The 226464-nt window shown below is 62.8% G+C and carries 215 protein-coding genes, 2 tRNA genes and 2 pseudogenes (2 of these 219 running past the window's edge); 113 read left to right on the forward strand and 106 right to left on the reverse strand.

The window, feature by feature from the left end:
- Window positions 1–64, forward strand: the end of a protein-coding gene (gene mdlC, locus IC761_RS29030) for a benzoylformate decarboxylase (protein WP_195800096.1). It extends 1559 nt beyond the left edge of the window; the window shows 64 of its 1623 coding nt (coding positions 1560–1623); its start codon lies off the left edge, out of view; its stop codon occupies window positions 62–64.
- 171 nt (window positions 65–235) lie between these two features.
- Here the strand turns inward: mdlC (IC761_RS29030) and IC761_RS29035 are convergent, their stop codons facing one another.
- Window positions 236–1012, reverse strand: a complete 777-nt coding sequence (locus IC761_RS29035) for an SDR family NAD(P)-dependent oxidoreductase (RefSeq protein ID WP_195800097.1) — start codon at window positions 1010–1012, stop codon at window positions 236–238.
- Window positions 1013–1087: 75 nt separating this feature from the next.
- Between IC761_RS29035 and IC761_RS29040 the strand changes: the two genes are divergently transcribed.
- Window positions 1088–1549: a MarR family winged helix-turn-helix transcriptional regulator gene (locus IC761_RS29040; RefSeq protein ID WP_195800098.1), complete on the forward strand. Its 462-nt coding sequence runs from the start codon at window positions 1088–1090 to the stop codon at window positions 1547–1549.
- Between the two features lie 5 nt (window positions 1550–1554).
- On the opposite strand, the gene IC761_RS29045 is transcribed toward IC761_RS29040, so the two are convergent.
- Window positions 1555–2349 (reverse strand): SDR family oxidoreductase, encoded by a 795-nt coding sequence (locus IC761_RS29045; RefSeq protein WP_195800099.1) that lies wholly within the window; start codon window positions 2347–2349, stop codon window positions 1555–1557.
- 59 nt (window positions 2350–2408) lie between these two features.
- Window positions 2409–3104: a PAQR family membrane homeostasis protein TrhA gene (gene trhA / locus IC761_RS29050; RefSeq protein WP_195800100.1), complete on the reverse strand. Its 696-nt coding sequence runs from the start codon at window positions 3102–3104 to the stop codon at window positions 2409–2411.
- Window positions 3105–3275: 171 nt separating this feature from the next.
- Between trhA and IC761_RS29055 the strand changes: the two genes are divergently transcribed.
- A complete protein-coding gene (locus IC761_RS29055; protein WP_195800101.1) occupies window positions 3276–4745 on the forward strand; it encodes a YcjX family GTP-binding protein in 1470 nt (489 codons plus the stop codon).
- The gene (locus IC761_RS29060) at window positions 4742–5770 is read left to right on the forward strand and encodes a YcjF family protein (protein WP_195800102.1); all 1029 of its coding nucleotides are present in this window, start codon (window positions 4742–4744) and stop codon (window positions 5768–5770) included. Before IC761_RS29055 ends, IC761_RS29060 begins: the two co-directional genes overlap by 4 nt.
- Here IC761_RS29060 and IC761_RS29065 read toward each other — a convergent pair.
- Window positions 5679–7247 (reverse strand): glycosyltransferase family 39 protein, encoded by a 1569-nt coding sequence (locus IC761_RS29065; protein ID WP_195804798.1) that lies wholly within the window; start codon window positions 7245–7247, stop codon window positions 5679–5681. The genes IC761_RS29060 and IC761_RS29065 overlap by 92 nt on opposite strands.
- A 409-nt stretch (window positions 7248–7656) precedes the next feature.
- Between IC761_RS29065 and IC761_RS29070 the strand changes: the two genes are divergently transcribed.
- From IC761_RS29070 to IC761_RS29085, 4 genes are all read left to right on the forward strand, one after another.
- A complete protein-coding gene (locus IC761_RS29070; protein ID WP_195800103.1) occupies window positions 7657–9393 on the forward strand; it encodes an adenylate/guanylate cyclase domain-containing protein in 1737 nt (578 codons plus the stop codon).
- Window positions 9394–9732: 339 nt separating this feature from the next.
- Window positions 9733–10932 (forward strand): SorA family sulfite dehydrogenase catalytic subunit, encoded by a 1200-nt coding sequence (sorA, locus tag IC761_RS29075; RefSeq protein WP_195800104.1) that lies wholly within the window; start codon window positions 9733–9735, stop codon window positions 10930–10932.
- Between the two features lie 11 nt (window positions 10933–10943).
- A complete protein-coding gene (gene sorB / locus IC761_RS29080; RefSeq protein ID WP_195800105.1) occupies window positions 10944–11264 on the forward strand; it encodes a SorB family sulfite dehydrogenase c-type cytochrome subunit in 321 nt (106 codons plus the stop codon).
- 208 nt (window positions 11265–11472) lie between these two features.
- On the forward strand, window positions 11473–11673 hold the full coding sequence (locus tag IC761_RS29085) for a cold-shock protein (protein ID WP_008134691.1): 201 nt from the start codon (window positions 11473–11475) through the stop codon (window positions 11671–11673).
- 169 nt (window positions 11674–11842) lie between these two features.
- On the opposite strand, the gene IC761_RS29090 is transcribed toward IC761_RS29085, so the two are convergent.
- On the reverse strand, window positions 11843–12304 hold the full coding sequence (locus tag IC761_RS29090; protein WP_018643717.1) for an Lrp/AsnC ligand binding domain-containing protein: 462 nt from the start codon (window positions 12302–12304) through the stop codon (window positions 11843–11845).
- 114 nt (window positions 12305–12418) lie between these two features.
- On the opposite strand from IC761_RS29090, the gene putA reads away from it, so the two are divergent.
- The gene (gene putA / locus IC761_RS29095) at window positions 12419–15418 is read left to right on the forward strand and encodes a bifunctional proline dehydrogenase/L-glutamate gamma-semialdehyde dehydrogenase PutA (protein ID WP_195800106.1); all 3000 of its coding nucleotides are present in this window, start codon (window positions 12419–12421) and stop codon (window positions 15416–15418) included.
- A gap of 3 nt (window positions 15419–15421) precedes the next feature.
- On the opposite strand, the gene IC761_RS29100 is transcribed toward putA, so the two are convergent.
- On the reverse strand, window positions 15422–17509 hold the full coding sequence (locus IC761_RS29100) for a tetratricopeptide repeat protein (RefSeq protein WP_195800107.1): 2088 nt from the start codon (window positions 17507–17509) through the stop codon (window positions 15422–15424).
- A gap of 230 nt (window positions 17510–17739) precedes the next feature.
- Between IC761_RS29100 and IC761_RS29105 the strand changes: the two genes are divergently transcribed.
- Together IC761_RS29105 and IC761_RS29110 are read left to right on the forward strand one after the other, a co-directional pair.
- Window positions 17740–18945 (forward strand): CaiB/BaiF CoA transferase family protein, encoded by a 1206-nt coding sequence (locus IC761_RS29105; protein WP_195800108.1) that lies wholly within the window; start codon window positions 17740–17742, stop codon window positions 18943–18945.
- Window positions 18946–19204: 259 nt separating this feature from the next.
- Window positions 19205–19852 (forward strand): glutathione S-transferase family protein, encoded by a 648-nt coding sequence (locus IC761_RS29110; protein WP_195800109.1) that lies wholly within the window; start codon window positions 19205–19207, stop codon window positions 19850–19852.
- Between the two features lie 8 nt (window positions 19853–19860).
- Here IC761_RS29110 and IC761_RS29115 read toward each other — a convergent pair whose 3' ends face one another.
- The 3 genes from IC761_RS29115 to IC761_RS29125 all read right to left on the reverse strand — a co-directional run bounded on the left by IC761_RS29115 (window position 19861) and on the right by IC761_RS29125 (window position 22686).
- Complete coding sequence (locus IC761_RS29115; protein ID WP_177243364.1) at window positions 19861–20025, reverse strand: hypothetical protein; 165 nt, start codon at window positions 20023–20025, stop codon at window positions 19861–19863.
- Between the two features lie 48 nt (window positions 20026–20073).
- Entirely contained in the window at window positions 20074–21624 is a 1551-nt protein-coding gene (locus IC761_RS29120; RefSeq protein WP_195800110.1) for a hypothetical protein, read from the reverse strand.
- A gap of 93 nt (window positions 21625–21717) precedes the next feature.
- Window positions 21718–22686 carry a hypothetical protein gene (locus tag IC761_RS29125; RefSeq protein ID WP_195804799.1) on the reverse strand — a complete coding sequence of 323 codons (969 nt, stop codon included), beginning with the start codon at window positions 22684–22686 and terminating at the stop codon, window positions 21718–21720.
- 280 nt (window positions 22687–22966) lie between these two features.
- Between IC761_RS29125 and IC761_RS29130 the strand changes: the two genes are divergently transcribed.
- The gene (locus IC761_RS29130; RefSeq protein ID WP_195800111.1) at window positions 22967–23338 is read left to right on the forward strand and encodes a Crp/Fnr family transcriptional regulator; all 372 of its coding nucleotides are present in this window, start codon (window positions 22967–22969) and stop codon (window positions 23336–23338) included.
- Window positions 23335–24147 carry an MBL fold metallo-hydrolase gene (locus IC761_RS29135; RefSeq protein WP_195800112.1) on the forward strand — a complete coding sequence of 271 codons (813 nt, stop codon included), beginning with the start codon at window positions 23335–23337 and terminating at the stop codon, window positions 24145–24147. The genes IC761_RS29130 and IC761_RS29135 overlap by 4 nt, the downstream gene beginning before the upstream one ends.
- A gap of 171 nt (window positions 24148–24318) precedes the next feature.
- On the opposite strand, the gene IC761_RS29140 is transcribed toward IC761_RS29135, so the two are convergent.
- Genes IC761_RS29140 through IC761_RS29150 form a run of 3 tightly spaced genes read right to left on the reverse strand, consistent with a single transcriptional unit; the run spans window position 24319 to window position 26322 of the window.
- On the reverse strand, window positions 24319–24816 hold the full coding sequence (locus IC761_RS29140; protein WP_195800113.1) for a TPM domain-containing protein: 498 nt from the start codon (window positions 24814–24816) through the stop codon (window positions 24319–24321).
- A 3-nt stretch (window positions 24817–24819) separates the two neighbouring features.
- The gene (locus IC761_RS29145) at window positions 24820–25698 is read right to left on the reverse strand and encodes a TPM domain-containing protein (protein WP_195800114.1); all 879 of its coding nucleotides are present in this window, start codon (window positions 25696–25698) and stop codon (window positions 24820–24822) included.
- Window positions 25699–25713: 15 nt separating this feature from the next.
- Window positions 25714–26322: a LemA family protein gene (locus IC761_RS29150; RefSeq protein ID WP_195800115.1), complete on the reverse strand. Its 609-nt coding sequence runs from the start codon at window positions 26320–26322 to the stop codon at window positions 25714–25716.
- A gap of 145 nt (window positions 26323–26467) precedes the next feature.
- Between IC761_RS29150 and IC761_RS29155 the strand changes: the two genes are divergently transcribed.
- The 3 genes from IC761_RS29155 to IC761_RS29165 are packed head-to-tail and all read left to right on the forward strand — an operon-like array spanning window position 26468 to window position 29688.
- Entirely contained in the window at window positions 26468–27322 is an 855-nt protein-coding gene (locus IC761_RS29155) for an enoyl-CoA hydratase (protein ID WP_195800116.1), read from the forward strand.
- 5 nt (window positions 27323–27327) lie between these two features.
- Entirely contained in the window at window positions 27328–28476 is a 1149-nt protein-coding gene (locus tag IC761_RS29160) for an acyl-CoA dehydrogenase family protein (protein ID WP_195800117.1), read from the forward strand.
- Between the two features lie 15 nt (window positions 28477–28491).
- Window positions 28492–29688, forward strand: a complete 1197-nt coding sequence (locus tag IC761_RS29165; RefSeq protein ID WP_195800118.1) for an acyl-CoA dehydrogenase family protein — start codon at window positions 28492–28494, stop codon at window positions 29686–29688.
- 175 nt (window positions 29689–29863) lie between these two features.
- Here the strand turns inward: IC761_RS29165 and IC761_RS29170 are convergent, their stop codons facing one another.
- Entirely contained in the window at window positions 29864–32185 is a 2322-nt protein-coding gene (locus tag IC761_RS29170) for a xanthine dehydrogenase family protein molybdopterin-binding subunit (protein ID WP_195800119.1), read from the reverse strand.
- Window positions 32186–32302: 117 nt separating this feature from the next.
- The gene (locus IC761_RS29175; protein ID WP_195800120.1) at window positions 32303–33178 is read right to left on the reverse strand and encodes a dihydrodipicolinate synthase family protein; all 876 of its coding nucleotides are present in this window, start codon (window positions 33176–33178) and stop codon (window positions 32303–32305) included.
- A 117-nt stretch (window positions 33179–33295) separates the two neighbouring features.
- Between IC761_RS29175 and IC761_RS29180 the strand changes: the two genes are divergently transcribed.
- The 3 genes from IC761_RS29180 (at window position 33296) to IC761_RS29190 (ending at window position 34747) form a co-directional block, all read left to right on the forward strand.
- Window positions 33296–34072, forward strand: a complete 777-nt coding sequence (locus IC761_RS29180) for a transporter (RefSeq protein ID WP_246791349.1) — start codon at window positions 33296–33298, stop codon at window positions 34070–34072.
- Between the two features lie 65 nt (window positions 34073–34137).
- Window positions 34138–34464 carry a heavy metal-binding domain-containing protein gene (locus IC761_RS29185; protein ID WP_195800121.1) on the forward strand — a complete coding sequence of 109 codons (327 nt, stop codon included), beginning with the start codon at window positions 34138–34140 and terminating at the stop codon, window positions 34462–34464.
- 10 nt (window positions 34465–34474) lie between these two features.
- Entirely contained in the window at window positions 34475–34747 is a 273-nt protein-coding gene (locus IC761_RS29190) for a hypothetical protein (RefSeq protein WP_195800122.1), read from the forward strand.
- A gap of 9 nt (window positions 34748–34756) precedes the next feature.
- Here IC761_RS29190 and IC761_RS29195 read toward each other — a convergent pair whose 3' ends face one another.
- Window positions 34757–35722 carry a VOC family protein gene (locus IC761_RS29195; protein WP_195800123.1) on the reverse strand — a complete coding sequence of 322 codons (966 nt, stop codon included), beginning with the start codon at window positions 35720–35722 and terminating at the stop codon, window positions 34757–34759.
- Window positions 35723–35907: 185 nt separating this feature from the next.
- On the opposite strand from IC761_RS29195, the gene IC761_RS29200 reads away from it, so the two are divergent.
- The gene (locus IC761_RS29200; RefSeq protein WP_195800124.1) at window positions 35908–36771 is read left to right on the forward strand and encodes a S1C family serine protease; all 864 of its coding nucleotides are present in this window, start codon (window positions 35908–35910) and stop codon (window positions 36769–36771) included.
- Complete coding sequence (locus IC761_RS29205; RefSeq protein WP_195800125.1) at window positions 36768–37139, forward strand: response regulator transcription factor; 372 nt, start codon at window positions 36768–36770, stop codon at window positions 37137–37139. The genes IC761_RS29200 and IC761_RS29205 overlap by 4 nt, the downstream gene beginning before the upstream one ends.
- A 10-nt stretch (window positions 37140–37149) precedes the next feature.
- Here the strand turns inward: IC761_RS29205 and IC761_RS29210 are convergent, their stop codons facing one another.
- The 5 genes from IC761_RS29210 to IC761_RS29230 all read right to left on the reverse strand — a co-directional run bounded on the left by IC761_RS29210 (window position 37150) and on the right by IC761_RS29230 (window position 43297).
- Entirely contained in the window at window positions 37150–38391 is a 1242-nt protein-coding gene (locus tag IC761_RS29210; RefSeq protein ID WP_246791350.1) for an amidohydrolase family protein, read from the reverse strand.
- Between the two features lie 29 nt (window positions 38392–38420).
- Window positions 38421–39509, reverse strand: coding sequence for a sensor histidine kinase (locus IC761_RS29215; RefSeq protein ID WP_195800127.1), 1089 nt, complete (start codon window positions 39507–39509; stop codon window positions 38421–38423).
- Entirely contained in the window at window positions 39496–40188 is a 693-nt protein-coding gene (locus IC761_RS29220) for a response regulator transcription factor (protein WP_195800128.1), read from the reverse strand. Before IC761_RS29220 ends, IC761_RS29215 begins: the two co-directional genes overlap by 14 nt.
- A gap of 97 nt (window positions 40189–40285) precedes the next feature.
- A complete protein-coding gene (locus IC761_RS29225) occupies window positions 40286–40840 on the reverse strand; it encodes a hypothetical protein (protein ID WP_195800129.1) in 555 nt (184 codons plus the stop codon).
- A gap of 120 nt (window positions 40841–40960) precedes the next feature.
- Complete coding sequence (locus IC761_RS29230; protein ID WP_195800130.1) at window positions 40961–43297, reverse strand: Tex family protein; 2337 nt, start codon at window positions 43295–43297, stop codon at window positions 40961–40963.
- 1177 nt (window positions 43298–44474) lie between these two features.
- On the opposite strand from IC761_RS29230, the gene atzD reads away from it, so the two are divergent.
- Entirely contained in the window at window positions 44475–45581 is a 1107-nt protein-coding gene (gene atzD / locus IC761_RS29235; RefSeq protein ID WP_195800131.1) for a cyanuric acid amidohydrolase, read from the forward strand.
- Window positions 45582–45689: 108 nt separating this feature from the next.
- Window positions 45690–47159 (forward strand): amidase, encoded by a 1470-nt coding sequence (locus IC761_RS29240; RefSeq protein ID WP_195800132.1) that lies wholly within the window; start codon window positions 45690–45692, stop codon window positions 47157–47159.
- An 11-nt stretch (window positions 47160–47170) separates the two neighbouring features.
- Here IC761_RS29240 and IC761_RS29245 read toward each other — a convergent pair whose 3' ends face one another.
- Both IC761_RS29245 and IC761_RS29250 read right to left on the reverse strand, forming a co-directional pair.
- The gene (locus IC761_RS29245; RefSeq protein ID WP_195800133.1) at window positions 47171–48400 is read right to left on the reverse strand and encodes an LON peptidase substrate-binding domain-containing protein; all 1230 of its coding nucleotides are present in this window, start codon (window positions 48398–48400) and stop codon (window positions 47171–47173) included.
- Between the two features lie 180 nt (window positions 48401–48580).
- Complete coding sequence (locus tag IC761_RS29250; RefSeq protein ID WP_195800134.1) at window positions 48581–48898, reverse strand: hypothetical protein; 318 nt, start codon at window positions 48896–48898, stop codon at window positions 48581–48583.
- A 145-nt stretch (window positions 48899–49043) separates the two neighbouring features.
- Between IC761_RS29250 and IC761_RS29255 the strand changes: the two genes are divergently transcribed.
- Window positions 49044–49967, forward strand: coding sequence for a PaaI family thioesterase (locus tag IC761_RS29255; RefSeq protein WP_195800135.1), 924 nt, complete (start codon window positions 49044–49046; stop codon window positions 49965–49967).
- 79 nt (window positions 49968–50046) lie between these two features.
- Window positions 50047–50412 carry a hypothetical protein gene (locus IC761_RS29260; RefSeq protein ID WP_195800136.1) on the forward strand — a complete coding sequence of 122 codons (366 nt, stop codon included), beginning with the start codon at window positions 50047–50049 and terminating at the stop codon, window positions 50410–50412.
- 57 nt (window positions 50413–50469) lie between these two features.
- Here IC761_RS29260 and poxB read toward each other — a convergent pair whose 3' ends face one another.
- The 3 genes from poxB to IC761_RS29275 form a co-directional block, all read right to left on the reverse strand.
- Window positions 50470–52206, reverse strand: coding sequence for a ubiquinone-dependent pyruvate dehydrogenase (poxB, locus tag IC761_RS29265; protein WP_195800137.1), 1737 nt, complete (start codon window positions 52204–52206; stop codon window positions 50470–50472).
- An 80-nt stretch (window positions 52207–52286) separates the two neighbouring features.
- The gene (locus IC761_RS29270) at window positions 52287–52919 is read right to left on the reverse strand and encodes a 2-dehydro-3-deoxy-6-phosphogalactonate aldolase (RefSeq protein ID WP_195800138.1); all 633 of its coding nucleotides are present in this window, start codon (window positions 52917–52919) and stop codon (window positions 52287–52289) included.
- A gap of 14 nt (window positions 52920–52933) precedes the next feature.
- The gene (locus IC761_RS29275) at window positions 52934–53848 is read right to left on the reverse strand and encodes a 2-dehydro-3-deoxygalactonokinase (protein ID WP_195800139.1); all 915 of its coding nucleotides are present in this window, start codon (window positions 53846–53848) and stop codon (window positions 52934–52936) included.
- Window positions 53849–54066: 218 nt separating this feature from the next.
- Between IC761_RS29275 and IC761_RS29280 the strand changes: the two genes are divergently transcribed.
- Both IC761_RS29280 and IC761_RS29285 read left to right on the forward strand, forming a co-directional pair.
- Window positions 54067–55164, forward strand: coding sequence for an LLM class flavin-dependent oxidoreductase (locus IC761_RS29280; protein ID WP_195800140.1), 1098 nt, complete (start codon window positions 54067–54069; stop codon window positions 55162–55164).
- A gap of 57 nt (window positions 55165–55221) precedes the next feature.
- Entirely contained in the window at window positions 55222–55776 is a 555-nt protein-coding gene (locus IC761_RS29285; RefSeq protein WP_195800141.1) for a flavin reductase family protein, read from the forward strand.
- A gap of 6 nt (window positions 55777–55782) precedes the next feature.
- Here the strand turns inward: IC761_RS29285 and IC761_RS29290 are convergent, their stop codons facing one another.
- From IC761_RS29290 to IC761_RS29305, 4 genes are all read right to left on the reverse strand, one after another.
- Window positions 55783–57630, reverse strand: a complete 1848-nt coding sequence (locus IC761_RS29290; protein ID WP_195800142.1) for a sigma-54-dependent Fis family transcriptional regulator — start codon at window positions 57628–57630, stop codon at window positions 55783–55785.
- 96 nt (window positions 57631–57726) lie between these two features.
- Window positions 57727–61032 carry an acetyl-CoA carboxylase family protein gene (locus IC761_RS29295; protein ID WP_195800143.1) on the reverse strand — a complete coding sequence of 1102 codons (3306 nt, stop codon included), beginning with the start codon at window positions 61030–61032 and terminating at the stop codon, window positions 57727–57729.
- Window positions 61033–61160: 128 nt separating this feature from the next.
- Window positions 61161–61772, reverse strand: coding sequence for an aspartate/glutamate racemase family protein (locus IC761_RS29300; protein WP_438265059.1), 612 nt, complete (start codon window positions 61770–61772; stop codon window positions 61161–61163).
- 52 nt (window positions 61773–61824) lie between these two features.
- Complete coding sequence (locus IC761_RS29305; RefSeq protein ID WP_195800145.1) at window positions 61825–62595, reverse strand: GntR family transcriptional regulator; 771 nt, start codon at window positions 62593–62595, stop codon at window positions 61825–61827.
- A gap of 201 nt (window positions 62596–62796) precedes the next feature.
- Here IC761_RS29305 and IC761_RS29310 point away from each other — a divergent pair, with 201 nt between their 5' ends.
- Genes IC761_RS29310 through IC761_RS29330 form a run of 5 tightly spaced genes read left to right on the forward strand, consistent with a single transcriptional unit; the run spans window position 62797 to window position 67532 of the window.
- Entirely contained in the window at window positions 62797–63921 is a 1125-nt protein-coding gene (locus IC761_RS29310; RefSeq protein WP_195800146.1) for an ABC transporter ATP-binding protein, read from the forward strand.
- A gap of 1 nt (window position 63922) precedes the next feature.
- Window positions 63923–64972 (forward strand): ABC transporter substrate-binding protein, encoded by a 1050-nt coding sequence (locus IC761_RS29315; protein ID WP_195800147.1) that lies wholly within the window; start codon window positions 63923–63925, stop codon window positions 64970–64972.
- A 1-nt stretch (window position 64973) separates the two neighbouring features.
- The gene (locus tag IC761_RS29320) at window positions 64974–65831 is read left to right on the forward strand and encodes an ABC transporter permease (protein WP_195800148.1); all 858 of its coding nucleotides are present in this window, start codon (window positions 64974–64976) and stop codon (window positions 65829–65831) included.
- Window positions 65821–66630, forward strand: coding sequence for an ABC transporter permease (locus IC761_RS29325; RefSeq protein WP_195800149.1), 810 nt, complete (start codon window positions 65821–65823; stop codon window positions 66628–66630). The genes IC761_RS29320 and IC761_RS29325 overlap by 11 nt, the downstream gene beginning before the upstream one ends.
- A gap of 2 nt (window positions 66631–66632) precedes the next feature.
- Entirely contained in the window at window positions 66633–67532 is a 900-nt protein-coding gene (locus IC761_RS29330; protein WP_195800150.1) for a polysaccharide deacetylase family protein, read from the forward strand.
- On the opposite strand, the gene IC761_RS29335 is transcribed toward IC761_RS29330, so the two are convergent.
- Window positions 67529–69211 carry a methyl-accepting chemotaxis protein gene (locus tag IC761_RS29335; protein ID WP_195800151.1) on the reverse strand — a complete coding sequence of 561 codons (1683 nt, stop codon included), beginning with the start codon at window positions 69209–69211 and terminating at the stop codon, window positions 67529–67531. The two genes, IC761_RS29330 and IC761_RS29335, sit on opposite strands and share 4 nt — an antisense overlap.
- A gap of 103 nt (window positions 69212–69314) precedes the next feature.
- Here IC761_RS29335 and IC761_RS29340 point away from each other — a divergent pair, with 103 nt between their 5' ends.
- Entirely contained in the window at window positions 69315–69452 is a 138-nt protein-coding gene (locus IC761_RS29340) for a hypothetical protein (protein WP_195800152.1), read from the forward strand.
- A 32-nt stretch (window positions 69453–69484) separates the two neighbouring features.
- On the opposite strand, the gene IC761_RS29345 is transcribed toward IC761_RS29340, so the two are convergent.
- Entirely contained in the window at window positions 69485–70423 is a 939-nt protein-coding gene (locus IC761_RS29345) for a CobW family GTP-binding protein (protein WP_195800153.1), read from the reverse strand.
- 3 nt (window positions 70424–70426) lie between these two features.
- Complete coding sequence (locus tag IC761_RS29350) at window positions 70427–71917, reverse strand: amidohydrolase family protein (protein ID WP_195800154.1); 1491 nt, start codon at window positions 71915–71917, stop codon at window positions 70427–70429.
- Window positions 71918–72292: 375 nt separating this feature from the next.
- Here IC761_RS29350 and IC761_RS29355 point away from each other — a divergent pair, with 375 nt between their 5' ends.
- From IC761_RS29355 to IC761_RS29365, 3 genes are all read left to right on the forward strand, one after another.
- On the forward strand, window positions 72293–73423 hold the full coding sequence (locus IC761_RS29355) for a hypothetical protein (RefSeq protein ID WP_195800155.1): 1131 nt from the start codon (window positions 72293–72295) through the stop codon (window positions 73421–73423).
- 744 nt (window positions 73424–74167) lie between these two features.
- Window positions 74168–74452 (forward strand): type II toxin-antitoxin system RelE/ParE family toxin, encoded by a 285-nt coding sequence (locus IC761_RS29360; RefSeq protein ID WP_195800156.1) that lies wholly within the window; start codon window positions 74168–74170, stop codon window positions 74450–74452.
- Between the two features lie 40 nt (window positions 74453–74492).
- Window positions 74493–74789 carry a HigA family addiction module antitoxin gene (locus IC761_RS29365; RefSeq protein ID WP_195800157.1) on the forward strand — a complete coding sequence of 99 codons (297 nt, stop codon included), beginning with the start codon at window positions 74493–74495 and terminating at the stop codon, window positions 74787–74789.
- A gap of 98 nt (window positions 74790–74887) precedes the next feature.
- Here IC761_RS29365 and IC761_RS29370 read toward each other — a convergent pair whose 3' ends face one another.
- Window positions 74888–75823, reverse strand: a complete 936-nt coding sequence (locus IC761_RS29370) for an AraC family transcriptional regulator (protein ID WP_246791590.1) — start codon at window positions 75821–75823, stop codon at window positions 74888–74890.
- Window positions 75824–75980: 157 nt separating this feature from the next.
- Here IC761_RS29370 and IC761_RS29375 point away from each other — a divergent pair, with 157 nt between their 5' ends.
- Window positions 75981–76517: a carboxymuconolactone decarboxylase family protein gene (locus IC761_RS29375; RefSeq protein WP_195800159.1), complete on the forward strand. Its 537-nt coding sequence runs from the start codon at window positions 75981–75983 to the stop codon at window positions 76515–76517.
- 104 nt (window positions 76518–76621) lie between these two features.
- Here the strand turns inward: IC761_RS29375 and IC761_RS36210 are convergent, their stop codons facing one another.
- From IC761_RS36210 to IC761_RS29395, 5 genes are all read right to left on the reverse strand, one after another.
- On the reverse strand, window positions 76622–76879 hold the full coding sequence (locus IC761_RS36210; protein WP_210338487.1) for a 3'-5' exonuclease: 258 nt from the start codon (window positions 76877–76879) through the stop codon (window positions 76622–76624).
- Complete coding sequence (locus IC761_RS29380) at window positions 76825–77286, reverse strand: nuclease-related domain-containing protein (RefSeq protein ID WP_210338488.1); 462 nt, start codon at window positions 77284–77286, stop codon at window positions 76825–76827. Before IC761_RS29380 ends, IC761_RS36210 begins: the two co-directional genes overlap by 55 nt.
- Before the next feature lie 226 nt (window positions 77287–77512).
- Window positions 77513–77587, reverse strand: a tRNA-Glu gene (locus IC761_RS29385).
- A 126-nt stretch (window positions 77588–77713) separates the two neighbouring features.
- On the reverse strand, window positions 77714–78304 hold the full coding sequence (locus IC761_RS29390) for a DUF2846 domain-containing protein (protein WP_195800160.1): 591 nt from the start codon (window positions 78302–78304) through the stop codon (window positions 77714–77716).
- Between the two features lie 114 nt (window positions 78305–78418).
- Window positions 78419–78763 carry a hypothetical protein gene (locus tag IC761_RS29395; RefSeq protein ID WP_195800161.1) on the reverse strand — a complete coding sequence of 115 codons (345 nt, stop codon included), beginning with the start codon at window positions 78761–78763 and terminating at the stop codon, window positions 78419–78421.
- Here IC761_RS29395 and IC761_RS29400 point away from each other — a divergent pair.
- The 3 genes from IC761_RS29400 to IC761_RS29410 all read left to right on the forward strand — a co-directional run bounded on the left by IC761_RS29400 (window position 78762) and on the right by IC761_RS29410 (window position 81420).
- Window positions 78762–79769 (forward strand): RluA family pseudouridine synthase, encoded by a 1008-nt coding sequence (locus tag IC761_RS29400; RefSeq protein WP_195800162.1) that lies wholly within the window; start codon window positions 78762–78764, stop codon window positions 79767–79769. The genes IC761_RS29395 and IC761_RS29400 overlap by 2 nt on opposite strands.
- A 218-nt stretch (window positions 79770–79987) precedes the next feature.
- Window positions 79988–80887 (forward strand): RNA polymerase sigma factor RpoH, encoded by a 900-nt coding sequence (gene rpoH, locus IC761_RS29405; protein WP_195800163.1) that lies wholly within the window; start codon window positions 79988–79990, stop codon window positions 80885–80887.
- Between the two features lie 191 nt (window positions 80888–81078).
- Window positions 81079–81420, forward strand: coding sequence for a hypothetical protein (locus IC761_RS29410; RefSeq protein ID WP_195800164.1), 342 nt, complete (start codon window positions 81079–81081; stop codon window positions 81418–81420).
- Here the strand turns inward: IC761_RS29410 and IC761_RS29415 are convergent.
- The 4 genes from IC761_RS29415 to IC761_RS29430 form a co-directional block, all read right to left on the reverse strand.
- The gene (locus IC761_RS29415) at window positions 81417–82043 is read right to left on the reverse strand and encodes a peptidoglycan recognition protein family protein (protein WP_195800165.1); all 627 of its coding nucleotides are present in this window, start codon (window positions 82041–82043) and stop codon (window positions 81417–81419) included. The two genes, IC761_RS29410 and IC761_RS29415, sit on opposite strands and share 4 nt — an antisense overlap.
- 32 nt (window positions 82044–82075) lie before the next feature.
- The gene (locus IC761_RS29420) at window positions 82076–83287 is read right to left on the reverse strand and encodes a GGDEF domain-containing protein (protein WP_195800166.1); all 1212 of its coding nucleotides are present in this window, start codon (window positions 83285–83287) and stop codon (window positions 82076–82078) included.
- 591 nt (window positions 83288–83878) lie between these two features.
- Window positions 83879–84490 (reverse strand): LysE family translocator, encoded by a 612-nt coding sequence (locus IC761_RS29425; protein ID WP_195800167.1) that lies wholly within the window; start codon window positions 84488–84490, stop codon window positions 83879–83881.
- Window positions 84491–84563: 73 nt separating this feature from the next.
- Entirely contained in the window at window positions 84564–84938 is a 375-nt protein-coding gene (locus IC761_RS29430; RefSeq protein WP_195800168.1) for a response regulator, read from the reverse strand.
- A 118-nt stretch (window positions 84939–85056) separates the two neighbouring features.
- On the opposite strand from IC761_RS29430, the gene IC761_RS29435 reads away from it, so the two are divergent.
- Complete coding sequence (locus tag IC761_RS29435) at window positions 85057–85905, forward strand: SDR family NAD(P)-dependent oxidoreductase (RefSeq protein WP_195800169.1); 849 nt, start codon at window positions 85057–85059, stop codon at window positions 85903–85905.
- A 179-nt stretch (window positions 85906–86084) separates the two neighbouring features.
- Here IC761_RS29435 and IC761_RS29440 read toward each other — a convergent pair whose 3' ends face one another.
- The gene (locus IC761_RS29440) at window positions 86085–86891 is read right to left on the reverse strand and encodes a lytic murein transglycosylase (RefSeq protein WP_195800170.1); all 807 of its coding nucleotides are present in this window, start codon (window positions 86889–86891) and stop codon (window positions 86085–86087) included.
- Window positions 86892–87129: 238 nt separating this feature from the next.
- Here IC761_RS29440 and IC761_RS29445 point away from each other — a divergent pair, with 238 nt between their 5' ends.
- The 4 genes from IC761_RS29445 (at window position 87130) to IC761_RS29460 (ending at window position 92400) form a co-directional block, all read left to right on the forward strand.
- Window positions 87130–89625 (forward strand): KAP family P-loop NTPase fold protein, encoded by a 2496-nt coding sequence (locus IC761_RS29445; protein ID WP_195800171.1) that lies wholly within the window; start codon window positions 87130–87132, stop codon window positions 89623–89625.
- Window positions 89610–90341, forward strand: coding sequence for a hypothetical protein (locus IC761_RS29450; protein ID WP_195800172.1), 732 nt, complete (start codon window positions 89610–89612; stop codon window positions 90339–90341). The genes IC761_RS29445 and IC761_RS29450 overlap by 16 nt, the downstream gene beginning before the upstream one ends.
- 65 nt (window positions 90342–90406) lie before the next feature.
- The gene (locus IC761_RS29455; protein ID WP_195800173.1) at window positions 90407–91342 is read left to right on the forward strand and encodes an OmpA family protein; all 936 of its coding nucleotides are present in this window, start codon (window positions 90407–90409) and stop codon (window positions 91340–91342) included.
- Between the two features lie 821 nt (window positions 91343–92163).
- Window positions 92164–92400, forward strand: coding sequence for a hypothetical protein (locus IC761_RS29460; protein ID WP_195800174.1), 237 nt, complete (start codon window positions 92164–92166; stop codon window positions 92398–92400).
- Window positions 92401–92418: 18 nt separating this feature from the next.
- On the opposite strand, the gene IC761_RS29465 is transcribed toward IC761_RS29460, so the two are convergent.
- Complete coding sequence (locus IC761_RS29465; protein WP_195800175.1) at window positions 92419–92799, reverse strand: thiol-disulfide oxidoreductase DCC family protein; 381 nt, start codon at window positions 92797–92799, stop codon at window positions 92419–92421.
- A gap of 142 nt (window positions 92800–92941) precedes the next feature.
- On the opposite strand from IC761_RS29465, the gene IC761_RS29470 reads away from it, so the two are divergent.
- Both IC761_RS29470 and tcmP read left to right on the forward strand, forming a co-directional pair.
- Window positions 92942–93694 carry a DUF5131 family protein gene (locus tag IC761_RS29470; RefSeq protein ID WP_195800176.1) on the forward strand — a complete coding sequence of 251 codons (753 nt, stop codon included), beginning with the start codon at window positions 92942–92944 and terminating at the stop codon, window positions 93692–93694.
- Window positions 93695–93706: 12 nt separating this feature from the next.
- The gene (gene tcmP / locus IC761_RS29475; RefSeq protein ID WP_195800177.1) at window positions 93707–94858 is read left to right on the forward strand and encodes a three-Cys-motif partner protein TcmP; all 1152 of its coding nucleotides are present in this window, start codon (window positions 93707–93709) and stop codon (window positions 94856–94858) included.
- A 60-nt stretch (window positions 94859–94918) separates the two neighbouring features.
- On the opposite strand, the gene rpoD is transcribed toward tcmP, so the two are convergent.
- On the reverse strand, window positions 94919–97063 hold the full coding sequence (gene rpoD, locus IC761_RS29480; RefSeq protein ID WP_195800178.1) for an RNA polymerase sigma factor RpoD: 2145 nt from the start codon (window positions 97061–97063) through the stop codon (window positions 94919–94921).
- A 369-nt stretch (window positions 97064–97432) separates the two neighbouring features.
- Window positions 97433–99457, reverse strand: coding sequence for a DNA primase (gene dnaG, locus IC761_RS29485; protein WP_195800179.1), 2025 nt, complete (start codon window positions 99455–99457; stop codon window positions 97433–97435).
- Between the two features lie 315 nt (window positions 99458–99772).
- Here dnaG and IC761_RS35980 point away from each other — a divergent pair, with 315 nt between their 5' ends.
- From IC761_RS35980 to IC761_RS29495, 3 genes are all read left to right on the forward strand, one after another.
- Window positions 99773–100099: a BrnT family toxin gene (locus IC761_RS35980; RefSeq protein WP_246791351.1), complete on the forward strand. Its 327-nt coding sequence runs from the start codon at window positions 99773–99775 to the stop codon at window positions 100097–100099.
- 79 nt (window positions 100100–100178) lie between these two features.
- Entirely contained in the window at window positions 100179–100355 is a 177-nt protein-coding gene (locus IC761_RS36215; protein WP_438265152.1) for a BrnA antitoxin family protein, read from the forward strand.
- A gap of 133 nt (window positions 100356–100488) precedes the next feature.
- Window positions 100489–101052: a chlorite dismutase family protein gene (locus IC761_RS29495; protein WP_195800181.1), complete on the forward strand. Its 564-nt coding sequence runs from the start codon at window positions 100489–100491 to the stop codon at window positions 101050–101052.
- Here the strand turns inward: IC761_RS29495 and IC761_RS29500 are convergent.
- The 3 genes from IC761_RS29500 to IC761_RS29510 all read right to left on the reverse strand — a co-directional run bounded on the left by IC761_RS29500 (window position 101049) and on the right by IC761_RS29510 (window position 103444).
- On the reverse strand, window positions 101049–101447 hold the full coding sequence (locus IC761_RS29500; protein WP_195800182.1) for a gamma-glutamylcyclotransferase family protein: 399 nt from the start codon (window positions 101445–101447) through the stop codon (window positions 101049–101051). The two genes, IC761_RS29495 and IC761_RS29500, sit on opposite strands and share 4 nt — an antisense overlap.
- A 254-nt stretch (window positions 101448–101701) precedes the next feature.
- Window positions 101702–102532, reverse strand: coding sequence for a transglutaminase-like domain-containing protein (locus IC761_RS29505; protein ID WP_195800183.1), 831 nt, complete (start codon window positions 102530–102532; stop codon window positions 101702–101704).
- A complete protein-coding gene (locus IC761_RS29510; RefSeq protein WP_195800184.1) occupies window positions 102533–103444 on the reverse strand; it encodes a transglutaminase family protein in 912 nt (303 codons plus the stop codon). It lies immediately after the preceding gene.
- A 91-nt stretch (window positions 103445–103535) separates the two neighbouring features.
- Between IC761_RS29510 and IC761_RS29515 the strand changes: the two genes are divergently transcribed.
- Window positions 103536–104339 carry an N-formylglutamate amidohydrolase gene (locus tag IC761_RS29515; RefSeq protein WP_195800185.1) on the forward strand — a complete coding sequence of 268 codons (804 nt, stop codon included), beginning with the start codon at window positions 103536–103538 and terminating at the stop codon, window positions 104337–104339.
- A gap of 3 nt (window positions 104340–104342) precedes the next feature.
- On the opposite strand, the gene IC761_RS29520 is transcribed toward IC761_RS29515, so the two are convergent.
- Window positions 104343–104960, reverse strand: coding sequence for a LysE family translocator (locus IC761_RS29520; protein WP_195804801.1), 618 nt, complete (start codon window positions 104958–104960; stop codon window positions 104343–104345).
- A gap of 107 nt (window positions 104961–105067) precedes the next feature.
- On the opposite strand from IC761_RS29520, the gene IC761_RS29525 reads away from it, so the two are divergent.
- The 3 genes from IC761_RS29525 to IC761_RS29535 are packed head-to-tail and all read left to right on the forward strand — an operon-like array spanning window position 105068 to window position 106354.
- The gene (locus IC761_RS29525) at window positions 105068–105382 is read left to right on the forward strand and encodes an ArsR/SmtB family transcription factor (protein WP_195800186.1); all 315 of its coding nucleotides are present in this window, start codon (window positions 105068–105070) and stop codon (window positions 105380–105382) included.
- Window positions 105375–105845 (forward strand): SRPBCC family protein, encoded by a 471-nt coding sequence (locus IC761_RS29530; RefSeq protein ID WP_195800187.1) that lies wholly within the window; start codon window positions 105375–105377, stop codon window positions 105843–105845. Before IC761_RS29525 ends, IC761_RS29530 begins: the two co-directional genes overlap by 8 nt.
- The gene (locus IC761_RS29535; protein ID WP_195800188.1) at window positions 105842–106354 is read left to right on the forward strand and encodes an SRPBCC family protein; all 513 of its coding nucleotides are present in this window, start codon (window positions 105842–105844) and stop codon (window positions 106352–106354) included. The genes IC761_RS29530 and IC761_RS29535 overlap by 4 nt, the downstream gene beginning before the upstream one ends.
- An 18-nt stretch (window positions 106355–106372) precedes the next feature.
- Here the strand turns inward: IC761_RS29535 and IC761_RS35985 are convergent, their stop codons facing one another.
- Entirely contained in the window at window positions 106373–106552 is a 180-nt protein-coding gene (locus tag IC761_RS35985) for a hypothetical protein (protein ID WP_246791352.1), read from the reverse strand.
- Window positions 106553–106941: 389 nt separating this feature from the next.
- On the opposite strand from IC761_RS35985, the gene IC761_RS29540 reads away from it, so the two are divergent.
- Entirely contained in the window at window positions 106942–107748 is an 807-nt protein-coding gene (locus tag IC761_RS29540) for a transglutaminase-like domain-containing protein (protein ID WP_195800189.1), read from the forward strand.
- The gene (locus tag IC761_RS29545; protein WP_195800190.1) at window positions 107748–107939 is read left to right on the forward strand and encodes a hypothetical protein; all 192 of its coding nucleotides are present in this window, start codon (window positions 107748–107750) and stop codon (window positions 107937–107939) included. The genes IC761_RS29540 and IC761_RS29545 overlap by 1 nt, the downstream gene beginning before the upstream one ends.
- Before the next feature lie 28 nt (window positions 107940–107967).
- On the opposite strand, the gene IC761_RS29550 is transcribed toward IC761_RS29545, so the two are convergent.
- From IC761_RS29550 to IC761_RS29565, 4 genes are all read right to left on the reverse strand, one after another.
- Entirely contained in the window at window positions 107968–108741 is a 774-nt protein-coding gene (locus IC761_RS29550) for a DUF2189 domain-containing protein (RefSeq protein WP_195800191.1), read from the reverse strand.
- Between the two features lie 128 nt (window positions 108742–108869).
- Window positions 108870–110480, reverse strand: coding sequence for an acyl-CoA synthetase (locus IC761_RS29555; protein ID WP_195800192.1), 1611 nt, complete (start codon window positions 110478–110480; stop codon window positions 108870–108872).
- Between the two features lie 3 nt (window positions 110481–110483).
- Window positions 110484–111620 (reverse strand): epoxide hydrolase family protein, encoded by a 1137-nt coding sequence (locus tag IC761_RS29560; RefSeq protein WP_195800193.1) that lies wholly within the window; start codon window positions 111618–111620, stop codon window positions 110484–110486.
- A gap of 116 nt (window positions 111621–111736) precedes the next feature.
- Entirely contained in the window at window positions 111737–112192 is a 456-nt protein-coding gene (locus IC761_RS29565) for a GatB/YqeY domain-containing protein (RefSeq protein ID WP_195800194.1), read from the reverse strand.
- A gap of 225 nt (window positions 112193–112417) precedes the next feature.
- Between IC761_RS29565 and carA the strand changes: the two genes are divergently transcribed.
- A complete protein-coding gene (gene carA, locus IC761_RS29570; protein ID WP_195800195.1) occupies window positions 112418–113608 on the forward strand; it encodes a glutamine-hydrolyzing carbamoyl-phosphate synthase small subunit in 1191 nt (396 codons plus the stop codon).
- Window positions 113609–113775: 167 nt separating this feature from the next.
- Window positions 113776–114300 carry a cupin domain-containing protein gene (locus IC761_RS29575; protein WP_195800196.1) on the forward strand — a complete coding sequence of 175 codons (525 nt, stop codon included), beginning with the start codon at window positions 113776–113778 and terminating at the stop codon, window positions 114298–114300.
- A 175-nt stretch (window positions 114301–114475) separates the two neighbouring features.
- Here the strand turns inward: IC761_RS29575 and IC761_RS29580 are convergent, their stop codons facing one another.
- Window positions 114476–115000: a Dps family protein gene (locus IC761_RS29580; protein WP_195800197.1), complete on the reverse strand. Its 525-nt coding sequence runs from the start codon at window positions 114998–115000 to the stop codon at window positions 114476–114478.
- A gap of 104 nt (window positions 115001–115104) precedes the next feature.
- Here IC761_RS29580 and IC761_RS29585 point away from each other — a divergent pair, with 104 nt between their 5' ends.
- Together IC761_RS29585 and IC761_RS29590 are read left to right on the forward strand one after the other, a co-directional pair.
- Window positions 115105–115806 carry a class I SAM-dependent methyltransferase gene (locus tag IC761_RS29585; protein WP_195800198.1) on the forward strand — a complete coding sequence of 234 codons (702 nt, stop codon included), beginning with the start codon at window positions 115105–115107 and terminating at the stop codon, window positions 115804–115806.
- A gap of 54 nt (window positions 115807–115860) precedes the next feature.
- Window positions 115861–115936: transfer RNA gene (locus IC761_RS29590), tRNA-Ala, on the forward strand.
- A 109-nt stretch (window positions 115937–116045) separates the two neighbouring features.
- Here IC761_RS29590 and IC761_RS29595 read toward each other — a convergent pair.
- Window positions 116046–116417 carry an ArsR/SmtB family transcription factor gene (locus tag IC761_RS29595; RefSeq protein WP_195800199.1) on the reverse strand — a complete coding sequence of 124 codons (372 nt, stop codon included), beginning with the start codon at window positions 116415–116417 and terminating at the stop codon, window positions 116046–116048.
- A gap of 112 nt (window positions 116418–116529) precedes the next feature.
- Between IC761_RS29595 and IC761_RS29600 the strand changes: the two genes are divergently transcribed.
- The 4 genes from IC761_RS29600 to IC761_RS29615 all read left to right on the forward strand — a co-directional run bounded on the left by IC761_RS29600 (window position 116530) and on the right by IC761_RS29615 (window position 122528).
- A complete protein-coding gene (locus IC761_RS29600; protein WP_195800200.1) occupies window positions 116530–117699 on the forward strand; it encodes an MFS transporter in 1170 nt (389 codons plus the stop codon).
- A gap of 150 nt (window positions 117700–117849) precedes the next feature.
- Window positions 117850–121314, forward strand: coding sequence for a carbamoyl-phosphate synthase large subunit (gene carB / locus IC761_RS29605; RefSeq protein WP_195800201.1), 3465 nt, complete (start codon window positions 117850–117852; stop codon window positions 121312–121314).
- A 205-nt stretch (window positions 121315–121519) separates the two neighbouring features.
- Window positions 121520–121993 carry a transcription elongation factor GreA gene (gene greA / locus IC761_RS29610; RefSeq protein WP_018318257.1) on the forward strand — a complete coding sequence of 158 codons (474 nt, stop codon included), beginning with the start codon at window positions 121520–121522 and terminating at the stop codon, window positions 121991–121993.
- Between the two features lie 139 nt (window positions 121994–122132).
- Window positions 122133–122528: a DoxX family protein gene (locus IC761_RS29615; protein ID WP_438265060.1), complete on the forward strand. Its 396-nt coding sequence runs from the start codon at window positions 122133–122135 to the stop codon at window positions 122526–122528.
- Between the two features lie 9 nt (window positions 122529–122537).
- On the opposite strand, the gene IC761_RS29620 is transcribed toward IC761_RS29615, so the two are convergent.
- Window positions 122538–123017 (reverse strand): Lrp/AsnC family transcriptional regulator, encoded by a 480-nt coding sequence (locus IC761_RS29620; protein WP_195800202.1) that lies wholly within the window; start codon window positions 123015–123017, stop codon window positions 122538–122540.
- A gap of 266 nt (window positions 123018–123283) precedes the next feature.
- Between IC761_RS29620 and trxB the strand changes: the two genes are divergently transcribed.
- The 5 genes from trxB (at window position 123284) to IC761_RS29645 (ending at window position 127142) form a co-directional block, all read left to right on the forward strand.
- Entirely contained in the window at window positions 123284–124249 is a 966-nt protein-coding gene (gene trxB / locus IC761_RS29625) for a thioredoxin-disulfide reductase (RefSeq protein ID WP_195800203.1), read from the forward strand.
- 5 nt (window positions 124250–124254) lie between these two features.
- Window positions 124255–125178: a LysR family transcriptional regulator gene (locus tag IC761_RS29630; RefSeq protein WP_187436649.1), complete on the forward strand. Its 924-nt coding sequence runs from the start codon at window positions 124255–124257 to the stop codon at window positions 125176–125178.
- A gap of 447 nt (window positions 125179–125625) precedes the next feature.
- A complete protein-coding gene (locus tag IC761_RS29635) occupies window positions 125626–126534 on the forward strand; it encodes a 4-hydroxy-tetrahydrodipicolinate synthase family protein (protein WP_195800204.1) in 909 nt (302 codons plus the stop codon).
- A 168-nt stretch (window positions 126535–126702) separates the two neighbouring features.
- Entirely contained in the window at window positions 126703–126852 is a 150-nt protein-coding gene (locus IC761_RS29640; protein ID WP_210338489.1) for a hypothetical protein, read from the forward strand.
- 86 nt (window positions 126853–126938) lie between these two features.
- The gene (locus IC761_RS29645; protein ID WP_195804803.1) at window positions 126939–127142 is read left to right on the forward strand and encodes a hypothetical protein; all 204 of its coding nucleotides are present in this window, start codon (window positions 126939–126941) and stop codon (window positions 127140–127142) included.
- 69 nt (window positions 127143–127211) lie between these two features.
- Here the strand turns inward: IC761_RS29645 and IC761_RS29650 are convergent, their stop codons facing one another.
- Window positions 127212–127889: an AAA family ATPase gene (locus tag IC761_RS29650; protein WP_027551806.1), complete on the reverse strand. Its 678-nt coding sequence runs from the start codon at window positions 127887–127889 to the stop codon at window positions 127212–127214.
- Window positions 127890–128286: 397 nt separating this feature from the next.
- Window positions 128287–128634, reverse strand: a complete 348-nt coding sequence (locus IC761_RS29655; RefSeq protein ID WP_195800205.1) for a hypothetical protein — start codon at window positions 128632–128634, stop codon at window positions 128287–128289.
- Window positions 128635–128948: 314 nt separating this feature from the next.
- Between IC761_RS29655 and IC761_RS29660 the strand changes: the two genes are divergently transcribed.
- The 5 genes from IC761_RS29660 to IC761_RS29675 all read left to right on the forward strand — a co-directional run bounded on the left by IC761_RS29660 (window position 128949) and on the right by IC761_RS29675 (window position 132401).
- Entirely contained in the window at window positions 128949–129893 is a 945-nt protein-coding gene (locus tag IC761_RS29660) for an AEC family transporter (protein WP_195800206.1), read from the forward strand.
- Between the two features lie 201 nt (window positions 129894–130094).
- Complete coding sequence (locus tag IC761_RS29665; protein WP_195800207.1) at window positions 130095–130562, forward strand: mobile mystery protein A; 468 nt, start codon at window positions 130095–130097, stop codon at window positions 130560–130562.
- Window positions 130559–130879 (forward strand): mobile mystery protein B, encoded by a 321-nt coding sequence (locus tag IC761_RS35990; protein WP_246791354.1) that lies wholly within the window; start codon window positions 130559–130561, stop codon window positions 130877–130879. Before IC761_RS29665 ends, IC761_RS35990 begins: the two co-directional genes overlap by 4 nt.
- 42 nt (window positions 130880–130921) lie before the next feature.
- On the forward strand, window positions 130922–131161 hold the full coding sequence (locus IC761_RS35995) for a Fic family protein (protein ID WP_246791355.1): 240 nt from the start codon (window positions 130922–130924) through the stop codon (window positions 131159–131161).
- A 331-nt stretch (window positions 131162–131492) separates the two neighbouring features.
- Window positions 131493–132401 carry an ABC transporter substrate-binding protein gene (locus IC761_RS29675; protein ID WP_195800208.1) on the forward strand — a complete coding sequence of 303 codons (909 nt, stop codon included), beginning with the start codon at window positions 131493–131495 and terminating at the stop codon, window positions 132399–132401.
- Window positions 132402–132426: 25 nt separating this feature from the next.
- Here the strand turns inward: IC761_RS29675 and IC761_RS36115 are convergent, their stop codons facing one another.
- Complete coding sequence (locus tag IC761_RS36115) at window positions 132427–132561, reverse strand: hypothetical protein (protein WP_283814459.1); 135 nt, start codon at window positions 132559–132561, stop codon at window positions 132427–132429.
- A 414-nt stretch (window positions 132562–132975) separates the two neighbouring features.
- Here IC761_RS36115 and IC761_RS29680 point away from each other — a divergent pair, with 414 nt between their 5' ends.
- Window positions 132976–133905 (forward strand): SHOCT domain-containing protein, encoded by a 930-nt coding sequence (locus IC761_RS29680; RefSeq protein ID WP_195800209.1) that lies wholly within the window; start codon window positions 132976–132978, stop codon window positions 133903–133905.
- Window positions 133906–134035: 130 nt separating this feature from the next.
- Here the strand turns inward: IC761_RS29680 and IC761_RS29685 are convergent, their stop codons facing one another.
- The gene (locus IC761_RS29685) at window positions 134036–134710 is read right to left on the reverse strand and encodes a methyltransferase (RefSeq protein ID WP_195800210.1); all 675 of its coding nucleotides are present in this window, start codon (window positions 134708–134710) and stop codon (window positions 134036–134038) included.
- A 718-nt stretch (window positions 134711–135428) separates the two neighbouring features.
- On the opposite strand from IC761_RS29685, the gene IC761_RS29690 reads away from it, so the two are divergent.
- The 6 genes from IC761_RS29690 to IC761_RS29710 all read left to right on the forward strand — a co-directional run bounded on the left by IC761_RS29690 (window position 135429) and on the right by IC761_RS29710 (window position 143850).
- Window positions 135429–136688 (forward strand): tyrosine-type recombinase/integrase, encoded by a 1260-nt coding sequence (locus IC761_RS29690; protein WP_195800211.1) that lies wholly within the window; start codon window positions 135429–135431, stop codon window positions 136686–136688.
- Between the two features lie 493 nt (window positions 136689–137181).
- Entirely contained in the window at window positions 137182–137499 is a 318-nt protein-coding gene (locus IC761_RS36220) for a DUF2946 family protein (RefSeq protein WP_368367115.1), read from the forward strand.
- Between the two features lie 183 nt (window positions 137500–137682).
- A complete protein-coding gene (locus tag IC761_RS29695) occupies window positions 137683–139842 on the forward strand; it encodes an SPFH domain-containing protein (RefSeq protein WP_195800212.1) in 2160 nt (719 codons plus the stop codon).
- Window positions 139839–140900: a protease modulator HflC gene (hflC, locus tag IC761_RS29700; protein WP_195800213.1), complete on the forward strand. Its 1062-nt coding sequence runs from the start codon at window positions 139839–139841 to the stop codon at window positions 140898–140900. Before IC761_RS29695 ends, hflC begins: the two co-directional genes overlap by 4 nt.
- Window positions 140897–141940 carry a protease modulator HflK gene (gene hflK / locus IC761_RS29705; protein WP_195800214.1) on the forward strand — a complete coding sequence of 348 codons (1044 nt, stop codon included), beginning with the start codon at window positions 140897–140899 and terminating at the stop codon, window positions 141938–141940. Before hflC ends, hflK begins: the two co-directional genes overlap by 4 nt.
- The gene (locus IC761_RS29710) at window positions 141937–143850 is read left to right on the forward strand and encodes a heavy metal translocating P-type ATPase (RefSeq protein ID WP_195800215.1); all 1914 of its coding nucleotides are present in this window, start codon (window positions 141937–141939) and stop codon (window positions 143848–143850) included. The genes hflK and IC761_RS29710 overlap by 4 nt, the downstream gene beginning before the upstream one ends.
- Window positions 143851–143872: 22 nt before the next feature.
- On the opposite strand, the gene IC761_RS29715 is transcribed toward IC761_RS29710, so the two are convergent.
- The 10 genes from IC761_RS29715 to IC761_RS29760 form a co-directional block, all read right to left on the reverse strand.
- Complete coding sequence (locus IC761_RS29715) at window positions 143873–144814, reverse strand: hypothetical protein (protein ID WP_195800216.1); 942 nt, start codon at window positions 144812–144814, stop codon at window positions 143873–143875.
- Between the two features lie 57 nt (window positions 144815–144871).
- Entirely contained in the window at window positions 144872–145876 is a 1005-nt protein-coding gene (locus tag IC761_RS29720; protein ID WP_246791356.1) for a polysaccharide deacetylase family protein, read from the reverse strand.
- Between the two features lie 13 nt (window positions 145877–145889).
- A complete protein-coding gene (locus IC761_RS29725; RefSeq protein ID WP_210338490.1) occupies window positions 145890–146747 on the reverse strand; it encodes a metal ABC transporter permease in 858 nt (285 codons plus the stop codon).
- Window positions 146710–147531 (reverse strand): metal ABC transporter ATP-binding protein, encoded by an 822-nt coding sequence (locus IC761_RS29730; protein ID WP_195800217.1) that lies wholly within the window; start codon window positions 147529–147531, stop codon window positions 146710–146712. The genes IC761_RS29725 and IC761_RS29730 overlap by 38 nt, the downstream gene beginning before the upstream one ends.
- Window positions 147531–148385, reverse strand: coding sequence for a metal ABC transporter solute-binding protein, Zn/Mn family (locus tag IC761_RS29735; protein WP_210338491.1), 855 nt, complete (start codon window positions 148383–148385; stop codon window positions 147531–147533). The genes IC761_RS29730 and IC761_RS29735 overlap by 1 nt, the downstream gene beginning before the upstream one ends.
- A gap of 50 nt (window positions 148386–148435) precedes the next feature.
- The gene (locus IC761_RS29740) at window positions 148436–148807 is read right to left on the reverse strand and encodes a hypothetical protein (RefSeq protein ID WP_195800219.1); all 372 of its coding nucleotides are present in this window, start codon (window positions 148805–148807) and stop codon (window positions 148436–148438) included.
- Between the two features lie 16 nt (window positions 148808–148823).
- On the reverse strand, window positions 148824–149804 hold the full coding sequence (locus IC761_RS29745) for a CobW family GTP-binding protein (RefSeq protein WP_195800220.1): 981 nt from the start codon (window positions 149802–149804) through the stop codon (window positions 148824–148826).
- 12 nt (window positions 149805–149816) lie between these two features.
- Window positions 149817–151043, reverse strand: a complete 1227-nt coding sequence (locus IC761_RS29750) for a CobW family GTP-binding protein (protein ID WP_195800221.1) — start codon at window positions 151041–151043, stop codon at window positions 149817–149819.
- A gap of 139 nt (window positions 151044–151182) precedes the next feature.
- The gene (locus IC761_RS29755; protein ID WP_368367076.1) at window positions 151183–152610 is read right to left on the reverse strand and encodes a PepSY domain-containing protein; all 1428 of its coding nucleotides are present in this window, start codon (window positions 152608–152610) and stop codon (window positions 151183–151185) included.
- A gap of 17 nt (window positions 152611–152627) precedes the next feature.
- Window positions 152628–155018, reverse strand: coding sequence for a TonB-dependent receptor (locus tag IC761_RS29760; protein ID WP_195800223.1), 2391 nt, complete (start codon window positions 155016–155018; stop codon window positions 152628–152630).
- 130 nt (window positions 155019–155148) lie between these two features.
- Here IC761_RS29760 and IC761_RS29765 point away from each other — a divergent pair, with 130 nt between their 5' ends.
- The 4 genes and pseudogenes from IC761_RS29765 (at window position 155149) to mepA (ending at window position 159710) form a co-directional block, all read left to right on the forward strand.
- Window positions 155149–155853, forward strand: coding sequence for an ABC transporter ATP-binding protein (locus IC761_RS29765; protein ID WP_195800224.1), 705 nt, complete (start codon window positions 155149–155151; stop codon window positions 155851–155853).
- A gap of 1 nt (window position 155854) precedes the next feature.
- The gene (locus IC761_RS29770; RefSeq protein ID WP_195800225.1) at window positions 155855–157252 is read left to right on the forward strand and encodes an ABC transporter permease subunit; all 1398 of its coding nucleotides are present in this window, start codon (window positions 155855–155857) and stop codon (window positions 157250–157252) included.
- A gap of 17 nt (window positions 157253–157269) precedes the next feature.
- Window positions 157270–158739, forward strand: a complete 1470-nt coding sequence (locus tag IC761_RS29775; RefSeq protein WP_195800226.1) for a DUF3526 domain-containing protein — start codon at window positions 157270–157272, stop codon at window positions 158737–158739.
- 39 nt (window positions 158740–158778) lie between these two features.
- Window positions 158779–159710 (forward strand): annotated as a pseudogene (gene mepA / locus IC761_RS29780) (penicillin-insensitive murein endopeptidase).
- 19 nt (window positions 159711–159729) lie between these two features.
- Here mepA and IC761_RS29785 read toward each other — a convergent pair.
- Window positions 159730–160236: a Fur family transcriptional regulator gene (locus IC761_RS29785; protein WP_195800227.1), complete on the reverse strand. Its 507-nt coding sequence runs from the start codon at window positions 160234–160236 to the stop codon at window positions 159730–159732.
- Window positions 160237–160312: 76 nt separating this feature from the next.
- Between IC761_RS29785 and IC761_RS29790 the strand changes: the two genes are divergently transcribed.
- The 5 genes from IC761_RS29790 to IC761_RS36000 all read left to right on the forward strand — a co-directional run bounded on the left by IC761_RS29790 (window position 160313) and on the right by IC761_RS36000 (window position 163788).
- Complete coding sequence (locus IC761_RS29790) at window positions 160313–160501, forward strand: hypothetical protein (protein WP_195800228.1); 189 nt, start codon at window positions 160313–160315, stop codon at window positions 160499–160501.
- 66 nt (window positions 160502–160567) lie between these two features.
- Window positions 160568–161797, forward strand: coding sequence for a GTP-binding protein (locus IC761_RS29795; protein ID WP_195800229.1), 1230 nt, complete (start codon window positions 160568–160570; stop codon window positions 161795–161797).
- 73 nt (window positions 161798–161870) lie between these two features.
- The gene (locus IC761_RS29800; protein ID WP_195800230.1) at window positions 161871–162506 is read left to right on the forward strand and encodes a HupE/UreJ family protein; all 636 of its coding nucleotides are present in this window, start codon (window positions 161871–161873) and stop codon (window positions 162504–162506) included.
- A gap of 58 nt (window positions 162507–162564) precedes the next feature.
- Window positions 162565–163281 (forward strand): hypothetical protein, encoded by a 717-nt coding sequence (locus IC761_RS29805; protein WP_195800231.1) that lies wholly within the window; start codon window positions 162565–162567, stop codon window positions 163279–163281.
- 192 nt (window positions 163282–163473) lie between these two features.
- On the forward strand, window positions 163474–163788 hold the full coding sequence (locus IC761_RS36000; RefSeq protein ID WP_246791357.1) for a hypothetical protein: 315 nt from the start codon (window positions 163474–163476) through the stop codon (window positions 163786–163788).
- Window position 163789: 1 nt separating this feature from the next.
- Here the strand turns inward: IC761_RS36000 and IC761_RS36005 are convergent, their stop codons facing one another.
- A complete protein-coding gene (locus tag IC761_RS36005; RefSeq protein ID WP_246791358.1) occupies window positions 163790–164089 on the reverse strand; it encodes an ArsR/SmtB family transcription factor in 300 nt (99 codons plus the stop codon).
- Between the two features lie 244 nt (window positions 164090–164333).
- Between IC761_RS36005 and IC761_RS29815 the strand changes: the two genes are divergently transcribed.
- From IC761_RS29815 to IC761_RS29830, 4 genes are read left to right on the forward strand one after another with little or no spacing between them, the layout of a single operon-like run.
- Entirely contained in the window at window positions 164334–165089 is a 756-nt protein-coding gene (locus IC761_RS29815; RefSeq protein WP_195800232.1) for a metal ABC transporter ATP-binding protein, read from the forward strand.
- Complete coding sequence (locus IC761_RS29820; RefSeq protein ID WP_195800233.1) at window positions 165086–165958, forward strand: metal ABC transporter permease; 873 nt, start codon at window positions 165086–165088, stop codon at window positions 165956–165958. The genes IC761_RS29815 and IC761_RS29820 overlap by 4 nt, the downstream gene beginning before the upstream one ends.
- Before the next feature lie 10 nt (window positions 165959–165968).
- Window positions 165969–166874 (forward strand): metal ABC transporter solute-binding protein, Zn/Mn family, encoded by a 906-nt coding sequence (locus IC761_RS29825; protein ID WP_195800234.1) that lies wholly within the window; start codon window positions 165969–165971, stop codon window positions 166872–166874.
- An 11-nt stretch (window positions 166875–166885) separates the two neighbouring features.
- Entirely contained in the window at window positions 166886–167644 is a 759-nt protein-coding gene (locus IC761_RS29830; protein WP_210338492.1) for a methyltransferase domain-containing protein, read from the forward strand.
- 60 nt (window positions 167645–167704) lie between these two features.
- Here IC761_RS29830 and IC761_RS29835 read toward each other — a convergent pair whose 3' ends face one another.
- A complete protein-coding gene (locus tag IC761_RS29835; protein WP_195800235.1) occupies window positions 167705–169237 on the reverse strand; it encodes an acid phosphatase in 1533 nt (510 codons plus the stop codon).
- A 225-nt stretch (window positions 169238–169462) separates the two neighbouring features.
- Between IC761_RS29835 and IC761_RS29840 the strand changes: the two genes are divergently transcribed.
- Window positions 169463–170707, forward strand: a complete 1245-nt coding sequence (locus tag IC761_RS29840) for a cytochrome-c peroxidase (protein WP_195800236.1) — start codon at window positions 169463–169465, stop codon at window positions 170705–170707.
- Between the two features lie 71 nt (window positions 170708–170778).
- Here the strand turns inward: IC761_RS29840 and sbmA are convergent, their stop codons facing one another.
- Window positions 170779–171993, reverse strand: coding sequence for a peptide antibiotic transporter SbmA (sbmA, locus tag IC761_RS29845; protein ID WP_195800237.1), 1215 nt, complete (start codon window positions 171991–171993; stop codon window positions 170779–170781).
- Between the two features lie 548 nt (window positions 171994–172541).
- On the opposite strand from sbmA, the gene IC761_RS29850 reads away from it, so the two are divergent.
- From IC761_RS29850 to IC761_RS29860, 3 genes are all read left to right on the forward strand, one after another.
- The gene (locus tag IC761_RS29850) at window positions 172542–173648 is read left to right on the forward strand and encodes a tyrosine-type recombinase/integrase (RefSeq protein ID WP_246791359.1); all 1107 of its coding nucleotides are present in this window, start codon (window positions 172542–172544) and stop codon (window positions 173646–173648) included.
- Window positions 173649–173739: 91 nt separating this feature from the next.
- Complete coding sequence (locus tag IC761_RS36255; RefSeq protein ID WP_438265153.1) at window positions 173740–174039, forward strand: GTP-binding protein; 300 nt, start codon at window positions 173740–173742, stop codon at window positions 174037–174039.
- Window positions 173982–175040, forward strand: coding sequence for a murein L,D-transpeptidase catalytic domain family protein (locus tag IC761_RS29860; protein WP_246791360.1), 1059 nt, complete (start codon window positions 173982–173984; stop codon window positions 175038–175040). The genes IC761_RS36255 and IC761_RS29860 overlap by 58 nt, the downstream gene beginning before the upstream one ends.
- A gap of 29 nt (window positions 175041–175069) precedes the next feature.
- Here the strand turns inward: IC761_RS29860 and IC761_RS29865 are convergent, their stop codons facing one another.
- From IC761_RS29865 to IC761_RS29875, 3 genes are all read right to left on the reverse strand, one after another.
- Entirely contained in the window at window positions 175070–176182 is a 1113-nt protein-coding gene (locus tag IC761_RS29865) for a nickel/cobalt transporter (protein WP_368367077.1), read from the reverse strand.
- Window positions 176179–176820 (reverse strand): DUF1007 family protein, encoded by a 642-nt coding sequence (locus IC761_RS29870; RefSeq protein WP_195800239.1) that lies wholly within the window; start codon window positions 176818–176820, stop codon window positions 176179–176181. The genes IC761_RS29865 and IC761_RS29870 overlap by 4 nt, the downstream gene beginning before the upstream one ends.
- A gap of 177 nt (window positions 176821–176997) precedes the next feature.
- Window positions 176998–177423, reverse strand: a complete 426-nt coding sequence (locus IC761_RS29875) for a hypothetical protein (protein WP_195800240.1) — start codon at window positions 177421–177423, stop codon at window positions 176998–177000.
- Window positions 177424–178777: 1354 nt separating this feature from the next.
- On the opposite strand from IC761_RS29875, the gene IC761_RS29880 reads away from it, so the two are divergent.
- The 4 genes from IC761_RS29880 (at window position 178778) to IC761_RS29895 (ending at window position 182840) form a co-directional block, all read left to right on the forward strand.
- Window positions 178778–179995 carry a tyrosine-type recombinase/integrase gene (locus IC761_RS29880; RefSeq protein WP_195800241.1) on the forward strand — a complete coding sequence of 406 codons (1218 nt, stop codon included), beginning with the start codon at window positions 178778–178780 and terminating at the stop codon, window positions 179993–179995.
- A 353-nt stretch (window positions 179996–180348) separates the two neighbouring features.
- A complete protein-coding gene (locus tag IC761_RS29885) occupies window positions 180349–180810 on the forward strand; it encodes a helix-turn-helix domain-containing protein (protein WP_195800242.1) in 462 nt (153 codons plus the stop codon).
- Window positions 180811–180813: 3 nt separating this feature from the next.
- Window positions 180814–181404, forward strand: a complete 591-nt coding sequence (locus tag IC761_RS29890) for a PIN domain-containing protein (RefSeq protein ID WP_195800243.1) — start codon at window positions 180814–180816, stop codon at window positions 181402–181404.
- A gap of 389 nt (window positions 181405–181793) precedes the next feature.
- Window positions 181794–182840, forward strand: coding sequence for an alpha/beta fold hydrolase (locus tag IC761_RS29895; RefSeq protein WP_195800244.1), 1047 nt, complete (start codon window positions 181794–181796; stop codon window positions 182838–182840).
- Window positions 182841–182929: 89 nt separating this feature from the next.
- Here the strand turns inward: IC761_RS29895 and IC761_RS29900 are convergent, their stop codons facing one another.
- Together IC761_RS29900 and IC761_RS29905 are read right to left on the reverse strand one after the other, a co-directional pair.
- Window positions 182930–183778: a metallophosphoesterase family protein gene (locus tag IC761_RS29900; protein ID WP_195800245.1), complete on the reverse strand. Its 849-nt coding sequence runs from the start codon at window positions 183776–183778 to the stop codon at window positions 182930–182932.
- A gap of 408 nt (window positions 183779–184186) precedes the next feature.
- Window positions 184187–184948, reverse strand: coding sequence for an SDR family oxidoreductase (locus IC761_RS29905; RefSeq protein WP_195800246.1), 762 nt, complete (start codon window positions 184946–184948; stop codon window positions 184187–184189).
- Window positions 184949–185009: 61 nt separating this feature from the next.
- On the opposite strand from IC761_RS29905, the gene IC761_RS29910 reads away from it, so the two are divergent.
- Entirely contained in the window at window positions 185010–185582 is a 573-nt protein-coding gene (locus tag IC761_RS29910) for a TetR family transcriptional regulator (protein WP_195800247.1), read from the forward strand.
- A gap of 100 nt (window positions 185583–185682) precedes the next feature.
- Here IC761_RS29910 and IC761_RS29915 read toward each other — a convergent pair whose 3' ends face one another.
- The 5 genes from IC761_RS29915 to IC761_RS29935 all read right to left on the reverse strand — a co-directional run bounded on the left by IC761_RS29915 (window position 185683) and on the right by IC761_RS29935 (window position 190842).
- Entirely contained in the window at window positions 185683–186888 is a 1206-nt protein-coding gene (locus tag IC761_RS29915) for an ABC transporter substrate-binding protein (protein WP_195800248.1), read from the reverse strand.
- A gap of 110 nt (window positions 186889–186998) precedes the next feature.
- Window positions 186999–188327: an MFS transporter gene (locus IC761_RS29920; protein WP_195800249.1), complete on the reverse strand. Its 1329-nt coding sequence runs from the start codon at window positions 188325–188327 to the stop codon at window positions 186999–187001.
- A 36-nt stretch (window positions 188328–188363) separates the two neighbouring features.
- The gene (locus IC761_RS29925) at window positions 188364–189560 is read right to left on the reverse strand and encodes an FAD-dependent monooxygenase (protein WP_195800250.1); all 1197 of its coding nucleotides are present in this window, start codon (window positions 189558–189560) and stop codon (window positions 188364–188366) included.
- Window positions 189561–189565: 5 nt separating this feature from the next.
- Window positions 189566–189991, reverse strand: a complete 426-nt coding sequence (locus tag IC761_RS29930; protein WP_195800251.1) for an acyl-CoA thioesterase — start codon at window positions 189989–189991, stop codon at window positions 189566–189568.
- Window positions 189992–189993: 2 nt separating this feature from the next.
- Window positions 189994–190842, reverse strand: coding sequence for a fumarylacetoacetate hydrolase family protein (locus IC761_RS29935; RefSeq protein ID WP_195800252.1), 849 nt, complete (start codon window positions 190840–190842; stop codon window positions 189994–189996).
- Window positions 190843–191035: 193 nt separating this feature from the next.
- On the opposite strand from IC761_RS29935, the gene IC761_RS29940 reads away from it, so the two are divergent.
- From IC761_RS29940 to IC761_RS29950, 3 genes are all read left to right on the forward strand, one after another.
- Entirely contained in the window at window positions 191036–192634 is a 1599-nt protein-coding gene (locus IC761_RS29940; RefSeq protein ID WP_210338493.1) for an AMP-binding protein, read from the forward strand.
- Window positions 192634–193713 carry a gentisate 1,2-dioxygenase gene (gene gtdA, locus IC761_RS29945; protein ID WP_246791361.1) on the forward strand — a complete coding sequence of 360 codons (1080 nt, stop codon included), beginning with the start codon at window positions 192634–192636 and terminating at the stop codon, window positions 193711–193713. Before IC761_RS29940 ends, gtdA begins: the two co-directional genes overlap by 1 nt.
- A 122-nt stretch (window positions 193714–193835) precedes the next feature.
- Window positions 193836–194309 carry a MarR family winged helix-turn-helix transcriptional regulator gene (locus tag IC761_RS29950; RefSeq protein ID WP_195800254.1) on the forward strand — a complete coding sequence of 158 codons (474 nt, stop codon included), beginning with the start codon at window positions 193836–193838 and terminating at the stop codon, window positions 194307–194309.
- Between the two features lie 88 nt (window positions 194310–194397).
- Here IC761_RS29950 and IC761_RS29955 read toward each other — a convergent pair whose 3' ends face one another.
- Window positions 194398–197958, reverse strand: a complete 3561-nt coding sequence (locus IC761_RS29955; RefSeq protein WP_195800255.1) for an indolepyruvate ferredoxin oxidoreductase family protein — start codon at window positions 197956–197958, stop codon at window positions 194398–194400.
- Between the two features lie 214 nt (window positions 197959–198172).
- Here IC761_RS29955 and IC761_RS36225 point away from each other — a divergent pair.
- Both IC761_RS36225 and IC761_RS29960 read left to right on the forward strand, forming a co-directional pair.
- Window positions 198173–198310: pseudogene (locus IC761_RS36225) on the forward strand (helix-turn-helix domain-containing protein); the annotation flags it as partial.
- Between the two features lie 42 nt (window positions 198311–198352).
- Entirely contained in the window at window positions 198353–199111 is a 759-nt protein-coding gene (locus IC761_RS29960; RefSeq protein ID WP_246791362.1) for a LysR substrate-binding domain-containing protein, read from the forward strand.
- Window positions 199112–199205: 94 nt separating this feature from the next.
- Here the strand turns inward: IC761_RS29960 and IC761_RS29965 are convergent, their stop codons facing one another.
- The 15 genes from IC761_RS29965 to purU form a co-directional block, all read right to left on the reverse strand.
- Complete coding sequence (locus IC761_RS29965) at window positions 199206–201281, reverse strand: methyl-accepting chemotaxis protein (protein WP_195800257.1); 2076 nt, start codon at window positions 201279–201281, stop codon at window positions 199206–199208.
- Between the two features lie 492 nt (window positions 201282–201773).
- Entirely contained in the window at window positions 201774–202022 is a 249-nt protein-coding gene (locus IC761_RS29970) for a TetR/AcrR family transcriptional regulator C-terminal domain-containing protein (RefSeq protein ID WP_195800258.1), read from the reverse strand.
- A 70-nt stretch (window positions 202023–202092) separates the two neighbouring features.
- Complete coding sequence (locus IC761_RS29975) at window positions 202093–202446, reverse strand: VOC family protein (protein ID WP_195800259.1); 354 nt, start codon at window positions 202444–202446, stop codon at window positions 202093–202095.
- A 230-nt stretch (window positions 202447–202676) separates the two neighbouring features.
- A complete protein-coding gene (locus tag IC761_RS29980; protein ID WP_195800260.1) occupies window positions 202677–203744 on the reverse strand; it encodes a saccharopine dehydrogenase NADP-binding domain-containing protein in 1068 nt (355 codons plus the stop codon).
- Between the two features lie 78 nt (window positions 203745–203822).
- The gene (locus IC761_RS29985) at window positions 203823–204767 is read right to left on the reverse strand and encodes an N-acyl homoserine lactonase family protein (protein ID WP_210338494.1); all 945 of its coding nucleotides are present in this window, start codon (window positions 204765–204767) and stop codon (window positions 203823–203825) included.
- A gap of 49 nt (window positions 204768–204816) precedes the next feature.
- Complete coding sequence (locus IC761_RS29990; RefSeq protein ID WP_195800262.1) at window positions 204817–205398, reverse strand: TetR/AcrR family transcriptional regulator; 582 nt, start codon at window positions 205396–205398, stop codon at window positions 204817–204819.
- 265 nt (window positions 205399–205663) lie between these two features.
- Window positions 205664–206341 (reverse strand): TetR/AcrR family transcriptional regulator, encoded by a 678-nt coding sequence (locus IC761_RS29995; RefSeq protein WP_195800263.1) that lies wholly within the window; start codon window positions 206339–206341, stop codon window positions 205664–205666.
- 81 nt (window positions 206342–206422) lie between these two features.
- The gene (locus IC761_RS30000) at window positions 206423–207595 is read right to left on the reverse strand and encodes a cobalamin-independent methionine synthase II family protein (protein WP_195800264.1); all 1173 of its coding nucleotides are present in this window, start codon (window positions 207593–207595) and stop codon (window positions 206423–206425) included.
- 53 nt (window positions 207596–207648) lie between these two features.
- Window positions 207649–209259 carry a benzoylformate decarboxylase gene (gene mdlC / locus IC761_RS30005; protein WP_195800265.1) on the reverse strand — a complete coding sequence of 537 codons (1611 nt, stop codon included), beginning with the start codon at window positions 209257–209259 and terminating at the stop codon, window positions 207649–207651.
- 42 nt (window positions 209260–209301) lie between these two features.
- On the reverse strand, window positions 209302–210750 hold the full coding sequence (locus IC761_RS30010) for an aldehyde dehydrogenase (protein ID WP_195800266.1): 1449 nt from the start codon (window positions 210748–210750) through the stop codon (window positions 209302–209304).
- Window positions 210751–210779: 29 nt separating this feature from the next.
- Window positions 210780–212105, reverse strand: coding sequence for an MFS transporter (locus tag IC761_RS30015; protein WP_195800267.1), 1326 nt, complete (start codon window positions 212103–212105; stop codon window positions 210780–210782).
- Window positions 212106–212188: 83 nt separating this feature from the next.
- Window positions 212189–213820: an FAD-dependent oxidoreductase gene (locus tag IC761_RS30020; RefSeq protein ID WP_438265154.1), complete on the reverse strand. Its 1632-nt coding sequence runs from the start codon at window positions 213818–213820 to the stop codon at window positions 212189–212191.
- A 124-nt stretch (window positions 213821–213944) separates the two neighbouring features.
- Window positions 213945–214412, reverse strand: a complete 468-nt coding sequence (locus IC761_RS30025) for a MarR family winged helix-turn-helix transcriptional regulator (protein WP_195800269.1) — start codon at window positions 214410–214412, stop codon at window positions 213945–213947.
- A 172-nt stretch (window positions 214413–214584) separates the two neighbouring features.
- A complete protein-coding gene (locus IC761_RS30030; protein ID WP_195800270.1) occupies window positions 214585–215919 on the reverse strand; it encodes an aminomethyl transferase family protein in 1335 nt (444 codons plus the stop codon).
- A gap of 236 nt (window positions 215920–216155) precedes the next feature.
- Window positions 216156–217025 (reverse strand): formyltetrahydrofolate deformylase, encoded by an 870-nt coding sequence (gene purU, locus IC761_RS30035; protein WP_195800271.1) that lies wholly within the window; start codon window positions 217023–217025, stop codon window positions 216156–216158.
- 258 nt (window positions 217026–217283) lie between these two features.
- On the opposite strand from purU, the gene IC761_RS30040 reads away from it, so the two are divergent.
- The 5 genes from IC761_RS30040 (at window position 217284) to IC761_RS30060 (ending at window position 222483) form a co-directional block, all read left to right on the forward strand.
- Window positions 217284–218027 (forward strand): GntR family transcriptional regulator, encoded by a 744-nt coding sequence (locus IC761_RS30040; protein WP_195800272.1) that lies wholly within the window; start codon window positions 217284–217286, stop codon window positions 218025–218027.
- 33 nt (window positions 218028–218060) lie between these two features.
- Window positions 218061–218945, forward strand: a complete 885-nt coding sequence (folD, locus tag IC761_RS30045; protein ID WP_246791594.1) for a bifunctional methylenetetrahydrofolate dehydrogenase/methenyltetrahydrofolate cyclohydrolase FolD — start codon at window positions 218061–218063, stop codon at window positions 218943–218945.
- Window positions 218946–218959: 14 nt separating this feature from the next.
- Window positions 218960–220237 carry an aminomethyl transferase family protein gene (locus IC761_RS30050; protein ID WP_246791363.1) on the forward strand — a complete coding sequence of 426 codons (1278 nt, stop codon included), beginning with the start codon at window positions 218960–218962 and terminating at the stop codon, window positions 220235–220237.
- Between the two features lie 31 nt (window positions 220238–220268).
- Window positions 220269–220922 carry a nuclear transport factor 2 family protein gene (locus tag IC761_RS30055; protein WP_195800274.1) on the forward strand — a complete coding sequence of 218 codons (654 nt, stop codon included), beginning with the start codon at window positions 220269–220271 and terminating at the stop codon, window positions 220920–220922.
- 562 nt (window positions 220923–221484) lie between these two features.
- Complete coding sequence (locus IC761_RS30060; protein ID WP_195800275.1) at window positions 221485–222483, forward strand: LysR family transcriptional regulator; 999 nt, start codon at window positions 221485–221487, stop codon at window positions 222481–222483.
- Between the two features lie 605 nt (window positions 222484–223088).
- Here IC761_RS30060 and IC761_RS30065 read toward each other — a convergent pair.
- From IC761_RS30065 to IC761_RS30080, 4 genes are all read right to left on the reverse strand, one after another.
- Window positions 223089–223607, reverse strand: coding sequence for a hydantoinase B/oxoprolinase family protein (locus IC761_RS30065; RefSeq protein WP_246791364.1), 519 nt, complete (start codon window positions 223605–223607; stop codon window positions 223089–223091).
- Between the two features lie 187 nt (window positions 223608–223794).
- A complete protein-coding gene (locus tag IC761_RS30070) occupies window positions 223795–224562 on the reverse strand; it encodes an SDR family oxidoreductase (RefSeq protein ID WP_195800276.1) in 768 nt (255 codons plus the stop codon).
- A 78-nt stretch (window positions 224563–224640) separates the two neighbouring features.
- Window positions 224641–225675, reverse strand: a complete 1035-nt coding sequence (locus IC761_RS30075) for an NADPH:quinone reductase (protein ID WP_195800277.1) — start codon at window positions 225673–225675, stop codon at window positions 224641–224643.
- Between the two features lie 2 nt (window positions 225676–225677).
- On the reverse strand, window positions 225678–226464 hold the 3' portion of the coding sequence (locus IC761_RS30080; protein ID WP_195800278.1) for a quinone oxidoreductase family protein. Its footprint extends 227 nt past the window's final position; only the last 787 of its 1014 coding nucleotides appear in the window; its start codon lies beyond the right edge, outside the window — the gene reads right to left on this strand; it ends in the stop codon at window positions 225678–225680.

A 226464-nucleotide genomic window follows, 5' to 3' on the forward strand; every position in this document is an offset into this window, starting at 1 on the left:
CGCGAGCCTTGTCGAGGTCGTCGTGGATTCAGCGGTGCCGGTGTTGTACGGGCAGAAGCATTAGGCGTTGCGCAATATCCACATTGTCGTCCCGGCGAAGGCCGGGACCCATACCCACAAGCCGAGGATTGGCGAAGACTCGCGGTTGGCAGCTTCGTGCCGCAACTCCTCCCTGGGGTTATGGGTCCCGGCCTTCGCCGGGACGACACTGAATTTGTTGCGCGAGCGCCGCCAGCTACGAGGCTAAAAATCCCCCGTCCGCCGCGAGCACGTGACCGACCACATACGACGACGCGTCCGACGACAGCCACACCACGGCCTCCGCCACCTCTTCCGGCGTTCCCGTCCGGCGCAGCGGCAGGCCTGCGCCGATGGTCGCGACATCGCCGACGCCCGAACGCAACATCATGTCAGTAACGACACGGCCGGGCGCGATTGCGTTGATACGGATGCCGCGCGGGGCGTTTTCCATGGCGGCCGAGCGCGTCAGCGAAATCACGGCGGCCTTCGAGGCCGAGTAGAGAGCCAAGCCAACATTGGGATTGCGCACGCCGCTGACGGAGGCGTTGACCACGATGTTTCCGGTACCTTTCGCCAGCATCGGCGGCAATTGATGGCGCAGGCACAGGAACAGGGCGCGGACATTGGTGTCGAACACGTTGTCGTAGGCCTCTGCGCCCTGCTCCTCCAGCGGCGCACGCCGCTCCTGGAAGCCGGCATTGTTGAAGGCGACGTCGAGGCGGCCGCAACGATCGAGCGTGGTGCGGATCATTCGCTCGACGTCGTCTTCGCGCGTGATGTCGGTCTTGAGCGCGATCGCATCGGTTCCCAACTCGCGGCATGCCGCCGCTGCGGCTTCAACCTCGGCTTCGCGCCGCCCCGCCACGATAACCGCCTCCGCGCCCTCAGCCGCCATCCGGAACGCCGTCGCGCGCCCGATGCCGCTGCCGCCGCCCGTGACGAGACAGACCTTGTCTCTCATCCGCTCGCCGGCTGGCACAATTCCGCTCATGGCTGCCTCCAAAACGCTTGCGCGCCCCGTTGCGTGCATATAGTTGTATGATACAACTATATGCCGGGAGTCAAGATGGCCGAACTCGCGCTGATCGACGACATTCGCGCCGCCTCGCGGCTGATGGTGCGGGAACTCGGCTTCATGGACGCCACCGTCGCGGCGACGGATTATCCACCATCGGCTGTACACACCATTCTGGAGATCGGCATCCGTGGCCCGATGACGTCAGGCGAGCTCGGCGATTTCCTGCGGCTGGAAAAATCCAGCGTCAGCCGCCTCGTGCGCAAGCTGATCGATTGCGGCGAGCTGCGAGAGACGCAGGATGAGGAGGACGCGCGCAGCAAGCTTTTGTCGCTGACGGCAAAAGGCCGACGCTCGCTGGAGGCGCTGCATGCGTTCGGCCGCCGGCAGGTGCGCGGTGCGCTGGCGACGCTGACAGATGCGGAGCAGCGCACGGTGCGCGAGGGGATGATGCTCTATGCGCGGGCGTTGAGGCAGAGCCGGGAGGAGGACGAGGCGGAAGCCGCGGCATAGCTTCCCTACTTCCCGAACTCCTCCCGCATCTTCGCCTGGATCTTGGCCATGCCGCCGATCCAGCGGTCGTAGTTCTCGGTCTTCTTGCGCATATAGCCGAGCACCTGCGGATGCGGCAGGATCAGGAACGTCTCCTGCTCCAGGCCGGCGAGCACATCCTTTGCCACCTGTTCCGGCGTGAGGTCGCCATCGCCGGATTGCGGGCCTTTAGGGATCGAGCGCAGCATGTTGGTGTCGACGCCCTGCGGGCAGAGGATCGAGACCTTGATGTTGTGGGCCTTGTGCGAGATCGCGAGGTTTTCGGCGAAGCCGACCGCGGCGTGCTTGGTGGTGGAATAGGCCGGGCTGCCGACCTGCGACAAGAGGCCCGCGGCCGAGATCGTGTTGAGGAAATAGCCGCCGCCGCGCGTCTTCATGCGAGGGATGAGATGCCGCGCGGCATAGACATGGGCCATCACATGAATCGCCCAGCTGCGCTGCCACGGCTCGTCCGAGGCGCCGCCGGCATTCACCGACATCGGATCGAAGCCGCCGCCGATGCCGGCATTGGAGCAGAACAGCTCGATGGGCCCGAACTGCCGTTCGGTCTCCTCGATCACATGGGTGATGTCCTTTTCCTGGGCGACGTCGCATTTGAACGCCGCCCCGTCGACCGTGGCGGCGACCGCCCTTGCGTTGGCGGCGTCCATATCCGCGACGACGACCTTGGCCGCGCCTGCCTTATGGAAAGCTTCGCACAGCGCCTTGCCGATGCCATTGGCGCCGCCCGTGACGACCACGACCTTGCCGGTCACCTGCATGCGACGTCTCCTCTTGTCTTGTAATGCTTTGCTTGCTTATCCCGCTGCGCGGGACGCGGTCAGCTCAACACGAGGTCGAGCACCGCGGTATAATGGCACGCCGCGCCGGCCAAGACAAAGCCGTGCCAGATTGCATTCTGGAAGCGCAGCCGCCGCCAGGCGTGGAAGATCACGCCAAGGCTGTAGAGAATGCCGCCGGCAAGCACCAAGCCCAGCGCCAGCGCCGGCAGCGCCTTGACCACGGAATCGTAGAGCATCATGCCGCTCCAGCCCATCGCGAGATAGATGCCGACGGCGACGCGGTCGAACCGGCCGGGATAGCGAAGCTTCAGCACGATGCCGACGATCGCGACGCACCAGACGCAGATGAGCAACGTCAGCGCGAAGGTGCTGTCCTTCAGCTCCAGGATGAACGGCGTGTAGGTCGCTGCGATCAAGAGATAGATCGCGGAATGGTCGAACCGCCGCAGCAGCCATTTCACCGGCGACACCGGCCAGAGATTATAGCTCGCCGACAGCACCAGCATCGACAGCAGGCCGGCGACATAGATCGAGACGCCGACGATGTCGATCGCGTCGGCATAGATCGCCGTCAGCACCACCAACACGGTCGCGGCGATGATGCCCGAGAGCACGCCGATGCCATGGATGATGCCGTCGGCGATCAGCTCGGCGCGGTCGTAGTTCCAGCGGATCGCATCCGCCGCAGCGTGGACGGATGTGGATGCCAGCTGTTTCAACCTGAAGACGGTCATGTCTGCTCAACGCGATAGGTGTCCAATATTGGTCTGTCACAGTTAACGTGACGTTCAAGGACGGATTTGCGGAAAAACGCGGTGGAAGTATGAAGCTTGATTTTCCTCACGCAGTTGCCACTTTTGTGACCAGTCACACATTTCCGCCTGCCGAGATCCTCTAACATTCATATGCCATTCAGTTTCCAGGATATGGTCGAGGAAGCGCGCCTGTCAGCCCGGGCGCTGATCGATTATGGCGAGCACTTCTTCAACCCGACGGTGCGGCTTGGCGTCACCGGCCTGTCGCGGGCCGGCAAGACCGTGTTCATCACCGCGCTGATCCACGGGCTGACGCGCGGCGGCCGGTTTCCGGTGTTCGAGGCCTATGCCTCGGGCCGGATCGCGCGGGCACATCTTGCGCCGCAGCCCGACGATGCCGTGCCGCGCTTTGCCTATGAAAGTCATCTGCGCGCGCTGATCGAGGAACGGCGCTGGCCGAACTCGACCGTCGACATCAGCGAGCTGCGCCTCGTCATCGACTATCAACGCCAGAATGGCGCCGATCGCACGCTGACGCTCGACATCGTCGACTATCCCGGCGAATGGCTGCTCGATCTGCCGCTGCTGCAAAAGAGCTTTGAGCAATGGTCGGCGGAGAGCCTGGCACTGTCGCGCGAGGCACCACGTGCGCATCTCGCCGGCGAATGGCACGCCCATCTTGCAACCCTCAAGTCCGAGGCGCGCGAGGATGAGCAGGCCACACTCACAGCCGCAAAGCTCTTCACCGATTATTTGCGCGCCTGCCGCGACGAGCGCTTTGCGATGAGCCTGCTGCCGCCCGGCCGCTTCCTGATGCCGGGCAATCTCGCCGACACGCCGGCGCTGACCTTTGCGCCGCTCGACGTGCCCGCAGGCCGACTGGCACCGGATGGCTCGCTATGGGCCATGATGGTGCGGCGTTACGAGGCCTACAAGGACGTCGTGGTGCGGCCGTTCTTCCGCGATCATTTTGCCAGGCTCGATCGCCAGATCGTGCTGGCGGATGCGCTGGCCGCATTCAACTCCGGCCCCGAAGCGCTGCACGATCTCGAAGCGGCACTTGCGGGAATCCTCGATTGCTTCCGTATCGGCCGCAGCACGATCCTCTCCAGCCTGTTCCGGCCGCGCATCGACCGCATCCTGTTCGCGGCGACCAAGGCGGACCATCTGCATCATTCCAGCCACGACCGGCTCGAGGCCGTGCTGCGCCGCGCCGTCACCCGCGCCGTGGCGCGCGCGGAAGACACCGGCGCCGAGATCGACGTGGTCGCGCTTGCCGCCGTGCGCGCCACGCGCGAGGCACAGGTCGCGCATGGCCGCGACAAACTGCCGTCGATCCTGGGAACGCCGGCGGCAGGCGAAAGCGCCAGCGGCGAGTTTTTTGACGGCAACACGGAGGTTGCGACCTTTCCGGGCGATTTGCCGGCGGACCCGGAGCCATTGTTCAACGGCTCCGATGCGTTCCGCGGCCTCTCGACCGAGGCCGCCGAAAAGAGCGATTTCCGCTTCCTGCGCTTCCGCCCGCCAAAGCTCGAACGCGAAGGCTCCGAAGAGCCGGTGCTGCCTCACATCCGCCTCGACCGTGCCTTGCAGTTCCTGATCGGAGACAAGCTCGCATGAACGACCGATCCAAGCCACGGCGGCCGGCGACGTTCCGGCTCGACGATCCCGGCGTCGTCGTCACCGAAGCCGACGAGACGGCGCGGCTCGGCCGCGGCACCATCCAGATCACGCCCGAGCCCGATCCGGCGATGCTGCCGGTCCCGATTGAAACGACGTTGCCGGCGCGGCGCGGATTTCCCTGGGGCGCGCTGTTCTGGTCCGGCCTCGCCGGACTGACGCTGCTCGGCGTCGGACTCGGCGTGGTCCATCTGATCGAAGATCTGTTTGCGCGCAGCGAGAGCCTTGGCTTCGTCGGACTTGCTCTTGCGTTCGTCACCACGCTTGCGCTCGCGGTGGTGATCGGGCGCGAAGCTTTTGGTCTTGCGCGCCTGGCGACGATCGAGAAGCTGCACCAGCGTGCGGCCACGGTCCTTGCCAGCGACGACCGCAGGGAGAGCCGCGCCATCGTGCAGGATCTCATCAAGATCGCGCACCAGAACCCGCAGCTCGCGCGCGCCCGCGCCGCGCTGGAGAGCCATGCGGGCGAGATCATCGACGGCGCCGACATGATCCGGCTCGCCGAGCGCGAGTTGATGGCACCGCTGGACGCCGAAGCGCGGCGGCTGGTATCGGTTGCCGCGCAGCGGGTCTCGATCGTCACCGCCGTTTCGCCGCGCGCGCTGATCGACGTGATGTTCGTGTTCGTCGCCTCGCTTCGCCTGATCCGCCAGCTCGCCCGCCTCTATGGCGGCCGGCCCGGCGCGCTCGGCATGATCCGCCTGCTCCGCCACGTCATCGCGCATCTCGCCATCACCGGCGGCATGGCGGCAAGCGACAGCCTGGTGCAGCAGATGCTTGGTCACGGCATTGCGGCAAAGCTGTCGCAGCGCTTGGGCGAAGGCATGCTCAACGGGTTGCTGACGGCGCGGTTGGGATTGGCCGCAATCGACGTCACAAGGCCGCTGCCGTTCGCAGCGCTGCCACAGCCAAAGCTGTCGGACCTCGCGACGGATCTGTTGCGGAGGAAAGAGGACGAGGAGTAGCTCCCAAGGCCAGCACGCGCCACTGAAAGAGCGGTGAGTCCTTCGGCGGCGAGAGCTCCGGCGTCCAGCCCGTTAATTTTTCCAGCACGTAGGTATCACTGAGAACGCCGCGCCAGCGGCGTTCGACCTGGCCAAGCTGCTCGCGCTTGGCGGGGATCGAATCCCACAACGGCGCATGATTGTCCGGCTCACGCCCGACATAGATGCCGGCGTGCCCCTTGATCCGATCCATGCCCGGATCGCGGAAATCCTGGAAGCGGCCGCGCTCGTTGAGCTCAGTCACGGGGACACGGCCCCGGAACAGCCAGCGCATCATCGCGTAGGTACGGTAATCCGTCGTCGCGATCCAGGTCGCGCCGGTCTCATCCAGCGCGGTCTGCACGCGTGCCGCGACCTGCTCGAAGCCGGCCTCGCCGCCGACCGGGTCGATCCTGCCAAGGAAGTTCCAGGGCGCTGCGACGTAATAGAGGAACACGATGACGACGAAGGCGATGCCCGAGATCACCGCCGTGTTGGCCCAGAAGATGCTCGTCCGGATCATCCGCGTCGACCAGCCGACCTTCGGCATCATTGCGAGATTGATCGCCGCGGCGGCGAAGCCTGCCGGCCACATGAACATCGGCCAGGTATCGCCCACCCGCAGCGTCATCGACTTCACGAGGAAATAGAGAAACGGCACCAGCACCGCGGTCGACAGCAGAATCGCAACCGGCTCACGCGTGCGAAAGCCGCGCCATGCCGTCATCACGAGGCCCGACAGCACCACCGGCAGCATGACGAAACCGACCAGGCCGAATTGCAGGCCGATATAGTCACCGAGGGTGCGCAGCGAGATGCCGTAATTGGTGGTGGCGCGCACACCCTGGAAGCGGAACGAGGCCCAGTCGTGCTGCGCATTCCAGATCAGGACCGGCGAGAACACGACGATCGCGATCAGCGCGGCGAGCCAGGGATAAGGGCTGCGCAGCCAGCGCCAATCCAGCACCAGAAGAAAGACAGCCACCGCCGGCGCGAACATGATCGCGGTGAATTTCGACAGCAGCGACAGGCCGGCGAACAGGCCGGCGGCGAGCCACCAGCGTCCGTCGCCGCTCTGCGCCAACCGCACCAGCGACCACATCATCGCCACCGCGAACGGGATCATGGCAACGTCGGGGGCGACCTTGGCCATCAGCAACCCGTAATAGAGTGCCGCCTCCGGCATCAACACCGCGAGCACGACCGCGCGCGCATCGTGGGTGAGGCGGCGGACGATGTCGGCGAGCAGGAGTTGCGTCACCAGCATCGCGACGATGCCGCCAAAGCGGACGCCGAGCGTGGTGTCGCCGAAGATCGCGGTACCGAGGCGGATGAACCATGAGATCATCGGCGGATGATCGAGGAAGCTCAGCGCCGCCTCTTTCGACCAGGTCCAGTAATAGGCCTCGTCGGTGCGCAGCTCGATCGCGGAGGCATAGACGATGCGCAGCAGCGTCATCGCGGCGATGACGGCCACCGCCACGAGGATAGAACGGCGCGCGGCGCCGCCGGGCTTCACGATGATGTCGGGAGCGATCGTCACGGCCGCGCTTTTCCCCGACTTGGGAGGGGGAGTCAATGTTGGGGGCGTTGCGTCATATTTCCATGTTCGTCCCGGGGCGCGACGCAGTCGCGAGCCCGGGACCCATAACCACAGGGAGGGGTTGTGGCACGAGTTGATAACCACGAGTCTTCGCCAAACTACTCCCTGTGGTTATGGGTCCCGGATCGGCGCGCGCTTCGGGCGCGCCGATCCGGGACGACAGCGGTGGATACGGCTTGCCGCGCATGTGATCGGGGCTCCCGTTCACAGGCGGAATTTAACTCTCCGCTGGCTGTTCTCCTTGATGAACTGGTACAACCGAATCATGGCCGCCACCGCATCTTCACGATTGTCCGAACTCGTGCGCTCGACCAGCGCGCGGCAGGTGCGGCTGGTCTGCGGCGTTATCCTGTTCGCCTATGTGGTCAGCCACTTCCTGAACCATGCGCTCGGCAACATCTCGGTCGACGCCATGCAGGTGGGGGTCTACTACCACACGATTTTCTGGCGGTTCCTCCCCGTGACGATCGTGTTCTATGGCGCGGCCCTCACCCATATGGGGCTCGGCGTCTATGCGCTGTACCAGCGCCGGGAGTTCCGCTGGAAGGCGATCGAACCGATCCAGCTCGTGCTGGGCCTGAGCATCCCCGCACTGATCATGGCGCATGTGATCGGCGTGCGGCTCGGCCAGACGCTGTACGGCCACGAAAAGCTCTATCCGCAGGAGCTCTATCTGTTCTTCGTCGCCTCGCCCGGCCGGCTCTGGACGATGACGACCCTGCTCATCATCGCCTGGGTGCACGGCTGCATCGGAATTTATTTCTGGCTCCGCCTCAAGCCGTTCTTCATCCGCGCCGCGCCGTTCCTGCTGGCGGCCGCGGTGCTGATTCCGACGCTGGCGCTGCTCGGCATCTACCAGGGCGGCCGTAGCGTCACCGCCGACAGCGAAGACGGAGAATGGCGCACGCATAATTTCACGCAGCGCCAGGTCGGAACGGTCGCAGAGGCCGACACGCTCGACCGCATCACCGGCGGCCTCGTCATCGGCTATGTCGGCCTGCTCGGGCTGGTGTTGCTGGCGCGCGGCGTGCGCGGCTGGCGCGAGCGACGCGGCGGCATGATCGCGCTGTCTTACGGCAATGGAAAAACGGTGCGCGTGCCGAAAGGGCTCTCGGTGCTGGAGGCAAGCCTGCGCCATAACGTGCCGCATGCCAGCGTCTGCGGCGGCCGCGCCCGCTGCTCGACCTGCCGCATCCGTATCATCGGCGACCATGGCGCTCTGCCGGAGCCGTCGCAGCGCGAGGCTTTCGTGCTCGCCCGCGTCGGCACGGCCGATCCCTCGATCAGGCTCGCCTGCCAGCTGCGGCCGGACTGCGACCTCTCCTTCTTCCAGCTCTTCATGCCACATACGCTGTCGGCGAACGCGAATGCAACGTCGCCTGCTCGAATCGGTCAGGAGCGCTATCTCGTCAGCCTGTTCGTCGACATGCGCGGCTCGACGCAGCTCGCCGAGAAGCGGCTGCCGTTCGACACCGTCTTCATCGTCAACCGCTTCCTCGCAGCGGTGTCGCAAGCCGTGATCGAGAATGGCGGCCAGCCGAACCAGTTCGTCGGCGACGGCATGCTGGCGCTGTTCGGCCTGACCAGCGATCCGCAAGAAGCCTGCCGCCAGGCGCTGAAGGCCGTCGCCGGCATCGGCACCCATGTCGACGAGCTCAACGAGCTCCTGAGCCACGATCTGCGCCAGCCGATCCGCTTCGGCATCGGCGTCCATGGCGGCGAGGTGATCATCGGCGACATCGGCTATCGCGACCACATCGTCTTTACCGCGCTCGGCGATGCCGTCAATGTCGCAGCCCGCCTCCAGGACATGACCAAAACGCTGGCCTGCGAGGCGATCGTCTCGGAGGAGGTCCACCGCACCGCCGGCCTGCGCGACGACGCGCTGCCGCACCAGGAGGTCGCGATCCGCGGCCGCGACGAGCCGATGGTGGTGCGCGTCGTGGCGGACACGAGGAAATTGTCGGCCGTGATCGCACGCGGCGAGCGCGTCGCGGCGTAAGGCGAGCCACAAGGGAGGCGGTGCGCCCCCTCTCCCGCTTGCGGGAGAGGGTGTCTCCACAATGGGACAGTCCCCAAGAGGACAGAACCCTCACCCGCGTGCGGGACGATGCATCGCATCGCCCCGGGCGCAATCTCTCCTGCAAGCGGGAGAGGTGCACCGTCGTCGCGGCTACAGCTCTGCTCAATCTCATTGCAAACGTGACACCGCCTTGCTGCGTCGCAGCGGCATGGCGTGCTGCGAAAGCACGAATTGACTTCATCCGAGTCGTTGCGACAGATGGGCACGAGTCTCGCGGTGATGACCGCGAACCAACGGAAAGCTCCGGGAGGAGACTACATGTTCGATCGACGCGACCTGCTCAAAGGAGCGGGACTTGCCACACTTGCGACTGCACTGAACTCCACCAAAGCGCTGGCTCTCGACACCGTCACCCTGCCCTTCGCCAATGGCGAGCGGCCGCTGGTGAAATATCCGCAGAAGCGGCCGATGATCGGGCTCACCAGCCGGCCGCCCCAGCTCGAAACTCCCTTCGCGGTGTTCAACGACGGTCCGATCACGCCGAACAACGCGTTCTTCGTGCGCTATCACCTCGCCGATCTGCCCTACAATCTCGACCCCGACAAGTTCACGCTCGAGATCAAGGGCAAGGTCGACAAGCCGCTCAAGCTCTCGCTCAAAGACATCAGGAAGATGAAGGCGACCGAGATCGTCGCCGTGAATCAGTGCTCCGGCAACAGCCGCGGCCTCGTAGAGCCGCGCGTCGCCGGCGGCCAGCTCGCCAACGGCGCGATGGGCAATGCGCGCTGGCGCGGCGTGCCGCTGAAGACCCTGCTCGACATGGCAGGCGTGCAGGCCGGCGCCAAGCAGGTTACCTTCGGCGGCATGGACGGCCCGGTCAGTGACAAGACGCCGGATTTCGTCAAGGCGCTCGACCTCGATCATGCCGCCGACGGCGAGGTGATGCTGGCCTACGGCATGAACGGCGAGGACCTGCCGTTCCTCAACGGCTTTCCACTGCGCCTGATCGTGCCCGGCTATTACGGCACCTACTGGGTCAAGCATCTCAACGAGATCACCGTCATCGACAATGTCTATGATGGCTTCTGGATGAAGGGGGCCTATCGCATTCCCGATACGCCGAACAATTCGATCGAGCCCGGCACCACTCCCAAGGCGACGATCCCGATCAACCGCTTCACTATCCGCTCCTTCATCACCAGCGTCCCCGACGGCACCAAGCTGAAGCCAGGCCGCACCACGCTGCGCGGCATCGCCTTCGACGGCGGCAAGGGCATCAAGGATGTTTCGGTCTCCACCGATGGTGGCAAGACCTGGACGTCTGCCAAGCTCGGCAAGGATTTGGGCAACTACTCCTTCCGCGAATGGAAGCTGCCGGTGAAGCTCGCCGCGGGCTCCTACGAGCTCAAGGTGCGCGCCACCGGCAATTCCGGCGAGACGCAGCCGGATACGCCGCGCTGGAACCCGGCGGGTTATTTGCGCAACGTCGTCGAAACCACCCGCGTCAGCGTCGCCTGAGGAGAATTATCATGCAGCGCATCGTTCTCCTTATCGTCGCCCTGGCCGTCGGTTTTGCATCGCTTGCGACCGGCCCCGCCGTGACCGCGTCGCCCGTCAACTACCAGATCCCGGACGAGGTCGCCGCGTTCAAGCCCGGCCCCAATCTCGAAATCGTGCAGGGCAATTGCACCGCCTGCCACTCGGCCGACTACATCAACACGCAGCCGCAGATGAAGGACAAGAAAGGCTTCTGGCAGGCTGAAGTGACCAAGATGATCAAGGTCTACGGCGCGCCGATCGACGATGCCGACGTCGGCAAGATCGTCGACTATCTGGCCGCGACTTATTGACGGAGGGCGGGACGTGCGCGGGCCAATTGACCGCGAAACGGGCAAAACCGGTAAAAACGCCGCGAAGTTGAGCGATTTTCCGCAGATTGCCGATGTGGTTTGATCTACCAAGCCCGCCACATTCCGCGTATCCTGTTAGGACCGAACCGGCCGGTTGGCGGGGACTGGCGGTTCGCGATCTCGGAGGAAGACCCGCGGAGAAGACGTGATGGCTAAAGGTACGGTCAAGTGGTTCAATCCGACGAAGGGTTATGGATTTATCCAGCCTGCGTCGGGCGGCAAGGATGTGTTCGTGCATATCTCGGCAGTGCAGAAGGCCGGTCTGTCCTCCCTCAACGAGGGCCAGACGGTCGAGTATGAAGAGATCGCAAACCGGGGCAAGACGTCCGCAGAGAACCTCAAAGTATAAGCCCGCTGGCGTTTGCTGCCTCCCGGATTGATCCGGGAGTGGGGCCAAGAAAATTTTAGAAGACGATCAGTGCATTCGACGACAGGCGTTGCGATTGCGCACGGTAGGCTATTTGCCCGTAGAGATCGCGGTTCAGCGCCACAGCAATGACAATCGCGACCGCATGTCGTCAGCCCACCGGCAACGGTGCGTCGCGCTTGATCTCCTCCATCACCGCATAGGTGCGCGTCTCGCGCACGCCCGGCATCGACAGCAAGGTCTCGCCGAGGAAGCGTCGATACGCGGTCATGTCGGCAAGCCGCGCCTTCACGAGATAGTCGAAGCCTCCGGCAACCATGTGACACTCCAGCACCTCGGGCGCGAGTTTCACCGCGCGCGCAAAACGCTCGAAATTATCCGGCGTGGTCTTGTCGAGCAGCACCTCGACGAACACCAATAGGCCAAGACCGAGCCGGTGCGGATTGAGCCTGGCGCCATAGCCTTCGACAAATCCTTCTCGCTGGAGCCGCTTCAGCCGCTCGCCGATCGAGGTCGGCGACAGCCCGATGCGCTCGGCGAGTTCGACATTGGCGATTCGCCCATCCTCCTGCAAAATGGAGAGAATTTTGCGGTCGATTCGATCGAGTTCCATAATTTCTACGTTATATTGGCTATCTAGCTTCGGTTTCTAAGGCAAACTCGCTAATTTGTCTATCGAACTACGGTCATGCGGACCTTATCGTGGGTGGAAGCCACAGGACACGCCATGCCGAACATCCCGCCTCCCTTCACCGCGCCCTACGCGCCCGATGATGCCGAGATCGCCGCACGCCTCTTGCCGGCCGCGCATCTCAGCCCGCCGCAGGAGGCGCGGATCGACCGCAGCGCGACGCGCCTGATCGAGGCGATCCGCAAGCGCGACGACCGGCTCGGCGGCGTCGAGGACATGCTGCGGGAATTCGCACTCTCGACCAAGGAAGGCCTCGCGCTGATGGTGCTGGCGGAAGCGTTGCTGCGCGTGCCGGACGCCCGCACCGCCGACCAGTTCATCGAGGACAAGCTCGGCGAGGGCGACTTCATCCATCACGAAACCAAGTCCACCGCCTTCCTGGTCAACGCCTCGGCCTGGGCGCTTGGCCTGTCGGCGCGGGTGATCCAGCCCGGCGAGACGCCCGATGGCACCATCGGCCGGCTGGTGAAGCGGCTCGGCGCGCCGGCGGTACGCACCGCGACGCGCCAGGCGATGCGGCTGATGGGCAATCATTTCGTGCTCGGCGAGACCATCGAGCAGGCGCTGGAACGGGGCAAGCCCCGCTCCGGCCAAAAGCCGCGCTATTCCTTCGACATGCTCGGCGAAGGCGCGCGCACGGCCGCGGACGCCAGGCGCTATTTCGACGCCTATGCCAGCGCGATCGAAACCATCGGCAAAGCCGCGGGCAACCATCCCCTGCCCGACCGTCCCGGCATCTCCGTCAAACTCTCGGCGCTGCATCCGCGCTTCGAGGCGATCAGCCGCGCGCGTGTGATGGCCGAGTTGGTGCCGCAACTGCTCGACCTCGCCCGGCGCGCCAAGGCCTATGACCTCAATTTCACCGTCGATGCCGAGGAAGCCGACCGGCTGGAGCTGTCGCTCGACGTGATCGCGGCGACGCTGGCCGATCTCTCGCTCACCGGCTGGGACGGCTTTGGGCTCGCGATCCAGGCCTATCAGAAGCGTGCCAGCGCGGTGATCGACTACGTCCACGAGCTGGCGCGGCCGCACGACCGCAAGCTGATGGTGCGGCTGGTCAAGGGCGCCTATTGGGACACCGAGATCAAGCGCGCGCAGGAGCGCGGGCTCGACGGCTATCCCGTGTTCACGCGCAAGGCGATGACGGATCTGAACTACGTCGCCTGCGCATCGAAGCTGCTCGCCTTACGGCCGCGCATCTTCCCGCAATTTGCGACCCACAACGCGCTCACCGTCGCGACCGTGCTGGAGCTCGCTGGTGATGCTGGCGGCTTCGAATTCCAGCGCCTGCACGGCATGGGCGAGGCGCTCTACGAGCAGCTCGCCAAGGATCACCCCGACATCGCCTACCGCACCTATGCGCCGGTCGGCAGCCATCGCGATCTGCTCGCCTATCTGGTGCGGCGGTTGCTCGAGAACGGCGCCAACTCGTCCTTCGTGGCGCAAGCGGCCGATTATCGCGTGCCGGTCCCGGCGCTGTTGAAGCGCCCGGCCGATCTCATCATCCGGCCGGATCACGCGCACCACGCCAAGATCCCGCTGCCGGGAGATCTGTTCGCGCCGGAGCGGCATAATTCGGGCGGTATCGAGTTTGGTGAGCGCGCTGCGCTCGGCCGGCTGCTCACCGACGTCAGGGCCGAGACGATCGACCTCAAGCCGGTCACCGACGCAACGCCGGAACAGGCGGGCGCCGCGATCGCTGCGGCACGCGCGGGCTTCGCACGTTGGAGCCGGACGCCCGCCGCCACGCGCGCCGCAGCGCTGGAGCAGGCCGCGCATCTCCTGGAGAGCCGATCCGCCCATTTCATCGCGTTGCTCCAGCGCGAGGGCGGCAAGACGCTCGACGATGCGTTGTCTGAGCTGCGCGAAGCCGCCGACTTCTGCCGCTACTATGCCGCACAGGGCCGCAAGCTGTTCGGCCACGAGTCGGTGATGCCGGGCCCGACCGGCGAAAGCAACGCGCTCGCCATGCGCGGCCGCGGCGTGTTCGTCGCGATCTCGCCCTGGAATTTTCCGCTGGCGATCTTTCTCGGCCAGGTCACGGCGGCGCTGATGGCCGGCAACAGCGTGGTGGCAAAGCCCGCCGAGCAGACGCCGCGTATCGCCCTTGAAGCGGTGCGGCTGCTGCACGAGGTCGGCATTCCCGCAAGCGCACTGCATCTCGTCATCGGCGACGGCCGCATCGGCGCGGTGCTGACCGCGCACCCCGATATCGCCGGCGTCGTCTTCACGGGCTCGACCGAGGTCGCACGCGCCATCAATCGCACGCTCGCCGCCAAGGACGGCCCGATCGTGCCGCTGATCGCGGAGACCGGCGGCATCAACGCCATGATCGCGGATGCCACCGCGCTGCCCGAGCAGGTCGCCGACGACGTCGTGACCTCGGCCTTCCGCTCTGCCGGCCAGCGCTGCTCAGCGCTGCGGCTCCTGTTCGTGCAGGAGGACGTTGCCGACCGCATGATCGAGATGATCGCGGGCGCGGCGCGCGAGCTTAGGATCGGCGATCCCGGCGAGGTCGCGACCCATGTCGGCCCGGTGATCGACGTCGAGGCCAAGCAGCGGCTGGACGCGCATATCGCGCGGATGAAGAGCGAGGCGCGCCTGCATTTTGCAGGCGTTGCCGCAGAGGGCCGCTTCGTCGCACCGCACATCTTCGAGCTCAAGGAGGCCAGCCAGCTCACCGAAGAGGTATTTGGCCCGATCCTGCATGTGGTGCGCTACCGTGCCGAAAGCCTCGAACGCGTGCTGCAAGCGATTGAGCGCACCGGCTATGGGCTGACGCTCGGCGTCCACTCGCGCATCGACGACACGGTCGAGGCGATCATCGACCGCGTCCAGGTCGGCAACCTCTACGTCAACCGCAACATGATCGGCGCCGTCGTCGGCGTGCAGCCGTTCGGCGGCAACGGCCTGTCCGGAACCGGCCCCAAGGCCGGCGGCCCGCATTATCTCGCGCGCTTTGCCACCGAGCAGACGGTGACCATCAACACGGCGGCCGCAGGCGGCAACGCCGCGCTGCTCGCGGGCGAGGAGTAGAACTCAAAGGCAGGTATCGTTGGTGCCGGACTTTCCGGAATTGCCGCACGGAATGCGTTTGGAGAGCTGCTGGATCTTGAGCTTGGACTGCGCCTGCGCCGCGATGTCGAACACGCTTGCCGGCGCCAGCTGGGTGGCGCTGCGATAGTCGTCGGTCGCCTTGTCCAGATCGCCCTTGGCCTCATAGGCGCCCGCGCGTGCGAAATAACGCTCGATGGTCGGTTTCTGCACGATCGCCTTGCCGAGGTCGTCCAGCGCCTTGTCGTATTGCTTCATCGACGTGAAGGCGATCCCGCGCAGAGCGAGCGCATCCGGATCGTTCGGCCGTATCCCCAGCACCGCATCGAGATCGGTCATGGCGTGAGGTGCATCCTTCTTGGCGAGATACGCGCGTGCGCGGAGGGTGCGCACGAATGCGTCGGCGGGCGACTTGCCGGCGAGCTGATCGAGCGCCACGATGGCGCGGTCGTATTGTCCGGAGACCAGCATCGCCAGCCCCTGGCCAAGCTCGGCCGTCTGATTATTGGGATTGCGATCGAGCGCGTTCTTGACGTCAACGAGGCCCTCGGCGGTGTTCCCCTTCAGCAGCAGCACCAGCCCGCGCGACGCACGCGCGGTGTCGTTGAGGGGATTGAGCACCAGCGAACGGTCGAAATCGACCACGGCCTTGTCGTTCTGGTTCAGTCCCATATAGGCCTGACCGCGCTCGGAATACGCCATGTAATCCTTGTCATTGAGCGCGATCGAGCGATCGTAGTCGGCGATGGCATCCTGGAATTTGCCAGTGAGCCGGCTGACCATGCCGCGGCAGACCAAGGCTGCGGCATTGTTCGGATTGAAACTGAGCGCCTGATTGACATCCGCCGTGGCCTGATCGAACTGCCTCATGCCGATCAAGGCCACCGACCGCGAGGTCAGCAATTGCGAATCGTTCGGCTTCATCCTGAGGAGTACGTCGAGATCGGTCCGTGCCTCGGCGAAGCGAGACAATGACAGGTTGGCGGCCACACGTAATTTGAGCGCAGCCTGGTTGCGGGGATCGGCCGCAAGCACCGTGTTGAGGCGCGGCAGGGCATCGGCGAATTTCTTCTGCGTGATCAGTTGCGCCGCCTCGCTCAGGCCCGGCGCGAGCGCCGGGATCGTCCCCTGCGGGATCGTTGCCAGCGGGACCATTGGCTGCGGTGCGGCAGGCGGCGGAGCGACGGCGGCTGCCTTGGGAGCAGCGGCAGCGGGCGGCCCACCCTGCACTTTCGCGAGCTCCGCCTGCATCGCCATGGCCGACTGTTTCTGCTGAAGCGCGGCCGGATCGTTTGGAGCCACTGACAGCACCTTGTCGAAATCCGCGATCGCGCGCGTGTAGTCGCCCTTGGAGCTGAACAGCTGCCCCCGGGCGAAATAGGAGCCGCGATCGACCTGCGGCGTCTGCGCGATCGCCCGCGAAAAATCCTCGATGGCGTGATCGATGTCGCCCTTGCGGCGATAGACCTGGCCACGCCAGAAGAAGGCAGCCGGCAGGCTCGCACTCATCGAGATCGCGGTGTTGAGATCGGTCATCGCCTGATCGAGCTGGGCCAGCTCGACATAGACCCGTGCGCGCCCGACATAGGCCTGCGCGAAGTCCTGGCGCAGGCTGAGCGCCTGGGTGAAATCCGCAGCCGCGTCCGTCCACTGCTTCTGATCGGTCTTCAGGCCGCCCCGCGCCGCATAGGCATTCGGACTCTTGGGATCGAGCTCGATGGCCTGGGTGATGTCGGCGAGCGCGCCGTCGAAATTCTGCTTGCGCTGCCGCGCATAGCCGCGCGACAGCAAGGCAGGCACCGATTTCGGGTTGAGCTGGACCGCGGCATCGGCGTCCGCCAGCCCCGCATCGAGATTGGCGCGGCCCATGAACACACGCGATCTGTTCACATAAGCGCGAACACGCTCGTCGGCGGTGCGAGCCTGGTCATTGATGACGGCGCCACAGGCGGCCTCGACCTTCTCGGACGGCGGGCCGTTGCAGTCTTCGATGTCGCCCGCTTGGGCCGAACCGGACACGACGCACAATATCAGGAACGCGACGGACACCAGGCGAACGACGGAGATCGACATAACCGGCGAATCCTTGGACGAACATCAACCTGCGCGAAGCGGCGCAGCAGGTCGGCCAAGCTGTACAACCGAGGCGAGCGGATTGCCATAACCGTCTGGCATGCCGGCCCCGAGAAAGCGATGGCCGGACGGCGTTGCATCCGGCCGGAACATCGGTCAAATGATTGTGCTGTCAGAATTTGTGAATTCCAGCCAGCGGGAAACAACAAGAGCGAGGGAGCAACGCCGCGATGGAAAAAGGCATTTTTGCGGGGCTGAAGGTTCTGGACTGCGCGAGCTTCATCGCAGCGCCTGCGGCGGCGACCGTGCTGTCGGATTTCGGCGCCGATGTCATCAAGATCGAGCCGCCCGGCGCCGGCGATCCCTACCGCAATCTGCCGAACCTGCCGGGCTATCCGACCGGCGAGCACAATTTCGCCTGGCTCTTGGAGGCCCGCAACAAGAAGAGTCTCGCGCTCGACCTCTCCAAGCCCGAGGCGCAGGCCGTGCTCTACAAGCTTGTGGAGGAGGCCGACGTCTTCATCACCAACATGCCGCCGCCGGTGCGGACCAAGCTCGGCATCACCTATGACCACCTCGCCCATCTCAATGACCGGCTGATCTACGCCTCCTTCACCGGCTATGGCGAGAAGGGCGAGGAGGCCAACAAGCCCGGCTTCGACAGCAACGCCTATTGGGCGCGCTCCGGCCTGATGGATCTGGTTCGCGCCGACACCGACACCACGCCGGCCCGCTCGGTCGCCGGCATGGGCGACCATCCCTGCGCCATGGCGCTGTACAGCGCGATCGTCACCGCGCTCTATCAGCGCGAGAAGACGGGTAAGGGTTCGCATGTCGCCTCCAACCTGATGGCGAACGGCGTATGGGCGGCGAGCGTGCTGGCGCAGGCAAAGCTCTGCGGCGCCAAGTTCGGCGAGCGTCGCCCGCGCGAGCGCGCGCTCAATGCGGTCGCCAACCACTATCAGTGCAAGGACGGGCGCTGGCTGATCCTGTCGCTGCTCAGCGAGGAAAAGCAGTTTCCGACGCTGGCCAAATGCCTCGGCCGCGAAGACCTGATCACCGATCCGCGCTTCGCCACCAAGCCGGACCGCCACGCCCGCTCGATCGAGCTGATCAAGATCTTTGACGAGACCTTCGCGACCAGGGACCTCGCCGAATGGCGAAAAATCCTCGACGGCAACGGGCTGGTGTTCGGCATCGTCGGCATTCTGGACGACATTCCGAACGACAAGCAGATGCTCGACAACGAGGTGCTGGTGCCGTTCGAGAACGACACCATGCTCACCATCTCCAGCCCGATCTGGATCGACGGCACCAGGAAGGTTCAGCCGCGCAAGCCGCCGGGCGTCGGCGAGCACAGTGACGAGATTTTGCGTGGCGCGGGATACGACGAGGCCGCGATCAAGCAGCTGCGGTCGAAGGGGGCTGTGGGGTAAGGCAGCGCCTCACACTCCCGTGTCGTCCCGGCGAAGGCCGGGACCCATACGCCGCAGCAGTAGTTGCGGCACGAGCCGGTCATTGCCAATCTTCGCCAAACCAAGATTTGTGGTTATGGGTCCCGGCCTTCGCCGGGACGACACTAAGTGTGTAGTTGCGGCTCGGCTACAGATGCATTGCTGGATTGCTTCGCCGCGCTCGCAATGACGGCGTGGGACGATGTAGCTTCACCGCCAATATAGTGTCCCGCGAGGTCCCATGCCTAGCTACCGCCTGCACTACTTCCCCGAATCCGGCAACAGCTACAAGCTGGCGCTGATGCTGACGCTGTGCGGCGAGACATTCGAGCCGGTCTGGACCGATTTCGGCGGCGGCGTCACGCGCACGGCGGAGTGGCGCAAGGCCGTCAACGAGATGGGCGAGATTCCCGTGCTCGAGGTCGACGGCGTGAAGATGACCCAGACCGCGCCGCTCCTGCTGAAGCTAGCCGAGCAGTACGGGCGTTTCGGCGCCGAGACGGAGGCGAAAAAGTTCGAGCTATTGCGCTGGTTGTTCTGGGACAACCACAAGCTCACCGGCTACATGGCGACCTATCGCTTCATGCGGGCCTTCACCGAGACAAACGATCCGCAGGTGCTGAAGCACTTCCGCCGGCGGCTCGACGATTTCCTCGGTATTCTCGACGGCCATCTCCAGCACAACGCCTTCGCGATCGGCGCGAAACCGACGGTCGCCGATATCTCGATGATGGCCTATCTGCATTATCCGAGCGACGAGCACGGCTTCAATTTCGCGGAAAGCCATCCCGCCGTCCACGCCTGGCTTGGCCGCATGGCCGCGCTGCCCGGCTGGAAGCCTGCGTATGAACTCCTGCCCGGCAAGCGGATGACGAACTACGCGAAGTGAGGCGCTCTCTACCGCAGCGCCAGCCAGCCGAGCGTGAACAGGATCCCGCCGATAATCACCACCACCGCGACCGCCCAGGTGCTGACGCGGATGCTGCCGGTGACCTGTTTGGCTTCCTCATTGCGCGCGATCTCGCGATTGCGCTCCTTGTTGGCGTCGCTGGTGTCCGTCATGGGTCATCCAAATCGTTTGTCTTGTGCGTGACCTTTTGGGATCACGCGCTAACGCGTCTTGATGAAGCACATGCCGATGCGGCTCGATGCCGAAGCAGCCTGACAGGTGAGACCCTTAGCACAGGTCCATGACGTAAAACTCTTGTCAGCCGGTCCCGATCCCGGGTTTTGCAAATAACAATGCGCACCCCAGCCGTCCTGGTATTCGGTGCCAGCGAGCTCCCGGCTGCCGCGGGCCTGCGGCCGGCTGGCAAATCCGCGTGAAAAATCAGGATGTTTGCCTTCGGCGAACGCGGTCAGGATGTCGCGGCGGCGGAGCTGGTCGCCGACGAAATGCGGCGAGGCCGGCACGATGGTGGCGTTGGACGGCTTGTCCGCGAGCCAATCGACGCCGGGGAAATGGAAGCCGCCGATGCCGCGGGTCTGGTGGCAGCCGGAGCAGGTGACATCGTTGAGTCGACGCTGAAAGCCCGCGACCGAGCGGATGTTCTCCATGGTGATGCCGCGCGTAGCCGCCTGCTTCAGCGCGCCGACCACGTCGCTGTCGGTGAAGACGGGGTCGTCTTTGCCTTCCCCTTTTCCTTCCCCTTGCACCATGCCGAACTCCGGCTGCAAGTCCGACGCATCGAATCCGGCCGGCGTCAGCGCGATCGCACTCTTGGCCAGGAACTTCTCCGGGATCAGCACCGTGCCGCGATCGAAGTCGCGAAAATTCTCGGGCGCGAGCAGCCAGGTCTTGAAGTCACGCCGCAGCGCGTCGTCGGCAAGAATGCGGTCGCGGTCGATCTGGTTCTCCAGCGTCGATTCCACGAACTGTTTCGTGGCGGCGTCATACTTGAACACCTTCAAGAGATAGTCGGAGCGAAAATCGTGCAGCGCCGATTTCGGCGCGATCGAGATCTGGATGTTGGTCTCGATGCGATCGACCATCGCGTCATAGGGGAAGACATGACCGCCGATCAGCCCCTGCCAGTCGCCATGGTCGAGCCAGCGCCGCGCGACCTCGGCACAGGTGACCGGCTTGCCGTTGGCTTCGGTCTGACGCGCATCTCGCGCCTTCATGATCAGATTGAAGGTCATGGGCAGGCGCGTCGCCGACTTGCTGCCGTCGACCCTGGTCTCGAACCGCGCCAGACGATAGATCAGCCGGATCTCGCCGCAGGATTCTTCCGATACATAAGCGCGATCCATGCGGTTGACGATGCCGGCCAGCACAAAGTGCGTATCGGGCGATTTCAGATTGGCGCGATCGAACAGCTGAACGTCAAAGCCTTCGCCGACACCGATCGTCTCGTTCGGCGACGCCGCCTTGTGCTGGGCAATATAGCGATCGAATTCCGCGTCGATCGCGGGGAGAATTGGTGCGAGCTGCGGCAGCGACGAGAACAGCTGATCGGTCATCAGCGGAAAATTCGCGTTCCGCTCGAGCCACAGCAGGCGCGAGATCGTGAGGACGTCGTCCTCATCGAGCTTTCGCAGGAGATCGGGATCGGTGATTGCCGTGCCACGCGTCAGCGACGCGTTCTCTGTTGCCGATAGCGACATGGCGCCGCCGAACAACACGACGACAGCAACCAGAATTCGCAACGCGCGGCTCATGCCTCCACTAACACCGCACTTCGCCGCCTATTCAAGCAAAAAGGCGCTTCACATGGTGGTGAAGCGCCTCTTCGACAGTCGGATAACCAGCGCTTAGCGCGCGGTGATGAGGCCCTTGCTGGTGACGACCACCCAGCGGCCGTCCTGGCGCCGGATCGCATCGATGCGGCCGAGGCCCGGCACGGGATCGCCGGCATAGACCTCATAGAGGCCTCCACGGCCTTCGATCAGCGCCCCGCCATTGGAGACGTCGCGGAGCACCCAGCCCTCGACGGTCGGCAGACGGCCGACCTCACTCTTGGGCGCGGCGGGCACAGGCGCCGGCGCGGCAGCGGCGATCGCGACCTGGGTCGGCGCAATCGAACCGGTGGTTTCCTTCGCGGGCACCGCGGCGGCGGCCTGCGGCGCGGGCGCAGCCGGCGGCGTGGCGCGGAGCTTGTCGACGGTCTCGGAGAGCTTTGCGAGCTTGGCCATCGGCTCGGCCTGCGCCTTCTCGAGCTTGTCGAGGCGGTCGTTGGCCCGGTTGAACTGGCTGAGACCGTTCTTGGAGGTGTGCTCGACATTGGCCTTGAGCGCGACGAGATCGGCATCGATCCGGGCGACGGAGGCGTCCAGCGCGCCGGTGTCGGCAACCTGGGCCGGCGCAGGGCCTGCGAAATGCATCATGCCGGCGGTCGCGAGCGCGCCGCTGATGGCGCCGACGCAGGCCGCGATCGCCACGACCGCGGCCATTGCCGACAGGCGCTTGCCGCCGGTCTCGCGCGTCTCGTCGGCCTTCACGTGCGGGGCGAACTCCTCGCGGTCCCACGAACGGTCCGAGGGGGCCATCACGATGAGCTTGCCGGACTTGGGTTCGGGCTTGGTTTCAGCTTCCGGCGCGGCGCTGATTTTGGGCAGCTCGATCCGGGGCGGCTCGACCTTCGGCGCATCCGGCATCACCGGATCAGGCTTGGGCGGCGCCTCGTGGTCAGGGGCGATCGAGGGGGCATCAATGCCGGGGGCGGCGGCGCCAGTCCGGTCACCAGTCGGGTCGCCAGTCTCTTGGCCGGCCAGTTCGGGCATGGGTTCGCTCACGGCTCAAATACTCCAGTCTGGGTTGACCTTTTGGTAACTTTCATTGCTTGCGAATTCCTTACCTCGGGACCCGCTTACCGAAATTTTAGGAACTCGTCCGAGGCCGAATTGGGTCGGGAAAGTGGAACCGGCGTGGCGGTGTGCAACAAATTGTCAACCCATGCTGCCCTGCGGCAGGCGACCCGGCTTAGCCGAAGGGGTTGTTTGCCCGTCACGGTTCCCCGGCTAACATGCCCGTCCCGTCCGCCAGAAAGGCTTTGGGAGTGCCATGACGATCGAGAAATGCATCAACGAGTTTGGTGTCGATGACATCATCTTCGAGGAAGGCTCGACCGGCCGCGAGCTGTTCGTCGTGCTCGACGGCGAAGTCGAGATCGCCAAGGTCAACGGCGCCAGCAAGACCAGCATCATCAGGCTCGGCAAGGGCGAGTTCTTCGGCGAGATGGCCGTGATCGACGGCTCCGCACGTTCGGCGACGGCGATCGCGGCGGCGCCGAACACGAAGGTGATGAAGATCAACCACGCCCGCTTCGTCTATCTCGTCAGCCAGCAACCGGCTTTCGCGCTGATGGTGATGGACGCACTCTCGAAACGGTTGCGGGCCTCCAACGCCGTTACCTACCGTGCGGCGCAACCATGAGCGAACGGAAGCCCACCGCCTTCCCGATCCTGATGAAGAACGACACCTGCTCGCTGATCCAGGCGGCGGAGGACGTCTATCAGATCCGCTTCTCCAACCGCGCCGCCAACGCCTATCTGGTGCGCGGCTCGGCGCGCACCATCATGATCGATGTCGGCCTGTCCTCGAACTATCCGGCGATGGTCGAGTGCCTCAACTTCGCGGGCTGCCCGCCCGAGAAGATCGACATGGTGGTGCTGAGCCACGAGCATCTCGACCATATCGGTGCGGCCTGGCACTTCAATGAACGCCGCACCTTCATCGCCGCGCACCGGCTCGCCGCCAACAAAATCATGCTGCGCGACGACTTCTCGATGCTGCGCAAGATGTTCAACGAGCCGAACGTGCCGATCAACATCGACATCTGGCTCGAGGAAGGAAATCTGATCGATCTCGGCAATTTCCGCCTCAACGTGATGTACACGCCGGGCCACACCTCGGCCTGCATCACGCTGTTCGACCAGGACAAGGGCCTGTTGTTCGCCGCCGACACGCTGATGCCCGGCGGCGTGATGGGCGGCGTGTTCGGCTCCGGCAGCATCTCCGACTACATCCAGTCGCTGGAACGGCTGAAGGGGCTGAATTCCAAGATCCTGCTGTCAGGCCACGGTCGGCTGTCGGACACGCCACAGGACGACGTGCGGATCGCGATTGCACGGTCGCACGCCTTGCTGGAGGACACTGCGCAGCTGTTCGATGCGCTGGACGCGCGCTCGAATTTCGAGCCGATCATGCAATCGGTGCGGGATCTGAACAAGCTGGATGATTGACTCGGCGGTGGGGGAGTCGAGCAGCCACGTTCACATCGTCGTCCCGGCGAAGGCCGGGACCCATAACCACAGGGAGCAGTTTGGCGAAGACGGGTCGCCCGGAGCTCGCACCGCACGCAATCGATGGACCTCGCGGTATGGGTCCCGGCCTTCGCCGGGACGACGTCGAGGTCACATCACCACCGGCTTGTCTGGCAGCTCGTTGGGATGCGGTCCAGCCGGCGGGAAATGCTTCGCCAGTTCGCGCGACACCGCAGCGATCCCGTCGATCACGCCGCGCTCGAATTGCCCGGACCTGAACTTGGCCTCCATGGCGCGGCAGATGGTCTCCCAGCCTGCCGCCCCCACCTTGGCGTCGATGCCGCGGTCGGCGATGATCTCGACGTCGCGATCGGCGAGCAGGAGATAGATCAGCACGCCGTTGTTGTGCGCGGTGTCCCAGATCCGCAAATGCGAAAACACATCGAGCGCGCGCTCGCGGGCGTGCTGGTTGCGAAACAGCGGACGGCCATCGAGCGCACCTTCGACGACAAAGCGCACCTGGCCGGAATGCGTCGTCTCGCCTTGCCTGATCGCCTGCTCGATGCGGTCGAGCACCTCTTGCGGAAACACCTGCTTCGCACGCCAATGGTGCTGGAGGAGATGCCGGGTAATGCGCCCAATGCTCATGACCTACCAACTCCCCGAGGCGCCGCCGCCGCCAAAACTGCCGCCACCGCCGCTGAAGCTGCCGCTGTCGCTCGACGATGAACCGCTGCTCCAGCTGCCGCCCGAAGAGCCGCTCGACCAGGAGCCGCCGCGCGACGATCCCGTCGACTGCGGAAAAAGATCGGCGATGAACGCCAGGAGGAAGCCGATGACCCCGGCGATGAGGGCAACCGCGGCGGATCCGAGGAACATCAGCGCTAGGATGCCGATCAGGCTGCCGGTCGCAACCGAGCCCAGCAATCGCCCCAGCAGCGCACGCAAAAATCCCCCGATGATGAGCGAGGCGAACAGCGTGACGGGGAGGATCGGGCCGATGTCTCCCAGATTGCCAAAATTCACGCTGCGCGAAGGGACCGGCAGTGGTTCGCCGTCGATGACGCGCATCATCCGGTCGACACCGGCGGAGATGCCGCCGGCAAAATCGCCCTCCCTGAATTTCGGCGTGATGACCTCGTCGATGATCCGCCGCGAGGTCACGTCGGTGAGCGCGCCCTCGAGGCCGTAGCCGACCTCGATGCGCAGATGCCGGTCGTTCTTGGCGACGACGAGGATCGCGCCGTCATCGATCTTCTTGCGGCCGACCTTCCAGGCCTCCGCGACGCGGATCGAGAACTGCTCGATCGTCTCCGGGTCCGTCGTCGGCACGATCAGCACGGCGATCTGGCTGCCCTTCCTGGTCTCGAAGTCGCTGAGCTTTTGCGACAGCGCAGCGACGTCGCTGCCCGACAGCGTGCCGGTCCGGTCGACCACGCGGCCGGTGAGTTGCGGCACGGCGACGTCGGCTGCGGCGGCGAACGCCCAAATGAGCGTTAACGCGAACAGGAAGGCCTTGACGGCGCGCATCGGGGCGGAACGCGCTTACTTCGACGGCGCAGGCGCGGGGTTGAAATCGACCTTCGGTGCGGTCGAGATCTCCTTCTCGTTCTCGACCGTGAAATTCGGCTTCTCCTTGTAGCCGAACATCATCGCCGTGAGGTTGCTCGGGAACGAGCGAATCGTGACGTTATAGTCCTGCACCGACTTGATGTAGCGGTTGCGCGCCACCGTGATGCGGTTCTCTGTGCCTTCGAGCTGCGACATCAGATCCTTGAACAGGGCGTCCGATTTGAGCTGAGGATAGTTTTCGGTGACGACCAGGAGCCGCGACAGCGCGCTGGAGAGCTCGCCCTGGGCGGCCTGGAATTTCTGGAGCGCGGCGGGATCGTTCAACACCTCCGGCGTCGCCTGAATGCTGCCGACCTTGGCGCGGGCATTGGTGACGCCCAGCAACACGTCCTTCTCCTGCTGCGCAAAGCCCTTCACCGAGTTGACGAGGTTGGGCACGAGATCGGCGCGGCGCTGATACTGATTCACGACCTCCGACCAGTTGGCCTTGATCTGCTCGTCCTCGCTCTGGATCGCGTTGTAGCCGCAATTGGTCAGGCTGAGCGAGGCCAGCGCCGCCAGCACGGTGAGGATCTTGCGCATCAAATTTCTCCCGGTGGAATCGGGCGCAACCTATCAGATTGGCGACGAAAAGCAGCCGATTTACGCAAGCCTCTTGCCTATCATCGGCCGACATAGTCAACTCAAGGAAATAACAAGACGATATGGAAACGCTGAGGGGAACGCGATGTCCTCGTTCGAGACCATCCTCGTGGAGCGGCCGGAGCCGGCGATTACCCGGATCGTGATGAACCGGCCCGATGCGCGCAACGCCCAGAATTTGCAAATGACCTACGACCTCAACGCCGCCTTCGATGCGGCGGTGCAGGACGATTCGGTCAAGGTGATCATCCTCGCCGGCAACGGGCCGCACTTCTCGTCCGGTCATGACCTGCGCCCGGTCGGCAAGAACGCCGCCGGCGTCGATTTTCTGCCGATCGGAAATTGGGGCGGCTTTGCGGAGGCCAATGCTCATGGCCGCTTCGCGCGCGAGCAGGAAATCTATCTCCAGATCACGCGGCGCTGGCGCAATCTCGCCAAGCCGACGATTGCCGAGGTGCACGGCAAGTGCATTGCGGGAGGCCTGATGCTGGCCTGGGCCTGCGACCTCATTATTGCCAGCGACGACGCGCAATTTTGCGACCCCGTCGTGACGATGGGCGTCTGCGGTGTCGAGTGGTTCGTGCACCCCTGGGAGTTGGGTCCGCGCAAGGCCAAGGAGTTTCTGTTCACCGCCGACAGCTGGAGTGCGCAAGAGGCGCATCAACTCGGCATGGTCAATCAGGTCGTGCCGCGCGCCGAGCTGTCCTCGCGCGTGCTGGGGTTGGCGCGCAAGATCGCATCAAAACCGTCCTTCGCGCTGAAACTGACCAAGGAAGCCGTCAACCGTTCGGTCGACGTGATGGGCCAGCCCGCCGCGATCGACCAGGCCTTTGCGCTGCATCAGCTCTGTCACGCCCATAATCTTCAGGAGTTCGGCATGGTGGTCGATCCATCCGGACTGCATCCCTCCGTGCGCAAGCCGCCGGCGGCCGCGGAGTAAGAGCAATGGACCTCAATCCCAGTGACGAGCAGCGGCTGCTGCGCGAGAGCGCCGAACGCTTCGTGGCCGAGAGCTACGACGCCGATCATCGCCGCAAAATGGCGAACGACCCGCTCGGCTTCAGCCCGTCGGTGTGGAAGCAGTTCGCCGAGCTCGGCTGGCTGGCGCTGCCGATCGCGGAAGAGTTTGGCGGGCTCAGTGGCGGCGCGGTCGAGATCGGCATTCTAATGGAAGCGTTCGGCCGCGGGTTGGTCTCCGAGCCGTATATCGCGACCGTGGTGCTGGGTGCAGCACTGATCGACAGATGCGGCAGCACGGCGCAGAAGCAGGCGCTGCTGCCGAAGATCGCAGATGGATCGCTGAAGCTCGCGCTCGCGCATTCCGAACGCGCCGCGCGGTTCGATCTCGCGAAGGTTACCAGCACCGCCAACAGGACCGCGCAGGGCTGGCGGCTTTCCGGCAGCAAGATCGCGGTGCTCGACGGTCATGCCGCCGATGAGATCATCGTGTCCGCGCAAATTCACGATCATCATGGGCCGTCGGGACGAATCGGACTGTTCCTGGTGCCGGCGCAGACGCCAAGCCTTGCGATCTCCGACTATGCGCGGCTTGGCGGCGGCCGGGCCTGCAACATCGAGCTGTCGGACGTGCAACTGGCTGAAGATTCCCTGCTCGGCGATGACCACGATGCGCTGCCGGCGATCGAATGGGCGATCGATCGCGCCATGGCCGCGCTCGGCGCGGAGGCCGTCGGCATCATGCAGACGCTGGTCGATACGACGCTGGAATACACCAAGATCCGGAAGCAATTCGGCAGGCCGCTGTCGGCCAACCAGGTGATCCGCCACCGCCTCGCCGACATGGCGATGCAGGTCGACGAGGCGCGCTCGATGGCGCTGCGCGCCGCGCTGAAGGCAGATAGCCCGCCGGTCGAGCGTGCCCGCGCCGCGTCAGGCGCGAAAGCGAAGATCGGCAAATGCGCGCGCTTCGTCGGCGAGCAGTCGATCCAGCTTCACGGCGGCATGGGCGTCACCGAGGAGCTCGAGGTCGGCGCCTATTTCAAGCGCTTGGTCGCCTTCGACACGCTGTTCGGCGGCAGCGCGCATCACTACCGCCGTCATGCCGAGCTTGGCCGCACGCCTGTGCTGGCCTGACAAGAGGAGCGCATCATGGATCTGTCCTTCAATGCCGAGGAGCGCGCCTTCCAGGACGAGGTGCGCGGCTTCATCGCCAGAAATCTTACCGAGGAGATGAAGCGCGCGACCGCGCTGACGCCGTCGGTGTTTTCCGATCCCGATATCGGCATGGCCTGGCAGCGCGCGCTGCACAAGCAGGGTTGGGGCGCACCGGGCTGGCCGGTCGACCATGGCGGACCGGACTGGACGCCGGCGCAACGTTGGATCTTCGAGACCGAATCCGCGCGTGCCGGCGTGCCGAATGTCAATGTGATGGGCGTGAAGATGGTGGGGCCCGTCATCATCGGCTTCGGCTCGCCGGAGCAGAAGAACTTCTACCTGCCGCGCATCCTTTCCGGCGAGGACTATTGGTGCCAGGGTTATTCCGAGCCGGGCTCCGGCTCCGATCTCTCCTCGCTGAAGACGCGCGCGGTGCGCGACGGCGACGACTACATCATCAACGGCACAAAAATCTGGACGACGCATGCGCATCACGCCAACCGCATGTTCGCGCTGGTGCGCACCGGCGAGGGGCCGCGGCAGCAGGATGGCATCAGTTTTGTCCTGATCGACATGAAGACGCCGGGGATCACGACGCGGCCGATCCTGACCATCGGCGGTGATCACGAGGTCAACCAGGTGTTCTTCGACGACGTGCGGGTGCCGGTCGCCAACCGCGTCGGCGAGGAGGGCAAGGGCTGGACCTACGGCAAATACCTGCTCGAGTTCGAGCGCGGCTCCGGCATCGCGTCAGCCAAGCTGCGCGAGGGGCTGAAGGCGATTGCGGAGCTGGCTGAATCCGATTTGACCGGACGCGCCATCGACAGCCCCGATATCGCCATCCGTATTTCCGAGGTCGAGGTCGATATCGACGCGCTGGAGATGACCGAGCTGCGCGTACTCTCCGCGCTCCAGACCGGACAAAATCCCGGCGCGGTGTCGTCGATCCTGAAGCTGCGCAACAGCGAGATCCGCCAGGCGGTGACGCGGCTGGGGGCCGACGTGATCGGCCACGACGCACTCGCGGTCGAGCCGATGCGGCCGCTCTACAAGCTCAACCACGAGCCGGCGGTGCCGGAGGAGATGCTGACGGTGGTGCCGGAATATCTCAACGGCCGGGCCTATACGATCTTCGGCGGCACATCGGAGATCCAGCGGGATATCATTGCGAAGATGATGCTGGGGATTTAGGCCGCGCTGGCACCACACGGTGTCGTCCCGGCGAAGGCCGGGACCCATACTCCGGGGAGGAGTTGTGGCGCGAAGCTGGTCGCCGCCGGTCTTCACCAAATTGGACTCGGTGGTTATGGGTCCCGGCCTTCGCCGGGACGACGCGTTGAGTTTGCCTCGGCAGCGCAGGCTGAGCCTATACAGCCTTCGCCTCCATGATCGCCTTCCAGATCTTCTGCGGCGTCAGCGGCGTGTTGAGCTGGGTGATGCCGAGCTCGGCGAGCGCGTCCATCACGCCGTTGGTGACGCAGGGCGGACCGCCGATGGCGCCGGATTCGCCGCAGCCCTTGGCGCCGAGCGGATTGGTGCGGCAGGGCGCGGAATCATCCAGCGTCACCACGATCGGCGGAACGTCATCGGCGCGCGGGATGCAGTAGTCCTGATAGCTTGCGGTGAGGAGCTGGCCGTCGGCGTCATAGGAGACGCCCTCGTACAGCGCCTGGCCGATGCCCTGCGCGACGCCGCCATGGATCTGGCCGGTGACCAGCATCGGATTTACGGCGACGCCGACGTCGTCAACGGTCGTGTAGCGCACGACGCGGGAGACGCCGGTCTCAGGATCGATCTCGACCTCGCAGATATGCGTGCCGTTCGGCCAGCTCGGTCCGTCGACCTCGCCTTCGGAATCGACGCTGAGCTTTGCCCCGCTCTCCTTCTCGGCGAGATCGAAAAGGCTGATGCGGCGGTCGGTGCCGACCACCGTCAGCATGCCGCCCTGATATTCGATGTCCTCGACCGAGGTCTCGAGCACGTTCGCCGCCTTCTCGCGCGCCTTCTGGATCATGTCGTTGGAGGAGACGGCCACGGCCGTGCCGCCAACGAATAGCGAGCGCGAGCCGACGCTGCCAAAACCCGTGGCGAGATCGGTGTCGCCCTGCACGACGTCGATCTTGTCGAGGGGAATGCCAAGCGTGTCCGAGATCATCTGGGTGTAGGTGGTCTGCAGCCCCTGCCCCATCGCCATGGTGCCAGAGTGCAGGATGACACGACCCTGCGAGGTCGCGTGCAGGCTGACCTTCTCGGTGTGGGCGCGGCCGCCGGTCCATTCGATATAGGAGGTAAGCCCACGGCCATAGAGCAGGCCCTTCTTCTTCGCCGCCTTCTTGCGCGCGTCAAAGCCGTCCCAATCGGCAAGCTTGACGGCGCGGTCGAGCATGTGGCTGAAGGCCCCGGAATCGTAAACCTGGCCCGCCGCGTTGGTGTAGGGGAGCTGCGCCGGCTTGATGTAGTTTGCCTTGCGGATCGCGCGCGGATCCATGCCAATTTTTCGCGCGGCTGCGTCGAACAGGCGCTCAACGATGAACACCGCTTCAGGGCGGCCCGCGCCGCGATAGGCGCCGACCGGCGCGGTGTGGGTCATCACCGACTTGATCTCGAAATGCACCAGCGGGAGATCATAGACGCCGGTCTGCACGAACGGCCCAAGTACCAGCGGAATGATGTTGCCCGCACCCGAGGAATACGCGCCGGTGCAACCTATCGACCTGACCCGATAGGCCAGCACCTTGCCCTTCTCGTCCAGTGCGAAGGACGCGGTCGAGGTGAGATCGCGGCCGTGAGTGCCGCCGACAAACTCGTCGGTGCGATCGCCGCGCCAGCGGATCTTCTTGTTCAGCTTGGTCGCGACATAGGCGACGATGCCGTCCTCGGGATAAAGGTTGGTCTTCTGGCCAAAGCCGCCGCCGATGTCGCCGACCATCACACGCACGCTGTCCTTCGGACGCTTCAGCACGGCCTCAGCCAGCACGTCGCGGGTCGAGGCCGGGGTCTGTGACTGCACATGCAGCAACAAGCGGCCAGTTGTCTTGTCGATCTCGGCAATGGTCGAGCGTGGCTCCATCGCAGATGGAACAAGGCGCTGGCTGACGAGGTCGAGCTCGACGGTATGCGCGGCGCGGGCAAACGCCTCGTCTACCTTGGCGGCATCGCCATAGCTCATCGCTCCGACGATGTTGTCGGGTGCATCCGGCCACACCACCGGCGCGCCGGGCATCACGGCCTCAACCGGATCGACCACCGCCGGCTGCACGTCGTACTCAATAACGATCGCTTCGGCCGCGCTCTGCGCCTCAGCACGCGAGGAAGCGACGACCGCGGCCACAGCCTCACCGGTGTAGCGCACGATCTCATGGGCGAGCAGCCGACGCGGCGGCACCGTCATCGGCTTGCCATCCGGACGCTTGAAGATGCTCAAGGTCGGAATGGTGCCGACGTCGTCCTTGATCAAGTCAGCGCCGGTGTAGATCGCGGTGACGCCGGGCATCTCGGCTGCCGCGCCGGTGTCGATCGAGACGATCTTGGCGTGGGCATGCGGCGAGCGCAGCACGTGCAACCACAGCGCGCCGTCCTCCGGCTTGTCGTCGATGAACTGCCCCTTCCCGGTAAGCAGCCGCTGGTCTTCCAAACGCTTGACGGGCTGGCCCGCTCCGAAACGCAGATTGCCGGGAAGAATGTTCATTCCGCTGGGTCCTTAAGGTCTCTTGAAATGCGGGCTGCCTTTTAGCGGATCGAGGCAGGTGAGACCAGCCGCGCTTTTGGGCGGCGGGACCATGGATTCGTCATGCCGGAGATGGCGCTAGGCGAGCTCCCGCAGGGCCGCCTCGACCACCTTGCGCGCATCAGCCGTCAGCGCGGCCTGTGGCGGCACGGGTTCGCCGACGTCATAGCCCTGGATGGTCAAACCGGCCTTGATACAGGCCGCGAGGTTGAAGCGGGCGAAGGCCTCGTTGATCCGCCACAGCCTGCGCTGGAGGCCCATGGCCTCGTCCCAGCGGCCGGCCTTGCAGAGGTCATAGAGGGCGACGCTCTGGCGCGGAATGATGCAGGCCGGTCCTGCCATCCAGCCGAGCCCACCAATCAGCATCACCGCGGCCGGGATATGGGCGGAGGCCGAGAACACGCGCAAGGCATCGCCGCAGCGATTCATGATCGAGAGCAGCCGGCCGGTGTTGGTCGAGGCATCCTTGATGTAGCCGATGCGCGGATGCTCGGCGAGGCGCGTGATGACATCGAGGGTCAGGTCCGAACGCTGGAATTGCGGATTGGTGTAGATGACGACGGGAATGTCCACGGCGTCGGCAATGCTGCGGAAGTAGGATTCGACCTGGGCGTCGGCGAGCGGGAAATAGGCTTCCAGGATCGCCAGAATGCCGTCGGCGCCGAGCTGCTGATAGGCCTTTGCCTGCGCCACCGCGTCCGCCGTCGAGGTCGAGGCGACGCCGGCCACGACCGGCACGCGGCTCTTCGCAGTCTCGATCGCGGTCTGTACGATCGCCATGCGCTGCGCGGCGCTGAGATAGGCGAACTCGCCGGTCGAGCCGAGCGGCGTCAGCCCGTGCACGCCGGCCCCGATCAGATCCTCGCAGAGTTGCCCGAGCACCTTCGTGAGCACTGCGCCATCGGCATCGACGGGCGAGACCAGATAGGGAAAGACGCCGCGAAATTCAGCCATGTCGGGAATAAACTCCGGTGAGAGCCAATCTGGTCGGACAGCGCGCGATCCAGCGCCTGCTATCACGGGGCAATATTGCCAGCAAGCAAACAGCCTTCGAAGAGCGCATTTGCGGCTTTGGCAATTGCCCTGTGTCCCGGCATGGCGCAGGCCGGCGAATGCCCATCGCCGCAATCGGAGATCGCGACCGATCGTCCCGACGTGACCAATTCCAGCCTCGTCGTGCCCACAGGCAGCGTCCAGAGCGAGAACGGGTTCAACACCTCCGGCCAAAGCGCCGGCAAGGGATTTGATGGCAGCAACAGCCGCCTCCGGTTCGGTGTCGCGCCATGCCTCGAAGTACTTGTCGACATCCCGAGCTATGTCGGCCGGCTGACGGGCGCGGTCGACACCGGTTTCACCAATGTAACCCCCGCCGCGAAATGGCAGGTCAGCGGACTGCCCGAGCCAGCCAACCTCTCACTGGTGTTCGGCGTCGGCCTGCCGACCGGCACGCAAGCGATCACCGGCGCGGGTTTGCAGCCTTATGTGCAAGTCCCCTGGTCCTATGAGCTCGGCGGCGGCTGGGGCATCAGCGGCATGATCACGAGCTTCTTTCGCCCATCGGATCTCGCCAGCCGCCAGACCAGCGAAGCGACCTTCGTGATCGAGCGGAAGGTCACCGAAAGACTGGCCCTGTTCGTCGAATATGTCGGTGACACTCCCTCGCGCGGCGCGAACACGTCGCTGCTTAATGTCGGCGGCGGCTATCTCCTGAACCGGACCGGGCAAGTCGACTTCCATCTGGCGTTCGGCCTCAACCGCAATTCGCCGGATTACATTATCGGTGTCGGCTATTCCTACCGCTGGGACAATGTCCTGGGCACGGCCGCAAGGCCGGTACTTCGGCATTAGTGGGAATGAACCGGACCAGTGGCGGCGCGGACTAATCGTGGCGTGCAACCAGGCAGGGAAGCCACATGTTGATCGTCACCACCGAGAACGTCGCGAACCACCGCGTGGTCCGGACGCTGGGCCAGTGCTTTGGCATCGTCGTCCGCAGCCGCGGGCTTGGCGGCAATATCGTTGCCGGCCTGCGCTCCATCGTCGGCGGCGAGATTCCGGAATATACGCGGCTTCTGGAGGACGCGCGCCGCCACGCCATCGATCGCCTGGTCGAGAACGCCACCGCGATGGGCGCCAACGCGATCGTGATGATGCGGTTCGATTCCGCCGAGATCGGCCAGACCATGAGCGAGATCGTCGCCTACGGGACGGCCGTCGTCATCGAGCCGGTGTCACGCTAGGATCGGGAGCATGTCCTTGCCGATCGGCATTGCCGCGCTCCTGATCGCAATCGTGCTGCTCGTCGCCGGTCATTTCTTTCCGTTCGGCGTGCCGCTGACCTTCATCGGGATCGGCCTGATCGCAAGCCTGATCTACGACAGGCGCTACAAGCCGGCCTCGAAGCAGCCGCTCGGGCCCGGCTGGGTCGACACCGGTGAACGCTTCATCGACCCCGAAACCAACAAGCGCGTCGCCGTGTTCATGCGACCCGAGACCGGCGAGCGGGATTATCGCGAGCTCTGAGCCGCTCGCTCAGACCTTCAGCAGCCGCACCCGCGTTCCCCAGGGATCGATCGCCTCGACGCCATCCGCAAGCGTCGTGACTGTCGTGCCGCCCTTGCGCAGGCGCTCTTCCTGCGCGGCGAGGATGTCCTGCTTCGCCGTCACCAGCGAGAACCAGGCGAGCCCCGTCGTCTGCTCGTCGCGTTGGCCGGCGCCCTGGCTCTGCCAGACATTCATGCCGAGGTGGTGATGATAACGGCCCGACGACAGGAACGCGGCGCCGTTGCGCTTGCGGGTCGGGTCGAGGCCGACGGTGCCGTGATAAAAGCGCTCGGCCTCGGCGAGATCGCCGACACGCAGATGCATGTGGCCGACGCGCATTCCGTCCGGCGCCTTGGCATAGTCGGGAATGCGGGGATTGGTCAGCGACAACAGGTCAGGAATATTGAGCTCGTCGGTCGCCATCTTCACGCTGCCCTCGCTCCATTGCCATTGCGAGGGATCGCGGTCGGCGTAGACCTCGATGCCGTTGCCTTCGGGATCGTCGAGATAGACGGATTCGCTGACGAGATGATCGGCAAAGCCCGTGAGCGGCACGCGATGCGAGGCCGCATGCACCAGCCAGCGCGCGAGGTCCTTGCGCGTCGGCGTCAGGAACGCGGTGTGGTAGAGGCCGGCGGCGTTGCGCGGCTCGATCGCGGCATCGGGACGCGCCTCCAGCACGAGCAGCGTGATGCCGGCAGTGCCGAGCTTCGCGGCGGTCGCCGAGCGCTCCATCACGGTGAGCCCGATCACGTCGCGGTAGTAATCGGCCACCGTATCGAGATTTTTCACCCGGAGCGTGACCATGCCGACCCGCATCGGGGTGCGGCTGGCGTAGGTCGGACCGCCGCCTTGCGGATTCCCCTCGGCGCGTGCCGCGGCTGCGGCGGCCGCAGCGAGCGAGGTCGCGCCGGCGAGATGAAGCAAGGTGCGGCGGGTGAGATCGATGGTCATCGGTCGGGGCTCGCTGAAACAGTTAAGGCCGTACGGCGCAATTCCGCGATTGCTACACGTTCCCGTGAGGCGCTCCCAATCACATGTTCGTCGGCCGTGGCCTACGGGGACCGGTCCTGACCACCCGGCCAGTTTCGCAATCGGCCGTGACATCCCAGATTGAGGGCAGCTTACAGGAGCATTCCATGACCGACCCCACCCTGTCCTCACTTTCATCCGCGCTCGCGGATGTGGTGGCGCGCGCCGCGCCGTCCATCGTCTCCGTGCACTCGCACCGCTCCCGCTCAACCGGCTTCGTCTGGAAGCAAGGGCTGATCGTCACCGCCGACGAGGCGCTGGCCGATGAGGGTGAGGTCGAGATCGGCCTGGCCGATGGCCGCAGCGTGACCGCCACCATCGCCGGCCGCGACCATACCACCGATATCGCGCTGCTCCGTGCCGATACCGGCATTGCCGCGGTCAAGCTTTCGGCCACCGTCCCGGCTCTCGGCACGCTGTCGGTCGTCGTTGCCACCAACCGCGATGCGCCGAGCGCGACGCTGGGGATGGTGTCGACGTCGGGCAAGAGCTGGCGCTCCCTGCGCGGCGGCGACATCGATGCGCGGATCGAGCTCGACGTCCGCCTGCGTTCAAGCCAGGAAGGCGGCTTGGCGCTCGACGCGGGAGGCGAGGCCTTCGGCATGGCCGTGCTCGGGCCGCGGCGGGTGCTGGTGATTCCAACGGCGACGATCGAGCGCGTCGCGGCCCAGCTCGAGACGCGGGGCCGCATCGCCCGCGGATATCTCGGGCTCGGGCTCCAGCCGGTGCGGCTGGACGACGGCGTCGCCGCCATGGTGATGAATGTCGACAAGGCCGGCCCCGCGGCCGCAGCCGGCATCCGCCAGGGCGACGTGATCGTGGCGGTCAACGACCAAAAACTCTCCGGCGTGCGCGCGCTGGTGCGAACGCTGGGACCGGCGACCGTCGGCACGGTGGTCGATGTCGCGGTGCGCCGCGGCGGTGAGCCCGTCAGCTTCAAGGTCACCGTCGGCGAGAGGCCGGAGGCGTGAGCGACGACAAGACGCCCGAGATCATCCTGTCGCTGGAGATCGACGATCCTGCGCTGGCCGGTCGCCTCGCGACACTGCTCGGCAGCGTCGCGGGGCTTCGCCTTGCTGCGCCCGGCGAGCAGGCCACGGTGACCGTGGTCGCCCGCGATCCGCGCAGCATGCCCGAGGACATTGCGCTGACCCAGCGCGAGCTCGACGTGCTGGCGCTGATGGCGGAAGGCGCCTCCAACAAGATGATCGCGCGCCAGCTCAACATCTCCGTCCACACCGTGAAATTCCATGTCGGCTCGCTGCTCGACAAGCTGGATGCCACCGGCCGCACCGATGCGGTCGCACACGCAGCGCGGCGCGGCGTGATCGAGCTCTGAACTGCACACGTCAGGCATCGACGGTGGTCTGTGCCAGCGCGCGCATGCGATTCATATCGACGACGCGGCCATGGCTGATGACGATGCGGGGCGGCGTGTGGAAGCGCAACGCCTCGGTGACGTCGCCCTGATCGAGGACGACCAGATTGGCGTCACAGCCGAGACCAAGACCATAGCGTTCCAGGTTCATCGCAGCCGCAGCGCGCGTGGTGATCATGTCGTAGAGGGTCTCAAGCTCGCTCTTCTTGGTCATCCACAGCAAGTGCGATGCGAGGAAGGCCACCTCCAGCATGTTGTTGCGGCCGAGCGGATAATAGGCGTCGGAAATGTCGTCCTGGCCGAGCGCAACGTTGATGTCGGCATCGAGCAGTTCCTCGACCCGCGCATGCAGCGGGCCGGTGTGGGGATCGCTGACGACGCTGATGCGGGCCTTCCCGAGCAGGGCCATCAGCTCGCGAAGGTAATTCTTGGGATAGAGCGCCATCGCCCGGCAATGATGGGCCAGCGCCCGGCCCTCGACGCCGCGCGCGATCACCGCGCGGGCCATCATGTCGAGCGTGCGCATATTGGCATCGCCGACATCGTCCAGCAGCATCGAAATGTCGGCGCCGTGCTCGGCCGCGAGGTCGAAGCAGAAGTCGATATGGCGACGCATGCCCTGCTCGTCGGCCTCGATCCAGGGAATGCCGCCCACGACATCGGCGCCTAACGCCATCGCCTTGCGCATCAGGTCGTCGGCGCCGGGTTCGCGCAACAGGCCGTCCTGCGGAAAGGCGACGACCTGGATCTCGACGATGCCGCGAAACTCCTCGCGGATCGCAAGCAGCGCCTTGACGCCTTCGAGCCGCGCCTTGGTGTCGACATCGGCGAAGGCGCGGATGTGGAGATTGCCGTGGAGCGCCGCCAGCGCCACTGCGCGCCGCGCGTTCGGAATGATCCAGGAGGCGTCGTAATTGCTCTTCACCACCGCGGCGAGCTCGATCGCCTTCGCCGCCTCGGTCATGTCACCGCCCTGATAGGCCTCGAGCGCAGCCTCCGACATCATCGGCAAAGTCCAGACCTTGCAGAGATGCAAATGCGGATTGACGAAGGCCGGCGTCACCAGGCCGCCTTTGGCATCGATGACGGATTGCGCGCCGGGATCGAGCCGGCTGCCGATCGCCGTGATCACACCGTCGGTGATCGCAATATCGACGATCTCGCGGCTGCGCATCCGGGCATTTGTGATGACGATGTCAGGCAGGCGGGACATTGCAGGACTTTCACTCAATACCCGTACCATCATGCAAGTTGGGTGCCGGGCCGGTGCGGCGGGAAGATGAGCTGGACCGTCAGGCCCGGCGCATTGTCATGCAACACAATCTCGGCGCCATGGAGGCGGGCCACGGCCGCGACCAGGCTCAAGCCCAGGCCGTTACCCGGGGTGTAGCGGCTCTGCTCGAGCCGGTAGAAGCGCTTGAAGACGTGATCGCGCTGCTCGGTGGGAACACCCGGGCCGTCATCGGCGATCACAATCATCGCGCCCTCGCTCGCGTTCCGGCAGGTCACGGTCACCCGCCCGCCCGCCCGGCCATGCTTGATCGCATTGTCGACGAGATTGGCGATGGCATCGAACAGCAGGTCGCGGTCGCCGGTCACCGCCACCTCGCGGTCACCGTCGAGGCTGAGCCGGGTCGCAACCTGCTCGGCGGCGGCATCGTAGAGCTCGGCGACCTCGCCGGCGATCTCGGCGAGGTTGAGCGCGCGAAAGGCGCTCCGGCGGGCGCGGGTCTCGATCTCCGAGATCCGCGTGATCGAGGCGAACATGCCGAGCACGGAATCGAGATCGGCGATGGTGTCGCCGATCAGGGCGGCATCCGTCTCGCCGTTGCGCGGGGTGTGATAGGCCTTTTCCAACCGGCCGCGCATGCGCGTCAGCGGCGTGCGCAGATCGTGGGCGACATTGTCGCTGACCTGCTTGACCTCGCCCATCAGCGTCTCGATGCGATCGAGCATCTGGTTGAGGTTTTCGGCGACGCGGTCCCATTCGTCGTGGCTGCCGCGCAGGGGGATACGCTGGTCGAGGCCGGCCAGCATGATGGCGCGGCTGGTGGCATTGATCTCCTCGATCCGCCCGACCGTGCGCCGCGTCACCAGCACGGCCGCGAGGCCCGCCAGCACCACGAGCAGCGCGGCGACCGCGATCATCGCAAGCTCGATCATGGCGATGAAGCCGCTGTGATCGCCGATATCGCCGACCCGGCTGCGCACATAGGCGAGCGTGCCGAAATAGACATAGGCCATGACCGCGGCGACGATCAGGCCGAAGATCGCGATCGCGATCAGCGCCAGGCGGAAGGTCGAGGAGCGAAGCGTCTTAGCCAGGAGCACGGAGGCAATATCCGATGCCGCGGATGGTGTGGATCAGCGGATAGGCCTGGGCATCGTCGACCTTGCGGCGGACGCGCCCGACATAGACGTCGATGATGTTGGTGGAGGGATCGAAATGCAGGTCCCAGACATGCTGAAGCAGCATCGCGCGGGAGACCACGCGGCCCTCGTTGCGGACGAGGTATTCGAGCAGCTGGAACTCGCGCGGCAGCAGCGGGATCTTGCGGCCGCGGCGGCTGGCGTTGCGCGCGATCAGGTCGACGGCGAGATCGCCGACCCTCAGGACGGTTTCCTTGGCGATGGTCTCGCTGCGGCGGCCGAGCGCCTCGAGGCGCGCCAGCAGCTCGACGAAGGAGAACGGCTTGACGAGGTAGTCGTCGCCGCCGGCGCGCAAACCGCGAACACGATCATCGACCTCGCCGAGTGCGGAGATGATCAGGAACGGCGCGGCGATGCCGTCATCGCGCAATTGCCGCATCACGGCGATGCCGTCGATGTCGGGCAGCATGCGGTCGATGGTGATCACGGCATAGTCGCGGGCGGCGCTGTGGCTCAGCGCCTCGCGGCCCGTGGCGGCGAGATCGACCTCGTAGCCGGAGGTCGTCAATTCCTCGACGAGCTGGCCTGCGGTTTCCGGATCGTCTTCGACGACCAGGATGCGGCGGTGACCTCCGGTCATGACAAACTCCGCGCGACGATCGCCACCAGACTATCCCGTTCCGGGGCTGAGCGGAACCAGCTGGTGGCGATCGCGACAATGGTGCGGTCCGGCAATGCTAGTACCAGCCGTCTCCGCACACATTGACCCACTGCCACCCATAAGGCGTCCAGTTCCTGCGCCAGCAACCGTCGTCGTAATAATTGGCGTAGTAATAGGGCGCGCCGAACACGGCGAAACGGCGGTGGTGACGGAAGAAGAAGGCATGGCGGCCGATGAAGGGCCTGCCATGCCAGCCGGCGCCGGCGAAGCGCGGCCCGATCGCCGCATGCGCGAAGCGGGCGCTGCCGAAGGCAGGTCCGCTGAAGCCAGGTCCGCCGACATGAGCGAAGTGCGCGCCACCCATGCCAACGGCATGCATGCCGCCGAAGCCACCTGCGTGCATGCCGCCCATGCCACCGCCGTGCATGCCGCCCATGCCGCCCATGCCGCCGCCAGCGAAGTGCCCGCCACCGCCGAAGCCGCCGCCGTGGCCTCCACCACCGCCGCCGAAGCCGCCGCCGCCGTGACCTCCACCACCACCGCCGCCACCTCGGGCCAGCACGGGTGAAGCTAGCGCCATCACTGCGACGATCGTCGCCGCGGTGAGACCTTTGAGAAGCCTGTTGTTCATCGAACCATCCTCCTTGCAGTGCGGCGGTGACCGCGCCGCACGAGGACGATCAGATGAGGAGAAGGAGCCCCCTCCTTCAACTTACAAATGCGCCAGATTCTGACGCGGGTGTTAGAGATCCTAGGCGCGCTTGCCGCCGTTCTTCTCCGCCGCGCGGCGCATTGCCTCGGCGAGCGCGCCGCCGTCGGAGGATTCCTGCTTGCGCGGGGCCGACGACGTCATGCGGCTGCTGTTGCGCGAGCTGTTGTCGCGCTGCATGCCGGGGGCGTCCTTCTTGGCGCCGACCTCGTCATCGAGCCGCAGGGTCAGCGAGATGCGCTTGCGGGCGACCTCGAAGTCCAGCACCTTGACCTTGACGATGTCGCCGGGCTTCACCACCTCGCGCGGATCCTTGATGAAGGTCTTCGACATCGCCGAGATGTGCACGAGACCGTCCTGGTGCACGCCGATGTCGACGAAGGCGCCGAAGGCGGCGACGTTGGTGACGGTGCCCTCGAGGATCATGCCCTTCTTGAGGTGCTTGATCTCCTCGACCCCGTCCATGAACACCGCGGCCTTGAACGCCGGGCGCGGATCGCGGCCGGGCTTTTCGAGCTCGCGCAAAATGTCCGTCACGGTCGGCAGACCAAAGGTCTCATCGACGAAATCCTTCGGCTTCAGCGTGCGCACGATGTCGCTGCTACCGATCAGCGCCTTGATGTCGCTCTTGGTGGCGCTGAGGATGCGGCGCACCACCGGATAGGCTTCCGGATGCACGCCGGAGGCGTCGAGCGGGTCCTCGCCGCCGAGGATGCGCAGGAAGCCGGCGCACTGCTCGAACGCCTTCGGGCCGAGCCGCGGCACCTCCTTGAGCGCCTTGCGCGACTTGAACGGGCCGTTGGCGTCGCGATGCGCCACGATGCTCGAGGCCAGGCCGGAGCCGACGCCCGACACACGCGCCAGCAGCGGCGCGGAGGCGGTATTGACGTCGACGCCGACCGCGTTCACGCAATCTTCGACCACGGCATCGAGCGATTTCGCCAGCTTGGCCTGGCCGAGATCGTGCTGATACTGGCCGACGCCGATCGCCTTGGGCTCGATCTTGACGAGCTCGGCGAGCGGATCCTGGAGCCGGCGGGCGATCGAGACCGCGCCGCGCAGGGTGACGTCGAGATCAGGCAATTCCTCCGAGGCGAAGGCAGACGCCGAATAGACCGACGCGCCCGCTTCCGACACCACGATCTTGGACATCTTCAGCTCGGCGAGCCCCTTGACGAGATCGCCCGCGAGCTTGTCGGTTTCGCGCGAGGCCGTGCCGTTGCCGATCGCGATCAGCTCGACGCGATGCTTCAGCGCGAGCTTGCCGAGGATCGCGAGCGCCTCGTTCCACTGCCGCTGCGGCTCGTGCGGATAGATCACGGCGGTATCGACCACCTTGCCGGTCGCGTCGGTGACGGCAACCTTGACGCCGGTGCGATAGCCGGGATCAAGACCCATGGTGGCGCGGGTGCCGGCGGGCGCCGCCAGCAGCAGGTCGCGTAAATTCGAAGCGAATACGCGCACGGCCTCGGTCTCGGCCGCGTTCCACAGCCGCATGCGCAGATCGATGTTGAGATGCACCTGGATCTTGGTGCGCCAGGCCCAGCGCACGGTGTCGATCAGCCAGCGGTCGCCGGCGCGCTTGAGGTCGGCGATGCCGAACCGCTTCATGATCTTCAGCTCATAGGCGCCCGGCACGCCCGCCGGCGGCGCTTCGGCCTCGGCCTGAATCTGGAGATCGAGGATCTCTTCCTTCTCGCCGCGGAACATCGCGAGGATGCGGTGCGACGGCAGCTTTGTCAGCGGCTCGGAGAATTCAAAATAGTCGGCGAACTTTTCGCCCTCGGTCTTCTTGCCGTCGCGCACTTTCGACGCCATGCGCGCATTGGTCCACATCTCCTCGCGCAACGCGCCGATCAAATCGGCGTCCTCGTCGAAGCGTTCGACCAGGATGGCGCGGGCACCGTCCAGCGCAGCGGCAGCGTCCGCAACGCCCTTCTCGGCGTTGATGAAGTTCTCCGCCACGACCTTCGGATCGTTGGCGGGCTCGGCCATCAGCCGATTGGCGAGCGGCTCGAGGCCGGCCTCCTTGGCGATCTCGGCCTTGGTGCGGCGCTTCGGCTTGAACGGCAGGTAGATGTCTTCGAGGCGTGCCTTGCTGTCGGCGGCGAGAATGGAGGCCTCTAACGCGGCATCGAGCTTGCCCTGCTCGCGAACCGATTCGAGGATCGCCTTGCGGCGGTCTTCGAGCTCGCGCAGATACACCAGGCGCTCCTCCAGAGTGCGCAATTGCGCGTCGTCGAGCGCACCGGTCGCTTCCTTGCGGTAGCGGGCGATGAAGGGAACCGTGGCGCCGCCGTCGAGCAACGTCACCGCCGCCTCGACCTGCTCCGAGCGAACCCCAAGCTCCTGCGCAATTTTCTGGTTGATATTCGCCACGCGAGAATCCCTCTATTCCAAGCACGCACCCCGTACCGAAACCCGGCCGGGGGGACGCCGCTTATGGACCAACCGAGGTTGATTCATCAAGATGCGGCGCGCAACCGTCGACAAGGGATTTTTTTGTTGACGCGATGCGATCTCGCCACATTCGTGGGGGTGGCGCGGGCCGCGGTCATTATTGCTCGTGTCCCGGACGCGCTGCAGCGCGAAGCGACGCGGCGCAGAGCCGGGACCCAGAAGGCGATACGGCACGCGGCGAGATGGGCCCCGGCTCTGCAGCGCACCGCCCAAGTGGCGCTGCGCTGCGTCCGGGGCACGAGAGGAGAATGAGGCGCATACTTCCTCCACATCGTCGTCCTCCAGTTCGCATTCAAATCGCAGACACACCTTCGCCTTCTCGCGGCTCAATTCGCCCGAGCTTTGCTTCGTCGCGTTACCCTCTGATCCAAGAGGGCGCAGGGAAGACCGGGTGCTGACCTCGCACCCGCGGTCTGCTGCGCGAAAGGTAGCGCAAAGAGACCGCACAGCAGCATACAGGTGGTGCCAATCACTCGGCCTTCCCTGCGCGATGGTCGGACGGCTTATGCCGTGCTCTCCCGGGAGCCGAACTTTCCTTCTGGCCTCCCTCACCCCGCGAATTGACGATGCCGTCTGCCCGGTTGGGCTCGCGCACATCTCCGCGAAAGGCTTGACCGTAGCAACGACGGCCAGGACCACACGGTTTTGCCGTACGCACGGCCCGCCGTTTTCGCCGCAGTTTTCCCGGCCCTGTCGACGGAGCCGGAAACTTACAGGCGAGACGAGCCTTGCAGCGCCGTTCGTCCGCACGCGGTTTCGGGCTCACAGGGACTACCCGCCCTGCCCGCACCTCTCGCACCCGACGCTGCCCGCGTCCACCGCAAGCCCGGCTCGCAATCAAGACGACACGAGATCGCCCCTCAAGGATGAGCCGGGATACCGCGACACATACGCCAATTCCGAATTTCTGTAAAGTCGAATATTTTTATGCAGGCGGGTTGACAGGTTTTGCAGATGTTTTGCCCGTCGGGCCCGTAGCCCGGATGGAGCGCAACGCAATCCGGGCTACTGCACCAACCCGCTGCATCTTGACATATGCCCCCGTTCCACGGCTGGTTGACACGCCGGACCACCGAACTCCATGTAAGGACCAGACATGCGGACGACAACGGTCGGCGTCATCAGGATCGCCACCACGGGCCCTGGCGACGTCTCCGGCCTCATGGCCATGATCGGCTCCGGCGCAATCGATCCGGCAGCGATTTTGGCCATCCTCGGCAAGACCGAGGGCAATGGCGGCGTCAACGACTTTACCCGCGAATATGCCGTGGCGGCGCTGTGCACGGCGTTGGCGCCAAAGCTCGGCCTGACGCCGCACGAGGTCGAGCAGCGGATCGCCTTCGTGATGTCCGGCGGCACCGAGGGCGTGCTGAGCCCGCACATCACAGTGTTCACGCGGCAGGAGGTCGCTCAGCGGCCGGCTGGTATCTCCGGCAAGCGGATGAGCATCGGCATGGCACACACGCGAGATTTTCTGCCTGAGGAGCTCGGCCGCACGGCACAGATCGCGGAGACGGCCAAGGCCGTGAGCGCCGCGATGGCGGATGCCGGCATCGCTGACGTTGCCGACGTCCATTTCGTCCAGATCAAGTGCCCGCTGCTCACCAGCGACCGCGTCGAGGCAGCAGCCGGGCGCGGCAAAAAGACGGCGACGACGAGCGCTTACACCTCGATGGCCTATTCGCGCGGCGCCTCCGCACTCGGCGTTGCGGTCGCGCTTGGTGAGATCGGCTCCGACATCCGCGACGAGGACGTGCTGCGGCGCTACGATCTGTTCTCGAAGGTCGCCTCCACCTCTTCCGGTATCGAGCTGATGCACAACGTCGTCATCGTGCTCGGCAACTCCGCAGCTTCAGCGAGCGAGTTCGAGATCGGGCACGCCGTGATGGACGATGCCATCGATGCGCCGGCGGTGATGGCGGCATTGAAGAGCGTCGGGTTTGGTGCAGATCCGCAGCCGGGCCGCGAGCTCGTCAACATCTTCGCCAAGGCCGAGGCCTCGCCGAACGGCGCCGTGCGCGGCTTCCGCCACACCATGCTGGAGGACACCGACATCAGCTCGACGCGCCACGCCCGCGCAGCCGTCGGTGGATTGATCGCGGGCCTTGCCGGCACCGGCGCGGTCTACGTCTCCGGAGGTGCCGAGCACCAGGGCCCCGCCGGCGGCGGCCCGGTCGCGGTGATCGCGCGGCTGAAGCATTAGCGCGGCGACCCCTCCGCCCGGCGCAACCCTGCCCTTCGCGCCGGCTCAGTTGATTCACGCGGGCCCATGCGAAAAAGGTGACTCCGCACTTTAGGGGATTTTGACTTCATGACTTTGCCGATGAGCTGGAACGAATGGGCGCAGCACGATGGCGTCGGGCTGGCGGGACGCGTCCGCAAGGGTGAACTGACGCCGAAGGAATTGGCACGTCAGGCCACTGCTGCCGTCGCCAAGGTCAATCCCACCCTGTCCGGCGTGGTCGAGCTGTTCGAGGACGTGATCGCCGATCCCGCCAAGGACGGCGCCAATCTCGCCGGCCCATTCGCCGGCCTGCCCTTCCTGATGAAGGATCTCGGCCCGACCATGAAGGGCCGGCTCCAGGAGATGGGCTCGCTCCTGATGCGCGGCAATCGCACCGCCGCCGACACGTTCCTCACCGGAAAATTCCGTCAGGCCGGCCTCAATCTGATCGGACGCACGACGACGCCGGAATTCGGCGTGTGCTCTTCGGCCGACAATCCGGCGGTCTATGTCACCCGCAATCCCTGGAACACCGACTACACCACCTGCGGCTCGTCGGCGGGCAGCGCCGCGATGGTCGCGGCCGGCGTGGTGCCGATCGCGCACGCGACCGATGGCGGTGGCTCGATCCGCATTCCCGCCGGCGTCAACGGCAATATTGGTTTGAAAGTCTCGCGCGGCGTGTTCTCGCTGGCGCCGTACATGTCCGACCTCACCGGCCTGGTCTCGATCCAGGGCTGCCAGTCGCGCTCGGTGCGCGACACCGCCGCCTTCGTCGATCACGCCCGCGGGCCCGCGCCCGGCGAGTTCATGCCGTTCTGGACCACGGCGCAGCCTTATTCCGAGATGATCAAGCGCGATCCGGGCAAGCTTCGCATCGCGCTGTCCCACACCTGGGGCGACTACACCGCGACGCCCGAGATCGCCGCCGAGCTGGAGAAGACCGGCAAGTTCCTCGAAGGCCTCGGCCATCACGTCGACTATGCGTTGCCCGAGCTCGACTTCCGCGCCGCCTTCGCGGCGCAAACCACCTGCTACATCTCGAATTTTTCGGTCGTGATCTCCAACATGCTGACCGCACGCGGACTGGAGCGGCCGCCGGAGGATTTGATCGAGCCGATGAACATCCGGATCTGGGAGGCCGGGCTCAACACCAGCTTTGCCGACCGGGCCAAGATGCAAGCCGTGTTCAACACGACGTCGCGCGGCTTCGGCAGCTTCTTCGAGCAGTGGGACGTGATCCTGACGCCGATCACGGCGCTGCCGACGCCGAAGGTCGGCACGAAGGAATATCTCACCATCTCCGACAACCCCGATGTGCTCGACTGGTTCGGCAATCTCTGGCGCTTCTTCGCCTTTACGCCGCTCGCCAATCTCTGCGGCATGCCGGCGATCTCGATGCCGATGGCCGCGCAAGGGCACGACCTGCCGCTCGGCATCCAGGCGATCGGGAAGCAGGCCAATGACGGCCTGCTGCTGCAACTCGCAGCCCAGATCGAGCGCGCGCTCGACGGCAAGTGGAACGGCGGCAAAAGGCCGAAGGTGCATGTGAGCTGAGGACGAGCGACCTACTGCTCGCCCTTGCCCACGCCTCGCGCGATCGCCCTGTCAGAGCGTCCGCGCGAGATGCCATGATCCTCGAGCAGACGCGCCGCCGGGCTTCGCGTTTCGGCAAAGATCGCGACAAGCGCATTGGCACCGGTCACCGCGGCAAAACCCACCTCCTGGGCAAGGAACGCGGCGCTCTGATCGACACGCTTGAACGCCGCAGTAGGCTCGGCGCTCCCGGTCTCGATCACGGTGTGCTTGAGCTCGTTGTCGAGATATTGCACGAGGCCCTGGCTCAACCGGCCAAGATCGGCATCGCAGGCGCGCATCACCGCGGAGGCTTCCGCATCATCGATCAGCGCGAGCAGCAAATGCTCCAGCGTCGCGTATTGATGGCGGCGCCGATCGGCATGATCGAGCGCCTGCCGTTTCGTCGCCGCGTAATTTGCCGACACTGGGCGCTGCGACGCATTAAGGAGCGCCTCGATCCGTTCGAGCCGCGTCATGGGATCGAGCGTCGCCAACAGCTCGTATTTGTCCCTGACGGATAACTTCATCCGCGCCGCGACGGTATCCGCGATCTGCCCGGGATCGCGGGTCTGATCAAAGAACAGCCAGATGTCCGGCACGAGAATTCCATGCGCCGCCGTATAGTCCTGGAAGCGCTGATAGATCCGTCGGATCAGATCCCTTGCATCGCGGCTCGCGCCTTCGCTGACATCAGCGACCTCCGCCCGATAGGCGACCGTTTCGGCGTCAAAGCTGCGTAGCGCAACGCGCCGAAGGCCGCGCGTCAGCACCCTGAACGTGCCATCGGCAAGCGGATCGAGTTCGAGCAGTTGGGCCAGGATGCCGATCTCGTAGACATCGGAAAACCGGGGATCATCGACGGCCGACTCTCGCTGGATCGCCACCACGATCTCCCGCCCACCTTCGAACGCCTGGTTCAGGGCCCGGACGGTCCTCTCGCGGCCCACGAACAGCGGGTAAGTCGCATTCGGAAACGGAACGAGATCGCGCAACGGAATGGCCGGATAGACCGCCGTTGTCGTCGTTTTCAATAGTGCCGCCGGCACAATCGCATCACGCCGCTCGGCGTGGAGCAGCGCCGACAACGTGTTCCAGTCGGCAACGCCGAGCATTCTCGACACCAGCTCCAGGCTCTCGCTGTGGCTGATGGTGACGGCCTTGGTGGTCAGGGATTCGCGCAGGGTCTGCGCCATAGCCTTGGCATCGCGAAAATCGCGCATCGGTTCGTCCTCTGCATGAGCGATCCAGGTGTGTCAGGTGGTTGCGTTGCTGACCCGGTCGCTCGGGCAAAGGGGGCCGATCAAGGGCTCGATACGTTCACCATCCACGAAGGGGCAACCGGCAGGTCGTATCAACCTGCGTGAAAATTGGCGCAAAGACAGCGTCGTGTCAATTGCCGCTCAGTTCTTCACCGCCGGAATCTCCTCCGTCGGCTGCTGCTGCCCCAGCTTGAACATCGCCAGCGCCTTGTCGAGCGCTTCGCGCAGGGCAAGTGCGGCGGCCGGGCTGCAACGCAGATGCGCGGTCTGAACCACATCGACCCGCACGGCGGCGCCGACCGGCAGCAGCAGGTTGGCCGCGAGCTCGATCTGGATCGCGCCGTTGTGGTGGCCGAAGCAGGAGGCGCCGTCGAAATAGATGATCGGTGCCCGCTCGGAGCTGGAGCTCGAAATGGTGACGGGCCCCAGGTTGGCGGCGGGTGTTTCGGGGTCGGCCATGGGATACTCCTCGAGGGGCAGGGAACCAACGTCCACCATCGTTGCTTCGGCCGGCCCTGTCGAGGCCAAACAGCCCTGCAAGCCTGCCGTGCGGCGATGCATGCGAGGTTTTGCGCAGCACGCGTCACTGGTCTAGAACATCACCATGTCCAGCTCATCGACGTCCGATACACCGACCACGCTTTCTTTCGAGGAACTCGCCGAGGCCATCAAGGGCCGCCGCTCCGATTACGGCCATATCAGCGGGCTCCAGCTCGACCGCTACGCGCCGGCCGAGGCCTGGTCGAGCCTGCCCTACCGCCCCGTCTTCGTCGGCGACACCGAGACCGGCGTGCTCCATGGCGGCGTCGTCACCGCGATGCTGGACGAGAGCTGCGGCATGGCGGTGCAGCTCGCGCTCGACGGCACGCGCGCGATCGCAACGCTCGATTTGCGGATCGACTATCAGAAGCCGGCGACGCCCGGCCTCGACATCAAGGCGCATTCGGTCTGCTACCGCACGACCCGCTCGATCGCCTTCGTGCGTTCCACGGCCTATCAGGAGTCGGAGGACGATCCGGTCGCAACCGCCACCGCCTGCTTCATGATCGGCGCCAACCGCACCAACATGCTCGCCGATCGCAGGATGGACGACGGCAACGTCTCGACGCTGGAGGCGCCGGAGGATCCGAATGGCCCGTTCGCCAACAGCCCGTTCGCGCGCTGTCTCGGCATCCGCGTCAACGACGACGGCACGCTGACGATGCCGTTCTCGCCGATGATCATCGGCAACCCGATTTTGCCCGCGATTCATGGCGGCATGACCGGCGCCTTCCTCGAGACCACCGCGATCCTCGGCGTCAGGCGCGAGCTGGGAACGGCGGCGCTGCCGAAGCCGATCGGGCTGACGGTCAATTATCTGCGCTCCGGCCGCGCGCTCGACAGTCTTGCCAATGTCTCGATCGTGAAACAGGGCCGGCGTATCGTCGCCTTCGAGGCGCGGGCCTGGCAGGACGATCCGGACAAGCCGATCGCCTCCGCCTTCGGTCATTTCATGCTGCGGCCTGCGCCCGGAAACGACGAGGAATAGGCGTATTTCACTTGACGGCCGGGGTTCCGGCCACAACGATAGCGCGTTCCCGGAAGAAGAATTGGGTCGAGGTATTGGGTTGCGGCATCCGATCGACATCGTCGCCATGTTTGCCGCCATCTGGCTGTTGGCCTCGATGGTGCTCGACGCGGTGACGCCGAAGGAGCTGACCGCCGTCCTGATCGCCATCGCGATCGGGCCCGCCATCGTCATCACCGCCGTGTTCTATTATCTGCGCTGCCCGCGTACTGATTTCGCGGTGATGTTCGCCGCACTCTGGCTGATCTCGGACATCGCGATCGCCTTCATCTCGCCGAAGGAGCTGCCGCACTGGCTGCTCGTGCTCGGCTTCGTGCCGGCGACGATCATCGGCATCGTGCTGCACTGGCAGCGCTTCCAGCGCCGCCATGAGCGGTTGCCGCTGCCCTCGGCGAAGCGCGGCTAGCGCGATGGTACACCTCTCCCCGTCGGGAGAGGTGAAGCAAACGCCGCCGCGCCGAAATCAGCGTGACAGCAAGTTCGTTTTCGCGAGATCGAGCACCTCGTCGCCACGACCGCTCATCACCGCGCGCAACACCCACAGGCTAAAGCCCTTGACTTGCTCGGCCGTAATGGTCGGCGGCATCGACAGCTCCTGCTTGGCGGTGACGACGTCGAGCAGCGCCGGGCCGTTGTGGGCCAGCATGTCCTTCATCGCGCCCGGCAGCTCGCCGGGGTCCTCGACGCGCTTGGCGAAGATACCCATCGCGCGCGCCATCGCCGCGAAGTCGGGATTCTCCAGATCGACATTGGTGTCGACGAAGCCGGCCGCCTTCATCTCCAGCGCGACGAAGCCGAGCACGCCGTTGTTGAAGACCACGACCTTCACCGGCAGCTTCATCTGCGTCAGCGTGATCAGATCGCCCATCAGCATGGTGAAGCCGCCGTCGCCGGAGAGCGAGATCACCTGCCGGCCAGGCTGGGCGGCCTGCACGCCGATCGCCTGCGGCATGGCGTTGGCCATCGAGCCGTGCACGAGCGAGCCGATCAGCCGGCGGCGGCCGTTCATGCCGAGATAGCGCGCGGCCCAGATCGTGGGCGTGCCGACATCGGCGGTGAAGGCGGCATCTTCCGACGCGTGATCGCTGATGACTTTTGCGAGATATTGCGGATGGATCGGCTTTGCTCCAGGCGTGCCCTTGGCGAGCGAGTCCAGACCCTCGCGCGCCTTCTTGTAATGCGCGATGGCATCATCGAGATGCTTGCGCTGCGTCTTGGTCTTCAAGAGCGGCAGCAGCGCCTCGATGGTGAGCTTGACGTCGCCGACGAGGCCGAGATCGATCCTGCACCGCCGTCCCAGATTTTCGGGGCGGATGTCGATCTGCGCGATCTGGCAGTCGGTCGGGAAGAACTGCTTGTAGGGGAAGTCAGTCCCGAGCATCACCAGCGCGTCGCAGGCGTGCATGGCGGCATAGCCCGAGGAGAAACCGATGAAGCCGGTCATGCCGACATCGTAGGGGTTGTCGTACTCGACATGCTCCTTGCCGCCGAGCGCATGCACGATCGGGCTCTTCAGGCTTTCTGCGAGCTGCATCAGCGGCGCATGCGCGCCGGCACAGCCGCGGCCGCAGAACAGGGTGATGCGCTCGGCGCCGTTGAGGAGATCGGCGAGCGCCTTGAGCTCATCGGCCGGCGGCACGACTTTTGGCGCTGCGAGCGAAAGCCCGCGCGTGGTCGACAGCGCACGCTTCGGCGGTGCGCGGAAGGCAACATCGCCGGGCATGGCGACGACGGCGACGCCGCGCAGGCCCACGGCGGCGCGGATCGCGTTCTCCAGCACGTAGGGCAGCTGGCTCGGATCCGAGACCAGCTCGCAATAATGGCTGCATTCGCGGAACAGGTTTTGCGGATGGGTCTCCTGGAAATAGCCGCCGCCGATCTCGGCCGAGGGGATCTGCGCCGCGATCGCCAGCACCGGAACGCGGCTGCGATGCGCGTCGAACAGGCCGTTGATCAGATGCAGATTGCCCGGGCCGCAGGAGCCCGCGCAGACCGCGAGGCTCCCCGTCATCTCGGCTTCGCCGGCGGCCGCGAACGCCGCGACCTCCTCGTGGCGGACGTGAATCCAGTCGATGGTGCCGCGGCGGCGCAGCGCTTCGGTGAGACCGTTCAGGCTGTCGCCGACGATGCCGTAGATCCGCTTGACGCCGGCCTGTTCGAGCGTTGCCACGAACAGATCGGCCACGTTGTTGATCGCCATGTCGGTCTCCTGATCTCGCGAGTGCGGCAAGATAGGATAGAAGGCGACCGTGACGGCATCACGGCTTGTTTATTGCCGCGTCAGTCTTTCACAATCGCCCGATCATAGGCCGTGATCGTCGCCTTCGCACGCCCCGCGACATCGGCGGCCGACATACCGGGCTTGTAGAGGCTGGAACCGAGCCCGAAGGCGGTGACGCCGCCCTTGATGTACTCGGCAAAACTCTGATCGGAGACGCCGCCGACCGCGGCGATCATCACCCCGGCGGGCAGCACGGCGCGGATCGCGGCGATGCCGGATGCGCCAAGCACGCTCGCCGGAAAGAATTTCAGGCCCGATGCGCCGGAGCGCGCGGCCAGCAGCGCCTCGGTCGGCGAGAACACGCCGGGCAGCGTGAGCATGGCATACTGATGCGCACGCGCGAGCACCTGGGTATCCACATTCGGCGAGACCATCAGCGTGCCGCCCACGTCGTTGAGACGATCGACATCCGCCGTGGTCAGCACCGTGCCGGCGCCGATCAGCACGCCGGCCGGCGCGAGCTTCGCGGCAATCCCGATGGAGCGGAACGGATCGGGCGAGTTCAGGGGAATCTCGATCGCGGTCATGCCAGCCTCGATCAGCACGCCGACGATGGCCTCGGTCTCCTCGGGCTTGACGCCGCGCAGGATCGCGACCAGCGGACGCTTCATCGGCGGAAATGGAACGCTCATCTCAAGAATCCTTTTCATGTCGTCCAGATCGCAGCGGCTGCCATCGACAGGCCGCGGCGGACGGCGTCGTCGGCGTCGATCGGCTTCACCGCAATCGACAGCGCGTCGAACGCCTGCCGGTACAGCGCCGCAAGCTGCCCCGCGGCAATCAATGTAATGCCGTCTTTCGGCACGACGCCGGAGAGTCCTGCCGCCAGCTCCGCGCCGATCAACGTGCCCGACAGCGTCTCGCGCGCCGCGGCCGGCGTGCCGCCGAACAGCAGCTGGCGCGACCGCGCGGTGAACAAGAGGTTTGCGGCGAAAGCCGGCGCCTCATACGCGGCTTTCACCGCCGCCCCGAAGCTTGCGACGTCCTCAGCGTCAGCGGCGCCGGCGACTGCCAGCGACAAAATCGTCTCGCGCGAGACCACGCTGAAGAGCTCGCCGGTCATGAAGGTGGAAAAATGCGCGACGGTGCCGTCCTGCACGCGCACCCATTTCGAATGCGTGCCGGGCATGCAGACCAGCGCCTCGCCTGCGGCGTCGAGGCCGAGCGCGCCGAGCAATTGCGTCTCCTCGCCGCGCATCACGTCCGGCGACTTGGCGTCGCGTTGCGCGATGCCCGGCAGGATGCGGATGTCGCGCGCCTCGCCCGGCACGCGCGCGGCCTGCTTCAGGATGGCCGCGAGCGGCGCCGGCGTGTCGACATAGCCGGCCTCGACCCAGCCGGTCTTGGCGCCGGCCATGCCGCAGACGAGAACCGGCAGATGATCCGGCACCGCGACCGCCGCAAGGTGCGAATGCAGCACGCCGGCAAAGCCGGCCTTGGCCGCGGCCATCATGCCCTCGTCGCTGCGGCGCTCCGCCAGCACCTGACCGCCACGGTCGACCAGCCACAGGCGAAAGCTGCTGGTGCCCCAGTCCACCGCAACATAAGCAGGCTCGGTCATCTCAATTCGGATCCCTGGTCTCACCGGCAAGACATCGTCTCGCGACATTGAGACGGCGGCCCTGCAATTCCGCTCCGGGATATCGGCTATTGCCGCCGCAAACCAGCCTTTTCTCGCAGGTCCGGGCACGCGTGGCGCTGGCACACCGCTTGCTGAAGCTTCTCCACTCACATCCGTGAACCGCGCAACAAGACGCGTCAATTATGGAGAGGAAACCCATGGAGATCGGCTATTTCACGATGCCTTCGCATCCGCCGGAGTGCGGCCTGAAGGAAGGGAACGACTGGGACCTGCAAGTCATGCGCTGGCTCGACGAGCTCGGCTATCAGGAGGCCTGGGTCGGCGAGCATCACACGGCGCCCTGGGAACCCAATCCGACGCCGGACCTCCTGATCGCGCAGGCTTTGATGCAGACCAAGCGCCTGCGCATCGGGCCGGGCGGCTTCCTGCTGCCCTACCATCACCCGGCCGAGCTCGCCAATCGCGTCGCGATGCTCGACCACATGTCCGAGGGCCGGCTCAATTTCGGCGTCGCGGCGAGCGGCCTGCCGAGCGACTGGGCGATGTTCAACGTCGACGGCATGAGCGGACAGAACCGCGACATGACCCGCGAGGCGCTGGAGATCATCCTGAAGCTGTGGTCCGATCCCGCGCCCTTCACATACAAAGGCAAGTTCTGGACGGTGACCAAGCCGGACACGATGTTCGACTTCCTCAAGCCGCACATCAAGCCGTTGCAGGCGCCGCATCCGCCGATCGGCGTCGCCGGTCTCTCGAAGAACTCGGATACGCTGAAGCTTGCTGGCGAGCGCGGCTTCATTCCGATGAGCCTCAATCTCAACCCGGCCTATGTCGGCAGCCATTGGGACTCAGTCGAGATCGGCGCCGCCAAGACCGGCCGCAAGCCGAACCGGCAGGACTGGCGGCTGGTGCGCGAGGTCTTCATCGCCGACACCGACGAGGAAGCCTGGAAGCTCTCGACCGGCGACATGATGGGCCGGATGATGCACGAGTACTTCCTGCCGCTGCTCGGCCATTTCGGCTTCAAGGACTATCTGAAGCACGCCCCCGACGTGCCCGACAGTGACGTCACCGTCGAATATTGCGCCAAACGGAACTGGATCGTCGGTTCGCCGTCGACCGTCGCCGAGAAGATCGAGAGGATCTACGACGAGGTCGGCGGCTTCGGCGTGCTGCTCGTGTTCGGCTTCGACTACAAGCACATGCCGGAGGCCTGGCACCACTCGCTCTCGCTGCTCAGCAACGAGGTGATGCCGCGCCTGAAGCATCTCGGTTCCGCAAAGAAGGCGGCTTGACGCTCAGCGGGTGCGGCGCAATCGTGCCGCACCCGCCTTCATCTCGGAGACTTCGGCGTGAGCGTGGATGCAAAGGATTTCAAGCAGGCGATGCGCCAGTGCGCCGGCGCGGTCGCCCTGGTCACGGTCGGCGCCGAGCACGGCAAGCGCACCGGGCTGACGGTGACGTCAGCCTGCTCGCTCTCGGACAATCCGCCGTCGCTGATCGTCTGCGTCAACCGCAACGCCAGCGCGCACGCCCGCATCCGCGAGGAAGGCGCCTTCGCGATCAACTTTCTGCAGGAGGATCACGCGCTGCTGGCACTCACCTTTAGCGGCCAGAAGGGCGTCAATGGCGACGACCGCTTTGCGTTCGGCCAATGGACGCGCGGAGCGACAGGCGCGCCGGTGCTCACCGATGCGGTCGCCGCATTCGATTGTGTGCTGATGCAAGAGTTCGAGACCAGGACGCATTCGATCTTCGTCGGCGAGGTGCGCGGCGCGACGCATTCCGAAGGAGCTGCGCCGCTCGTGTATCTGCGCAGCAGCTTCCATGTCCCTCACGAAATCCGCGAGACCGTTTCAGTCGGCGATCTCGATTCGCGGCATCTGAGCTGGACGGATTTTTCGTAAGGAGCCCTACTGCGCCGTCTCGATCTTCAGCAGCTTGATCTTCCGATACAGCGTGGCGCGACTGAGCTTCAGCGTACGCGCCGCCTCGGTGACGCGGCCGCCGTGCTTGCGCAAGGCCTCGATGATCGTCGCGCGTTCGGCTGCGGCAAGGTCCGGCTCCGCCCGCCCACCAAACGGCGGCAGATCGAGGTCGGCATCAGTGATGACGCCGTTCTCCGCCGTGCAGCCGGCGAGCCGCAGCACATGGCGGAGCTGGCGCATGTTGCCGGGATAGGGATAGGCCGAGAGCAGCGCCCAGGCTTCCTGCGAGAGACGGCAATTCGGCGCCTCCTCGCGCGCGATCTGGCGAATGATGTCGTCCCGATCGGCTCGCTCACGCAGGGCCGGCAGCCGCACCTCCATGCCGCGCAGGCGGAAATACAGATCGGCGCGGAAGGCGCCCTTCTCGGCCATATGGCCGAGATCTCGGTGGGTGGCGCTGATCAGGCGGATATCGACAGGCACGGGCTTCAGCGCGCCGAGCGGCCAGACCTCGCGGTTCTCCAGCACGCGCAGCAGTCGCGTCTGGAGCGCGATCGGCATGTCGCCGATCTCGTCGAGGAACAGCGTGCCGCCATCGGCCTGCACGATCAGGCCTTTCGAGCCATCGCGCCGCGCGCCGGTGAAGGCGCCGGCCTCGTAGCCGAACAGCTCGGCGTCGATCAGACTCTCTGGCAGCGCCGCGCAATTGAGCGCGACATAATTGCTGCGCGCGCGGTTACTGGCAGCGTGAATGGCACGAGCAAACACATCCTTGCCGACCCCGGTCTCGCCATGCAGCAGCACCGGCAGGTTGTGATCACCGATGCTCCTCAGACGCTTCACGCTTTTGACCAAGCCGGGATCGCGGCCGGCCAGTCGCTGCAACGCGTCGAAGCGATCGGCGGGTGCATCGCGGCGTATCGCCGGCGATCTCGCGCGCAGCGGCGGCGCGACATGGCCGTGCCCCAGCGCACCGCCATCGGCGCGGCGCAGCTCGACAATCTCGTCGGCGTTGCGCGGCTGGTCGAGCTTGATGTAGCGCGACAGGTCGATGCCGGATGCGATGAGGCCATCGGTGAGGCCGAGCAGCGCGCGCGCAGAGCGGCAGGCACCGACGATGCGGCGGTCATCGTCATAGGCGAGCAGCCCACTGCCGCCATCGCCCGGCACCGTGGCGATCCAGGCCTCGCGGAAGTGATCGCGAAAAATCGCGCCCTCCATCCGTCGCGTCGCCTCCATCGTCACCGCGAGCGCAAGCTGATGCGCGGCGCGCTCGAGATCCTCGCGGCAGGAGGTGATGTTGATGGCGCCCGCGAGCCGCCCGGAATGATCGAACAGCGGCGCGACCGCGCAGGAGAACATGTGCCACTGCGCGCGAAAATGCTCGTCGCGATGCACCAGGATCGGCTTCTGCTCGGCGAGGCAGGTCCCCAGCCCGTTGGTGCCCTCGAAGGTCTCGGCGAAATTCGAGCCGGTGTAGATCTTCCAGTCCATGAACATCCGCGCGTCGGCTTCACCCGGCAGCCGGCTGAACAGCATGGTCGCGTTCGCGTCAGCGAGATTGACGCAATAGCCGGCGTCACGCAGCACACGGGCGAGATCGTCGAGCTCGGGCGTGAGCAGCCGGATTGTCTCCTCCATCGGCTCCGCGACGTGCCGGATCTCGGCTTCGGTGAGCGTCTGCGGCGGGCCCTGTCGGGCAGGATCGAGCTTGTGGCTGATCAGGCAGCGCCGCCAGGAATTGGCAATCCGCGAAGACGCATCGACGTCGGCCACATGATTGGCGACGGACAAGACACGGGCGACATGGTTCGAGGCCGAAAGGCTGGCCATCGCGGACGTCTCCACCCTGTACTATTGTGCAAAGTCTGGCACCACAGGCAGGGAAGTCAATCAGGAACCGGGACGCAGGCTATTGCTGCACTGCCCTCACCATGTATCGATGCACGGCCGCTTCTTCCCCGTCCGCGCGGGTGGGCTCGGCACGGAGCGCAAGCCGGCCATGATCCAGCGCCGCGTCTCGGCGGGATCGATGACGTTGTCGATCTCGAACACCGAGGCGATCGAGACCGCCTTGCCGTTGGCATAGAGCTCGGCGACCTTGTTGCGATAATAGGTCTCGCGTTCCTCCGGATCGGCGATCGCCTCCATCTCCTTGCGGAAGCCGAGGCGGACATAGCCTTCGAGGCCCATGCCGCCGAACTCGCCGGTCGGCCACGCCGCGGTGAAGAAGGAGGCGTGGAAGCCGCCGCCGATCATCGACTGCGCGCCAAGCCCGTAGCCCTTGCGCAGCACGATGCCAAACAGCGGCACGGTCAGGCTCGCGCCTGTCACGAACATGCGCGAGACATGGCGCACGATCGCGGTCTTCTCTGCCTCCGGGCCGACCATGAAGCCGGGCGTGTCGCAGAGTGAGACGATCGGCAGATCGAAGGCATCGCAGAGCTGGAGGAAGCGCGCGGCCTTGTCGCCGGCATCGGCATCGATCGCGCCGCCGAGATGGCGCGGATTGTTGGCGATCAGGCCGAACGGTTTGCCCTCGATGCGGATCAGCGCCGTGATCATGCCGACGCCGTAGTCGCGACGCAGCTCCAGCACGCTGTCCTTGTCCGCGACGAGGTCGATAACGCTGCGGATGTCGTAGACGCGCAGGCGGTTCTCGGGAATGGCGCGGCGGAGCAGGCGCTGGTCGGCGGCTTCCCAATCCGTCACCGCGCCCTGGAAATAGGACAGGTATTTTTGCGCGACGGATGTCGCCTCCTCCTCGTCCTCGACCAGGATGTCGATGACGCCGTTGGGCGACTGGAACGAGACCGGGCCGACCTCGGCCGGATGATAGACGCCGAGCCCACCGCCCTCGATCATCGCCGGGCCGCCCATGCCGATCGAGGCATTCCTGGTGGCGATGATCACGTCGCAGCAGCCAAGCATCGCGGCGTTGCCGGCGAAGCAATAGCCGGAGACGACGCCGATCACCGGCACGAGCCCGGAGAGTCTTGCGAACTGCACGAAGGACGGACCGTCGAGGCCGGTCATGCCGAGCCGGTCGGTGTCGCCGGGCCGGCCGCCGCCGCCCTCGGCATAAAACACCAGCGGCACGCGCCAATCTTCCGCCAAGGTCAGCATGCGGTCGATCTTCTTGTGATTCATGTGGCCCTGCGTGCCCGCGAGCACGGTGTAGTCATAGGCCACGACGATGCAGCGCGCGGTATCGGGGCTGAATTTTTCGGCGTTGACGGTCGCGACACCCATCACGAGGCCGTCGGCCGGCGTATTCTTGATGAGATCGTCGAGCTTGCGGCGGCGCCGCTGCGCCGCGATCGCGAGGCTGCCATATTCCATGAACGAGCCGTCATCGACCAGCTGCGTGACGTTCTCGCGCGCGGTGCGCTGATTGGTGTTGCGGCGGCGCTCGACCGAGGCCGGGCGGTTCGCATCGAGCGTGTTGGCCTGGCGCGCGATCAGCTCAGCCAGATCGGGGCGGATATGGTCGAGATCGATGTCGGCTTCCGCGGCCGTGCTATCAGCGGCAACGTCAAGTGGCTCCAGATACATGATCGGCTCGCCGTGTAGCAGCGTCACGCCGTCGCCGGCGGCAAGCTTCATGACCCGCCCGCCCTGCTCGGCCATCACGAGGTGCTCCATCTTCATGGACTCGATCACGGCGAGCTGCTGGCCCGGGCGCACGATCTCGCCTTCCTTCACCTGGATGGTGACGATGGTTCCCTGCAAGGGCGCGGCGACCATCACTGCGCCCTCGGGCACCGCTTGCGCGACGTGGGCTTCGGCGGCGTGAGCGCCGCTTCGCTCGGCTGCCGCAAAATACAGCGGCTTGGCCGCACCGTCGGCCGCCTCGACGAGCTTTGCGATGTTGCGATCGATGAAATCGGTCGCGATCCGGTTGGTCCTGAAGTCGGGGTGCGAGAGCACCGCCTGAAGGAAAGCGATGTTGGTGACGACACCGTCGATCCGGAATTCGCGCAAGGCGCGCGACGCCTTTGCGACCACGTCATGCCAGGCCTCGCCCGGCGTATGCACGATGACTTTTGCAAGCAGCGAGTCGAAGGCAGCGCTGGTCTTGTAGCCGGCATAGCCAAAGCTATCGACGCGCACACCGGGCCCCGACGGCGGCTCGAACACGGCGAGCACGCCGCCGGTCGGATGCGTGGCACCCGTCTCGTCCAGCGTCTCCATGTTGACGCGGAGCTGTATGGCATAGCCGCGCGGCTTGGCGATCGATCCTTGTGCAAGACTGAGAGAAGCGAGCGAGCTGCCTGCCGCGACCGCAAGCTGGGCGCGGACGAGATCGAGGCCGAGCACCTCCTCCGTCACGGTGTGCTCGACCTGGAGCCGCGGATTGGCCTCGATGAAGGCGAAGGTGTCGTCGGCGCCGCCGTCGACCAGAAACTCGAAGGTGCCGAGATTGTCGTATGACGCGGCCGTCGCAAGCTGCTTCGCCGCTTCGATGATGCGGCCGCGCAGAGTGTCACTGAGCGAGGGGCTCGGCGCCACCTCGACCAGCTTCTGGTGCCGGCGCTGGATGGTGCATTCGCGCTCCCAGAGATGCGAGATCGCGCCATGGCGGTCGCCGATAATCTGCACCTCGATGTGGCGCGCCTGCCGGATCAGCCGCTCGGCATAGACGCCGTCGAAGCCGAACGCCGCCTTGGCCTCGGACTGGCAGCGCGCATAGGCTTCCGCGAGATCGCTTGCGTTCTCGACCACGCGCATGCCGCGACCGCCGCCGCCGGCCATGGCCTTGATCACGATCGCCGCACTGGCTCCGAGCGAGGTGAAGAACGCACTGATCTCGTTCAGGCTTGACGGCCCGCTCGTGCCCGCGATGATCGGCACACCGCAGCGTTTGGCCAGTTGCCGTGCCGCGACCTTGTCGCCGAACAGTTCAAGCGCGGTCACCTTTGGCCCGACGAAGATGATGCCCTGATCCGCGCAGGCTTTGGCGAACGCTGCGTTCTCGCTCAGAAAGCCGTAGCCGGCGTGCACGGCATCGCAGCCGGCGCCCTTGGCCGCCTTTACCACGGCGTCTATGTCGAGATAGGCCCGCGCGCCGCGGCCGGGGATTTCGACCGCCTCGTCGGCAACGCGCACATGCAGCGACAGCGCGTCGTCCGCAGGATGGATCGCGACCGTCGCGATGCCGGCGTCAGCCGCCGCGCGTGCGATGCGGATGGCGATCTCGCCGCGATTGGCGATCAGGAGCTTTTTGAACGACATGCGGCGATCTCCATGCCCGCGAGGCTTCACGCAGGCGGCAGGTTGGATGATCCTGCATCTTCACTTTAGCCGTACTCGTCAAGGGAGAGGAAGCGGTTGCAACGACCGGTCCCGCGGGCCGGAATATCTCAGTCGGCCGATCGCGCTTCGATGAGGCGAATAATCCGCCTTACGGCAGACGGGATCGGCGCGACGATCGGTACGGTGAACAGCGGCTGAAGCTCGCGCGCGGCCTCGCCCAGTGGCCCGCCGCCGATGATGACGGCCTGCGCCCCGTCCCGTGCGATGCAGGCTTCGACTGCGCCGGCGAGGGCGGAGCGCAACTGCGCCGGGTCGCGCATCAGGTCTTGCGGATCGCCTGCAGCAAAGCGCGTGCCGGTGTAGCGGGAACGCAATCCCAGCGCTTCAGGCAGGGCGTCGATCTTCGCGCCCAGCAACGGCGTCGTGGTCGCAACACCAAAGCGCCGACCGTTCTCTACGGCTTCGAGCATCGACGACTCGCCGATGCCGACGGCTGGCAGCATCATGGCCGCCTTGATCCCGGCAAGCCCGGGATCGCCGAACGCTGACACGACGATGCCGTCGCAGCAAGCCTGACGCGCCCGCGCGATCTCCTCGACCTCGGACGCAGCCGCCTCCAGCGCATCTGCCGAGACGATCATCGACGGCGCTCGCGTTGCCGTGGCGCCCTCGATGTCGATGCCATTGCTGGCCGCAGACTTCGCGATGGCGACCATCATCGCGGTGGTCGCCTCGCTGCTGTTTGGATTGATCAGGAGAATGCGGGCCATGCTATCCGCCGGCCCGCGCCCGCGCGCCGATCTCCTGGAAGATCGCGGTGAGCTCGTCGACTTCGTCCTCGCCTTCCCGCGGCCTGATCCGCTGCTCCATCTCCTCGATGTGATGGCGCATGGCATGAATGGCGCCGGCCTTGTCACGGGCGAGGATCAGCGCGCCGATATCGGGATGTGCGTCGGGCGAGCAATCCGGCTCGCCCGGCTGCTCGAAGGTCGCGATCGCCAGCGACGTCCGCAGCATCAGCTCGCGCGACATGTCGAGCAGCACCTGATTGCCGGCGAGCTTGGCGACCAGGATATGGAATTCGGCCGTGAGCGACAGCGAGGCCCAGCGATCGTTGCGGTCGTGGCGCGCCTCGAGCTCCATATGCGCCTTCAGCTCGGCCTTGCCGGATTTGTCCAGCCGATCGATCGCCGCCGCCACCGTGGCCGTCTCGATGATGCGGCGCGCGGCAAAGATATCCTGGGCTTCCTCCCAAGTCGGACGGTAGACGAACGCACCCCGGTTCGGGATCTGCATCACCACCTTGCGCGAGGCGAGATGGGACAGCGCCTGGCGGATGTGAATCCGCGTGGTGCCGAACGCGGCCGCGAGTTTGTCCTCGCCGAGCTTGGCACCGGGCTTGAGCCGCTTCTGGCTGATCGCGGTCAAGATGCCCTGGACCACCGCATCGTCGTCGATGCTGCGCGGATCGACAGCCTCGGGCTCGCTGCGTTTCGGCTCAGGGCGCTTCGTCTTGCGTTTGAGGGGACGGCTTCGCTTCATGTCCTGCTTTTACAGGATTCCAAGATGTTGCCGGAGCTCATTTTTTGCACAAACCAACCACCATACTGTTTACAATATAGACGATAAATTGGCGCCAATTCTGGGCGCCTAAAAAATAACACAGCGACCGCAGAGTCTTAGCCAACCGGCCGCGCTGGCACGGCGATTGCTAACTCTCCCTGGCTCAGGACAACGCGACCGATGGAGCTGGCGTTGAGTGACGTGCGCGGATATTCGCTCGATCTGAAGGGCATCGGCCACGCCTTTGGCGCAACGGTGGCGCTGGACGAGATCAATCTCGCTGTTGCCGGCGGCGAGCTCATCGCGCTGCTTGGTCCGTCCGGCTGCGGCAAGACCACGATGCTCCAGATCATCGCGGGCTTCCTGCGTCCGTCCAAAGGCGAGGTCCGCTTCGACGGCGCCCGGGTCGAGCACATCCCCGCGAACCGCCGCCGCATCGGCATGGTGTTCCAGAACTATGCGCTGTTTCCGCATCTCACCGTATTCGAGAACGTCGCCTATGGCTTGAGGGCGCGCAAGACGCCAAAGGCCGAGGTCGCGGCAAAGGTCGAGCAGATGCTTGGCCTCGCCCAGATGGCAGCGTATGCGCGACGACTTCCGGGAGAACTGTCCGGCGGACAGCAGCAGCGCGTGGCGCTGGCGCGCGCACTCGCGATCGATCCGGGCCTCGTGCTGCTCGACGAGCCGTTTTCCGCGCTCGACAAGAATCTGCGTCTCGACATGCAGATCGAGATCAAGAGCCTGCTGAAGACCTTTGGCGTCACCTCCATCATCGTCACGCACGACCAGGAGGAGGCGCTGTCGATGGCCGACCGCATCGTCGTGCTCAACAAGGGCCGCATCGAGCAGATCGACAGCCCGGACGCGCTCTACGATCGCCCCGCAAGCCTCTTCATCTCGAGCTTCATCGGCCACACCAATCTGCTGCGCGGGACCGTGACCGAAGCGGACCGCGTGGTGCTGGACGCTGGACCCGAGATCGACCTTGGACGCTCCGTGCAGCGGTGGCGCGGCACGCCGGTGACGATCTCGGTGCGGCCGGAGAACATCGCGTTCGGCGCCGCAGGGCAGCCGGGCGCAATCCCCGTCACCATCCGCGCCACCGTGCCGCTCGGCGCCGTCAGCGTCACCGAAGGCGTCACCGCCAGCGGTGAGGCCGTGAAGATCAGCCAGGCCCGCGCCGCCGGCATCGCGAAGGCGCAGGCAGGAGACACGGCCTGGCTCGCAATCACCGACACCTCGCGCGTCAGCGTTTTCAGCACGCCGGTCGACGATCTTTCAAATCATCAGCACAGGAGTATCTGACATGAGCCTATCCCGGAGATCGCTGCTCACCACCGGTTCAGCCGCAATTGCTGCGGCAGGCCTGGGGTGGCCGACATCATCGCGCGCGGCGTCCTCGATCGTGGCGACGACCTATCCCGGCAGCTTTGACGAGGCCTTCCGTTCGGTGGTCGGACCCGCCTTCAAGAAGGCGAGCGATGCCAGCGTCACCTTCACGCCGCTGCTCGGCGTCGACCAGATCGGCAAGATCCAGGCCTCGCGCAACGCGCCGCCCTTCGACGTGGTGCTGTTCGACGAGGGGCCGCTGATCCCGGCGATCGCGAGCGGTGTGCTGGAAAAATTCCCGGCCGAGCAATCGAAATCCTATGCCGACATTCCGAGCGCGTTTCGCCATCCCGACGGGTACGCGCCGGTGATCACCTGTCAGTTGATCGGCATCGCCTACAACCCGAAGAAGATCACGACCCCGCCGACTTCGTGGGAGGATCTGTGGAAGCCGGAATACAAGGGCCGCGTCGGCATCACCGGGCTCGGCTCGAGCCTCGGCACCGCCTTCATGGTCGAGATCGCGAAACTCAACGGCGGCTCCGAGACCAACATCGAGCCGGCCTTCGAAGCCATCAAGAAGCTGCTGCCGAATGTCGGCGCGATCGCGGCTTCGCCCGGCGCACTGGCGGCGCTGTTCCAGCAGGGTGAGATCGATATTGCCTTCAACTTCTGGAACAACGTGGCGCTGCTCGCCGCCAAGGGCGTCGATATCGCCTTCGCCAAGCCGAAGTCCGGCGCCGTCGTGATCCGCACCAGCGCGCAGATCGTGAAGAACAATCAGGATCCGAAAGCTGTGCTCGACTATCTCGACACTGTGATGTCGGCCGACACGCAGAAGGGCATCGAGGCCTCGCCCTGGGTGATGATGCCGACCAACGGCAAGGTGGCGCTGACCGGCGCCAACCTCACCGTCGCCAAAAGCGTCGACGACCTCGTCGCCAACAATGTGTTGCTGGACTGGACCAAATTCCAGGCGATGCGCGGCGAATGGATCACCCGCTTCAGCAAGGAAGTGAAGATCTAGGATGACGCCGGCGAGCACGACCGCATCGAGACAGCTGCTGCCAGTGGTTCCGCTGGCGGCACTGTTCTTCGCAGCCTTCGTGCTGCCGCTGGCCGCGCTCGTCGCAATCAGCCTGTTCCGCACCCCCCAATTCGCGGAGCTGTCGCTGGCGCAATATCTGCGCTTCTTCGCGGATCCGTTCAGCATCAAGGTGCTGACGGATACACTGTGGCTCGGCGCCGAAGTTGCGCTGGCGACGCTGATCCTCGCCTATCCGCTCGCGCTGGTCTATGTCGCGAGCGGTCAGCTCATGCGCACGCTGATCACCTTCCTGATCATGCTGCCGCTGCTGACCAGCACGGTGGTGCGCACCTTTGCCTGGATCGTCATCCTTGGCCGCGATGGCATCATCAACTCCGCCATGCTGTCGCTCGGGTTGTGGCAGGCGCCGGCCCGGCTGCTTTACACCTGGGAGGGCACGATGCTGGCGCTGACCCAGATCCAGCTTCCGCTGATGGCGCTGCCGGTCATCAACAGCCTGCTGCGGCTCGACGGCAATCTGACACGGGCCGCGGAGGGGCTGGGTGCAAGCCGCGCCCGCATCTTCTTCACTATTATCCTGCCTTTGACGCTGCCCGGCGCCATCGCCGGCTGGTTGCTCGTCTTCGCTGCGGCCGCGACCGCCTTCATCACCCAGACGCTGGTCGGCGGCGGCCGCATCATCCTGATGCCGTCCTATATCTACCAGCAGGCGGTCGGCGTGCAGGACTGGCCGTTCTCGGCCGCGCTGTCGCTGATCTTCACGCTCGCCGTCACCGGCATCGTCTTTGCCATTGGCGCGCTGTCCCGCCGCTTCGTGCGAGGCGTCGATGCAGCGTAGTTTTGTGGATCGCCTCTATTCCGGCGTCGTCGGCACCATCACCGGCTTCGGCATGCTGTTGTTGTTGGCCCCAACGCTGGTCGTGCTCGTCATTTCCTTCACCGGCGGCATCACGCTGAAATTCCCACCGCCGAGCTGGTCGCTGCGCTGGTATGTCGAGCTCTTGCAATCGCAGGAGATCATCGAACCGGCGTTGACGAGCCTGAAGGTCGCCGCTGCCGCGACGCTTCTTTCCGCCGTGCTGGGCGGCGCGGCGGCACTCGGGCTGGCACGAAGCAAGCTCAAGATCGCACGCGCATTGGACGCGCTGTTCATGTCGCCGATGGTGCTGCCGGCGATGGCGTTCGGCCTGTCGCTGCTGCTGGTCTTCAACCTGCTCGGCATCCGCCTGTCGGCGGCGACGCTGGTGCTTGGCCACACCATCATCTGCGTGCCCTTCGTGATCCGGATGGTCGGCGCGTCGGTGCAGCAGCTCAATCCGGTGCTGGTCACCTGTTCGCTCAGCCTGGGCGCCAGCCGCTGGTACACGTTCCGCCGGGTCACCCTGCCGCTGATCCGTCGCGGCATCGTCGCCAGCTGCTTTGTTGCGTTCCTGACCTCGTTCGACAACGTTCCGGTGTCGCTGTTCCTGGCCGACGCGCGCACTGAAGTCTTGCCGATCAAGCTCTGGGCGATCCTCGAAGGCAGCCTCGACGTCCGCGTTGCCGCCGTCTCCGGCGTGATCGTGCTGGTGACGCTGGCCGGCCTCGTCTGCGCGGAAATCTTCGGCGGCGTCAGCCGCCAGATCGGAAGCCGCTGACCATGCCGATCGAACGCGACCTTCGCGGATATGGAAGGGCACGCCCGGACATCATCTGGCCCAACGGGGCGCGCGTCGCGGTGTCGCTGGTGGTGAATTTCGAGGAGGGTGCCGAGCTCGCCGTCGAGCAGGGCGACGCGGAGACGGAGCGCTATGGCGAAGTCGCCGCGACGCTTGCGCCGGGTGTGCGCGATCTCGCGCAGGAGCAGGTGTTCGACTACGGCTTACGCGCGGGCCTGTGGCGTTTCCTCGACGCTTTCACTGACGCCAGGGTTCGCTCGACCTTCATGATGTGCGGCCGCGCGGTCGAGCGCGTACCGGACCTTGCTCGCACCGTAGTCGAAGCCGGGCATGAGCCCGCGGTGCATGGCTGGCGTTGGCTATCGCACGCGCTCTATGACGATCGTCAAACCGAGCGCCGCGACATTGAGAAGACCCGCGAAATCATTGCCCGTGCGACCGGCGTCACACCGGTCGGCTTCATGTCACGCGGCAGCCAGAGCGCCTGGACGCGCGACCTCCTGACCGAGCTCGGCTTCGGCTACGATAGCAACGCGCTCGATGACGACCTGCCCTATTGGAGCCGATCGCCGCAGGGATCGATGCTGATCCTGCCTTATGGCTTCGACACCAACGACATGAAGTTTTTCCATCCGAACGGCTTTGTGCAGCCGGAGGATTTTTCGGGCTATGTCAGCGCGGCGCTCGCGACGCTGGTCGAGGAGGCCGAGCGCGGCCGTTCATCGATGCTGTCGATCGGCTTTCACCTGCGCATTTGCGGCCGACCCGCGCGGTTCCGCGCCGTGCGGGCCATTCTCGCCGAGCTAGCGCGGCTCGAAGGCCGTGTCTGGGTCGCGACGCGCGCCGACATCGCGGCGCATTTTCGCGCGGTCGCGCGCTAGGCCGCCCGCACGCCGGCAACGAAGGCGCTGACCTCGTTCTCCAGCGATTGCAGTTTCTGGGTCAGCCGGCCGCTCGACTGCAGCACGAGGCCAGCGGCCTGGCCGGTCTCGGCGGTCGCATCGGTGACGCCGGAGATGTTTTGCGAGACCTGGTCGGTGCCGGAGGCCGCTTCCTGCACGCTGTGGGCGATCGCCTGCGTCGCGGCGCCCTGCTCCTCAACCGCGGCGGCGATCGAGGAGGAGATCTCGTTGACCTCCATGATGGTGGCGCGGATGCTCTCGATGTTGCCGACGACCTGGTTGGTCTCGGCCTGGATCGCGGTGATCTGCGCACCGATCTCGTCGGTCGCCTTCGCGGTCTGGCTCGCCAGCGACTTCACTTCGCTCGCGACCACCGCAAAGCCCTTGCCGGCTTCGCCCGCGCGCGCCGCCTCGATGGTGGCGTTGAGCGCGAGCAGGTTGGTCTGCGAGGCGATCTGGTTGATGAGGTCGATGACCTCGCCGATCTTGTGGGCGGCTGCGGCCAATCCCTGCACGGTATCATTGGTGCGCTGGCCGTCGGCAGCGGCCTTGTCGGCCACCATTGCGGCCTGCGCGACGCGCTGGCTGATCTCGGTGATGGACGACGAGAGCTGGCCGGCGGCGGAGGCCACCGTCTGCACGTTGCTGGAAGCCTGCTGGCAGGCGGTCGCGACGAAGCTCGCGCGGTCGGTCGCCTTGTTCGCGGTCTCCGACATGCCCTGGGCCGCGTGCTGCATCTCGCGCGCCTCGTTGAAGACGTCGCGGACCACGGCCTGGACGCTCGCCTCGAACTTGCCGGCGAGATCGGTCATGGTCTTGCGCTTCTCGTCGTCGGCCCGCTGCTTGGCTTCCTGCTGCTCGGCATGCATCTGGCGCACCGCCGACGCATTGTCCTTGAACACGGCGAGCGCCTTGGCGAGCCCGCCGACCTCGTCGTGCCGGTTCGTGTAGGGCACCTCGAACGCGCTGTCGCCGGCGGCGAGGCGCTCGGTGAGTGCCGTGATCTTGGCAAGCGGCCTGGTGACGCTGCGGCCGATCATGAAGGAGCAGCCGAGCACGAGCACAAACACCGCGAGGCACACCAGCGCGAAGGTCATCGCATCCTGGCGGAACACGGCATCGACGTCGTCGAGATAGATGCCGGTGCCGACAATCCAACCCCAGGGCGCAAAGCCCTTCACATAGGAGATCTTGGCCACCGGCTGCTCGAAGCCGGGCTTCGGCCAGAGGTAGCTGTAGAAGCCGGCGCCCTGTTTCTTGACGACGTCGACGAAGCCCGAGAACAGGCGGTTGCCGGTCGGGTCCTTCATCTCGGAGAGATCCTTGCCGTCAAGCTCGGGCTTGATCGGATGCATGATCATCTTCGCGGCCATGTCGTTGAGCCAGAAATACTCGACCTTGTCGTAGCGCAGGCTCTTGATCTCCGCGATCGCACCGGCCTGCGCCTGCTCGCGCGTGAGCTTTCCGTCGCTCTCCATCTGTTGTTGGTGCGTCAAAATGCCGTAGACGACGTCGACCATCTGCTGCGTCTTGGCCTGGCGGTCGGAGATCATCTGGGCACGCAGGGTCGAGAGCGCGATCGGGGCCAGGGCGATCATGCCGAGGAGGCCGATGCCAACGATCAGGACCAGCTTGAAACTGATGCGGGAAAAAATCATCGGTGCTCGCATGAATAAGCAATACAGATATGCGAGTTTATCCCGAACGCCTTAGCAAAGCCTTAAGCATTCGGGTTCGCAGCTTTCTTTGGAGGTGCGCGAGATGACGCGCGATCTCGACATGCTGAAGATCGACGTGGACGTGATCGACACGATGATCCGGCTGCGCGGTGCGAACGGCACTCCACCGGCCCACGCCGATGAGGCGGCCGAAAAGCCGGCCGAACCGGAGGCCGAGTGATCTGGTCGCGTTCCGGGGAAGCTGCATCGGGGCTAGCAGCCTTTCCCATCCGCAACGCACGCCTCCATGATCCCGTCGAGCTCGGCCTTCGAGAGCACGCCGAGCTCGGCAATGAAGACGATCCGGGCACGCGGCACGCCTTCAGTCGGTGGTTCGCCCGGCGCCAGCGTCGCGCGGCCGCCGGCGAACTGAAATACCATCTGGCGGCCGGGCTGCTCGATGGTCTCGAACAGGCCTTTCGCGCGCGCCAGCTTCGGCGCCAGCCTGCCGATGGCCTGCTGCAAGCGCGGCAGCGAGAGCGGCTGGTCGGAGGTCCAGCTCAGGGTCTCGAAGCGCTCTTCGGCCGGACGTTTCGGTCCTGGCTCGCGCGGCGCGGGCGCGCGATCAACATTCGCGGGGAACAGCAGCGCGGACGGAATTGCGCCGTGTTGCGCATCGACCACCAATGCAGGAACGCGCTGCGCGCGGATGGCCTCGCGCATCCGCACCCCCGCGCCTTCGTCGGCCAGATCCAGCTTGCTCAGCGCGACGATATCGGCGACACGCAGCTGCGAGCGCTGGAGCGCGTCGTCCAGGGCGGCCGGCGGCGTCGCGGCATCCATCACGCAAAGCACGGTTTCCAGCAGTGCCTCGCGCAGGATCACCGGATCCATCAGATTGCGCACGATGTCGGCGGGATCGGCGACGCCGCTGGTTTCGATGACGATGTATTCCGGCTTCGGATCGCGCCGCAGCAAGCTCGAGAGCGTGCGCAGCAGGTCGCCTTCGAGCGAGCAGCATATGCAGCCATTGGCGAGACTGACCACGCCGTCGCTCGCGCCCGCGATCAACTCCGCATCGATGTTGATCGCGCCGAAATCGTTGACGACGGCGGCAATGCGCCGCCCGTCGGCGTTGGCCAGCAGATGGTTGACGACCGTGGTCTTGCCCGCCCCCAAAAAGCCCGTCACCAGGAGAATGGGGACCGGCATGGGTCAGCTCCCGACGACCGGACGGCGGACGGGACAGCCGGGCCGCGCTGCGACGTCGAGCACGCCGTCGGTAATCAGCATCTGGCCGCTGACCACGAGATGCCGCACGCCTTCCGACGGACGGTTCATCGCGGTGAACGTCGCGCAGTCGCTGAGCTTCTCGTAGTCGAACACGACGATGTCGGCATCGGCGTCCTTCGCAAGCCTGCCCTTGGCGCGCATCGCGGGCGTGCTCTGCGACAGAATCTCGGCCGGGATCAGCGCGCATTTGCGCACGCCTTCGAGCAGCGACACGGCTTTGCGCTCGCGCACCCATTCGCGGATGAACTTTGTGAAGCACCCGGCCGAGCGCGGATGCGATGTGGCGTCGTCCGGCAACGGCCAGGCGTCGCCGGTGTAGGTCTTGCCGTCCGACGTCGTCCACGGCATCGCGTCGGAGGCGATCGCGCCGCCGGGATAGAGCACGGACAGATCGAGGAGGTCGCGATGATGCGCGTTGTGCTCGGTGTCGAGGATGTGCCACAGCACCAGCGAGGACGGCTCCTCGGCCTGAGCCTTCAGCAGCTCCTCGCGGTCGTGGAAGCGATAGCCGTCGGTCACCCGCTGCACGGAATCGTAGCCGGTGCCGTTGCGTTCGACGAATTGGGGATCGCTGAAGAAGGCGGCGGCCAGCACGGTCGAGCCGGTGCCGTAAGGGTAAGCCTCGACCGTGATCGGCAGGCCCTGCGCCTGCGCCTTCTCGACCAGCACGCGGCAGCGTTCGATGTCGGTCTTGCTCGACGAATTGAAGTGACAGATGTGCATGTGCGCGCCTGTCGCACCGGCATAACCGATCAGGCGGATATAGGCCTCCGCCGCGCTCTCGGGATCGATGCGCGACATGTAGGCAACGTGGGTGAAGGTCGGCACGTTCTGCTTCGCGGCGAGCTGGCAGACCGCGGTCAGCTCCTGCACGCCGGCGCCCGGCGCATAGGCGTTCAGGATGCCGATGCCGATGCCGCCTTCGTTCAGGCCGCGCGCGAGGCGCTCGAGGATGCCGGCGACCTCCGCATCGCTCGCGACGTTGTCAATCCAGCGGCGGTCGCGCATGGCGTTGCCGAACGCTTCCAGCGAGCTCTCCGCATTCGAGCCCGTCATCGCGCCGATGCGCGCAAAGGCCCAGTTGGTGGCCGCACCGTAGTTCAGCACGCGGCCTTTCCGCGCCTGGCGCTCATACCAGGAGGCGACCGGCAGCACGCCGGCCTCGAGATCGAGCGTCGTCGTGACGCCGTCGAACGCCTGCATGCGGTCGGCGGGGATCGACTGGCCGTGCGCGTGCAGGTCGATGAAGCCGGGCGCGACCACGAGCCCGGCCGCATCGATCACCCGCTCGGCGCCGCCGAGCGAGGAGCCGACGGCGGCGATCTTGCCGTCCACCACCGCCACGTCGCCGATGGCGTCCATCCCGCTTGCGGGGTCCACCACACGCCCGCCAGAGATCACCAAACCGCTCATATCGTCACTCCGAAAGCTGATCCAAAACCTCCGAAGGCCCGGCAGCAGCTCCGGAGGCAAATCGGGGCGCATAGAGACAGATTTTTGCATCAACGACCACCACCGCTGAAGCCGACGCAGCATGCATATTGCTGGGCAGCGATTGTGGGAGCGGATGCGGGATGCAGTCTCGGGTTGCATCCCGGCAAATGCCAAGCTATTGGATGCGCGCGATTTCATTTTTGGAGGCGACCATGTCTACGACTGCACGCTTCCCGGGTTCGACGCGCGATATTTGACGCGCGTCCCGGGATCGAATCCCGGGTGACATCACCAATCCCGATATCAAATCGAGTCTGCCGCGGCCTGTTGGCGCGCGATCGCGAATCTATTGTCATGACATCCAATCTCCCAACGGCCCCTTGCCAAGTGGCCGGACGTTTCGGCCTGCTCGAACGCAGGCTTCGGCGATATCATCCGCGTTTCCAGCGCGCCGTGCGCGCCCTGGCCGCGCGGCACCCGCGCTTGGCCGACCTCGCCGCGAGCTTTCCCGCGCTTCTCTTTGCGCTGGCTGTTCCACGGGCACGGCTCGATCCCGCACGCGCCATCGCGTGCGTGATCGATGGCGCCGCCCTCGCCGAAGTCGCCGCACTTGCCGACCTGCCTGTGTGGCTGCGCAAGCTGCCGCCCGAAGCGTTTGTGCGCCCGATCCCGCGATTGCCGGACGGTGAACTGTTTCGCCGACAAATCGCGAACCACCTGCCGCGCTCTCCCGAGCTGGCGCCAACCTGGCTTCAGCTCGTGGCTGACGCCGCCGAGCTCGCGCATGAACCGATGGCGGCATGGGTCGCGCGCGAGTTCCTCCGCGAGCCGCGACCTGTGGCGACTGCACGGTTGCGGCTGATCTGTCTGTGGGCGTGGTTCTCCTCTCAGCCCGCAACATTGGGGCACGATCTGATCGATAGGCCGTGGACGCCGGACCTGCGCATCGATGCCGCGCGTTCGGCCACAAATGATTGGCGAACGGTCGTTGCCCTGCATGCGAATCTCGGCCGCCTGCCGATCGTCGACATGTGGCTGCGGCCCGGCCGGATGGCGGGCTACGAATTCATGCCGCTGGATTCGATCGCCGCGATCGCCGCAGAGGCAAAAGCGATGCGAAATTGTCTCAGATCCTATGGCTACAATCTGGCACACAATCGGTCGCGGCTCTGGAGCATGCAGAGGGACGGCGAGCGGGTCGCGACGCTGAAGATTGCCTGCCGTGCTCGCGATCCGCTGCCAAACATTGTCGAGCTCAAAGGGGCCGGCAATGTCGAGGTTTCGCGCGAAGTGTGGTGGGCGGCACGCCAATGGCTGCACCGGCACGATCTGTCGCAGATCGACATGAGGCAATATGATTGGGCTACCGCGCCGCTGGATCGCACAAGCTGGCTGTCGTTGTGGCGACCCTACTGGCTTGCCAAGCGCAGTATTCCGGACTGGCTGCCGATAGCACCGTCGCGCGAGGCGCTCGAAGCGCTGTGAGTTGAAATGGTGTCCACCGAAGTCCATCGCAGTCCGATCGGCGTGCGCTCGCATCCTCGCGGCAGGTTTTGCCCGAGCTGTGCGTTTCGCTTCACCCTCCCGCAAGAAAGGGCGCAGGGAAGACCGGGCGCCGGCTGGCACCCACAAAACCCCCATGCGAAAATGATGCACACGCAATGCACAGGGGAGACACAGGGCAGCCGAGACCAGGCCTTCCCTGCGCGATGGTCTGACGGCCTATGCCGCGCTCTCCCCGGAGACGAGTTCCTTCTTGTCTCCGTCACCTCCACGAAATTCACGCCCAGCGCGCCGGTTGACGCGATGACGCCTTCGCGAAGGCTTGACCGTAGCAACGACGGCCAGGACCACACGGTTTCGCCGTACGCGGGCGACCCTGCTTCGCCAAGAGGCTTCGCAAGGTTTGGGCGCCGTCCGTCGATCGCGGTTCGTAACATGCTCACGAGGTTCATCTCGCCCTGCATGCTACGGCCCGTCTTTAACGCCGCCCGCGTCCACCGCAACCCAGCCCGCGTCCGTGACGACGTACGACCGCCCCTTTTGGGAGCCGGGATGGGCGACACATACGACAAATCCGAATTTCGGTAAAGTGGAATATTTTTGCGAGGAGGGATTGACACTGAATTCGATCTGTTTCGCCCGCTCCGGCACGTCCGGGCTCGCCGATGGTATCTCATCGGGATACGAAGGTCTTGAAATACGTATCCCGACAGGATACGTATAGTCATGATCAGGAGCTTCAGGGGGAAGTTCGCCGAGCCGATCCTTCAGGACCGGACGGTCCCGAAGGGCTTTCCAGCGGATCTCGCAAAGGTCGCGCGCCGAAAGCTCATCATGGTGGACGCAGCCGACTTTCTTGATGCCCTGAGATCGCCTCCCGGCAACCGCCTCGAAGCTCTGAAGGGCGATTTGGCGGCCAAGCACTCGATCCGCATCAACGATCAATGGAGGATCGTGTTCAGATGGACTGAAACGGGTCCCGAAGACGTCGAGATCGTGGACTATCACTAGTCGGACCGGCCGCCTGTGGCCAACCAAAAGGAGTTCGCAGATGGCAAAAAAGCTGCCGCCGATTCATCCCGGCGAAATCCTGCGTGAAGAATTTCTCGTTCCGCTCAAGCTGACGCCCTACGCGGTCGCGGCCGCTTTGAATGTGCCGCGCACCCGGATCGAGCGCATTGCGCGCGAAGAGAAGCCCGTCACGGCGGACACCGCGCTACGGCTCGGCAAATTTTTCAAGACCGGCGCTGCATTCTGGATGAACATTCAGACGCGCTACGACCTCGAAACGGCAGAGGACGTGCTCGCACCACAGATCAAGAAGATCGCGTCTTACGAGGCGGTCTGAGAGCGATGCGATCGCGAGAATCGTACGTCTTGAAAATGCGCGAGGCAAATTCGGAACCCGAGAGGTCGTTGCCGCAAATCTGGAACGGCCGGGCCGGATTACGCAGCAGACCACGCGAAAACATCGCGGCCGGACAGCGCCTCGGTCTTGCGCCACTGCGCCGGCGTGAGGCCCATGTGGCTCTTGAAGGCGCGCTGGAAGGCCGCTTCGGATTGATACCCGACAGCCTCTGCCACGGCGCCGGTCGACAGCGAAGATTTCCTCAGCTCGTTCGCCGCGAGCGCCATCCGGATATCGGTCAGAAGATCGGCGGCTGAACGCCCGAGCTTCTCCTGGAATTGCCGTGCGAGCGTGGCGCGCGACATGCCGCACAGATTCGCCAGCTCGGGCAGCGACCATGCACGCGCCGGTTCGTTGAACAGAGCGGCCACCGCCGGCGCGAGGCGCGGATGACCGGCCAGGGCAAGCAGACCGCGTGGCGCATCGTCCGTGAGGCTGGCGAGCCGAAGCACCAGTGCGAACATCGCGCTCGACAGCGCGTTCAGCATGGCACGGCCGCCGAGACGATCGTCTGCGGACTCACGGCGCATCAGGGCGACGAGACTGGCGAGTTGACCTGCCGTATCGCCATCGCCGGCGTCAGCGCCGGCATGCACGACGAGGCGCGGCGGCAGATAGCTGCGCAGCAGGCGGTCGTGCGGCGGCGCGATGGCGAAGCACCCGCACAAGAGGTCGAGCCGCTCGCCCGAGCCGGGATTTTCGCTGATCGTGAAATTGAGGGCCTCACGGTTGCGCGCCGGCAGCGGCGCAGTCCCGCTGCCGTCGTGCATCACGTGCCGGGGATTGCCGGGCAGCAGCAGGATATCGCCGGGCTTGAGCTTGACCGGCCGGCCTCCCGCCGGATCGTCCAGCATCGCCGAGCCGGCAAGCACAGCGTGATACGGGATTTCGTTGGGCTCGCCCGGCCCCTGGTCGATGCGCCATGGCGCGCCGTAGGCGCAGCGAAGGTCGAGCCGCCCGCGCACGGGCATCATCTCGAACAGCCGGCTCAGCCAATCCACCGCGACCTCCAGAATGGCACGATTTGAGACGATTGGGCATATTATCGATACTTCATAACATTAAAAGTATCGATCAGAGATCCTATTGTCACTCCGTAATCATTCACCAGCCCCAACAAGGAGTGCCACCATGTCTCGTCTTTCAGTCCAGAATCTCGAATCCGATACCGGCCCGTCAGGCCAGATCTATGCCCAGATCAAGAAGGCGGCGGGCAGTGTGCCGAACGCCTATGCGGCCGTCGCCACCCACGGCCCTGCCGCGCTCAAGTCGATGCTCGCCGCCGATGCGGTGCTTGCCGCCGGCACCCTGACCAAGCGCGATCGCGAGGTGATCAAGCTCGTCATCAGCGATGTCGCGGGTTGCGACTACTGCGTTGCCGCCCATCATCATCTTGCCAAGCTCGCCGGGATGAAGCCGGAGGAGTTGAAGAACATCCGCGATGGCAAGCCCACGGGTGAGGCCAAGCGCGATGCGTTGGTCGGCTTCGTCCGCAAGCTCGCACAGTCGAGCGGTACGGTCAGCGACGAGGATTTCGCCGCCATCAAGGCAGCGGGCTACAGCGACACCCAATTGGTGGAGATCAGCCTGGCGTTCGCGACCATCGTCTTCACCAACGTGTTCAACCGCATCAACGACACCGAGATCGACTTCCCCGCGGTCGCGTGAGGCGACCGCGCCAAGTTCGGCTGATCCGGCAATGACGACGGCGATCAATATATCTTTCAGTGGCGGGTCCGCTCGTTCGGCGGGCCCGCCCGAAGCGCGCCGATCTACGCGATCAACCGTTGCACCAGCTCCGACTTACTTGAGTAGGTCAAAAGCGCCTCGTGAGTCGCCCGCGTAACCCCAACATACGTCAGTCGAACACATTCCTCGATCGTCTCGCCGTGGCGGCCGAGCAAACCCAGCCCTGAAATGGCAACACACGGAAACTCGAGCCCTTTCGCGGTGTGCATGCTCAACAACCGCACGGCTACCCGCTTCGACGAAATTCTGTTCCTGTTGTTCTTCGCCAGATCGATCGGCACTTCATGCTTGGTGAGTATCTGAGCGACCCGCTCTCCAATCCAGTGCTCCGGATAAAGGCAAGCCATCTGCGGCCACTCGTAACCCGCCGCATGACCTCGAACGTATAGCTGCGAGCTTGCTCCAGGGGACTGATCTCGCGCACGGTGCCACGACTCGTCAGCAATTCGACTTTTGTTTTGTCGGCCGAGACGATCGATTCCAGCCGCCAGTCCTTCACCTCAAGCACGAGCAAGCCGTTCGCTGGGTGAACGATGATGAAGTCCGGATGGCGGCTTTGAGGGCCAACCGGGAGGTTGTGCCAAACGACAGCGTTCTCTTCGAGAAAGTCCTTGAGGCGTTCCGCCAGTCGAAGCTCGCCGCCAGTGTCGAAGCGCGCGAAGCCGAGGCTCGGGATCAGTATCGCCATGCAGCGACCAAGAGGTTGACAGCCCGCTCTGAGGCCAGGGCTACGTCAACACGCTTTGGATCAAGGCTATCAAGGCTCATGGGCCTGCCCCTTCGCAAATCGTCGCCGAGACGTTCGCTTGCCTCGGGAGTTTGGCACCGAGCGATTTCTTGGGGAAGACCCGTCTGGGCTTATCGGAATCGATGACGCCCGCGACGGCTTGTCGGACACACTCGGGCAGAGCCGCTGGCGCTCCCTAGGGGAATCGAACCCCTGTTTCAGCCTTGAGAGGGCCGCGTCCTAACCGCTAGACGAAGGGAGCGTGAGGGACACGACATAGCCGCGAATTCCGCCGGCGGCAAGCCTCGATCGGGGGCGGAAGTCCCGGATATGCACGTGAACGCGACCCAGGCTTGACGGCGCGAGGGCCCGACACCGCCGGACCGAATCAGGGCTGCTTCAGCTTCTCGATCGCGGCGGCGCCGGCGGCCGGTTCGAGCCGGAACAGGCCCGCGCCCGCGAAGGCGGACTTGAACGGCGATGACGACCGGATCTGCTGGCCACTGCTGCCTGCGATGGCCTGGTTGAGCAGGTCCTGAACGGGCGGGCCCGTCCGCTGGGTCCCGACCCCGAAATAATAGGTCTTGCCGGCCTCGATCGGAACCTCGATCTCGTAATCCGTCATGGACAGCTTCATGTGGGTGGCGATCTTGGCGACACCCGGCGGCCGATCGACCGCGAAGAACTTCCCCATATCGACCTTTCCGACGGACTTGCCGTCGATCAGGATCTCCGCTGTGGCGGCGAGCCCGCCCATCGCGCCGAAAATGCCCCGCTCGCGCAGGAAATAGAGCCGCGCATTTCGTGAACCCGTCGGCTTGGCCTGCGCAGCAGATTGTTTGGACTGAGCTGGAGGTCCGGCTGGTTTGGCAGGCGCCGCGGGCTGCTTGGCCGGCTCTGCGCGCGCCGTAGATTCCGCGCCTGCGACCAATCCAATGACGAGAGCAATTGCAACGGCACGTGACTTGATAAGTCCCATTCCCAGTCCCAACCCAACTTCCCCAGACCGGAGCTAAATCAGAAGTTGCGCGGCAAGACAACGCGCGACCCGGGAATGATCAACAGGCCAGTCGTACGACACGTCAGCCGGGCGCTACGGCTCGTTGGCAAATTTCAGCTTTCCGGCCGGTTTCAGCGTATGGGCATCGAAAGTGCGGATCTCGATGACCCCGCCCAGATCGAGCGTGATCACCAACCGGTCACCGGCCACGCCGGTCGACACGATCTTGGCGCCCTTCGGCAGGGTGGCGGTGACGTCGCCGACCGCTTCCGGTGCCCTTCCCTCCGACTTGAAAAGGCGGTAGCCCACCGCGATCAGGACGGCGCAGATCGCAAGCGCCGTCGTCAACCCCGCGATCAGCATCATCCGCCGCACCCGCGCGAACAGCGCGGCCTGCTCGGGGGTCGGTTCGGGAACAGCGGTATCAGACGTCGTCATGGAAAGCTCAGGTTCAGCGCAAAGGTTGGAGGTCGTGGTCGAAGGCGACGAGGGCTCGGCCCGGCTCGACCGCGTGCTGGCGGCGCGCTTGCCGGACCTGTCGCGATCAAGGCTCAAAACCCTGATTCTGGCGGGCGCGGTGAGCCTGAAGGCCTCCGCGGTCCGCGACCCCGCTTATCACGTCACATCCGGCGATACGATCATAATCGACGTGCCGGAGGCGGCCCCGCCGGAGCCCAAAGGCGAGGATATTGCCCTCGACATCGTGTTCGAGGACGACGACATCATCGTGATCAACAAGCCGAAGGGACTGGTGGTGCATCCCGCGGCCGGGCACGAGACCGGCACGCTGGTGAACGCGCTGATCGCCCATTGCGGCGGCTCGCTGTCGGGGATCGGTGGGGTGCGTCGTCCCGGCATCGTGCACCGGCTGGACAAGGACACGACCGGGCTGATGGTGGTCGCCAAGAACGACCTCGCCCATGCTTCGCTGACCGCGCAATTCGCCGATCACGGCCGCACCGGCCCGATGCGGCGCGGCTATATGGCCTTTGCCTGGGGGCTGCCGGGCCGGCATCGCGGCACGGTCGATGCGCCGATCGACCGTCACCCGCATGCGCGGGAGAAGATGGCGGTGCGCCAGGGCGGCCGCGAGGCGGTGACACATTGGGAGCTGCTGGAGAGCTTTGCCGGGCGCGACGGCAAGCCGATCGCCGCCCTGCTCGCCTGCGAGCTCGAGACCGGGCGCACCCACCAGATCCGCGTCCACCTCGCCCATATCGGGCACCCCCTGATGGGCGACGCCGTCTATGGCCCCCATTTCAAGACCAAGGCGAACCAGCTGGGGCCTGAGTCGCAGGCCGCGTTAGCGGCGCTGGGACGGCAGGCTTTGCATGCCTACCTTCTGGTATTGGAGCACCCGAGAACCGGAGAACTTCTTCACTGGGAGGCGCCTCTGCCGGAGGATTTGCTTCTCCTTGAGAGCGCTTTGAAAGCGGCGCTATGACGCAGGCCGTTTGAGAAAACCGTTACCTTACAAAAAGTTATAGCTGCCACACGGGGACGTGACGTCAGCAATCCTTCCCTTTTCGACCCCCCATGGGGTATATTGCGCTTGCGTTGGAAATGACCAACGGAACATCGCAGCTACGGCTGGCTTTAACAAAGCGGTCGTCTGCCTGGCCCGCCGCTATCGGGGGCCTGAACCTTTGGAGGGGCTTAACAATGGCCCGTACCGCTGCTTTGCCGGTCCTCAATGGAGAATCCGGCCTTTCTCGCTACCTCGCCGAGATCCGCAAATTCCCGATGCTGGAACCCCAGCAGGAATACATGCTCGCCAAGCGTTGGCGTGAGCATGACGATCGCGACGCGGCGCACCAACTCGTCACCAGCCATCTCCGGCTCGTGGCCAAGATCGCCATGGGCTATCGCGGCTACGGCCTGCCGATCTCCGAGGTCGTCTCGGAAGGTAACGTCGGCCTGATGCAGGCGGTGAAGCGTTTCGAGCCCGAAAAGGGCTTCCGTCTCGCCACCTACGCCATGTGGTGGATCAAGGCGTCGATTCAAGAGTACATCCTGCGTTCCTGGTCGCTCGTGAAGATGGGCACCACCGCGAACCAGAAGAAGCTGTTCTTCAACCTGCGCAAGGCGAAGAGCAAGATCAACGCGCTGGACGAAGGCGATCTCCGCCCCGACCAGGTCAAGATCATTGCCAAGCGCCTCGGCGTCACCGATCAGGACGTGATCGACATGAACCGCCGCCTCGGTGGCGACGCGTCGCTCAACGCTCCGATCCGCGACGATGGCGAAGCCGGCGAATGGCAGGACTGGCTGGTCGACAATACGCCCAACCAGGAAGCCATGATGGCGGAGCACGAGGAGTATGACCACCGCCGTGACGCGCTGAACGGCGCCATGGGCGTGCTCAACCCGCGCGAACGCCGCATCTTCGAGGCCCGCCGCCTCGCCGATGAGCCGATGACGCTGGAAGACCTTGCCGCCGAGTTCGGCGTGTCGCGCGAGCGCGTCCGCCAGATCGAGGTCCGCGCCTTCGAGAAGGTGCAGTCCGCGGTCAAGGGCACGATCGCAAGGCAGGAACAGGCCGCGCTGGAAGCCGCGCTCTAAGCGAGGCCGCCGCGCCAGAGATTGGCGGATCGAGAAAAGAGACAGAAAGCCGGCGGCAACGCCGGCTTTTTGTTGGGTGGCGTTCTTTTCCCTCCCCTTGCCTGACGCAGGATCGAACTCGCCTTGAACCCCGGCCACCGGTCAACCGACCCAAATTGAGAGCGATCACATCAAGCGGACGGACGGGCACCGTGTCGATCATCCTGCAATCCACCGTCGGCGGCTTCTCCGCCCAGTTCATGCGCAAGCTGCCGCTGGTCGAGCAGGCGATGCGCGACCACGGGCTCGATCCCGCCGAATTCGTGATCTCCAAGGACTATGCGTCGACCGCAACGGTGCCGTTCGTCGGTCCCTTCTTCTACGATTACAGCGTGTTCTTCGGCGACGAGAAGTTCACCGTCACCGAGCCGAACGACATGGTGTTCCTGGATTACTTCTTCCAACGCGTGCTCGCCGCCGACGGGCCGCCGGAATTGCCGCGGCGGCCGGGATTGATCCAGCGGCTGTTCGGCTGGATGGCGCAGCCGGTTTAATCACTCCCCCACGTCCGCGCCAGCGTCGCGAGCCAGCAGCCTTCGCAATAGCGCGCGTCCTTGTAGTCGATCCAGTTGTGCGCATAGACGTGGTCGAGCGGGATGTCGTAGCGCGCGCGCAGGACTTTTACGAGGACCTTCCATGCCGCGACCTGCGCCTCGGTGGGGCCTGCCGCCACATCGGGATAGTTGCCGGCGAACTCGACGCCGATCGAATTGTCACGCACCACCTGATGGTAGGTCGAGCTGTTGTCGATGTATTTGTTGTCGTTGCGGTTGGCGCCGTCGGTATGGGTCGGCACCAGATTGTCGGCGACCGACCAATAGACCGTGCCGTCGGTCTCGACCCAGACCATGACGCCGCGGCGGGTCGGGTTCTTGAACTGCTGTTGCGCGCCGCCGCGGGCCGAGCCCGCCGGCCCTTCGGTCTGGTGCACGATGATGTTGCGCCAGGGATGGGCGTTGGCAACGTCACCCCATGGCGCGAGCCAGACGATCTTGAGGCCGGGAATGTCAGGCGTGCCGGAGGCGCGCGCGAGCTTGGCGAGTTCGGCGTCCGTTGCGAGGGCGGGAGTGAGGAGGAGAGCAGCGAGAATGGCCGCGTGCAGGCGAGATATCATCATGTGGGTCCAGTGCGGACCCTCGTCCTAGCACGTCAAGCGAATTTGCGCGCGGCCTCGACCGACCCGGGCGGCTCGGGCGAGAGAGGCGGCGCCGGATCGTAGACCGCAAAGTCGTTCTTGCCGTTCTTCTTGGCGGCATAGAGCGCGTGGTCGGCATGCGCGATCAACCGGTCCGGGAATTGGCCGATGCTGCGGTCCCATTCGGCAACGCCGATCGAGATCGCGATCGGAATGTCCTTCCCCGTACAGACTGCGGCATCCTGGCGGCAGACCTCCAGCACGCGGCGGGCGATCGCAGCGCCCTCGCGCAAGGAGGACGACGGCAGCACGACGCAGAACTCGTCGCCGCCGGTGCGGGCGAGCATGTCGCCGGGCCGCAACCGCGTCTGCGCCATCAGGGTGAAATGCTGCAGGCAGGCATCGCCCGCGGCATGGCCATGGGTGTCGTTGATGGTCTTGAAGCCGTCGAGGTCGATCACCAGCAGCGAGAACGGCTCGCCGCTACGCTCCGAACGGGCGCATTCCTCGGACAGGCGCTGCAACAGATGGCGGCGGTTGGCGACGCCCGTGAGGTCGTCGAGCAGCGCGAGATCGGCGACCTCGTTGCGCAGCCGGTCCATCGCCATCAGGAGGAAGCCGAAATTCAGCGTCATCGACAGGAACAGCAGCGCCAACACCATGACGGCGTGGCCCTGGCTGCCGGCGACCGCCGAGAAATCGCCGCCGAGCGCATTGCCCACCGCGCGGGCGACAAAGATCGCGATGATGGTGATGATGACGATGCTGGAGAGCCAGGCGCCGGGGCTGACGCGGCCGTCCTGCGGCGACAGCAGCAGGCGCAACGCCAGCAGCAGCGGGAAACCCTGTCCCAGCGTGTAGCTGAGCATGCGCAGTTGCATGTGATCGTAGACGATCCTGAAGAACACGACGCCAGCGAGGCTCACGATCCCCACCGCGGCCATCGCACGCCAGGGCACCGGCCGGCCGTAGAAGCGCTGAATGCCGACAGCGGCGAAACAGCTCGCCATGATGATGCCGACAGCCCCGAACAGAAGCGGCACAGGAGACTCGACGAACAGGCGGATCAGCGCCGTTATCGCGCCTGTGGCGCCGACGAAGGCCGACGCCATCCAGAACCGCGCGGCTTCGAATTTCGGATAGGAGTGCGTGACGTAGGCCCAGATCAGGCCGAGCGCCATGAAGTTGACGACGAAGACCGTCCAAAGCGTCGGCACGTTCAGCATGGCGCAAGCAGCACGCGCAGCGTCCCGCCCCCTGTCTCTGGCAGAAGTTCGTCCATGACCCGTCCCCGTGTTCTTGCGGACCACAATGCGCGGGTGCGCTTAACGGAACCTCACTGCGATCATCGAAAGCGCGTCTTTGGTTTTGGATTGATGAATCCCGCGCGGCGATTCCGACCTCGTTAAGGATGGCCGGGCGGAGATGGCGATCTGCACGCAGGCGCGCTGCGATGCGGATTCGCGGGTGAAAATCACCCGAAAATGCATCTGAGCTGTGGATAACGTAATGACACAGATGTGACAGCGCGGGGCAGAACCCTGCGAATCTGCTGAGTTCGTCATCGAGGATGTTGCAAGGCTGGCCCTCCGCCGAGCTTTCCTCGTGTCGCGTTTCACCATTAACCCTTGAAGAGGCTACTATGGCTAAGAAAGCGAAGAAGGCGACGAAGAAGAAGGCGAAAAAGGCCAAGAAGGCGAAGAAGAAGTAACGCAGCTTCTTTTGGTTTTGCCCGGGTGGAGCCTCGCTCCGCCCGGGCTTCGGGCAAGGGTCGAGAGAGACGAAGGTGGCGGGCAACAGGCCCGCTTTTTTATTGGCTAACGTTCTGCGAACGCCAGCTTGGCACCGAGCAGGGCGAAGCCCGCGGCGAAGCTGCGCCGCAACCAGCCCATGACGCGCGGGCGGGAGATGACGCGCTCGCGTACGGAAGCGGCGCAGAGGCCGTAGACCACAAACACCGCAAAGGTCATGGCCATGAAGGCGCCGCTCAACTCCAGCATCCGCACCAGCACATGGGCCTCGTCCACCGCGATGAATTGCGGCAGGAAGGCGAGGAAGAAGATCGAGAGCTTTGGGTTGAGGATGTTGATCAGGACGCCGGTGACGATGACGCGCCCGCTCGACCGCTCCTTGATCTCGCCATCGACCGACAGCGCCCCGGTCTCGCGCAGCGCCTGCCAGGACATATAGAGCAGATAGAGCACGCCGCCCCATTTCAGCGCGGCAAAAGCGAGCGCGCTGGTGTGGAGCACGGCGGCGAGGCCCAGCATGGCGGCGATCATGTGCGGCACGATCCCGAGCGTGCAGCCGAACGCGGCCGCGACGCTGGCGCGCGAGCCGCGGGCGAGCGCCGCGGCCAGGGTGTAGAGCACGCCGGTGCCCGGAGAGGCGACGACGATCAGCGAGGTGAGCAGGAAGGACCAGGACATGTCTGGTCCCTACCATCCCGGCCGGCTGACGAAAAGTCACGACGCGGTCAGCAGTCCCTCGAGCGCCTGCTCGTCAGGGCCGTTGCGCGAGCTCGGCCTCGCGCAGCACATCGAGTGGCGCCCAGGGCTTGGCCCAGAATTTTGCGCCGTCAGGCAGCGCCTGCGCCAGGGGGCGGCCCGAGGTGACGACGACGTCGAGCTTCGGATTGCGGTCCTTGGCGACGTAAGCCAGCTCGACGCCGGTCATGCGGCCGGCGAGCTGCACGTCGGTCAACATCAGGCACAGCGCTCCGGCATTCTTCTCCAGCACGCGCTCGGCGGCTTCGGCGCTCTCGCACTGGATGACGCGATAGCCGCTCTCTTCAAGGAGAAGGCTGAGCATCTCCCGCTGCATGGCGTCGTCTTCAACGATCAGAGCGGTCGATTGATATCGCTTGGCCTGTCCCATTGGCTGCTCCAAAAATGGTAGCTCCGCTTAGCTGACGTATGTTAAGGCCACCACCGGCGATATGGTTCGGTTCCATACTGAAAATATGTCCAGAAGAGTTCCTTTTCGGGAATCCGACATGACAGCGATCCGCGGCGCCGCCGCCATCACCGGAGCCGCCAGCGGCATCGGCCGCGCGCTGGCGATCGAGCTGGCAAGCCGCGGCTGCGACCTCGCGCTCGCCGATCGCGACGAGGCCGGGCTGAAGACGCTTGCCGCCGAGATCGGCCAAGGACTCGATAAGGCGCGCAAGGTCAGCGTGCATCGCGTCGACGTCGGCGAGGCGAGCGACATCGCGCAGTTCGCGCAGGAAGCAGTCGCGGCGCATCCCGCGCTCAACATCCTCGTCAACAATGCCGGCGTGGCCCTGCTCGGCCAGTTCGAGGAGATCGACCAGGCGCAGATGGAATGGCTGTTCGACATCAATTTCTGGGGCGTGGTGCACGGCACCCGCGCCTTCCTGCCGCATCTGAAGACGAGGAGCGAGGCACACATCGTCAACCTCTCCTCGATCTTCGGCATCATCGCGCCGCCGGGACAAGCGACCTATGCGGCGGCGAAGTTTGCCGTGCGGGGATTTTCCGAGAGTGTGCGCCATGAGCTTGCCGTGGCGGGAAGCCCCGTCAAACTGTCGGTCGTGCATCCCGGCGGCGTCGCCACCGCGATCGCGCGCTCTTCCCGCACCGGCGTCGGCGTCACCGACAACGCGCGCCGCGCGCAGATGATCGACCGGTTCGAGAATGCGGCGAAGACGTCGCCAAAGGACGCGGCGCTGCGCATCATCAGGGGCATCGAGAGGAACGAGCCGCGCATCCTGATCGGCAACGACGCGAGGTTCATGGATCTGCTGCAACGCTTCCGCCCGGGGACGTATTGGGCGCCGTTGCAGCGGAGGCTGGAGAAGATGGCGAAGGGGACGGCGAAGTGAGTTTGACGCGTCAATGTCGCCTTACTCTCCGTCGTCGTCCCGGCGAAGGCCGGGATCCATAACCACCGAATTCAGTTTGACGAAGATTCGCGGTTCGGTACCCACACCGTCCGCAGCCGATAGATTCCGCGGTATGGGTCCCGGCCTTCGCCGGGACGACGCTAGAGAATCACGCCCCCTCACTGCCCCGCCAACCGATCGGCAAAATAGCCGATGGTCTTGCGATAGATCACCGCCCTGTTCCACTCCCGCATCGCCTCGAAATTGGCGCTGCCTTCGCCGTAAGGCTGGCCCATCTTGAAGCCGTTGGTGTGCAGCAGGTTCGCGGTCGAGGCGAGCACGTCGGGGACGCTGTGGCGGAGGTCGACATGGCCGTCGCCGTCGAAATCGACGCCGTACTTGATGTAGGACGACGGCAGGAACTGGGTCTGGCCGATCTCGCCGGCATAGGCGCCGATGAGATCGCGCAAGGGGAGGTCGCCACGCTGCACGATCTTCAGCGCCGCGAGCAGCTCGCCCTGGAACAGCTCGGTGCGGCGGCAATCATGCGCGAGCGTTGCCAGCGTCCGGATCACCGGCAGCTTGCCCATGTCGCCCTTGCCGAAATCGCTCTCCAGCCCCCAGATCGCGACCAGGATATAACGGGGCACGCCGAACTGCTGCTCGATGCGCGACAGCAGCGCGGCATGACGCTGCAACAACGCGCGGCCGCCATTGATGCGGCCCGGCCCGACACGGGTCGAGACATACTGCTCAAAGCTCTTGTTGAAGGTGTAGCGCTGGCGGCGATCGAAGGCGAGCACGGCACCATCCTCGGTGATCCCGCTGAAGGCCGCACTGGTCGTGCCCGCCGAGACGCCGGCGGCCTGCGCCTCCGAGGCCATGCTGGCGACGAAGCTGTTGAAGTCGCCGCCGCAGCGCGCGGCCTGCGCCGAGCCGCCGGCCAGACAAACGATGACGGCAGTGGCCAGGGCTCGTTTCAGCATGTCGAAAATTTCCTCTTGTCCCTTTGACCGAAGCAGTGCGCGATCATGCCCGGGAACATCGGGCCGGTCAAAGCGCTCCGATGGCAAGGCATCACGTCCCTTGGCCGCGCCATCCTGACGCAGGTTACGGGACGAATGAACCTGAAGCGCCTCATCCCGACCAATCATCGAGCCCAGGAAGTGCACGGCAGGGATGCGCGCATGGGTTGAGTTGCCATTTCATTGCGAAGGGCGCGCCATGGATGCTTCAGCGCCGACACCCACCGGCGGCCTGTCCGAGGGCGGCGCATCCCGGATCGACCGGCGTATCATGCTGCGGCGGTTGTATCTGAAGGCGATCATCACTTTCGTCTTCTTCAGTCTCTGCATCGTCGGCTTCAACGATCGTTCGATCCGTACCGATCCGTTCACGTCCGATCCGGGCTGGATTGAATTTCTTTTCAAGCGGCAACCCGACCCACGTCTGGCCAGCATGCCAGTCGTGCCGATGGGCGCGGCCGGTGTATTGTCGTGGCGGCCGCGGTCGACGGCTTGGCTCACCCAGCGTCCGGTCGGCCTGCCGGACCCGGCACCGCAACGGGCCGCATTTCACTGGCTGGGATTCGAGGCCGCTTATGCCGGCGACGTCCCAGGTCTGAAGATTGGGCCAAAGCCGACATCGGTCCCCCTCAATCAAGTGGAGCCGTCGAAGGTACCCAACCAAGTCCAGCAGCCGCCGCCGCAGCCGCCGATCCAGCAACAGCAGCCAATCGATTCCAAGGATTCGAAACAGCCCACCCCGCCCCCACCTCAAACGGCGACGATCCGACTGGTGCCCGATCCGAGCACCGATCCGAATTTCGCCAACCTTCCCGCCCGCCAGCCGCTATCGGAGGCGGCCTATTGGGCCGGCTGCGACATGGACGGCAAATGGTGTCTGCGACTAGGTCCGGTCGACGGCACCGCGAGCCCAGATGGCGGACAAAACTGGAAAGGATTCCCGACTGACCTCAATCCCGCGCCATTCGTCGTGGACGGCGGAGAGAAGCCAATCCTGATCCCGGCCCGCAGCGCCTTCGATCGCGGAGGGGCCGTCGATCCAGCGCTGCTGACCGGCATCAACGCGCAAGTGCCGTTCGCGCTGTCGGGATATGTCGTCGATGACGACATTCGCGGATACCGCGCGTCGGATTCGAATGCCAAGCTGCAAGCGGGTGTCAGGCAGTTTGTGCGGGCAACGTCCTCGAAGATGAATTTCTTCGGTCTCCTGGCGCCGGACATACAGATAGATCTGCCCAATCGCACGACCAAGATGTTCACGCTGTTCGCGGAAGGCCATCTCGCCACCACGACCTTCAAGCTGTTCACTCCGGTCGACCAGGTCCAGCACGAGACCCAATTCGTCACCCTTCCGACCAAGGCCAACCTCCGCTCGCTTCACTTCCAACCCGACCAGCGCTTCGGCTGGATCTCGTCGGGCTGGGAGGACGGCAACGAGGAGGGCCCACTGCCGGCCGTCTTCCAGACGTCGGACGGTGGCAAGACCTGGGACCGCCTGTCGTATCGATCGCAATTTGCGCCTTGGGTGCTGTTCGCCGCGCTTCCGGGCTTCGCACTCGCGTTCTTCTTCACCGGACTGGCGTGGAACGACCTTCCCAGCAGCAAGGTTGACGAAGGCATTTCGGCGATTGGCACGTCCGATACGCCGATTGGATGGAACGATTTCGACGTGCTCGGGATGAAGCCGCTGGCGCTTGCGCTGTCGCGGTTCGTTCGTAACACCAGCACCTCGCCGCCATTGACGATCGCCGTCACCGGCGCATGGGGCACGGGCAAGAGCTCGCTGATGAACCTGGTGGCGGAAGATTTGCGCCAGCGCGGTGCGAGCCCGGTCTGGTTCAACGCCTGGCATCACCAGAAGGAAGAGAACATCCTTGCTGCGCTGCTCGAGAATATTCGCGGGCAGGCCATTCCGTCGGCCTGGCGGCTGTCGGGCCTCTGGTTCAGGGCGCGGCTTCTCTATGTGCGCGCGGGACGGGACATCGTCCCGCTGCTGCTCATTGCTGCGTTGATCTTCAGCGCAGCCTGGGCGTTCAAGTGGGCGGCGATCGGCAATTCACTTGCCGCCTGGATCAATCCCGACGCCGGGTGGCCGAAGCTCGGGGAATGGGCGGAGTCCGCGAGCAAATGGCTCGATCATGTCGCCTTCGTCGGCGCCGGCACGATATTGCTCGTCATCGTCAAGATCTACGCGACGATGAACCTGAAGCCATCCGAATTGATGGCGACGTTACGCGGCAACTCCAAGCTCGCGGATTTCAGCGCCCAGCTCGGCTTCCGCTACAAGTTTGCCAAGGAATTCGAGGCCGCCGGCCGGGCCTTGCGCACCTCAACCAATCCCGGGCTTGTCATCTTCATTGACGATCTCGACCGCTGCACGCCGGCCAACCTCATGGAAGTGCTGGAGTCCATCAACTTCCTGACCACGGCGGGTCCGTGCTTCATTTTCCTCGGCATGGACGAGCCGAAGGTGGTCGAGATCATCGCCAAGCAATATGGGGACGATCAGCAGCGCGCTCGGCAATATCTGAAGAAGCTGCTCAACCTGACCATTCCCGTTCCCGATGTGGATGTCCGCAACAGCATAGGACTGTCGTCCGGCCACGACGAGCCGCGTCGCCATGGCCGGACCGCATTCGAAGCACGCTTCGCTACGTGCCCGATGTCGGGATACCGGCGATGGCACTGCTCCTGATGATCTGGCTGCTTGCATCATGGGCGAACAATTTGCAGAGTGTCGTTTCGCCGCCCACGGCGAAGGCGCCGCAGACCGCGGCAACGTCCAGCACCGCCGCCGCCGAGAGCGCCGCCCCGGCGGCGCCGAACGTGGCGCCTGACCGCAGCGATCTCGCGCCAAGGAAAGTCCCGACAGCCACCGCCGAGCAGCTCATCCTGTCACGGGGCGTGCCGCCCTATCTCGGTCTCGGCGTCGCGCTGCTGCTCATCGCAATGCTGGGGGCGCGGCGCATCACCCTGGTGCGCGAGGACAAGGTGGAGGACTCCAAGAATTTCCGCACGGCCCTAGCGATCTGGCATCCCGTCGTGTTCGAAGCCGATCCAACGCCGCGCGGTGTCAAACGTCACCAGAACCGGCTGCGCCTCCAGGCGATGCGACTGCGGCCGGCCCACGAGGCCCCCGACGTTCTGGATCGATGGTTTGGCGTCAAGCCTGCTGGCGCCAGCGGCGCCGACATCAGCGAGCCGACACTCGTTGCGCTCGGCGGCATCGTGGCGCTATGTGACGACATTCCGGACTGGTCCGTGCAGCCACAATCCGGGACCGGGGCGCCCTCGCCGCAGCAAGCCATCATCGCGCAATGCACCAGCGCCTTCGAAATGAAGTTCCCGGCTGACTGGCCGCCGACGCAAGAAGCGATTGCAGCCTTCAGGACACTCCGGCGCTCTCTTTAGGCGAACCGGCGGCGGGCAGCCAACGACCAAAGGCGACGCCCTCCTCTTTCCCCCAACCGACAGAGATGCCGATGCCCTCGCGAAACCTCCTTCTCGCCATCCTGCTTTCGGCTTGCGTCATCGCTCCAGCCTCCGCACAGATGCGCGACGTCGCGGGCAGCCGCGACTATCCCGGCATCGGCCGGTTCGCGGGCAGCGTCATCACCGGCTATGTCATGAAGGATTTTGACGCGACGCGGATGCAGGCGGCTGCCTTCAAGGACGGCCAGCCGACCGATGCACGTCGGCTCGAAGGCCGCATCTTCCGCATCGCCTACCGCACCAACCCGGGCCCCTCGATCCTGGAAGTGTCGCGCAATTTCGAGACGCCGCTGGCGAAGGCCGGCTTCGAGACCTTGCTCGCCTGCGATACCGACGCCTGTGGCGCGATTCCCTTCATCGAAAGCATCGACACGCTGCCGGTGCCGCAGATGTGGGTCGACGGCTTCAACTACCGCTATTTTGCCGGCCGCAAGAGCGAAGGCGGGCGCGAGACCTATGCCAGCGTCCTCGTCAGCCAGAACAACCAGGAGATCACCGCACAAGTCACCGTCGCCGAGCTCGGCGCCATCGCCAACAAGATGGTCGACGCCGCCGCGATGGCCAAGGGCCTTGGCGAGGCCGGCCACATCGCGCTCTACGGCATCTATTTCGACACCGACAAGGCCGTGCTCAAGCCCGAGAGCCGACCGACGCTGGAGCAGATCGCAAAGCTCTTGACCGGCCAGCCGCAGCTCAACGTCTTCATCGTCGGCCACACCGACAGCCAGGGCGCCTATGAGTACAATCTCGACCTGTCGAAGCGCCGCGCCGAAGCGGTCGCCGCGGAACTCGTGAAGAGCTTTCGGATTGCGCAAGCCCGGCTGCGCACCGCCGGCGTCGGATTGCTGGCCCCTGTGGGGTCAAATGCAACGGACGCGGGCCGCGCGCTCAACAGGCGCGTGGAGCTGGTGGCGCCGTAACGCCCCGTCATGCCGCGGCGCGCCCGGCCAATGTGATGTGTGCAACGCACGAACGACTTTGATCCGCATGCGCGGGATGAGAGCTTGTGCATGCAGCACGACGCTTGCCCGATCGGTGCCCGCGACCGACTGCGCCGAAACAAAAACCGCAAAACAACCCCATGCACAGTAGGAGTACGGCGGCGGCATCTGCGATTTTTCCGAATCGGAGTTGATCCGTCGGGCAAAACAGGGGTATAGTGCTGACATCGCAGACTCCGGGCGTTGGCGGCCTGCCCGAGCCGCATCCTTCGAGCGTCGTGCGATCCATCATCATGCCCGACGACACGTAAATTCCGCTCCTGCGTCCCGCTGCGCATGGCCGCAGGCCACAGCTCAATCCCGGCCACTGCGCGCGTTCTCGCTGCGTTGCGAAAGCGCGGCAAGATGAACAAGCTATTTCGAGGATCCGAGCACCTGCTTCACGAAATTGTGGGAACCCGCGATGACGTCAACTGCATATCTGGTGCGCTTGCTGCGACATCAACACCACGACGATTTACCTTGCCATCACAGAGCACAAGCGATAGCCTTCTATCTCAAGTTGTTGCCCTGCCAGCCCCGGGCGACGCTGACGACCAACAATAAACGGCGGGCTTATCGGCCCGCCGTTTATCGAGGTGACAGGCCGCTCGGAGATGAGAGGCCGCTCGCCGGCACCAGGCCCCTACCGGCCGCAGCCAGCACAACCCAGCAGCTCCGCCGGTATTCCCGGTCGCGAAGGATGTCGACAACAGCGCGAAGTCATTTGACTGCGGCGCCCTGATCGACGACAAGCCGCCATGGCCAAAAAACCCGGAACCAACCCGAAGGGCGAATTCGCCTTTTTCAACGTCCTCTATGAGGACGGCACCCAACGCTCCAACCGGCGCGTGCCCACAGAATTACTCGGCGGCCTCGACGGCGACGAACCCGCGCGCAGCTTCATCATGGAGCAGGACCGCGAGATCGCGGAAAAGAGCGGCCGCCCGCCGCTGGAGATCAAGAGCCTCGACCGGGTCGGGGCGAAGAAGAAGTAGGACGGCAGCGGCACACGCTCACCAGCGCCCGCACCATTTATTCCAGGCAAACAGCAGATCGGCAAACCGGTCGTAGACAAACCGCGTGACCGGCAGCGCCACGCGATTGCCGAACAGCGCCGCGAGCCACCCCTCGCCGGGTGTCAACCGCCACAGCGCGATCGCGACATCCGCACCGACGATGAGCCGACCGGCCTCATCGGTCGCATGCAGGCGCCGCCTGATGTCGTCGAGCGAGGCGCCAAACCGCGCCAGCGCATCGGGCTGCTCGTTGATGTCCCTGAATTCGACAGTGCCGCTGCGCACCAGCGCCAGCAGCTTATTGCGCTGCCAGTCGATGCCGGCGTCGCAGACCGGGCATCGGGTGTTGTAGTAGATGGTGAGGCTAGGACTCGACATGACCGGGTGCGGCGAAGCAGACCTCAAGAATCTTGAATCGAGCGAGCGTTGCGCGGAGGCTATATTAACTCCAGGTAGTGCTGATTTTTGATACGTCTTTATAGGCCTAGACTATGTTCTCTTTTTGTTCTATGGTGGGTATATGGCTGCCTCGACCCAAATTGAGTGGACTGACGCCACGTGGAATCCGGTCACCGGATGCACGAAGATTACACGTGGCTGCGACCTCTGCTACGCGGAGCGCTTTTCGGAGCGGTTTAGAGGCGTGCTTGGTCATCCATTCGAATCCGGCTTTGATCTTAAGCTGCGTCCAGAACGGCTAGAGCAACCGCTCACTTGGCGCCAGCCGCGACGCATCTTCGTTAACTCCATGAGCGACCTCTTTCACAAGGAGATACCGAAGTCATTCATCGACTCCATCTTCAAGACGATGGAGACCGCCAATTGGCATACATTTCAGGTACTGACGAAACGCAGTTCGCTCATGACGCGATATCTCCTAAATCGATATCGCGCGGAAAGGGCTCCTCCTCACATTTGGTTAGGCGTATCTATCGAGGACGCCCAGAATGCAGTTCGACTAAAGCATCTCCACGCCGCGCGCGCGTCGACGAAGTTCGTTTCGTTCGAGCCCCTGCTTGGTCCTGTCGGCAAGCTTGACCTCGAAGGAATCGATTGGGCGATTGTCGGTGGGGAAAGCGGCCCACGCGCACGGCCAATGGCGGAGGAGTGGGCAATCGAAATTCGCGATCAATGTCGAACCGCGAAGGTTGCTTTCTTCTTCAAACAATGGGGCGGCACCCGACCGAAGTCTGGCGGGCGGCTCCTGAAGGGCCGCGAATGGAATCAATACCCGCGAATTTCTCGGACCAGGCTGTTAGAGGCAGCCGAATAGAGAGGTTTAGTTGTGGCCGACCCTTACTTCGGTCGCGAGCAGACCAAGGCCAAGCATTTTATTTTGAAAAGCTACCTTCAGGCGCTCGCGTTTAAGGTATTGAATTTTTCTGACGTGACTTATGTCGATGGCTTTTCAGGTCCATGGGAATCCAAGACCGAAGACTTTAGCGACTCATCTTTCATGATCGCAATCCACGTCCTGAAGGACGCTCAAAGCCAAGTGCTAGCGCGAACGGGAAACCGACGACAGATCAAATGCTTCTTTTCCGAGAAGAACGCAAAGGCGTATTCCCTGCTGGCGAGCGCGGTCGCCGAATTCCATAGACCTGAGGACGGCTTCGAAATCAAAACTTACGAAGGCAACTTCGAGGATGCGGTCGGCGCAATTCGATCTTTCGTTGGCACATCCTTCCCTCTGATATTCATCGACCCCACCGGATGGAAAGGTTATCCATTCGACAAGATCAGACCTTTATTTGCGCGAGCCAAGTGCGAGGTGCTGATCAACTTCATGTACGACTTTATCAATCGATTTGCACATAGCCCGGACCCGGAAACCATTGAGTCGCTGGCTCCCATTCTGGGCGGACCTGATTGGCCCAATCGTCTTGATCGAGATATTCCTCGCGGCCTTGCCGTCGAAAAGCTATTCCGCGACACACTCCAAAAAGCTGGAAATTTCGAATTTGTGGTGTCCACAAAGATCGACAAGGCGACGGCCGAGCGCCCGCATTTCTTCATCGCATACGGAACGAAGAGCGCTGAAGGATTAAAGACATTCCGTCGGATTGAATATGAGGCACTGCGAAGGCACGCGAAAAGTCGGGCGAACGCAATTGAAGCAAAAAGAGAAGAGCGGCTAAACGTTGCAGATATGTTTGCAGGTCATCGCGCCGAATTAAGCGAAGCAACGGTGGAGGAAATCGTTGCCGAACAAAGGCGATTAGCCGCCGACCACATGTTGGAGTTGCTTGTCCAACAAGGGGCGCTCAAGTTTTCGCAAGTCGTCCCCGCCCTACTGCAACCGTTCATGTTGCGAGAAACAAACGTTAAGGACATTTGTGTCGACCTCGCCAAGGTCGGCAAGATTGAAAATGTATGGGGTAGTGGCAATCGAAAGCCCCGCGAAGAAGACGTTATCCGGCTACGCCCACAGCGATGACCCAAACAAGAAACGGCGGGCTCACGCCCGCCGTTTTGGAAGCCAATAATGGCCTTCAGATCAATTATCCAAGAAGCTCCGCAGCTTCCTCGACCTGCTCGGATGCTTCAGCTTCCGCAGCGCCTTCGCCTCGATCTGGCGGATACGCTCGCGCGTCACGCTGAACTGCTGGCCGACTTCTTCCAGCGTGTGGTCGGTGTTCATGCCGATGCCGAAGCGCATACGCAGCACGCGCTCTTCGCGCGGGGTGAGCGAGGCGAGCACGCGCGTGGTGGTCTCGCGCAGGTTCGACTGGATCGCGGCGTCGATCGGTAGGATCGCGTTCTTGTCCTCGATGAAATCGCCGAGGTGTGAATCCTCCTCGTCACCGACCGGCGTCTCGAGCGACAGCGGCTCTTTCGCGATCTTGAGGACTTTTCGCACCTTCTCCAGGGGCATGCCGAGCTTTTCGGCAAGCTCTTCCGGGGTCGGCTCGCGGCCGATCTCGTTGAGCATCTGGCGGCTGGTGCGCACGATCTTGTTGATCGTCTCGATCATGTGCACGGGGATGCGGATGGTGCGCGCCTGGTCGGCAATGCTGCGGGTGATCGCCTGCCGGATCCACCACGTGGCGTAGGTCGAGAACTTGTAGCCGCGGCGGTACTCGAACTTGTCGACCGCCTTCATCAGGCCGATATTGCCTTCCTGGATCAGGTCGAGGAACTGCAGGCCGCGGTTGGTGTACTTCTTGGCGATCGAGATCACGAGACGGAGGTTGGCTTCCACCATCTCCTTCTTGGCCTGGCGGGCTTCGCGCTCGCCCTTCTGCACGGAGTGCACGATCTTGCGGAACTCGACGATCTCGAGGCCGGTGAGCGCCGCGAGCTGATGCACCTCGTGGCGAAGGTCCTTGATGCGGTCCTTCTCGTGATGGACGAAGTTCTTCCAGCCTTTTGCCGAGAGTTTCGAGACACGGTTGAGCCAGCGCGGATCGAGCTCCGAGCCGGTGTAGTTGCGCAGGAAATCCTCGCGGGCGACGCCGTGGCTGTCGGCAAGCCGCATCAGGCGGCCCTCATGCGAGACGAGGCGCTTGTTGATGTCGTAGAGCTGCTCGACCAGTGAATCGATGCGGGCCTGGTTCAGGCGCAGCGACTTCACCTCGACGATGATCTCGTCCTTGAGCTTCTTGTACTTGCGCTCCTGGTGCGGCGAGAGCGACTCGTTCTGGAGCTGGTTCTGGATGTCCTGCTCCTGAAGCTTGCGCAGCTTCTTGTAGCTGTCGGCGATCTTGTCGAAGATCTCGACCACCTTCGGCTTGAGCTCGGCCTCGATCGCCGCGAGCGACATCTGGTTCTCGAACTCGTCGTCGTCCATGTCGGACTCGGCCGCGGCCTCGCCCGGATCCTTCTCCTCGCCGCCTTCGGCCTCACCGGCGCCAGGTGCCGCGCGGAACGGGGTCGGCGCCGGGGGAGCTGCGGGCGGCGCGACATGCGCGGGCGCGCCGACGGCGGCTGCGGCCTGGCCGCCTTCGGCCGGGGCTTCGCCGTTCTCGCCATTGGGAGCGCCGATCATCGCGGTGTTCATGCCGGCCTTGGCGTCGGGGCCGGCATAGGTCGCTTCGAGATCGATGATGTCGCGAAGGAAGATCTTTCCTTCGTTCAGTTCGTCGCGCCAGATGATGATGGCCTGGAAGGTCAGCGGGCTCTCGCACAGGCCCGCGATCATCGCCTCGCGGCCGGCCTCGATGCGCTTGGCGATCGCGATTTCGCCTTCGCGGGAGAGCAGCTCGACCGTGCCCATCTCGCGCAGATACATGCGCACGGGATCGTCGGTGCGCTCGCCCGGCTCGCTCTTCTTGACCTCGGTGACGGCCTTCTGGGTGACTTCGACGAGCTCGTTATCGGTCTCGTCCTCGCCGCCCTCGTCCTTGTCGTCCTCGGCCTCGGAATCGTCGGCTTCGGTGACGTTGATGCCCATGTCCGAGAGCATGGACATGATGTCCTCGATCTGCTCGGGCGAGGTCTGGTCGGACGGCAAAACTTCGTTGAGCTGATCGAAGGTCACGAAGCCGCGCTTCTTGGCCTGCTTGATCATCTTCTTCACTGCCGCGTCAGACAGATCGAGCAACGGCGACGGCGCGTCCTGGGAATCCTTCTCCGGAGCGTCCGCTGCCTTGTCGTCTTTTTCCTTGTCTTTCGCCTGCAGCGTCTTTGCCTTGGTGGCCATCCATTGCTCCTAAACGCGTTTCATGCAGACGTGCGCGCGCCCGCGTGAAATCACTTGAACCTGTTGCTCGACGCTCTCGCTTCGTCAGATCTCGACACGGAAAGGGCGGCGCGCACAGATATCGCCACCCCGACCTTTCTCTCGCCGGATTTGCCTAACGCTTCGTGAGCCTCTTTGTCGCGGCGGATGCAGGTGAAGTGCCAACAGCTATTGCGCGGATTCATTCCTGACGCGTCTGTTCTGCCTGCGGCCGCGGGGCCAAAGTGCTACAAGACCGTTAAGCCTCGATTAACCCTGTTTTGCCGCCAAACCACGGATTTGGCGAGTCTTTTAGCGGCGCCTAGCCCGGCCGTCCGCATGATTCTTTCATCACACGCTCTTCTGGAACCGACCCGACAGCTCGCCAAAACCCTCGATCAGGGCCTCAGTGCCGTCGACCTCGGCCAGCCGGGCCTTGACGTCACGCAGCCATGCCAAACTGGCCTCGCTGGGGTCCTCCCCCAAGGCCAGCTCGGCGTCCTTCAGCTCTCTAAGTAGTGAATGGTATTGCCGATGCAAGGCGACGAGCTGATGCCAGGTGGCAAGAACGTCGTCCCGGGCCGCGCCCTCGCGCGCGCCCCACACCGCGGCGGTGGTGATGCCACCCTCAACCCTCTGAAGAATCTTGTAAAATTCGCCCTTCTCGATGTCGCCCCGCATCTTCTCGGCCTGCTCGCCGGGGTCCGGCGAGTGGTGATGATCGTTGGCGAAAGCGGCGATGATGCCGGCCCTGAGCTTGTGGGCCTCGGGGTGGACGAACTCCAGGGCGGCGACCTCCTCGAGGTGATCATGCAGCAGCCAGGGGTGGTTGATCAGGCTTTGCAGGATCAGGGCCTCGCGGCGGGAAATGGCGCTGCGCTGGCCCCGCATGATCGGGCTCGCCGCCAGCTGCGGACTGGCCGCCTGGTAGGGGCCGGAGGGGAGCAGGGTCGGACCCGGCGCGCCGCGGCGGCCTCCGCCAAACCCTTGGCCGCTGAATCCCTGGCCACCGAATCGATTCGCACCTCCCCCGGCGCGGGGCTGGAACGGGCGATTGGCGTTGCCGCGGAAATTGCCGCGGCCGGCAAAGCCGCCGCGGTTGCCGTCCGGCGAAAAGGTGCGCTGAAGCCGCTGTGCGAGATCTTCGCGATAATAGCGCCGCACGACTTCGTCGCGGATGCCGTTGGACAATTCCTTGATGCGCGCTTCCAGCGCGGCGCGGCGCTCGGGGGTGGCAAAGTTGCCGCCTTCGAGCTCGCGCAACCAGATCATGTCGGCGAGCGGACGCGCCGCCGCGATCACCTCTTCCATCGCACCACGCCCGCCGGAGCGCACGAGATCGTCGGGGTCCTGCCCTTCCGGCAGCAGCGCAAAGCGCAGGCTTTTTCCGGGGCTGAGGAACGGCAGCGCGAGATCGGCGGCGCGATAGGCCGCCTTTTGTCCGGCGCGGTCGCCGTCGAAGCAGAGGATCGGCTCGTCCGCCATCTTCCAGAGCAGCGCGAGCTGGCTTTCGGTGAGCGCGGTGCCGAGCGGCGCGACGGCACCAGAAAAACCCGCCGTCACCATGGCGATGACGTCGACATAGCCTTCGACCACGATCAGCGGCGCACCGTCATGCGTGGCTTTGCGCGCGGTCTGGTGATTGTAGAGATTGTCGCCCTTGTGAAAGAGCGGCGTCTCCGGCGAGTTCAGGTATTTGGCCGGAACGTCCTTCTCCAGCGCGCGTCCGCCGAAGGCGATGACGCGGCCGCGCAGATCCGCGATCGGAAACATCACGCGATCGCGGAAGCGGTCATAGGGCACGGGAATGTCGTCGCCGGCCACGAGGAGCCCGGTCTCGACCATGTCCTCGACGGAAACACCGAGCTTGCCGAGATGCTCCTTCAGCGCGAAGCGATCGGGCGGGGCATAGCCGAGACGAAACTGCAATTGTGTCGCCGGCGAGATCGCGCGATCGGCAAGATAGCCGCGCGCCTTGGCGCCGACGCGCGAAGCCAATGTCTCAGAGAAAAACTTGGCTGCAAGCTCCATGACGTCATGCAGCGTGCGGCGGCGCTGCTCGTGCCGCGCCGCATCCGGTGTCACCGCCGGCAGTGGCAGCCCCGCCATGCTGGCGAGCCGCTCGACGGCCTCCGCGAACGGCAAGCCGTCGGTCTCCATCACGAAATTGATGATGTCGCCGTGCTTGCCGGAGGAGAAGTCGTGGTAAAAACCCTTCTGATCGTTGACGTAGAAGGACGGCGTCTTTTCCTGCTGGAACGGCGACAGCCCCTTCCACTCCCGCCCCGCCTTCTTCAGCTTGACGCGCTTGCCCACGACTTCGGAGACCGAAAGCCGGGCACGCAGCTCGTCGAGAAATTGGGGCGTGAAGCGCATGGCCATGGCGTGTGTGTAGCGCGAAACCGTCTGAGTCGGGCGAAGGATCAGGGATATAGGTGCGGGCCGGCTAAAGGCCAGGTTTGTCCGGCTTATCCGGGTTATTCGACCTATGCACAGGCAGCGTACCCTACGCATCCGCAACAGCTTTTGACAATTTTGCCATACGTGTGTATATACACATCTTAGCCGAGATACGGTCGAAACAGGGGCCAACCTGAATTGGTCTTTGCCGGGAAAGCAGCTTCGAATCCGTTATAGCGAACTCTTGGCGGTACGCAGGTATCGCAACCTCCTATTGTCGGGGGCATCGCTATGGCGGAAGACGTGCAACGGCTGTTTGCGGGCGTTCGCGAATTCGGATGGGATCCGAAGAAGCGAGCGACCAACTTGCGAACTCACGGAATCGACTTCGAGGACGCGCGCGGAATTCTCGACGGCTATACCTTCATCCGCCGGTCGGATCGCAATGACGAAGTCAGGTACCAAATCTTCGGTTACATCGACGGGCGAGAAATCGCGGTCGCCTGCGCGCTCCGCGGGGCGGTCTGCTGGCTCATCTCGGTCCGGCGGGCACGACGCGACGAGCGGAAGAAATACTACAATCGTTTCAAGGGACTCCCCCCGGAGGGGAAAGACTGATTGGGCGCGCGTCGACGCGCTGACTGATGAAGACATCGCCAAGGCTGTCGCCAACGATCCCGATGCGGTACCGATCGATATCGACTGGTCGGATGCTGTCTTGGTTGTCCCACCCAGGAAAAAGGCCATCTCCATCCGCCTCGACGAGGACGTGCTGGACTTCTTCAAGCGCGAAGGCGAGGGCTATCAACGGCGCATGAATGCGGTGCTGCGCTCCTATATGCAGCAGAAGTCCAAGCCGAAGAAGCGGGCTTGAGCCGCGATCTTGTCATTCCGGGGCGATGCGACGCATCGAGCCACGAAGCTATTTTCTCCCAGGATTCCGAGTTCGCGCCAGAATGACGGGAGAGAATCCTTGAACCCCGCCCGGTTCCACGCTTCCATAAGCCATGTTCAGGACGTTTCGGGGCGGCCAGAGCGGGGGCTGGCGCGTGACCTCGGTTTCGCCCGTGACGGGTGAGCCCCTGCCCTTCATGCCGGCGCTGTCGGTCAATGACAGCGATGCCGTGTCGTTGCCGCTGGTGCCTTCGCGCAACGCCTGGCGGCTGGTCGGCGTGGCGAGCACGCTGCGCTACACCGAGCGCGCCGAGAAGCAGAAGCTCACCGCGGTGCAGGCCGGGCTCGGCCGGATGGAGGCCACTTGCGCGGCGCTGATCCCGATCCGCAAGTCGCAGGCCTGGTGGGAGCTGACGCAGGACGAGCGGCGCAAAATATTCGAGGACAGATCGCATCACATTGCGAGCAGCCTGCGCTTCCTGCCTGCCATCGCCCGGCAGCTCTATCACTGCCGCGACCTCGGCGAGCCCTTCGATTTCCTCACCTGGTTCGAATTCGCCCCCGCGCATGCCTCGCTGTTCGAGGAGCTGGTCGCGATGCTGCGACGAACGGAAGAATGGACCTATGTCGAGCGCGAGGTGGATGTTCGCGTCGTGAAGGAAGTGCTGTCAGCCTAGTGGTCCAAGAACCGCCCCGACTCGATGCGCGGCAGATCGGTGACGGGCCAATTGTAGATGTAGGTCCAGGCCTTCTCGCTCACACCATTCGCGCGCGTCACCTCGATCAGCTGGCGCAGATATTCGGTCGGCTCCGGAAAGCCTTCGCCGCAGGCCTCGTACATGTCGAGCTCGCGCAGCAGCTCGTCGGGTGTCCGCAAATGGAAGAGCTCGCCGTGGACGAGATCGGACGGCGCGTCAGACAGCAGCAAGCCCGGATAATGCTTGATGAGGAACAGCCGGCCGCGGCAGGTCGCTTCGCCTGCGAAATCCGCATGCTGCGAGAGCAGCCGCGCCATCGGATGGTCGAAGCCGCGCATCAAGGTGCCGTAGACAAAGAGACGATCGGAGGTCATGGGGGTGTCTATAGCCGCGAATTTTGCGGAGCGACAGCGCTACATATTCGGTGTCGTCGCGGCGAAGGCCGGGACCCATAACCCCAGGGAGCAGTTTGACGAAGACTGGCGTTGAAGAGGTTATCCTCGCGGTATTAACACCGCGCTTCACCGAAAGATCACGCGGTATGGGTCCCGGCCTTCGCCGGGACGACGTTGTGGAAACATTGCGCCTGACATCGCTATCGCAAGCTCGCAATGACGCGCGCGCCCCCTCACCCCGCCTTCACCGCGCCCTCACTCACCACCTCGTCGCTCACCACCACGAACTTCTTCAACTCCATCCGGCCGAAGCTCGTCGAGAGCGCGACGTCGGCGGCGTCACGGCCAGTGGCCATCAGGATGCGGCCCATGCGGGGCGTGTTGTGGCGGGCGTCGAAGGTGAACCATTTGCCGGATAGCCAGACCTGAAACCATCCTGAAAAATCCATCGGGCACGGCTCCGGAGGAATGCCGATGTCGCCCATGTAACCGGTGCAGTAGCGCGCGGGAATGCCCATGCAGCGGCAGAAGGTGAGCGCGAGATGCGCGAAGTCGCGGCAGACGCCTTTCTTCTGCTCGTAGACGTCGTGCGCCGATTTCATGTAATGGGCGTGCTCATAGCCGAAGGTGACGTGCTTGTGCACGAACTCGGTGATGGCGGCGACGCGATCCCAACCAGGTTTGGTTTTCGCAAACAGCGACCAGGCGATGTCGGTGAGCTTGTCGGTCTCGCAATAGCGGCTCGGCATCAGATAGAGCAGCAATTCGTTCGGCAATTGCTCGATCGGAATCTGCTGCGCGCTCGGCATCACCTCGTCGGGCCGGCCGGTGTCGCGCACCCGCGCATTGCCTTTCAGCGTCACGCCGCCGGCCGGTGCCACCAGGCGGCCGCACACATTGCCAAAACCGTCGCGATAGAAGCGGATGGGAACGTCGGGCTTCGCGACCACCGTCTCCTTGCCGACGATGTCGGCAGACCGCGAGGGGTGGATGTTGAGCATGATCACCATCGGTGTCGGCTGCACTGCCGCGTAGGTGATCTCGAAGCCGACCTTGATCTGCATCTAGGAAACCTCTTCCTCCAACTCTTCGTCACTGCTTTGGTCGTCCGAGACCACCTTGATGTTCACGTCCATGGCTTCGAAGGCTTCCTCCGAGCCGATATAGATGCCATGCAGCGGGACCGCCTGGCGCGGATCGCGGGCGACCGCGACCCGGATCAGGTCGCGCGTGCCGATGATACCGTTGGTCGGATCGAACTCGATCCAGCCCGCGCTCGGCAGATAGACCTGCACCCAGGCATGCGTCGAGCCACCGCCGACATGATGTTCCTCGATGTCCTCCGGCACGAAAATGTAGCCGGAGACGAAGCGCGCGGCGAAGCCGAGATGACGCAGCGCTTCGATCATAAACAGCGCATAGTCCCGACAAGTTCCCGTACCCGACTGCAAAGTGTCGAGCGGATGCTGCGTGCCGGGCTCGTGGCGCTTGCGATATTTGAACTGCTTGCGGATCGCATGCGTCATGCCGCTCAGGATCTTGAAGGTCGGCGACGGCGCCTCCTCGTCGAGGAAGCCACGCGCCCATTCCGCGATCTCATCGTCGGGATCGGCATATTGCGGCGTGATGTACTGGACGAGATCCGGGAATTCCTCGTCGTCATAGACGAAGGGATAGAAGAAAGCCGGATCGTCCGGCGTCAGCGCGAACTCCTCGACCGGGTTGTGCTCGACGGTGACGTGCCAGTCGAAGGTCAGCGTGTCCGCCCGCTCATCGAAAGTGGCGATCGCGACCGAATTGCCGAACACGTCGTGGATCCAGCGCAACGACATCGGCTCTGGCGAGATACGAAGCCGGGAGTCGAGCACGCGCAGATCGTGCCCGTCGCGCGGACGCAGCATGATTCGGTGTTCGCCGAACGCCACGGGGCGGTTGTAGCGATAATTGGTCTTGTGATGAATCGTGAGCAGCGGCATCGTCAGTCAATCATGGTGATTTTGGGCGGGTCATTCTATAGCGATTCCTGCCCAATTGTTGGTGTGACTGCTTTTTCCATAGGCAATCTTGATGGCTTTAGACACAGCGGACGTGACCGATCAACTGCTCGGCGAAGGTGACATTCCGCCAGTGCATGAGGTGGATGCGGCAGGCACATCGCCGTTCCTGCTCACTTCGGATCACTACGGACGGATTTTGCCGCGCGCGCTCGGCGATCTCGGCGTCTCCGAGAGTGAGCTGACGCGGCACATCGCCTGGGACATCGGCATTGCCGGCGTTGCCGAGCGGCTGGCGGAGATGCTCGATGCGCATCTGATCGCGCAGCGCTATTCGCGGCTCGTGATCGACTGCAATCGCCCGCCGGCCGCGGTGAGCTCGATCCCCGTGATTTCCGAGGCAACCGCGATCCCGCGCAACGAGGGCATTTCGGACCAGGAGCGCGCGGCGCGGCGGCGCGAGATTTTCGAGCCCTATCATCGCCGTATCGACGCCGTGATCGATGGCCGCGTGCAAGCGCAGCGGCCGACCGTGCTGGTGTCGCTGCACAGCTTCACGCCGGTCTATGCCGGCGTTGCGCGGCCCTGGCACATCGGCGCGCTCTACCATCGCGACACGGTGCTGCCAAAACTGCTGTTGAAACACCTGCGCGCCGAAAGCGACCTCGTCGTCGGCGACAACGAGCCTTACGCGGTGAACGACCTCACCGACTACACCATCCCCGTGCACGGCGAGGCCCGCGGCCTCGTCAACACCGGCATCGAGATCCGCCAGGATCTGATCGCGGATCAATCCGGCGAGCGGCAATGGGCCGAACGGCTGGCGCGGATTTTCAAGGAGATCGAGGTGGAGCTGCGGGCGGAGCGGCTGGCGTAGGCCTCACTTCGCCCTTGTCAGCGCCAGCCAGATGCCGCCGCCGATCATGAAGCCGCCGGAGACACGCGACATCATGCGGGTGCGGCGGGCCGAGAAAAAGCTGCGGGCCTGACCGGCGAGCAGCGCGTAGATCCCGTCCGTCAAGCCGGCGAGCACCATGAAGGTTATTCCGAGCACCAAGACCTGCGACAGGTGATCCTTGCTCATGTCCATGAATTGCGGAATGAACGCGCCGAAGAACACCAGCAGCTTCGGGTTCGACAACGCCACGACAAAGCCCTGCAAAAGGAAGCCGCCGCGAGGGGGAGGCGGTGGCGCGTCGGTGTCGACGCCCTCAACCGGAGAGCGGATCAGCTTGATCCCGAGCCAGGCCAGATAGGCTGCGCCCGCAAAGCGCACCCAGTTGAACCAATAGCCCATCGTCGCCATCAGCGAAGTGAGGCCCACCGCAAGGATGCCAATCACGATCAGCAGCCCCAGCTGCACGCCGAGAATATTGGTCAGCGCCGCGCGCGTGCCGTGGCGCAGACCGTTGGCGATCACGAGGGTGACGATCGGTCCCGGCAGCAGCGCGAGCGCAATGCAGGCAGCGACGAAGGCGAGATAGGCTTGCATGGACATCATGGTGAGGACTCGGCTCGGGGCAGTGCGCTCATTAATGCATGGCGAGGGCGGGAACGGAAGTCACGACTTGACATGCAACCATTTGGTTGCCTATTATCGCCACCATGGATGAGGTCTTCAAAGCGCTCGCCGACGCATCACGACGGTCGCTTTTGGACAGGCTTCACGCCAACAACGGCCAGACGCTGAACGAACTCTGCGAGGGCCTCGCAATGACGCGCCAGGCCGTCACAAAGCACCTTGTCATTCTGGAAGAGGCCAACCTGGTGACGACGATCAGGCATGGCCGCGAGAAGCTGCATTATCTCAACCCGGTGCCGATCCATCAGATCGGCGAACGCTGGATCAAAAAATTCGAGCGCGGCAAGCTCGCCGCGCTCAGCGAGTTGAAACGCCAGTTGGAGAAGCGCGATGAGTAAGCCGCAATTCGTCTATGTGACCTACATCGAAACCACGCCGGAAAAGCTGTGGCAGGCGCTGACGTCCAGCGAGTTCATAAGGCAGTACTGGTTCGGCGCCGAAGTGAGATCGGACTGGAAGGTCGGTTCGCCCTTTGCGCTCCTGCTCGAGGGCGAGATCACCGACTCAGGCGAGATCCTCGAGGCCGATCCGCCGCGGCGCCTATCCTACAGCTTCAAGCACCACAAATACGAGGAGCTGCGCGGTGAGCCGATCTCGCGGGTGCTTTTCACGATCGAACCCTTCGGCCCGGTCGTGCGTTTGACCGTGTTACATGACGGCTTTGTCGAGGGCGGCAAATATCTCGGCGCCGTTTCCAACGGCTGGCCGGCGATCCTATCGCAGCTCAAGAGCCTGCTCGAGACCGGCAAGCTGCTCGACATTCCGCGCGCTGCGCTCAACAAGGGGTTTGATGCAAAATGAACCTCGACCAGTTCAAGCCGCTGACGGTCTACACCATCTACATCGCGTCCACGCCGGAGAAGGTGTGGGAGGCGCTGACCTCGGCGGAGTTCAGCCACAAATACTTTTCCGGCTTTGCGGTGGAGATGCAGCCGACACTGGGCGGCACCTTCATCGTGCGTGCCCCTGATGGCTCCGAGCACATCTCCGGCGAGGTGTTCGAATACGATCCGCCGAACAAGCTGACCGTGACCTGGAACGTCAACTGGCCCGACCTCGTCGCAAAGCTCGGCACCACGCTCGTCACCTACGAGATCGAGCAAGCCGGTGAAGCCGTCCGCCTCACCATGAGCGAACGCCATGACCGCGAGCTCAGCGACGACATCCTATCGGGCGGCCGCACCGGCTGGCCCGCGATCCTGTCGGGGCTGAAGAGCCTGCTGGAAACCGGCAGGGCGCCGCAGATCAAGATTGCGCCGCCGGTGAAGATGCTCGAAGCGTTGAAGGCGATGGGGATCAAGACGCCGTAGCGGCCGGCCCCTGCGCCCTCATCGCTTCTTTTTCACTGGCGGCGGATCAATCTCGTCGATCCTGCGACGACAGTCGCCTTCCGAGGCGTGCGGGCCCGAGACAAAGGTCCCACTGACCTTGATCGCGTACCAGCCCGACTCCACGCCGAGGCGGAGCGCTTCGTCTGTCTTGACGTGCCGTGGAGAGAGAGTTTGCATCAGGTGCTTTCGGTGGGCGTTCGACCCAATGCCGAAACGCGACGGAATCTGTCAGGCATCTGCGGCACGAGCCTGCCGCGTCCGACCCACCCGCGGGAACGGGCAAGATCCACAACGATTGCCGTTGCGATGAGTCGGCTCCGCCGGTGCGAGGAATGAGCCGTTTCACGTCGCGCGCATAATCGTGGCGCCGCGTGTGCGCCGAGACGACCGATCTGTCCGACATTCGCGCACCGTGCGCGCAATCGCAGCAATTAGCTATCGTTTTCTCGCAGACGCGGTGCTTTTGGATCGCCAAATGCCGATCTCGATCGAATAAGGGCGTTTGAGCCTTGTGTTCGACCGCTTCGTAGCCATGTTGGGAGCTCAGCCAAGGGAAAGTCTCTCGTATGAAGCTCCGCGTCGGGTTCGAGATGCTGTACGAATTCCCGCAGCCGACGCCTATGATCATGGTGTTGGGCACGCACTTTACGCGCGCCTCCGATGTCATCGTGCCCGACCTGTTGACCACCAGCCCCTCGGTGGCGATCAATCCTTTTCGCGACCTCTTCGGCAATTGGTGCAGCCGCACCGTGGCGCCGGCCGGAGCCTTCCGCCTCGCCGGCGATGGCATCGTTCGCGACAGCGGCTTGCCTGACCCAGTGTTTCCGAACGCGATACAGCACGCCGTCGAAGCGCTACCGGCCGACACGCTGGCCTATTTGCTCGGCAGCCGCTACTGCGAGACCGATCGCCTGTCGGATATCGCATGGAAATTATTCGAACAGACGCCACCCGGCTGGGCGCGGGTCCAGGCCATCTGCGATTTCGTTCATCGCCACATCACGTTCGGCTATGAACACGCGCGTGCGACCAAGACGGCGCGGGAAGCCTACGACGAAGGCAAGGGCGTGTGCCGCGACTACGCCCATCTCGCGATTGCATTCTGCCGCTGCATGAACATCCCGGCGCGTTACTGCACCGGCTACCTCAGCGATATCGGCACGCCGCGTCCGTGGGCCGCAGGAGATTTCGCGGGCTGGTTCGAGGCTTTCATCGGTGGACGCTGGCACATGTTCGATCCGCGCAACAACACGCCGCGGATCGGCCGCGTGCTGATCGCGTACGGACGTGATGCCGCGGACGTCCCGATCACCCAGACCTTTGGTCCCAATACCCTGCTCAATTTCAAGGTATGGACCGACGAGGTTGCCTGATGACAGATAGCACCACTGCGCTCAGCGCCGACGAATTTACGTCGTTGGCCGAGGTCGGCAAGGGCAAGGCGCAAGGCGAGATTCCGCAAGCGCACGGCGAACGCCTGGCCAAGCTGGGTTATGCGATCAGGCGGCTCGGCGAGCTCGAACTGACCTCATCAGGCGTTCGCCGCCTGGCAATGGGCGAATAACTCGCCGCCGTTGCGTTCGGCTTCTCTCTTACGCCACCGGCACCACCAGCCGCCGATAGAGATGCCAGGTCGCATGCCCAAGCACCGGCAGCGTCACCACCAGCCCGAGGAAATACGGCAGCGCCGAGACCATCAGCAGCATCACGATCACCACAGCCCAGCCGATCATCGGTGCGGGGCTCGTCACCACCGCGCGCACGCTCGTCACCATCGCGGTGACGAAATCCACCTCGCGGTCGAGCAGCAGCGGAAACGACACCACAGTCAGCGAGAACAGGATCATCGCCAACGCTGCGCCGACCGCGTTGCCGATCGCGAGGAACAGCAGACCCTCATTGGTGGTGAGCACCACCGTCATGAATTCCTGCAGGCTCGAGAACGTCGCATGCAGCCCGAGCAGCAGCGCGATCAAGAGCCGCACCTGGTACATCCAGATCACGAACACGAACAGCGTGACGAACGCCATCCAGCCGATCTCGCTGCGCGAGCGAATGGTCGACCAGATCGCAGCGAATGAGACCGGCTCGCCACGCTCGCAGCGGCGGCTGACCTCGTAAAGGCCGATCGCCACGAACGGCCCGATCAGCGCGAAGCCCGCAGCTAGGGGATAGACGAGATAGATGAGGCCGAAGGCGGTGAGGCAGAGCATGATGGTGATGCCGCCGGCAGCGTAGAGCGCGCCGAAGCAGAGACCATACAGCGGCAGTGCCTGGAAATCGCGCAGGCCCTCGACCAGCGCCTCGGCGATGTCGACGACCGCCACGGGACGCACCACCGGATCGACCTTGCCCGAAATGGACATCGGCTTCCTCCCTCGCGCGATCCTTGTCGCATGTTGCTTGCGCTGATGATAGCGCGAGAAGGCGGAGCTTGCACGTGTGCGTTGAGGGCGGAATGCAGAGCGGTCTAAGGATACCGCGAGGCGCCAACTTATCCCTTCGCCCGCAGCTCACGGCGCAGCACCTTGCCGGTCGCTGTCATCGGCAGCGTCTCGGCGAACTCGACGAAGCGCGGATATTCGTGGGCGGCGAGCTGCACCTTGACGAACTCCTGGATCTCGCGCGCGAGCTTGTCGCCCGCTGTGAAGCCCGGGCGCAGCACGATCCAGGCCTTGATCGACTCCGTGCGGATCGGATCGGGGATGCCGACCACCGCCGCCATCGCCACCGACGGATGCTTCATCAGCGTGTGCTCGATCTCGGACGGGCCGACGCGATAGCCGGCGGTGGTGATGACGTCGTCCTCGCGGCTGACGTACCAGAAATAGCCGTCCTCATCCTGCACGCCGAGATCGCCGGTGAGCAGGAATTCGCCGGCATATTTCTTTGCCGTCGCCTCCGGATTGCGCCAATATTCGATCATGGTGACCGGGCACGGCTGGCGCACGCCGATGATGCCGCGCTGACCGCGCGGTTGTTCTTCGCCCTTGTCGTTGACGATACGGACGTCGAAGCCCGGCGTCGCGCGCCCCATCGAGCCCGGCCGGATCGGAAACAGGTTGGAATTGCTGCCGATCACGAGATTGCACTCGGTCTGGCCGAACACTTCATGCGCGTCGATGCCAAAGGTTTCGTGCACCCAGCCGAGCAGCTCACCGCCGAGCGATTCGCCGCCGGTAAAAATGCTGCGCAGCTTGACGCCCGGATGCTTCACGCCAGCCTGCCGCATCAACTTCAGCGCGGTCGGGGGCAGGAAGACGTTGCGCACGCCGAGGTCCGCCATCATCTGCATCGCCGCCTGCGGCTCGAATTTTCGCGCGCGATGGCCGACCAGCGGAATGCCGTGATACCAGAATGCGAACAGCGCGTTGACGAGGCCGCCGATCCACGCCCAGTCCGCCGGCGTCCACATGAGATCGCCTGGCCTGGGCAGGAAGTTGTGACACATCTCCACATTGGGCAAATGACCGAGCACGACGCGATGCGCGTGCAGCGCGCCCTTCGGATTGCCTGTGGTGCCTGAGGTGTAGATGATCACCGCGGGGTCATCCGCCGACGTATCGACCCGCGCGAAGTCGGGCGAAGCGGCCCTCACTGCGTCCCAGAAGGATTTCGCGCCTGCGGGCGCGCGTTCGCCGACGACATAGACGTTCTTCAGGTCCGGCAGACGATCGCGGATTTTTGCGAGCTTCTCCCATCCGCCTTCGTCGGTGACGATCGCCTTGGCTTCCGAGTTCGACAGGCGGAATTCGAGCGCGTCCTCGCCGAACAGCGCGAACAAGGGAATCGAGATCATCCCGGAGCGGAACGCCGCTACGTGCGCGATCGGCAATTCCAGCGATTGCGACAGGAACACCGCGACACGATCGCCGCGGCCAAGCCCATCCGCCTTCAGCACATTGGCGAAGCGGCGCGACATCTCGGCGATCTCGTCGAACGAGGTGCGTGTGGTCGCGCCGTTCTCGTCGACATAGATCAGCGCGAGCCGGCCGGTGCCGTCGGCATGACGGTCGCAGCACGCCTCCGCCATGTTGAAGCGCGCCGGGATATCCCAGCGGAAGTTGCGGGTGAGCTCGTCGTAAGTTTTGGCTTCGGTGAGCATGGCTTAGCGCACCGTGCGGAAGAATTTCCTGACCTCGCCGACGAACAGCTCCGGCTGCTCGAAGGCGGCGAAATGCCCGCCCTTCTCCATCTCGCTCCAATGGGTGATGTTGGCGAAATTCGGCTCCATCCAGCGCCTGACCGGGGTGATGATCTCCTTGGGGAAGACCGCAACGCCCGTCGGCACCTTCACCGCCGGCGTGGTGCGACGCTTGCCAAAGCTTTCCCAATAGAGCCGCGCCGACGACGTGGCGGTCTCCGTCACCCAATAAAGCATGACGTTGTCGAGCAGCTCGTCCCGGGTGAAGATGTTTTCGGGATGGCCGTTGCAATCGGTCCAGGCCCAGAATTTTTCCAGAATCCAGGCCGCCTGCCCGCTCGGCGAATCCGTCAGCGCGTAGCCGAGCGTCTGCGGCCGCGTCGATTGCTGCTTTGAATAGCCGGAGTCGAGATCGACATAGTGCTTGAGCCCGGCGAGCGCACGCTTTTCTTCCGGCGTCGGCTCGCCCTCGACCTTCGGCGCCGCGCCGAAGGCGAGCGTGATGTGAATGCCGGCGCAGTGCTCCGCATCCTGCGCGCCAAGCGAGGTCGTTACCGCCGAGCCCCAATCGCCGCCCTGCGCGCCGTAGCTGATATAGCCGAGCCGATCCATCAGCTTGGCCCAGGTCGCGGCGATACGATCGACGCCCCAGCCGGTGGTCGCAGGCTTGGCGGAGAAGCCGAAGCCCGGCAGCGACGGACAGACGACGTGAAAGGCATCCGCGGGATTGCCGCCATGCGCGGCAGGATCGACCAGCGGCGCGATCACCTTCTGGAATTCGACGATCGAGCCGGGCCAGCCGTGGGTGATGATCAGCGGCAGCGCGGATGGCTCATTCGAGCGCGCATGCAGGAAGTGGATGTCGAGCCCGTCGATCTCGGTAGTGAACTGCTCGAAGCGATTGAGTTTTGCTTCGCGCGCCCGCCAGTCATAGCCGTTGGCCCAGTAGGTGCAGACCTCCTTGATCCATTTCAGCGGCGCGCCCTGGCTCCAGTCGTCGACCAGCTCCGCTTCAGGCCAGCGCGTGCGGGCGAGACGGGATTTGAGATCAGTGAGGGTGTCGTCGCCAATGGCGATCCGAAACGGTTTGATGGCAGTCATCGTTGCCTCCCCGATTTTCTCGTTGTCATTCCGCAACAGAGCCGGCCGGCACGATGGAGTCTCTGATGCGCAATTGCGCATCAGAGTTCGTGCTCCGCACGCCCTGGCATGACAGCTCAGCCCGACAGCGCTGCCTTCACCAGGCCGCTCGCCTTGCCGAAATCCATCTGCCCGGCGTACTTCGCCTTCAAGGCCGCGATCACCTTGCCCATGTCCTTCATGCCGCTCGCGCCGGTCTCCGCGATGATCGCCGAGATCGCCTTCTTCACGTCGTCATCCGACATCTGCTTCGGCAAATAGGCCGAGATCACCGCGATCTCCTCACGCTCCTGGGCGGCGAGCTCGGCGCGGCCGCCCTTGTCGTAGAGCTCGACGGATTCCTGGCGCTGCTTGATCATCTTCTGGAAGACGCCGAGCAGGTCGGCATCCGACAGCGGCGGCTTGCCGTTGCCGCGGGCCTCGATGTCGGCATTCTTGATGGTCGAGTTGACCATGCGCAGCGTGGAGAGCTTGCGCTCGTCCTTGGCCTTCATGGCCTCCTTGACCGCATTGTTGATGTCGTCGCGCAGCATGATCGTGATCCCTTCAATCTATCGCCATGATCTAAGCCGTTCGCGGGAAAGAGGCCATACCGGACCTGTCATGGTTCATTGTTTCCCGGCCAGCGGACAAAACGGCGCAAAATTGCCAAACACAGCCTAAGTCCCTGAGGAGGCCTGTCAAATATGCAAAAACGCATGTGAATCCATCCTTTCCCGCTTTGACGGCAGCGTCGGCTGCGACTATGAAGCGGGCTCATGACACAACATGACAACGATCCCGCCTGGCCGGACCACAAACCGACCGCGCTCCTCGTGCTTGCCGATGGCACGGTGCTGGAAGGCTTTGGTCTCGGCGCCGAAGGCCATGCCGTCGGCGAGGTCTGCTTCAACACCGCGATGACCGGCTACGAGGAAATCCTCACCGATCCCTCCTATGCCGGACAGCTCATCACCTTCACCTTTCCGCATATCGGCAATGTCGGCACCAACGAGGACGACATCGAGACGGTGAACATGGCCGCGACGCCCGGCGCGCGCGGCGTGATCCTGCGCACCGCAATCACCAATCCCTCGAACTACCGCGCCACCAAGCATCTCGACGCCTGGCTGAAGGCGCGCGGCATCATCGGCCTCTCCGGCATCGATACCCGCGCGCTGACCGCGCTGATCCGCTCGAAGGGCATGCCCAACGCCGTGATCGCGCATGCGAAGCACGGCGAGTTCGACCTGCATGGCCTGAAGGAAGAAGCGCGCGAATGGCCGGGCCTCGAGGGCATGGACCTCGTGCCGATGGTCACCTCCGGCCAGCGCTTCACCTGGGACGAGACTCCCTGGCTGTGGGAGCAGGGCTTTGGCCGGCAGGACAAGCCCGAATTCAACGTCGTCGCCATCGACTACGGCATCAAGCGCAACATTCTGCGCCTGCTCGCCGGCGTCGGCTGCAAGGTGACGGTGGTGCCGGCAACGACCTCATCCGAAGACATTCTGGCGATGAAGCCCGACGGCGTGTTCCTCTCGAACGGCCCGGGCGATCCGGCCGCGACCGGCAAATATGCCGTGCCTGTCATCCAGGACGTGATCAAGTCGGGCACGCCGACATTCGGAATCTGTCTCGGCCACCAGATGCTCGGCCTTGCCGTCGGCGCCAAGACCAGGAAGATGCATCAGGGCCATCACGGCGCCAATCATCCCGTCAAGGACGAGACCACCGGCAAGGTCGAGATCACCTCGATGAACCACGGCTTTGCCGTGGACGAGAAGACCTTGCCGAAGGGCGCGACGCAGACCCACATCTCGCTGTTCGACGGCTCCAATTGCGGCATCCAGCTCGACGGCAGGCCGGTGTTCTCGGTGCAGTACCACCCCGAGGCCTCGCCGGGTCCGCGCGACTCGCACTATTTGTTCCAGCGTTTTGCGGATCTGATGCGGCAGAAGAAGAGCGCGTAAATCGTCATTCCGGGGCGCGCGTAGCGCGAGCCCAGAATCCATTGAGCAGCGAACTCTACCGCACGATGGATTCCGGGCTCGACGCCGCGCGTCGCGCCGGAACGACGAAAGGAACGTCGCCTCACGCCGCTCGTTGATCCCTGCTACGCTTGAGCAGGAGTTCTGCCATGTCCGTCGTCCGCGACTATGCCGAGCCGCTCGCCATTGTGTTCGAGGACGACGGCCTCGTGCCGAACAATCTCCTCCCCTTTCTGGTCTACCAGGGCGCAGTGAAACTCGATCCCAAGCAGCCGGAAGAAACCATCGAAAACCTGTTCGAAACGAACAATTGGGGCGGCACGTGGCGCAACGGCGTCTACGATTATCTGCATTATCATGCGACCGTGCATGAGGTGCTCGGCGTCGCGCGCGGCAGTGCCCGCGTTCGCTTCGGCGGCGATCATGGCCAGGAGCTAGAGATCAAGGCAGGCGATGTCGCGGTCCTGCCCGCCGGCACGGGACATCAGTGCATCAGTGCGAGCCATGATTTCTGCGTGATCGGCGCCTATCCGCCGGGATCGCGGATGGAGATCACACGCGCCACGCCGGAGAACCATGCGAGGGCGCTGAAGACGATTCCGAGAGTCCCGCTGCCACCGGCCGATCCGGTGACGGGCAACCACGGGCCGTTGATGCGGCTGTGGCGAACGTGAGTCGCGAACGCTAGCTCCAAACTCCGTCGTCGTCCCGGCGAAGGCCGGGACCCACAATCACGAGAGCTAGTTTGGCGTAGATGCTATCGCGCATCTCGCGCCACAACTTCTCCCTGGGGGTATGCGTCCCGGCCTTCGCCGGGACGACATTGCGGAGGCATTTGCGCCAATCGCCCTACGCCTCGTTCGCACCTTCCTGGCGGGTGGCCTCGAACAGGAACCAGGTTCGCCGCTCGGTCTCGTCAATGAAAACTTCGAGGATGCTGGCGCTGGCGACGTCGCCGGCGTCGTCGCAGACCTCGTGCGCTTTGCGCATCGCAGATGCGACGTGCTTGTTGTCCTGCATCAGCTCGCGCAGCATCTCGCGCGGCGGGACATAGTCGTCGTCATTGTCCTTGATGGTCTGGAGCTTGGCGACCTGGCCGATCGACTTCAGCGTGGCGCCGCCGATCTTGCGGACGCGCTCGGCGAGCTGGTCGGTAGTGGCAAAGATCTGGTCCGACTGCTCGTCGAGGAGCAGATGATAGTCGCGAAAATGCCGACCGCTGATGTGCCAGTGAAAATTCTTGGTCTTCAGATAAAGTGCGAACGCATCGGCCAGAAGCACGTTGAGCGCCTCCGAGACCTTTTTGGCCGCCGGGGGCGACAGATCGGTGGGGGTGTCGAGGTCGGGCGAGACCTTGCTGGGGGCTTTGCTCACGGGAAACCTTCCTGTTAGGACGCGGACATTGACGGCGCGCCGTCGCACCCCTAACGCAAGGCGGGCAACGCGGTTCCTCGATAGGAACCGCTGGGCGGGATACCATGGACGATTGGATCGACTATTACGACTCGACGCACACGATCTATGTCAGCAAGCTGCATCGGGATTTGCACTTCCAGATCATCGCGCGGGACATCATCGGCTACATCACCTCGCCCGAGGCGACCGTGCTGGACTATGCCTGCGGCGAGGCGCTGTCGGCGAGCCAGGTGGCCGCTGCCTGCGGCAAGCTGATCCTGGCCGAGCCGGCGCCGGGTGTGCGTGGCCGACTGATCGCACGGTTTGCGCCCAACACAAAAATCCGCGTCCGCTCGCTCGACGACGTCCGCAAGATGCAGGACCAATCGATCGATCTCGTGGTGATGAACTCGGTTGTGCAGTACATGACCGCGGAGGAGCTTGACGCCGCGCTGCTCAACATCCGGCGCATCCTGAAACCGTCGGGCAAGCTGGTGCTCGGCGACATCCTCCAGCCGCATGTCGGAATGGGCCGGGATGTGACGGCGCTGCTCTCCTTCGGCCTGCGTCACGGCTTCCTGAAGGACGCACTGATCGGCCTGATCAGCACCGCGCTGTCAGACTACCGTCATCTTCGCTCGCGCATCGGGCTGCAGCGCTATAGCGAGGACGAGATCACGGCCAAGCTGAAGGCAGCCGGCTTCGCCGCGCAACGTGCCAACGTCAATATCGGCCACAATCGGTGGCGCATGACCTTCATCGCACGGCCACCGCTCGCCCGTTAAGCTTAACAATTGGCTGAGGTGGCTTGTCGCACCTCGATCGGCAATGATCGCTGCGGCCCGGTGGCGGAAGCGTCCACGCGAGAGCAGTGCATTGCTCTTTATCCTGGTTCAAATCCAGGCCGGGTCTCCAGCCTTCGCTGGCTTCGCCTGCTTCGGCTAGGCAAGCCATTTCGTAGCGAAGGCTGCCTCGACGAAGCCCGCAGGGCGAGGTCGGGCGTGGCGCAGCGATCAGCCAACAATCACCCCGCCTCGACCACTTCGCACTCGGCGACAAGCTGAAGCCTGTCCGCGTCCTTGGCGGCGGAGTTGAGCACGGCGTCGAGCAGGCCGGGAAAGCGCGCCTCCAGATCCTCGCGGCGCAGCCGCATGAACCGGTTGGTGCCGGCCACACGCGTCAGCATCAGGCCGCATTCGCGCAGCTTGGCGAAGTGGTAAGCGAGGTTCGACTTGCCACTGAGGCCATTGAAGTCGCCGCAGCAGAGCTCGCTGCTGACACGTTCCTGCTGGGCGAGCTGGTACACGATCGCCAGGCGGATCGGATCGCTCAGGCAATCCAGAACCATCGGCAGCTCGATCTGCTCGCGGGTGGGATGAAGGGGCGTGCGGCTCATGATCCCTGAATCATAGCGAAGCAACCGCAATGTTCAATAGTTCTTGAACCAATTGACACCGAAAGCGTCGCGTCCGATAGTTCAACAAACGTTGAACATAGGGATATTTCCAATGAGCGTGTTCTGGCTGGCCCTGGCGGCCTTCGCGATCGGCACAGAAGGCTTTGTGATTGCAGGGCTTTTGCCGGCGATCGCCTCTGACCTGTCGATTTCGGTCTCGGCCGCCGGCCAATTGGTGACCGCCTACGCCCTCACCTATGCCGTGGGCTCGCCCATCCTGGCGGTGGCGCTGAACAATGTCGACCGCCGCACCGTGCTGGCGCTGGCGCTCTCGACCTTCATCGCCGGAAACCTCGCTGCGATGGTGGCATCCAACTACACCCTGCTGCTGGCCTCCCGCATGCTCATGGCGCTGGGCTCCGGACTTTGCATGCCGACGGCGCTGGCCGTCTCGGTCGCCGTCGCCACGCCGGAACGGCGCGGCCGCGCGGTGGCGCTGGTCACCTCGGGCCTCACGATCGCGACCGTCATCGGCGTTCCCCTCGGCAATCTCGTCGGCAGCCTGTTCGGCTGGCGCGCGACTTTTGCCATGGTCGCCGTCATCAGCGCGGTGGCGCTGGCCGGCCTCCTGCTCGGCCTGCCCCGTGGCCTGCCGCGCAACACCGCCTCGCTCGGCGACAGGCTGGCCGTGGCGCGTCACAGCAATGTCTTGACCGCGCTTGTCATCACGGTGCTCTGGGCGCTCGGCGGCTTCACCGTTTTCACTTATTTCGCCGTTCCGTTGCACGGTCTCGGCTTCGATGCCTCGCAAATCAGCCTGGCGCTTCTTGTGTTCGGCGGTGCGGCTGCGATCGGGAACATGCTCGGCGGGATCCTTGCCGACCGCCTCGGCATGCTCGCCACCGCAGCGCTCGGGCTTGCCGGCATGGCGAGCGCGCTGATCCTGCATTCGCTGGTCCTGAAGCTCTTGCCCGGGCAGGCGCATTACGCGGTGCTGGGGACGATCTTCCTCTGGGGCATCTCGGGCTGGGCGTTCTATCCGGCCCAGGTCGCCAGCATCATCCGGATCGAGCCGCAGGCCTCGATGATCGCACTCTCGCTCAATGCTTCCGCGATGTATTTGGGCTTCGCCATTGGCGGCGCGCTGGGCGGTGCGGTGCTCGCGACCCTCTCGCCAGATGATCTCGGCTGGATCGGCGGATCGAGCGTTGCGGCCTCGCTTCTGGTGCATCTCGCCCGTGGCTGGCAGGCGCGGCCGAAACCCGTCAAAATTGCTGGTTGATGGGCGTTTTTCGGGGTTTCGCCGCCCCGAAAACTGGTCTAAGACCCACCCGCGCGCGAGGGAGACCCCCGCGCTCTCGGCTTAAGGGGACGCGCGGCAAGCGCGCCCTTTTTTTGTGCCCAGATTCCACTTCGACTTCGGCGAGAGTTGATGCCCAAACGTACAGACATCACCACCATCCTGATCATCGGCGCCGGTCCCATCGTGATCGGCCAGGCCTGCGAGTTCGACTATTCGGGCACCCAGGCGGTGAAGACGCTGAAGGAAGAGGGCTATCGCATCGTCCTCGTCAATTCCAATCCAGCCACCATCATGACCGATCCGGAATTGGCGGATGCAACCTATATCGAGCCGATCACACCCGAGATCGTCGCAAAAATCATCGAGAAGGAACGTCACGTCATTCCCGGCGGCTTCGCGCTGCTACCGACCATGGGCGGCCAGACCGCGCTGAACTGCGCGCTGTCGCTGCGCCGCCAGGGTACGCTGGAAAAATTCGCCGTCGAGATGATCGGCGCCACCGCGGATGCGATCGACAAGGCGGAAGACCGCCAGCTGTTCCGCGAGGCCATGACCAAGATCGGGCTCGAGACGCCGAAGTCGCGGCTCGCCAATGCATCCGAGCTGAAGAAGTCCTTCCGCGACAAGCACCAGGCCGAACGCGCGAAGGCGTCCGGTGCAGCGCTCGATGAGCTAGACCGGCAGTGGACGCTCGGCGAAGGCGACCGCCGCAAGCGCTACCAGGAATATGCACTCGGTCAGGCGCTGATGGCGCTGTCCGAGATCGGCCTGCCCGCGATCATCCGTCCCTCCTTCACCATGGGCGGCACCGGCGGAGGCATCGCCTACAACAAGGAAGAGTTCCTCGACATCATCGAGCGCGGTCTCGACGCGTCTCCGACCAACGAAGTGCTGATCGAAGAATCCGTGCTCGGCTGGAAAGAGTTCGAGATGGAGGTGGTGCGCGACAAGAAGGACAATTGCATCATCGTCTGCTCGATCGAGAACCTCGATCCGATGGGCGTGCACACCGGCGATTCCATCACGGTGGCGCCGGCGCTGACGCTGACCGACAAGGAATACCAGATCATGCGCGACGCCTCGCTGGCGGTGCTGCGCGAGATCGGCGTCGAGACCGGCGGCTCCAACGTGCAGTTCGGCGTCAATCCCGAAGACGGCCGCATGGTCGTCATCGAGATGAATCCGCGCGTGTCGCGCTCCTCCGCGCTGGCGTCGAAAGCCACCGGCTTCCCGATCGCCAAGGTCGCGGCCAAGCTCGCGGTCGGCTACACGCTCGACGAGATCGCCAACGACATCACCGGCGGTGCGACGCCGGCCTCGTTCGAGCCGACCATCGACTACGTCGTCACCAAGGTGCCGCGTTTCGCGTTCGAGAAATTTCCGGGTGCTTCCACCACGCTGACGACGTCGATGAAGTCGGTCGGCGAAGTGATGGCGATCGGCCGCACCTTCCAGGAGAGCCTTCAGAAGGCACTGCGCGGGCTCGAGACCGGACTCACCGGCCTCGACGAGATCGAGATCGAAGGTCTCGGCCGCGACGACGACAAGAACGCGATCCGCGCTGCGCTCGGCACGCCGACGCCGAACCGGCTGCTCCAGGTCGCCCAGGCGATGCGGCTCGGCTGGTCGAACGAGGAGATCTTCAACTCCTGCAAGATCGATCCGTGGTTCCTCGGCGAGATGCGCGGCATCGTCGACATGGAAGAGAAGATCAAGAAGAGCGGTCTCCCCTCCAACGCCTTCGGCATGCGCACCCTGAAAGCCATGGGTTTCTCGGACGCGCGGCTCGCGGTGCTGGCACAGACCAACGATGCCGAGGTCACCGCCAAGCGCCACGCGCTCGGCGTTCGCCCGGTCTACAAGCGCATCGACACTTGCGCGGCCGAATTCGCCTCGCCGACCGCCTACATGTACTCAACCTATGAATCGCCGTTTGCAGGCTCGCTTGCCGACGAGAGCACGCCGTCGGACAAGAAGAAGGTCATCATCCTCGGCGGCGGACCGAACCGCATCGGCCAGGGCATCGAGTTCGACTATTGCTGCTGTCACGCCTGCTTCGCGCTGCATGACGCCGGCTACGAATCCATCATGGTCAACTGCAACCCGGAAACGGTGTCGACCGACTACGACACCGCCGACCGGCTCTATTTCGAGCCGCTCACCGCCGAGGACGTGCTGGAGATCATCGCGAAGGAGCGCACGAACGGCTCGCTGCATGGCGTGATCGTGCAGTTCGGCGGCCAGACCCCGCTGAAGCTCGCGCGTGCGCTGGAAGCCGCCGAAGTGCCGATCCTCGGCACCTCGCCCGACGCGATCGACCTTGCGGAGGACCGCGACCGCTTCAAGCGCGTGCTCGACAAGCTGCGGCTGAAGCAGCCGAAGAACGGCATCGCCTATTCGGTCGAGCAGGCCCGCCTCGTCTCCGCCGATCTGGGCCTGCCGCTGGTGGTGCGTCCGTCCTATGTGCTCGGCGGCCGCGCGATGCAGATCATCCGCGAGGAGAACCAGCTCAACGACTATTTGCTCGGCACGCTGCCGGAGCTGGTGCCCGCCGACGTCAAGGCGCGCTACCCGAACGACAAGACCGGGCAGATCAACACTGTGCTCGGCAAGAACCCGCTGCTGTTCGATCGCTATCTCTCCGACGCCACCGAGATCGACGTCGACTGCCTCTGCGACGGCAAGGACACTTTCATCGTCGGCATCATGGAGCACATCGAGGAAGCCGGCATCCATTCCGGCGATAGCGCCTGCTCGCTGCCGCCGCACTCGCTCGATACAAAGATGATCGAAGAGCTGGAGCGGCAGACGCGCGAGCTCGCCATCGGCCTCGACGTCGTCGGCCTGATGAACGTGCAATACGCGATCAAGGACGGCGAAATCTACGTGCTCGAAGTCAATCCGCGCGCTTCGCGCACGGTGCCGTTCGTCGCCAAGGTGGTCGGCACGCCGGTCGCAAAAATCGCCGCGCGCATCATGGCCGGCGAGAGGCTCGCCGACTTCAAATTGAAGAAGGCCGACTTCAAGCATGTCGGCGTCAAGGAATCGGTGTTTCCGTTCGCGCGCTTTCCCGGCGTCGATACCGTGCTCGGGCCCGAGATGCGCTCGACCGGCGAGGTCATGGGCATCGACCGCTCCTTTGCAGTGGCTTTTGCCAAGAGCCAGCTCGGCGGCGGCACGCGGGTGCCGCGCAAGGGCACGGTGTTTGTCTCGGTGCGCGAGAGCGACAAGATTCGCATCGCCGAAGCCGTACGCGAATTGCATTCGCTCGGCTTCAAGGTGCTGGCGACGTCGGGCACGGCGCGCTTCCTGAGCGACGAGGGCATTCCGGCGGAGAAGGTGAACAAGGTGCTGGAGGGACGGCCGCACATCGTCGACGCCATCACCAATGGCGACGTCCAGCTCGTCTTCAACACCACCGAAGGTCCGCAGGCGCTCGCCGACAGCCGCTCGCTGCGGCGCGCGGCCCTCTTGCATAAAGTGCCGTATTACACCACTCTTTCCGGGGCCGTGGCGGCCGCGCAGGGCATCCGCGCCTATCTGGGCGGGGACCTTGAGGTTCGGACCCTGCAGAGCTACTTTTCGGAAACCTGATCGCTAGCGGCAGCTCTGCTGCCGCTAAGTGATTGGCGATGAAGCCACAATGGCCGGAGGAACCGTCCGGCCATATGGTTGTTCTGTTCCGGCGCCAGACCCACATAACGCTCCGGCGGCCGCGGGTTCAGCGCCGGGCATACTGACGAATCAAGGTTGCGGCGCCGCTTGTTTTGGGGCGCACGACTGGAGAACGAGAGAAGCGATGGAAAAGGTTCCGATGACCGCGAGCGGCTTTGCCGCGCTCGGGGAAGAATTGAAGAAGCGCCAGTCCGAGGACCGTCCGCGTATCATCGAGCACATTGCGGAGGCCCGCTCACACGGCGACCTGTCGGAAAACGCGGAATATCATGCCGCGAAGGAAGAGCAGTCGCACAATGAGGGCCGCATCGCCGAGCTCGAGGACAAGCTCGCGCGCGCCGATATCATCGACATTTCCAAGCTCTCCGGCGACACCATCAAGTTCGGCGCCACCGTGACGCTGGTCGACGAGGATACAGAGAAGAAGACGGTGTGGCAGATCGTCGGCGAAGTCGAAGCCGACGCCAAGAAGGGCCGCATCTCCATCACCTCGCCGCTGGCGCGGGCGCTGATCGGCAAGAAGAAGGGCTCGACCGTCGAGGTCAACGCACCTGGCGGTGCCAAGGCGTATGAGATCACCAAGGTGGAGTGGCGGTAATCGGTGCCGCGGCGCATGGAAAAGCCGCGCAGCAAGCGCGGCTTTTTTGTTTCGGGCCATTGCGCGATTGCGAACGACGGCGATTGTGAACGACGACGTCCTCCGTCATGCTCTGCACCCTACATCAAGGGAGGATGCGATGGACATCGATCGTATCGCCGCGCAGAGCCAGCCTTATGTGCTCAGTCTGTTCCGCTTCGTCACCGGACTTCTGCTGTTTCACTACGGCGTGGCCAAGCTGTTCAAATTTCCACCGGTCGAGATGTTCGAAAGCGTCACGCCGCTGTCGCTCTGGGGTGTGGCGGGCATGATCGAGCTCGTGCTCGGCGGCCTGTTGATGCTTGGGCTCTTCACGCGTCTGGCCGCGTTCATCCTCGCCGGTGAGATGGCCTTTGCCTATTTCATCGAACACCTGCCGCACAGCTTCTTTCCCGTCATCAACGACGGTGCGCTGGCGATCGTCCTATGCTTCGCCTGCCTTTATCTCGCCGTCACCGGCGGCGGGCCGGTCAGTGTGGATGCGATGCGGCGATGATTAAGCGAGCTACCTCCGTCCCTTCACATCCAGCGGCACGGCCGCCTCGTATTTCGAATTATGCAGCACCAGTGACGTGCGTACGTTGCGCACATGGGGCGCGGCGGTCAGGTGGGTGACGAAATCCTGAAAGGTCGCCATGTCGGGGGCGACGCATTTGAGGATGAAATCGACCTCTCCCGACAGCATCCAGCATTCCCGCACCAGCGGCTCGGCGCGGACGAACTGCTCGAAGGCGCGCAAATCCGCTTCCGCCTGGCTGGAGAGGTGCACGGCGGCAAAGACCGTGACGTCGAAACCCAGTTTTCGCGCGTCCAGCAGTCCGCGATAGCCGTGAATGTACCCCTCCTCCTCCAGCGCGCGGACGCGGCGCAGGCAGGGCGGGGGCGAAATGCCGACCCGCTTGGCCAGCTCGACATTGGTGATTCGACCGTCGGCCTGGATCTCACCCAGAATTTTCAGGTCGATCTCGTCTAGGTTCCGCGACACGTGATTGGAACTCCTCGCCTTGCGGCGGTATCGGGTGGGTCTGTCGCAATCCTCATAACCCAGTCTGCGCCAAATGAGCAATTTTATTGCGCGTGCAGCGCAATGGACTTTTGTTCCCTGTTGGAAAAATCCGCCGACATGGAATGCAATTCTTGCATAGCTCACCAGAAGGCTTAGATTAGCTCTGATATTTCAGCGCCTCCGCGAGGCCTCCTGGCTCCTTCCGCGCCCGCGCTGCAAATCCCCCGTGAAAGGCGTCCATCGAAATGTCCGCTCCTGTTCATGCAAAGGTCGTCATCATTGGCTCCGGCCCCGCCGGCTACACCGCGGCGATCTATGCCGCGCGCGCGATGCTCGAGCCGATCCTGATCCAGGGCATCCAGGCGGGCGGCCAGCTCACCATCACCACCGACGTCGAGAACTATCCGGGCTTCGCTGACGTGATCCAGGGCCCCTGGTTGATGGAACAGATGGAGAAGCAGGCGGTCCATGTCGGCACCAAAATCGTCTCCGACCTGGTCACCAAGCTGGAGACATCCCAGCGGCCGTTCCGCCTCACCTGCGACTCCGGCGACGTCTATCTCGCCGAAACCGTGATTCTGGCCACCGGCGCGCAGGCGCGCTGGCTCGGGCTGCCCTCTGAGGCGAAATTTCAGGGCGGCGGCGTGTCGGCCTGCGCCACCTGCGACGGCTTCTTCTACCGCAACAAGGAGGTCGTGGTGGTCGGCGGCGGCAATACCGCAGTCGAGGAAGCCCTGTACCTGACCAACCATGCCTCGCAGGTGACGATCGTGCATCGTCGCGACCACTTCCGTGCCGAGCGCATCCTCCAGGAGCGCCTGTTCAAGCACCCGAAGATCAAGGTGATCTGGGACTCCGCCGTTGACGAGATCTGCGGAACCGAGAACCCGAACAAGGTCACCCATGTGCGCCTGAAGAACGTCAGGACCGGCGCACTCACGGATTTGAAGACCGACGGCATCTTCATCGCCATCGGCCACGCGCCGGCGACCGAGCTCGTGAAAGACCAGATCAAGCTGAAACCATCCGGCTATGTCGAGGTCGCCCCGAACTCGACCGCGACCTCGGTGCCCGGCCTGTTCGCCGCCGGCGACGTCGCCGACGAAACCTATCGCCAGGCCGTGACGGCCGCCGGCCTCGGCTGCATGGCAGCGCTCGAGGCTGAACGATTCTTGGCCCTGCGCGCCAGCGAGCGCGCGGCAGCGGAATAACGATCATGCCTCGAACACGCGACGGATTTACGGATATGGACTGGGACAAGCTGAAGGTGTTTCACGCGGCGGCGGAAGCGGGCAGCTTCACGCATGCGGGAGAGCAGCTCGGCCTGTCGCAATCGGCAGTGTCACGCCAGGTCTCGGCGCTGGAGCAGGAGCTCTCGGTCTCGCTGTTCCATCGCCACGCCCGCGGCCTGATCCTCACCGAGCAGGGCGACCTTTTGTTCCGCACCGCGCATGACGTGTTCATGCAACTCCAGGCGGCGCGCGCGAAACTGACCGATAGTCGCGAACGGCCGAGCGGCGATCTCAAGATCACCACCACGCCCGGCGTCGGCATCAACTGGCTGATCCCGCGGCTCGGCGAATTCACGGCGCTCTATCCGGAGATCCGGATCTCGCTGATCGTCACCGACGAGGAGCTCGATCTGTCGATGCGCGAGGCCGACGTCGCGATCCGCACCCGCAAGCCGACGCAGCCGGATCTCATCCAGCGCAAGCTTTTCGCAATGGGCTTCCACGCTTATTGCTCGCCGGATTACATCAAGCGCTTCGGCACGCCGCGGACGCTGGAGGAACTCGACTCCCACCGCATCATCACGCTCTCCGACGGCAACTTCGCGCCGCATCTTCAGAATCGCAACTGGCTGATCGAAGCCGGCCGCAACGGCTCGGGTCCGCGCGAAGCCTATTTCAAGGTCAACAACATCCTCGGCCTGGTGCGCGCCTGTCAGCAGGGCCTCGGCATCGCCGCGTTGCCGGATTACCTGATCGAGGAACAGAGCCGCCTCGTGCAACTGTTCGGCGAATCGGATTCGATTCAACTGGATACGTATTTCGTCTATCCGGAAGAGTTGAAGACGGTCGCACGCGTGCAGGTGTTCCGCGACTTCGTGGTGAGCAAAGCGCAGCGCTGGCCGTCCTGATTTCCGCATGACTGACATGCGGCTTGGACGGTTGCTGCATGGCGCTCGGCAAGCTCATAATGTTTGCACGCTGAGCCTTCGCGTTGCGCATTTGTCCCCCTCCTCCAGTGGCGCGGGAGTTCAGTAATCCCTCTTGGAAGGTGATTGTGTCGGCCTCACGTGGCCAATACCTTAAGCCGGGCTCGCTTGAGCCCGGCTTTTTTTCGTCCCATCCGGCATTCGCCCTCCGCGTGTATTGACAGTTTTGGGCTTGCCCCGCATCATTCGCCAATGATCACGAAGTCGTGCGCACCCGTTTCGAAAAAAGGCCCCCATCCGGGGACCTCGGAATGTTGCGCGCGCTAGGCTGACTTCGTCATCGCGAGCTAATCCCGAAAACCCCGCCGCCTGGACGGGGTTTTTTCATGCGCCCTCCGTCTCAGGTTTTGGCCGAGAAGGAGACCAGACATGACCGACCTACGAACTCACATGCATGGGCTGTGGCTGCCGCTGGTGACGCCGTTTCGCGACGGACGGCTCGACGAGACGTCGCTGCGGCGGCTGACGCGGCACTACTGCACACAGGCGATCGACGGCTTCATCCTGGGGGCGACCTCCGGTGAAGGCATGACGCTGCGCGACGCCGAGCTCGAACGTCTCGTCGCCATCGTGCGCGACGAGATGGCGGCGGGCCGCCGCACCATTCCGATCTGCCTCGGCCTCTCCGGCGCGGACACGTCGCGGCTGAAGCACCGCCTTGATGAAACTGCGGACTGGCCGATCGACGGTTATCTGATCGCAAGCCCCTATTACGTGCGGCCGTCGCAGCGCGGCCTTTTGGCGCATTTCGAGGCGCTGGCCGATCACGCCGCCTGGCCGCTCGCGCTCTACAACATTCCCTATCGCTGCGCGGTCAACATCACCAACCAGACCATGCTGCGCTTGGCGGAGCATCCGAACGTGGTGGGCCTGAAGGATTGCGGTGCGAGCCGCGAGCAATCGATCGCGCTGCTGCGCGACCGGCCGCAGGGCTTTCGCGTGCTCACCGGCGAGGACGCGAATTACTACGAAGCGCTCTCTGACGGCGCCGATGGCGGCATCCTGCTCTCCGCCCACATCGAGACCGCGACATTCGCAGCCGTCCACGCCGAGCTGAAGCGCGGCAACCATGATGCGGCGCAGGCGCGCTGGCAGGAGGTCGCCGAGCTGACGCGGCTGCTGTTCGCCGAACCGAGCCCGGCGCCCGCAAAATACTGGCTGTGGCGGAGCGGCCTGATCGATAGCCCGGAAGTGCGCCTGCCGATGGTGGAAGTGAGCAGCGAGCTCGCTGCGACGATCGATCGCGAGATCGAGCGGCGGGTGAAGGTCGCGGCGTAGCGCTTCCACTCCCTCTCCCCGTCAGAACGGGGCGAGGGAGCGAGACAGCGTGCCCGTGGTTAACCGCGCACCAACGGCCTTCGCAGCTGCCGCATGGCGCATCCACGCCTCGTTTACGCAATCGCGCCTATCGTTCTGCTCCAACGACTTCAAAAAGGGGGAATGACCATGGGGCAACGCAACCGCCCGACGGCGGCGGAAATCTTCGCGCCCGCTGATCTCTTGAAGGGAATTCTGGTGGTGTCGTCGTTCGGCTTCTGGGCCGTGATGCTCGGGCTGATGCCGGTGCTGCTGTTTCGCGTCTGGCTCGCGCCCTGACGGGATGGTTAAGCCGAGGTCACAAATGCGCTCCAAATGCGAGCGGAGCGGCGACCCGGAATCTTAAAACATCTTGCGTATCGTTCATCCCCATAAGCGAAGAAATCGCGGGGGCGAATTTGAATAATCAGAATGATGCGGCGTCGCATTACGGCGCCGGGCAGCAGAGCTTTGACGACGCCGGACAGCAGGGCTTTTCCACCGGGGACATTCTCTGGGCCGTCGGCATCTGGTCGGTGATCCTGACGCTGTCGCCGGTGATCGTGTTCTACATGCTGATGGTGGCGTAGCGCGCTCGCCCCAAAACGCAAAACGCGCGGAGACCGCGCGTTCGTCGTCCGGGGAAATGATTGATGAAATTAAGCCGCCTGCTTGTGCATTGCGCCGGATGCCGACGCCGTGCCACGAATGGCTTTCACTGAACGCTCGATCGCCGCCCACAGCCTTGCAATTTCCTGAGCCGCACGGCTCTCGGCCTGATACTCACGCGCGCCTTCGCCGTGGCTGAGTGCCATCAACAAATCCGAACGATTGGTGATCTGACCGCCCCACACCGGAGCACGAAACTTCGCCAGCGCCTCGCGGGCGATGGTGACGATCGGGCTTTCGGATTCGTCGCGACGCGCCGGTGCGCCGTTGAGCACGACCGCATAGGGCTTGCGTGCGGCGCGGCACATCTGGATGGTTTCCTGCACCGCGTTGACGTCGAACACGCCAGGTCGTGCCGGGATGACCACCATCGTCGCGTTCTTGATCGCGTCGTCGACCACGGCCGAGAGATTCGGCGGCGTGTCGATCAACACCCATTCATATCCGTCGCGCTTGGCAGCGGAGACGATGCCGCTGACCGAGTTCACCGCAGCCTTGATCGGCGGTTCGTTGGTGCCACGCAGCTTGTGCCACAGCGTGAGCGACCCTTGCGGATCGGCATCGACGAGCAGAATAGGCTTTGTCGCCTTGATCTGCGCGGCGAGATGTGCGGCCAGGGTTGACTTGCCCGAGCCGCCTTTACGCGATGCAAAAACAATAACGTTCATACCTCTGGCCTCCAGATTGACCCCAGGTGGCGAAAATGAATCACCGCGCTGATTCGTGAAAGAAAAATTTATCGGGAGTTGACTCTCAGTCACGAAATAACAAGGCGTGTTGGCTTTTGAGTCACACTGCGTCGCGCCGGCAGACACAAACCGCCATGAAGCGCCCGTCCCAAGGGCATTCGTGCGTTTTTTGAGCAGGACTGCGGGAAAAACCGGAATGCAACCTCGCCGGGTGCCACCTCGCGCCGTTCATGTCCGTCGCGCGCGTCCGCAATTGCTGCAAGCAGACGCGCGCCCGAGTGAACAAAAGGAGTCCAGTGGCTGTCTCCTGGCTGATGCCTGAGTCAGTTTGACGCGAGGCATGGAGTTTCGAAACAGGAACGCGCCAGCGACGCGCTCAGGTGTCTTCGGGCTTTTTCTTCTTGGCCGTCTTCGGCTTGGTGGTCTTCTTCGCAACGGCCGGCTTGATGTTGGTCGGCTTGCCGGCGCGGGCCTCGCCCGGCTCCGGCCCCTGGCGGAAGAACGCCGCGCATTGCGGCGAGAGCTGGGTCTTCTTCTGGATCATGCAGGTGGTGATGGCATCGACGTTCGGAACGAACTCGCTGCACAGCCGCATCGCATCCGGCGTGCAGGCCTGCTGCTGCTCGGGCGTGTAGGCAAAGCCGGTGCCCGGCTGGATCAGCATGGCCAGGGCAAGCCCGGCGACGGCAGCAACAAAGGTCTTCCCAAAGCGATACGCCGGCATCGATACCCCCAAATGTCGAGTCACAGGGAATAGTGGGTGAACAGCCGTTCATTGGCAACCAAGCGGGACTACGAAAGCCGGGACCTGTGCGGTCTCGGCAACAGGGGGCACGTCTGGCCACCTGCCCCGCCCGGACAAAAACCGCGAAAACAACCCCATGCACAGTAGCCAGGCCCAGGCGCGCCTTGCGGATTTCGCGCCCCTACGGATTTTACGAAGCCACTTTGACTCGTCGGGCAAAACAGGAGCATGATGCAACAATCGAGGGTGCGTGGGGCGGTCGGCTAAAGATCCCCTTGAGGGCTGAGGGGCGCATGGCCACTGTGTTGATCGTCGCGCCGGTATTTGCGCTGATCGCGGCCGGCTATGCTTCCGTGCTGTTTCGCTTCGTCTCCGAGACCGCGCACAAGGGCATCTCCGAATTCGCCTTCAGCATCGCGATCCCCGCGCTGTTGTTTCGCACCATCGTCGTCTCGGAATTCCCCGATGTCAGCCCGTGGCGGATGTGGGGCGCCTATTACGGCGCGCTCGCCGTCACCTGGATGGCGGCGCTTCTGATCTCGGCGCTGCTGCGCGAACGGCGCGAGGACCGCGAGGACGGCGTCGTGTTCGCGATCGGCTCGGTCTATGGCAACATCGTCATGCTCGGGATTCCGATGACGCTCTCGGCGCTGGGCAACGAGGCCGCGGGGCCGATGGCGCTGATCCTGTCGGTGAACACGCCGCTGCTCTGGCTCTGCGGCATTTTGCAAATGGAGCTCGTCAGCCGCAAGCGGACCGGCTCGGCGCTGTCAGTGATCCGCCCCGTGCTCGCCGATCTCGCGCGCAATCCGCTGATGCTGGGGATCGGTTTCGGTGTGGTCTGGCGCTTCACCGGCCTTGGCCTGCATCCCGTCGTCGACCGCACCATCGAGCTGCTCGCGCAGGCGGGAACGCCGGCCGCGCTGATCGCGCTCGGCATCAACCTGTTCCGCTTCGAGGTGAAGGGCGAGATGCTGAGCGTCGTCGTGATGAGCGCGCTCAAGCTCTTGGCGATGCCGGCGGCCGGCTTTGTGATGGCAAGACTGTTGAACCTGCCGCCGATCGTGACCGGCGTCGTCGTGCTGTTCGCGGCGATGCCGACGGGCGCGAACGCGTACATCTTCGCGGTTCAATATCAGCGGCTGGCGAACCCGGTGTCGGGCGCGGTGGCGCTGGGGACGCTGCTGGCGGCGGCGACGCTGCCGGTGGTGGTGATGCTGGTGGCGGGGATGAGGTAGGGCTCGTGTCTGCTCGCGACCTCATGCCGGAACTCCCGAAAAGGACCTTTCTCTAGCGGCTTTCGGGGCATATATTCGGATTAGATACTTAAATATATCTACATTAAAATATATTGAATATATATAGATATCCATGATAACGATATATGGATATATATTCATATCCAAATTCGACCCGCATCTCGATAGATGAGCCGACAAATGAGCGTGAAAACCATCGTTCAGCAGCAGTATCGCAACATCGTCGACAGCGCTGCCGCAAAGCTGGGCGGCCTGAAAGCGCCGCCGGAAGGCTGGCTGCGCACGGCCCGCACCGCGCTCGGCATGTCGGGGGCCGACGTCGCAAAGAAACTGGGCGTCACCCGCGCACGCGTCACCACGGCAGAACGCGCCGAACTCACGGGCGGCGTCACCCTGAAATCGATGCAAACCACAGCTGAAGCGATGGGGTGTCGCTTCGTCTATGCGATCATTCCCGCATCAGGGCATGTCGAGGATATCATTGCGGCCCAGGCTCGAAAAAAGGCCACGGCGATCGTCGGCACAGCCAGCCAGCACATGGCCCTCGAAAACCAAAAACTGCCGGACGACAAAATTGCTCAGGAAGTCGAACGTCTCACCCGCGAGATCGCGCTGGAAATGCCTCCGAATTTCTGGAGCGATCGATGATCGGGGATCTCCAATATCCGGAGGGAGCGACGCCGCTCGACCCGAACGAGCTTGGTGGGCTGAAGCACAAGCACATCACGACGCAAGGCGAACTCGATCAACTGGAGCAGGCCAACATCGAGTCCGGCTTACGTTGGCTTGGTCGACAGCGGTCATACGTTCTGACCGACGGCTTTGCCGTCACGCTGCACAAGCGATTGTTCGGCGCCGTGTGGGACTGGGCAGGAACGTTTCGAAAGACTGGAAAAAACATCGGCCTCGATCCCGTCCACATCCCTGTAGAACTTCGCACCCTCATGGATGACGCCAAATATTAGGCTGACAACAAGACCTACCCGTCCTCTGAGGCTGCAATTCGATTGCATCACCGCCTCACAAAAATTCATCCGTTTCCCAATGGTAACGGCAGGCACGCGCGCATCATGGCGGATGCGGTCCTGGATCGCGTCTACCATGCAAAGCCGATCGATTGGGCCGGCGGACATGATCTTCAAAGGATGAACGAGCGGCGTATCGCTTACATCTCGGCCCTCAAGGCCGCGGACCGGGATGATTTTGGTCCTCTGATCGCGTTCGTTGGATCGCGAGATGATCTCTGAAGCGCGATGAGATTGTCTTCTCCAAGCGCAATTCGGGCGGCGACCGTACCTCGTAGCCCGATCCGAGGAGTTATACTCAGTTCGCGAAATGAGTACAACGCTCTCCCTGAGTTTCGAGCGCTGCTCGGGGCCTTTCTTTGCCAACCCGGAAACGATAATGTGCCTTTTCTGGTGTGACTTTTTGATTGTGTCTTGTTGAATATGTCTTGTTGAATATGTCTTGGGCTGACGCTTGGGGGCGGGCATGAGGCGACGAGATTTCATGATCGGGGCTGCGTCGTTGGCCGCGACAGCGCGTGTCGCGGCAGCGCCTGCCGCTAGCAGCCCGCGCTTGGCCATCGTCAACATATCGACGCCGACGGCAAACATGCGCGAGGACAGCAATAGCTATTACCGTGTGCTTTTTGGCGAGCTTCGGCGCCTCGGCCGCATTGAAGGACAAAACCTGACCGTCGAGCGCTACGGAAAGGAGCAGTACCACCAGGACCGAGACGCATTGGCCGAAGAGGTCGTCCGCAGCAATCCGGATGTCATCAACATCCTCGATCCACCCGCCATTGTTTTCAAACCAAAGACAACGACGATCCCGATCGTCACGATATCGTACGATCCCGTCGCGATTGGTCTCGCTCAGAGCATGGCCCACCCCGGAGGCAACTTTACCGGTGTCAGCGTCAACCCCGGCCCGTCCATTCACGGCAAACGCATCGCATTGCTGCGCGAAATGTTTCCGGCGATGTCGAAACTGGGTTGCGTCTCCCCGGCAGGCGCATGGGAAAACACGGTGGGCGAGCCTGTGCGCGCCGCCACGGGCGCGGCGGGGATTTCCGTCGCCAATTTTCCGGTCGATCTTCCCGGCAGCGCAACGACCTATCGCAACGCCATCATGCAGGCCGCCCGCGACGGATCGGACGCGATCATGATGGTGGATAGTCCGGATGCAATCGCCAACCGCGTCGCGATCAATGAAGCCATCGCGGAGGCGCGCATCCCGTCGATCCAGTGCTTCACCGAGGCCGTCGAGGGTGGCGGCCTGATGGCTTACGCCTTCGACCTGAAGGAATTGACCAGGCATATGGCCGGCGAGATCGACGCGATCCTGCGCGGCGCCAACCCCGCCGAGATCCCGTTCTACCAGGTCTCGAAATTCGATCTGTCCATCAACCTCAAAGCAGCCAAGGCACTCGGGCTGACGGTGCCGGCAACACTGCTGGCGACGGCGGCGAAGGTGGTGGAATAGATGCGCCACGAGGCGATGAGCGGGCCTAAGCAGCCCAATCCATGATCGCGTCGATAAAGGTCTGAGCCTGGCGGATCGCATCGCGCCTGGTCGCACAGACACCGACCGACACGGTTCGCCCCTGTCCGACAGTCCACTTCCAGCCGGAAGGGTAGCTCATTTCAACGATCGAGAATCTGACGCCGCGATGTTCCACGGAGGACCTCCGCTGACATGTTGCTGTGTTCGTAAAGGTTACTCCAAGTGACGAATATGGTCCAGCCGAACACGGCCGGCAGGCAAAATGTCGGCTGGCGCCTGCGGGAAGCGCGAACCAATCCCCACAGGATCAGGCATGGACGCTGACCTCGTTCATCGTGGTGCGCGCGCCAATCCGAACAGCCCAGGGTCAAGGGGATAGCGCGACACACGGATGCGGGCCGCGTGCTTGGGTGTCGAATTGACGACGTCGTTTTTTTGCGCGAACGGCGACGTCCGCGTTTGACCCGATGCTCCTATCGGAGGTGTCGAGGGTGTGATACGCCCTGCTGGTCTCCAGCTCGGCGACGAACGCGCGTCCAGGTAAGGGTAGGTCATGCAACAGTTGACGGACGAAGGTCGGCGGGTCGTCGACGATGTGGCGCGGCGGCACGGATTTTCGAGTGATGCTGTGCTGTGCATGCTTCTGGCGGTTTCGGCCGGATACGGCAACCAGGCCCAATTCAATCATCCCGAATTCGGCGGCATGGGCCAATGGTCCATGGGCGGGATGACCATGATCGGCGACATGTTCAACAACTACCTGAAGGGCCGCGTCGATTCGCTGTGCCAGGAGTTGGCGAGCCATATCCAGGGACAACCGCTGTTCCAGGTGCCCGCCCAAAGCCAGAGCCAATCCCAGGGCGGCGGCTGGCAGGGCCAGACCGGAGGCAGCCACCAGCAGCAAAGCAACGGCTACGGCGGCACCGGCTCGAGCCTTTTCGTGCCCAGTGCATCGAGCAATTGGTGGCCGGCCGATCTGGGCATGGCCGGTTCGACGGGTGGTCAAAACAATCTGCGCTATGCCTACTTTCCCGCGGCGCGGCGGCTGGCCGTCGACATCAACGGTCAGGTGTCGGTTTATGATACGGGCCAGCACCAGATCGGCGGCTTCTCGCAGCAGCAGAGTGGCGATCAGTCGATTACATTCACCAGCCAGTTCGGGCTGGTGCGCGTCGCCGACCTGCCGCGGATCAACCCAGTGAATCCGGGCGCCGCCCCGCAGCAGCCCTATGCCAGCCAACCCGACCCCTGGGTGCCGCCCGCGCAGAGCGCGCCGGCGCCGATGCCAGCGCCGCCACCGCCACCGCCACCGCCCATGGCGAATTCAATGGCGAGTTCGCCCCCGAACCCATTCGGCCCGCCGCCCGCTCAGCACGACGAGATCGTTTCGCTGATCGAGAAGCTCGCCGAACTGCACAAGAAGTGCATCCTGACGGATAGCGAATACGAAGCGAAGAAGGCCGAGTTGCTCAGCCGGCTCTAGGCTTCTTCGATTACGGTGACAGTCCGCGATTGCGGTGACGGCACTCATTGATCTTGCCGGGTGTCCGCAGGTGCCTTGCCGCAGCTAGCGAGCGTCGGCCGACCGTTCGGCGACGACCGCGCTGCGCCTCCTACTGCGGCGTCAGTTGAAGCAGCGTAAATTCTCCTTGCATCGCTTTGACCGAGGCGTATTCGCTGACTGACAATTTATTGGTCTGCGCAAGCAGACGCAGCTTTTCAGCGTCCCCGAATTCACCAAATCCCACAAAGACTCGTCCGTCAGGAGCCAGCCAGTTTGTAACCTGACGTAAGAAGCGTTCGGTAAGACGATACCCGGGATCAAAAGCGGCCTTCTCCAACACGGAACGATATTGATAATCGTCTTCGACATAGACGAACGGAATATTCCAAAAGATCGTATCGAACTTTTCGCCGCATAAGAGCGGGTCGAAGACGTCCCCTTCCAGACAACGAACAATGTCCGAAACTCCATGCCTTGTGGCGTTGATGTGCGTGTTGGCTACGGCGTCAGAATTGATGTCAATCGCGACGACCTTTCTCGCCCCTCGAAGCGCCGCAATGACAGATATGGCGCCCATGCCGGGCCCAATCTCGAGAAATGCGTTCTCAACGCGATATGGGATGGCATTGCTGAGAAACTCGGTCGCAGCGAAAAACTGCGGCGAAGGGACATCTGGCAAGACCGTGAACTGCAAGCCGGCGACAACCACCTCATGGCTCTGCCTAACCAGCTCGTTTGCCTTCAGCACGAACCGGGTCGCGCCGATTTGATCATCGCTGGACATGTGTTGAAGCCTTCCATGCCTGTCGGACATTCGACCACCTCAGCAAAACTGCTTAAATTGCATGGACTGCCGCCGGTTTGCTGGACGCCGGGTTGCTGCAGCAGAAGCACTTAGGGAGCACACCGGTGCAATTGGGTGGGTGCTGGGCTTCCACCACTCAGGCGTTGAAAATGCTCAACTACCCTCTCTCGACCGATCAGCTCTTGTTGCGGGTCTTGTATTAGCACAAGGCTGCACGGCGCAGCGTCAACCCATAGTCATTTGACATTGTGCGGATTGCGTTTCTCGACTTCTTGCGATTGCGGTGACAGTGCGTGCACCAATTGATGTAGTCGGGTGTCGCAGGCGCCTCGCCGCAGCTAGCGTCAGCCGTCCGCTCGGCGACGACCGCGTCTTCCGAATTACGGTGACAGTGCACAAAATTATCGTTGACCGGCGTCGCGGATACCGGCGCGCTGGGGTGCAGTCCAGCACGGTTACCGCAACTTCCAACCTGTGATGTCTGATTAGATCATACCGGCGCTGGTACAGTTGGGTGGGCTCGAACCACCGACCTCCTGTTCCACAGACACAGCATGGGTCCCGCCGGGGCTACGCTATTTCCGCCGTCGCTGCGAAAATGGCAATATTATCAATAAATAAGCTCGTCGTGCCCCGCCTTACCTGCGCTGCAATTGGCGCTATGTTGGTAGCTATGTGGTAGCTACAGAGGCGATCGATGGCTGTTTCGAGTGTAACGATCCGCGCAGTGCAGGCGCTCAAGCCGGGCGAGACTATTTGGGACGCAGACCACCGCGAAGCGGTGCGGGGCTTTGGCGTTCGGCGTCAACGCGAGCAGGCGACCTACGTCCTTAAGTACCGGGTCTTCGGTCGGCAGCGCTTCGTCACCATCGGGCCTCATGGCGCCCCCTGGACACCCGAGCTAGCACGCAGGGAGGCCAAACGGCTTTTGGGCCTGGTTGCCGATGGCAAAGACCCGGCGGACGAGAAAGCCAAGGCGCGCTTGCAGGCGGCCGACACCCTCCGGGTGATCGCGGATCAGTATCTCCGGAACGCCAACCAAAGGCTGAAGCCACGGACCTATTCTGAAATAGAACGCTACTTGTTGGTCAGCTGGAAACCGCTGCATCCGGTCTCGGTTTTCCAGATCACCCGTCGCCATATCTCGTCTCGTATCGCCGACATCGCTTCCGCTCATGGAACGGTCTCAGCAGCCCGCGCCCGTACAGCGCTGTCTTCAATGTTCAACTGGGCAATACGCGAGGGCCTCGACATTGCCGCGAACCCGGTTCTCGGCACTAATCGACCCGTGCAGCCGGGAAGCCGCGAACGGGTCCTGACGGAGACGGAGCTATTGGCAATCTGGCGGGCCAGCGGCGATGACGATTACGGACGCATTGTGCGTTTGTTGCTGCTCACAGCCCAACGCCGTGATGAAGTAGGCAGTATGCAATGGGCCGAGCTTGATACCAGTTCGGGGCTCTGGACGCTGCCGGGCGCCCGGACCAAGAACCATCGCGAGCACATGCTACCGTTGGTTCCCGCCGCCTTGGCGCTACTCCCGCCCCGCCGAAACGGCCGAGACTTTCTCTTTGGTGACGGACCCCGACGCAGCGGTGACCCTCATCGTGGGTTCTCCGGCTGGTCAAAGTCGAAAACGGCGCTTGATGCGCGCATCGCGGACGCCCTGGGCGAAGCCCTGCCCCATTGGACAGTTCACGATCTTCGGAGATCGGCGTCCACGGTGATGGCCGACCGGCTTGGCGTGTTGCCACACATCGTGGAGGCGATCCTAAACCACGTCAGCGGTCACCGGGCTGGCGTTGCCGGTGTATATAACCGCGCCCGGTACGCGGTCGAAATGCGCGAGGCGCTTGAACGCTGGGCAGAGCACGTCACGGGCCTGTCAGCCCAAAAGCCCGAGGCCATTCGTCTTCGCATCGGGGCCAACCGTACCGGACTTGCCGATGGAAGCTAGAATCGCGACTACCCGGCGAGAGCTTGATTCAGCGGGACAGGGTGACTTGGCGTTAGTGTGCCGGCCTCTCATCCTGGCGTCCCGCATGAGTAGCCTGACTGCGCTGTATGGCACTCCCGTCGGTTCGCAACCTGAGCGCCCGAATGCTCAGCCGAGCGCCGAAAACAGCAACGCCACGCAGAAGGCCTTGTGGAATCAGGCATTGATCGGTGGTGGCGATGGGAAGCCTGTCATTTTGGACAGGTCAGAAATGCTCTTTCTTCAGAAAGGGACTAGAGCTAACCTGCCCAAGATAGCCCCACGCTGATTTGGCTGTCGAACAAGCGACGCAATCAGGCTAGACTAGATACCTTCGTCTGCAGTTCTATGTGTGGCCTTCGTCGAACGGGAATCGGTCGGGAAGGTTCGGGCACGGCGGCTTGAAATAATGAATTGGCTCCGATCGAGACTTCGATCTTGTACGCAATTGGCGCTGTTTGCGCTGGCGGTGCAGATGGTCCTTTCGTTTGGCCATATCCATCGCGACGATTTGGGGCTGCCGCCACCACCCGCATCCGATGCAACGCAACTTATATCGGGTATAGCGCACGCGCTGGGGGATCCGGCCGATCAGGACCATCATCCCGCCTCGAATGATTGTTGTCCGATCTGCGCCAGCGTGGCGCTCGTCGCGACGGCGCTTCCGTCACTACCCCCGGTGCTTGTCGAGCCGATACCAATCCGCCGTGCTCGTCTGCTGGAAACACCGGTCCAGCCGCCATCGACACAAGTCTGGCGTTCATTTCAAGCCCGTGCTCCACCTATCGCTTAGCTCATTGCCAGCTCGGCTCCTCGCCGGCATCGAGTACGCCCCGGTTCACCCGGGGTTCGCTCGATCAATCGCCGAGGATGATTGACGCTTCGTGCGCAATCCCGACTTCGGGCACCAGCCGGCCCGACGATTGAACAGCACTCACCCGCCATTCTTCGCCAACAAAGAGCTTGATGCAATCCCATGAAATCCTCTGCCAAAGCGCACCGCGCGCAGCGATCGGCGGGCAACTTCGGAAAGGCGCCCGGGATGCTGGCCGAGCTGCCACATTTCAACAATGCCGGGCGGTATGTTGGCGCGCTCCTGATCATCGGTGCGATCTTTGCCTCAATCGGGTTGGGCTTGATTGGGATGGTCTACGCGCCACCGGTCTACGCGCCGCCACATCTCTATCGATCTTTCTATCTCATCATTCCGTCGGCATTCGCCTATGTGGGAGCGGCGCTTTTGATCGCAGCTGCGGGATTTCTCTCAGCCGGTATCGTCGCCTCCATCCGCGCCCACTTGCTGGCGTCCGACCGCCAAGGGGTCGCGCAAGCGGAAAATTCCGTCTTCGCCGTACCGGACTGGGCCAGAAGCGAGCGGTTGAGGCGTCGTCTTGCCATTGTGCGCGCATTATTGATGCCAAGCGCAGCCTCCCTGGCGAACTGGCCGGCGACGCTTGTCGTCCTGCTGTTCGGCGGCCTGGCGGCCGGCGGTGTCATCGTCGGCTGGCTTGCGCCGCCAATGCGCATTGCCGACCCGCTGCCTCGACAAGTGTTGAGTGGCGTGCTGCTCGTCGCGGCGTTCCCGCTCTTGGTATTGGAGCGCTCCTACGCGGCGATCCCGGCCGAGATGCTACCGGAGGCGCGACAGCTCAATCGGTTGTTAAGGGTCCCGCTCACCACATGCCTTGGAATTGGCATATCGATGGTCCTGCTCTCGCTCGGATTCACATGGGCGATCTGGATCTACGCTGGACTGGGTCTGTTGATTGTCGTCGTCGCACTCGAATTGACACTGCGCAGCATGGCGATGCTTTTCATCCCGTTCGCGCCCATCGACCGATTGCGAACGGTGGCAGACAGCAGTGTGGCCGGACTGCTCCGCTTTTCCATACCCAACTTCCACGCCTTCAACACCGCCGTGCGTCAGCAGTTCGGCATCGATCTGTCGCGCAGCTGGGCGCTCGCCTTCATCCAAAGGGCGATGCTGCCAGTGGCGGCCGGGATGGCCCTCATGGCCTGGGGGCTTACCGGAGTTACGGCGCTCAGCCTCACTCAGCGCGCGGTTTACGAACGGTTGGGTGTCCCGGTCGCCGTGTTTGGGCCCGGACTGCATTTTCATCTCCCATGGCCGATGGGCGTGATGCGTGAGGTTGAGCTTGGCATCATCCACGACATTCCGATCGCGATATCGCCTGGCGACGCTTCGATCGATCTCCAGCAGCCCAGTGCCGGCGTCGGTCAACAGCAGAATTTGGTGGGCGCCGAGGCCCCGGCGCCGCCCAGCGCCGACCGTCTGTGGAATGCATCGCATCCGTCCGAACAGAGCTACCTGATCGCGAGCGAAGCAAGCGGCCAGCAGAGCTTCCAGATCGCCGATGCGGATTTGCGAATAGTCTACCGGATTGGCCCCTCAGACGCCGCTGCGATCGACTCTGCCTATCGAGCCGCGGAGCCGACAACTTTCATCCGCGCCGTAGCCGGCCAGCTCCTGGTGCAATATTTCGCGCGATACACACTCCTCGACGTGCTCGGGCAAAGCCGCGAAACTTTTGCCAATGAATTTCGCACCGCATTGCAGGAGCAATTGGACCGAATGTCGAGCGGTATCGAGGCCATCGCGGTGGTGGTCGAGGCGATCCACCCGCCTCCGGGGGCCGCCAACGCATATCACAACGTGCAGGCCGCCGAAATTCTCGCCACTTCGCAGGTTTCGAAAGAAAAGGCAAAAGCGATCCAAGCCCTCAAATCGGCCGAGACGAACGCGACGGCAGTTCACAATAGTGCGGTCGCGGCGGCCGTCCAGCTTGTTGACGGGGCCAATAGCGAGAGCGTGCTGTTCGATGCCGATCGCAAGGCAGAGCAGCGCAACAGCGAGGCGTTTCTTCTCGAGCGGTGGCTCGAACGCCTGGTCGTTGCCCTTACCGGCTCGGACATCATCGTCGTCGATCACCGCCTCAGCGGCCAGAACGCGCCAACTCTCGATCTGCGCAGCTTTGATGCCGGAAGCCGCGGCGTCCTCCCGCCGTCGGCGGAAAATGACGTCGCGCCGCCGTCCGACAAAAACAACGAGCCGGAAGTCGAGGACAACGAATTCACGACACCGAAGTCCACACCCAGACCAGGACCAAAGCCATGATATTCGGGCATCATCACCACGGTCATCACCATGGTCATGGTCATGACCATCATGACCACGACGACGATTCGGGCCATGGATCGGGGCATGGGCAGGATCGTCGGCGGCAGGGACTGCTCGCGCGCTACGGACGATTCGCGGTCGCTTTCGTGATCGTCGCAGCTGCCGTCGCCAGCGCCTGCATCGTTCTGGTCAGTCCGGGCGATGCCGTCGTGGTGACCCGCTTCGGCGATCCTATCCACGTGCTCACCGCGCCCGGAGTCGCATGGAAGATGCCTGCGCCGTTTGAAAGCACGATCGATGTCGATCTACGGCTGCGGACCACGTCGAGCGGCCTGCAGGACGTCGGAACGCGCGACGGCTTGCGTATCCTGGTGCAGGCGTATGTGGCGTGGCAGGTCCCCGCTGAAGCCGACCACATCCGGCAATTCCTGCGCGCCGTTCGCAACCAGCCCGATGTAGCCGCGCAGCAATTGCGAAGCTTCGTCGGCTCGTCGCTAGAAATCACGACCGCGAGCTTCGATCTTGCCGATCTGATAAATACCAATCCCGCCCAGGTTCAACTGGCTACACTGGAGAGCCGCCTGCGTGAGCGTCTCGATGAGCAGGCGCTCAAGGTCTACGGCGTGACCGTTCGGCAAGTCGGCATCGAACGTCTGACCCTGCCGGCTGAAACCCTGAATGCCACCATCGCGCGCATGCGAGCCGAGCGCGAAACCGTCGCGGCCGAACGGCAAGCCGAGGGCAGGCGCGCGGCCGCGGAGATCGCATCGAACGCCGATCGCGATGCACGCGTTCTGCGCGCCAAGGCCAAGCAGGATGCATCCGAAGTCGAAGCCAAATCACGTCTCGAAGCTGCCGACATCTATGGTCAGGCCTACAGCAGCGCACCGGAACTCTACAACTTGCTTCGATCCCTCGACACCCTGGACACGGTGGTGGGCGACAATACACGGCTCATTCTGCGCACCGATGCCGCGCCGTTCCGCGTTCTGGTCGACGGGCCACCGAATGCGGCCACGCCCGCGCCGCAACCCGCGCAAGGAAGCCGCCAATGACGGCATCCGATATACGCGATGGTGCCGAACCCGAAGGAGCATGGGCTCAATCCGCCAAGATTGCATTCCGATTCCTGTTCCTAGCCGTCTGCTTTGCGGCGATCGTTTGGTCACTGTCGGGTATTCGGCAGGTGCCGCCCGAAAGCCGGGCGATCGTCTACCAATTCGGAAAGGTCGAGCGTCAGCAACGGGCCGGACTGTTGTTCGCATGGCCGCGGCCGATCGAGCAGGTCGTCATCCTGCCATCGGCCGACCGGCAACTCGAATTCCGGATCGACGGCTTCGAACCGGGCTCAAACCCAAAACACGTCTTCTACTACAACGCCCGAATGAATGGCGCCTTCCTGTTGACCGGCGATGCCAGCGTGGTGCATCTGGAAGCAACGCTGTTCTATCAGATCGTGGATCCGGCCGCCTATATCCTGCAGGGCGAGCACCTTGGGCCCGCCCTGCAGCGTTTGTTCGTCGCCAGCGCCGTCTCCGTCTGCGCGGCGCGCGACCTCGATACGATACTGGTCGCGCGCCCCGAATTGGCTACCGGTTCGAATGCCACCGCGCGCGCTGGCCGCGAGCGGCTACGCGCAGATCTGATGAACGCGATCAATCGCCGGCTCGGAGATCTCAACGGCGTGGGCGCCGGTCTCGGCATCACGGTGAGCCGGGTCGATCTCGCGGCATCGATTCCGGACGGCGCCAAGGATGCCTTCGACAGGGTGCTGGTCGCCTCGCAGGAAGCCGAGCGTGACATTGCCGAGGCTCGTACAGATGCTGCAGCCACGGCGCTCAGCGCCAATCAAGAGCACGATCGGATTCTCACGGATGCCGATGCCAAAGCGGCGGAGAAAACGACCCAGGCAAAGGTGCGCACGGCCGCCATCAACGCCCTTGCGCGGGGATCGCCTGGTTTCTCCGGCATGACGCTCGCCAAGCGGATCTATATCGACCGCATCGGCGCCATATTGGCGAAAGCCGCACGCGTCGATACGGTCGACCATGGCGGCGGACTTCATCTGATACTGCCCGGGACGACGCCGCAATGACCGCAGAAACCATGACCGCCAACGACGCAAACACGCGGGGCGAGGGCCTGCTCAGCCGATCTGAACAGATTTCCCTTGGCGTGCGGCTCGTGCTCTCGCTGATTGCCGGCGGATGCCTGATCCTTTCGGCCGGACTGCTGTTCCTGGCGCCGAGCCAGGCCGAGGTCGCCGAGCTGGTTGCCGGTATTGCGGCATTGCTGGTCGCCATCCCCGCGCTCTCGGCAGCCTGGGAGAGCCTGCGCCATCCGGATCTGCACGGAATAACCGACCAGCTCATTGCGCTGGCGTTGGTCGCGGCCTGGGCGGCGGGAGATCTGATGACGGCGGCATTGCTGCCGCTGGTCATGACTCTCGGACACATCTTGGAGGAGCGATCGCTCCTGGGCTCGCAAGAGGCGATCCGGGCCCTGAGCCGGTTAACCCAGGTCAAGACGCGCCGCGTGCTGCCGGGTGGGGAGCTGGAAGAAGTCCCCACGCAGTCCTTGCACCCCGGCGATCTGATCGATTTGCGCGCCGGCGATCTCGTCCCCGCCGATGGCGTCGTTCAAACCGGCAAGTCAAGCATGGATACGGCATCCATCACGGGAGAATCAGTTCCCGTCGAAGTGCAGCCCGGCAGCGAGGTGTTCAGTGGTTCGATCAATGTCGACGGCCATCTGCTGGTGAAACTCACGCGGGTCGGCCAGGATTCGACCCTCGGTCGTGTGATAACTCTGCTGCAGGAAGCCGAGAACGCGAAGCCTCCGATTACCCGGCTACTCGAACGCTATGCCGGACGTTACATGGTGCTGGTGCTGCTGACCGCCGCGGGCACCTGGTTTCTGACCAGCAACACAGTAGCAATGCTGGCGGTGCTGGTCGCAGCCTGCCCGTGCGCCCTGGTGCTCGCCGCGCCGGCGACGTCAATCGCCGCGATCGCTGTTGCAAGCCGTCACGGAATCCTGGTCAAGGGCGCGGGGTTCTTGGAGAATGTCGCGACCGTCGATGCGGTCGTGTTCGACAAGACCGGGACCGTCACGCTGGGGCAATTGCAGGTCGTCGATGCGAGACCGGAGTCCGGCGTCAGCCGGGACGAGCTCGCTACATTGGCCGGCAGTCTGGCGGGCGCCAGCAATCACCCGGTCAGTCGGGCGCTCGTTCGGTTTGCAACGAACGCAAAGCTCGAACTCGATGACGTCAAAGAAACGCATGGTCTCGGCGTGGTCGGACGGCTGGGCGTGGACACGGTCGCACTTGGTCGCGCCGAGTTGTTCGATGAACTCGGCATCGCCATTTCGTCTGAGCCGAACCACGACGGTCCGATCGCAGGTGTCGCGCGCGGCAACAAATTTCTCGGTTGGATGCTGCTGGCGGATGAGCCTCGCCCGGAGGCGCCAGAGGCCATCGCAGACCTCCGCGAGCTCGGTCTTCGGCGGCAGGTGCTGCTGACGGGAGATCGCATGTCGGTCGCCCGCCGCATTGCGGATGTTCTGGGCCTGCCGAACGTCCGCGCCGAGGCCCTTCCGGCCGAGAAGATGGCTTGCGTGCTCGACGAGATTGGCGCCGGCTATCGCCCAATGGTGGTTGGCGACGGCATCAATGATTCGCTCGCACTCAAGGTCGGCGCAGTCGGCGTCGCTATGGGCGCGCGTGGCAGCGACGTTGCATTGGCCTCCGCCGACCTGGTGCTGATGACCAATGATCTACGACGGCTCGGGACCTGCATCCGTTTGAGCCGACGCTGTCGCCGTACCATCTATGTCAATGTCGCCGTCGGGCTTGGCTGGACGGTCGTGATCGTGGCCGCTGCGGCGACAGGCGTCATGGGCGCCAGCGGTGCGATCATTGCGGCGCTGCTTCACAACTTCAGCACTTTGGTGGTGATGGCCAATGCCGGCCGGCTGTTGAAGTTTCAGGAGCCGGTGGCGTAGACGTCGCCTGAATTGTCCCGCACTACTCCAGCCTGGAGAGGAGCTGGTCGAGACTATTGGCGAAGCTGTTGATGTCGAAATTCAAGGGGTCGTCGTGGCCATTGGGAATGTCGGCGTCGATGGCGGCGTGGAACGCAGGCACGAGCCAGTCCCCTCTGCGGACGCTGGCGATGGTGTAGAGCAAAGCCAGCCGGTCGTATTGTGCCGTGGTGAAAGCCGGATCGGGCGTACGCGCATCATTGCGCACGCCATGTCCCGCGGATGTACGTCGCGGCTGCACCATCTCGGTATGCAGGAACAGCCCCTGCAGGGTGCCGCCAAACGCGGCCGCTTGCTCGAACTTAGTCTCGCGCCATGGGATCGAATAATCGTGCGCCAGCAGCATTTCGCCGGTGCGATTGATGAAGACATGGGCGCGCCCCCAGCCATCCGAGCAAGCATAATAGGCGAGATTTTCGTATATTCGACCGGTATCGATGTTGTCGGGAAATGCGCGGCGGCCGTAGTTCGGCCCGCTGGTATCGTGGATCACGAAGTAGCGCGCCATGGGTGCATTGGGATCGTTATTGCGGGCCCGCGATAACGGCTCCCACAGATGGGCGCCAAAATCCGCCTCCAGGTCTTGCCTAGAGAGATACGCGGCCAGCACTTCGCGCGAAGGCAAGTCCGCGATCTTGCCGATCCGTCGCGCGAGTCCGGGCGGTAGACTTTCGACGGGCGGGCCGAGATTCCTGCTCGCATCCATGCCGCGCATGAGACACCTGGCTTGCTGCAGCGGCGTGCCGGCATAGCTCAAAGTCTGCGGGTCGAAATCGCAGACGCCCATACTCTTGATAAGATAAGGTGCGCGGAAGTGGTGCGGCCTGCATTCCGTGGCAAACACCGCCTTCGCAAAACTGAGCGACAGTGCGGCGCAAATTCCCGCCTTGACGAGGCTGCAATTTGGTTTGACGCGGTCGCGCAAGCGCTAATTCTCAAACATAAATTCAGATCCCCAGTCGGCGCCGCGCTGCGAGTTTCTTCAGAAGCCCTTTGCGCCTCCCAAGCGGCTTGAGCTTCCTTCGATACGTCGTAAAGCCGCGGCCTTTTTCGCCGGTGCCGTAGTTGACGGCGGCGCGTCGGCGACCGCCGGGTTCTCCTCGGCTCCCACAGCTCGAGCAGGAGGCAGGCGCCATTGTTCGGGAGTTGTTGCGGTTTTTGCGATCGTCGCATTGGCCGAGACGACCTGCACCACCCTGTATCCCCTTGTCTTCAACTCGCTCAAAAGGTCGGGAAGTGCCTCGACAGTGCGTTCATGAATATCGTGAAGAAGGAGAATGCCCCGACTTTTCGCCTCCAGTCTCGAAATCGCCCGTTTAACGATTTCAGCGCTGCTTATTCTCAACCAGTCGTCGGCCGGAACGTCCGCGCTCCACGTCATGAGGCCGCGGGAGGCGATCGCGGCCTCCGTGCGCTCAGAGGTCAACAAGCCCGGCACCCGGAAAAAGGGAGCGAGCTCCTCCGGGTTTCCGAGCGCAGTCCCGACTGCGACGATTCCTCCGTCGATCTCCTGGCCTGCCTGGCTTTCCGTCATTCTTCCGAAAGTGAACGGGTGACTCAAGCTATGCGTCCCAACTGTATGGCCGTCAGCCTCAACCTTTCTTGCTTCGTCCGGAAAGGTCGCTGCCATCCGGCCGACCATGAAGAACGTCGCTTTGACGCATTCAGAAGCCAGTATCTCAAGGACACGGTCCGTGTATCGCGGCGACGGCCCGTCATCAAAGGTGATGACGACTTCGTGGTCGGCGAGAGGCAGTGTTTCCGGATATTGCATGGTGCCGATCCGCGGATGGTCCTTCGGGTCGACAGCGATGACGCGGCTGGTGCCAAGCGCATCGGACTTGCCGTTGCACTGCATGGCCAAACTCGATGTGTTTACGCCAAAGCTCGCGAGGACCAGACCGACAAGAAACCTGCGCCCAACGGGTTGAACGGGATTCTTCTTCGCTGCATGTCGGAACACATGGATGGGAGAGACAAGGCTCATGATCGCGCTCCCCTCATACCGGCTCTCTCGGAACCTGGACCAGAGCATTGGGAGAGCGGTGGGGCGCCCAGCCGCGGCTGACGAAATAGGCGAGCGCGCTTAGCAATGCGATGCAGAAGCTGACCGGCCAATCGGTATAATAGGCGATGGCGATCCCGACCCAGGCCTCGGCCAAAGCGAGCCCGACTGAGAGTGCGATTCCGCTCCAAAGCCCGCCGACCAGCCGCTGTGCGGTCGCCGGCGGACCCACCATAAGACTGAATACCAGGAGAATGCCGACGATCTGGACACTCTCCGACACCGCCAGTGCGACGACTGCCAGGAAGGCGGTGGAAACAAAGCGCAGCGGCACACCCTTGGCTTCGGCGAGCTCCGGCTGCAGGCTGGCAAAAATGAGCGGCCGCATGATCGCGGCAAGAGCGGCCACCGTGACCAGGCCCAGCCCGGCGAGGACCGCGATCGTCGGACGGTCGACTGCGAGCACATTGCCAAACAGCAGCGAAGTGGCTTGGGCTGCGAATGACGTGTAGTAGTGCAGGAACAAAAGTCCAAAGCCGAGCGACAGCGCCAACACTACGCCAATGGCTACGTCGCGGTCGCTAACGCGCTCGCCCATCATTCCCATACCGATACCGGCGGCGACAGTGAGGCCGACAAGGCCCCAGACCGATGGCACGCCGATCAGGACTGCGCCGGTGGCGCCCGCGAACCCGATATGCCCGAGTGCGTGCCCGGCAAAGGTCTGTCCACGCAGCACGAGGAAATAGCCCACCAAGCCCGATACCAAAGCTGCAACTCCGGCGGCGGCGAAAGCGTTTCTCATGAAATCGTATTCAAGCATGGCGTTCACGATGGTGAGCAGGATGGTCATGCAGATGGCCGGAGCGCTCGATGTTGCGGCCTCGCGACAGCACGAAGATGTGTCCGTCGGCGTGGACGACGTCGATATCCGCCCCGTAGAGCTTCGATAACACCGGCGCCGTCACCACCTCCGCCACGGTCCCTAGCGCAGCGTGGCCGTTGCCGAGATAGAGCACGCGGTCGAGCGCGCCAATCAGCTGATTGAGCTCGTGCGCGCTGAATAAGACCGTAATGTTGCGGTCGTGGGCGAAGCGTCCAACAAGCTCGATGATCGACTCCTGATGGCGTTGATCAAGGCTGATCAAAGGTTCATCGAGCAGCAGCAGTCTCGGTTCGCCGAGCAGCGCTTGAGCCAGCAGCAGACGCTGCCGCTCACCGCCCGACATGTCCGACAGCGCACGATCGGCGAGGTCGCGTGCGCCCACCGCCGTGAGCGTCTCGTCAATCGTCCTGCGGTCGGCGCGCCCAAGCGTCGGCAGACCCCACCGATCGCCGCGGATCGAGCTCGCGACGAAATCGAAGCCACGCACGCGCAATCCCGGCATTACCGTGCGCACCTGTGGAACGTACCCGATATCCGCATCGCCGCGCTGCGGGGTACGGCCGAACACCCGGATAGTTCCTGTGCTTGGCCGCAACAGGCCAAGGATGGCGCGCATCAGCGTGGTTTTGCCGGCCCCGTTGGGACCGAGGACGCCGATGAATTCGCCAGGTTCGATCGCGAAGTTGGCGTTCTCCAGGACGACCTGGCCGCCAATTTCAATTGTTACGCGATCGAACTCGATGACGTTCATCAGTGATTTCCGGCCAGCGCCTTCTCGGTCGCTTCAAGCTGTGTCAGCATCCAATCCTGGTACGAAAGCCCGGTCGGCGCGGTTTCCGTCACCCCCACGACTGGAACATTGGATTGATGCGCAAGCCCGACCAGACGCTGCACCATATTATCCGACACCTGCCTGTTATAGAACAGGACGCGTGCCTTGTGCGTCTTCAGATCCTGTTCGAACGCGGCGATATCGCTGGCGCTCGGCTCGGTATCATTCATGACCGCGAGCTGAAATTGATGGTCGAGCATCGTCAGACCTAGCGAGGCGGCCATGTAGCCGAAAACCGGCTCTGTTGCCGTGACCGGGAGCCCGGCATACTGGTTGCGAATGGAAGCGATCTTGTCGTCCAGCGGCTGGAGCGAGGCGAGAAAGGATTTTAGCCGCGCGTCGTAATTGTCCGCGTGGGCGGGATCAGCAGCCTTCAATGCGGCGGCGACCGCTTTTGCGACCGCTGGCATTGTAGCCGGGTCGTACCACAGATGCGGATTTTCCCCGGCGTTCTTGTGCAAAAGGTCGGCGACCATGATCAGGACGCGCCCGGATTTCGGCGTGACCTTGAGCAGCCCTTCCATCCACGAGTCGTAGTTGGCGCCATTCTGGATGACGACCTGCGCGGCGGCGACATCGCGAACGATGGAAGGGGAGGTCTCGAACAGATGTGGGTCCTGATCCGGGTTCTTCAGAATACTGGTGACCGAAACGGAGTTACCCCCGATCTGCTGCGCGACGTCACCGTAGAAGTTTTCAGCCGCTACGATTGCGATCTTGCCGTCGGCGGCGTATGTGTTCGTGAGAGCGCCAAGTATGATCAGCGCCGCCACGATGCTGATGTTTGTCTTCTTCGTGATTGCTCGGCCTGCGCTGAGACACCTCATGGCTCACCCGGTCGTTTAGGTCCAAGCGCCAGCTCGAATGCTGCCTTCAGCTCTTGGGAAGTAACATCCGGAATCGGCTTGTGCACGCGGGCGATGGTTGGCTTTTCGCCCTCCCTCAAAATCGCGACGACAGTTTCAACATCGGGACATCCCGGCTCTCGACAGGAAAGTTCCGACACTGAGATCGTCACATCATCCGGCAAGCCAAGCAGCTTCTGCGCCTGCAGCTTGAGTTGCTGAACTGCCTCAGGATAGCCGGTTCTTCGGATGCGTCGGCCCAAGGCAAAAGCAGTCTTTGACACGATCAGCCTCTGGGAGTTTGCGTTGCGGGTCAGCACAGCATGGCAGGAAACCTCGTCTCCTGCCATGCTGTGAGCACTTGCATCAATGACTTGAACTCTGGCAACGGCTAAAGCCGTCCTTGAGAATGTCCTCCGGCAAGTCGCGCCCGATGAAGACCAGACGGCTTGTCCTGGGCTCATCGGGTTTCCAGGGGCGTTGATGGTCTCCTTCGAGCAACATGTGCACCCCCTGAATGACGAAGCGATCGGGATCGTCCTGGAACTGGATGATCCCCTTCAGCCGCAAAATATCGGTCCCGAACTGACGAACGGTCTCCTGCATCCAGGGGAAAAACTTCTCGGGAATGAGAGGTGTCTGCGACGTCAAGGACAGGCTCTTGACGTGGCTGTCGTGCTCATGGCCGTGAGCTTCAGTGAGAAAGCCGGGCTCGAACTCAAGAACCCTGTTGAGATCGAACGCGTTGCGATCCAGGACTTTCTCGAGGTCGAGCGCGCAGCGCTCCGTGCGATGGATTACGGTATAAGGATTGATTGAACGAATTCTCGACTCGACAAGCTTGAGATCCTCCTCCGAGACCAGATCGGTCTTGTTGAGCAAGACGACGTCGGCGAATGCGATCTGCTCCTGCGCTTCGTGCGCCTGGTCGATCTCTCCGAGGAGATGTTTTGCGTCGATGACCGTGACGATCGCGTCGAGCTTCGTGTTGCGGCGAACGTCATCGTCGACAAGGAAGGTTTGTGCCACCGGCGCCGGATCGGCAAGCCCGGTGGTCTCCACGATGATTCCGTCGAACTTGCCACGCCGCTTCATCAGCCCTTCGAGAATCCTGATGAGATCGCCTCTCACCGTGCAGCAGATGCACCCATTGTTCATTTCGAATATCTCTTCGTCCGCGTTGACGATCAGATCGTTATCAATTCCGACCTCGCCGAACTCATTCACGATCACTGCATAGCGCTTGCCGTGGGTTTCGGTCAGGATCCGGTTGAGCAAAGTCGTCTTCCCCGCGCCCAGGTACCCGGTGAGGACGGTGACCGGTGTTTGTGAAATCGCGTCGTTCATGCTTGGTCCTTTTCAGCTTTTCGGGTTCGGTAGATCGTGGATCACGGCAGAGGGTTCGAACTGGGCGGTGGCGCGCTCGTGGAAAATGAGCAAGAGCCCCGCGACAAGCGCCACGCCGAGAAGGCTCAAGCCAGCGGCAGTCAGCACCAGCTCCGCTTTCGCGCGCGTTGAAAGGCCTGTTATCGTGGTGAACAGGTTCTTGACGGTCGCTTCATCGATACCGTGGGTGATGACGACCATTCGCGTGCGACGATCGTCCGACGGCCAGGCCGGCAGTCGATATTGATGGATCGCATGCTGAACGCCGTGCACGACGAGGGGCCGATCCGGATCGTCCTCGAGTCCAACAAGGCCCTTGAGACGGAGCAGTTGCGGGCCGGCCACGGCATTGAGCAGCTCAACGAACGTGGCGAGGTTTCGTGCCGATACGGGGCGGCTTTCCAGCAACGCCAGAGTTTGGATGCCCGCCGCCGCATGGCGGCTTGCGCCCGCGACACTGTCGTGAGCTTGCCCTTGCTCGGCCAACGCCTGCTCAAGAGCCAACCATCCTTCAACATCGGACCCCTGCTCGGAGGGAACGTAGCCGCGCGGCGCAAACACTGTGGCGAGGTCGAAGCCAGCTCCATGGCGATCCACGATGGGCGCCGCCGCATTGATCTGGCGGATTTCCTGCGACAGTTCAGAATTGGGGCGACGTTCTGCGGGCTCTGCGTCTACATCGGTCTTGGTGAGCACGATGAGGTCCGCGAACGCCACCTGCTTCATGCATTCGAAGTGCCGCTCCATCGACTCTTCGATCGTGGTCACGTCGATTGCGCAGACGACGCCGGACAGCCGGAAGCATCTTGCCACGACATGATCCCGAAAACCCGCGGCCGGAAGCCCGCCGGGCGTGATCTGATTGATGATCGGAGCGGGGTCGGCAAGACCGGTCGTCTCGACGATCACGCGCTTGAACGGCGGGACAGCCTTGCTCTCCACAGCATCGTAAAGTTCGAACAGGGAAGTCCTGATGTCGCTCGCGGCCGTGCAGCAGAGGCAGCCCGTGGTCGTCACCATCATTTCGCGCTTGTTGACCCGAACAAGGTCATGGTCGATCGATATATCGCCAAACTCGTTGATGATGACGGCGGTGTCCGCAAAGGCCTCGCTTTCCAGGAGCTCGTTGAGCAGCGTGGATTTTCCCGCGCCCAGGAAGCCCGTGAGGATCGTCACCGGAATCGGTTGGTCTAGCTTCATTGACACGCAATCAAATCGCCCCGAGTAGGTAATGTTATAACGTTACATACACGTGCGCAACAGCCCCCGGAAGCTCATCACAATGGATTGTGGTCGCCGCCTCACAGCGCGCGGGAAAGAGGGCCAAATCCAAATCGGGTCAACGAAATTCCAGCCTCAGCCGCCGCCACGCGATCACGACTCCGGTGATGCTGAACGCGACTCCAAACGTGCACAGGACGACAACCATCGCCGTGCGTAAGCTTGGGCGTGCCATCAAGGTGGGGAGATCGAATGTGTGCAGCGCGCGGTACAGCCAGCGATAGGTTCGACGCTGCGCGTCAAGCTTTTCCAGGTTGGCGCCGCTCGCGCCGTCGATCTGGTACCATACGTCCCCGCAGACGGATCGATACACCGGAGCCGGCGCAACTTCAGATGCAACGAAGTAATCGTCGTCTCGCTCGACAGCCTTGGTGCTCGAGCAGCCGCCGACGGCGCGGGAGATGACGGCGTTGACCTCATCGGCCTGCAAGAACGAGGAAGATGGAGCATCAGACGCTGGAACGACGACCGAGAGCTGCTGCGCATCGACGCCCGTTCGAATGCGTTGGTAGATGCGATCGCCGAAAGCGAACCACTCGATCTCGCGGGCGGCCGGCGAAATGGATCCGGGGACTGTCGAGGTCAGTTCGCCCCACGCCGGCATCCCCGCGATCCGATCTGCTTCCGATCTGGTGAGCGCGCCGGTGGTGAAGAGACGGCCATGGTCCATCGATAGCCAGCCGCTGACGATCCAGGTCATCACGAACACCGCAGACGCCAGTCCAAGCCAGTGGTGCCAGGCATGCCACTTTCGGTAGGGAGACACGATACGGTCGCGCACCCGCCTGAGGCGAAGAAGGCCTACGATCAAGCCCGACAGTGCGGCGATGACAGCAGCAAGCGACAGCCACCAGACCGTGACGTTCCAGGCCATCCAGTTTTTGCGCAGTGCCGTGGGATAAATCCAGTGCGCGACGCTTCCAACATAGTTCCAGACACGTTCATTGCGGGTCGTATCCCTGACGATCTCACCGGTGCGTGACGAGACGTAGAGCTCCATCCCCGCAGAATCATTGAGAGCAATGCGATAGAGAGGTCGATGCCCGTCGAGGCCGTTCGGGACCGTCCATTGGTCGTAGTCCGCTAATTCCGCCAACATGGCGGCAGAGGCGTTCACTCCGCGCAGGCGTGCATACTCGGACGCGATTGCGAGTGCCACTTGCTCAGAGTCGACATCAGCAGCGCGCAGATCGTCCGCATGCAGAGCTTTCATCCCGGAGGCGGCTGACACCAGGTACACCGGACCGTCGCTGCGCTGCCAGAGACGCACGCGCCTGACGTTTTTGAGCGTGCTCGCCGCGACAGCTTCGCCGGGACTGCGCTTCACCATGGACACGTCGATGGCGGACAAACCCGCGAAGCGCTCCGCTTCGGTCAATTCCGGAAACGGCACGAAGTGCATCACGATGCCGGATGCAAACCACATCGCGAACAGCAGACAGAGCGGAATGCTCAACCAGCGATGGATGAGAACCAGAATCCGCAATGGCCGTCGACCGACCATCAGAACTTGAAGGACGTTTCGATTTCGTAGGTGCGCGCCGCGCCGAGGAAGATCTGATCGGGATAGAACGGATCGCTCCATGCCGCGTATTTCTTGTCGGTGAGGTTTCGGACCCGGAACGTCACCCGGGTATTGTCGAAGGTCGGGAAGGCCTTCGACTTCGGAATGTCGACAAACGCGAAGGCATCCGCCGTGGTATAGGCGAGCATCGTCACGGTATTGGCATCGGTGGTGTAGCGGTCGCCGACATGCCGGGCCGACACCCCGACCTCGACCGGCAACCAGCCGGGGTTGGGGAAGCGATAGGAGGCGCCACCGTTCACGACAAGTGCCGGAATGTTCGGCGGCGCATTGCCCGAAAACGAGCCGCCGGTGAAGTCGTAGTCGGCATAGCGCGCGTGGACGTAGGCGACGTTGCCCCAGAGCTTGAGCTCAGGGACCGGACGGACCGCTGCTGCGAATTCCACACCCTGCGACTTCACTTTTCCCGCGAGATTGAGGGTTTGACCAGCCTGCGCGGAATAGACGTTGTTGCGCTCGATGTCGAAGGCCGAGAAAGTCCACTCTGCGCGGCCGTTCCACAGCAGATTCTTGACGCCGGTCTCGTAGCTGCGAGCCGTGGTGAGAGTCAGCGGCTGCGCCGGGCTGAGCAAAAAGATGCTGCCGCCCGACAGGTCGCTCGCCGTCGCGTACTGGCTGTAGAACGTCAGCCCCGGAAGCGCTTCCCAAGTGTAGCCGATGCGTCCCGTGACAGGGTCCCAGTTTGTCGAATAGGGAAAGCCGGCCTTGTTCGCACCGAACTTGTCGGTCGAGGTGCGATCGAGTGAGAATGGATTGTAACGCAAGCCGCCGATCAGGGCGAACGTCGGCGTGATCTTCAACCGGTCTTCGAGATTGAAGGCTACGCTGTCAATCGCGGCGGTCTGATTTTGCGTGGTCAGCGTGCCATAATATCCCCGGTCGGGATCGACCAGCGAGACGAAGTCATGGGGGAAGTTCGCCGCCGCTGGCCGGGTGAAGTCGAGGTGATACGCCTCGACACCCGTCACAAGCCTGTTTTCCATTCCGAAGAAGCCCGAATCCCAGGTCACATCGGTGTTATTGCCGACCGTATTCTGGTTGTGATGCACGAAGAAGCGCTCGCGATCGACCAGATTGTTGCTGGTATTGAAGGCGCTCACCTCGCTGTTGTACCAGTCGCGGCTGGCGTTGTACTCGTAGGTCTGGCTTCTCAGCGTGACATTGTTCGTCAGATTCCACTCAAAACCGCCGCGCGCCCAGGTCTCCTTGATGGTCTTGTGGTTGTCGAGCACGTTGTAGTTCGTCGTCAGCGTGCGGCTGTCGATCGTCACCGCTCCGAGATTTGTGCCGTTGTAGTCAGACACTTTCGTGCCGGACACGATCCCGCTCGTCGCGTAAGGACCACTGAAGGCGACCGGGACCAGCGGTGTCCCCTCGTAGACACGGGCTTGATAGTCCTTGTATTCGACGGCGCCGAAGACCTTGAACGATTCCGACAAGCGGTAGTCGAGCTGACCCGAGACGTGCAGATTTTTGGTGTCGGTGTCATCGATGAAGCCATTGACGTCCGACCGGCTGATGTCGAAGCGATAATCCAGGCCTTTGATGTTGGTGCTGCCGCCGGACCCGTAGCCGGTGCGATAGCTGCCAAAGGAGTCGAAGCCGACAAACGCTTCGTTCTGGATTGGGCCCGTGTGCGGCGCCTTGGTGACATAGTTGATGGCGCCGCCGACCGCACCCTGGCCCGACATGAGCGACGACGGGCCTTTCAGGAACTCCACCCGATCGAGGTTGAACGTCTCCATGGTCAGCGCCGTGAAGCCCGTTGGGCCGATGTTGATGCCGTTGTAGGTCACGTTGACCTGGTTACCCTGGAAACCGCGCATGGAGAACGACACGTCGTTCGGCGCGTCGCCAGCGGTTACGCCGGTTGCACCTTTTACCGCGTCGATCGTGGTGTGGTAGCCCTGCTCACGGATCGTCTCCGCACCAACCACCTCGACGGTTGCGGGAATCTCTCGCGGCGTCAGTCCCAGCCGGCTCGCGCTCGGCGTCACCACATTGGTGTTGAGCGGCGTCGCCGGCCCCTGTTGTGGGCCTTGCGACTGCGGTGATGCCCCGGCGGTGATCGGGGGACGCGATGTTCTGTTGGTCTGGGAGACGCGGCGGCCTCGCTGAGAATTCGAAGGGCGAGCGGTCCTTGCAGCTGCTCGTCGTTGCGGCGCGTCCACGGTTACGGGTGGCAGCGATGCCCCTTGGTTGGCTGCTGACGAAGACGTTTGAGCTTGCGCTTCAGCGACGAAAGGGAGGACACCTGACGCCCCGATCAAGAGACCCGATAGAGACACTGAACAAAACAGATAACGCATACTTGCCCCCAACCCACCGACCGCCTAGCACCCCGCGTCACGGCTTCACAACCATGACCTAGTGTAATAACATTACACTCGTCAAGACCCCCCCAGGCGCCGCGACGGCCAATTGGAGTGTACGAGAACCATGCTCGATGCGATTGCGGTGACCAAGCAGTTTGGCGCCAAACGTGCTCTGGACAATGTGTCGCTCAACGTCCTGCCCGGCGAAATCTATTGCCTGCTCGGGGCCAACGGCGCGGGTAAGACGACGCTGGTCAATCTGTTCTTGAATTTCCTCCAGCCGACATCCGGGAGCCTGCAGATCGGCATGATCGACGTCGCGCGCCATCCCCTGGAGACGAAGCGGCTTCTTGCGTACATCCCCGAACAGGTCACGCTCTATGGCGTGCTTTCCGGCCTGGAAAATCTCGCGTTCTTCTCTTCGCTCGCAATCGGTGAGCGCCTGCCGCGGCCGCGCTTGCTCGAACTGCTTGAGGCGGCGGGCCTGCCTCGTCAAGCCGCCGATGACCGGGTCGCGACCTATTCGAAAGGCATGCGTCAGAAGGTGGGAATTGCGATCGCGCTGGCCAAGAATGCCAAAGCCCTTCTGCTCGATGAGCCCACCTCCGGACTTGACCCGTCCGCCGCCAACGAGTTCTCGGAGCTTCTCGTCAAGGCCAGCAACGACGGCGTGGCGGTGTTGACGACGACGCATGATCTGTTCCACGCCAAGCAGACCGGAACCCGCCTCGGCATCATGAAGCACGGACGGCTGGTGGAAGAACTCAAGAGCGAGGACGTCAGCCACGCCGATCTCGAGGCGCTCTACCTCAAGCACATGAAGAGCTGACGTGTTCGCGATCATCGCCGCCAAGGATATACGAGAGCTGACTCGCGACGGGCGCCTGCTCTGGGCGGGAGGGCTGGTCGTCGTCCTCATGCTGGTGGCGCTCGCTGCCGGATGGAATCGGCAGCTTCAGCTGAACAGCGAACGGTCGGCAGGCCAAGCCCTCGACTATGATGCCTGGCTTCACCAGGGCTATCGGCACCCGCACGATGCGGCGGAACAGGGCATGCACGTCTTCAAGCCCGAACCGCCGCTCGGCGTCTTCGATCCGGGCATCGGGCCGTTCGTTGGCTCGACCGTCTGGCTACAGGCGCATCGCCAGAGCGAGGTCAAGTTCCGGCCGGCCCAGGATGCAACCGGATTGCAGCGGTTCGGCGAATTATCGCCGGCCTGGCTTCTTCAGGTTCTGGTTCCCCTGCTCATTATCGTCGTCGGCTTCAATTCGTTGAGCGGCGAGCGCGAACGCGGAACGTTGCGCCAGCTTCTCAGCCTGGGCGTCCCCGCGCGGAGCCTTCTCTTCGGCAAGGCGGCAGCACTTGCGAGCTGCGCCGGCGTTCTGATTGCTCCGGTCGGCATCGGGTTTGCGGTGTTCCTCGTTGCGCGTCTTTCCGCAGGAGAGCGCCTCGACGCGGTCTATCGGATCGCCTGGCTTGCAGCGGGATACGGCCTCTATCTCGGCTTTTTCGTGTTTCTGACCCTGGCGGTGTCGGCCCTCGTACGTTCATCGCGGGCGGCTCTGGTCTTGCTCCTTGGCTTCTGGGTCGCAGCAACGCTGATTGCTCCGCGCACGGCATCCGAGACGGCCAATCTGTTCTACCCGACCCCGTCGCGGCTCGCGTTCGACGATCATCTGTCGCATGACATTGCCGAAGCCGCCGGCAAGGCCTGGGCCGCTCATTTCGGCGTGCGATCGCAGTGGGATCCCTCGCTTCCGCTCAGCAAATGGGGCGCGGCGCTGAAGGTCGACGACGCGGCGGGTTACAGCGCACTCGATGAAAACTTCGGCGGGCTTTGGGACACATTCGAACGCCAACAGCGCGCGCAAGAGTGGGTCGGCCTCGTTGCCCCGATCGTTGCACTTCGCGGCTTCTCCATGGGCTTGGCGGGAACGGACTTTTCGCAACATCGCGACTTTTCAATCGCGGCCGAAACGCAACGACGAAAGATTCAGGACATTGTCAGCGAGGACCTGATCGAACACGCCGATCCCCTGGGCAACGCGCATTTCACCTACAAGGCCGGCCCCGAGCTGTGGGCAAGCGTGCCGCCCTTCAAATATCAACTTCCCTCCGTGTCGTTTGCCTTGGCGCACCATTGGACGAGCCTTGCGTTGCTCGCTGTCATGTTCTGCCTCTCCGTCGCGCTCGCGCAATACGCCCTCTCCCGTCCGCTCATGCGCTAGACATTCGAGTGACGCCAATGAAGTCTCGCACGCTCGCCAACTTGTCGCTGATCATCCGGCACGAGGCCCGCATCCTTGTTCGCGATCGCACGCTGCCGCTGGTGTGCTGCGTCCTGGCTCTCATGGTGGGTTACGGACTGTTTGTGGGACTGGCGCAAGCAACGCTCCGCGACCGCATGGTCGCTCAAGTCGAAAAACACGAACAAGCGACCCAAAGGGCGAACGCCGGAACGCTCCAATCCGTTCTCGCCGGCAAGAGCGCTCTGGTTCCCTTCTCGAATCCGGCGAATCCCGCTGCCATGGCCGGCACCTTGTCCGGGCGCTTTGCCACGATCCCCAATGCACCGCTCGCGACGCTGGCGATCGGTCAGTCGGACATGATGCCCAACTACTACCGCATCAGCTATTTGAGCAAAGTCCAGTTCATGTACGACACGGAGATCGAAAATCCCTGGAATCTGCTCAGCGGGCACTTCGATCTCGCTTTCGTCATTGTATTCGTATTGCCTCTGCTGGTCACTACGCTCGGGTATAACCTGCTGTCGGCGGAGCGCGAACATGGCACCTTGCGCATGCTGTGCTCGCAACCGCTTTCCGTCGCCACGTTGCTGACGGGAAAGATCGTCGTGCGCATGCTTGCGCTGCTGACGATCGTCATTCCCTTGCCGATCGTGGTCCTGCTCTTGGTCCGCCCCGAAACCCGTGGCGCGGAGCAACTGGGCTTGATGCTGTCGTGGTCAGCGCTGGTCGCGTCCTATGCCCTGTTCTGGTTCGCAGTCGCGGCCCTGGTCAACGCCACCGGCCTCCCCTCTTCGACCAATGCGCTAATCATGGTGGCACTCTGGACCCTTCTTGTGCTCATCTTGCCGGTGACGATGAACCTCGTCGTGGGCCTGGTCAGCCCGGCTCCCTCGCGCACTGAACTGGCCAGCCGCACGCGCGTCGCAACGGCGGAATCATTGCGCGAATATGAGAGCCTCTATAGTGCGGATTATCGCTACGCGTCGGATCCGGAAGCGCTGCTGGTCAAAGACAAGCGCATCGAAGTACCTTCGCGGATGCGTGCATTTTTTCTCGCCAAGCAAAGAGTCGACGAGAAAATCGAGCCCCTTCTGGAACGCTTTGATCAGCAGTTGCTGCAACAACAGAGGCTTGTTGACCGCCTGAGCTTGCTGTCGCCCGCGATCCTCGTCAACGAAGCGCTGAACTCCATCGCCGGCACCGACTCACGTCGCTTCGTCGCCTTCAAGGATCAGACAGAGGCTTTTCACGAGGGATGGAGACGTTATTTCTCTCCCCGAATCCTGGAAAGCCGCGCCATGACCGTGCAAGACCTTTCATCCCTGCCTCAGTGGCACTGGATTGAAATACCTGCGAGCGAAACCAGATGGAGCATCTGGTGGCGGACCGCATTGATGCTGGCGCTCGCGTTCATGGTTGGTGGCGTCGCGCTTGCGCGCTCATCGCGCGGTTCGGCGGGATTTTGATCGGAGCCGACAGTCAGGTGGATCGCAATGCGTCTTCCGATGAACCGCCGAGTACTCTTAATGACCTTGTGTTCCGCAGCCGTCCTGTGGGCGCATCCCGCGCTGGCCCAGGACAAGGGCACGCTGGATCCAAACCGCTGCCGCCGCTGACCAATCCCAACGATCCGCATATCGGCGCCAAAGAACTTTTTGGGCGAAAGACACTCCCGGCGCCGTTGGCCGTTCGCTCCATCGGCTTCTATGCCAAGGGCTGCCTTGCCGGCGCGCAGGCGCTCCCGATCAATGGCAAGACATGGCAGGTGATGCGGTTGTCGCGCAACCGCAACTGGGCCCATCCGGACATGATCGCGTTGTTGGAGCGCCTGTCCGACAAGGTGCACCAGGTCGCGGGGTGGCCGGGACTGCTGGTTGGCGATCTCTCGCAGCCCCGCGGCGGTCCGATGCTCACCGGCCACGCCAGTCATCAAGTCGGGCTGGATGCCGATATCTGGCTGACACCGATGCCGGACCGGGAACTGGCGCCAGAGGAGCGTGAGGAGATGTCGGCGGTTATGATGGTGCGCCCGGATCGTCTCGACATCGATCCGAAAGCCTGGACCCCGAGCCATCTGCTTGTCATCCGCGCCGCCGCACAGGAGCCCGCCGTGGAGCGCATCTTTGTCAATGCTGCGATCAAGAAGGCGTTATGCCGCGAGGCCAAAGGCGACCGAAGCTGGCTCTCCAAGGTGCGCCCGATGTACGGGCACGACTATCATTTCCATGTCCGGATAAAATGCCCGGCGGGGAGCAGCGAATGTCAGCCGCAACCGCCGCCATCGGACAATGAGGGCTGCAGCGCGGGCGATCTCGCCTACTGGTTCAGCGAGCCGGTACTGCATCCAAAGCCATCGACAGCCCCGGTGAAGCCTCGACGGGGACCAACGCTTGCTGAACTCCCAGCTGCTTGCCGGCAGATACTGGTTGCACCGTAGAGCAGGCAAGCTAAACGATCTAACGCACGGATTCGATCGCACAATCCGCACACTCTCCTTCCAATTCAATGATCGGGTGTAAGGGCTTGAAGCCGGTCGTCTTCGCCACACCGCGCAAGCCGCGCGCGACCAGGTCCGAGGCTGCTTCCTGAACCGCGCCACATTGGCTGCAGACCATGAAGACCACCATCTCACCGCTCCCATGAAGGTGATCGCAGGCGAAATACGCCGACTGAGAGGCCAGCCGGTGAACACAGCCTGCCTCCTGAAGGAATTCAAGCGCGCGGTAGACCTGAACCGCCTGCACCCTGCGCGCGTCGCTCAACTTCTCGGCGATCTCGTAGGCGGCCATGGGTTTGCCGGATGCCGCAAGCAAGGCCAGCACGCGCTGACGCATCGGGGTGAACGGAATTCCCTTCGATGTCGCGTAGGCGCGGGCGCGGCTCTGCACCGCATCGGCGTCGATGGCATGACGATGTGCATCTGCGTGCACACCCTTGGAACTCTGATCCGGATCATGAGCCATTTAAATCTCGCCTTGACGACAGAGAGTGTAACATTATAACAGTGGCAATGTCACAATATTACACCTCGGAGCGATCATGACCAAGCCCGAAGTCGCGGAAGTCCCCAGCGTACCCGTCAACTGCGAGCCCATCGCTTGCGAGGCCTTGCCGATGGGTGTGGTCGTTCTCGGAATAGACTTCAGGTCCAAGCGGCGTGAGCGGGTTTACGACGCGGACAAGGTCTGGTCCGGGGAGCACACGAGCCTGGACTACACCGAAATCTAGCGCCTTTCGGAATCAATCCCATAGCCGCGCAAAGCCCCTCGACTGTCGCAATATCCCGGAGCGTTCATGACCAGCCCCCAAATCGGGGGAGACCGTCGTCTCCCCGTCACCGTGCTGTCCGGCTTTCTCGGCGCCGGGAAGACCTCGCTGCTCAACAACATCCTCAATAACCGGGATGGGATGAAGGTCGCGGTCATCGTCAACGACATGAGTGAAGTGAATATCGATGCCGAGTTGGTGAAGCAAGATGGCGGTCTTTCACGCACCGACGAGAAGCTTGTTGAAATGTCGAACGGCTGCATCTGCTGCACGCTGCGCGACGATCTCCTAAAAGAGGTGCGGCGCCTCGCCGAAGATGGACGCTTCGATTACCTCGTCATCGAGTCGACCGGCATCGGCGAACCGCTGCCCGTCGCGACCACCTTCGACTTTCGGGATGAGGATGATCGCTCGCTTGCGGATGTCGCGCGGCTCGACACCATGGTCACCGTCGTCGATGCGGTGAACCTACTCAAGGACTACTCCAGCCAGGATTTCCTCCGCGACCGCGGCGAGGTCGCTGGCGAAGGTGACGACCGTGCCCTCGTCGACCTCCTCGTCGAGCAGATCGAATTCGCAGACGTCATCGTGCTGAACAAGGCCGGATCCGCCTCTCTCGAACAACGTGAGCTGGCGCGCAAGATCATCGCCTCGCTCAACGCAGAGGCCCGGATCATCGACGCCAATTATGGGCGTGTCCCGCTCGGCACCGTTCTCAATACCGGTCTGTTCGATTTCGAGCGCGCGCAAACCCATGCGCTCTGGTTCAAGGAGCTGAACGGCTTCAAGGACCATGTGCCGGAGACCGAGGAATACGGCATTCGTTCTTTTGTCTATCGCGCCCGTCGTCCGTTCGCGCCAATGGCCTTCAACGCCTTCGTCAACAAGTCCTGGCCGGGCGTCGTTCGGGCCAAGGGCTTTTTCTGGCTGGCGACCCGGCCCAACTTTGTCGGCGAACTCGCCCAGGCCGGCGCGATGGTCCGGACCTCCAAGCGGGGACTGTGGTGGTCCGCGGTGCCGCGCGAGCGCTGGCCGAATAATCCCGAGTGGCACGACAGCATGAAACCCTATTTGGATCCCACATGGGGGGACCGGCGCCAGGAGATCGTGTTCATCGGCCTTGCCGATCAGATGGACGAGAAAGCGATCCGCGCCGAGCTCGACGCCGGGCTGACCGGCATGGTCGATGCCTTCACGCCCGACGCCTGGCGTCACCTCCCCGACCCGTTTCCGCGTTGGGAAAAGCAGGCGGCGTGAACGCGACGCGCCGAATGCCGACGTCATGTGCTAAGAGATGCCGACGGTCGGACACTACTGGCCGTCACCCCCGATGTCCTTCGGCGAACGGAGGCGATCGTTGCATTGCGAGCATTTGAATCGACGCGCAGCCGTCGCGGCAATTTGTTGGTGCGTGCTCCCATATTCCGCGGCAGCTCACATCACCTCGACGGGCTCCGGCGGCTTCGGAAGTGGGTTTGCCCATCCGCTCACAGGGCCAGACCATTTTCTTGCGATGTTCGCCGTCGGGCTGTGGGGCGCCCAGATGGGCGGTCGGCCGGTTTGGACCTTGCCGGTGACTTTTCCGCTGATCATGGTTGCCGGCGGTGCTGCCGGAATGTTCGGCCTGCCGCTTCCTAGCGTGGAGATTGGCATCGCGCTCTCGATTCTCGCGCTCGGCTTGGCAATCACTTTTGCCTGGCATCCCGCCGAATGGATTGCGCTTTGTTTGATCGCGGTTTTTGCAATCAGTCATGGATACGCGCACGGAGCTGAGTTGCCCTTTGCGGCCGATCCGGCGGACTACATCATTGGCTTCGTCCTCGCGACGGGCCTGATCCACGTCTTTGGTATCGGCGTTGGATTAGCACTCAACAAACCACTTGGAGGTCGCCTCGCTCGCGGGCTCGGAGCGCTGATCAGCCTCGGCGGAGTCTACTTCCTTGTCACAGCATTCTCCGCCGCCTGAATCTGCCTTCGCCGGCCTCGCAATAAAATGGAGCGGCCCCGCTCTGACGGCGCTCGGATTGCTCGCGGCGGCAGCAATCGTACTGACCCCCGCTGCGGGACGCAGCACGCTCATGTGGTGGATATTATCGAGTGCGCTCGCACCTGAGCGGATACTGCCGCTGGTCGGCCTCGGCGTTGCCCTCGCCCTAGTGGACCGTCGTTACAGCCTCGGAGCACTTGCGCTGTTCGGCGGCGGCTTGGCCGTCGGCTTTTTCCGTAAAGACTGGTTGCTGTCGGTATTGGAGGCAATTCCGCGCGCAACAAGCCACCACTTCCTGACCGGGCCAATCTCGACTGTAATCGTCGGCGTGGCACTTGTGCTACCCGCTGCGCGACTGCGTTCATGGTTTTTGCTCATCGCCGCTGCCGTCGCCGGGAGCATGCTGGCGATCGCGATCGAGGTGAGTGACCCGAGCCTCCACGATGTTACGATTCCTCTGGCGGGAGTGATCGTCGGGTCTTGGATCGTCGTGGCCATCTCGCTGACCGTACGGGCGTTCTGGCGCATCTGGTTTCCGATTCCAGCGCGTATTCTCGGGAGCTGGCTGATTGCCATCGGCCTGCTCTATGGCGGCGTGGCGCTGATGCCGAAGCAAAAGCCTGCAATTCTACCGCCCACTGAATCAACGCCGAACACCTTTCCGTTCCCAGAGCCGGATCGCCTCTCTCCCGAGCTCCAACCACAGGACAGGCTCGGCGCTCGCATTCCCCCAGCCGGCCTTCAACGACCCTAAAGAATCGCCCGATTGAAGACGACAGCAAATGTCGCGGCGTTTTCTGGAAGAGCCATTATGATCTGCAAGCTGAAACGGCGAGCGCAACTCTGGTGCGCTCGCCGTTTCGACACCAATAGAAGTCAGATCCTAGTTTCGAACGATCTCGACCGGACCATGATCATCACAGTGAGCGCCGTGAGGATGGTGCAAATGGCCGTCGACGAGATAATCGACATGATCGCCGTGCGGGACCGCTTCGTGGCCGCAGCCGGGGCCATGGACGTGGGCAGCATCGTGTCCGGTGCAGTGATGGTCGGGTGTGCAACGGTCCGGGTTCTTGTCGCTCACCTCAATGCGATGCTCGTCCACATGACCGGCGTGCGGGTGGTGAAGATGACCGTCGTGGAGGTAGTCTACGTGGTCGCCATGCCGAATCGCGACGTGGCCGCATTGTGGTCCGTGCGCGTGATCGTGGTTGGAGTGGTGTGGAAGATTGCGAGTCGTCATTTCACGTCCTTTCCTTGAGTCAGTGGTGTTCGCCAGCATGCGCGACGGCATTCTTGACGAGTTGGAATACATGGTCGTCGGCGATCGAATAGATCGCGTTCTTGCCCTCGCGCCGACGTTTGACCAGCCGCGCTTGCAGCAACACCTTCAGGCGCGCCGAAACGGTGCCGACTCGGTCGTGTTCAGCTAGGGCGAGTTCGCCGACATTCCGCTCGCCTGCAGCCAGAATGATGAGGGTGTGTAGTCGCCCGGGATCAGACAGAGCCTTGAACATGGCTGCGGTCTGCTCAAGGTGAGATCGATCAATCCGCTTGTCCATTGATTCCATCATTCCATCGAACGTTAGAATGTTAGACAATGCGCCGCTTGTCAAGCCTTGGCAGGCGTCGTGTGACGTAATAACATTACATCACCCGGTAATCTCCTCCCCACAGGCCCTTCATGAGCAAACCCGATGCCCTCGCTGTCTCAACCATGGGCCGCTCGGCGCTTCTACGCCTGGGCGCGGTGAGCGGCACTCTGGCAGGCCTGTGGCTGGCCATTCTCTGGGCGGTGGCGAGGCCATGACCACCGGCGGCATTCATCTGCAAGATGTCACGATCGCGTTCGATCGACATCCCGCGGTTCATCATCTCAATGGCTCGTTTGCATCCGGAAGCCTGACAGCAATCGTCGGGCCGAACGGAGCAGGCAAATCGACCCTTCTCAGAGCTCTGATGCACGAACTCCCGCTTGCGTCAGGTAGGATCGATCGCGGCCACGTGGTGCCGACCGACATCGGATATCTGCCGCAGGCGGCGGACATCGACCGTCGCTTCCCGATAACAGTCGGCGACGTGGTCCTGCTCGGTGCGTGGCGCCAGACCGGGGCTTTCCACGCAGTCTCCGAGGGGAGCGTGTCGGAGGCGCGACGCGCCCTTTCATCCGTGGGGCTCACCGGATCTGAACAGCGACTTATCGGCACGCTGTCGGCTGGACAGTTCCAGCGCGTCCTGTTCGCGCGATTGCTGCTGCAGAATGCCAAGCTCATCCTGCTCGACGAACCCTTCACCGCCATCGATGCTCGCACCACGCACGACCTTCTCCACGTCGTGAGGTGCTGGCACCAGGACGGACGCACGGTGATTGCGGTGCTGCACGATGTCGAACAAGTGCGCGCGCATTTTCCTCAAACGCTTCTGCTCGCGCGCGAGCCCATCGCATGGGGCCCGACCGTGACAACCATGACGGCCGACAATCTGCTGCGGGCTCGGCTGATGGCCGAGCGATGGGACGAGACCGCTGCCATCTGTGACATGCTGGACCAGAGCGCTGCATGACGCTCTACCAGCTATTCATCCTGCCGTTCGTCGAGTACGGCTTCCTGCGCCGTGCGCTCATCGCATGCGTTGCACTCGGGCTGGGCTCGGGACCCGTCGGCGTGCTCCTGACGCTCCGCCGCATGAGCCTGGTCGGCGACGCCATGAGTCACGCGGTGCTGCCGGGAGCTGCGATCGGATTCCTGATTGCCGGCGGTCTTTCATTGCCCGCGATGGGGTTGGGCGGACTGGTCGCGGGCCTGAGCGTGGCGCTACTCTCCGGACTAGTCAGCCGATCCACGCCGCTTCGCGAGGACGCCAGCTTTGCCAGCTTCTATCTGACATCACTGGCGCTCGGTGTTCTCATTGTTTCGTTACGCGGCTCCAACATCGATCTTCTGCACGTCTTGTTCGGGACGATCCTCGCGATCGACGCAAAGGCACTGTACTTCATCGGAGCCACTACCTCGGTAACCGTCGTTACGCTCGCCATCATCTATCGACCGCTCGTGGTGGAATGCTTCGATCCCGGCTTTCTCCGCGCCGTTGCTGGTCGCGGATCGCTTTACCATTTCCTGTTTCTCTTTCTGATCGTTCTCAATCTCGTTGCCGGCTTTCAAGCCCTCGGGACGCTGATGGCGGTAGGACTGATGATGCTCCCCGCGACGGTCGCCCAGCTATGGGCTCGATCCCTGCCCGGCATGATGTTGACTGCGGCAGCTACAGCGGCCGTATCGGGCTACATCGGACTGATCGTGTCCTATCACCTCGGCTTCGCCTCGGGTCCGACGATCATCCTGACAGCAAGCCTGATCTATGGCTGCTCGCTGCTGATCGGACCATCCGCGGCAATGCGCAGGCTTCTCCCGCGACCGCATCTAACTGGCTGAGAAAGAAAACATGAAAGACGCATCCTTCCGCATTGCATTTTCGGCTCTGATGATCTGGGGAGCGATGGCCACATCATCGGCTTCGGCCAAAACGCTGAACGTCGTCGCTAGTTTCAGTGTGCTGGCAGATGTGGTGCAGCAGATCGGCGGCAGTCATGTGCGGGTGAAGAGCCTGGTCGGGCCCGATGGCGATCCACATCAATTCGAGCCGTCGCCCGACGATGCAAGGAATCTGAAAGACGCCGATCTTGCCTTTTTCAGCGGCGAGGGCCTGGAACGCTGGTTCGAGAAGCTCGTCACGGCATCAGGCTATCAAGGCACACCGGTCATTGTCTCGACCGGCATCAAACTGCGCGAGCGGCAGCGCAACAGCCGGACTTCGGATGATCCGCACATCTGGAACAGCCCGCTCAACGTCCTGGTGTGGGTGGCCAATATCGAGAAGGCGCTCAGCGCCGCCGATCCGGAAGCTGCCGACGACTTCAAGGACAATGCTGCTCGCTACTCACGAGAATTGCGAGATCTCGATGGCTACGCTCACGCGCGCATCGACCCGATTCCGCCGCAACAGCGCAAGATTCTGACTAGCCACGACGCCTTCGGATATCTCGGTCGCGACTACGGCATCACCTTCCTGTCGCCGCTCGGCCTTTCTACCGAGACCGAAGCATCCGCAAGCGGTGTTGCAAGGCTGATTGATCAGGTCAGAGCCGAACACGTGAAGTTCTACTTCATCGAGACCTCCAATGATCCGCGACTGGTGCAGCAGATCGCGAATGCGACCGGCGCGCAGCCCGGTGGCAAACTCTATGCGGAGGCGCTCTCACGCCCTGATGGACCGGCCCCGACCTATGCCCGGATGTTTCGGCACAATATCGACCTCCTCGCGAAGGCGATGGTACCTCCAAGCAATTGAAACGCATTACGATGACCAACGCCGTCAATGAGATGACTGAGCGGATGTTCGACGACGCGCCTATCAGCGCGGGCATGCGTGTGCTCGATATCGGCTGTGGACCCGGCACGGTGTCGCTCATGCTCTCCAGGCGCGTTGGAGATCACGGCCACGTCTTCGCGGTGGACCGCGATCCTCAAGTACTTCAAGCCGCCCGTGCGCGGGCGCGCGATGCTGGTTTCCTCAATATCACGTTCGTCGAAGGCGGATTCGATGTTGTCGTTCCAGGACACGGCACGCTCGATGGCGCAGTTGGACGCCGTGTCCTGATGTATCAGCCAGACGCAGCGCAAGCCATAACCCAGCTCGCCCGCGCGGTACGACCGGGCGGCCTGATCGCCTTTCATGAACACGATACGAGTTCCGTGAACGACGACCGCACGCTCCTGCCGCTTCACGACCAGGTCCGCGGCTGGCTAAGGGACATGTTGCGAAAGGAAGAGGTCAATCTGCATATGGGTTTCGATCTTCATGGCGCCTTTTCAGCCGCGGGTCTCACGGTCGAATGCGTGCGGGCCGAGGCGAACGTCCTGACGCCGACCGCAGAATACCCGGTGGCTGCGATCATCCGCGCAGTGCTCCCGCGTCTGCTCAAGCACGGCATCGTGACCGAGACGGAGGCCCAAGTCGATACGCTCGACGAGCGCCTTCTGGCTGAACGCAAGCGAAACAATGCCACCTGTCTGTGGGAATTGGTGTTCTGCGCGTGGGCACGGAAGCCGGCAAAATGAGCGAGCTGGCTCTGGCCGCCAAATAAGCGCCCCGAAGAACCAGGTTGCCCCCAAGCACCGCTAGAACGTCAATGCTGCGGTCAGATCGCCCATGGCCGGCTGTCCATTCGCGCTGAGCGCGGCATCGCGCGCCACCAGCCCTGGCAGGACGGGCAGGTTGAATCGCCGGGTGATGAAGCGCAAAGCGGACGTCGTGTCGTACTGGGTGTGATCGACGTAACCTTTCTTGGCGAACGGCGAGACGATCAGCGCCGGGACGCGCGATCCAGGACCCCAGCGATCGGCCTTCGGCGGGGCGACATGATCCCAGAACCCGCCGTTCTCGTCATAGGTGACGAGCACGAGCATGTGCGGCCATTGCGGACTTTTTTCCAGATGGGCGATCACGTCGGCGATATGCTGATCTCCCGACATGACATCGGTATAACCGGGGTGCTCGTTGAGATTGCCCTGCGGCTTGTAGAAGGTGACCTGCGGCAGCGTGCCGGCGTCGATCACCTTGATCAATTCGACCCCGTTCATGCCGCCGTCCTTGAGGTGGTCGGCGCGCGCTGGCGTGCCGGGTGCAAACTGGGCGAAGTAGTTGAACGTCTGATGATGGAACTGGAAGTTCGGCACCGGCTTGCCGCGACCGCCGTCAAGCGCATCCTGCCAGGCGCCCGCATACCAGGCCCAGCTCACGCCCCTGAGGCTCAGCAGATCGCCGATGGTGATGTCATGCTGGGGCGGCAACGTGTTGGGCGCATCCGGATCGGCAAAGCGCGGGTCGCCGTTCTGTGCCGGCTTGTTGTTGCTCGGCTGATAGGGTGGCTGCATCGTATTCACGGCGTAGAAATCCGGCGTAATGGCGCCGTTGTTGACGAACTTTGGAATACCGTCGATCGCCGATGCCGGCGAGTTGGACGCGAGCGTCAGCGACACGCCATCGGGGTCGACCGCCGCGATCAGCTTTTGGGCCGGGCTCTTGTCGGCACTCGGATAGACCGGCGTGCAGGCGCACACCAATTGGAAATGATTGAGGAACGAGCCGCCGAACGCGCCCTGGAAGAAATTGTCGGAGAGCACGTATCGTTGCGCGACATTCCAAAGCGGCAGCTTCGAGCCGTCGTAGTGACCCATCACTAACGCGCCGGAGTCCGCATAGGCCACGAAACGGTCGTTCTTGCCGCCATGGATCTGCATCTGGTTCTGATAGAAGAGATGCCAGAGGTCGTGCGTGGTGACGCCGAGCGGCGTGTTGAAGCCATTTGGATCGTCGATCGCGAATGGCTTGTTCGGCAAGTGCTCGGTCTGCGCCTGTGTGACGACCGGCGTGACACCCTTGGCTGTCAACCCGTCCCAGACTGGCGGCAATTCCTTCAATACGGACCCATCACGGTCGACCTGGGTCGAATTGGCAGGCGTGACGTTCTGCAACCCGTCGGCGCCCGGGAATGATCCGTACAGATTGTCGAAGCTGCGGTTCTCCGCATAGATCACCACCACAGTTTCGATGTTGGCGATCCCCGAGCCTTGCGCTTGTGCCTGCGCGCGCGCCCCGTCAGCCAGGACGAAAGCGCCTGCGAGCAATGCGAAATGAATAGCGAGCCTCATGGTACCCCCCTCGTTGGACAAATTGGCCCGGTGTGCGATCTTTATCTCAGGTCACAAGACAACCAGCAACGACAACATTAAACCGGGGTTATGTGGCGGCTGGATGAACGCGAGGCGCTGAGGTAACGAAGCTGTCAGAATACCGCCGCTGGAGCCCGCTCAAGCAGCGGTCGCCAGCGAGAGTCCCGTCCTTCAGACACTCGCGACAGCTTTAGAGAATCATGCATGAGTGCGTTTGCCGTTGGACGAGCACTGCTGCTTGTCCTGTTAGGTGCCCTCACCGTCAGCGTCGCCCGCGCCCCCGCGCAGAGCGGAAGCGCCGGCTTGAGCCGCGCGCAAGCCTATGCCCGGGCAGCCGCGCTTGACGCGCTCGGCCGCAAGCTGTTCGCCGACCCGTCCCTGTCCGCGTCCGGACGTTTGGCTTGCACCACATGTCACGATCCACGGTTTGGCTACGGCCCGCCCAACACTCGTGATGTCCAATTGGGTGGCAAGACCATGCGCGAGCCCGGTCTGCGCGCCGTGCCGTCGCTGAAATATCTGCAGGCCGTGCCGCAATTCGCCGAGCACTACTATGAGTCCGACGATGAGGGCGACCCGAGCGTCGACAATGGCCCGACCGGCGGGCTGACCTGGGACGGTCGCGTCGACCGCCGCCGAGATCAGGCTCGCCTGCCGCTGCTATCGCCATTCGAAATGGCAAATGACGGAGCGGCCGATGTCGCAGCGAAGGTGCGCAAGGCCGGTTACGCGGACGAAATGCGCAGGATTTTCAGCGATACGATCTTCGATGATTCCGAGCGGGCCTTCGCCGGCGTGGTCGAGGCACTCGAAGTCTACCAGCAGAACGCCGCGGAATTCTATCCATACAGCAGCCGGTACGACGGCTATCTAGCCGGCCGCGTGCAACTATCGCCGCAGGAAACGCGCGGGCTTGCTCTGTTCAACGATCCGGCCAAAGGCAATTGCGCAAACTGCCATCGCAGTGCACCCGGCAATGACGGAACACCGCCGCAATTCACCGATTACGGGCTGATCGCCATCGGCGTTCCCCGCAATCGCCACATCCCGGCCAATGCCGACCCGAATTTTTATGATCTCGGCGCGTGCGGGCCGTTGCGTTCCGATCTTGCCGGTCGCGGAGAATTCTGCGGCCTGTTCCGGACGCCGTCGCTGCGCAACGTCGCATTACGCAAGACATTCTTCCACAATGGATCGGTGCATAGCCTGCGCGAGGCTGTGGCGTTCTACGTCGAGCGCGACACCGATCCGGACAAATGGTATGCACGCAACGCCAACGGCAAGGTCCGCAAGTACGACGACGTGCCCACACAATACCAACTCAACATCAACAGCGAACCGCCCTTTGGCGCGCGCACCGCGGACCAGCCGGCGTTGTCGGCGAGCGAGATCGATGACATCGTCGCGTTTCTCAAGACCCTGAGCGATGCAGAGAGCACCGGACGATGAACTTGGCATTGCCCTTAGCACAGCGCAGATCGCCGCCTCTCATACCAATGCCGTCCCGCAACTGGCAGACATCATCCCAGCAGCTCGGTTTCCGTCTCGATCGAGGGCAGCGGCTCGCCATGGAGCTTGGCCTCAAAACTCCGCAGCCGTTGGTAGATCGAAATCAGCTCGACGATCGTGCTCCAGGCGTTGACGAGATACTGAAACGAGGTTCGGACCTGCGTGAACGCGTTCAAAATCTGGTTCATCGTTCCCAACGTGATCTTGCCGGCAATGATCGTTGGTGCGAGCAGGATGTATGGAAAGATGACGTCGGTCTGCAGATAGACAATGCGACCGATGTTGAAATACATGAAGTTCAGATAGAGGCGAAAATAGTTCCTGCGAATGTCGCCAAACAGCACGCCCAGTGTTGGTGGATCGGCGCGGGCCGGATCATCCTCGCCGAGCACCAGTTCCTTGCGATAGGAAGCCTCGACCCGCTGGTTGAAAAACTCGATTGCAGGCAGGCGTATACCGATCAGCGCCAGAACACCGGTGCCAAACACCGACCAGATCACCGCAGCAAACACCAGCGGATAGGGGATCGAGCCGATCACGGGTAGCTCCGTGACGCTGCCGGACAGCTTCACGAGAACGGGGAGGAAGGCCAGGAGCGTAAGCACGGCACTGATGAGATTGACGCCGAGACCTTCCATGGTGCTCGCAAAGCGCATGGTATCTTCCTGCACCCGCTGCGAGGCGCCTTCGATGGTGCGCAGCCGCGACCAGTTAGCGACGTAGAAGTCGTTCATCGCCGTCCGCCAGCGGAAGATGTAGTGGCTGACAAAGAATCGCGTGAGCACGCCGACCACGACTGCGACAAAGGCGATGCCGGCAAAGGTCGATAATTCAGCGTAGAACCGCTCGACCGTGACCGGCGCCGATTTCGAAAGCGCGGCCTGGATGAGGTCGTAAAACGGTCCGTACCAGCTGTTGATGGCCACGCTGACCTGAACCTGAAAGTAGGACGTGAACAAGATCAGCGCGGAGCCGAGAATGGACCAGTTCGCCCAGGGATGTGGCGCGAACAGCATCCAGGCAGCCGCGAAGACCACGGCGCACACAGCAAAATAGAGGTCGAACCAAAGAGCCGGGGCCGACCAGAACGTCGCCACTCCGATCGGCCTTTGAGTTGCTTCGAACAGATTGCTCGCGAAGCCATACCAGACCAGCATCGCCAATGCAGTCCAAACGATGGCCGAGAGAAAGAACAGCTTGGGTCGGGGGAAAAACGAGACGAACATGGTCAGCACTGAGGTCCTAGGAATCTGTGGCCTCTTGTACTAAAGGAAGCCGTCGATGCGGCGAAGAGCTAGGCGCTCAAATAGTTCGGAAGAGCATTTTCATCAGCACCCAATCGACCGCGGCGGGCTCCGATCTGACCGACGTAGGCGCTATGGGCCTCCGGCTGGAAATGGCGCGACGACTTCCGCGACGAACTCCTCGTGCAGAGAGAGTTTTCCTTCCGGAAGACAGGCCCTTTGGACGGCGTCAACTTTCGCTATTGCCTCCATCTCGGTCCGCGATCGCGGGGTGTCTGATCGCCGTAGACCATCAACGTCGGGATACTGGCCCGTCGCGCCAATGCCAGGGACTGCTCACGTCTCGACCGGATCGAACTCCCCGGTCACGAACCTGATCGACGGCCGCTTAATGTCCCACCCGCAGTAGTAGCTATTCGGTAGCTAGATGTTCGAGGGAACTGAGACAATCTACTGGTTTTGTTGAACGTTCTAGCTAGATCTCAACTCCGGACCCCCTGTCGGCTGTTTCGAATGTAACGATCCGTGCAGTGCAAGCGCTCAAGCCTGGCGAGACCATTTGGGACGCAGATCACCGCGAAGCAGTGCAGGGTTTTGGCGTTCGGCGTCAGCGTAACCAAGTGAGCTACATTCTTAAGTACCGAGTGTTCGGTCGGCAACGCTTCGTCACCATCGGTCCTCACGGCGCCCCTTGGACACCCGAACTGGCACGTAAGGAGGCCAAGCGGCTTTTGGGCCTGGTTGCCAATGGCAAAGACCCGGCGGACGAGAAAGCCAAGGCGCGCTTGCAGGCGGCCGACACACTTTCGGTAATCGCGGATCAGTATCTCCAGAACGCCAAACAGAGGCTGAAGCCCGGGACCTATTCGGAAATTGAACGCTACTTGTTGGTCGCTTGGAAACCCCTGCATCCGGTCTCGGTTTTCCAGATTGCACGCCGTCATATCTCGGCTCGTATCGCTGACATCGCATCAGCTCATGGAGCGGTCTTGGCAGCCCGCGCCCGTACAGCCCTGTCCTCAATGTTCAACTGGGCAATACGCGAGGGCCTCGATATTGCCGCGAACCCCGTTCTCGGCACCAATCGGCCCGCCCAGCCGGGAAGCCGCGAACGGGTCCTCACGGAGAGGGAGCTATCTGCCATCTGGCGGGCCTGTGGCGATGACGATTACGGTCGCATTGTGCGTTTGTTGCTGCTCACCGCCCAACGCCGTGATGAAGTAGGCAGCATGCAATGGGCCGAACTTGATACTAGTTCGGGGTTCTGGACGCTGCCCGGCGCCCGGACCAAGAACCATCGCGAGCACGTGCTGCCATTGGTTCCCGCCGCCTTGGCGCTACTCCCGCCCCGCCGAAACGGCCGAGACTTTCTCTTTGGTGACGGACCCCGACGCAGCGGTGACCCGCATCGCGGGTTCTCCGGCTGGTCAAAGTCGAAAACGGCGCTTGATGCGCGCATCGCGGACGCCCTGGGCGAAGCCCTGCCCCATTGGACGGTTCACGATCTTCGGAGATCGACGTCAGCACCCACTCTGGTACAAGGAACTCTATGGCTTCGCAGAACACGTCCCGGAAAGCGAAGAATACGGCGTGACGAACTTCGTCTACCGCGCTGTTCGGCCGTTCGATCCGGTTAAGTTCGACCAGTTCATCAAGCAGCCTTAACGGGGTGTCATCCGCGCGAAGGGGCTTTTTTGGCTCGCGACCCGGCCGCAATGGCTCGGCGAGATCAGCCAGGTGGGCTCGATCGAGCGCACCGAAGCCTTGGGGTTCTGGTGGGCCGCCGTTCCCGCCGAACGCTGGCCCGACGATCCCGTCTGGCGCAAAAATCTGCGCAAGCAATGGAACGAGATCTATGGCCACCGCCGCCAGGAAATCGTATTTATCGGCGTCGGTATGGACGAAGCGGCGATCCGCGCACGGCTCGATGCCTGCCTCGTCCCGGGCAGGCCTGCGATGGATGTCGCCGGATGGGCCAAGCTGCCGGATCCCTTTCCGGCGTGGCGACGGGCCGATCAAGCGGCTTGAACGGCAGTTCTGGAGGCGATCCGTTGCGGTTTGGATTGCGCTTTCTCATCGGGGGTGTGCTCGGCGTGACCATCGCCGCGTGGCCGGCGGCTGGAGCCTTTGCGGTGGACCAGCCGCCGGATATCCCGGCTTGGCTGAAGAGCCATGTCGGTGACGGCGAGGGGCAGATCGCTTCAGTGGTCTTGCAGAGAGCGCGCGCGCTTTATCTGCGAAAGGTGGCCGCGGGCGTCGTCAAAAATCCCTGCTATTTCGCCATGGACGCGACGCGGCCGAGCGATGGCGGGTTGGGAAAGCGCTTTTACGAGATCTGCGAAGCCGACCGGTCATTTCGCGCGATGTCCGCGGGACACGGCAGCGGGCGCAATATCAAAGGCGCGTTGAATTTCGTGAACGGAAAGGAGTGCGCGAAAAATTTCGGCAATGCACTGGACTCGAATTTGACGACCGGCGGCGCCTATGTGACGGCCGAGACGAAAACCTCCTTCAAGGGCTACTTCCGCAACGCCGCGAAACGGGAGGCCATCCTGATGCGCTCGTTCGTTCAGTTCGATGGCGAGGGAGAGACTGCCAATGCCAGAGAGCGTGCGATCGGCGGGCATCCAGCCATTGTCCTGAAGGGCATCCATTATCGAAGCATGGCGCGTAGTCCGTATGCCAATGTGAATGGTTGCGTTCCGGTCGGAACCCTCGTGGACTACGCGAGCGGACGCAGCAATGGATGCACGAGCTGGTCGCTATCCGACGCAGAACAGATCATTCCGCTGCTCGGTGAACCGGCAACGGTCTACATTTACCCGGAATCCCAGGACATAAAGGCGGTTGAGCAAGCCGTTTCGGCGCGCCGATCGTTTTCGTCCAATGGACCTTATTGGAACGCCCTTTGCCTGAAGCGGATCGGCACTCCGAAATTCTGGTCAAGAGAGGTTCTTGAGCCGATCCTCGCTCGATACCATCAAGATCCTGAGCCTGCCGCGAGTCCTGTGCCGACTTGCAAGCCGTAACTTCTTTTCCGCTCCCTTCGTCTCGGACGTTACCGCGCGAACATCCAAAGCTGCTCCGTTGCCATGTAGCCGGCCAGGAGCAGGGCACCAAAGGCGACAATCGCCACCGACGCCCCGACCTCGAGCGCCCGGATCGCGAGCATGCCAAAGCCGGCCTGAGCCTTGGCAACACGGCCGGCGATCTCGCGCGCGCTGACCGCGAGCGTTGCGATCGCCGCGACGGTCACCGCCGTGCCGAGGCCCATCAGCAGCGTAGCGCCGACGCCGGTCCAGAAAAGGTCTTGCGCCAGTGCAAAGACCAGCAGGATGATCGCGCCCGAGCACGGCCGCAACCCGACCGCGACGACTGCGGAGAGACCGCGCTGCCAGCCGCCCGTGCCGGCAAGCTCAGCCGGTTCAGGCCCGTGCGCATGTCCCCAGGCAGATTCGTGGTAGTCGTGAGCCTGACAATTAAGATCGTGGACGTGGCCGCATCCCGGGGCCTGACAGCGACCGGGACGCATTGCCATGGCGCGCGCTGGCGGAACGGGAGGCCGGAGATGCTCCCCGCTTAAACCGGAGGCGACGGCAAGTGCCGGCGGCTCTTGCCAGGCCACATCACGGCAGGCGACGGCAAAGGCGCGCCCCTTGACGAAGACCAGTCGCAAACCGATGAGGACCACGAGCCCATAGCTCATGATCTCGACGACGTGGACGGCCGTTCCGATCGCCGCTGCCGTCGTGTCGAGAAGAAGTGCCGCAATCGTCACGATGACGATGGCGACGGCGGATTGAAGGGAGGCCGATGCAAACGAAAGAACCACACCCCGTCGCCAGGTTTCGCGGTTAGCGACGAGATAGGATGAGATCACGGCCTTGCCGTGACCGGGACCGACGGCGTGAAAAACGCCGTAGAGGAGCGAGATGACGAACAAGCTCCATGTGGCTGTGCCGTCATCCTTGCAGGCCCGAATGTAACCCGACAGCGAGCGATAGAATTCTGCCTGTTTCGCGAAGATCCACCCTGCAAGGCCAGAAGCAGACATGTTTGCGGTTGGATGCGGGGCGCCGAACGGGGTACCTTGCGCCCATGCGGTGTCGACTGAGCTGACCGCCGCGACGACGACAAGCGCCAGCAGCAAGGCAGTGCGTGATTTGGTCATGGGCATTTCACCAGGATCTTATTGGCGAAAGTCTCGCCGTAGGTGCTCAGGGGATCGAGGGGCGCGTTGTCGAGCTGGCTCAGTCGCAACTGTTCGGCAGGTGTTGGCTCATGCGGCAGATCGTAGGTCGCAACGCACTGCGGAGCCCCACTAATCGAAACGGGGCTGTCCTTGGCGAACTCGAAGTCGACAAAGATCGAGGGGTCGTAGATCTCGATCTGAGTGGTTTTGCCAGCGACCGGCGCCTTCAATGGCAATGTGAAATGGAGGACGAGGGCCGGATTCTTGTATTCGAGCCAATAGTCGGCCGGGCCTGAGAACTTCAACTTCTTGCCGTCGGCTCGTGCGAAGGTGAAATAGTCGTACTCCTTCAACGACTCTACGTTCAACTGAGCAAGCGAAGCGAGTTCTTCGCGCGTGTACACGCCTTTCCTGGCGTGATGGATGCCTTGGAGAGCGTAGGCGGAAAACATGTCGTCGAACGCCCATGCATGGCGCACACCCGTCATGCTGCCGTCCGCCGCGTAGATGACTTCGCTGTGAAACGTCACCCAGACGTGGGGATGGGCTTCCGCGCGGCCGGAGATGAGCCAGGTCAGCAGCGCCGCCAAGCAGTGTCGATAGATCAGCCTCGTCATGATCGCTCACCATTCGTGCAATGGCATCAACGCCGGGGTCGCGCGATATCAGATTGAATGCGAAACCGCTCCGGCCAGCGTGCGCACTCGTTGAGCGCGCGCAGACTTGCACGGACGAGCGTCCGCGAATTCCGGTCGAGCGCGCCAGCAGCGACCAAGCGGCCGCCAGCGCAATTGTCAGACGAGGGAAGGAGGTCCGCGGGAGAAAAACGCCGGGCGACGAAGCTCGGATGCAGCGCGCGGGATCGACGTGAATAGGTTGCCCGCGCCGGCAGGATCGAACAAAGGAGAATGTCCACGGGCGTCCGGCAACGACGTCGTCGACAGCAGGAAGCCGGAGAAGCATATGCTGCAATGCTCCTCGTCATCATCCAGTCCGGCGGGATGAGCCTGTGAAACCAGCGACGTCGTCGGAGGCGTGAGGGCGCTTCCCACCACTGTCACGCCGTGCACGGCGTTGCGCGCGGGAGCGACGCCGTGATCGTGAGAGTGGCCGAAACAGAGCAGGATCTGGAGGATCAACGCCGCAAGCGCGACCCAGGCGGTCGCACGTCGGGCGGTGTCCCGCGCCACCATTGGTGCTGCCTCCGACGCGAACAGCATTCCGCTCCGATCCCCGAAAGCTCCGAGACCCGCGATCTCGAACGCGCAAAAAATGCACAGGTCGCCACAGGATAGCAGGAATATGGCAACCGATGGGCGGCGGCGGCTGAACGTGTAACGGCGTGTCACTCTTCTTGAGGCGCGTGCTTGCGTTGATTTTCTCCCGCTCAAGCAATTCGACCAGCAACTGCTCCAACAACAACCAGACGACGAAGCACTTGCTGGCGCTCGGTCTCCTGGGCGCGCACGAGGGCACAGAGCGTGCGTCCAACTATGGTCCTCCTTGTGGAGGCGATCACCGACAGGATCTCCGCAAAGCCACTGAAGATTAGAGTTTTGCCCGCGCAAGCGCAGCCAACAGCGCGCTACCGCGCACCAGATAGTACAGGATCGAAGACTCGCGTGGAAAATCGGACAAATGGCGCGGAGAGAGTGGGAGTCAAACCCACGATTCTCGATCATTCCATCTTGAACAGCTGCACGTAAGCACCGCCTGCCTCCGTCCTCGACATTTAGATCCAGCGTATGCGCTACAAGCCTCCTCACGCCGCTTGTGGTGAGATTTTTCTTGATCTCCAGTGCACCTGTTGTGCACGCGCCACCTTCTATAGTTGCCGCACATTGTCACCCTTACCGAACTAGGCGCCGTACAGCTTATCGCCGCCGGCCATCTTTCCTAGTTGTCGTGAGGAGTTGGACTTCCACTACATCGCCGTCGAACGCGCCGCTTCTCGTTACATTAAGCAGGATTGACGTGGTCCCGCGCAAGGCGCAGGCGCCCGTCGCCGTCGGTGCCAATATTGCAGTCCATGATCCGCAGCGGTTTTTTGAAGTGTGCTGTCAGACATTGGCGCACCATCGCGTTGCCTCCTCCTCGTCTTCCGCAGCTGTGGTAGCTATTCGGTAGCTATTTCTTCGATCAGCACTTGGCTAATATGTTTATTTTGTTATATAATCAGTCAAAATAAAGCTTATGAACCTCCTGTCTTAAAGACAGCAAAATGGTACTCGTGGGCTCCCGACTTTCGGCATCAAGTACAAAAATGGCAATATTATCAAGGCCGAACTTCGCCACATCAGTCTTGTCTGCCCTACAATGGGCACGACATGGCAACAGCTAACGGCTCGGGCTGACGCCAGAACAAGACATTGATTTTGCTGGTACAGTTGGGTGGGCTCGAACCACCGACCTCCTGTTCCACAGACACAGCACGGGCTCCGCCGGGGCTACGCCATTCCCGCCGTTCGTACGAAATACACAGCATTATCAACTAATAAGCCCGCCGTGTCCCGCCTTGCCTGCGCTGTAATTGGCGCTATGGTGGTAGCTACGCGGTAGCTACAGAGGCGATAGATGGCTGTTTCGAGTATAACGATCCGCGCAGTGCAAGCACTCAAGCCGGGCGAGACTATTTGGGACGCAGACCATCGCGAAGCGGTGCGGGGCTTCGGCGTTCGGCGCCAGCGTGAGCAAGCCACCTACGTCCTTAAGTACCGCGTGTTCGGCCGTCAGCGGTTTGTCACCATCGGCCCGCATGGCGCCCCATGGACCCCGGAGAAGGCGCGGCGCGAAGCAAAACGGTTGCTCGGTTTGGTCGCGGATGGGAAGGACCCGCAGGCCGGGAAGAAGGAGGCCCGCGACCAAGCAGCCGACACACTTGGCAAAGTCGTCGATGGATATCTGGCTCACGCCAAGAAACGCCAGCGGCCGAAGACGTATTCAGAGACCGAACGATATCTGCTGGTCGTCTGGAAGCCGCTCCATTCGGTTTCCATCTTCGCGATCCGCCGACGCGATATGACTGCCCAACTTGCCGAGATCGAAGCCGAACGCGGCGCGGTATCAGCGGCCCGGGCTCGCTCGAAATTGTCTGCCCTGTTCAACTGGGCCATTCGTGAAGGCTATGAGATTGAAGCCAACCCCGTGAGCGGCACTCATCGACCGGAAGCGCCAAAGTCCCGGAAACGCACGCTAACCGACGATGAAATCCGCGACGTATGGGCCGGCCTCGACACTGCTCCCGATCTGCCGGAGTGCTATCCGCGCTATGTGCGATCGCTGTTGCTCTGCGCTGCCCGGCGCAATGAAGGCGCCAGCATGCACTCGACTGAGTTCGAGGGCGACCTCCGGACCATCCCCGGCGAGCGCTACAAGACCAAACTGGATCACGTGATCCCGCTCACCGACGCCGTGAAGGCGCTGATTGGTGGCAAGCCGCATGGGGCCAACGGCAATTCATGGTTCGTATTCTCGACCACGTTCGGCGCGAAGGCTTTCTCGGGCTTCTCCAAAGCCAAGCGCGCACTCAACACCGAGATCGCGCGGCGCCGCGAAGCCGAAGAACGCGAGCCAATGCCGAACTGGACCCTGCACGACCTGCGTCGCACCGCCCGATCGCTGATGAGCCGGGCCAAGGTTCCTGCGGATCATGCCGAGCGCTGCCTTGGTCATGTGATCGGCGGGGTGCGTGAGACCTATGACCGGTACGAATATCTGGATGAAAAGCGTGAGGCCTTTGCGGCGCTCGCCGGCTTGGTCAACCGCATTGTGAGGATCACGGGCAATGATTGAACGATTGCCCCTTAAGCGGGTGCCGGAGTGGGAAGTTGAAAAGAGTGCGGCATGCCCCCTCTTTAGGCGAGAGCATTCGCTATCCGCCGATGGATGTGGAATGGCGACCTTCGCCCCTCGCCGCTGCCCTTGACGTGGGGCCTTTCGACGCACCCGTGGCCGACATGCTTTACCAATCCGCCCAAAAAGCCCCTTTCGTGCGCGATCACCGTCGGGTTCCCCCAGGCGCATCATGAACTTAGAGCGCTTATGCTTGGTTCAAGTTGCGCTTATTTCGACTATTTCGTTTATTTCGACAGTTGCGTTTATTTCGAATATTGCTTATGTATGAGCCTACAGAGGGGAGAACCACAATGACCATGCCAGCGTACGCTCAGGAGCTGGGGGCGGACAGGCTGCCTTCCGCGAGCGAGAAGGCGGCGGCCAACCAGCTTCGCCAGATACTCGCGTCCCATGTCGATGGTGACGTCAAGCTGCGCGTCCTCAAGGACGAGCAGAAGAAGCCGACCGAGATCAGCCTGTCTCCAGCCCTGTCGGGGCTGCTGATGGAATTGCTGCGACATATCGCGCACGGCGATGCGGTGACGCTGGTGCCCGTACATGAGATGCTGACCACGCAACAGGCGGCTGACATCCTGAATGTCTCGCGTCCGTTCCTGATCTCACTGCTTGAGCGCGGCGACATCCATTACTCAACGGTAGGCCGTCATCGCAGGATCAGGGCAGAAGACTTGTTTGCCTATAAGCGTGTCCGTGACGAGAAGCGCAGCAAAGCGCTCTCTGACCTCGCCGAGTTCGATGCGGAGCACATATAAGCCTTGTTTGCCAACCGGTTTACTGCGCTCATCGACGCCTGCACGCTCGTCAGCCCCCTGAAAAGGAATTTGTTGCTGTCGCTGGCGGAGGCTGGTTTTTTCCGCCTCCGCTGGTCGGTGCGCATCCTTGAAGAGACCGAAGCAGCGATCGAAAAACTTCTCAACGATAAGGGCGAGCATAACGCAGCTGAGCAGGCAAAACGGGCCCGCGCTAATATGGAGACAGCATTCGAGGACGCCATGGTGACGGACTTCGATAATTTTCTGTCCGTTGCTGCCACCTTGCCCGATCCCAACGATGCGCACGTAATCGCTGCCGCAGTCAAGACTCAAGCGGCCACGATCGTGACAGAAAACCTGAAGCACTTCCCCGAGCCAGTGCTTGCGGCGCTCAACATGGAAGCAAAGTCGACGGACGAGTTCATCGCGGACACGATTGCGCTAGATGAAGGCCGTGCCGTCGCAGCCATCCGGCAAATGCGCGAGCGATTTAAGAAACCGGCGATTACGGCCGAAGCGTTGTTGCTGAAAATGGAATCGATCGGACTCCTGGAAGCGGCTGACCTGTTAAGGCCATATGTGGATTTGCTCTAAGACCTCGGGAAGAAAGCTCGCGCCGGCCATCCGCGCCAAGACAGGCGCCGAAATCGCCGGCGCATTTACTAGCCGGTCGGCGCGTCGAGACCGGCGGTTGGCGGGCCAGTGTAGCTTGGCGACAGCTTCACTGATCGCCTGCTCGACCATCAACTGGCGAATTGTGGCGCACCGCGTCCCTTCCTCCTGACGATCGAGCTAGTGCTGCCGCCGCTACGCTCGACCGCGGCGGCCTCGGCCCCAAGTGCTGCGATCCTGCACCGATCAAACTCGCGAACGCTCTAACGCCACTTTGCAGATTGTTGCATCGACAATGCCGCGCACACGTCGTTGTTCAGTTCACACGAAGGTCACTTATGCCCGGTATCGATATTCATAGGACGCTCACCATGGCATTCCCCGTTACAGACCACACCGTCAAGACGGCTCGCCACACCACGTGCTATCTCGCCTGCGGACCGGAAGCAGGACCGTTGCTGATCCTTTGTCACGGATGGCCCGAACTCTCGCTCTCGTGGCGACATCAGCTACCGACCTTCGCGTCCTTGGGCTTTCGTTGCGTTGCGCCCGACATGCGCAGCTATGGCCGCTCAAGCACCTATGCGCGTCACCAGGACTTCGCCCAGGAAGAGATCGTGCAGGACATGCTAGAGCTCCTGGCGGCGCTGGGACGTGACCGGGCTGTCTGGATTGGCCACGATTCGGGCAGCATAGTCGTGTGGAACTTGGCCGCGCACCATCCCGACAAGACAGTGGGTGTGGCAAACCTCACTATCCCTTACATTGCGCAGGGCTTCACGCTCGACAATCTCGTCCCTCTTGTCGATCGTAGGACCTATCCCGAAGCCGAGTATCCCGTGGGCCAGTGGGACTACATCTTGTTCTACCAAGAAAGCTTCGACCGGGCGTGTGCATGGTTCGATGCCAATACGCGCGACGTCGTCAAGGTCGTATTCCGCAAGGGAAAACCCAATGGCGCCGGCAAGCCTGCACCCTCTGCGTCCGTGCTCAAGGTTAGCGGCTGGTTCAGCGGCGCACCGTGTCCCGACCTGCCGCGCGATTCTGACATCATCAGCGAGCAGGACCTTGAGACCTATACGTCGGCGCTCATCCGCAACGGCTTCTTCGGCGCGACCTCCTGGTACGTGAACTACGACGCCGATAATGCCGCCTACGCGGCGCGAGCGGTAAACGACGGCAAGCTTTCCATGCCGGTGCTGTTCTTGCACGCCGCGTACGACTACGACTGCGAGACCATAACATCGAGATTCGCCGAGCCGATGCGGCGCGACTGTAGCAATCTTACCGAAGTCGTGGTGAAGTCTGGGCACTGGATGGCCCAGGAGAAGCCCGCAGAGGTCAATGCGGCTCTTGTCAGATGGCTCGTCCAGAAATTGCCGGACTATTGGCCAAGTCAACCAAAGGGACGGAACTAATCGATCGTTGCGCTTAGAGACTCGGAATCTTTGGCGACCAAGTGACCACACAGGAATTTCCTTACGCGGGGAGCAGGCGCGAGCCCACATCAACCAGCGTGGGGCGGAGGAGAAGGCGGCATATCGCGCAGGAACCGATAGCGGCCGTGCCCTTTGATCGCGGCTAAGTCGTGCGAGATCAGCCCGCTCGGCCGCTCGATTGTGACCTGGACATCGTCTTGCGAGAAATCGAGGACCGTGACGCCGCAACGGCCATCGCCGCCATGCGCCTGCGGGGCGGCAAAGGCGACAGCAGGTACCCATAGATGCCTCTGATCGCCGACTGTGCGGTCGCGATGCTGATGCAGGTGACCGCTGACGATCAGACGCACGTCGGACTGATTGAGCTTGTTGAGCAGTCGCGTCCGAACCGACGGCACCATGCACGACGGACTCACGTCATCGTCGGTTGGATGTTCGAGGAAGAGAGGTTTGTGCAGGAAGAGCGCGGTGGGACGTCCGGCGGCACTCAACTGCTCGCTGAGCCACTGGTCCTGTGCGTGTTCCCGCACCAGCCCCGAGCCGAAGAGCTGCGCGTTGACACCGAGCAGGCGCCAACCACCGGCATCCAGGGTCCAGCGATCGATAACAAAAGAGCTGTCCCACCGTGCGAGCCGATCTGCGTCGATGATCTGTTCAGTATCCTGGCCGGGTGGCTCGTCGCCGACGTCGTGGTTGCCAGGCAGCGCCATGACACGAGTGCGCAGTTTCGCCAGCGCGGTGGCCGCGAAGGCGATCTCGGCGTCACTGTCAGGTCCGTTGATCGCGAGGTCGCCATTGACGATCACCGCATCGCCATTCGCGCCGTCGGCAAATTCGCGCGCCACGCACCAGTTCTCCCAGAAGAAACCATGTGTCGGAGAAAGGTGAATGTCCGATAGAACGACGATGCGGGCCATGCTGGCCTCCTACCCCTATGGGAGCAGGCTAGAACACTGAGGCAACAGCGATGTGAATGCGAGCGGCGTTGATGTCGGCTCGGGGTCACGGGCTGCCTTTCCGAATTGGTTGGCGCCACGCCCGAAGGCGAGGCGAATGCGTTCATGACGGACGCCTTGACGGGCTGGCGCTCGGATCGCGTGCAGGCGGAGAGCTTCCCGTCGCCAGGATGGCCGCGAGGATCTCGCTCTGGCGGTCGTTGAGGCCGAAGCGCCGATAGATGGCGGTGATCAGCAAGTATTCAGGCAGCGTAGTGGCGCGGCGTGGAGCAGAGAAAAGATACTTGCCTGGTGCGGACGTGATAGACCGAAATGACACCTTCCGGACTGAGGCGGAGGCGATCGAAAATGAAACGGCAAATTTCCAGATCAGAAGGTCGTAGTGATGCCGCCGTCCACGGCGATGCTCTGGCCGGTGACGAAAGAAGCGGCATCGCTGGCAAGGAAGACCACGACCCCGGCAATTTCTTCGGGCTTCCCCCAACGGCCGAGCGCGGTACGGGTCTTCAGCCAGCCAGTCCACTCCGGATCCTTGGCGAGGTCGGCATTGACCTCGGTGGCAAATGTTCCAGGCGCGACGGAGTTGACAGTTATCCCGTGGCGGCCGAGATCGACGGAGAGTGCGCGGGTGAGGCCGTCCAGCCCAGCCTTTGCCGCCGGATAGCCGACGTCTCCGGCACGGCCGAGACGTCCGATCACGGAGGAAACGTTGATGATCCGACCCGACGCGCCGCGATGGATCAATGCACGGGCAATCGCCTGGCTCATCGCGTAGGCGGAAACCATGTGACCGTCGAGCATGCGGCCGAATTCATCCGGCGACATGTCATCGAACCCCCGACGGTCGCGTTGGCCCACATTGTTCACCAGGATGTCGATGTCTCCGAGTCCGGGAATCACCTGCTGCGGGGTGTCGCGCAGCGTGACGTCGAACGGAGCACCGTGAACGTCCAAACCCTCCGCTCGCAATTTGGCGACGACCACATCCAGCGCGGCGGGCTCGCGTCCATTCAAAATCACCCGGGCGTCCGCCTCGGCGAGGCCGCGCGCCATCTCCAGTCCGAGCCCCCGCACCGACCCCGTCACTAAGGCGGTGCGGCCGGCGAGCGAGAAATTCACGCAGCGGGCCATCCGACACCTCGACTGAAACGACTGTTTCAGTTATCTACAGCAAGTACGACAGGAGCGCAAGGTGGCCACGACTGAAGCAGTGACGGACGAACCGTCGCCGCGCCGCGCAGAGTTGCTCGACGCCAGCTATGCCTATGTTCTTGGTCATGGCCTCAACGGATTGTCTTTGCGCCCTCTGGCTGCCGCGATCGGCTCCAGCCCCCGGGTGCTTCTCTATTTATTCGGCAGCAAAGATAACCTGCTGCGCGAAGTCTTAGCTCGGGCACGAAGCGAGCAGATCGCGCAATTGGCTTCCGCGTTTCAAGTTAAGGGCCAGGCCCACGGCCTCGAGGGAACGGCCGCACGCCTATGGACGTGGCTGTCCGCACCCGAACAGCGCCCCATGGTCCGGCTCACATACGAAGCTTTTATGCTTTCTCTCAGCCATGAACCCGGTCCCTGGGCGGGCTTCGCCGCGGAAGCGGCCCAGGACTGGCTGAACTTGCTAGTAGATGCTCAGGTTCATGTCACCCAGACCAAGGCCGAGGCACGAGCCACCCTCGTCCTTGCAACGATCCGCGGTCTGCTTATCGACCTTCTGGCTTGCGGCGACAGTGAAAGAATTGCAGCCGCGGCGCGCATGAATTGGCTCTGAATCAAGGCAGGAAGCCGGACATGGGATTCCGTTGAGCCTGTCATCAGGCGGTCTACTCAGTTTCGACTGCCCGACTCGTCTGAAGCTCTAGGAGCCCTCTCTACCGAACCAGAGCGCACCCTCCTTCCGCCATAGGCCGAAATGCCCGGTCGGCTGGAATGGTCGAAATGAGCTTGTAGTAATCGTAGGGATACTTGGATTCCGCAGGTTTTTTCACCTCGAACAGATACATCGGGTGAATGACGCGGCCGTCCTGCCGGATGGTGATGTCGCCAAACAGCTTGTCCTTGCCTTCGAATTTCTTCATCTGTGGCACGGCTTCCTTGGCGTCGTCGCTTCCGATCGCGGCGACCGCATTGAGATAGGCGAGCGTTGACGCATAGACGCCGGCCTGGTTTCCGCTCGGCATCTTGCCGTTCATGCCCGGTCTTGCGGCGAACCGCTTGGCGAACGCACGCGTATCGTCATTCATGTCCCAATAGAAGGCCTCGAGCAGTTGCAACCCCTGCGCCACTTTCAATCCCATTCCGTGCACATCATTTACGAACACCAGGAACGCGACGAGGGATTGGCCATTTTGCTGGATCCCAAATTCGGCCGCCTGTTTCACCGCGTTCACTGTATCGCCGCCGGAGTTGGCGAGCCCAATCACCTTGGCTCCTGATCCCTGCGCCTGGAGCAACAGCGACGCAAAGTCCGACGTATTTAGGGGATGTTTGCTGGAGCCCAGAACCTTGCCGCCGTGGTTCTCGATGTACCTCGTCGCCTCCGCCTCTATGCCCTGACCGAGCGCAAAGTTCACGGTCAGGAAATACCAGCTATCGCCGCCGTGTCCCATCATCGCCGCAGCGGTCGCGTTTCCGGTAGCCCACACGTCATTGACCCACTGAATCGTATTCGGTGAGCAGGCTTTGCCGGTAAGGTCGGAGCTCGCCGTCGAAGACGCCAGGAACGTCATGCGTGTGTCGCGCAGCAGGGAATTGATGGTGAGGCCAACGGCCGAATTGGGCACGTCAACGATCGCATCCACGCCATCCACCTCGAGCCATTTGCGCGCGATCGTAGAGCCCACATCAGCCTTGTTCTGATGATCGGCGTATACGATCTCGACCTTGATGTTCTTCCCGCCGCCAGCGAAATCCTCGGCAGCCATGCGCGCCGCCTCTACCGATCCCATGCCCGTCGTGTCCTGGAAGAGCCCCGAGATATCGCTGAGCACGCCTATGCGCACCACGTTACCCGATATCTCCGCCCTTGCCTGGCCAAAGGCTAGGCACGCGAGCGCAACGATCATCAGACGAGCCATGTCAACCTCCCTCATTTTGGTGAACGGCCGTGACCGTTCGCTACGCAAAGCAATATGCCGGCGCAACAACTTGGCGCGGCCCGGCTGGATGCGCGGGCCTGGCCATCGGATCAGTCGTTGAGCGTTCGATCCTTGGTTTCGGCGGCAACCGTCAGCGCAATGCCCGCGCCGACGGCAAGCACGAAATAGTAGGCGGTGATCGCCGTCGTCGTGCCGTAACGAGCGTACAGGCTCGCCGCTACGAGCGGTGCAATGCCGCCTCCAAGAACTGTGCCGAACTGTTTGCCGATCGAAACGCCGCTAAACCGGACCGCCGTCGGAAACAGCTCGGGGAAGAAGCTTCCCTCGGGACCAAACATCATCGGGTGGATGATGCCGGCCGCCACGATGATAGCCACGGTTATCAGCAACGGACTCTGGAGGGCCAGAACGTGGTAGAACACCAGCATGGAAAGCGCAGCTGCAGCCAGGCCGACAGCGTAGATCGGCTTTCGTCCTATTTTGTCCGACCATGCCCCAAACAACGGTACCAGGAAGAGACCAAAGACGTTGGCGATGAGAACGGCTTGAGCAAGCACGTCGCGGGCAATCCCAAGCTCGCGGGTCGCGTAAGCAAGAGTAAAGATCGCGGTCAAATAGAAGTAGGACGTTTGAGCAAGTTCGATGAAGAATACGATCAGGATCGGTTTGGTGTGTTTTTTCATCGCCTCGAGTGCGGGCAACTGCGACACGCCAGCGGATTCCCGGAACGTTCTCGATTCATCGATTCCGTAGCGCAAGTAGAGACCGATACCGACCAGGATGCCGCTGGCCACAAACGGCACGCGCCAGCCCCATGATAGCAGTTCGGCTTCGGGCAGTTTGGTGATCAGCAGTGTCGACAGCGATGCAAACACCACCCCGATTGGCCCGGCCGCCTGAATGATGGATCCGGACAATCCGCGCGACTTCTTCTCCGCCGACTCGATCGCCATGAGCCCGGCAGCGGTGGACTCGCCACCGAGGGCAAATCCCTGCAGGAAGCGAAGGAAAACGAGGGCTACCGTCGTGGCGATACCCACGGCTTCATATGCGGGGAGAAAGCCGATCAGCATGGTGGCCAACCCCATGATCAGCATGGTCGTCAGCAACACCGATTTGCGACCGACGCGATCGCCGAAATGGCCGAACACCAGCCCGCCCAGCGGGCGTGCGATGAAACCAACCGCGAAGGTCGCAAAAACGGCGATGGTCCCCACCGTTGGGTCGACTTTCGGGAAGAAAAGCCGCTCGAAAGCCAGAGGCCCGATCAGCCCATAGATGAAGAAGTCGTACCACTCGATGGTGGTTCCGATTGCCCCAGCGATGAGGAGCTTGCGATGAGCCGCCTTGTCAGCGTTCGAAGCTTGCCCGGTAATGAGCTTTGGCGCTGCGACAGCTATTTGATCGTTTGTGGACATGTTTCCCCCTAATTTTTTATTGAATACTCTACGGTGTCACGGGATGCTTGAATGCGCGCCCGTTTCCGTGCCGGCATCGGGCTGCCGGCGCGCCTTCCGTCGCTCATATTCGCGGATGAACGCGGGACAGATCGACGCGAGGCGAGTCGGATCGACGCGACCGGAACGACTGATGTAGTCCATCGCGAAGTCCCAGGCCGGACGATTCATATTTTCAGCGAAGTGCTCATACCAATCCGCGCTTCTCGACGCGGCATCGAGCAGCTTCTGCACGACGGGCCGTCGCCGCTCCTCGTAGAGAGGCAAGGCGGCTGCAATATCACCATCGGTCGAGGCAATCGCGCCGACCAGGGCTTGGACATCCTCGAGGGCGAGACGCGTACCGGAGCCGATCGAGTAGTGCGCGGTGCGAAGCGCGTCGCCGACCAGCACAATATTCTTGTGGAACCAGCGGACATTCGTGATCTTCGGAAACTGCCGCCAGATCGACCGGTTCGAAATCAACTGGGCTCCGTCGAGGTCGTCGGCGAACAACCGTTCACAGAGGACACGAGACTCTTCGAGCGGGAGGCTTGCGAGAGCGCAGCGCTCGAAATTGTCGGCCGTGGTTTCCACCAGGAAAGTGCTATGGGTCGGCGAAAACCGATAATGGTGCGCGTTGAACGGCCCGTGGTCGGTGAATTTGAACGTTTGGGTCAACGCATCAAAGGGCCGCGAGGCACCGAACCACGCGAACCAATTCGTCAACATATCGACTCGCGTGCCGAATTCCGCCTCATACCGGCTTCGCAGCACGGAATTCGCGCCGTCGGCCGCCACGATGAGATCCGCTTCGCCGAGCTCCGAGGGATCTGCGATCGACTTTCCGAAGGTCGGGATTATGCCCACTTCCCGCACTTTCTCGTTCAGAATGCGCAGCAGCGTTACCCGGCTGATCGCCGTGAAGCCGATCCCGTCGATTCTGATCCGCTCGCCTCCGACCCTGATCTCGATATCTTCCCAGGATTCCAATCCGGCCGAGATTGATCGGACAAGCTCCGCGTCATCGTCGGCCAAGAACTGGAGGCCCTGCGCGGAGAAGACGACGCCGAAGCCGAACGTCACGTCGGGCATGTTTTGCTCGATCACCGATACGTTCGCTTCGGGAAACAGGCGCTTGAGCCTGTAAGCGGCATAAAGCCCCGCCGGGCCGGCGCCGAGAATCTTGATGTTGCGAGCACCGCCGGTTGGCATGACTTCTACTCCGGGTTAGGCGGATCGAGATGATCATTCAGAATGGCGACGACCTCGGGCGGCAAAGGACTTTTGCGAAGTCCATCCTCGCCGTGAACCGACCACACGCGGGTGTCGAGGATCTCAGCATAGGTGCCGCTTTCGGAGCAGAACCGGTGACGCACGGTGAAGGAGGTCGTTCCGGAGCGGATAACGGCAATCTCGTGCCGGACCGTCGCGTGCAGGCCGGGCGCGCCAAAGAACCGCATGTTGAATTCGACGCACGGAATGCCTTCCATTTCCCCATGCGCGAGCTTGCGATTTGGGACGTAGCCAGACGATTGCAACATGTCGTTCAGGCCATCGACCGCCCACTTCGCATAGTTCGGAAAGAACACGATCCCGCCAGGATCGCATTCACTCCATTGCAATCGCCGCTCGTACGAATACACGGTCAATTTGCCGTCTCTCCGACCTGGATGTTGAGCTGCCCGATGCCATCGATCTCCGCGACCAACTGATCTCCGGGGGATACCGGTCCAACACCTTCCGGAGTGCCGGTCATGATGACGTCTCCCGGATACAGCGTGTAGAACGCCGAGGCGTACTCGATCAGGCGCGCAACATCGAAGATCATCCGGCTCGTGTTTGATTTCTGCCTGACCTCGCCGCTGACGCTGAGCGACAAGTCGAGCTTGTTCGGGTCGGCAATCTCGTCGGCCGTCACCAGCCATGGGCCGAGCACGGCGAAGGTGTCAGGAGACTTGCGGAAGCCCGGAAATTCCTTCCCTCGGACAGTAATGTCGAGGCCGATCGTGTAGCCGAGCACGAAACTCAGGGCCTCTTCGCGGGGTACGCGGCTGGCCTTCTTTCCGATCACCACGGCCAGCTCGACCTCGTGATCCGTTCTCCGGTCCTGAAACCGCGGCCGGATGGAGTCCGACGGCCCAATCAAAGAGCTTCCGGCCTTGAGAAACAGACCGAACTCGTCGAGGGACGTGTAGGTCTTTCCCTGGTTGATCTCCCGGTCCGCATTGGCCTCGTCGATGTGGGCCTTGTAGTTGATGGGCGCGCCGATGATCTTGCCGGGATTTGCGATCGGACTTTCCAGGCGCACACCCGAAAGCGGGATCGAGGTGCGGCCCGCCCACTTGTCCTTGCTCAGCGCGCCGAGTTGCGGTGCCACCCAATCCCAGGGCGGCAACGGCCACTTCGGGCGCATATCCAACAGGTCGCTGACATCGATCAGGCCGGACCCTTCGATGACGCCAATCCTGTCGTTGTTGAATCTGCAAATTCTCATTCCGGCACCCTCCCCAGCCGCATTCAGACGAATGCTGCATTTGCATTTAATGCATTTGCAGTATATTGCTGTGACGGGAACGTCAAGGTGCCTGACTTCCGTTTCGGGAAACCCAATGGCAAGGCTCAGGGAGGAAGTGAGAATGACAGGTCCGCGGCTTCCCTTGGAAGGCGTCGTTTACGCGGATGCAGCAATGGCCGCCCGCTACTTCGCGCAGGGTGCCTGGATCGATCGCAAGATCGATGACCAGTTGAGGGCCCGGGGCGAAGGCAACCCGCAAGATCCCGCCTTCATCTGCGACGACGACGTCCTGACATTCGGTGAGTTGGATCGCCGGGCCGATGCCTTGGCCAATGGACTTCTTCAGAGCGGGCTAAAGGTAAACGATCGTGCCCTGTTTCAGATGGGAACAACGCTCGATACGGTCATCGCCTTTTTCGGCTGTCTAAAGGCAGGCGTGATACCGGTCTGTACCATCCCGCAATACCGGGAGCTCGAGATAGACCAGTTGGCAACCCTCACACGACCGTCCGCCTACTTCGTGCAGAGCGATGGCGGATCGTTCGATCTGGTTGGGTTTGCAAAGCACATGGCGCGACGGAGATCGATACCGCGCGTGTTCGTCGCGGGCGGCCGAGGCGAACCGGACACGATTGGCATGTCGGAACTGTCGAACTCCGGCGACCGGATGCGGAGGGCCGTACCGACCGGCAGCGAGGATGTGGCGGTGCTTCAGCTTTCCGGAGGATCGACCGGGATACCGAAGATTATCCCACGGTTTCACGCTGAGTATATGGGACACGTGCGCTTGTGGTGCGACAGGTATCGCATGCGCACGGGCGATGTGGGGATTTGGGCGCTGCCGCTGATGCACAACGCCGGCATGATGTTTGCGCTGCTCAGAACGGTGATTTACGGCTGCACGACCGTGCTCATGCCACGTTGGGATCCGGCCCGCTTTTTTGCTCTGATCGAGCGATGGCGCGTGAACCATGCTTTCACAATCGGCCCACACGCCCCAGCGATCGCCGCCTTTCAGGATATCGGCAAGTTCGACCTATCCTCGCTGCGCTTCTTCTTCACGTTGCAGGGCGCGTCTGCGATCGAGCGCGCTACCGGCGTCCGCGCCACCAACATGTTCGGCATCACCGAGGGCCTCGTTCTTACGAGCACGCTCGACGACCCGCCCTCGCTGCGGCACGGAACCGTGGGGGCGCCCTGCTCGGATTTCGACGAAGTCAGGCTGTTGCGCCCTGATTCCGAGGACGAGGTTGGCCCCGGCGAAGTCGGAGAACTCTGCTTCAGGGGGCCATCTTCGTTGAGGGGCTATTTCGCGGCGCCCGAACTATCGGCCGAGTGCCTCACCAGCCTTGGATTCTTCAGGTCGGCTGACATGGTGCGACGTGTCGAGCTCGATGGTCGCGTCGCCTATGCTTTCGAAGGTCGAACTCGCGACAACATAAATCGCGGCGGCGAGAAGTTCGGGACCGAAGATATCGAACGCTTGATCGCGCTTCACCCCGACATCGCCGACGGCAAGGTCGTGGCGATGCCCGACGAGGTCTACGGCGAGAAGGCGTGCGCCTTCTTGATTCAGAAGCCAGGGCGACCGCTGCCGTCGGTTGAAGGCCTCGGCCTATTTCTCCTCGAGCGCGGACTTGCAAAATTCAAGCTGCCGGAGCGGATCGAGCCAATCGACGCGTTCCCAACGACACGCGTGGGCAAACTCGATCGCGCCGCACTGCGCACAGTCATCGCGGATCGGCTTGGAGATAAGAAGGTGAAACTCTAATGGTCACGCCGGCGAATGAAAGAACAGTTGCGATGAACGAGCCCCACCTCAAAAACAGCATCGATCGGGCGGCCTTCTACAAGGAGCTCGACACACTCAATCTGGCGCCTCTGTGGGAGGTTCTTAAAGGTCTCGTACCGACTGACCCGCGGCCGTTCGCGGTGCCATTCCAATGGTCGTGGACGACCGTTCGGCCGCACCTGCTGGCGGCCGGAGCCGCGATCAGCGCCGAAGAAGCTGAACGCAGAGTTCTCGTTCTCGAGAATCCCGGATTACGCGGCAAGTCGCAGATTACGGATACGCTGTATGCGGGATTGCAACTCATCCTGCCCGGTGAGATCGCGCCCGCACACCGCCATACCCAATCGGCGCTGCGCTTCGTTCTGGAAGGCGAAGGCGGCTTCACTGCCGTCTCCGGCGAAAGGACGACCATGCATCGGGGCGATCTCATCCTGACCCCCTACTGGACCTGGCATGATCACGGGCACGACGGCGTCGGTCCGGTGATCTGGATGGACGGGCTCGACGTTCCGCTGGTGGGATTCCTGAAGACCGGATTCAGAGAAGAGCACGCCGACACGGCGCAGACGTCGTCCAGGCCTGAGGGTTATTCCGAGGCGAGGTTCGGAAGTGGGCTGCTGCCGGTGGGACATGTCCCCGGCTCTCTAACTTCGCCTGTGTTCAACTATCCGTATTCGAGGACGCGAGAGGCGCTGCACAAGCTGTCCCAGAACGACGAAGCCGATCCTCATTTCGGAATCTGTCTCCGGTATGTGAATCCGGTGAACGGAGACTGGGTCATGCCTACACTCGGGACAAGCATGAGATTGTTGCCGGAGGGCTTCTCAACGCGATCCTACCGCTCGACTGACAGCGCCGTTTTCGTACTCATGGAGGGCGAAGCCGAGTTTACGGCCGAGGGACAACTGCCCGTTACGATGAGACCGAACGACATCTTCGCGATGCCTGGATGGTCCCGCTATAGCATTCGCGCTTCAAAGGGAGATTGTGTCCTTTTCTCCTTCTCAGACCGCCCTGTGCACGAGAAGTTGGGACTGTTCCGCGAAGACAAGGCATGATCCGAGCATTCGGGATCGGCCCGTTATCCCCACCGATGTCTGACGCTTCCGCGACAAGCGCCCCCTGCGACTTGCCTCGCTCGGGTCCTGTGACTAATCTGCGGTTTTCGAAATGACCGCAGATGATGAATCTCAACTACTCTCTTGAGGAGAGGATACCTTATCTCACGAACCGGCTGGCGTCGGCGATCAATGAGCTCTTCTCGCGCGATCTGGCCGAGTATGATCTCACAATTGCGAACTGGAGAGTGCTAACGATCCTGCACGACTTCGGAGAGCAGAAGCTGATCGATCTTTCACTTCACACGAGCATCGACGCATCGACGCTCTCGCGAACCACGGAGGCCATGGGCCGCCGGCGTCTTATCACTAAAACTCGCTCAAAGCAGAGCAAACGCGAAATCGTGGTCTCTCTGGCAAATCGCGGCAGGGATCTCGTGGAATCGCTTACGCCCAGAGCCCTCGAATATGAGGCTGCGATCCTGGAAGGACTACCAGCCAAGGACGTCGAAACAACGCGCCGGACGCTCAGCCGAATGTATGAGCGCATCGTTCAGCTTAGAGGTTCGAACACAGCCCGCAGCATGAAACCTTGACTGGCCACGTCATGCTACCTCCCACGCCCCGCCGAAGCCGCGTTTCCGACGGGGTATCCTTTTCGCCCTGAGAGCCAACCTACGACGACTACCGAGCAGCCACCAAGGCTGCGGTCTTGGCTTCGCTGGGAATGTCAGGCCTCACCGATCCCAGCAATTCGCGAGCCCGGACTTCAGCCCTTGCGGCAGCCGTCGACTTGATCTGTTCATATCCGCGAATTTCCTCCGGCAGAGCCAGAATCGCCGCGACTGTCGACAAGTCTTGGCCATGCAGGAGCGAAACCGCCTGGTCGATCAGATCCATGTACCAGCGGATCAACTCCCGCTCCTCGCGTCGGACGGCAAGCCGACCAAAAGGATCGAAGGGCGTGCCGCGCAGAAACTTCAGGCGCGCCAAAACGGTCATGGCTGGCTTGAACCAGGTGCCGAACCTCACCTTGCGCCGGACGCCGATCTGGCGCGCGAGGGGGGGCTGAAGGTTGTAGCTTATGCGAACAGGTCCCGTGAACATTGCTCGCAACCTGTCTTCGAAGCTCGATTGTGTAAGCAGGCGCGCGACCTCATACTCATCCTTGTACGCCATGAGCCGGTGCAGGCTGCGGGCTGCGATCCGAACGATAGTGGCATCGAACGCTTCCCCCATTCCGGCTCGTTCTGCTTCCGCAATGCGCAGAATCTCGTGCAAATATTTTCTGGCGTAGTCGAGGTCCTGATAGTCGACCAAGTCCATGAAGCGTTTCTCGATCAAGTCTCTGGTCGTGGAATCCATCCAGGAATTTGCCGCAAGGACGTCTTTCCACATCTTCACGGCCTTGGGTCCGGATCGACGCTCTTGTTGTTCCAGCCGGTTCGAAAGCAGCGGGGCCCGAGGACGCACCATCCGGACGAGTGTATCGGGATTGCTCTGCGATAGCCGGCCTGCCCTGAAGGCGTGTATGTTGGCCTTTGCCTGAGTGCCGTTCAGGGCGATTGCCGCCTCTATCGAGGCGGCGGAGATTGGTAGCCAGCCTGCTTGATGAGCCGCACCGATCGCGACCATGTTCGTCATCAGGTAATCGCCGAACAGAGACTCGGCAATTCGACGCGCATCGATCGCGACGGCCGCCGTCCCATTCGTCGCCGAGCCGATGGTTTCGCAAAGCCGCTCGGCAGATACCTGCACCCGGACATCGCGGATCATTTCGCCGTTAGGGAGCACGCTGGTGTTCATGACGGCTCTGGTGCGATTGCTATTGCACCGCGCGAGATTCGCAGGCTCGACAGCAGCGAGAAGATCGAGCGCCAGATAAAGATCCGCCTTTCCGCGTCCGACCGTGTTCGTCGGCGGCGCAATTCCGCGAGGAGAGAGAACGAGGCTCGAGAGCACGGGCCCCCATTTCTGGGCGGCGCCCGTCTGGTCATAGGTTTTGACGTTGAGGCCATCAAGCGCCGCTGCCTGTGCGAGTATCGCACTGGCAGTCAAGACGCCGGTACCACCCAGGCCTGGGATATAGACATTGAACGGCTTTTCGAGCTGAGCGGGCGGCAGATCGACCAACATGGACGCGTCGATCTCAGACGAGGACGGTTTGCGGAGAGCTGCGCCGGACGGCGCATCAACCGTGACGAACGAAGGACAATCTCCGGCGACACACGCTTGATCCTGATTGCAGGACGATTGATGGATCTGGGTCTTGAGGCCGAATTCGGTTTCAACCTTTTGTAGTGACATGCAGTTTGCCTTGACACCGCAGTCACCACAATTCTCACAGACGTCCTCGTTCACGAACGTAAATCGCGATGGCGGCGGCAGCAATCCACGCTTCTGCCTCCGTCTGCGCTCGTTGGCGCACATCCCGTCGTAGATGACGATCGTAACGCCGGGAATGGCGGCCAACTCCGCCATCGTGCTCTCGAGGTCGTCCAGGGGTCGTCGCGTCACGCCCGAAGGAAACGTCACGCCTCGGTATCGCTCCGGCTCCTTGGTGATGAGAACGATCTTCGAGATCTTCTCCAGGGAGAGGTGACTGAGGAGGTCGCTCACCGTCGTCACGGACACGGCCTCCTGGCCTCCGGTGTTGGCGAGCACTCCATTGAGAAGGATCTTGAAGGTGATGTTGACGCCCGTCGTGGCGGCATACCGAATGTTTTGATAGCTGGAATGAAACAGCGCGCCGTCGCCCAGATTTTGCACGATGTGGTGGCGGCTGGTGTACGGCGCCAATCCGATCCATGGGAGGCCTTCCCCGCCCAACTGCGTAGTTGCCTCGACACGCTTTTGGGGTTTGTCCATCAGGGCCGCAAAGAGATGACAGCCGGGCGCGCCCCAGGCGACCTGGCCGGGGGCTAGAAGAGTCGAAGCATTGTGGGGGCAGCCAGAACAGTAGTTGGGGGTTCGCTTGATTTGCAAGGCGGCGGCGGTCGCTGTGGGAGCCGGTGCTGCGGAAGCTGCCGTCGCCTTCCGCGCAGTCGAGAGAACTCTTGCCAATCCGTCGGCTATCATATCGCTGTTGAGCCCACCCTGCACCGGAAAGAGGATGTCTCCGCTCTCGTCCCTCTTGCCGAGAACCCGCGTTACCCCGGAGCCGATTGCGGCCGCAGCGACTTGCCGCTCCAAAAAGTCCCGTTTCTCTTCCACGACAATGATCGTTGTCAGACCTCGTGCAAATTCCTGGATGAAGTCACGGTCGAGCGGACACAGCAAACCGATCTTGCCGAGCCGAATACCGGACGACGATAAATCTCCTCCAAAGCCTAGATCCTCCAAGGCCTGCAGGGTGTCCGACCAACTTTTTCCCGCGCTGAGGATGCCGATACGGTCAGTCGGTGCTTGCGCCATGATCTTGTTGAGCGTGTTAGCTCGCCCATAGGCCTGCACTGCGACGTGCCGTTCCTCGTAAAGCTTCCGCTCCGTTTCGACATTTACCACGGGAAAGAACCGATGATTTGCAACCTTCGCGAACGGCTTACCGGAGACTTGCAGGTCCGGTATCACGATCGGAACTCCGGTCCCGTGGACTCTCACCACCTCGCCCCCGTCACAGAGGGCGCCGACGAGCTTAAGGGCCACCCAGCAGCCGCTGAAGCGCGACATCGCGGCGGCATGAAGTCCCATATCCAGGAACTCCTGGATATCAGCCGGGTAGAGCACCGGAATGCCGTGATGTTCGAAGGCAAATTCCTGCTGATAGGGGACGGTTGAGCTCTTCGCCTCGTGATCCTCGCCGCTGAGAAGGACAACTGCGCCATGCTGGCTGGTGCCGGCAAAGTTGCCATGCTTGAGCGCGTCGCCAGCCCGATCCAATCCCGGACCCTTGCCATACCAGTAGCCCACAACCCCATCGACATCGGGGTGCGGGTGCTCATCCAACATCTGCGTTCCCATCAGCGACGATGCGGCGGACTCCTCGTTCTGCGCGGGAAGATGCGTGATACCGTGGGCATCGAGTTGCTTCTTCGCCTGTTGTAGCGCCATGTCGATGCTCCCCAGCGGAGAGCCGGGGTATCCGGTCACGAATGCTCGACTGCGCAGACCTGCAGCGTGGTCGCCCCGCATCTGCTCGACCAACATCCGCACGAGGGCTTGGTTGCCGGTCAAAAACAATTGGCCATCTTCGACTGCGTAGCGGTCATCAAGCGACGGCCGCGCGCCTTGTTGTGCCGGATCCACGGGAATTCCCCACCTTTTGTGTTTTGGCCAAGGCCGCCTCGCCAAGATGCGTTCGGAGACCGAGCCTCAAGATTGCGCACGGTGGCTTATGGGCTATATTTGCGCAATAAACTCCAGCTTATTATCAGTATTTGAAATACCAATATCGGGGCTAACCGCACGCCGGTCTGGCCGCAGGCGGATCACACCGGAATTCACTCATACCCGAGGTAATATGCCAATCGATCGGCCTCTAGATCTCAACCTGTTGCGATTGTTAATCGCCCTATATCGCACGCGGAGTGTTTCCAGAGCGGCGGAACAACTCAACTTGAGTCAGCCGGCAACCAGCCTTGCGCTTGCACGGCTTCGCAAAGCCGTAGGGGACGTTCTCTTTGTGCGGACCTCGGGTGGCATGATGCCGACGTCGCGTTGTGCCGAATTGGTAGCTGCGGCAGATCAAGCGCTCGCGACGATCGATTCGACTGTACTGCGACGATCTGCGTTTGATCCTGTCACAGCACGCCAAGACTTCGTCGTCACCATGCCCGACGTCGGCGAGATTCACTTTCTACCGAGATTGACGGCCTTTCTTGCCCAGCATGCGCCGACTTGCAATCTGCGGTGCGAGCAGATCACCAACGAGCAAATGGAGGCGGCGTTGGCCGCTGGTGACATAGACCTGGCCTTGGGCTATTTCCCAAATCTCGAGGGACCTGGCGTGCTTAGGCAGCGGCTGTTCATGCACTCGCTCGTCTGCCTCGTGCGGGCCGACCATCCGATCGTGAAGTCGAAAACTGTACCGCTCGCCACATTCTTGGAATTGTCTCATGCCGTCGTGCGATCAGTTGGTCGCAGCAACGAGCTGTTCGAGATGTTGCTTAAGAAGCAGGGGCTACAAAGAAGAATCCAACTGCTTTCGTCGCATTTCCTGTCGGTGCCAGCGATCATTTCCGAGACGGATCTTATCGTTACCGTTCCCCGATCCATCGCTGACTACTACGCGCGGTTGGAGAATTTAAGAATCGTCGAGCCACCGATCAATATTAAGCCATACGCGATCCACCAGTTCTGGCACGCAAGATTTCACAAAGATCCCGGACTCAAGTGGCTGCGCGAATCAGTAGCGTTACTCTTTACCGAGCCGCCAAATCGGGCCAGACGGCGAATATAGATCTCCGTCCGTATATCTCGGTAATCGCGGCGCCCTTCCGCGGCGGACTGGTCTTCGCAAAAGATTGTGCAACGTCCTTCCGTCGCGTCACCTCTCAGGCTGCTCGGACCGCCGTGAGAAACTGGCCGACCTCAGACTTGAGCCTGCTGCTTTCGTTTGACAGCGACTTCGCTGCCACCAGGACCTGAGTGGACGCCGATCCGGTCTCGCTGGCGCCTCGCTGCACGTCGGCGATGTTGGAAGATACTTGCTGGGTGCCATCTGCGGCTTGCTGCACGTTGCGGGATATCTCGCGAGTCGCGGCTCCCTGTTCTTCGACCGCGGCGGCAATGCTGGACGCGATTTCGGCCATACGAACGATGGTATCGCCGATCTCCTTTATGGCGCTGACAGATTCCCGGGTCGCGCCTTGAATGCTGTTGATTTGTTGACCGATCTCACCGGTCGCCTTGGCAGTCTGTTCAGCCAGTGCTTTAACCTCCGAGGCTACCACCGCGAAGCCACGCCCCGCATCGCCAGCGCGAGCAGCCTCGATGGTGGCATTGAGTGCCAACAGATTAGTCTGCCCGGCAATGGTATTGATGAGTTCCACAACATCACCAATCCGAGCCGCGGCTTTCGTCAACTCACCGACACGGTCATTGGTCTTCTGCGCTTGTTCCACTGCCTCGCTTGCGATCCGCGCAGAATCTCGGACTTGTCGGCTGATCTCGTCGACCGATGACGACATCTCCTCGGTGGCCGATGCCACCGACTGCACGTTAGTCGATGCTTCCTCGGATGCCGCAGCAACCATGGTGGTCAGTTCCTCCGAACGCTCCGCCGTTGCCGTCAATGTACCCGCGAAGGCTTCCAGTTCGGTAGAGGCCGACGAGACGACATTGACAATCTCGCCAATCATTGCCTCGAATTCACGCGTGATACTGTCCACCCGTTGTCCGCGCCGGATCTTGGCGTCAGCTTCAATTGCAGCAGCCTCGTCAGCAGCCTTTTTGGCGATAAGCGCATCCCTGAAGACATTCAGCGAGCCCGCCATGGAGCCGATTTCGTCGACGCGATTGCTTGCGGGAATAGTCACGTCGTGCCGGCCGGCGGCAAGTTCACCGACCACATCCGTCAATGTCGCCAGCGGTGCGATCACGCGACGTCGCAACATTGCGGTAACGCCCGCGAGCACGCCAAGCAGAGCGGCAACGGCAACGCCGGCCAGTGTGAGCATCATAAACGCTTGCTCCCGCGCAGCACCCGCGCGTTCGGCTGCTTCAGCCAAGGCGGCATCGCGCAGAATAAGGAAACTCTGTATTGCCGGCACGATCGCGGCAGCCAATTCGTCGGAGCTAATTCCGTATTTTCCGTCGGTACGTCCGGCCGGCAGCTCCTTATCGACCACTAGCGCGGCCCGTCCGAAATAGCCTTCGGTTGCATCCTTGAGCGCCTTCGCGAGCCGAGCCGGGCCACCAAGTTGATCGACGGCGGCTTCGATCCGCTCGCGGTCAACTTCGACCCGCCCCTGGCCACGATCGATCGCAGATATTTCCGATGCCGTGAGCGGCCGGCGCATGTTGAGGGCAAGAGACATTGCGGCGGCGCGGCTTCCGGCAGCAATTCGCAGATCCTGAGCCGTGCGCGCGACGTTCAACAAAGCCGTCAGCGAGGCATCGGCCGTCGCGACATCATTTTCGAGGCGGTTCAAGAGCGGCTCGACGATCGTGACGACCTTAGCAACCCCAGGCAGAAATCCTTTGACCGCGCTGGGGTCCCGCGCATTCATCGGAACGAGGAGCGCACGGTCGGTCACCGCGCGAACTTCGTCAAGTTTGGCGGCTGCCTGATTCAGGCCTTCGACGATTGCATCTCCATCATGGAGGGCGCCGACTACGATCCGGGCCTTTGCCAACGCCGCATCCATCAACTGGCCAGCCTTAGCAACTGCGTCGAGTTGAGCCGGCGTGGCGGCGCCTTCCTGGAACAACGGACTGACATAGGGCGCGCGCTGGCCGGCGATCTGTTGGCCGACCGCCAAGACCGCACCGAATGCCTCCACGGCCTTGATTGCCTCGGTCTTGCCCGCCAGGGTACGCGTCTGTGGAATCAAGACCTCGGCGCCAAGGATGATTGCCAAGGCCGTCACAGAGAGCATCGACATCGCAAAAAGTCGACCGATCCGCATCTTCCGTTTCCCCCAAATGATATCCGACCAGGCTAACAAAGACGGGCTAAAGTCGTATTAACATCGGCGAACATTCGGCTATTCTTGAGTGGTGAGAATTTGGCGCGCCACTGCGAAACCGTCGGCATTGAGTTGTTGTCGAGCTTAATCGGCGCGTTCCTCACTTAGATGTGCTCCGGTACTGGTCCTCCGCGTCAATTGTAATAGTACGGTTCGGTATCGATACTTTGCTCCCTGTCAACTAAGCGTACTGCACGGGGTTCTGTTTCGGTGACGAACTCCCGCACTCCGACGTGGCTTACGACCGCCAGCGAACAAAAAACGAGGCTGTTTGAAGCAGGACGGCACACTCCGCGCCTTGGCTACCGGCCCTGGTCGATGGCTCTCCCGCTCCCATCGCAGTAGCCCCATAACTTTCGATACGAACTATCGGTCCGGTCGATAGAACAGTCGGGACGCGCGGCCAGCCCGACGGGAGCCGCCAGGACCTGATTAGCCGTTCCGGCAGGCGGCCAGGAAGAACGGAACGCTTTCCGCGACGTGGGCGCGGATCTGCGCTCGCAGCAACTTCGGATCTTCGCCGAACACCGCACCCATCAAGAGCGGTCCAACGACGAGGTCGAGGAAAAACTGCGACGCCTTTATCAGGCGTTCGGGGGAGAAGGCGAGATGGGCGTTGCCCTGCTTCGACTGGGCGACCTCCCTGAGGACGACCGCGGCGTTCTGAGCTCCGCGTTCCAAACGGGGTCGTCAACTGCGGAGCGAAAGCTCGGAACCTCTTGCGTCCGCGCCAGCCCCAAACGGGTTGCCGTTATCGCGAATGCTGCATTATGTTGAGCAGCCGTCCGAAGGGATCGCGGGCATAGAAGCGTTTCACGCCCCATGGCTCCGCAATGGGTCCGTACTCGATCGCGATCTTCGCCTCCTGAAAGCGGCGCAGCGCCTGCTGGAGGTCATCGACCTCGATCGTGAAATCCGGCACGGCCGTGCCAGACCCGCCATGTGCCGCCACGCTGAGCTGCGGGCGCATCACAGCATCAGCCTCGAAGGTCGCGATCCAACCCATGTCCATGGCGACATCCAGACCGAGAATGTCTCTATAGAATGTCTTGGCCCGCCCGGCGTCCTTCGTCGCAATATTCGGCACGATTCGCATGATCCTCATGAGTTGAGTCGCCTTTCGATCTCGGCCGGGATGAGTTACTCGATCGTTACACTCAGCAGTTTTGCGTGATCCAGCCGATAGTCAGCCTTCCAGAGAGGGCTGCACTTGAGAGCCTCGGTACGATGAAGAAATACCTCCGTGACGGTAACAGTGCCATGGCGATGCGGGGAACCGGGCCTTCATGACGAGGCAAATAGAGCCAGCCGGCGCTGCTCCGGAACGATGTGGGCTCACGCATGCATTCCCTCGCTTTCTTGGGAGTAAAATCGGATGCCGGCTAGACCGTCGAGCCATTCTGGGCCAAGGGCGCAGGCTGGCGTGTATGCCCCAGGCAAGGGAGGCGATTGAAGGTAACGCGCGATAGCATGCGCGGCGATATCAGCGGCCAACGCAAAACCCTCGCCGCCTTCGATCATGAGCGTCTGGGACCGGCGTCCCTGGGTGCCGCGAACCCAAGCTCGGGACACATGTTCGTGCCCGGCAACGCCGGCATGACCGCTCTTTTTGACCAAGGCGCGCCGCACTTGGGGGACCTTAAGCAACAGCGGAAGAAGCGGCGCAAAGAGGCTCGTGGCTTGCGCCTGCATAGGCAGCATCGGCACCCCGGCAACGATATCCGGCGCATGTGTGAGCCGCGACGCCGCGATAAGATCAGCGAGAGGTGCGCTCGCAAAAGAGATCGAGGCCCCAGTAGTGGTTCGCTCGCGCCAGCGCTTGCGGGCGAGCCGAACGCGGGTGATTTCCCCCGAGACGATTTCGGCTCCGCCGCCAGCTAGGACCGCGAGGGTGCTCTCGGCGACCCCCGTGGTTGAAAAAGCGCTGTCCGCTGCAACAGAAACGCGAACACTCTCAAGTGGACCGAAGGCCGCCTCTAATTTGGAGACAAGGATATCAGTTGCAGCGATGCCGAACCCCCCGCCACCGATCACCACGCGCCGCGCCTTCTTTGCAGCTACATCCAGCGCAAGCAAAGCCCGAAGGCTATCAAGTTCACCGCTGACATCGAAGTAATCGCAGCCTAGGGACATTGCGGCATCGATGAGCGGCATGGCGGTTGACACGAAGGGGCCCGCAGCATTGACCAAAAGTCCGCCCCGAGGCAGGCAGCCTGCCAGCGCCTTATGATCGTCAATTTTCGCCTCGTAGAGGCTGAGCGCATATTGATCCGCGAGATCCGAAAGACGCTTGGGATCCCGGCCAACCAGACGTGGCTTCAGACCAAGGCTGGCCAGCCGGCTTAGGATCAGCTGTCCGGTGACGCCCGTTGCGCCATAAAGGGCTATCGGAGAAGAGACCACGATCCCTGAAACCTTCCTGTTGTGGCACCTAATCATGGGGTGTTACCAAATGCTTTGCGCTTTGCATTATGGGGCGGTTTAAGCTGCTTTGGCTAAATTGGTCAGCTTACGGGTTTCCAGCCGGTGCGCCGATCCTGGATCGTGTGTGGGCAGATAGACCAGCGGATTGGTCTTCGCGAGGTGTCGGATTTTTCCAAGCGTGGCAAGGGCCGGAGCCTCTTCAGGGCTCACCCCATCGACGATGCCGGCTAGCATTTGATGTTCGGCATAGGACGCATCGCCCGCGAGGAACAGAATCGTTTCGCCGTCGAGGACGGCGACAGACAGGTGATCGGGAGTGTGGCCGGGCGTGGGCAGAGCGATCACATCGCCAGCCATTGTCAGCTTCAGACTCCTGTCAAACGGCCCGAATGCGGTCTTTTCGAAGACGATCGGGGACGGATCGAACCAGGACGGCCAGCGTTCCGGAAGGTAGCCACGGATTTCTCCTGCTAATCCCGACGCCCTCTTGATCTCGCCCGCGCTCGCCAGGATCTGCGAATGAGGAAAATGGGAAAGCCCGGCATCATGGTCGATATGGACATGCGTAAGCACGACCTTGCGAACATCTTTTCTACCGATACCGAGCGCGCGAAGCTGAGGGCCCACCTCCTCTTCAGGCTCGATCCTAAATTGCACCGCAAGCTGAAAGTAGGGATGCCAGGCAGGCAGAGATTTCAAATGCGTGGCTTGCCCGGTGTCGACGACGATCACGCCTTCCTTGTGCTCAATAGCCCAGGCATAAGTCGGCAGCCATTGGCTCCAACGCGTATCGAGAATTGGGCCAAGCCGGCGGACCCGGCCATGGCCACAGCCTTCGATCTGCGTCTCCTTCACTTTGACATGGCCGGTTTGAATCACATGAACGCGCGCACCTCCCGCCCTTGCAGACTCAACGGGCGCGGCCGCCGCCGTATTTCCAAGGGCAGCCGCTAGGACTGCGCTGCCCGTTCCTTTGAGAAAGGCCCGGCGTGACGATTGCAATCCCGCTTCAGAGCTTGTGTAAGCATTTGCTAACTCACAGGGCATGGCATTACGCTCCAAGACCACGATTGATAAGATTGAAGAGGGAAGCAGCTAACGCGCTTGGCGGCTTGGACAGCTCCTTGAAATGAGCCATACGCGCGATCTGACCCAGCATGCCCAAAACGAGTGCGGCGGCAAGATTTGGATCGGCGTCCGGTCTCACTCTTCCGGCGCGCTGCTCGGCTTGGATGAGCCGGCGCATTGACCCAAGAAGGGAATGCGCCCGGACGTCAGCGGGAAGTGCATGCCAGTAGCGCCCAAGATTCTCTATCAAAAAGTGCACGCTTTCGGGCGACTCTTCGATCAGGACAAGCCCACGCTCAAAGAGCGCGTGAAGGGTGATGCCGGGCTCGAGAAAGTTGTGCGCAAGGCGGCGGTAGCAAACCTCAAACAGATTTTGAGCAAGGTCTTCCTTACTTCTGAAATGGCGGAACATCGCGGGATTCGTGAAGCCTGTTTCGGATGCGATGTCCCGGATCGTCACGCCATCGACCCCGCGCGTGGCAAAGAGTTCAAGTGCCGCAGTTAGGATCGCCCTCTTCGCTGGGGGGTCGCTTTCTGACACGAAGAAGGGAAGAGTCTTTTGCATCACGCTAATCAGTTAGCATTTGCTAACATGCGTGTCAAGGCCAGCGCTGGTCTTGAAGCGGCGCTGCACATGCCGGCGGTGTGTTTCGGCCGGGTCATTGACCGGGGATGCGAGCTCCAACAAAGGCTTAGAATGCCGATCGGCCTCCGGACCCCATGCTGATTCACACCCATCGCGGTAGCCAATAACTTTCGATACGAACTATCGGTCCGGTCGAAAGAACAGTCGGGACGCGTGGCCGCCCGACGGGAGTCGCCAGGACTGATTAGCCGTTCCGGCAGGCGGCCAGGAAGAACGGAACGCTTTCCGCGACATGGGCGCGGATATGCGCTCGCAGCAACTTCGGATCTTCGCCGAACACCGCACGCATCAAGAGCGGCCCAACGACGAGGTCGAGGAAAAACTGCGACGCCGTTATCAGGCGTTCGGGGGAGAAGGCGAGATCGGCCTTGCCCTGCTTCGACTGGGCGACGTCCTTGAGGACGACCGCGGCGTTCTGAGCTCCGCGTTCACGCATCGTCCGGCCTACTTTAGCCAGATCGGGAAAGCGTCGCGCCTCGGAGACCGAGAGACGCATGAAGTTGACGTTATCGTCCGCCAGCAGATGCTCGAGTATCCCGCTCCCGAGATTGGAGAGTCTCTCTTCAATCGTGCCTCCGGACGGCGACTCGCTTCCGTATCCCTCCCGCACCTTCGCCGCATTGCGCGTCGCGATCGCGCCAAAGAGCGCCTCCTTAGTGGGAAAACGTGCATAGATCGTGCCCTTGCTCGCTCGGGCGTGGCGGGCGATCTCCTCCACGCTGACACTCTCGAGCCCACGTGCGAGAAACAGCTCGCGCGCGGCGGCTAGGATTCGCTCGTCCACTTCGGCCGCAAGATCCTTTGGCGGCCGGCCCATGCGGACGGCCATTTCAGCGCGCGTCGCCTTGGCCCCCGTTTCCATTTCATGCACCCCTTGTCCATTTCGTTAAAATGGGCCTCGAGGCAAACCCAGCCCGCCCGTTGATTTGGTCGCTGCGGGCTCTTACCCCTCGCGCCAAAGGCGTTGCGTCGCGATGTCCGCGCCCTTGCGCATAGCCTTGAACTTCTCCCACACGACGGTGCTGTGAACCTCGGTGCGATAGAGCGCCTGAGAGGAGAAGCCGCAATCGGCGCCTGCCATCACGTTCTCCCGCCCAACCAGATTTGCGAACCGGATCAGCCGCTCGGCGATCAACTCCGGGTGCTCCACGATATTGCTTGCGTGCGTGATCACGCCTGGACACAATACCTTTCCTTCCGGCAGCTTCACCTGTTCGAACAAATGGTACTCGTGTTCGTGCCGCGGATTGGCTGCCTCGAAGCTGAAGGATCCGGCATTGACCTTGAATACGTAGCCGATGACCTCGGCCAGCGACGATTCATGGATGCGAGGTCCTTCGTTGATCCCGTAGCAGGTGTGAAAGCGAACGCGCTCAGCTGGTATCCCGCTGAGCGCGGCGTTCGTCGCTTCGACATACATTTCCGCCCGCCGTTTCTTCTGCCCGTCGTCTAGTCCCGGCTCGACGAAAATGTCAGGGAGAAATGGATCATCCACCTGCACCAGCAGGCCGGCGTCCACGATGGCTCGATACTCCTTGTTCAGTTCGGCCGCGAGCGCGTGAAAATATTCCTCTTCTGTCTTGTAGTATTCGTTGAAGCCAACGCCGGATGGAGCGGTCGCCGGCAGGAACACCCGATGATCTGGCACGCCTGCGGCCCTGGCTGCGGCTTTCACATTCGCGATGTCGGTCGTGAGTTTGTCCTCGCCCTTGTATTTCAGAGGCCCGATGCAGACGACAGGGGCGATCGGCAGGATTGCGCCGCCCATCATCGCATCCTTGAAATACTCGGCGTAGTATTCAGGGAAGGCTGCGACCTCCTTCTGGAACAGGGCCAGCTTCTGGTCCGGCCGGGATTCGAATCCGTCGAAACGCTCTCGGATATAGGTGAAGAAGCCGGGCTTGGAGAATTCCCCATCCGTCACGATCTCGATGCCACTTGCGACCTGTCTTCTCACGCAGTCCGCCACCGAACGGGTCAGAACGGTATCGAGCTCTGACGGCTCATAGGGCCGTCCCGAATATTTTGCCTTCAGCAGATCCAGGAGATCATGTGGTCGTGGAAGGCTGCCGATATGGGTCGTCTGGATGTGGTCAGTGTTCTGCTGCAAGCCCATGGCTGCGTCTCCAATCGCCGAATGAATGTCGGCGTTCGCGGGTTCGCCTCCGATCAACTCCGAGGCGGGCTGAAGATGTCTGTCACCGCATCGTCGACCGCGATATCGACCAGCGCGGGACCATTCGCCGCCAGCGCGGCGCCAAGGATGCGGTCCAGATGCTCGGCTTCCGTCACGCGCTGACCCGGACAGCCAAGTCCTTTGGCGAGAGCGACAAAGTCGAGCCCGGGCAGGTCGATGCCGGGTGGACGATGCGCCTGCATGATCTGGCTGAAGGCGCGCATCGCGCCATATCCGGAGTTGTTCATCACGACGAATGTGATGGGAAGCCCGCGTTGTGCCGCGGTCCAGATCGCCTGGATGCAATACATCGCCGACCCGTCGCCGATCAGGCACACGATGCGGCGGCCCGGCCTCGCCAAGGCAATACCGACCGAGGCCGGCAGACTGTACCCGAGCCCGCCGCTCGCCATCGTGTAGAAGCTGTCCGCTCCAGACCTCGGCAAGTATTGCTGGATCGCAGGTCGGTGCGACGGAGCCTCCTCCACCATGATGGCATCTTCCGGCATCAGCGCCGACAGACGGCTAAGCGCGTAGGCTGGAGGAATGGGATTCATGGCCGCGGGAACGGCGGGCGTCGGGCGTGCGGCGCGCTGCTCGCGGTCCACGATGTCCGGCAACGCCGGCAGGAGTGCACCGAGCGCCTTGGGGAGCGTTCCGATGACGGTCTCGCCGACAGGCGCGGACGCGGCCTCAGTCGGATCATCCGTGATCTGCCAGACCGGCGTACCGTCGTTGAGCACGTCGCATTGCCCCTCGACGTGGAACGTGAAGACGGGCGCCCCGAAGACGACGATCAGATCCGCACCACGCAACGCACGGGCGAGTCCGTCGGGTACCGCCGGAAGGAAGCCCGCGAATTGAGAGTGCCGTTCCGGAAAGCTCGATCGGCTCGACATCGGGCTTGCCCAGACAGCTGCCCTCGCCCGCTCCGCGACGGCCACCATCTGTTCGACGCAGCCGCTACGATCGACCTCGGGTCCGATCACGAAAGCCGGCTTGCTGGCCGCACCGATCGCCGCCGCCAGCCGAACGACCGCGGCCGGATCCGGGGCAAATTCAGTTGCAATGCTCCGGACGGGTGGAAGCGCGCCAGGGCGCGCCCAGTCATCCGATGGCACGGACACGAATGATGGACCGCGCGGATGCTGCATAGCGGTGAGGAAGGCCTGCGCAATCGCCGCGGGCACGTCCTCCGCCCGCGCCGGTTCCGAGCTCCATTTCACATAGGGTTTTGGAAACTGCTCGGCATCCTCGGCGAAGAGATAGGGGCGCATCCGAAGCAGGCTGCGCGCCTGCTGCCCCGCCGTGATGACGAGCGGGGTCTTGTTGCGGAACGCGGTGAAGAGGTTGCCGAGCGCGTGACCGAGCCCGGCAGCCGAATGCAGATTGACAAAGGCCGGGCGGCTGGTTGCTTGCGCGTAACCATCCGCCATCCCGACGACGCAGGCTTCCTGCAGCCCGAGCACATAGTCGATATCGGCCGGCCAGTCGTGCAGAAAGGAAAGCTCCGTCGATCCCGGATTGCCGAAGACCCGATCGACACCGAATGAGCGAAGCACGCCGAGGGTCGCTTCCCGCACCGTTAGGATTTTTGGACTCATGAGCCGGTTTTCTGGCGTGGCTTCGCTTCGCATCGGACGCGATCAGAACGGGTAATGCTGAGGCTGCGTCTCGATGGTGATCCAGCGCAAATCCGTGAATTCAGCGATCCCGGCCTGGCCGCCGAAGCGGCCGTATCCCGATCCCTTCATGCCGCCGAACGGCATCTGGGCCTCATCGTGCACCGTCGGTCCATTGACGTGACAGATGCCGCTCTCGATGCGTTGCGCCACCGTGAGCGCGCGCGCAACGTCCCGACCGAACACGGCGGCCGAAAGCCCATACTCCGTATCGTTGGCAAGTCGGACCGCATCATCCACGCCGCGCGCCCTTATCACCGACACCACGGGCCCGAAGCTCTCTTCGGTATAGATCCGCATGCCGGGCGCAACACGATCGAGAACCGTCGCCGGCACGACCGTGCCGACGCGCTCTCCGCCCGCAAGCTTGACTGCGCCTTTTTCAACGGCGTCATCGATCAGATCGACGACATTTCGTGCGGGAGGCTCATCAATCATGGAGCCGATGACCACCGGACCCGATCGGGGGTCGCCGGCCGGAAGCGACTTTGCCTTTTTGGCGAGCTTCTCGACGAAGTGATCGGCGACCACCTCGTCGACGATCACGCGCTCCGTCGACATGCAGACCTGGCCCTGGTTGATGAAGGCACCAAACGCCACGGCGGCGACTGCGGCGTCGAGATCGGCATCATCGAGCACAAGCAGAGGTGCTTTGCCGCCGAGCTCGAGCAGCACGGGCTTGAGTTGCCGTCCGGCGAGCTCGGCAATGACGCGGCCGACGCGGGTCGAGCCCGTGAAGTTGATCCGTCTCACGGCGGGATGTGCGATGAGACGCTCGACGATGGCGGGCGCATCAGTCGGCGCATTGGTCACGACGTTCACGACCCCGGGCGGGAATCCGGCGTCCCTGAACACCTCGCCGATCAGGCGATGCGTTGCCGGACAGATTTCAGAGGCCTTGAGCACGACGGTATTCCCGCAAGCCAGTGGCGTCGCCACCGCGCGGACGCCCAGGATGATCGGGGCGTTCCAGGGCGCAATCCCCAGGCACACGCCGGCCGGCTGGCGAACAGCCATGGCGATACATCCGGGCTTATCGGACGGGATCACTTCGCCGGCGACCTGCGTGGTGAGCGATGCCGCTTCGCGCAACATGCCGGTCGCGAGCTTCACGTTGAAGGCGGACCACACTTCGGTGGTGCCGGTTTCGGCCATCATGATCGCGACGAACGCGTCGCGTTTGGCCTCGAGCACATCGGCGGCTTTCAGCAACAGTCCGCGCCGCGCGTTTGGGCCGAGCGCAGACCACCCCGGCAACGCGGCCGAAGCCGCCGCCACCGCCGCATCAGCATCCAAAACCGTCGCCGCCGCAGCCTTGCTCGCGACCTCTTTGGACAGCGGATTGCGGCGTTCAAAGACCTTACCGCCGCTTGCTGCCAGATCGTTCCCCTTGATCAGAAGCTTGACGTCCATGATGAACCTCCCTTGTATCGCGGACGGACTTAGCCGAGCAGCCGCGATTTGCTGGTTTCTTGCGCAAAGCTGAGCGCGATCACTGCGGCGAGTGCGAGCGCCACGTAGTATCCGCTAATCGCGTAGACGGTCCCTGTCTGCGCAAACAGGCTGGTGGCGACAAGCGGCGCGATCCCTGCGCCGAACACCGTTCCGAACTGCTTTCCAATCGAAACGCCGGTGAAGCGGATCCGCGTCGGAAACAACTCAGGGAAATAGCTTCCTTCGGTGCTGAACATAAGTGGGTGAATCACCCCGGCGGCAAGCACCACCGCGGCCGTCACCAGCAGCGGTTCGCGCGTCGCCACCGCGTGGTAGAACGCAAGCATCGAGACGGCGGCGAGCACAACGCCCGCCAGGAATATCCGCTTCCGTCCGATCCGGTCGGACCAGACGCCGATGAGAGGCATTGCAATGAGGGCGACCAGGTTGGCCAGAAGTACGGCCCGCGTAATCACGTCCTTCTGAACGCCGAACTGGCGCGTGGCGAAAGATATCGTGAAGATCGCCGTCAGATAGAAGTAGGACGTCTGAGCCACCTCTGCGAAGAGGACGATGATAATGGACCGCCAGTGGCTCTTAAGCGCCTCAATGGCGGGCACTGTTGCAGCCTCGGGCGCCTCGCGAAACGTCGTGCTCTCTTCGATACGAAGCCGCATGTAGACTCCAAGGGCCACGAGGACAGCACTGATCAGAAATGGAACGCGCCAACCCCATGACAGCAGGTCCGCTTCCGGCAGACGCGAAATGGTCAACGCCGCAAACGAAGCGAGGACGACGCCGACTGATCCCGCAGCCTGAACCACGCCAGCGGAGAAACCGCGCCGGTTGCCCGGAGATGTCTCGATCGCCATGAGGATAGCCGCTGTCGATTCTCCGCCGAGCGCGAAGCCTTGAATGAAGCGCAGTGCCACGAGGGCGATGGTGGCGATCGCTCCTGCGCTGCTATAGGTCGGCAGCAGCCCGATCGAAATCGTAGCCAGTCCCATCATGAGCAGTGTGCACAACAGGACGGACTTGCGGCCCAAACGATCGCCGAAGTGTCCAAATACGAGGCCGCCGAGCGGCCGGGCCAGAAATCCGACGGCAAGCGTTGCGAACACCGCGATGGTGGCGGCCAATTGATCGAATTTCGGGAAGAAGAGCTGATCGAAGACCAGCGGGGCGATGAAACCGTAAACGAAGAAATCGTACCACTCGATGGCGGTTCCGATGGTACCGGCAATCAGAATGCGCCGGCGGCTGCTCGCCGTCTGTTGAGAGCCGATGACGGCGCCTGCACGATCTTCGTAGCCCTCGAGTGTCCTGGTGGTCACGTATCCTCCTCATGTGCAATTATTGCTTTTGTTACTTGTGACCGGCACGGCCGCACCTCGCGTGCGGCGAATGCAGATATCGATCAACTCGCCAGGCGTGCATGATCGCTCGTCGTGAGCCCGAGCGCACGGGCAAGGACGCGCTCGAGCATTCCCGCCTGTGACGCGCTGCCGCGCCAGGCCACTATCTGATCGGGACGGATCAGGGCGAGATCGGCCTCATAAAGATCGCGCAACCGCCTTGGCAGAGTGACGAGCTTCAGATCGGCCCCGAGCGCCCGCGCAGCTTCGCTCAACCGACCTTTGGCGGATACGACGTCATCGAATTGCAGCAGTGTCCATTCGAAGCCGAACAGATCGTACAAGGACACGCCGTCCTCGAGCCACGCATGTGGTGCACGGCCTCCGGGACAGGCGGTCGGAACGTAGACATTAGCGGCGTCCGGCGGCGGCAGGCCGCCGTCGGACACGATGATTGGCGAGCCGTCGTAGCGTCCGCCGAACGTGACACCGGGTATGTTGAATTCGGCCTGGGCATGCTGTTCGAGATAGGTGCCCGCCGCACGTCTTGCTTCGCCGCCCGCCTCTGTGGAGTCCTCGATCTCCGGCGCGGGCGCAAAGAGACCAAGCGAGTCGGCGAACCTGCCCGCATAGTCGGTGTTGCGAAGCGCCACCGGACGACGTTCGACTGCGTAGCTGTCGAGGAGCGCAGCCGGGCTGATACCCTTGACGACGCTCGCGAGCTTCCAGCCCAGATTGACCGCATCTTCGATCGCGGTGTTGTAGCCGAGCCCGCCGGTCGGGGTAAACAGATGCGCCGCGTCTCCGCCAAGAAAGACCCTGCCGCGCTGCATCCCCTCGGCCACCAATGCATGTCCGGCGGTCCAGGTTAGGAAGGACAGCACTTCGCATTCAATCGGGCTGCCGCATGCGCGCTGGAAGGCCGCCTTCGCCTCGACGGCGGTGATCGCGCTCTCATCCTCTCCGGGCCGAAGCTGGGTGTGGAACGCAAATTCGTCGCGCCCGTTGACCGAAGCCATGAACGCCCGACGATCACCATTGAAACAGTTGTACATCCACGCCTTGGCGTGCGGGATGCTCGCGTAGAAATCCGGCGAACGGAGATAGACGGCCAGCATCCGGCCGCCCATGAAATCGCGTTGGGTGCCCGTCCTGCCGCCGTAGGAAATGCCAAGCGACTGCCGGACCATCGAGCGTGGTCCGTCGGCGCCGACCAGGAAGTCGGCGCGAACCGAAACGCGGCGGCCATCGTCAAGGCACTCGATTTCACCAATGACACCGTCGTCGCGTTCGACATAGCTGATGAGACGGTGGCCATAGTGGAGCTGTATTCCAGGGAGCCGCTCGGCATGCCGGCGCAGGACCGCCTCGACATATTTCTGCGAGACGCGATGGGGCAGCTCGGCGGCGCTCCAGGAGCCGGACATGCCTTTGACCAGTTCGGTCGCGCGCGCCGAAGACGGCAGTCGAAACCGCGCCAGCTCGTAACCGGTGTAGCGGGTGAAGTAAGCGACGTCCGTTGGATAGTCGGCGGGTAAACCGGCCTGCCTAATTTCGTCTGCGAGACCCAAACGCCGATAGTGCTCCATTGAGCGGGCTTGAGTCGCATTGGCTTGCGGATTGAACGCAGTCCCGGGCTTCTCATCCACCAGGATGGCGGAAGCGCCGCGCCGGCCGAGCTCGTTGGCCAACATAAGACCGCAGGGGCCACCGCCAGCGATCAGCACTGAGACCGTCAGACGTGGATTCAAGACGCTTCTCCCTACCAGGCATTATCTGCATGGTAAGGTAGCCTGACTACTTCGTCAACCGACCTGACTAATCCAAATCTTCAAGGGTGTCGAATTTCGATCCGTAAGCTGCGAGCCCTTTTAGAATCGCAGCCATCGTTACCTTCCCGAGTTCGGCACGCATCTCTCGCTCGGCGACGTCCACGGCGTCGCGAAAAACATCCAACCAAACTAGACCGGCACGCGTAAACCTGACAATGCGGGCGCGCCGGTCAGTGGGATCAGCAACCCGCTCGACCAGCCCTAACTCCGTACATTGATCGATCAATTCGCCCATGGCTTGTTTGCTCATGGAAGCTCGCCGCGCGAGCTCGGTCAGCCGCGTCCCCTCCACGTCAAGATTGCGGGTCAGGCTCACGTGAGCAATGCGTGTCTCGGCATGACCGCTTGCGCTCATCAATTCGAGGACGCGAGCCTCGAAACGCCGTACCGCGTTGTTGAGAAGACGACCGACATTGGCGTGTCGCCACGCAGTCCCGGATTTGTTGGTTTTCAAGCGATCTTACTTCCGAATCGAAACGGCCCGAATCGCGCAAGCCTAACATATCCGCGCAGGCCGTTCTAAAAGGCAGGCTTGTCAACTCAGCGCGCCTACGCCGCAAAAGAATTGCGCTGGTCGAACACTTGACGATTTCCGAGGGGGCCGGAAATTGAGCTCCGGCTGGAGTTCACAGCGGGTGAGCTTCGGCTCTGGCCGTCTTCAGATTTGTCCTGCGATGGTCCCACTTGTAGGGAGACGGCGCGACTGTGGCGCGAATACGTTTCTGGCGCTTGCCCGGATTTCCCCAGATCACTTCGACCTCTGTACCAACTTCGCTCTTATCGAGGTCGATCACGCAATGCGACATCATCTGCCGGAATGTGAAACTGAAGCTGCGGGAGGTAGCCACCCCCACCTCCCTGTCCTTGGCAAGTACCGAATGCGCATCCATGCAGAATTGCTGCTGACGCGGCATGTCCATAAATTCGTAAGGCTCAGCGTCGGCTCTAAAGAGCGAGTTCTGAACATCCTGGCAGTCCTCGGCGCTCCAAATCAACGTCACGATTTTGCGCCGAGGATTTGCGATCTCGCGTTCCAAGGCCTCTCGACCATAGAAGTCGTGGTCGAACTTCACGTTCTTAGCCCATCCAAGATCAACGGGACTCCGGTACCAGGCGGACACGTGGTCGGCATGAAAACTTCCGTTCACCTTCAGACAACTATCGAGCGTCCACCGCCTGAACTTCAAGGTCCCAAGCCGCTCGCGTTTCGACAAGTCTTCGTAGAATTCGCTCTCACTCGGTTGGCAGACCGCAGGCAGATAATCGTGCGTGACGATCGGAAAGCACGTTTCAAGGTGATTGATCATCGCCGTACGAGAACCGCGGCGTCGGATGCCTGAAGCTCTTCCAGCGGATAGGATTGCCTCCCGCACGTCGTCCGCATGGACCAGAGGTCCTTGTAGTTCAAATCCGATCTCTGCAGCTGTCCCTTGCCGCAGAAAGAGCGTGGCATGACCCGCAACCGGGAACGAGTGCTGATGCATGAAGCGGACATCGCGAACGCGAGGACCAACAAGCTTCTCCAGTACCTCGAGCGAAGACACTCCTTGGACCTGGAACTTGAACTTGCTGACGCGGTACTGCCACTGCGCGTTGTAACCGCCCTTCCGAAGCTGGTATTCGAGCCAAGTGGTAACCGGTCCGAGTGCCTGAAACTCAAACTCGTCAAGACCAAATCGCGTTAAAATGCCTTCTCCGATGATTTTGCCATCGCGGTTGCAGCAAATGATACGCTTGGCCTGCCCTATTTCGAATTTCGCAAAGCTGTTTACGGCGAAGCTAGAAAACAATGTCAAGGCGTCGGGACCCGAGACACGAAGCTCATCTAGGAAAGACCATTCGTCGAGATAACATCCCTTCTTCCAGGACTCGCTCTCGTCGATCCAATCCGTATATTCGAGGTTGCCCCAGCCGGCGATTGATGGAATTCCGATTCGAAGCTGTTCGACGGTCACGCTCATGGCGTCCCTCCCGATACTTTCCGCGACCGCCTCAGGCGGAACTTTCCACCTTCGAAATTTTGATCGGAAACGCGAAACGTTCGTCCTATCCGTTATGGTCGGCCTTGCTCATGTACCCACTGTTTGGATACCGACACGACACCGTCGCGGCATCCATTGGCGGATCGCGATAATGAACAGAGCCTCCCGGCGAGAGCATCGGCCGGCATGATCATTAGATTATCCATTCGCATGGGCTAGTCCGTGAACGCCACTGTCTTGCGGCCGTTCTGAATGACCCGGTTTTCCACGACATAGCGAACTGCGCGCGCCAGTACACGGCGCTCAATGTCCCGCCCCTTACGGACCAGATCGTCGGGCGTGTCCCGATGCGAGATACGCTCGACGTCCTGGTCGATGATCGGTCCCTCGTCGAGATCTGAGGTGACGAAGTGCGATGTCGCCCCGATAAGCTTGACGCCCCGTTCGTGCGCCTGGTGGTAGGGTTTGGCCCCCTTGAAACCAGGCAGGAAGGAGTGATGGATATTGATGCAACGACCGGCGAGCTTTGCAGCAAGCCCGTCCGAGAGGACCTGCATGTAACGAGCTAAAACCACGAGTTCGGCGCCGGAACCTTGAACCACGCGCCAGATCTCCGCCTCCTGCTCGAGCTTGGTTACCTTGGTTACAGGAAGATGGTGAAACGGCACGTCCTCCAGATCCTGGTGAGCGTAGGTTTCGCGCGGATGATTGGAAACGATTCCGACGACATCAATCGGCAACTCACCTGTCCGCCAGCGGTAAAGCAAGTCCACCAGGCAATGATCGGAGCGCGATACCAAGATCAGGACCTTGCGTCTGTGCGCGCGATCGTGAAGCGACCAGGACATCCCGAATTGCTGCGCTATCTCCGTGAACTGCTCCCGGAACGTGTTCGCATCCGAGTGTGATCCCTCTTCGATCGGATTGAAAACGATGCGCATGAAGAACCGTCCGGTCTCCACATCGTCGAATTGATTGGCCTCGAGGATGTTGTACCCCGAGCGAAACAGGAATGCTGACACCCCGGCGACGATGCCGGGCTTGTCCTGGCAGGACAACGTCAGGATGTAGCAAGGTGAAGACATTGTGACTCCCTCGTGTCTTAGCGGACGCAAGCGGTGAGCAAGCGCACACCGTCACCGACGAACTGGATGGTCATTTCCGCGATACTTCCAGGCCGGAGTCGGACGGACGGCAAATCTCTCATGGAACTCTTCCTCAACTCGCCTCTTGCTGATCTGGTATTCTCAACGTATACGTAAGCTCTGACATCTGCCTGACTTCTGGTCAATATCACTCATAAACTTGATGTTTCGTATACGTTGGGTATTCCTGAGATCGCAATGACGGACGATGCAAGTTCCCAAACCTTGAAGGCGGTGCTCGGGCTGCGTGGGCTCATTCTGGAAGGCGAGCTAAGGCCGGGCACTCGCGTCTCTGAGCCCCTTCTCGTCGAGCGTTTCGGGGTCTCCCGGACTCCAGCGCGGACAGCCCTGGTTCGCATGAACGAGGAAGGATTGCTGGAGCAGCTTCCGAGCGGCGGATTTGCTGTGAAGGGATTCACGGAGCAGGATCTGGCAGACGCCATCGAAATCAGGGGAACGCTTGAAGGAATGGCAGCACGCTTCGCGGCGGAAAGAGGAGCGCCCTCTGAACTTCTGACGCGAATGGATCGGTGCGTCTCGGACCTGGACCGCGCGGTCGCTGCCCTGTCGATACATTTCGACCTCGACGATTTCGTCCGGTTCAACGATGAGTTTCACGCCCTCCTCGTCGAAGCATCCGGCAGCGAGATGATTGCGCATTCGCTTCAAAGGGTTATGTCCCTGCCCTTTGCTGCGCCGAACGCATTCATAGAATCGCAGCGCGCCGATGTGCAAGGCGTCGTGCAGATCCTCGTCAATGCCCAGGACCAGCATCGCACCATTGTCGAGGCGATCCGAAATCGACAAGGCGCGAGAGCGCAGGCGCTCACCATCGAACATTCGTTCGCCGCTACTCGCTATCTGCGGCTGGTCTTGGCTTCGGGCGAGCCCTCGCGCCGCATTGCCGCTCTCACGCTAATCAAGGCTTCCCGCTTTAGATAGGTCACCATGAGTGCGCGCATTCTCGACGGTCGGATGATCGGGCGAGCGATCCGTAACCGCATCAAGACCGATGTCGCCGAGCTTTCGGAGCTCGCCAGCGCGACACCCGGCCTAGCGGTGATCCTGATCGGCGACGATCCAGCATCGCGCGTCTACGTGACGAACAAGATGAAGGCGTGCGCCGACGTCGGGATTCGATCGACTTTGATCGAGTACCCGAAGGATGTGCCTGCCGAGGCTCTCATCCAGTCCATTGAACGGCTGAACGATGATCCGACAATACACGGCATTCTCGTCCAGCTCCCGCTGCCGCCGCACCATGACGTCAGGGCGGTATTGCACGCAATTTCCATCGAGAAGGACGTCGACGGTTTCCATCTTTACAATGTCGGCGGGCTGGTCGTCGGCGACACGATCTTCTCGCCTTGCACGCCCTTTGGCGTGATGAAGATCCTCGATCACGCCCGTATCCCCGTCGAAGGCAGGAACGTCACGATCGTCGGCGCAAGCAACATCGTCGGCAAGCCGATGGCGCTGATGATGATGCGTCGAGACGCCACCGTGGCGGTTTGCCATGCAAAGACACGCGATCTCGCGCAGTACACGATCCTCGCAGACATCCTCGTGGTCGCGGCGGGCGTTCCCAATCTCATCCTGCCGCAAATGGTACGGACCGGCGCCGTCGTCATCGACGTCGGGATCAACCGGTTACCAGACGGGCGCCTGGTCGGCGACGTCGATTTCGAGGGCGTGAGCCGCAAGGCCTCATTCATCACGCCCGTGCCGGGCGGCGTCGGGCCCATGACGGTCACCATGCTGCTGGTCAACACCTTGTCGGCGGCTCGCCGCTTCGTCGAGCAGACCCACGGACCAATCCCAGCACCCGTTCATCCAGAAGATATCACGCAGTTAGCGTAACGAGGGAGATAGAGATGAAACCGAACGATATGCGTACGACACCGCCAGGTTACTTCACGAGCCGTTGGGGCCTCCCTGAATATTCCGACTGGATCGACGAAAGCATGTCCTGGAAAGAGACCTGCTACATCGGCGACTGGTCCTTCCTTTGGGAGCGACGCTTTAAGGGGCCGGACGCGCTAAAGCTGCTGTCCGACACGTCCGTGAACAGCTTTGCGAAGTTCGACCTGCATCAATCCAAGCACGTCATTCACTGCAACGATGACGGCAAGGTCATCCATGAAGGCATCCTGACCCGGCTTGGTGAAGATGAATTCATGCTCTTCGGGCGCGGTACCTTCTGGGTCGACTACAAGCTCCGGCACGGCAATTACAACGCTGTCTCACAACCGGATGACTGGTTCAACTTCCAGGTCTCGGGACCGAATGCGGCCGCTGTCGTGGAGAAAGTGTCCGGCCAGAACGTTCGCGATATCGGTTTCATGCGCAACGGGGAAATCACGATCAAAGGACACAAGGTCCTCGCGCTACGGCAGGGCATGGCAGGCGAGCCCGGCTTCGAGCTGCAGGGGCCAACCGCCCACTCCAAGGAGATCTACGATGCGATCCTGGAAGCCGGGCGCGACTTCGGCATCCGCCAACTCGGTGGTCGCGCGGTGTTCATCAACCACCTCGAGGCTTGCTTCCCGACAATCCTGGTGGACTACCTGCCAGCCATGTTCGGCGACGATACCAGCGGATATCTCGCCGAGTTCAAGGCCGCCATGCCGTCCTATGCAGTCACATTCAACATCGCCGGCAGCTTCCAGTCGGACGACATTCGCTCCTATTACCGCAGCCCTGTCGAACTGGGGTGGGGCAAGAACATCAAGTTCGACCACGAGTTCATCGGCCGCGCGGCACTCGAGAAGGAAGTGGCCAACCCTCGCCGCGTGATCCGGACGCTGGTCTGGAACGCCGACGATGTGATCGACGTCTATGCTTCCCTGTTCCGCAAGGACCAGCCCTTCCACTTCATGGACATGCCCCGCGATCAGCGCGGCTTCGTCTATGCGGATAAAGTGTTGCGCGGAGGCCGGGAAGTCGGCATTTCGACATCTCGCGGTTATAGCTATTACTTCCGCCAGATGCTGTCATTGTGCGTAATTGACGTCGCCGACAGCGACATCGGCACGGAAGTCGTGCTGGTATGGGGCAACCCCGGCGAACCACAGAGGGAAATTCGCGCCACCGTAGCACCGGCTCCCTACAAGAGGGACAACCGACGCGTGGACATGACAAAAATCGCCTGAAGACGAACGTGCCATCACCCGGAAGCAGGATATGACAGCGACAGATCAAGACGCCTTCAATGAACAAAAGAGCGAGAGGGATCGTCGCTCAATTCGCGACCTGATCGAGAATTGGGCGATCTGGCGCGATGCAGGCGACTGGGAGCGCTTTCGCACCGTTTGGCACGATGACGGACGGATGAACGCGACCTGGAAACAAGGGACGGCTGACGAGTTCATAAAGGCTTCCATCGAGGGATGGAATCGGGGCGTCAGCATACTTCATTTTCTTGGAGGCAGCTCGATTGAGCTTTCAGGCGAACGCGCTATTGCACAGACGAAGATGACGATTTCGCAGAGAGCTGATGTTCATGGCATTCTTTGCGACGTCGTTTGCACGGGCCGGTTTTATGATTTCCTGGAAAGGCGTCTTGGCCGTTGGGGTTTGGTGATGCGCCAGCCTATCTACGAAAAGGACCGGATTGATCCGGTCGATCCCAGCGCCTCTTTGAAGCTCGATGGCAACCTGCTTTCGCAGTTTCCGGTCGGTTATCGTCATCTGGCTTATCTGCAGTCTCAAATCGGGTATCCCGTCAAGAAGGACATGCCTGGGCTGAAAGGTCAGGAAACTGAAGCACTTTACGCACGAGGCCAAGACTGGCTGCACGGCAAATCCCTTTCTGAAGCCCACTCCGCACCGAGGTAGCGCGCTGCTCGTCGGAAGCCGCAAGAGTTTCCATGTTTGAGAACATTGGGCGATGGCGAAATCGCACCCGATTCCCTTGAGCGATGGCTTACCGAAACAGTTCTAACACAGGGCCGATTTAGCGCGCATCGCCCGATCGAGATGTCCAACACACCCTGACGACCGCGCTTGTGATCCGAGGGAAGATGACAAGTAGTTCCAGCGGGATGGGCGGCGACGGCGCTGGATCACTGCGTTAACGCGCAGCGCGATGTGTCTGAAAGGTGAGATGCGCAAGCGCGCCGGACTCCGCCGCACCTAACACATCCCGACGCCGCATCGGAATTCGGCTTTGGAGCGCTCAACATCCACCCAACCTGCAACCGTTTCGTGTTGAGGGATTCGGCCGGCATGCCGCACTGCGGCGATAAAATCGGCTTAAAATCTATCTTTATCAATTGGTTATCGTCGAAGTATACGTGATCTGTCTAAGACCATTCTCCTTGTGAAGGAATCTGTTCTCATTCCGACACGGCGGTAAGACGATCGGACTTTCATCCAAATACGCTCAGAAAGAACTGCCATGGATCGCCTCACCCAAATGGAATTGTTTGTCCAGACTGTGGAGTTGTGCAGCATCACACGTGCCGCGGAAAAGCTCGGTTTGTCGGACTCGGTCGCAAGCCGTAGCCTCAGCTCCTTGGAGGAAAGGCTGGGGGCGCGACTGCTGGAACGGACAACGCGTCGACTCTGGCCGACGGAAGCTGGACGGGCATACCATCAACGGTGCATGCAGTTGCTTTCAGATCTCGCGGAGGCCGATGCGACTGTTGGCCAATATAGCGCCCGGCCATCCGGTGTGCTGTCGCTGACAAGTTCGCCTTCGTTTGCAATGATGCACATTGCACCGGCGCTTCCTGAGTTCCAGCGGTCGTATCCTGAGCTGTCGATACACATCCTCGCAGCCAATCACTACGCGGACGTTATCGAACCGGGAGTCGACATTGCCGTGCGAACGCGTCCCTTTGAACGGGACTCGAGCATTACCGTGCGAAAGCTGACGCAAGCTCGTTACGTTCCCGCTGCATCCCCCGAATACCTGGCCGAGCGCGGCGCGCCGTCGACGCCCAAGGAGTTGGAGCATCATCCCACACTGATCTACGGGTTCTCACGAGAGATTCAGCCGCTGGTCTTCTCGCGGGGAGACACAACGGAGACGGTGCGGCTCAAGCCCGCACTAATGTCTTCGGAGGGCCGAACGCTGTGCGCTGCCGCTCTTGCGGGCGGCGGCATTTTAGTCCAACCGATGTATACGATCTATGACGATCTTAGAGCCGGGCGTCTTGTACCGGTGCTTCAGGATTGGGAACTGCCTGCTCTGACGATCAACTTGGCCTACCACTCACGGAAACACCAGCCAGCCAAAATCCGCGTCTTCATCGACTACCTGCTTGGGCATTTCGCCCAGAACGATTACGAGCGCAAATGGACTGAGTGGCCACCGGCGACAGCCGCTGGCAGCCCTACAAGCACTGCTTCGTCACGACGCAAGCCCGTCTCCCGCGGCGCCAGCCCGGCCTAGCAAGGGGGTGAAGGCCTGCTCCAACCAAATATTGTCAAAGGCGTTCTGCAGCACTTGTCTGAGCCGAGAAACGTCCTCGAGCGCGAACCTGTGCCAGCCCGCGCCACTTTCGGGTCATTCAGTCAAAAATTCCAAGGCGAGCTGATTAAACTTTTCCGCCTCCTCCCATTGCGTGCGGCCAGTGATGCGAATCTTTGAGCACGACAAGTCGCCCCTCCTTCAAGAAGGTGAGCGCCTTTTCCGCCACGCTGGGGTACTGGCCCGGATTTGTGGGCGTCCAGACCAGCAACTTTTCTCATGCGATGTTCCGCAGTGCCTCAGGACCTTCATGGTTTGTCAACGGCGACGGTTCAGCCACGGTGCGCATCATCCGCCTTACGAATCGATCATTGAATTCCGACATCCCCGGCCGCTTGAAGATAGCGTGCCGTATATCGATGAGCTCTTCAGGAACGGCGTCCGCACCGCCCTTGAACAGAATCCCGAGCCTTTGGCGTAGCTGCTCCCTGGACCACCCTTTCGGGGTTTCGCTGGGCATCTGCGGCACGCCGCCACGCCGACCTCGTCGCACTCGAGCGGAGCCCCGGCGTTGAGTATCAGCTTTTTCACTCGCCCGGGGTTTCGTCCGGCATAGAGCTCCCGCAACCGCGCTGAAAGAAAGTCCGCTGATATGAACCGGTTTCGCCCGTCACCGCGGTAAAAACCGAGCAAGCGGTCGTTTCGCCGCGCCTGCTCCGAACGCTCTCGGGTGGACCCCAACCGCCGCTGCCTGACGAGCGCACTTCGAAGCAGTCGCCCGGCACGACTTCGACGCCGACCTCCTTGGTCGCAGCACCCGTTGCGGTCGGCCCGGGCGACACCAGACCGTAGCGATGCGGTGCTCCGTCGTTGCCGCCGAGCAAACCGCAGGCGCCATGACGCACGCCCTCGCCTGCGGTATTGGCGGGCGCCGGCTTTTCAGTCTGGACCACCAGGTCGAGCGCGACGCCGAGGCCGCCACGAAACTGACCGACGCCGCCGGAATCCGCGAGGTATTCGTGATGACGGAAGTGCAACGGGAAGCGCGCTTCGGCGACTTCTATGCTGCCGAACTTGATGCCACCCGCCGATCGAGGACCCGCCATCGCCCCCGGACGACGCGCCTTCGCTGGGACGGGCCTGGAACAGGCGATGGAATCCGTCAGACTGCAACACGTTTGCAGCCTCAAAGGCGCCTGATTTCAACCCTTGTGGTCTCGCACGGCGCCATGTCGATCTCCAATTCCAACACTGCGGGATTTGCCAGATGGCTTGCGAATCACCTCGGGACCGTCAGGCTCGCATGTCGGCGTCGATTGGAATCATCTGCCCCGATATTGAGCGACCTCCATCCGACGCAAGAAAAACTGCCAAGGCACCAATCTCTTCCATGGGCACGAGCCTAGCGATCGATTGGTGGGCGGCGAGATTGTCTCGAACGACCTGTTCGATCTCCTGCTCGGTTTCCGCCTTCGAGCCGGTGATTTCAAGAAGGACCTTGCGGGCGCGCTTATTGTCAACTGCTCCGGGTAGGATCGCATTGACCCGAATATTATATGGGCCCAACTCGCGGGCCAGCGTCTTGGCTAGTCCGATCAGGCCCCACTTGGTGGTTGCATACGGGCTGCGGTTGGGATGCCCCATGCGCCCCGACACAGAAGACATGAAAATCATTGTACCTGACCCGGAGCGCTTGAGGTGAGGAATTGCGGCGCGGCTCATGAGAAAACCACCAGTCAGATTGACATTGAGAACCTTCTGCCAGTCGGCCAGTTCTATGAGCTCCAGCGGCAAGGTTGGGCCTGGTAAGCCGATGTTGCTCACCAACACGTCAAGCCCGCCCATCGTTTCGATCGCCTCATCCATGTAACGCGCCACCTGCTCGGCATCGGTGATGTCGCAAGCCGCGCCTACGAGTTGACCGTCACGTGTCGCGTCCGCCAGTGCCTTTGGATCAATGTCGCAGAGATGCACTTTGGCACCATTCTGCGCAAACGCTCGTGCAATGGCCAAGCCGATATTGGCCGCCCCGCCGGTCACGATCACTCGTTGCTTAGCCATGCGCTTCTGCCTTCTACTTTGATTATCTGTCGGTCCGCTCCAGCCCACCAAGTGGCCAATCATCTGTTAGAACGCACGTTAGTCCTGCGTCAGATCAATGACGACGCGACCAACGATGCCGCCCTTCTCGAGTGCTGCATGGGCTTGGCGCGTTTGGTTGAGGCGATAGTGGTGCACCGGGACGCCTCGCTCATCGCCGACAGCGACAGCCCCGTCTTGGAGAGCGTGTCCAATCGCCTTCGCCGCCTGGACCTTTGCCGCCTCGGTTACGGTATAGATCAAGATGAACTGGTATCGCGCATTTGACGTCATGGTTTCCCGCACAGGAATATGCAAGTCGTTGCCGCCGTCGTTGGCGTAGATTGCGATGACCCCGTTTGGTTTGATCACCTTGGCGTCGAGTCCGGCATTCACCACAGCGGAAACTTCGACAATGATGTCAACGCCGTCGGAGGCGATGGTCCGCACTTCGGCCGCGACGTCCTGCGTCTTGTAATTGATCACGTGATCGGCGCCGGCCGCACGCGCCAGCTTTTCCTTCTCCGGCCCGCTGACGGTGGCGACCACGGTGGCTCCGGCCCAGCGGGCGAGTTGGATCGCGGCGTTGCCGACCGCCCCAGCTCCTCCGGCAACGAGAACCTTGTATCCCACCAGAGCACCGCGCGACAGTTGCGCGGGGCCGCCCTCAGATACGGTCAGGGCGCGATGAGCCGTCATGAAGGGGATTCCGAGGCATGCCCCTGTGTCGAAGGAGACACCATCGGGAAGCGGCTCGACTCGCGAGGCCGATATGACCACGTAGTCCTGCGACGTGCCTCCAAGGCGCCGATAAGCAGCCTGCCAGACCCAGACGCGCTGTCCCTTCACAAGACTCTTCACCCCCTTGCCGAGCTTGTCGACCACGCCTGCGCCGTCGTGGTGGGGCACCTGATAGCCGCCTTGGGGGATAGGAATATGCAGGGCTCCGCGCCGAGACTTCCAATCAGTAGGATTAACGCCCGACCGGTGTATGCGGATCCTCACCTCACCCTCGCCCGGCTCCTGCGGCTCGACGGCGGAGAACAGTTCGAGTGTCTCGATTTCGCCGGTCCGCGCATATCCTACGGATCGCATAGTTATTTTCCCTCTTGGGATGTCCCGTTCCGGTCTTGGGACGTCTCGTTCCGGTCAAAAACACTATCCGGTATCAGCAGAACCTTTCCGGTCACCTCACGGCTCTCGAGCGCGCGCTGTGCCTGCGCGGCTTGCGACAGACGAAAGCGCGCCCCGACTGTCGGCTTGACCACACCCGCTTCCGTCCAGTGGAACACTTCGCCGAGCCGGCGCGCAAATTCGCCTCTAGTCAGAAAATCGCCGAGGCGAGGCCGAACAAATGACCGGGACTGCATGAGGTCAAGGTCAATAGCTTTGACCGGGCCGCTAACCCACCCGAAAAGAACCAACGTTCCTGTCCCGCTCAAGACACCGAGACTTCTTTCAAAAGTCGCAGCGCCGATACCATCGAGCACCGCCGCAGCCCCCACGCCGCCGGTTACTTCAGCAACTACTTCACCGAAGTTATCGTAGGAGGCGATCCGATCGGTGCCCGCCGCACGCGCGGCATCTGCCTTCGCTGGCGTAGAGACCGTGCCGACAATATTGGCTTGCTGATATTTTGCCAGCCGCGTCAGCAACAGACCGAGTCCGCCGGCCGCCGCATGTATCACGACCCAGTCGCCAGGCCGGAGATGCACGCAGGAGGTCATGATGGCATGTGCAGTCAATCCTTGGAGCTCAAGCGCCGCCGCATGTTCAAGGGAAAGCCAGTCGGGGACCTTCGCAACCGAGCCGACGGGAACGACGATCCGCTCGGCATAGGCTCCATGAGGGAGCAAGACGACGACGCGGTCACCTACCTTGTAA

This window comes from Bradyrhizobium commune, from assembly GCF_015624505.1.
GTDB lineage: Bacteria > Pseudomonadota > Alphaproteobacteria > Rhizobiales > Xanthobacteraceae > Bradyrhizobium > Bradyrhizobium commune.

What these genes read in the sequence shown, in the direction of transcription:
- IC761_RS29035 (WP_195800097.1), bottom strand. Translation starts at nt 1,012, where the DNA reads ATGAGCGGAATTGTGCCAGCCGGCGAGCGGATGAGAGACAAGGTCTGT.
- IC761_RS29040 (WP_195800098.1), top strand. Translation starts at nt 1,088, where the DNA reads ATGGCCGAACTCGCGCTGATCGACGACATTCGCGCCGCCTCGCGGCTG.
- IC761_RS29045 (WP_195800099.1), bottom strand. Translation starts at nt 2,349, where the DNA reads ATGCAGGTGACCGGCAAGGTCGTGGTCGTCACGGGCGGCGCCAATGGC.
- trhA (WP_195800100.1), bottom strand. Translation starts at nt 3,104, where the DNA reads ATGACCGTCTTCAGGTTGAAACAGCTGGCATCCACATCCGTCCACGCT.
- IC761_RS29055 (WP_195800101.1), top strand. Translation starts at nt 3,276, where the DNA reads ATGCCATTCAGTTTCCAGGATATGGTCGAGGAAGCGCGCCTGTCAGCC.
- IC761_RS29060 (WP_195800102.1), top strand. Translation starts at nt 4,742, where the DNA reads ATGAACGACCGATCCAAGCCACGGCGGCCGGCGACGTTCCGGCTCGAC.
- IC761_RS29065 (WP_195804798.1), bottom strand. Translation starts at nt 7,247, where the DNA reads ATGACGCTGCTGCGCATCGTCTATGCCTCCGCGATCGAGCTGCGCACC.
- IC761_RS29070 (WP_195800103.1), top strand. Translation starts at nt 7,657, where the DNA reads ATGGCCGCCACCGCATCTTCACGATTGTCCGAACTCGTGCGCTCGACC.
- sorA (WP_195800104.1), top strand. Translation starts at nt 9,733, where the DNA reads ATGTTCGATCGACGCGACCTGCTCAAAGGAGCGGGACTTGCCACACTT.
- sorB (WP_195800105.1), top strand. Translation starts at nt 10,944, where the DNA reads ATGCAGCGCATCGTTCTCCTTATCGTCGCCCTGGCCGTCGGTTTTGCA.
- IC761_RS29085 (WP_008134691.1), top strand. Translation starts at nt 11,473, where the DNA reads ATGGCTAAAGGTACGGTCAAGTGGTTCAATCCGACGAAGGGTTATGGA.
- IC761_RS29090 (WP_018643717.1), bottom strand. Translation starts at nt 12,304, where the DNA reads ATGGAACTCGATCGAATCGACCGCAAAATTCTCTCCATTTTGCAGGAG.
- putA (WP_195800106.1), top strand. Translation starts at nt 12,419, where the DNA reads ATGCCGAACATCCCGCCTCCCTTCACCGCGCCCTACGCGCCCGATGAT.
- IC761_RS29100 (WP_195800107.1), bottom strand. Translation starts at nt 17,509, where the DNA reads ATGTCGATCTCCGTCGTTCGCCTGGTGTCCGTCGCGTTCCTGATATTG.
- IC761_RS29105 (WP_195800108.1), top strand. Translation starts at nt 17,740, where the DNA reads ATGGAAAAAGGCATTTTTGCGGGGCTGAAGGTTCTGGACTGCGCGAGC.
- IC761_RS29110 (WP_195800109.1), top strand. Translation starts at nt 19,205, where the DNA reads ATGCCTAGCTACCGCCTGCACTACTTCCCCGAATCCGGCAACAGCTAC.
- IC761_RS29115 (WP_177243364.1), bottom strand. Translation starts at nt 20,025, where the DNA reads ATGACGGACACCAGCGACGCCAACAAGGAGCGCAATCGCGAGATCGCG.
- IC761_RS29120 (WP_195800110.1), bottom strand. Translation starts at nt 21,624, where the DNA reads ATGAGCCGCGCGTTGCGAATTCTGGTTGCTGTCGTCGTGTTGTTCGGC.
- IC761_RS29125 (WP_195804799.1), bottom strand. Translation starts at nt 22,686, where the DNA reads ATGCCCGAACTGGCCGGCCAAGAGACTGGCGACCCGACTGGTGACCGG.
- IC761_RS29130 (WP_195800111.1), top strand. Translation starts at nt 22,967, where the DNA reads ATGACGATCGAGAAATGCATCAACGAGTTTGGTGTCGATGACATCATC.
- IC761_RS29135 (WP_195800112.1), top strand. Translation starts at nt 23,335, where the DNA reads ATGAGCGAACGGAAGCCCACCGCCTTCCCGATCCTGATGAAGAACGAC.
- IC761_RS29140 (WP_195800113.1), bottom strand. Translation starts at nt 24,816, where the DNA reads ATGAGCATTGGGCGCATTACCCGGCATCTCCTCCAGCACCATTGGCGT.
- IC761_RS29145 (WP_195800114.1), bottom strand. Translation starts at nt 25,698, where the DNA reads ATGCGCGCCGTCAAGGCCTTCCTGTTCGCGTTAACGCTCATTTGGGCG.
- IC761_RS29150 (WP_195800115.1), bottom strand. Translation starts at nt 26,322, where the DNA reads ATGCGCAAGATCCTCACCGTGCTGGCGGCGCTGGCCTCGCTCAGCCTG.
- IC761_RS29155 (WP_195800116.1), top strand. Translation starts at nt 26,468, where the DNA reads ATGTCCTCGTTCGAGACCATCCTCGTGGAGCGGCCGGAGCCGGCGATT.
- IC761_RS29160 (WP_195800117.1), top strand. Translation starts at nt 27,328, where the DNA reads ATGGACCTCAATCCCAGTGACGAGCAGCGGCTGCTGCGCGAGAGCGCC.
- IC761_RS29165 (WP_195800118.1), top strand. Translation starts at nt 28,492, where the DNA reads ATGGATCTGTCCTTCAATGCCGAGGAGCGCGCCTTCCAGGACGAGGTG.
- IC761_RS29170 (WP_195800119.1), bottom strand. Translation starts at nt 32,185, where the DNA reads ATGAACATTCTTCCCGGCAATCTGCGTTTCGGAGCGGGCCAGCCCGTC.
- IC761_RS29175 (WP_195800120.1), bottom strand. Translation starts at nt 33,178, where the DNA reads ATGGCTGAATTTCGCGGCGTCTTTCCCTATCTGGTCTCGCCCGTCGAT.
- IC761_RS29185 (WP_195800121.1), top strand. Translation starts at nt 34,138, where the DNA reads ATGTTGATCGTCACCACCGAGAACGTCGCGAACCACCGCGTGGTCCGG.
- IC761_RS29190 (WP_195800122.1), top strand. Translation starts at nt 34,475, where the DNA reads ATGTCCTTGCCGATCGGCATTGCCGCGCTCCTGATCGCAATCGTGCTG.
- IC761_RS29195 (WP_195800123.1), bottom strand. Translation starts at nt 35,722, where the DNA reads ATGACCATCGATCTCACCCGCCGCACCTTGCTTCATCTCGCCGGCGCG.
- IC761_RS29200 (WP_195800124.1), top strand. Translation starts at nt 35,908, where the DNA reads ATGACCGACCCCACCCTGTCCTCACTTTCATCCGCGCTCGCGGATGTG.
- IC761_RS29210 (WP_246791350.1), bottom strand. Translation starts at nt 38,391, where the DNA reads ATGTCCCGCCTGCCTGACATCGTCATCACAAATGCCCGGATGCGCAGC.
- IC761_RS29220 (WP_195800128.1), bottom strand. Translation starts at nt 40,188, where the DNA reads ATGACCGGAGGTCACCGCCGCATCCTGGTCGTCGAAGACGATCCGGAA.
- IC761_RS29225 (WP_195800129.1), bottom strand. Translation starts at nt 40,840, where the DNA reads ATGAACAACAGGCTTCTCAAAGGTCTCACCGCGGCGACGATCGTCGCA.
- atzD (WP_195800131.1), top strand. Translation starts at nt 44,475, where the DNA reads ATGCGGACGACAACGGTCGGCGTCATCAGGATCGCCACCACGGGCCCT.
- IC761_RS29240 (WP_195800132.1), top strand. Translation starts at nt 45,690, where the DNA reads ATGACTTTGCCGATGAGCTGGAACGAATGGGCGCAGCACGATGGCGTC.
- IC761_RS29245 (WP_195800133.1), bottom strand. Translation starts at nt 48,400, where the DNA reads ATGCGCGATTTTCGCGATGCCAAGGCTATGGCGCAGACCCTGCGCGAA.
- IC761_RS29250 (WP_195800134.1), bottom strand. Translation starts at nt 48,898, where the DNA reads ATGGCCGACCCCGAAACACCCGCCGCCAACCTGGGGCCCGTCACCATT.
- IC761_RS29255 (WP_195800135.1), top strand. Translation starts at nt 49,044, where the DNA reads ATGTCCAGCTCATCGACGTCCGATACACCGACCACGCTTTCTTTCGAG.
- poxB (WP_195800137.1), bottom strand. Translation starts at nt 52,206, where the DNA reads ATGGCGATCAACAACGTGGCCGATCTGTTCGTGGCAACGCTCGAACAG.
- IC761_RS29270 (WP_195800138.1), bottom strand. Translation starts at nt 52,919, where the DNA reads ATGAGCGTTCCATTTCCGCCGATGAAGCGTCCGCTGGTCGCGATCCTG.
- IC761_RS29275 (WP_195800139.1), bottom strand. Translation starts at nt 53,848, where the DNA reads ATGACCGAGCCTGCTTATGTTGCGGTGGACTGGGGCACCAGCAGCTTT.
- IC761_RS29280 (WP_195800140.1), top strand. Translation starts at nt 54,067, where the DNA reads ATGGAGATCGGCTATTTCACGATGCCTTCGCATCCGCCGGAGTGCGGC.
- IC761_RS29290 (WP_195800142.1), bottom strand. Translation starts at nt 57,630, where the DNA reads ATGGCCAGCCTTTCGGCCTCGAACCATGTCGCCCGTGTCTTGTCCGTC.
- IC761_RS29295 (WP_195800143.1), bottom strand. Translation starts at nt 61,032, where the DNA reads ATGTCGTTCAAAAAGCTCCTGATCGCCAATCGCGGCGAGATCGCCATC.
- IC761_RS29300 (WP_438265059.1), bottom strand. Translation starts at nt 61,772, where the DNA reads ATGATGGTCGCCATCGCGAAGTCTGCGGCCAGCAATGGCATCGACATC.
- IC761_RS29305 (WP_195800145.1), bottom strand. Translation starts at nt 62,595, where the DNA reads ATGAAGCGAAGCCGTCCCCTCAAACGCAAGACGAAGCGCCCTGAGCCG.
- IC761_RS29310 (WP_195800146.1), top strand. Translation starts at nt 62,797, where the DNA reads ATGGAGCTGGCGTTGAGTGACGTGCGCGGATATTCGCTCGATCTGAAG.
- IC761_RS29315 (WP_195800147.1), top strand. Translation starts at nt 63,923, where the DNA reads ATGAGCCTATCCCGGAGATCGCTGCTCACCACCGGTTCAGCCGCAATT.
- IC761_RS29320 (WP_195800148.1), top strand. Translation starts at nt 64,974, where the DNA reads ATGACGCCGGCGAGCACGACCGCATCGAGACAGCTGCTGCCAGTGGTT.
- IC761_RS29325 (WP_195800149.1), top strand. Translation starts at nt 65,821, where the DNA reads ATGCAGCGTAGTTTTGTGGATCGCCTCTATTCCGGCGTCGTCGGCACC.
- IC761_RS29330 (WP_195800150.1), top strand. Translation starts at nt 66,633, where the DNA reads ATGCCGATCGAACGCGACCTTCGCGGATATGGAAGGGCACGCCCGGAC.
- IC761_RS29335 (WP_195800151.1), bottom strand. Translation starts at nt 69,211, where the DNA reads ATGATTTTTTCCCGCATCAGTTTCAAGCTGGTCCTGATCGTTGGCATC.
- IC761_RS29340 (WP_195800152.1), top strand. Translation starts at nt 69,315, where the DNA reads ATGACGCGCGATCTCGACATGCTGAAGATCGACGTGGACGTGATCGAC.
- IC761_RS29345 (WP_195800153.1), bottom strand. Translation starts at nt 70,423, where the DNA reads ATGCCGGTCCCCATTCTCCTGGTGACGGGCTTTTTGGGGGCGGGCAAG.
- IC761_RS29350 (WP_195800154.1), bottom strand. Translation starts at nt 71,917, where the DNA reads ATGAGCGGTTTGGTGATCTCTGGCGGGCGTGTGGTGGACCCCGCAAGC.
- IC761_RS29355 (WP_195800155.1), top strand. Translation starts at nt 72,293, where the DNA reads ATGACATCCAATCTCCCAACGGCCCCTTGCCAAGTGGCCGGACGTTTC.
- IC761_RS29360 (WP_195800156.1), top strand. Translation starts at nt 74,168, where the DNA reads ATGATCAGGAGCTTCAGGGGGAAGTTCGCCGAGCCGATCCTTCAGGAC.
- IC761_RS29365 (WP_195800157.1), top strand. Translation starts at nt 74,493, where the DNA reads ATGGCAAAAAAGCTGCCGCCGATTCATCCCGGCGAAATCCTGCGTGAA.
- IC761_RS29370 (WP_246791590.1), bottom strand. Translation starts at nt 75,823, where the DNA reads ATGATGCCCGTGCGCGGGCGGCTCGACCTTCGCTGCGCCTACGGCGCG.
- IC761_RS29375 (WP_195800159.1), top strand. Translation starts at nt 75,981, where the DNA reads ATGTCTCGTCTTTCAGTCCAGAATCTCGAATCCGATACCGGCCCGTCA.
- IC761_RS29380 (WP_210338488.1), bottom strand. Translation starts at nt 77,286, where the DNA reads ATGGCGATACTGATCCCGAGCCTCGGCTTCGCGCGCTTCGACACTGGC.
- IC761_RS29390 (WP_195800160.1), bottom strand. Translation starts at nt 78,304, where the DNA reads ATGGGACTTATCAAGTCACGTGCCGTTGCAATTGCTCTCGTCATTGGA.
- IC761_RS29400 (WP_195800162.1), top strand. Translation starts at nt 78,762, where the DNA reads ATGGAAAGCTCAGGTTCAGCGCAAAGGTTGGAGGTCGTGGTCGAAGGC.
- IC761_RS29395 (WP_195800161.1), bottom strand. Translation starts at nt 78,763, where the DNA reads ATGACGACGTCTGATACCGCTGTTCCCGAACCGACCCCCGAGCAGGCC.
- rpoH (WP_195800163.1), top strand. Translation starts at nt 79,988, where the DNA reads ATGGCCCGTACCGCTGCTTTGCCGGTCCTCAATGGAGAATCCGGCCTT.
- IC761_RS29415 (WP_195800165.1), bottom strand. Translation starts at nt 82,043, where the DNA reads ATGATGATATCTCGCCTGCACGCGGCCATTCTCGCTGCTCTCCTCCTC.
- IC761_RS29420 (WP_195800166.1), bottom strand. Translation starts at nt 83,287, where the DNA reads ATGCTGAACGTGCCGACGCTTTGGACGGTCTTCGTCGTCAACTTCATG.
- IC761_RS29425 (WP_195800167.1), bottom strand. Translation starts at nt 84,490, where the DNA reads ATGTCCTGGTCCTTCCTGCTCACCTCGCTGATCGTCGTCGCCTCTCCG.
- IC761_RS29430 (WP_195800168.1), bottom strand. Translation starts at nt 84,938, where the DNA reads ATGGGACAGGCCAAGCGATATCAATCGACCGCTCTGATCGTTGAAGAC.
- IC761_RS29435 (WP_195800169.1), top strand. Translation starts at nt 85,057, where the DNA reads ATGACAGCGATCCGCGGCGCCGCCGCCATCACCGGAGCCGCCAGCGGC.
- IC761_RS29440 (WP_195800170.1), bottom strand. Translation starts at nt 86,891, where the DNA reads ATGCTGAAACGAGCCCTGGCCACTGCCGTCATCGTTTGTCTGGCCGGC.
- IC761_RS29445 (WP_195800171.1), top strand. Translation starts at nt 87,130, where the DNA reads ATGGATGCTTCAGCGCCGACACCCACCGGCGGCCTGTCCGAGGGCGGC.
- IC761_RS29450 (WP_195800172.1), top strand. Translation starts at nt 89,610, where the DNA reads ATGGCACTGCTCCTGATGATCTGGCTGCTTGCATCATGGGCGAACAAT.
- IC761_RS29455 (WP_195800173.1), top strand. Translation starts at nt 90,407, where the DNA reads ATGCCGATGCCCTCGCGAAACCTCCTTCTCGCCATCCTGCTTTCGGCT.
- IC761_RS29460 (WP_195800174.1), top strand. Translation starts at nt 92,164, where the DNA reads ATGGCCAAAAAACCCGGAACCAACCCGAAGGGCGAATTCGCCTTTTTC.
- IC761_RS29465 (WP_195800175.1), bottom strand. Translation starts at nt 92,799, where the DNA reads ATGTCGAGTCCTAGCCTCACCATCTACTACAACACCCGATGCCCGGTC.
- IC761_RS29470 (WP_195800176.1), top strand. Translation starts at nt 92,942, where the DNA reads ATGGCTGCCTCGACCCAAATTGAGTGGACTGACGCCACGTGGAATCCG.
- rpoD (WP_195800178.1), bottom strand. Translation starts at nt 97,063, where the DNA reads ATGGCCACCAAGGCAAAGACGCTGCAGGCGAAAGACAAGGAAAAAGAC.
- dnaG (WP_195800179.1), bottom strand. Translation starts at nt 99,457, where the DNA reads ATGCGCTTCACGCCCCAATTTCTCGACGAGCTGCGTGCCCGGCTTTCG.
- IC761_RS35980 (WP_246791351.1), top strand. Translation starts at nt 99,773, where the DNA reads ATGGCGGAAGACGTGCAACGGCTGTTTGCGGGCGTTCGCGAATTCGGA.
- IC761_RS29495 (WP_195800181.1), top strand. Translation starts at nt 100,489, where the DNA reads ATGTTCAGGACGTTTCGGGGCGGCCAGAGCGGGGGCTGGCGCGTGACC.
- IC761_RS29500 (WP_195800182.1), bottom strand. Translation starts at nt 101,447, where the DNA reads ATGACCTCCGATCGTCTCTTTGTCTACGGCACCTTGATGCGCGGCTTC.
- IC761_RS29505 (WP_195800183.1), bottom strand. Translation starts at nt 102,532, where the DNA reads ATGCAGATCAAGGTCGGCTTCGAGATCACCTACGCGGCAGTGCAGCCG.
- IC761_RS29510 (WP_195800184.1), bottom strand. Translation starts at nt 103,444, where the DNA reads ATGCCGCTGCTCACGATTCATCACAAGACCAATTATCGCTACAACCGC.
- IC761_RS29515 (WP_195800185.1), top strand. Translation starts at nt 103,536, where the DNA reads ATGGCTTTAGACACAGCGGACGTGACCGATCAACTGCTCGGCGAAGGT.
- IC761_RS29520 (WP_195804801.1), bottom strand. Translation starts at nt 104,960, where the DNA reads ATGTCCATGCAAGCCTATCTCGCCTTCGTCGCTGCCTGCATTGCGCTC.
- IC761_RS29525 (WP_195800186.1), top strand. Translation starts at nt 105,068, where the DNA reads ATGGATGAGGTCTTCAAAGCGCTCGCCGACGCATCACGACGGTCGCTT.
- IC761_RS29530 (WP_195800187.1), top strand. Translation starts at nt 105,375, where the DNA reads ATGAGTAAGCCGCAATTCGTCTATGTGACCTACATCGAAACCACGCCG.
- IC761_RS29535 (WP_195800188.1), top strand. Translation starts at nt 105,842, where the DNA reads ATGAACCTCGACCAGTTCAAGCCGCTGACGGTCTACACCATCTACATC.
- IC761_RS35985 (WP_246791352.1), bottom strand. Translation starts at nt 106,552, where the DNA reads ATGCAAACTCTCTCTCCACGGCACGTCAAGACAGACGAAGCGCTCCGC.
- IC761_RS29540 (WP_195800189.1), top strand. Translation starts at nt 106,942, where the DNA reads ATGAAGCTCCGCGTCGGGTTCGAGATGCTGTACGAATTCCCGCAGCCG.
- IC761_RS29545 (WP_195800190.1), top strand. Translation starts at nt 107,748, where the DNA reads ATGACAGATAGCACCACTGCGCTCAGCGCCGACGAATTTACGTCGTTG.
- IC761_RS29550 (WP_195800191.1), bottom strand. Translation starts at nt 108,741, where the DNA reads ATGTCCATTTCGGGCAAGGTCGATCCGGTGGTGCGTCCCGTGGCGGTC.
- IC761_RS29555 (WP_195800192.1), bottom strand. Translation starts at nt 110,480, where the DNA reads ATGCTCACCGAAGCCAAAACTTACGACGAGCTCACCCGCAACTTCCGC.
- IC761_RS29560 (WP_195800193.1), bottom strand. Translation starts at nt 111,620, where the DNA reads ATGACTGCCATCAAACCGTTTCGGATCGCCATTGGCGACGACACCCTC.
- IC761_RS29565 (WP_195800194.1), bottom strand. Translation starts at nt 112,192, where the DNA reads ATGCTGCGCGACGACATCAACAATGCGGTCAAGGAGGCCATGAAGGCC.
- carA (WP_195800195.1), top strand. Translation starts at nt 112,418, where the DNA reads ATGACACAACATGACAACGATCCCGCCTGGCCGGACCACAAACCGACC.
- IC761_RS29575 (WP_195800196.1), top strand. Translation starts at nt 113,776, where the DNA reads ATGTCCGTCGTCCGCGACTATGCCGAGCCGCTCGCCATTGTGTTCGAG.
- IC761_RS29585 (WP_195800198.1), top strand. Translation starts at nt 115,105, where the DNA reads ATGGACGATTGGATCGACTATTACGACTCGACGCACACGATCTATGTC.
- IC761_RS29595 (WP_195800199.1), bottom strand. Translation starts at nt 116,417, where the DNA reads ATGAGCCGCACGCCCCTTCATCCCACCCGCGAGCAGATCGAGCTGCCG.
- IC761_RS29600 (WP_195800200.1), top strand. Translation starts at nt 116,530, where the DNA reads ATGAGCGTGTTCTGGCTGGCCCTGGCGGCCTTCGCGATCGGCACAGAA.
- carB (WP_195800201.1), top strand. Translation starts at nt 117,850, where the DNA reads ATGCCCAAACGTACAGACATCACCACCATCCTGATCATCGGCGCCGGT.
- greA (WP_018318257.1), top strand. Translation starts at nt 121,520, where the DNA reads ATGGAAAAGGTTCCGATGACCGCGAGCGGCTTTGCCGCGCTCGGGGAA.
- IC761_RS29615 (WP_438265060.1), top strand. Translation starts at nt 122,133, where the DNA reads ATGGACATCGATCGTATCGCCGCGCAGAGCCAGCCTTATGTGCTCAGT.
- trxB (WP_195800203.1), top strand. Translation starts at nt 123,284, where the DNA reads ATGTCCGCTCCTGTTCATGCAAAGGTCGTCATCATTGGCTCCGGCCCC.
- IC761_RS29630 (WP_187436649.1), top strand. Translation starts at nt 124,255, where the DNA reads ATGCCTCGAACACGCGACGGATTTACGGATATGGACTGGGACAAGCTG.
- IC761_RS29635 (WP_195800204.1), top strand. Translation starts at nt 125,626, where the DNA reads ATGACCGACCTACGAACTCACATGCATGGGCTGTGGCTGCCGCTGGTG.
- IC761_RS29640 (WP_210338489.1), top strand. Translation starts at nt 126,703, where the DNA reads ATGGGGCAACGCAACCGCCCGACGGCGGCGGAAATCTTCGCGCCCGCT.
- IC761_RS29650 (WP_027551806.1), bottom strand. Translation starts at nt 127,889, where the DNA reads ATGAACGTTATTGTTTTTGCATCGCGTAAAGGCGGCTCGGGCAAGTCA.
- IC761_RS29655 (WP_195800205.1), bottom strand. Translation starts at nt 128,634, where the DNA reads ATGCCGGCGTATCGCTTTGGGAAGACCTTTGTTGCTGCCGTCGCCGGG.
- IC761_RS29660 (WP_195800206.1), top strand. Translation starts at nt 128,949, where the DNA reads ATGGCCACTGTGTTGATCGTCGCGCCGGTATTTGCGCTGATCGCGGCC.
- IC761_RS29665 (WP_195800207.1), top strand. Translation starts at nt 130,095, where the DNA reads ATGAGCGTGAAAACCATCGTTCAGCAGCAGTATCGCAACATCGTCGAC.
- IC761_RS35990 (WP_246791354.1), top strand. Translation starts at nt 130,559, where the DNA reads ATGATCGGGGATCTCCAATATCCGGAGGGAGCGACGCCGCTCGACCCG.
- IC761_RS36115 (WP_283814459.1), bottom strand. Translation starts at nt 132,561, where the DNA reads ATGAGCTACCCTTCCGGCTGGAAGTGGACTGTCGGACAGGGGCGAACC.
- IC761_RS29680 (WP_195800209.1), top strand. Translation starts at nt 132,976, where the DNA reads ATGCAACAGTTGACGGACGAAGGTCGGCGGGTCGTCGACGATGTGGCG.
- IC761_RS29685 (WP_195800210.1), bottom strand. Translation starts at nt 134,710, where the DNA reads ATGTCCAGCGATGATCAAATCGGCGCGACCCGGTTCGTGCTGAAGGCA.
- IC761_RS29690 (WP_195800211.1), top strand. Translation starts at nt 135,429, where the DNA reads ATGGCTGTTTCGAGTGTAACGATCCGCGCAGTGCAGGCGCTCAAGCCG.
- IC761_RS36220 (WP_368367115.1), top strand. Translation starts at nt 137,182, where the DNA reads ATGGTCCTTTCGTTTGGCCATATCCATCGCGACGATTTGGGGCTGCCG.
- IC761_RS29695 (WP_195800212.1), top strand. Translation starts at nt 137,683, where the DNA reads ATGAAATCCTCTGCCAAAGCGCACCGCGCGCAGCGATCGGCGGGCAAC.
- hflC (WP_195800213.1), top strand. Translation starts at nt 139,839, where the DNA reads ATGATATTCGGGCATCATCACCACGGTCATCACCATGGTCATGGTCAT.
- hflK (WP_195800214.1), top strand. Translation starts at nt 140,897, where the DNA reads ATGACGGCATCCGATATACGCGATGGTGCCGAACCCGAAGGAGCATGG.
- IC761_RS29710 (WP_195800215.1), top strand. Translation starts at nt 141,937, where the DNA reads ATGACCGCAGAAACCATGACCGCCAACGACGCAAACACGCGGGGCGAG.
- IC761_RS29720 (WP_246791356.1), bottom strand. Translation starts at nt 145,876, where the DNA reads ATGAGCCTTGTCTCTCCCATCCATGTGTTCCGACATGCAGCGAAGAAG.
- IC761_RS29725 (WP_210338490.1), bottom strand. Translation starts at nt 146,747, where the DNA reads ATGACCATCCTGCTCACCATCGTGAACGCCATGCTTGAATACGATTTC.
- IC761_RS29730 (WP_195800217.1), bottom strand. Translation starts at nt 147,531, where the DNA reads ATGAACGTCATCGAGTTCGATCGCGTAACAATTGAAATTGGCGGCCAG.
- IC761_RS29740 (WP_195800219.1), bottom strand. Translation starts at nt 148,807, where the DNA reads ATGGCAGGAGACGAGGTTTCCTGCCATGCTGTGCTGACCCGCAACGCA.
- IC761_RS29745 (WP_195800220.1), bottom strand. Translation starts at nt 149,804, where the DNA reads ATGAACGACGCGATTTCACAAACACCGGTCACCGTCCTCACCGGGTAC.
- IC761_RS29750 (WP_195800221.1), bottom strand. Translation starts at nt 151,043, where the DNA reads ATGAAGCTAGACCAACCGATTCCGGTGACGATCCTCACGGGCTTCCTG.
- IC761_RS29760 (WP_195800223.1), bottom strand. Translation starts at nt 155,018, where the DNA reads ATGCGTTATCTGTTTTGTTCAGTGTCTCTATCGGGTCTCTTGATCGGG.
- IC761_RS29765 (WP_195800224.1), top strand. Translation starts at nt 155,149, where the DNA reads ATGCTCGATGCGATTGCGGTGACCAAGCAGTTTGGCGCCAAACGTGCT.
- IC761_RS29775 (WP_195800226.1), top strand. Translation starts at nt 157,270, where the DNA reads ATGAAGTCTCGCACGCTCGCCAACTTGTCGCTGATCATCCGGCACGAG.
- IC761_RS29785 (WP_195800227.1), bottom strand. Translation starts at nt 160,236, where the DNA reads ATGGCTCATGATCCGGATCAGAGTTCCAAGGGTGTGCACGCAGATGCA.
- IC761_RS29790 (WP_195800228.1), top strand. Translation starts at nt 160,313, where the DNA reads ATGACCAAGCCCGAAGTCGCGGAAGTCCCCAGCGTACCCGTCAACTGC.
- IC761_RS29795 (WP_195800229.1), top strand. Translation starts at nt 160,568, where the DNA reads ATGACCAGCCCCCAAATCGGGGGAGACCGTCGTCTCCCCGTCACCGTG.
- IC761_RS29800 (WP_195800230.1), top strand. Translation starts at nt 161,871, where the DNA reads ATGTCCTTCGGCGAACGGAGGCGATCGTTGCATTGCGAGCATTTGAAT.
- IC761_RS36000 (WP_246791357.1), top strand. Translation starts at nt 163,474, where the DNA reads ATGGCCGTCGACGAGATAATCGACATGATCGCCGTGCGGGACCGCTTC.
- IC761_RS36005 (WP_246791358.1), bottom strand. Translation starts at nt 164,089, where the DNA reads ATGGACAAGCGGATTGATCGATCTCACCTTGAGCAGACCGCAGCCATG.
- IC761_RS29815 (WP_195800232.1), top strand. Translation starts at nt 164,334, where the DNA reads ATGACCACCGGCGGCATTCATCTGCAAGATGTCACGATCGCGTTCGAT.
- IC761_RS29820 (WP_195800233.1), top strand. Translation starts at nt 165,086, where the DNA reads ATGACGCTCTACCAGCTATTCATCCTGCCGTTCGTCGAGTACGGCTTC.
- IC761_RS29825 (WP_195800234.1), top strand. Translation starts at nt 165,969, where the DNA reads ATGAAAGACGCATCCTTCCGCATTGCATTTTCGGCTCTGATGATCTGG.
- IC761_RS29830 (WP_210338492.1), top strand. Translation starts at nt 166,886, where the DNA reads ATGACCAACGCCGTCAATGAGATGACTGAGCGGATGTTCGACGACGCG.
- IC761_RS29835 (WP_195800235.1), bottom strand. Translation starts at nt 169,237, where the DNA reads ATGAGGCTCGCTATTCATTTCGCATTGCTCGCAGGCGCTTTCGTCCTG.
- IC761_RS29840 (WP_195800236.1), top strand. Translation starts at nt 169,463, where the DNA reads ATGAGTGCGTTTGCCGTTGGACGAGCACTGCTGCTTGTCCTGTTAGGT.
- sbmA (WP_195800237.1), bottom strand. Translation starts at nt 171,993, where the DNA reads ATGTTCGTCTCGTTTTTCCCCCGACCCAAGCTGTTCTTTCTCTCGGCC.
- IC761_RS29860 (WP_246791360.1), top strand. Translation starts at nt 173,982, where the DNA reads ATGGGCCAAGCTGCCGGATCCCTTTCCGGCGTGGCGACGGGCCGATCA.
- IC761_RS29865 (WP_368367077.1), bottom strand. Translation starts at nt 176,182, where the DNA reads ATGACCAAATCACGCACTGCCTTGCTGCTGGCGCTTGTCGTCGTCGCG.
- IC761_RS29870 (WP_195800239.1), bottom strand. Translation starts at nt 176,820, where the DNA reads ATGACGAGGCTGATCTATCGACACTGCTTGGCGGCGCTGCTGACCTGG.
- IC761_RS29875 (WP_195800240.1), bottom strand. Translation starts at nt 177,423, where the DNA reads ATGCTGTTCGCGTCGGAGGCAGCACCAATGGTGGCGCGGGACACCGCC.
- IC761_RS29880 (WP_195800241.1), top strand. Translation starts at nt 178,778, where the DNA reads ATGGCTGTTTCGAGTATAACGATCCGCGCAGTGCAAGCACTCAAGCCG.
- IC761_RS29885 (WP_195800242.1), top strand. Translation starts at nt 180,349, where the DNA reads ATGACCATGCCAGCGTACGCTCAGGAGCTGGGGGCGGACAGGCTGCCT.
- IC761_RS29895 (WP_195800244.1), top strand. Translation starts at nt 181,794, where the DNA reads ATGGCATTCCCCGTTACAGACCACACCGTCAAGACGGCTCGCCACACC.
- IC761_RS29900 (WP_195800245.1), bottom strand. Translation starts at nt 183,778, where the DNA reads ATGGCCCGCATCGTCGTTCTATCGGACATTCACCTTTCTCCGACACAT.
- IC761_RS29905 (WP_195800246.1), bottom strand. Translation starts at nt 184,948, where the DNA reads ATGGCCCGCTGCGTGAATTTCTCGCTCGCCGGCCGCACCGCCTTAGTG.
- IC761_RS29915 (WP_195800248.1), bottom strand. Translation starts at nt 186,888, where the DNA reads ATGGCTCGTCTGATGATCGTTGCGCTCGCGTGCCTAGCCTTTGGCCAG.
- IC761_RS29920 (WP_195800249.1), bottom strand. Translation starts at nt 188,327, where the DNA reads ATGTCCACAAACGATCAAATAGCTGTCGCAGCGCCAAAGCTCATTACC.
- IC761_RS29925 (WP_195800250.1), bottom strand. Translation starts at nt 189,560, where the DNA reads ATGCCAACCGGCGGTGCTCGCAACATCAAGATTCTCGGCGCCGGCCCG.
- IC761_RS29935 (WP_195800252.1), bottom strand. Translation starts at nt 190,842, where the DNA reads ATGAGAATTTGCAGATTCAACAACGACAGGATTGGCGTCATCGAAGGG.
- IC761_RS29940 (WP_210338493.1), top strand. Translation starts at nt 191,036, where the DNA reads ATGGCCGCCCGCTACTTCGCGCAGGGTGCCTGGATCGATCGCAAGATC.
- gtdA (WP_246791361.1), top strand. Translation starts at nt 192,634, where the DNA reads ATGGTCACGCCGGCGAATGAAAGAACAGTTGCGATGAACGAGCCCCAC.
- IC761_RS29950 (WP_195800254.1), top strand. Translation starts at nt 193,836, where the DNA reads ATGATGAATCTCAACTACTCTCTTGAGGAGAGGATACCTTATCTCACG.
- IC761_RS29960 (WP_246791362.1), top strand. Translation starts at nt 198,353, where the DNA reads ATGATGCCGACGTCGCGTTGTGCCGAATTGGTAGCTGCGGCAGATCAA.
- IC761_RS29965 (WP_195800257.1), bottom strand. Translation starts at nt 201,281, where the DNA reads ATGCGGATCGGTCGACTTTTTGCGATGTCGATGCTCTCTGTGACGGCC.
- IC761_RS29975 (WP_195800259.1), bottom strand. Translation starts at nt 202,446, where the DNA reads ATGAGGATCATGCGAATCGTGCCGAATATTGCGACGAAGGACGCCGGG.
- IC761_RS29990 (WP_195800262.1), bottom strand. Translation starts at nt 205,398, where the DNA reads ATGCAAAAGACTCTTCCCTTCTTCGTGTCAGAAAGCGACCCCCCAGCG.
- IC761_RS29995 (WP_195800263.1), bottom strand. Translation starts at nt 206,341, where the DNA reads ATGGAAACGGGGGCCAAGGCGACGCGCGCTGAAATGGCCGTCCGCATG.
- IC761_RS30000 (WP_195800264.1), bottom strand. Translation starts at nt 207,595, where the DNA reads ATGGGCTTGCAGCAGAACACTGACCACATCCAGACGACCCATATCGGC.
- mdlC (WP_195800265.1), bottom strand. Translation starts at nt 209,259, where the DNA reads ATGAGTCCAAAAATCCTAACGGTGCGGGAAGCGACCCTCGGCGTGCTT.
- IC761_RS30010 (WP_195800266.1), bottom strand. Translation starts at nt 210,750, where the DNA reads ATGGACGTCAAGCTTCTGATCAAGGGGAACGATCTGGCAGCAAGCGGC.
- IC761_RS30020 (WP_438265154.1), bottom strand. Translation starts at nt 213,820, where the DNA reads ATGTTGGCCAACGAGCTCGGCCGGCGCGGCGCTTCCGCCATCCTGGTG.
- IC761_RS30030 (WP_195800270.1), bottom strand. Translation starts at nt 215,919, where the DNA reads ATGAGCGTGACCGTCGAACAGCTTCGAATCGGAATTCCATCAATCGCC.
- purU (WP_195800271.1), bottom strand. Translation starts at nt 217,025, where the DNA reads ATGTCTTCACCTTGCTACATCCTGACGTTGTCCTGCCAGGACAAGCCC.
- IC761_RS30040 (WP_195800272.1), top strand. Translation starts at nt 217,284, where the DNA reads ATGACGGACGATGCAAGTTCCCAAACCTTGAAGGCGGTGCTCGGGCTG.
- folD (WP_246791594.1), top strand. Translation starts at nt 218,061, where the DNA reads ATGATCGGGCGAGCGATCCGTAACCGCATCAAGACCGATGTCGCCGAG.
- IC761_RS30050 (WP_246791363.1), top strand. Translation starts at nt 218,960, where the DNA reads ATGAAACCGAACGATATGCGTACGACACCGCCAGGTTACTTCACGAGC.
- IC761_RS30055 (WP_195800274.1), top strand. Translation starts at nt 220,269, where the DNA reads ATGACAGCGACAGATCAAGACGCCTTCAATGAACAAAAGAGCGAGAGG.
- IC761_RS30060 (WP_195800275.1), top strand. Translation starts at nt 221,485, where the DNA reads ATGGATCGCCTCACCCAAATGGAATTGTTTGTCCAGACTGTGGAGTTG.
- IC761_RS30065 (WP_246791364.1), bottom strand. Translation starts at nt 223,607, where the DNA reads ATGGCGGGTCCTCGATCGGCGGGTGGCATCAAGTTCGGCAGCATAGAA.
- IC761_RS30070 (WP_195800276.1), bottom strand. Translation starts at nt 224,562, where the DNA reads ATGGCTAAGCAACGAGTGATCGTGACCGGCGGGGCGGCCAATATCGGC.
- IC761_RS30075 (WP_195800277.1), bottom strand. Translation starts at nt 225,675, where the DNA reads ATGCGATCCGTAGGATATGCGCGGACCGGCGAAATCGAGACACTCGAA.